This window comes from Marivibrio sp. (assembly GCF_040218065.1).
Lineage (GTDB): Bacteria > Pseudomonadota > Alphaproteobacteria > UBA8366 > Aestuariispiraceae > Marivibrio.
The window spans coordinates 1-225,190 of record NZ_JAVJQE010000015.1 but is presented as its reverse complement, the minus strand read 5'-3'; the positions used below and the strand labels follow the sequence as shown (position 1 = coordinate 225,190).

Sequence of the window (225,190 nt, the reverse complement as noted above, 5' to 3'; positions counted from 1 at the left end):
TCGATCCGCGCGACGTCGAGCACGTCGTCGATCAGCCGCAGCAGGGACCCGCCGCCCTTGATGATGTTCCCCGCGATCTCCTGCTGTTTCGGGGCGAGCGCGCCGTAGACCCCCATCTGCAACATCTGCGAATAGCCGAGGATGGCGTTGAGCGGGGTGCGGAGCTCATGGCTCATCGAGGCGAGAAACGCCGACTTCGCCTCGTTGGCGCGCTCGGCCGCCTCCTGGGCTCGACGGATTTCGCTGACGTCGAGACCGGTCGAGATGAAATGCTCGCCGAAGGAGACGCTGGTCATCTTCAGGTACTGGTCGAGATCCGGAAAGTAGGTTTCCCAGGAGACGGGGTTTCGATCCTCGAAAATCTGGACGACGATCGGCATGAAGAGCTCGACCGCCGCGGGCGAGAAGATCTCGTCGGCGGTCTTGCCGACGACGTCGGCGCGGACCAGGCCCCACGACCGCTCGGCCGCCGGGTTGAGATCGACCAGCCGCCAGGTGACGATGCGCGCGTCCTTGCCCCGGACGACGCGCCACACATGCACCTCGCCCGTCATGTTGTCGAAGAGGGTGCGGTACTTGACGTCCTCGTGCGACGGAGACTGCATCGGGTCGCTCGCCGTCGCGCCGATCCGGCGCTCGGCCGCTTCCAACCGTTCGGCGAGCTCCTCGCGCGATAAATTGGAGTAGTTCGTCACCGCCGTCCCCCTTAACCCTGCGGAGAGACGGTACCTTAGTATTACATCCTTGCTAACCGGTTAATTGCGCGCGAGGCGCGCGACGCGACGCGCCTACAGCCACTGCGCCGCCGCGCCGGCGATCAGGATGTAGCGGGCGGCCTTCCCGATCGTGACGTAGATCAGGAAGGGGACGATCGGCACGCGCAGCAGGCCGGCGACGAAGGTCAGCGGATCGCCCAGGAACGGCGTCCAGGCCAGCAGCAGCGAGGGCCGGCCCCAGCGGTTGAAGACGCGGCTCGCCTGATCGAGGTTTTTCTCCTTGATCGGAAACCAGCGCTTGTCCTTCCAATGCTCGAGCCAGCGGCCGAGCACCCAATTGACGACCGAGCCCAGCACGTTCCCGATCGTCGCCACCGTCACCAGCAGGACGAGATCGGCGCCGTCGAGGCTGGAGAAGCCGGCCAGCACCGCCTCCGAGACCACCGGCAGGATGGTCGCGGCCAGGAAGCTCGCCCCGAACATGACGGCGAGGTCCCAGAGATCGATCGCGACGACGGGATCAAGCGCAAGGAAGGACAAGGACGCTCAGCCCTCAGGCCGCAGCAAGAGGCGCGGCGGCGGGTCGGCGATCGAGCGGACGGTCCACTGGTAGAGCGGCGGCGCGCCCGGCGTCACGCTCTCGGCGTTGTGGTCCAGCACCTCGCCCTGAACCCAGACGCGCAAGGTTCCCCGGCTTTGGAAGCCGCGGCGAATCAACTCCTCGCGGTGCTGTTCGGGCAGGCTGTCGCCGAACAGTTCGATCAGCCCCATCTCGTTGATGCGCACGCCGAGGAAGGCGCCGTTGCGGCGCGGGAAGCTGAACTGTCGGCTTTTCTTCAGATCGGCGCTGCGCTCGTAGCGCACGCTGTAGCGCGCGTCGCCTTCGTACTCGACACGGCTGAAGGCGCTGTCGCGCTTCAGGTCGCGCTCGTAGATCCCGACATAGTCGGCCAGCCGCTCGCCCTGCAGTTCGCCCGTGCCGATGCGCTGCAGGAATTGCAGCTGCGTCAGATCGCCCTCATAGACGAACGCGTAGCGCCCGTCGGCGGCGAGCTGCATGTCGGCGCGGAAATCGTCCGGCAGATAGCAGCCGGCGAGAAGCGCAAGCGCGACGAGCGGTGCGGCGAGGCGGCGGAAGCGGCTCATGATCCGATCCTACAAAGCCTCTCGCCCGGGCGAAAGCGCGAACGCTGCGCCGCGCGGCGTCCGCTCACTCCGGAACGTAATGCGGCGCCAGCAGGGCCGCCATCAGGTCCTCCCCCTCGCCCGGGGCCAGGCCCCCTTCGCGGGTCGCGGCCTCGACCCACAATCCGTCGAGGGCGAGCGCGGCCGTCTGGGCGAGGGCGGCCGCCGTCTGGCGATCGCCTTCCAGCGCGACCAGCGCCGCGCGCAGGTTCGACTCTTGCCGACAGCGTTGGGCGCGTCGGATGCGCGCGAAGGCGAAGCGATAGGGGGTGAGCGCCGTGAACTGCGTCCAGGCGGCCGCGCGCACCGGCGTCAGCACCGCGGGCGTCAGATGCGCCTCCACCGCGGCGATCAGGCGCAGTCTCGGCGGAACCGCGGCGCCGGGCGCGACGACGAGCGCCCTTGCGTAGGCCGCGGCCGCCGGTTTGCGCGTGGCCTTGTAGGCGGCGGCGAGCAGATCCTCCTTGTCGGCGAAATAATGATGGACCAGGCCGGGCGAGAGGTCGGCCGTCTCGGCGATCCGCGCGGTGGTCGCCGCCTGCACGCCGATCCGCGCGACGCTCTCGACCGCCGCCTCCACAAGCTCGGCCCGGCGGAGGTCGTCCAACGCGGCGCGCCCCATCGACGGTCTCCTTCAGAAAATTGATTGGGCGACCATACAATAGATTGGTTGGGCGTTCAATTTACGCTGCGGCCCGCGCCGGCGGGTCAGCGCGCCGGCGCGCTCGGATCGAAGACGGGGGCGCTCGGCGCCGCACGGGTGCGGGCGTCGATCACCAGGGCGGCGGTCAGATCGCCGGCGACGTTCGCCACCGTCCGGCACATGTCGAGCAGACGATCGACGCCGATCACCAGCGCGATGCCGGCCGCCGGCACGCCGACGCTCTCCAGGATGGTGGCCAGCACGACGATGCCGACGCCGGGCGCGCCCGGACTGCCGATCGCCGCGCCGACCGCCATCACCAGCACGACGCCGAGCTCGGCCAGCCCCAGATCGACGCCGAAGATCTGGGCCAGGAACAGGGTCGCGATCGCCTGGTAGAGCGCCGTGCCGCCCATATTGACGGTCGCGCCCAGCGGCACGACGAAGCGCGAGACGCTATCGCGCACGCGGAAGCCCTGCTCGGCCGTCTTGAGCGAGACCGGCATGACGGCGGCCGACGAACTGGTCGAGAAGGCGAGCAGCAGCGCCTCGCGCGCCGTGCGCAAAAATCGCGTCGGCCCCCAGCCGCCGATCCGCCAGGCGAGCGCCAGATAGACCGCCATCAACAACGCGAGGCCCAGCAACACGCAGCCGACATAGACCGCCAGCCCCGCCGCCGCCTGCAAGCCCAGATCGACGGCGAGCCTGGCCATCAGCCCGAAGACCGCGATCGGCGCGAAGCGCATCACCACCTGCACCACCACCATGGTGACCGCCTGCAACGCCGCCATGAGGTCGAGTAGCGGCGCGGCCGTCTTGCGCTCGACCCTGAGCAGCGCGAGGCCCAGGATCGCGGCCACGATCACCACCTGCAACGTATCCCCTTCGGCCAGCGCGCGGTGCGGGTTGCTGGGCAGCAGCGAGACGATGCGCTCGGTCAAGGGCGGCGCGGCCTCGTTGGCCGCCCGCGCGGCCTCGGCCGCCGATTGCGCGCTCGCCGCCGCCTCCGCGCCCGCCGCGGCGGTCAGCGCCGCCCCGTCGATCAACGCGCCCGGCGCGACGACCCAGCCGATCAGAAAGCCGATCAGACAGGCGATCACGGTGGTGGCGAGGAAGAATCCCATCGTCTCCCCGCCGATGCGCCCCAGGCTCTCCCCCCGATCGCCGGCCGCGATCCCGCGCACGACGGAGGCGAGCACCAGCGGCACGACCACGAACCCCACCGCCCCCAGAAACAACTGCCCCGGCAGCGCGATCCAGCCGATGGCCGTGCGGCTGAACGCGGCCGTCACCAGCCCCGTATCGGGATCCAGCAACAGCCCCGTCCCGAAGCCGAGCGCCATCCCGATCAACACCTGCAGCCACAACCGCTCCCGCAACAACTTGCGCACCCCGCCCGACTGGCGCAGCAGGGAGCGGGGGAGGGGGTCTGTCGGATGCGGCGGAATGGTCATGGCTGCCGCAGTATAGCAACCCTTTACGCCCTATAGACAAGGACCGCCCCCTTGCCCTCGCGCGCGCATCGCGCGATGGTGCAGGGGTCATGACCTCACCCGGCGACGGCTCCCCCGATCCCTTCGACGATCTCGACGCCCCCGCCTGGGCGCGCGGGCAAGTGCGCGCCGTGTTGGGGCCGACCAACACCGGCAAGACCTATCTGGCGATGGAGCGGCTGCGCGCGCATGAGAGCGGGATGATCGGCTTTCCGCTGCGCCTGCTGGCGCGGGAGAATTACGATCGGCTGGTCCAGCTGGAGGGGCGCGCGTCGGTCGCGCTGATCACGGGCGAGGAGAAGATCGTCCCGCCGCGCCCGCGCTGGTGGATCTGCACGGTGGAGGCCATGCCGCTGCAGCAGGAGGTCGCCTTCCTCGCGGTCGACGAAATCCAGCTCTGCGCCGATCCGGAGCGCGGCCACGTCTTCACCGACCGGCTGCTGCACGCCCGCGGACGCGAGGAGACGATGCTCCTCGGCGCCGAGACCATGGCGGGCGCGATCCGAACGCTGGTCCCCGAGGCGCGGATCGAGACGCGCCCGCGCCTGTCGACGCTGAGCTGGGCCGGGGCCAAGAAGCTGGGCCGCCTGCCCCGGCGCAGCGCCGTCGTCGCCTTTTCGGTCGATCAGGTCTATCGCCTGGCCGAGCAGGTGCGCCGCCAGCGCGGCGGGGCGGCGGTGGTGCTCGGCGCGCTCAGCCCGCGCACGCGCAACGCTCAGGTGCAGATGTATCAGGAGGGCGACGTCGACTATCTGATCGCCACCGACGCCATCGGCATGGGCCTCAACATGGATGTCGACCACGTCGCCTTCGCCAGCCTGACGAAGTTCGACGGCCAGCGGCGCCGCCCCTTGTCGGCGCCGGAGATGGGCCAGATCGCCGGGCGCGCGGGCCGCCACATGAACGACGGCACCTTCGGGATCACCGCCGACGCGCCGGCGCCGGACGAGGAGGTGATCCGCCAGATCGAAAATCACAGCTTCCCGGCCGTCGCGAAGCTGAGCTGGCGCAACCGGAAGCTCGACTTCGCGAGCCCCGGCCGGCTGATGCAGAGCCTGAACCGCCCGCCGCCGCGCCCGGAGCTGGTGCGCGCCCGGGAAGCGGACGACCAGCTGGCGCTGGGCGCGCTGATGCGCGACGAGGCGGTCGCCGCCCGCGCCGCTTCGCGCGACCGGGTGCGCCTGCTGTGGGATGTCTGCCAGATCCCGGACTTCCGCAAGGTGATGCCGGAGCATCACGCCCAGTTGCTGGCGCAGATCTTCACTCATCTGGTCGATCGCGAGGGGCGCTTGCCCGAGGACTGGGTGCGCGCGCAGATCGAGCGCCTCGACCGCGCCGAGGGCGACATCGACACGCTGACCCAGCGGCTCGCCCATGTGCGCACCTGGACCTACGTCACCCACCGCGCCGACTGGACGCCCGACAGCGCCCACTGGCAGGCGCGCGCCCGCCAGATCGAGGACGCGCTGTCGGATGCGCTGCACGACCGGCTGACCGAGCGCTTTGTCGATCGCCGCGCGGCGAGCCTGAGCCGCGGGCGCGAGGCGGGGGCGGAGATGCTCTCGGCCGTGACGGCCAAGGGCGAGGTGGTGGTCGAAGGCCACGTGGTCGGCCGCATGGAGGGCTTGAGCTTCACCCCCCACGACGCCGCCGACCTGCGCGAAGCCAAGGCGCTCGCCGCCGCCGCCCACCGCGCGCTGCGCGAGGATGCGGGTCCGCGGGTCGCGCGGCTGGTCGCGGCCGACGACAGCGCCTTCGGGATGGAGCCGGACGGGCGGATCACCTGGGGCGGACGGCCGATCGCCCGGGTGACGCGCGGCGGTCAGCCGCTGAAACCCAGGGTCAAGCTGGCGGCCACCGATCTGAACGATCGCGCCTTGGAGGATCGCGTGCAGGCGCGCCTGCAAGGCTTCCTCGACCGTTTCATGGCGCGCCGGCTCGGGCCGCTGATCGCGGACGACGATCCCGAGCGGGAGGCGGCGCTGACCGGCGGCGACCCGCCGGCGCGCGGCCTGTTGCACCAGCTGCGCGAAGGGCTGGGCCAGGTCGACGCGCGCGCGGCGAAAGCGCAGATCGACGCGCTGTCGCCCGCCGGCCGCAAAGCCTTGAGCGCCGCCGGGGTCCGGTTCGGCGTCGATCACGTGTTCCTGAACAGCGCGCTCTCGCCCAAGGCGCTGCGCGCGAAGGCGATCCTTTGGGCCGTCTGGGCCGACCAGCCGACGCCGGAGACGCCGAACGTCCCGAGCCCGGCGATGCCGGCTGACGGCTGGCCGGACGCGGCGCTGGAGGCGCTGGGTTATCAACGCCGCGGCCGCACGGCGCTGCGGCTCGACCGATTGGAGCGGCTGGCCGCGCATCTGCGTCAAGCCGGGAAGGCCGGGCCGGTCGCGGCGGACGCGAAGCTTGCGGCGCGCATCGGCCTCGACCCGACGGCGCCGGACGCGCTGGAGCGTGCGGGCGAGGTGCTGCGCGCTTTCGGCTTCAAGCCGCGGGCCGCGACGCCGCCGGCCGAGGGCGGCGCGCCCGCGTCGGCGTTGTTCGATCCGCCGGCCAAGGGACGGGTCCGCGGGCCGGCCGCCAAGGCGGGGGCGAAAGGCGCGGCGAAACGGTCCGCGAAAAAAGCCGGGGGCAAGACGGCGCCGGGCCGGAAGGGCGACGCGGGGTCGACGCCGCGCGCCCCGCGCGAGCGCGCGCCCGATCCGCATTCCCCCTTCGCGGTGCTGAAGGATCTGGTGCGCCGGTGAGCGGCGCCGGGGAGACCCCGCCGACGGGCGGCGCGTCGATGCGCCTCGACAAATGGCTGTGGCATGCGCGCTTCTTCAAGACCCGCACGCTGGCGGGCGACGTCGCGGCCGGCGGGCGCATTCGGCTCAACCGCCGCCCGATCTCCAAACCGGGCCAGGCCGTGCGCGTCGGCGACGTGCTGACTTTCCCGCAAGGCCCGCACGTGCGGGTGATCGAGATCCAAGCGCTGTCCGATCGCCGCGGCCCGGCGGCGGAGGCGCAGGCGTTGTATCGCGATCTGGACCCGCCGGCGCTTAAGCGCGCCGATCCCGACGCGCCGCCCGCGCCGGCCCCGGCGGCCAAGCGCGACGCCGGCGCCGGCCGGCCGACGAAACGCGAGCGCCGACAGCTCGACCGGTTGAAACCGGACCCCGGCGACCCCTAGGTTATAAGGGAACGCGCGCGAGGGGCGGGCGCACGAGCTTTCAGGACACTCGATGATCAACCGAATCAAACAATTTTTCGTGGAGAAGGGCGGCGCCGGCTCGAAGCCGGACGGCCGGCACGACGAGGCGGAGCTGCACGTCGCCGCCGCAGCCATGTTGATCGAGGCCGCGATGATGGACGGCTCGGTCGACGCGCGCGAGCGCGAGCGCATCGGCGTGCTGATCGAACGCCATTTCGGCATCAGCCGCGACGAGGTCTCGCAGATCGTCGCCGAGGGCGAGGACAAGCAGGACGCCGCAGTCGACATCTATTCCTTCCTGCGCATCGTGAACGGGCATTTCGGCTATGACGAGCGCGTCCAGTTGATCGAGATGCTGTGGGACGTCGCCTACGCCGACGGCGAGCTGCACGACCACGAGGCCCAGCTGGTCCGCCGCGTCTCCGGCATGCTGGGGGTCGAGGATCGCGATTCCGGCGCCGCCAAGAAACGCGTCCTCGCGCGGCTTGAGACCGACGACGGCAACGGCGACGCGCTGCACCCGATGGGCTGAGGCGAGTCCCCGGCGAGCCGCGGCGAGCCGGTTCGGCGTCGCCCGCCAACTTTCTTGAAAAGCCGCCCTGCAAACCGGTTGACAAGGCGCCGCCCGCGCGGCACATACCGCGCCCGAAGCCCAGGTGGCGGAACTGGTAGACGCGCAGGTTTCAGGTACCTGTGGCCTAACGGCCGTGGAAGTTCGAGTCTTCTCCTGGGCACCAAGTTTCGATGATCGGCCGGTCGCGCGCTTCGCGACCGGCCGATCGTCTTTCGGGCCGATTTGAGCCGCGCCGCGCGCCGGGATTGCTCAAACCGACGGTTCGCGCTTGAATGCAGGCGATTCGCGGGCGAAAGCGCCGCATCGGGCGAGCGAGGGCGACCCTTTTGACCATTCATCTGCATGACGGCGACCTGCCGCCCGACGTCTCCTTCGGCGACAGCGTTGCGATCGACACCGAGACGCAAGGGCTGAACCCGCTGCGCGACCGGCTGTGCCTGGTGCAGCTGAGCGCCGGCGACGGCGTCTGCCATCTGGTGAAATTCGCGCCGGACGCCTATCAGGCCCCGAATCTGAAAAGGCTGCTGGCCGACGCCTCGGTCCTGAAGATCTTCCACTTCGCGCGCTTCGACGTAGCGGTCATCCGGCACTGGCTGGGCGTGGAGCTGACGCCGGTCTACTGCACCAAGATCGCCTCCAAGCTGGTGCGCACCTACACCGATCGGCACGGCCTGTCGGCGTTGGCCAAGGAGCTGTGCGAGATCGACATGTCGAAACAGCAGCAGTCGAGCGACTGGGCCGCGCCGGACCTGTCGCCCGCGCAGTTGGAGTACGCCGCCTCGGACGTGCTTTATCTTCACCGCATCAAGGCGACGCTCGACGCCATGCTGGCGCGCGAGGGGCGCACCCGCCTGGCCGAGGCCTGTTTCGAGTTTCTGCCGACGCGCGCCGCGCTCGACCTCGCCGGGTGGAGCGAGACCGACATCTTCGCCCACTCCTGACGTCCCCCGAACCGGCCGAGAGACGAGACGATCCCGACCATGGCGAGCCCGCTTCCCAAGAAAGACGCCGCCGCCGAGTCCGAGCCCGAGGCCGCGGCCGCGGATCGGGACGGCCAGGCCGTTCGGGACCTGGAAGCGGGCCGGCGGGTGCTGCGTCTGGAGGGGGCGGCGCTGGCGGCCTGCGCCGACGCGTTGGACGGCGCCTTCACCCAGGCCGTCTCGTTGCTGGGCGACCCCGACCGCAGCCGGCGCAGCGGACGCGTCGTCGTGACCGGCATGGGCAAGAGCGGCCATGTCGGGCGCAAGATCGCGGCCACCTTCGCCTCGACCGGCACGCCCTCGCAATTCGTCCATCCGGCGGAGGCGAGCCACGGCGATCTCGGCATGATCACCGAGCGCGACGCGATCCTGGCGCTCAGCAATTCCGGCGAGACGCCGGAGCTTTCCGACGTGCTGTCCTACGCCAAGCGCTACGAGATCCCGATCGTCGCGATCACCAGCCGGGCCGACTCGACGCTGGCGCGCGTGGCCTCCGCAGCGCTGGTCCTGCCGGACCAGCCGGAGGCGGCGACGATGGGCCTTGCGCCTACGACCTCGACCACGATGGCGATGGCGCTCGGCGACGCGCTGGCGGTCGCGCTGTTGGAGCGCAAGGGATTCACGGCGAGCGACTTCAAGCTGTTCCATCCGGGCGGCAAGCTGGGCCGCCAGCTGGCGCGGGTGGAGGATCTGATGCATCGCGGCGAAGAGGTCCCGCTGATCGGGCCGGACGCGCCGATGCAGGACGTGCTGTTGGTGATGACCTCAAAGCATTTCGGCTGCGTCGGCATCGCGGATGCGGACGGACCGTTGCAGGGCATCATCACCGACGGCGATTTGCGCCGCCATATGAGCCCGGATCTGATGCACAGGCGCGCCGGCGACATCATGACCGAGAACCCGATCGCCATCGCCCCCGATAAGATGGCGAGCGAGACCCTGGCCCTGATGAACGGCCGTCAGATCACGGCCTTGTTCGTGGTGGACAGGGACGGTCGGCCGGTCGGCGTCGTCCACATCCACGATTTCCTGCGCGCCGGCGTGGCCTGAGCGGACGCCGGGCGCCCTACCGGCGCCGCAATCCCGGGCTAGAGCGGCGCCGACACGGGCCGAGCGCGGCCCCCGACGCGAGAGATCATGACCGACCGCCGCGACCAGGAGCCGACACCGCCCCGCTCCGGCGCCGCCTCCCCGGCGGCCGGCGCGCCCCCGCGCGGCGCGCGCATCCCGTTGGGTCGGCGCGCGACGCGCTTGAATCCGGTCTACGGGCGACTGGTCGGCTGGCTCAAGGTGCTGCTGCCGACCGTGGCGGTGGCGCTCGTGCTGCTGGTCGCAGCCTGGCCCTTGATCGTCGAGCAGGAAGCCCGGTTCGCCGACGCGTTGAGCGGCGCCGACCGCCGCGCGGCCGAAAATCTGGAGGTCCGGAACGCCCGCTATACCGGGATTGAGGAGGACGGGCAGCCCTTTACGGTCACGGCCGAATCGATGCATCAGGAATCGGTCGACGCCACCGTGGTCGAGCTCGTCGGTCCGAAGGCCGACATCCTGCTCGCGAACGGCGCGTGGGTCGCCGTGACCGCGGCGAACGGGACGCTGAACCGCGCCGCGCAGGTGCTGGAGCTGACGGACGACGTGAACGTGTTCCACGACCTCGGATACGAATTCCGCACGCAACAGGCGATCCTCGATCTCGTCGGCGGCAGCGCGTTCGGCGGCCTGCCTGTCGAGGGGCAAGGACCCTTCGGCTACATCGAGGGCGAGGGCTTCCGCGTCGAGGGCCGGGGCGACCGCATCAAGCTGACCGGCAAGTCCAAGGTGGTGATCTATCCCGAGCGCGGAGACGGCTCATGAGCGCGCGGTGGCTGGCGGTCCTGCTGGCGGCGCTGCTCGCCGTCGCGGCGCCGGCGCGCGCCCAGGAGGGCGTGACGGGGGGCGACGGCGTGACGGGGGGCGACGGCGAGGACGGCGCCATCGAGATCACCGCCGAGGACGGAATCGAATGGTTCCGCGACGCCAAACAATATCGCGCGCGCGGCGAGGCGACGGCGACGCGCGGGCGGCTTAAGATCACCGCCGATATGTTGATCGCCTATTACCGCGGCGGCGAGGACGGCGAGCGGCAGGTTATTTTCCGCCTCGACGCGCTCGGCGCTGTCGAGGTCAGCAGCCCCGACGGCGTCGCGGTCGGCGACAAGGGCGTCTACCACGTGGAGAAGCAGGTCGCCGTGCTGGTCGGCGACGATCTGCGCCTTGTCACCGAAAACGCGGTCATCACGGCCGAAGAGAGCCTGGAATATTGGGAGGCGCGCTCGCTCGCCGTAGCGCGCGGAGAGGCGCTGGTGCGCCGCGAGGACCAGCGCCTGAAGGCGGGCGTCCTGACCGCCTTCATCCGCGAGACCGCGGCAGGCGGGGACGGCGGCGGCGCGGGCGGCGGCGGCGCGGACGGCGAACCGCGCGGCGACGTGGAGCGGATCGACGCCACGGGCGGCGTCCATGTCTCGACCGCGACCGAGATCGTCACCGGCCGCGAAGGCGTCTACGACGTGCAGAACGAGCGGGTGACGCTTTGCGGCGACGTCAAGATCACCCGCGATCAGAACCAGCTGAACGGCGAATGCGCCATCGTCGACATGAAGACCGGCCGCTCGCGTCTTGAAGGGCGGGGGGAAAAGGTCGAGGGCTTGATTCTTCCCACACAATAGCGCACGAACCTGATAGACTCTGAGTAGGCAGGTTTTTTGCATGGCCTCAGGGGCCAGGTGGATCGGTCGATGAGCGACTCCCGCAAGGGCGGCGGAGACGGACAGGACGGACGCGGGCCCGACAGGGATCCCCGTGACGGCCAGGAGCGACGCGAGGGCGCGGAGCGGGCCGACGCGTGGCGTCCGCGCGCGCCGCGGCTGTCCGCCCCGCCCGGCCGCGACGGCCGGTTCGGCGCGCCGCCGCCGCTGCGGCGCGCCGGCCCCGCCGGGCGCCCCGACGCCCCCGCGTCGGAGGAAAGGCCCCGCCCGCCCGCCGAGCGCCCGGCGGACTCCTCGGCGGAACGCCCGACCGATCGCCCCGCAGGCGCCCCGGCGGCGCCGGACGAGGCCGCCCCGGTCCGACGGGCCGAGCCCCGGGCGGCGAACGACGCCCCCCCGGCGCGCCCCGCGTCCGCATCCTCGTCCCGACCGCCCTCTCCCGGAGCGTCCCCGCAGACAAAATCCCAGACATCTCCGCAGAGATCCCCACAGACATCCCCGCAGACGCCCGCGGCGCCGCCCGCGCGCCCGCGCGAGGCGCCGAGCGCCGCCGATCCGCCGGGAGAAGCTGCGGACGCCCGGCGCGGCGCCGATCGACGGCGGATCGAGGAACGGCGCAGCGAGCCGCCGACGCCGATACGCGCCGCCAAGCCGACGGAGAACGCGGGCCCGCGCCGCGGGCCGACGCTGGTCGCCGCGAACGCCGGGCTCGAGATCCGCTCGATCGGCAAGAGCTTCAAGAAGCGTCCGGTTCTGCGCGACGTCTCGCTGAGCGTCCAGCGCGGCGAGGCGGTCGGGCTCCTCGGCCCCAACGGCGCGGGCAAGACCACCTGCTTCTACATCGTGACCGGCCTGATCTCGGCCGATTACGGCTCAATCTATCTCGACGGCCAGGACGTCACGGAATTGCCGATGTACCGCCGCGCGCGCATGGGCGTGGGCTATCTGCCCCAGGAGGCCTCCATCTTTCGCGGCCTGACGGTGGAGCAGAACATCCTGGCGGTGCTTGAGCTGATCGAAAAGGACCGCACCCGTCGCGAGGCGGCGCTCGAAGGGCTGTTGGCTGAATTTTCCATCAGCCATCTGCGCCGCACGCCGGCGATCGCGCTGTCGGGCGGCGAGCGCCGGCGCCTCGAAATCGCGCGGGCGCTCGCCAGTCAGCCGCATTTCGTTCTGTTGGACGAGCCGCTGGCCGGCATCGACCCGATCGCCGTGCGCGACATCCGCGAGCTGGTCAGCCACCTGAAGAATCGCGGCATCGGGGTGCTGATCACCGACCACAATGTGCGCGAGACGCTCGACATCGTCGATCGCGCCTACATCCTGCACGGGGGGTCGGTCCTGATGGAGGGGGCGCCGGACGAGATCGTCGGCAATCAGGAGGTCCGGCGCGTCTATCTGGGCGACCGGTTCAGCCTGTGAACGCCGCGCCGGGCGCGAGGCGGGGAGGCGCCTGACCCGCCATGTCGTTGACCGCCCGCCTCGATCTTCGGCAGTCGCAGCAGCTGGTGATGACCCCGCAGCTGCAGCAGGCGATCAAGCTGCTGCAACTGTCGGCCCAGGACCTCGCGGCCTTCGTGGAGGAGGAGCTGGAGCGCAACCCGCTGCTCGAGCGCGACGAGGGCCAGCGCGAAGCCGCGGACGCCCGGCTCAAAGCCGAAGACCCGGACCGCCACGCCGACGCCGCGCCGGATCGTACCGAGATGGACTCCTCCGAGATCTTGGCCGGCGACCGCATCACGGGCGCCGACGACGCGCCCGTCGACGGCGACGTGACGGCCGATTTCGAGGCCGACATCGCCGGCCCCGGCGCGTTGGCCGGCGCGTCGGGCGCGAGCGGGGGCGGCGGCTTCGACGATGCGCTTCCTAACCTGGAGGAGACGCTCGCCGGCGAGGTGACGCTCCAGGACCGGCTGATCGAGCAGCTGCAGATGGACGTCCCCGACCCAGCGGAGCGATTGATCGGGCTGCACTTGATCGAATCGCTGGATGAGGCGGGCTATCTGCGCGCCGATCTGGCGGAGATCGCCGAGCTGCTGGGCGCGTCGCTCGACGCGGTGGAGACGGTGCTGGCGAAACTCCAGCGCTTCGAGCCGGCCGGCCTGTTCGCCCGCGATCTGGCGGAATGCCTGAAGTTGCAGCTGATCGAGCTGAACCGGTTCGATCCGGCGATGGCCGCGCTGCTCGACAATCTGGAGCTGCTGGCGCGCGGCGAGCGGCAGAAGCTGATGCGTCTGTGCGGCGTCGACGGCGAGGATCTGGCGGAGATGGCGCGCGAAATCCGCGCGCTGGACCCGAAACCCGGCGTCACCCACGGGGCGGCGGCGGCCGAGCCCGTGACGCCGGACGTGTTGATGCAGCGCGGGCCGCAAGGGGACTGGATCGTCGAACTGAACCCCGACGCTCTGCCGAAGGTGCTGGTGAACGAGCGCTTCTACGCCCGCATCGCCGGCGACATGCGCGAGCGGAAAGACAAGGAGTATCTCTCCGAGCGTCTGCAGACGGCCAACTGGCTGGTCAAGAGCCTGCACCAGCGCGCCGCGACGATCCTCAAGGTGTCGAGCGAACTGGTGCGCCAGCAGGACGCCTTCTTCCGGCACGGCGTCTCGCATCTGAAGCCGTTGGTGCTGCGCGACATCGCTGAGGCCATCGAGATGCACGAATCGACCGTCAGTCGGGTCACCTCCAACAAGTACATCGCCAGCCCGCGCGGCCTGTTCGAGCTCAAATACTTCTTCACCACCGCGATCGCCGGCACGGCCGGCGATCAGACCCATTCGGCCGAATCCGTGCGCCATCGCATCCGCAGTCTGATCGACGCGGAACCCGCCGACGCCGTGCTCTCAGACGATAGGCTGGTGGAGCTGCTGCGCGAGGAGGGCGTGGACATCGCGCGGCGCACGGTGGCCAAATACCGCGAGGCGATGCGCATCCCCTCCTCCGTGCATCGGCGGCGCGCCAAGAAAGCGGCGATTTGATCGCGCCGCCGGCGCGCTGCAGAGCGCTTGACGCGCCAAGGTCCGCTCAGTAGCTTCCGCCGCCGCTCGCTCTCGCTGCGCCGGGCGCGGGATGACGCACGCCGGTTGGGGACGGCAAGCGAACAGCGCCGGACCAAAGCGCAGGCCGTTTCCGCACACGCGCCCTCGCCTGTCGCGCGGCCCCTATCAAGGGCCGTCTGCTGTGATACCATGCAGGGGCGCCGTGCGGCGGGCCGGAGGAACGAGCTCCGCCCGCGGCGCTGCTAAAGCCGCGTCGCGCGGGGTCGGGGCCTTGGACGACTGGGGGCGGGGGAGACGTTGTCCGGAGTCCCGGGCGCCCGGTCACGACGCGAAACCGGTGGTGAAGAACAAAGGATTGGTCAGGAGCGCCATGCAGCTATCCATCAAAGGCAAACAGGTCGATGTGGGCGACGCGCTGCGCACGCATATCGAAGAGCACCTGCCGGACTCGATCGGCAAGTACTTCGACAACACGACCGACGTGACGGTCACGATCTCGAAGGAAGGCCACAGCTTCACCGTCGACATCCACGCGCATGTCTCCAAGCGCGTCGAGGTGCAGGGCCACGGCGAGGGCGGCGACGCATACGCCGCCTATGAGGAGGCGGCCGAGCATGTGCTGAAGCGCCTGCGTCGGCACAAGCGCCGGCTGCGCGACCACAAGCAGAAACTGTCCACCGCCGAAGCGGTGCCCGCGCTGCAATACATCCTGGAGGCCGAGCGTCCCGAGGAAGAGGGCGAGGACGACTCCGCGCCGCCGGCCGAGCCGATCATCGTGGCCGAAACGCCGACCCAGGTGGAAAGCATGACGGTCGGCGAGGCGACGATGCGCCTTGATCTGGCCGGCGCGCCCGCGCTGCTGTTCCGCAACTCGAAGACGGGCGGCCTCAACATGGTCTATCAGCGCGCCGACGGAAATTACGGCTGGGTGGATCCGAAACTGGTTCCCGGAGAGCGAGGCTCGGGCGATTGAGCCGGCTTGAGAGGGGCGCGCCAAGCGCGTCCCGTCTCGCTTCGCGCGCAGACCGCCGGGCGACGACGCTTGGGGTTGCGCTTTCGTCGGCGGACGGCCATATGGCCGCGCTACAGCGCGATTAGGTGAGAACGATGGACATCAGCGACCTGTTGAGCGCCGAGTGCGTGATCGAGACCCTGAACGTCGCCTCCAAAAAGCAGGCGTTGCAGGAGCTGGCGAAGCGCGCCGCGGCGGCGACCGGGCTGGAGGAGCGTCGTATTTTCGACGTGCTGCTGGAGCGCGAGCGCCTGGGCAGCACCGGCGTGGGCGCGGGCGTCGCGATTCCGCACGGCAAGCTCGCGGGTCTCGATCGCCTCCAGGGGCTCTTCGCGCGGCTCGAGAAGCCGATCGACTTCGATTCGATCGATGACGAACCGGTCGACCTGATCTTCCTGCTGTTGGCGCCGGAAGGGGCGGGGGCCGACCACCTCAAGGCCTTGGCCCGCGTCTCCCGCCTGCTGCGCGACCGCCAGACCTGCGAGAAGCTGCGCGGTTCGGACAAGGCGGACGCGCTCTACGGCCTGCTCACCGAAGCGCAGACCTCCAGCCACGCGGCCTGAGGGCGCGGGGGCGCCGTCCCGTTTCGCAGGGGCGGCGTCAGCAGCCCAGGCGGCGCGCGTGCGCTTCGGGCGGGAGCCCGCGCCGGCCTGTCGGCCGCCGGGCGCGACATCCCTGTTTGAGGCCGCCGGGGCGGCCCGGCGGCCAGGCGGGGCCGGCCGGCGACCCGTGCTGACAGGAAGACGGCCTTCTCATCGGGGATGGTCAAGCGGCCTCAACGGCGTTCGGGGGCTCGCGGCGCCGCTCACTCTTCTCCCGCCGCCTCGATGCGCTCCATGTCCTCGTCGCTCAGCCCCCAATGGTGGCCGATCTCATGGATCACGACATGAGCCACCAAATGGGCGAGGTCCTCGCCGGTCTCGCACCAGTAATCGAGGATCGGGCGGCGGTAGAGGAAGATCATATCCGGTTCGGGCGCCGGGTCGGCGACGGACTTGCTGGCCAGATCGACCCCCTGATAGAGACCCATAAGCTCGAAGGGGCTTTCCAGGCCCAACTCGTCGAGCACGTCGTCGCTCGGGAATTCGTCGACGCGAAAGACGATGTCGCCCAGATGCTGGGCGAAAGCCGCCGGCAGACCCCGCAGGGCGCGACGCGCGAGCCGCTCAAGATCGTCGAGACTGGGCGGCGCTCCTTGGGCCGAGGGCTGCGTCGTCTCAGGGGGGAGGTTTTCGTCGCTCATCGCGCGCTTATATGGGAGGACGAGGGGGCGCGTCCAGCAACGGCGCGCCGAGCACGTCACCGAACCGTCAAAACCGTCAAGGAGCATCCATGGCCGAGAAGCTGACTGGCGCCGCGCGCGACGAGACGCTCGCCAAGCTGGAGGGGTGGGAGGTTCAGTCGGACCCCGACGCCATCAAAAAGACGTTCAAGTTCAAAACTTTCAACCAAGCCTTCGGCTTCATGACGCATTGCGCGTTGAAGGCGGAGAAAATGGATCACCATCCCGAGTGGTTCAACGTCTACAATACGGTCGACGTCACGCTGTCGACCCATGACGCGGGCGGGCTGACCGAACTCGACGCGGAGCTGGCGCGCTTCATGAACAACGCCGCCGCGCGGTTCGCCTAGACGCGGCGCCTCTTACGGCTTGATCTTGTAGCCGCTGCGGAACAGCGCATGGGCCGCGGCCGTCATGGCGATCGCCGCGACGAGGGCGACGCTGGCGGCCGTCGCCGGATCGACGCTCGAGCGTCCGATCATGGCGAAGCGAAAGCCGTCGATCAGATAGAGGATCGGGTTGGCCTGGAAGGCGGCGCGCCACGCTCCGTCCGGCACCGCCTCCAAGGGGAAGAAGGCGCCGGACAGGAAGATCAGCGGCAGCAGCACGAAGGTCTCCTTGCCCGACAGCCCGTCCCATTTCTCCGAGACGATCGCGGCGATCACCCCGGCCGCGGCGAACAGCAGCATGGCGCAGGCGACGAACCAGAGCGCCAAGAGCGGATGCGCCGGCCAGTCGAGGCCGAACAGCGCCATCGCCAACGCGACCGTCAGCCCGACGCCTCCGGTGATCGCGAAGGCGGACGCAATCCAACCCGCCAGAATCTCCGCCGGCGTCATCGGCGCGCTCAGCAGGTCCTCGATCGCCGCCTCCAGCTTGTCGAACATCAGCGTGTAGGCGGTGCATTCGAAGGCCCGCTGCATGATCGCGGCCATCACCAGCCCCGGCGCCAGAAAGTCGAAGAATCCGATCCCGCCGAGCGTCGGAACGGCCTCGCCCGCGGCCAGGGTGAAGACGGCGGCGAACAGGCTCGCCTGCAGCGCGGGTCCCAGAATGGCGACCCCGAAGAAGCGCCATTCACGCTTTATCTCCCGCCGGACGAGGCTTGCGACGCCCAGCCAGTTGACGGGCCCGAAACGTCGCGTGACGGGGCGGGGGCTGACGGGGCGGGGGGTGACGGGGCGGCCGGCCTCGGCCATGCGCGCGCGCTCCTCAGGCCTTCAGCTTCCAGCCGCGCCGCACCAGCATCCATGAGGTGACGAGCAGGGCGATGTTGATCGCGCTCATCACCGCGACGCCGAGCCACGGACTCGCGTCGGAGCTGTCGATGAAGCCGTAGCGGAAACCGTCGATCATGTAGAAGAACGGGTTCAGATGGGCGATGTCGTAGAACGGCTGCGGCAGCCGCTCGATCGAATAGAACGTCCCGGACAGGAACGCGAAGGGCGTGATGACGAAATTCGTGATCGCCGCCATATGGTCGAACTTGTCGGCCCAGATGCCGGCGATGATCCCGATCGAGGAGAGCATCAGCGAGGCCGCCGTCGAGAAAAACAGCACGGCCCACAAATGGTGGATCTCCACCGTCACGAAGAAGGCCATCACGATCCCGACGGACGCGCCGACCACCAGCCCGCGGGTCATGCCGGCGGCGGCGTAGGCGACGACGAATTCGGTCTCGTTGATCGGCGGCATCAGCACGTCGACGATGTTGCCCTGGATCTTGGAGATCACCAACGAGCTGGAGGTGTTGGCGAAGGCGTTCTGGACCATCGCCATCATGATGAGCCCCGGGGCCAGGAACTGCGAGAAGGTGACGCCCTGCACCGTCTCCACCGACCGGCCGAGCGCCAGCGTGAAGATCGCCAGGAACAGCAGCGTCGTCACCACCGGGGCAGCGACCGTCTGCGTCGCGACATTCATGAAACGCCGCACCTCTTTCAGATAGAGGCTCCAAAGGCCGAGCCAGTTGACCCGGCCGAAACGGCGCGGTCCGAGCGCCTTAGACAGGCGCCGGCGCGTGCCGGGCGGCGGGCGGTTGCGGTCGGCGAGCGCTTCGCCCGGCGCGGAGGGGCCCGGCGCGGAGGGGCCCGGCGCGGAAGGCGCGCTCGAGGCGGCGGAGTTCGGGCTGTCGGAAGGGGTTGCTGTCATAACGGCGCACAACATACGCCTCTCGGCCGATCGAACAAGCCGGGCGCGCCGGTCAGCCGCCCGCGTAGGCGAGATCGGGCGCCGGATCGACAGCCGCGGCGCAGCGCGCGTAATCCTGCGGGCGCCCGAACAGATATCCTTGGGCGAGATCGCAATCGAGCTCGGCCAGCAGGCGGAACTGGTCTTCGCTCTCGACGCCCTCGACCAACACCTCGCGGCCCAAGGCCCGGCACAGATCGATCGTCGCGCCGAGCAGTTTGGCGGCCTCGGGATCGTGGGCCGCGTCGCTCGGCAGGAGCGAGCGGTCGATCTTGATGACGTCGACGGGCAGGCGGACCAGCGCCGAGAGCGAGGAGTAGCCGGTGCCGAAATCGTCGAGGCTGACGCCGAATCCCTTGGCTTTCAGCGCTTCGAGCACGCCTGAGCCGCGCTCGTAATCCTGGACGGCCCAGCTTTCCGTCACTTCCAACTCGATCACCGCGGGATCGCAGCCGCTGTCGGCGCAGATCTTGGCGAGCATCTCCGGCAAGGCTTCCTGCTCCATCTGACGGGGCGACAGGTTGACGGAGATGCGCAAGTCTCGGCCGGCGAAATCCTCCGCCGCGGCCAGCCGGCAGACCTGCTGGAAGACCCACAATCCGATCAGCCGGATCGTTCCGTTCGCTTCGGCGAGCGGGATGAAGTCGGCCGGGGAGACCAGCTCGCCGTCGGCGGTGCGCCACCGCAACAGCGCCTCGTAACCGGCCGTGCGGCGGTCCATGTCCACCTTGGGCTGCACCTGGATGAAGAATTCGTCGCGGGCCAGCGCGTGGACCAGCCCGTCTTCCAGCGCCCGCGCGATGTGTTCGCGCCGATCAAGATCGGAATCGTAGAACCGCACGCCCGACGCCGGAGGCGCGATCCGCGCCTCTCGCAGGGCGGTTCGGGCCCGGGCGAAGAAGTCGACAAAGGGCTCGCCGATCGGCCCGTCCGCGCTGAAGGCCGCGCCGCCCGTGAAGCGAATGTCGATGTGACGGCCGCCGACGTCGATGTCGCGGCCGATCGCGCGGGCGGCGGCCGCAAAGGCCTCGGGCGAGCGCGGCGCTCGATCGACCGGCAGGAGGACCGCGAACTCATTGCCGTCGACCCGGCCGAGGATCGCTGGCTCCGGGAAATGATCGGCCATCCGCACGCCGATCTCGTGCAGCGCCAGATCGCCGGCCTCGTAGCCGATCCATTGATTGATCTTGCCGACGCCCGAGACGTTGAGCACGCCGAGCCACAAGGGCGCGCCGTCAAGCGCCGCCTCGATGTGGCGTTGGCGGCCGGCGGCCATGAAGCCTTCGCGATTGAGCAGCTGGGTGATGAAGTCGTAGACGCTGCGGTGGTGCATGGAGCGTTGGAACTCGCGCTCCATCGACACGTCGCGCACGACCGTCAGAAAGATGTCGCGTCCGTCGAGCGTCATGTGGGTGACGTTGACGTAGAGCTCCAACGGCCTCTCGTCGAACGCGCGGCCCGTGACGTTGCGACCCTGACCGATGATGCGCGAGCGCGACCCCTCGAAGAAGCGGTCGATGTAGTCCGCATGCTGCGCGCGATGGGCCTGCGGCAGGATGTCGTCGAGCGCGTATCCGGCCAAGCTCGGACCCGGGGCGCGGAAGATCTCGGCCGCAAGGCTGTTGGACCACAGAATGCGGCTCTGGCGGTCGACCACCACCACCCCTTCGCCCACCTTCTCCAACGCGGTTTTGTAGAACAGGAAATCGAACTGCTTCGGATCGAACACGCTCATTACGCCGACGCGACCTTTTCTCACCCGCCCGAGCGCGCAGCGCCTCGGGACCACGGCCGTGGGTATACCGTCCAAAGTCTTAACGGCGGGTTATCGCATAAGGAGAGACGGGCCTGAAAAGGTCGACGGCGGCGCCCCCTTTCGGGGACGCCGCCGCCTGGAACCGTTAGGCCGACGCCGGATGGGAGGGGCAGGATTTTGGTCGCCGACCTTCCGGTTTTCCCAGGATCGTCGGTCGCTTGCGATTCTCGCCGGCGGCCTTCGATCCAACCGCAGCCAGAATAGGACTGCCGGTCCAGCATTTCTGTGATTGCGGTCACACCCGGACGAAAAAATTTACGTCGCCCGCCGAATCAGGCGTAAGATGCTGATCGATCATGGAAAATTCTGAAGACGGAAAATCCCGGAAGACCCGCCGCGCGCCGCGACCCGCGACGCCCGAACGGCTGGAGAAGGCCGCCTATCACTATCTCGAGCGATTCGCGACCAGCGCGGAGAACCTGCGCCGCGTCCTGATGCGCAAGGTCGATCGCTCGGCCCAGCTGCACGGGACCGACCGCGCCGAGGGGCGCGCGGCGATCGACGCGCTGGTCGATAAGTTCCTGCGCCTGGGCCTGCTGGATGACGCCACCTATGCGCGAGGTCGGGCTGCGAGCCTGCATCGCCAGGGCAAAGGCGCGCGCGCGATTCGCATGGCGCTGCTGCAAAAGGGGATCGGCGAGGACGACGCGGCCGCCGCGCTGGAGGCGCTGGTCGAGGAGGCGGGCACGCAGGAGACCGACCTCGCCGCCGCCCTCGCCTACGCGCGGCGCCGGCGCCTCGGCCCCTATCGCGGCGGCGCGCCGGATGAGGCGGCCCGGGCCGAACGGCGCGATCGCGACCTCGCGGCGCTCGCGCGCCGCGGCTTTTCCTACGACGTCTGTCGTACGGTGATTGAAGCCGAGAGCCCCGAGGCCTTGGAAGACCGGTTGGCCGACGGCGGCTGAGACGCTTGCCCGACGCGCCGGACCCCGTTATCGCTGACCCCGGCTTTCGACCTGCGACGAGGAGAGACGGGCGATGGACGTGAACGGATTGCCGGCGATCGTGACCGGCGCGGCCTCGGGTCTGGGCGAAGGGACGGCGCGGGCGCTGGCCGCCGCCGGGGCCAAGGTGACGCTGCTCGACCTGAAGGAGGACGCGCTGAAGGCCGTCGCCGAGGAGATCGACGGCCTGGCGGTCGCCTGCGACGTGACCGACGCGGCGAGCCTCGAGGCGGCCGTCGCCCAGGCGCGCGACGCGCACGGACCCTGCGCGATCGCCGTCAGCTGCGCCGGGATCGCGCCGGCGGCGAAGATCGTGGGCCGCGACGGGCCGATGGACCTCGCCGACTTCAGCAAGGTGATCCAAGTCAACCTGATCGGCACCTTCAACCTGATGCGTCTGGCCGCCGCGGACATGGCGGGCCGCGAGCCCAACGCCGACGGCGAGCGCGGCGTGATCGTCAACACCGCCAGCGTCGCGGCCTATGAGGGCCAGATCGGTCAGGCCGCCTACGCCGCCTCGAAGGGCGGGGTCGTCTCACTGACCCTGCCGGCGGCGCGGGAGTTCGCGAAGACCGGCGTCCGCGTCAACGCGATCGCGCCGGGTTTGTTCGGCACGCCGATGCTGCTTGGCATGCCGCAGAATGTGCAGGACAGCCTGGCGGCGACCCTGCCCTTCCCGTCGCGCTTCGGGACGCCGGCGGAATACGCCCGGCTGGTGCTGCACATGATCGACAATCCGATCATGAACGGCGAGACGGTGCGGCTCGACTCGGCCCTGCGCATGGCGCCGCGCTGAGCCCTAGCGCGCCGCCGCCCAGGCCGCGATGTCGCCGACGACGATCTCGCCGGCCAGATCGCGGGTCAGCATGTGGTGGCCGGCCGGGTAGAGCCGCCGCTCCACCCCCGCCTCGGGCAGGCGGGCGTTCAGGGCGTCGCGGCTTTCGGGCGGGATCAGCGCCTCCTTCGCGCCCCACAGCACGAGCGCGGGACCCGGCAGCCGGTCGGCCGCGTCATAGGCCGCGTCGCCCAGCCGGATCAGGCCCCAGACCGCGTCGAGGCGGGTGCGCTTGATCACCAGCGGATCGCGACCGAGCGCGCGCAACATCTCGATGTTGTCGCTGGGCTTCAGCTTGAGCCCCCGGCCGGTCGCCTCCATCCAGGGGACGGTGTGGGCCGCCGTCCAGAACAGCGCGCGCCGCCACCAGGAGAACCGCTCCCAATCCGCGGCCGCCGGCGCGCTGAGGACGAGGCCGTCGACCGACGGCGCTGCGCCGCCGCCGGGATAGCCGGGGGACAGCGCCGCGATCGCGACCGCCCCGCCCATGCTCTCTCCCATCAGGGTCAGCGGCGCCTCGGGCCAGCGCGCGCGCACCAGCCGCACGGCGGCCCGCGCATCGGAGACCAACGCCTCGGCGCCATGCCACAGGCCGCGCCCCTCGGTCTCGCCAAAGCCCCGTTGATCGTAAGCCACGGTTAGGATCCCGCGCTCGGCCCAGATCTCGGCGGCGTTCTCTAGAAACCCGGAATAATCGTTGAAGCCGTGTAGACCCAGGATCACCGCGCGCGGCCGCTCCTCCGGCCCCCATCGGCGCAGCGGCAGGCGATAGCCGTCAGCCGCGACGATCGCCCCGTCGGCGAGCCTCGGCGCGCCCGTCTCGGGACCCAAGCCCTCCACCCGCGGGGCGCACGCGGCGAGAAGAAGGAAGGCGGCGAGAAGAACGCCGCGAAAGACCCGCTCGCCCCGACCCTCTCCCTTCTGAAGGAAGGCGGGGGAGGAGAAGGCCTTAGCCTGCGCTCGCATCCGCGTCGCGGGTGAGCTGCAGGAAGATGTCCTCCAGGTCGGTCTCTTCGGTCGAGAGATCGACGAGGCTCAGGCCCGCCTCGTAGAGCGCGCCGACGATCGTCCCCGCGTCCGTCTCCGACGGGCGGTAGGCGATCACAAGCTCGGTTTTCGGGGCGCCCTCGCCCGCGGCGTCGAGCGGGACGATCTGGGGGTCGAAACGCGTCAACTGCTCCGGGGTCGTCTCGACCCGCTCCTTGACGCTGACCCGCAGCGTCTTTGCGTCCAACCGGCCGAGCAGCGAGCGCTTTTCGTCATGCGCGACCACCTGGCCGTGATTGATGATGGCGATCCGATCGCACAGCTCCTCCGCCTCTTCCAGATAATGGGTGGTCAGCAGGACGGTGGTGCCGCGGCGATTGAGCTCGACCACATTCTCCCAAAGCTGGCGGCGCAACTCGATGTCGACGCCGGCCGTCGGCTCGTCGAGCACCAGCACCGGCGGGTTGTGCACCATCGCCTTGCCGATCAGCAGACGCCGGCGCATGCCGCCCGACAGCGTGCGGGCGTAGGCCTTGCGCTTGTCGGCGAGGCCGACGAGTTCGAGAATCTCGTCGGTGCGCCGTTCCGCCTTCGGCACGCCGTAAAGACCGGCCTGCACCTCCAGAAGCTCTTCCGGCGTGAAGAAGGGGTCGATGTTGAGCTCCTGCGGCACCACGCCGATCGAGGCGCGGGCCAGGCGCGTCTGCCGGTCGATGTCGTAATCCCAGACCTTGGCGACGCCGGAGGTCTTGATGACGAGACCCGCCAGAATGTTTATGAAGGTCGACTTGCCGGCGCCGTTGGGGCCGAGCAGACCGAACAGGCTGCCGCGCGGGATCTTCAGATCCACCGAGTCGAGCGCCCGCTTCGCCTCCTGGCCGCCCGAGCTGCGATAGACCTTGCTCAGACCCTGCGCCTCCAGCGCGTAGTCGGGGGCGTCCTGATCGGCCTCGGCGCGGTCGTCCATGCGGGGTGCGGCGGCGGTGCTCATGAAAATCCCGATCGGTTGCGACGAAGATGGGGGCGTTTTTTCGACCGGCGGCGGGGCTTACCAAAGCCGGCCCGGTGGTTTACATAGAGGGCGGCGCGCGACGGGGCAAGTCGCGCAGACCTGCGCGATCCGCGCGCTCCGCGTGATGCAAACGACCCGCACGCGCCCCGGAACAGCCTTGGCGGTCAGGAGACATCGGTATGAGCACACCCGCCCCGAACCAGCCCGCGCCGACGCACGATGCGCCGGAAGTGATCGAGGTCGAGGAGACCCGGGTCGCCTGCGACGGGGGCGGCGGTCCGCTCGGCCACCCGCGGGTCTTCCTCACGCTCAGCAAGGAAGGCTGGGTCGACTGCCCCTATTGCGACCGGCGCTTTCAGCTGAAAGAGGGCGCCCAGCCTTCGGATCATCATTGAGCGACGCGGCCATGGCTGACGCCGAGTCCGACGTCCCCAAGCACGTCTATCTGATCGACGGCTCCGGCTTCATCTTCCGGGCCTTCTTCGCGTTGCCGCCGATGAACCGCGCCGACGGCACGCCGACCAACGCGGTCTTCGGCTTCGCGCAGATGGTCTTGAAGCTGATCGAGGAGACCGACGCGGACTACGTCGCCGTCATCTTCGACGCCGCGCGCGAGAATTTCCGCAACGAGATCTATCCTGATTACAAAGGCCATCGGCCCGACGCGCCGGAAGAGCTGATCCCGCAATTCGCATTGATCCGCGAGGCGACGGAGGCCTTCAACTGCCCCTCGATCGAGATGGAGGGGTACGAGGCCGACGATTTGATCGCGACCTACGCCAAACAAGCGCGCGCCAAGGGCGCGGAGGTGACGATCGTCTCCTCCGACAAGGATCTGATGCAGCTGGTTCAGCCGGGCGTGAGCATGTGGGACCCGATGAAGAACCGCACCATTGGCGAGGCCGAGGTGATGGAGAAGTTCGGCGTCGGCCCCGACAAGGTGGTCGACGTCCAGGCGCTGGCCGGCGATTCCACCGACAACGTCCCCGGCGTGCCGGGCGTCGGCGTGAAGACGGCGGCCCAGCTGATCGAGGAATGGGGCGACCTGGAAACCCTGTTGGCCAATGCGGAAAGCATCAAGCAGCCGAAGCGCCGCCAGGCGCTGATCGACAACGCCGAGATGGCGCGCATCAGCCGCCAGCTCGTCCTATTGAAGGACGACGTCGATCTCAGCATCCCGCTGACGCAGCTGAAGCGCCGCGAGATCGACAAGGAGCGGCTGCTCGCCTTCCTGAAGGAGAACGAGTTCAAGCGGCTGATCGCCCGTTTCGAAAGCGAAATAGCGGACGAAGCCGGCGAGGCGCCCAAGGACGACGCGCCGGCGATCAAGGACGCACAATACGCGCTGGTCCAGGATCTCGACGCGCTGGACGCCTGGATCGCGCGCGCCTTCGAGGCGGGCGTCGTCGCCGTCGACACCGAGACGACCGACCTCAACACCGCGCGGGCGAAGCTGGTCGGCGTCAGCCTCGCCGTCGCGCCGGGGGAGGCCTGCTACATCCCGCTCGCCCATCGCGACCCCAGCGAGACCGATCTGTTCGGCGAGGGCGGGGGCGACCCGCCCAGCCAAGCGCCGATGGCCGAGGCGCTGGCCCGCCTCAAGCCGCTGCTGGAGGATCCGGGCGTCCTGAAGGTCGGGCAGAACATCAAGTACGACCTCTCGATCCTCGCCAAGCACGGCGTCGCCGTCGCGCCGATCGACGACACCATGCTGCTGTCCTTCGTCGCCGAAGGCGGCCTGCACGGCCACGGGATGGACGCGCTGGCGGAGCTGCATCTGGGCCACACGCCGATCAAGTACGCCGAGGTCGCCGGCAAAGGAAAAAGTCAGATCGCCTTCGATCTGGTCCCGCTCGACAAGGCGCTCGACTACGCGGCCGAGGATGCGGACGTCACGCTGCGCCTGTGGCGCATCCTGAAGCCGCAAGTCCTCGAGAAGCGCTTGATGACGCTCTACGAGACGATCGAGCGGCCGCTCGTCCCCGTCCTCGCCGCCATGGAGCGGGCGGGAATCCTGGTCGATCCCAAGATCCTGTCGGAGATGTCGGAGGATTTCGGCAAACGCATCGGCGATCTGGAGACCGAGATCCACAAGCTGGCCGGCGCGCCCTTCAACGTCGGCAGCCCCAAACAGTTGGGCGAGGTTCTATTCGACCAGCTGGGCCTCAAGGGCGGCAAGAAGACCAAGACCGGCGCGCACTCCACCAACTCCGACATCCTCGAGCCGCTGGCGGGCGAGCATGAGATCGTCCAGAAAGTGCTCGACTGGCGGATGCTCTCGAAGCTGCGCAGCACCTACACCGACGCGCTGATCGGCGACATCAATCCGACGACGCAACGGGTCCATACGAGCTTCATGATGACCGGCGCCCAGACCGGGCGGCTCTCCTCCACCGACCCCAACCTGCAGAACATCCCGATCCGCACCGAGGAGGGGCGCAAGATCCGCACCGCCTTCGTCGCGCCCAAGGGCAAGGTGCTGGTCAGTCTGGATTATTCGCAGATCGAATTGCGCCTGGTCGCGCACATGGCCGGGATCGAAACGTTGCGTCAGGCCTTCAAGGACGGGCAGGACATCCACGCCGCGACGGCGTCCGAGGTGTTCGGCGTGCCGCTCGACCGGATGACGCCGGAGGTGCGCCGTCAGGCCAAGGCGATCAACTTCGGCATCGTCTACGGCATCTCGCCCTTCGGGCTCGGACGGCAGATCGGCGTCTCGACCTCCGACGCCAAGGCCTATATCGACACCTATTTCGAGCGCTTCCCCGGCATCCGCGCCTATATGGACGAGACGATCGAGTTCTGCCGCAAGCACGGCTATGTCGAGACCGTCTTCGGCCGGCGCATCCACCTGCCCGAGATCAACGCCAAGAACCCGCAGCAGCGCGGCTACGCCGAACGCCAGGCGATCAACGCGCCGGTCCAGGGTTCGGCCGCCGACATCATCAAGCGCGCGATGATCCGCATCCCGCCCGTGCTCGAGAAGCCCGAGTTCGAGGGCGTGACGATGCTGCTCCAGGTGCATGACGAGTTGATCTTCGAAGCGCCGGAGGACGAGGCCGACGCGGTGATCGACGCGGTGCGCGCGGTGATGGAAGGCGCGCCCGCGCCGGTCGTCGAACTCTCCGTCCCGCTCACCGTCGACGGCGGCGCCGGCGCCAGCTGGGCGGAGGCGCATTAGGCGATCGCGCGTCAGCCCGCGCGATCGCGGAGGCCGCGGGGGCCTCGGCGAAGGGGCCGCCCCTGCTCACGCCAACACCGCCAGATCGAGCCGGCGGTCGACGCCGTCGACCTGCACGCCCTCGCGCCAGCGCGCCGGCTCGCCCGTCCAGCCCTGGGCGCGCGCCGTCTCGACCGTCGCCGCGTCGGCGAGCGCGCGGCAGGCCTCGGATTTCGTGTGTTTCTCCAGCTTGGCCGATAGATTGACCGCCTCGCCCACCAGCGTGTAGTCGAGCCGCTCCCCCCGACCGATGGCGCCGACGGTGAGCGGTCCGGTGGCCAGCGCCACGCCGATCCGTACCGGCGGATCGCCCAACGCGGCGCGGTCTTCGTTCCAGGCGTCGATCGCGGCCAAGATCGCCGGCGCGCAGTCGAGCGCGCGCGCGGCGTAATTCTCCAACGCCTTGGAGGCGCCGAAGGTCGCCAGGATTCCGTCCCCGAAGACGCGGTCGACGGTGCCGCCGTGCGCCTCGATCACGCTCGCCATGCGGTCCTGATAATCGTTCAAGAGGCCGATCAGCTCGCGCGCCGAGAGGCTTTCGGAAAGCGGCGTGAAGCCGCGGATGTCGAGATTGAGGACGGTGCACCGAACCTGATCGGCCGCGCCGGCCGCGATCTCTCCGTCGGCGGCGGTGATTCGGGCGGCGACCTCAGCGGGGAAATAGCGCGAAAGCTCGTAGCGGGCGCTCTCCTCCTCCATCGCGCGAAACAGGAGCCGGCGCCCGCGGGCGAGCGCGATCGTCAGGATCAGGGTGACCACGAGGATGGTGATGATCTTGTCGAACTCGCCGCCCAACAAGACCGTGTTGGAGGTCAGATACTCGACGTAATCGCGCGTGATCGGCACGCCCTCCTGGTCGGCCGTCAGCGCGTAGACCAGAAGCGCGGCCCAGCCGACCGCCGCCGCCAGGCCCGTGTGCAGCACGTAGCGCGGCTCGAAGCGCAAGGCGCGCAGCGCGATGAAGATGAACAGGTAGAGCATCGTCGGGGCCTTCAGATAGAAGGGCGGCGGCTGGTCGTATTGCAGGTGAAACGACCAGATCAGGGTCAGCAGCAACCCCAGATCGACGAGACCCGACAGCCCGAGATACCAGTCCGGCAGGGAGATCCGATAGCTGAGGACGAGGCGCACCAGCGTGAACAGCAGGTAGAGCGCGAGCGCGACGGGCACGAGCGAGGCGAAGTCGCTCATGATGTCGGTGGTCGGCGCGATCAGATAAAGCGTCCCGAAAGTGACGACGACGCAAAGCTGGATCCAGCCGATCAGCCGCTCGCTGGCGTCCTCCTGCCGGCGCACGGCGGCCCGCGCGCGGGCCGGCAGGCGCTCGTCGCGGGCGGGGGTCAGCATCAGGACGCGGGTCAGTTTCGCCATCGCCCCGTGATATGACCGCGGCGGCCGGTCTTGTCGCGTCACATCCGGAGGCCCGGCCATCACGCTTTTGCGAGCGGCGGGGCGACGCGCTCCAACCACAACGCGCTTTCCGGGGCGTCGGGACGGAGCGGCAGATCGCCGACGGCGCGCTCGACCTCGGCCGACAGGCGCGTCGCCGCCCAGTGCGAGCTCCACAGGATCCGCCAGCCGCCGCCGGCAAGCAGCGCTGCGACGACCGCCTGTTCGTTATACCCCCGCCACGTCCAGGCGGACGGATAGGGGTCGGGCAGAAAGACGTCGTGGATCGCGACCAACGCCCCTGCGGGCAGGGCAGGCAGCACCGCGCCGACCAGGAAGTCGACGTCGGAGCCCGGCATCAGGATATGGCTGGAATCAATCGCCAGCAGATCGCCGGGACCGATCCGGGCGAACAAGGCGGGATCGGCACGCTGCGCCACGGTGCGATGCAGCCGGACGCCGTCGAGCGCGGCCAGATCGGCGCGCGGCGCGGGATCAATCGCGTCGATTGAGACGGCCGCGCCGGACGCGCGCGCGCCGGCGGCGAGAAAGCGGGTGGAATGGCCGGAGCCCACCTCGACGATGCGCGCGGGCGCGCGCGCCTTCGCCGTCAGATAGTCGGCGACGCCGTCGAGCCGCGGTCGCCATCCCTGCTCCCAGCGTGGAGCGGGCGGCGAGGCGCCGCAAAACCGCGCGAACGCCGCACGGTTCTGCGCGGCCTCAGCCAACAGCGCGCGCATCGCGGGCTCGGCCGCCTCGAAGTGCGGGATCAGGGCCGGATAGCCGAGCGGGGTCGTTTCGCCGGCGTAGCGATAGGGGATGAACCAGCCGCGCGGGCGCAGCCCCCCCAGCGTCGCCGCCGCGAACGCCATCCGGCGCAGCCGCTTACCCCAGGGCGGGGACGGCGGCGGGGCGGCGTCAGACTTCAAGGATCATCCCCTCGCGCGCGGTGAGCGTCCCCGGGCGGGTCTCGTCGGCCGCGGCGGCGATCTCGTCCATCGTCTCGTCGTCGTGGCTGGGTTCGTGGTGAAACAACACCAGCCGGCCGACGCCGGCGGCGTCCGCGACCCGACAGCCCTCCTGCCAGGTGGAATGGCCGAAGCCTACGAAGCGGGGATATTCCTCGTCCGTGTAGGTGGCGTCGTAAATCATCACATCGGCCCCGCGCACCAGATCGACCAGCGTCTCGTCGCGCCCTTCCGGATAATGTTCCGTATCCGTAATATAGCAAACGGCGCGGCCGTCGAAGTCGATGCGATAGCCGACCGCGACGTTGGGATGGTTCAAAGGGGCCGTCTTGAGAACGATCCCGGGAGCCGGCTTGAGAGTTTCGCCCGCCTCGAAATCGTGGAAGGAGACATTGGCGCGGAACACCTCCGGCGGCACGGGAAACAGCGGCGCCTGCATCATCTCGCCCAGGACGCCGCGCAAACTGCGGTCCGGCAGCAGGTGGCCGGCGTGCAGGCGCGGCGTGAAACCCGGAATGTGGAAGGGCGCGAAGAAGGGCAGGCCGATGATGTGGTCGAGATGGGTGTGGGTCAGAAACAGGTCGACTTCCTGAGGTCCTTCCCCGGCCATCGCCCCGCCCAGCTTGCGCAGCCCCGTGCCCGCGTCGAAGATCAGCCGTCGATCGCCGCACATCACCTCGATGCACGAGGTGTTGCCGCCGTAACGCAACGTCTCCGGCCCGGCGCAGGCGATCGAGCCGCGCGTCCCCCAAAAGCGCACGGTGAAGGGCGCCCTCGTCTTCCGGTCGTCGTCAGCGCCCATAGCGCGCCCCCTGCGGCTTGTTCCCGACGGTCTCAGGAAAAATGCTATCCGCGCGCGTGCGCCGCGCCAAGCGCCGGGTTATCGTCGCGCGCGCAATCCCGCGCGGCCGCTCGGGTTTTTCGCGCGCGGTCGATAGTTTCGGGCGAGGATCGGGATCGTCATGGCGCATCCTTCGGGCCGCACCGTCTGGGGCGGCGTCTTTTTCGGCCTGGCCGTCGCGGTGCTGGGCGCCTATCAGCAACTGAAGCTGCCGCCGGTGCTGCCGGAAATGCTGGCGAGCTTCGGCTATCCGAAGCTCTTGGCCGGCGGTTTCATGTCGATCTTCGCGGTCGCCGGCCTGCTGCTGTCGCTGCAGGTCGGACGGTGGATGCAGATCGCCGGGGCCGCGCGGTTCCTGATTGGCGCGGCCGCGCTTGCGATCGCGGGCTCGTCGCTCATCCTGTGGGCGCCGGAGAACGGCTGGATCGTGCTGGCCGGCCGCGCGCTGGAGGGAACGGCGATGGCCGTCCTGGCGGTCGCCGGCCCGACGATCATGACCCGCAATGCGGGACCCGAGCATCTGGCCGTCGCGGGCGCGCTGGCGGCGACGTGGATCCCGCTCGGCGGACTGGCGGCCTCCGGCGTGGCGCGCGGGTGGGAGGCGGCGAGCCCCGGCGCCGCCCTGTGGCCCCCGGTCTTCTGGGTCGGGATCGGATTCGCCGCGCTAGTGGGGCTGGCCTCCTGGCGCCTCGCGCGGCCGGGATCCCCGGTCGACTTGAAGATGCCGGTGCCGCAGGCCGGCGCCGTCGCGCCCGATCCGGCCCGACGTACGGCCCTCATCCTGGCGGGTCTGTGCTTCTTCTTCTGGTCGACCCAGAACATGGCGATGCTGAGCTGGCTGCCGACCTATCTGAGCGAGCGGCGCGGCCTGGACGGCGGCGACGCGGCCGCGCTCTACGCGCTGCCGGTGGCGATGATCGCCGTGTTCAATCTGGTCGCCATCCCGATCCTGAAGCGCGGCGCGCCGATCGCGGCCCTGCTCGCCCTGGTGCTGGCGGGCCAGGTCGCGCTGTTCGCAGCCGTCGCGCTGTTTCCGATCGCCGAGACCCCGGCCCTGGGGATCGCGACGCTGGCGCTCTACGGCGCGCTCGCAGGCATCACGCCCAGCTGCCTCTACGGCCTGCCGGCGGCGATCCTGGGCGGCGCGCGCACCGGGGCCGGCGCCTTCGGCATCCTGATGACCGGGCGCAATATGGGGGTGCTGTCGGGTCCGCTGCTGGTCGCCGCGCTGGTCGACGGCGGGCTGTTCGCCGCGTGGGACGGCGGCTGGGGCGCGGCCGCGCCGGCGGTGGCGCTGACCACGGGGCTCGCGACGCTGACGGCGCTGGTCCTGATGCGCCGGCTGGCGCGGCTGACGCCTGAGCGCCGCGGCCCTTACGGGACGAGCTTGTAGCCGCCGGGCTCGGTCACCAGGATCCGCGCGCTCGAGGGGTCGAGCTCGATCTTTTGACGCAGGCGGTAGACGTGGGTCTCCAGCGTGTGCGTGGTCACGCCGGCGTTGTAGCCCCAGACCTCCCCCAGCAGACGATCGCGGCCGATCACCTTGTCCCCGGCGCGATAGAGGTACTTCAGGATCGCCGTCTCCTTCTCGGTCAGCCGGACCTTTTTGCCGCTCTCCGCCTCGACCATCAGTTTCGCGGCCGGCTTGAAGCTGTAGGGGCCGATGGTGAAGACCGCATCCTCCGATTGTTCGTGCTGGCGCAGCTGCGCGCGCAGACGCGCCAACAGCACGTTCAGTCGAAACGGCTTGGCGATGTAGTCGTTCGCCCCCGCGTCGAGGCCGAGGATGGTGTCGCTGTCGCTGTCGTGCGCGGTGAGCATGATGATCGGGCTTTTGACGCCGTTGCGCCGCAGGATGCGACAGGCCTCGCGCCCGTCCATGTCGGGCAGGCCGACGTCCAGCAGCACGGCGTCGTAGCGCGCGTCCTTCAGATGCTCGATCGCCTTGCCCGCCTCGCCGAACTCAACCGTCTCGAACTCCTCGTGAAGCTGCAGTTGTTCGGCCAGCGACTGGCGCAGCGCCTCGTCGTCATCGACGATCAGGATCTTCTTATCGCTCATTCCGCTATCGCTCCTCGACCTTTGCCGCGCCGCCGCCCGTCGCCCGCCCCCGCTTGAGGGTAGCAAGCCGCAAGGGCGGCGGGCCTGTCCACCCTGAAATTGCGGTCTTTCCGAACCCGGGTTCGCTGGCACGAAAATTGAAACGCCTTCGGCGGAGAGAAGGGAGCTTTCGATGTCGACGCCATCCGCCGCATCTTCCGTCGCGCCGCCGCCTTGGTCGCTGATGACGCCGGACGCGCGTCAGCCGGGCCAGCTGAGCGACGCGGCCCGCCTTAGCCGGGCCGAAAACCGGGCCGAAAACCGGGCCGATCCGCCCCCCAAGCTTCCGCGCGCCGACGAAAAGCCGGAGGTCGTGCACTATGACGAGATATTCGGCGCGGACGGCTTCACGTTCGCCGACGCGCTGGACGCCGTCAATCCGCTGCAACATTTACCCATCGTCTCGACCGTCTATCGCGAATTGACCGGCGACGCGATATCCGCGGGCTCGCGGCTCGCCGGCGGCGCGCTGTTCGGCGGCGTGATCGGGCTGTTCGGGGCGGTCGCCGACACCGTCGTCGAAGAGAGCAGCGGCAAGGATATCGGCGGACACGCCATGGCCTTCCTGTTCGGAGACGGCGCGCCGGCCGACGATGCGGGCGCGGCGCTCGCAGCCGCCCCGGCCGCATCGCGTTCGACGGCGCGGCCCTCGTCCGGCGAGCCGGCGACGCAGAGCTCGGCCGAGGCGACCTATCCCGGCCGGCCCGCAGCGCCCGACGGCGCGACCCCGGCCGCGCGCCAAGCGCAGGGGCGGGCGGAGACCCAGACCCTGGGTCCGCAAGTCGCCGCGCTGGAGCCCACAGCCTTCTTCCGCAGCCTGCAGCAGCCCAAGACCCATGACCTGCCGGCCGAAGCGGTTCAAGGCGCGCAAGCCGGCGGTCAGAGCGCCGCGGCGACGACGCAGCAGGCGGCCCTGCAGGCGGGCGAGATTCAGGCGCGCACCGGAACGGGCGCGCCGCAACGCGCCGCCGGCGCGATTCAACCCAGCGCCTTCATCCAGCCCGGCGCGCGCCCCGGCGATCCCCCCGGCGATCCCCCCGGCGATCCCACTGGCGACTCCCCTGGCGCGGACCGCGGCGCCTCGGCGGCCGCGAGCGCCGGTTCGGCCGACCGCGCGCCGCCGGTCGGCGGCGGGCCGACCCAGTTGAGCCCGGCGGCGGCCGACGTCCTGATGCGCATGGCGGAACAGAGCGCCGGGGCGGCCCAACCGGCCCGGGCGACCCCGCCGGCGGTTTCGCCGGCGGTTTCGGGGACCCCTGCAGCCGCGCCCGAGCCGGCTCCGAGCGCCGCCGCCCCCGATCTTGAGCGCGTGCCGGAGGCGATGATGGCCGCGCTGCAGAAATACGAAGCGATGAAGCGCGGCGAGTGACGGACGGGCGCGCGCGGCCCTCTTGGCGGGCGCGGCGCGCGGCGTTAGGATTCGTCCGTCATGCGCATTCGAGTGAGTGAACAAGGGGTGGAGTTGCCGGACGGACGGATCGCGCCCTGCGCGGTCGGGCGAGGCGGCGTTCGCGGCGAGAAACGCGAAGGCGACGGGGTCACGCCGGCCGGGGTCTGGCCGATCCGGCGCGTGCTGTACCGGCCCGACCGTATGGCCGCGCCGCGGACCGATCTGCCGGTGGCGCCGATCGGACCGCAGGACGGCTGGTGCGACGACCCGGCCGACCCGAATTACAACGAGCCGGTCACTCTGCCCTACGCCGCCAGCCACGAGGAGATGTGGCGCGAAGACGGGCTTTACGATCTGGTCGGCGTCCTCGGATATAACGACGATCCGCCGGAGGCCGGACGCGGCAGCGCGATCTTCGTCCATGTCGCGCGCCCCGATTACAGTCCGACAGAGGGCTGCGTCGCGCTGGCGCTGCCGGATCTCCTGATGCTGCTGGAGCAGGCGGGCCCGGAGGCGGCGCTGCATATCGGCTCCGAGCGCGCCGTGCTGAACGGCGCCGATCCCGCGATTGCGGCGAGCGAGGGCTCTCAGCCCGAGGAATAGTCTCGCGGGCCGAAGATCGCCGAGCCGACGCGCACATGGGTCGCGCCGAACTGCACCGCCGTTTCGTAATCGGCGCTCATCCCCATGCTGAGGCGCACGATCCCGTTGCGCTCGGCGATCTTGGCCAGCAGCGCGAAGTGCGGGGCCGGCGGCTGGTCGGCCGGGGGAATGCACATCAGCCCCGCGATCTCCAGCCCGTGCGTCTCGCGGCAGGCGGCGAGAAAGGCGTCGGCGTCGGCGGGGAGGACGCCGGCCTTCTGCGCCTCCTCGCCCGTGTTGATCTGCACGAAGAGCTGCGGGCGGCGGCCCTGCGCCGCCATTTCGGCCGCGATCCGTCGCGCGATCTTCTCGCGGTCCACGGTCTCGATCACGTCGAACAAGGCGACCGCGTCCTTCACCTTATTGGATTGCAGCGGCCCGATCAGGTGCAGGCGCACGTCCGGAAAGTCGGCGCGCAACGCGGGCCATTTCTCGGCCGCCTCCTGCACCTTGTTCTCGCCGAAGACGCGATGGCCGGCCGTCAGCACGGGTCGGATCGCCTCGCCGGGAAACGTCTTGGAGACGGCGACGAGCGTGACGTCCGCGGGGGCGCGCGCGGCGCTTTTCGCGGCCGCGTCGAGATCGGCGCGCACGCGCGCCAGGCGGGACAGGACGGGGTCGGGATCGGGCGTGTTCATGACGGCGAGAGAGTGGGCCGATCCGCCCCGCGGAACAAGGGACAAAAGGGTGGACAAGGCGCGAGCGCCCATGCCAGATGACCGCGAGACGCGCAGGCTCGCGCGGCCCGAGGCGCGGCGCTTCGTCCGCCGCCTGCGCGGCCCGGGACGGGCCTTTGCACGGACCATGGAGAGGCGCCGGCGCGATGACCGAGAGACTGACGCTCGCCGACATTCTGGCCCCGATGAGCGAAGAGGAGTTCTTCGCGGAGCATTACGACAAGAAGCCCGCGCACATCGAAGGCGGCGCCGACAAGTTCCGCGACGTCATGAATTTCGAGACGCTCAACGCGCTGTTGAACATGCGCACGATTTGGTCGCCCGACTCCTTGATGATGGTGATGGACCGGACCCGCGTTCCGGCGGCGCAGTTCTTTCGGCGCGACCACGACGTGGGCGGCGGCTGGACGGAGACCCCCGATCCGGCGGCCGTGACCGGCCTGATCCGTCAGGGCGCGTCGCTGGTCGCGAACGGCGTCGAGAACATGACGGAGGGATTGCGCCAGGTCGCCGACGCGATCGAGGAAGCGCTGGCGGCGACGGTGCAGGCCAACATCTACTATTCCGGCAAACAGCGCCAAGCCTTCACCTCGCATTTCGACACCCACGAAGTCTTCGCCATGCATGTCGCGGGAGAGAAGCGCTGGCGGCTTTACGAAACCCGCCTGCCGCACCCGATCTATCATCCGAAGTTCATGCAGGTCAGCGACGCCCAGCATGAGGCGCAGCGCGGCGGCCTCTATCAGGAGGTGCTGCTGAAGCCGGGCGATCTTCTCTACATTCCGCGCGGCTGGTATCACGACGCGCTGGCCTCCAGCGACGCGTCCCTGCATCTGGCCGTCGGCGCCACGGGGACGATCGGAATCGACGCGATCGACGCCCTGCGCGAGGCGATGATCGACGACGAGGCCTTCCGCCTCAATCGCCCGCGGCCCGCCGAGGGACGCGAGGCGGTCAAGCGCTGGCTCGCGGATCTGGGCGACCGGTTGAAGCGCACGGCCGAGGCCGACGCGTTCGTCGACGCGTTCCTCGCCCACCAGGACGAGACCCGCAAGCCGCGCGGCGGATTCGCGCTGCCGACGCCGCCCGAGGCGATCCGCTTCACCCGCCGGCGCGACGATCTGAGCGTGCAGGACCGCCAGGGAACCCCTGTGCTGCGCGCGCGCGAAGGCGATCAACGGATTCCGCCGACCTTGAAGCCGCCGCTCGCCTGGATCCTCCAGCGGCGCGCCTTCGATCGCGCCGACCTGCTGACCGCCTTCCCGGACCAGCCGGTCCAGACCCTCGACGAAGTGCTGCGAAAGCTTGAGGCGATGAAGGCGATCGAACGGACGGCCGGCGCTTGACCGCGCGCGGCGCGTCCGGATCGGCGGCGGCGTCGGGCGCGGAGCGCGCCGTCCGGCGCGCCGGCGCAGCGCTTGAGAAGGGCGACTTCCACGCGGTCCTGAAGCATTTGAAACCGTTGCGGCGGGGGACCGGCGCGACGCCGACGCCGGTGCGCTACCTCGCCGGGCTGGCGCTGCACGGGTTGGGGCGCACGGCGGAGGCCCACCGCGAATTGGAGGCGGTGGCCGCCGCGGATCCGAAGGGCCAGGCCGGCCTCTTCGCGGCGGGGACCGTCGCGCTCGACCAGGAGCGCTGGGAGCGCGCCTACGACGCCTTCGCCGGCTTAAGCCGATTGCAGCCCGGCGTGCCGCAGATCCTCAACAATCTCGCGCTCAGCGCGCGCGGGATGGGCGACGTCGGCAAGGCGGCGGCGCTCTGGCGCCGGGTGCTGCAGGCCGCGCCGGCAATGCGCGAAGCGCGGCTCAACCTCGCCGAGTCCCTGCTCCAGGCCGGCGCCTTCGACGAGGCGAAGGGGATTCTGCCCGCGCCTGCGTCCGAGGATCGCCCGGATCTGGAGGCGGAATCGCTCGCCTTGCGCGCCGAGACCTACGCGCAGGATCTCGACGCCGCGAGGGCGCGCGCGGCCCGGCTGGAGCGCTTCTGGGACCCGCGCGCCCCGATCGCGGCCGATCTGGTGCGGCTCGACTCGGTGCTCGGCCGGTCCGATCAGGCGGCTTTGCGGGCGCTGGAAATCGTCCGGGCCGGCGGCGCGGCGAGCGACTGCCTCCTGACGCTGCTCGATCTGGCGGAGCGCCTGCCGGATCCGGCGGCCGCGCGGGAAGCGGCCTTCGACTACGCGCGCGCCCGCGCCGGCGAGGCGGCGGACGAGGGCGCCGGGCCGCTCGGCGGGCCGGGCGCCCTGCTGGCGCTCGGCGAAACGCTGGAGCGCGCCGGCGAGTTGGCCGCCGCAGCCCGTCTCTACGAGCGCGGCAACGCGTTGCTGCGCGCGCAACTCGCCTCCTTCGGGCGGCGGTTCGACCCGCCGCGCTACGAGACGGTCGCCGCCGCTCAAGAAGCGGCCGCCGACAGCCTGCTCCCCGCGGCTCGCCGGGCGCGGGGGGCGGACGAGACCCCCGAGGCGATCTTCATCGTCGGCTTGCCGCGCTCCGGGACCTCGCTGTTCGCGCAGATTCTCGATGCGCACAGCCGCTGTCGCTCGGTCGGCGAGAGCCAAGCGCTTCCGGCCTTGTGCCGGGAGTTGGGGCTGGGCGACGTCGAGACGCCCGATCCGGCCGGGTTGGAGCGGTTGCGCGCCGCCGACGCGGCGCAACGGGCGCGCTGGCGCGCCGCCTATTTCGAGGCCGTGGGCCTCGATCCCGCGGGCGGCGCGATCCCGGTCGACAAGAACATGTACAACGGGCTTTTCGCCACGATCCTTCCGGCGCTGTTCGAGCGGCCGGCGATCCTGCACATCGTGCGCGACTTCGCCGACAACGCGCTGTCGGTCTACGCCAAGAAGTTCGTTCGCAATCCGCCGTTCACCTGCGATCTCGCGGCGCTCGATCAATTCGAGCGCGCGCTGAGCCGGGCGGTCGCCGCGGCGGCGGTAGCGGCCCCTGAGGCCGTCCGCCGCGAGCCCTACGAGGCCTTCGTCGAAGACCCGGACGCCCGGCTTCCCGCGATGCTCGGGTGGCTCGGCCTGCCTTTCGAGGAGCGCTGCGCGCGCTTCTTCGAACAACCTTCGAGCGTGCTGACAGCAAGCCGGGATCAGGTCCGCCGGCCGATGTTCACGAGCTCAATCGGCCGCGGGGCGGCGATGGCGGCGCACCTGCCGGGACTGATTCGGCCGGCGGCGGAGGACGCGGAGGACTGAGTCCGGGATCCCGCCAGGTGTTGCCAAGGTGCAACGCCCCGCGGCGAACCGTTTTGCGGGTCCGCGCTTTCCCTTGCACCCCGCGTCGCAGGCGGGCTATCACCCAACCAGCAGCGCCCGGCGCTGCAGCATCACGTTTGGGACGCGACCTAACCTTGAAAGGGGTCACAGTAATGAAGAAGCTTCTCATCGGTTCGTCGGCGCTGATTTCGGCGGCGGCGTTCTCCACGGCGGCCTTCGCGCAGGAGGCCCCGGAGGTCTCGCTCAGCGGTCAGTTCGACTGGGCCTACGTCGTTCAGGACACGGACGGATCGGGCGCCACCGACGGCGTCGACGGCGACGACATCAACGCGGGCAACTCCGGCACGCACCTGATCTGGGACGTCAACGGCACCGCCGACAACGGCCTGACCTACGGCGCCCGCCTCGACTGGCGGACGGCCTCCGACTCGATCGACGAGCACTACATCAGCGTCGGCGGCGGCTTCGGCACGGTCCACCTCGGCGCCGATGACAGCGTCATCGACAACATGGCCCCGGGCGGCGAGAGCGTCCTGCTCGGCGACTTCCTCTGGGACGGCAACAACCAGCCGGGCAGCCCGTCGGGTGCGGCGACCGCCTTCGCGACGCTGGCGGCCAGCACGTCGGACAACCCGAAGATCGCCTATTACTCCCCGAGCTTCTCGGGCCTGCAGATCGGCGTCGACTACACGCCGGACTCGACCGAGGGTAACTTCACCGACGGCGTCCAGAACGGCGCCCAGGGCAGCGGCGCGGCCTTCGAGGGCGCGATCAACTACTCGGGCGATTTCTCCGGCGTCGGCGTGTCGGCCGGTATCGGCTACCACGCGGGCGAGGGGGGCGACAGCCTCCAGGACGATGAGGGCCTGATGGCCGGCTTCACCGTCAGCGTCGCCGGCTTCGGCCTGGGCGTCGGCTACGGCGACAACGGCGACACCGGTTGCGCCCCGAACGCCAACAACTGCGACGGCGGCGGCTGGTGGAACGTCGGCGCCTCCTACTCCTTCGGCGCCGCGGGCGTCTATGCGGGTTGGATGCAGTCCGAGGTCACCAACAGCGCGCTGGGCGACGACGAGCTCGACCAGTACGGCTTCGGCGTCGACTACACGATCGCCGAGGGCCTGAGCGCCTACGGTCAGTACATGATCCAGGACGGCGACGACGCGTCGGCGAACACGAGCGGCGAGACCGACTCGCTGATCCTCGGCACGACCGTCAGCTTCTAAGTTAGACGCTGACGTCGCTTTCCGACGTTGAGAGGGGCCGGTCTTGTACCGGCCCCTCTTTCGTTGTAAAGCCATCCCTGGTTTGAAACGCCCGGGAGCGCGCCGATGCGTGTTTTTATTTCGCTGATTTTATTGGCGTTTTTGGCGACCGCTTGCGGCGGGACGCGGGACCCTAACGCCGGTCAAGACATCGACGACCGCCGGCGCGCGGAACTCGGCAGCATCTTCGGCACGCAGGGCATGCTGGGGTCCGGCGGCGACGGGGGCGGCGGCGCCCCGGGGATCGCGGTCAACAGCTATCTGTGGCGGGCGTCGCTCGACACGATCAGCTTCTTTCCGATGGCTCAGGTCGACGCCTTCGGCGGCGTCATCATCACCGAATGGTATTCCATGCCGGAGGCGCCGAACGAGCGCTACAAGCTGGACGTCTACATCCTGGGCCGGGAACTGCGCGCCGACGGCGTGCGCGTTGCGGCCTTCCGGCAGGTGCGCGGGGCCGACGGCGAATGGCGCGACGCGCCGGTCGCCGACGATACGGCCGCCAAACTGGAGAACGCCATCCTGACCCGCGCGCGCCAGATGCGCATCGAGACCCGCGCCCAGGTCGGCGAGTGACGCCGGCGCGGCCGGCCGATGCGCCTCAGACAAATAAGAGCTTTGGACCGATGAGCCGTTACGATTTCCGCGTGATCGAACCCCATTGGCGCAAGGAGTGGGAGGCGCAGGACGTCTTCCGCGCCGACGACCGGTCCGAGCGTGAGAAGTACTACGTCCTGGAGATGTTTCCCTACCCGTCGGGCCGCATCCATATGGGCCATGTGCGCAATTACGCCCTCGGCGACGTCGTGGCGCGCTACAAGAAGGCGCGCGGCTTCAACGTCTTGCATCCGATGGGATGGGACGCGTTCGGTCTGCCGGCGGAGAATGCGGCGATCGAAAACAAGCGCCCGCCGGCGGAATGGACCCGCGAGAATATCGCGGCCATGCGCGAACAGCTTAAGGGCCTGGGCCTGTCGATCGACTGGGGCCGCGAAATCGCGACCTGCGAGCCCGACTACTACAAGCACGAACAGAAGATGTTCCTCGACTTCCTGAAGGCGGGCCTCGCCTATCGGAAGGAGAGCTGGGTCAATTGGGACCCGGTGGATCAGACGGTTCTGGCGAACGAGCAGGTGATCGACGGCAAGGGCTGGCGCACCGGCGCGCCGGTCGAGAAACGCCGCCTGGCGCAGTGGAACCTGAAGATCACGCAGTACGCCGAAAGTCTTTTGTCCGCGATCGACGACCTGGAGCGCTGGCCCGACAAGGTTCGGCTGATGCAGCGCAATTGGATCGGCAAGTCGTCGGGCGCGCGCATCCGCTTTGCGCTGGCCGAGCGGGAAGAGACGGTCGAGGTCTTCACCACCCGACCGGACACCTTGTACGGCATGTCCTTCCTGGCGCTCTCGCCGAACCATCCGGTGAGCGAACGGCTGGCGGCGGAGGATCCCGCGCTCGCCGACTTCGTCGCGGAGTGCAACCGCATGGGCACAAGCGAGGAGGCCGTCGAGCGCGCGGAGAAAAAAGGGTATCGGACGCCGCTCGAGGCGCTGCACCCCTTCACGGGCGAGCGCTTTGCGGTTTATGTCGCGAATTTCGTCCTGATGGAGTACGGTGCGGGAGCCGTTTTCGGCTGTCCGGCGCACGACCAGCGCGATTTGGATTTCGCCAGAAAATACGATCTGCCCGTCCTTCCGGTCGTGGCGCCGGAAGACGTGGCGGCGGATGCGTTTTCCGTCGCGGATGAGGCCTATGTCGGGCCGGGTCGGCTGATCAATTCCGATTTCCTCGACGGCCTGTCGGTCGAGGAGGCCAAACGCGCCGTCATCGGGCGGTTGGAAGAGCTCGGCGCGGGCGAGGGGACGATCACCTATCGTCTGCGCGACTGGGGCGTCTCGCGGCAACGCTATTGGGGCTGCCCTATTCCGGTGATCCACTGCGAGCGCTGCGGCGTCGTGGCGGTTCCGGAAGATCAGCTGCCGGTCGTGTTGCCGGAGGACGTCTCATTCGACAAGCCGGGCAACCCGCTCGACCACCATCCGACCTGGAAGCATGTCGACTGTCCGGACTGCGGCGCGGCCGCCCGCCGCGAGACCGACACCTTCGACACCTTTTTCGAAAGCTCCTGGTACTTCGCGCGCTATTGCGACCCGAACAACGAGGCGATCGGCTTCGATGCGGACAAGGCCGGCTATTGGCTGCCCGTCGATCAGTATATCGGCGGGGTGGAGCATGCGGTTCTGCATCTTCTCTACAGCCGCTTCTTCACGCGCGCGCTCAAGGATTGCGGCTATCTCGACATTGAGGAGCCGTTCGCCGGGCTCTTCACGCAAGGAATGGTGTGCCATGAGACGTTCCGCGATCAGGACGGCAAATGGCTGTTCCCGAGCGAAGTGACCCGGACGGGCGAGGGGGCCTTCCGCGCCTCCGACGGCGCGCCGGTCGAGATCGGGCGCTCGGAGAAAATGTCCAAGTCACGCAAGAATGTCGTCGACCCGGTCGATATCGTGGAAACCTACGGCGCAGACACCGCGCGGCTTTTCATGCTGTCCGACAGTCCGCCGGAACGCGATCTGGAATGGACGGAAGCCGGCGTCGAGGGCGCCTGGCGCTACGTCAATCGGATCTGGCGCGCGATCGCGGACGCCGACGAAGGGGTGATGGCGTCGGCGGACGCCCCGCGGCCCGACTCGCTCGGCGAGGCCGCCGCGACGCTTGAGAAGCTGGCGCACAAGACGATCGACGGGGTGACCGCCGATCTCGAGCGCTTTCACTTCAACCGGGCCATCGCGCGGATTCGCGAGCTGTCGAACGCGGTGCTTGAGCTTGAGGGGGACGGTCCTGACGCCGCCTGGGTTCGGCGCTTCGGCTGGGAAAGCGTGATCCGTCTGCTCAATCCCATGACGCCGCACCTGACCGAGGAGCTGTGGCGCCGACTGGGCCGCGAGACGATGTTGGTCGCGCTGGATTGGCCGCAGGCGGATCCCGCCCTCGTCGTGGACGATCAGGTCACCGTTGCGATTCAGGTCAACGGCAAGCTGCGGGCGACCATCGACTTGCCGCGCGACGCGGCCAAGGAAGACGCGGAGGCGGCCGCGCTGGCCACGGAGAACGTGCGTCGGGCGCTCGACGGCAAGGATCCGCGCAAGGTGATCGTCGTGCCGAACAAGATCGTCAATGTGGTGATCTGAAGGATCGAGGGACCGTCGCGCCATGGCCCACCCCACCCGCCGCGCCGAACGGCGCCTGATCCTGCAGCGCGGCGGCGCCTTTGCGTCGACCGCGGCGCTCGGCCTCCTAGCGGCGGCCTGCGGCTTTCAGCCCGTCTACACGCGGCAGCGCACCGACGCCGGACCGATGAGCCCGACGGCGGACCTCTACGCGATCAATGTCGTGCCGATCGCCGATCGGGAAGGCCAGCTGCTGCACAATATGCTGCTCGACCGGCTCAACCCGAACGGCCGACCGCAGCAGCCGCTCTATCAACTCGCGACCGTCCTGACCGTTTCCGTCTCCAATCTCGGCGTCCTGGCCGATGCGACGTCAAGCCGCGCGCGGGTCCGTGTCACAGCGTCGTCGACGCTTTCCGGCGCCGGCGATCCGCATCAGTTTCGGGTCGAGGCGGTCAGCAGCTTCAATATCACCGAATCCGACTACGCGACGGTGGCGGCGGAAGACGCGGCGATCGAACGGGCGTTGCAGACCATCGCCGACAAGCTGTCGCTCAGGTTGGCCGCCTTTTTCCGGAAAGCGCGGGCGCAACAGGGCTGATCTGGGCATGAAGCTCGGGACCAACCAGATCGACGGCTTCGTGCGGAAACCGCCTGCCGGCCTGCGCGCCGCTTTGGTTTTCGGCGAGGACGCCGGGCTGGTGCGCGAGCGGGTGGACGCGTTGGCGAAGTCGGTGGTCGTCCAGTTGGACGACCCGTTCCTGGTCGCCGAACTGACCGGTGAACAGGTGGCCGAGGAGCCCGCGCGCTTGGCTGAGGAGGCGGCGGCGATCGCCATGACCGGCGGGCGCCGCGTCGTCCTTGTGCGCGACGCCGGGGACAAGGCGATCGGAGCGTTCAAGGACTTCGTGGAGGATCCGGTCGGCGACGCGCTGGTGATCGCCTGGGCGGGCGCGTTGGCGTCGAAATCGGCGCTGCGCAAGCTCTTCGAATCGGCGGCGAACCATGCGGCCGCCGTTCCCTGCTATATGGACGATGCGGGCGCCGTGGCGCGCCTCATCGACGAGCGGCTGAAGGTCGACGGGGTGGCGATCGATCCGGACGCCCACCGGTTTTTGATCGATCATCTCGGCTCCGACCGCGCCATGAGCCGGTCGGAGATCGAGAAGCTCGCGCTCTATGCGGGTCCGGGCGGCCGCCTCACGCTCGAAGACGTCACCGCCGCTGTCGGGGACAGCGCGGCGACGGCGCTGGACGACGTCATCTACGCGGCCGCCGACGGCCGCTCCGACGCGCTCGATCGCGCGATCGAGCAGGGCTTCGCGTTGGGACTGAGCGCCATTCCGATGGTGCGGCAAACGGCGGCGCATCTCATGCGGTTGCGCCAGATGCGGGGCGCCGTCGACGCGGGACGGCCGCCGAAAAGCGTGGTCGACGGCGCGCGCCCCCCGGTCTTCTGGAAGAATAAGGATCCGATGACGGCGCAATTGACGCGGCTCGACGCCGACACGCTGGCGGAGGCCCTCACGCTTGCGTTGGAGGCGGAAGCGCAGTGCAAACGCTCCGGCGCGCCGGACCAGCTGGTCGCGAGCCGCGCCCTGCACCAGATCGCCGCCCTGGCGCGCAGGGCCGGCGCGAAAGGACGGCGATAATCGATTGACCCGCCTTACATTTCGACGTCTTCGCGGGCGGCGGCGCGCACGGCGCTAAGGCGCCCCGCCACATCATCCAACTGGTCGAAGTCGTTGAAATGGATCGTGATTTTTCCCGCCTCGCCGCCGTCGGCGGCGCCCTTGACCGCGATGTCGACCTTGAGGCCGAGACTGTCGCCCAGCCGGCGCTCCAGCGCGCGGGTGTCCGGGTCCTTCTCCGCGACCGCCTTCTTAAGCCGCTTCATGCCGACGCCGGCCTTGGCGTCCTGGACCAACTTTTCCGTCTGACGGACGTTGAGACCCTTCTTGACGATCTCATGCGCGAGCCCGGCGGCGTCCGAGGCCCCGATCAGCGCGCGTGCGTGCCCTGCCGAGAGGAGCCCGTCGTCCAACATGCTCTTCACCTCCTCCGGAAGACCGAGCAGGCGCAGGAGGTTCGCGATATGGCTGCGGCTTTTGCCGACCGCCTTGGCGAGCGCGTCCTGAGTGTGACCGAACTCGTCCATTAGGCGTTGATATCCCTCGGCCTCCTCGAGCACCGTGAGGTCCTCGCGGTGGATGTTCTCGATCAAGGCGATCTCGAGCGAGTCCGCGTCGCTCAAGTCCTTGATCAAGACGGGCACTTCGTGCAGCTGGGCGCGCTGGCACGCGCGCCAGCGGCGCTCGCCGGCCACGATCTGGTAGCCGTTGGTCTGGTTCGGATCGCGCCGCACCAGCAGCGGCTGTAAGACGCCTTGGCTCTTGATCGAATCGACCAGCCCGTCGATCGCCGCGTCGTCGAAGCGTTTGCGCGGTTGATCCGGATTGGGTCGGATCAACTCGATCGGCACCAATTTGGAGGCGCGCGGCGCGCCGGCGAACGCGTCGTCTCCGCCGGTCACCGCCGCCGCTTCGGCCGGGTCGAACGCGCTCGCGTCGGTCTGATCTTCGCCGTAGCCGCCGCCGGCCTCGCCGAACAGGGCGTCCAGGCCGCGACCGAGGCCGCGTTTCTTTGGCTTTTCCGCCGTCATCACGCGCTCACCCTCCGTTCGCGCTTCAGCACTTCGCTGGCCAGATGGATGTACGCCTGCGAGCCCCGGCAGGCCATGTCGTACAACAGGACCGGCTTGCCGTAGCTCGGCGCTTCGGAGATCCGCACGTTGCGCGGGATCATGGTCTCATAGACCTTCTCGCCGAAATGCGCGCGCACATCCGCAGCGACCTGGTCGGAGAGATTGTTGCGCTTGTCGTACATCGTCAGGATGACGCCCTGGATGTCGAGGCGCGGGTTGAAGGCGCGCTTAACCCGTTCGATCGTTCGCACCAGATGGCTCAGGCCTTCCAGCGCGTAGAACTCGCACTGCAGCGGCACCAACACCGCGTCGGCGGCGACCAGGGCGTTCAGCGTCGTCAGGCCAAGCGCCGGCGGACAATCGATCAGCACGTACTCGAACCGGTCCTTGAGGCCGCCCAACGCGTCCTTCAGGCGATATTCGCGGCGGTCCATATCCACCAGCTCGATCTCCGCCCCGGCCAGATCGACCGAGCTGGAGACGAGGGAGAGATTGGGGATGCTCGTCGGGACGACGGCGTCGCCAGCCTTGGCGCGCCCGACGAACAGATCGTAGGCGGTGACGGTCCGCAGCCGTCGGTCGATCCCCAGGCCGGTGGAGGCGTTGCCCTGGGCGTCGATGTCGATGATCAGGACCCGCTTGTCGCACGCGGCGAGCGCGGTGGCGAGATTGATCGCGGTGGTCGTTTTTCCGACGCCGCCCTTTTGATTGGCGACGGCGATGATGCGCGGCTCCCCGTTAGCCTTGGGGCGCGTCATGGACTCCGGAATCTGTGCGAACATCGGCGAAATCCTCGATGATCAAGATCGCGCCGTCGGGGTCGGTGGATGACGGGGCGATTCGATATTTTATATACCATGCGGATTTCGCATCGGTCAATTCATCTTGAAGCCTTTTTCCTTTCAAGAAGACGCACGGCGTGTGCGGACCGCACGTCGCCTGCACATAGCGGAGCAGGTCTGAAACCGAGGCCAGAGCCCGCGCCGTGACGACATCCGCCTCCAAAGGGCCGAGGGTTTCCAACCGCTGGGCGCGCACCGTCACCGTCGCCGAAAGACCCATGACACGCGCCGCCTCCCGCAGGAAGGCCGCCTTGCGTTGGTCCGCTTCGACGAGCGTCACCGTCTCGACGCCCCGCTCGCGACCGATCGCCGCGAGAACCAGGCCGGGGAACCCGCCGCCGGATCCGAAGTCGGCGAGGCGGCGAGCGTTCGCGGGAAGCTGGTCCGCCGCTTGCGCCGAGTCGAGCATATGCCGGGTCCAAAGCTCTGGGAGGGTCTTCGGGCCGATCAGGTTGATCCGCCGTTGCCATTTGGCCAGCAGCGTCGCGAAAGCCGACAGGCGGTCCGTTGTTTCACGTGAAACGCCTGTTCTTTCGCGAAAGGCGGCGGCGGAATCGCCGGTCACAGGGGCGCGCCGAATCACGCTGCGGCCGCAGCCTGACGGCGTTTGACGTGACGCAGCAAGGCGACGACCGCCGCCGGCGTGACGCCGGGCAGCCGGGCGGCCGCTCCCAGGGTGCGCGGGCGCGCGGCGCTCAGCCGTTGGCGCATCTCGGCCGACAGCCCTCCCACCGCGTCATAGTCCAGATCCCCCGGCAAAGACAGCGCTTCATCCCGGCGATAGGCGCGAATATCGGCGTCCTGGCGCGCGAGGTAGCCGGCGTACAGCGCTTCGATCTCAAGCTGCCGCGCCAGCCGCGGCGGGACGCGCTGAAGCTCCGGCCAAAGCGCGCTGAGTCTTGCGACGTCGATCTCCGGGAACGCCAACAGCTCGAACGCACTGCGTACGACGCCGTCTTGCTTGACCCCGAATCCCGCCCGCGCCAATTCGGTCGGGCTGGCCCGGAGACCGTCGACGAGGGCCTGCGCCGCCGCAAGCGCCGCGCGCTTCTCGCGCCACGCCGCCTGACGCGCCGCCCCGACGCATCCCGCCTCGATTCCGCGGTCGGTCAGCCGCTGATCCGCATTATCGGCGCGCAACCGCAATCGATACTCGGCGCGCGACGTGAACATGCGGTAAGGCTCGTCGGCGCCGCGTGTGGTCAGATCATCGATCAAAACGCCGATGTAGGCCTCAGCGCGATCGAGCAGAAGCGGGGCGGCGGCGCCCAGGGCGCGCGCGGCGTTTAGGCCGGCGAGCAAGCCTTGCGCGGCCGCCTCTTCATATCCGGTCGTGCCGTTGATCTGGCCGGCCAGATAAAGGCCCGGCACCCGACGCGTCTCCAAGCTCGGCTCGAGTTCGCGGGGATCGACGTGATCATATTCGATCGCGTAGCCCGGCTCTAGAATCCGCACCCTCTCCAGCCCAGGAATGGTCTCCAAAAACCGCTGCTGGATTTCGGCCGGGAGAGAGGTCGAGACGCCGTTGGGATACACGGTGTCGTCGTCCAACCCTTCCGGCTCAAGGAAGATCTGGTGGCGCGGCTTGTCCGCGAACTTCACCACCTTGTCTTCGATGGACGGGCAATAGCGCGGCCCGATCCCTTCAATATGGCCGCCATACATCGCCGATTCGGAAAGATTGGCGGTAATCAGCGCGTGGGTTTCGGGCGTGGTGTAGGTGATGGCGCATGCAATTTGCGGCGTGACGATCTTATCCGTCAGGGTCGAGAAGGGCTCGGGCGCGTCATCGGCCGGCTGGCTTTCCAAGCCGCTGTAATCGATGGTGCGCCCGTCCAGCCGCGGCGGCGTTCCGGTCTTCAAACGACCGAGCGCGAAGCCGGCGCGCGCCAGGGTCGCCGCCAGGCCGACGCTGGGGGCGTCGCCGACGCGCCCGGCCGGGATGCGCTCCCGTCCGCGGTGGATCATCCCCCGTAGAAAGGTGCCCGCGGTCAACACGACGGCGCCGGCGCGCACCGTCTCACCGGCAGCTGTGACCACGCCGACACAGCGCCCGGATCGATCCAGCGCCAGATCTTCAACCGCCGCCTCACGGATCGACAGGCCGGGCTGTTCGGCCAGCAACGCCTGCACGGCCTGTTTGTAGAGCTTTCGGTCGGCTTGCGTGCGGGGTCCTTGGACGGCGGGTCCCTTGCTGCGGTTCAGCAGCCGGAATTGGATGCCCGCCCGATCGGCGGCTCTGCCCATGATTCCGTCCAAGGCGTCGATTTCTCGAACCAGGTGCCCTTTGCCCAGGCCGCCGATGGCCGGATTGCAGGACATAGCCCCAAGGCTGTCGCGTTTGTGAGTCACGAGAAGGGTGCGCGCGCCGGCCCGGGCGGCCGCGGCCGCCGCTTCGCACCCGGCGTGCCCGCCGCCCACGACAATGACGTCCCAAACGCCGCTCATGATGCCGTCCTCAAACCGAGCGCCGCGATCCGGCGCAGCCGCGCCCGGAAAATACGGCCAGTCGGCCGGGAAATCAACGGAGGCGGGCGCCCGCGGCGTTTCACGTGAAACAAATTCCTCCGACGGCGGGCCGCCGGTCCCCGTGTTTCACGTGAAACACCGCCCGCCCCGACCTCTCACTTGCCGATGCAGAAGTCCCGAAAGACCACGTCCAGCAAATCTTCCACATCCACCTTACCGGTAATCCGCCCGATGGCCCGAAGCGCCAACCGGAGGTCCTCCGCCTCAAGGTCCGGGCTCGGCGCCCGCCGCGCCCGCCGCAAGGCGGCCAGGCACTCCGCCGCCGCCTCCCGGTGGCGCGCGCGCGTCAAGCCCGCCTCCTCACCGGCCCCCGCCGCTTCGGCCGCCGCCGCCGCAAGCCGGTCCACAAGGACCTCGATCCCGGCGCCGGTTTGGGCCGACACAAACAGCACCGGCTCGCCGGCGGCCCCGCCGATCCCAGACGCCGCCGCATCCTGCGTCAGCAGATCGCTCTTGTTCGCCACCAGCAGGACGGCCGCCTCCGGATAGGCCGCCCTCGCGTCGGTCCACAGCGCCGGCGCGGCCGGGTCCGTCACCGCCGCCACGCAGACCACCACATCCGCAGCCGCAGCGGCCGCCCGGGCCCGACGGACGCCCTCCGCTTCGATCTCATCGGCCGCCTCGCGCAGCCCCGCCGTGTCCGCCGCCACGACAGGGACCCCCGCCAAATCCAATCCGACCTCGACGACGTCGCGCGTCGTGCCGGCCCGCGCGTGGACGATCGCCGCCTCCCGACCGGCCAAGCGATTGAGCACCGAGGACTTCCCCGCATTGGGCGGGCCGACGATGGCGACCCGCACCCCGTCCCGAAGGCGCTCGGACCGGACGCTCCCTTCTATTTCTTGCGTCAATTCCGCCTCAAGCTGCTGCATCTCGAATTCGTTTCGATCTCGAGACTCGGCCGGCAGATCTTCGTCCGGAAAATCGATCCACGCTTCCGCGTGCGCGGCCAGCCGCATCAGGCGCTCCGCCCACGCCGCGCAGCGTCGCCCAAGCGCTCCCTCGGCCTGCCGCAAGGCCTGACGCCGCTGCGCTTCCGTCTCCGCCTCGATAAGATCGACGACCCCCTCCGCCTGGCTCAGGTCGAGCCGGTCGTTGAGGAACGCGCGGCGCGTGAATTCCCCCGGCTCGGCCAACCGGCACCCGGGCAGCGCCGCGAGGGCGTCCAACAGGGCGGCCCGCACCGCCCGGCCGCCGTGGATATGCAGTTCGGCCGCATCCTCCCCGGTATAGCTGCGCGGCCCCGGAAACCAGAGCGCCAAGCCGTCATCCAGGGCCCGGCCGGATTGCGGATGGCGGAAGACGCGGCGCACGGCGCGCCGGGGCGCGGGGAAGGGCGCGCCGGGCGTCAGCGCGCGCACGACCTCGCCGGCGCTCGGTCCTGAAAGCCGTATGACGGCGATCCCGGCTTTGGCGCCGCCGCTCGCAAGCGCGTAGATCGTCTCCGCCATGGCTGGCCCTGCTCGCCGCGCTCTCGCTCAGCCCTTGTCCTTGCCGCCGCCCTTGCCCGAGGCCCCGCTGTCCGCCCCGGACGGTCCGCCCGCCATCTGAGCCCAAAACATCTTCTGCAAGCCTTCAAGACCCTGCAGGCCGGCCGGCAGCCAGGTGTTGAACAACGCCTCAGGCTCCATCGCTTTCATGTTCGCCTCCATGCGCTCTTGGATCTGGGCCATGAGCGCGGCCTGCATCGGGGCGACATCCGGCAGGCCGAGAAACTGGCGCGCCTCTTCCGGCGTGCAGTCGACGTCAATGGTGATCTTCATGGGCTCACTGCCTTTCCTGCTCGCGGGATCAAGCCCTTATCCTACGGGCGTTGCGCCCTGTCCAGGAGTCCCCACATCCAGACAAGAACTCGCGTCAACCACCAGAGGCCTTATGACACCCGCCGACGGCGACCCGCACGCCCCCGCTTTGCCGCCCCGCAATCTTCTGGCGGAGGAAACCAGCCCTTATCTGCTGCAGCACAAAGACAATCCGGTCCATTGGCGCGCCTGGGGCGCCGCGGCGCTGGCCGAAGCGAAAACGCGCGAGGTTCCCATCCTGCTGTCGGTGGGCTACGCGGCCTGCCACTGGTGCCACGTCATGGCGCATGAAAGCTTCGACGATGCGGAGACCGCGCAGCTGATGAACGCGCGCTTCGTGAACGTCAAGGTCGACCGCGAGGAACGCCCCGACATCGACGCGATCTATCAACAGGCGCTGGCGATGCTCGGCGGCCGCGGCGGGTGGCCGCTGACGATGTTCTTGACGCCGGACGGCGATCCTTTCTGGGGCGGAACCTATTTTCCCAAGGCCGCGCGCTACGGCCAGCCCGCCTTCAAGGACGTGCTGCGCGGGATCGCCGACACCTATCGCGACGCGCCTGAGAAGATCCGAAACAACGTCTCGGCCCTGGCCGACGGATTCCGCAAGCAGGCGGCCCCGCGCGCCGGAGCCGAGATCGATCCCGACACCGCCCGCGGGTGCGCCGAAAAGCTGCTCGAGCTGGTCGACTGGGAGCACGGCGGGATCGGCGGCGCGCCCAAATTCCCGCAACCTACGCTGTTGACCCAACTCTGGGCCGCGGCGGACGGCGGGGCTGACCCGCGCTGTCGCGAGGCCGCGCTGTTAAGCCTGACCCGAATGGCCCAAGGCGGGATCTACGATCATTTGGGCGGCGGCTTCGCGCGCTATTCGACCGACCGGCAATGGCTCGTCCCCCACTTCGAGAAAATGCTCTACGACAATGCGCTGTTGCTGCCGCTGCTGGCGCTCGCCCACAACGCAACCGGCGACGCGCTCTTCCGGCGCCGAGCCGAAGAGACGGCGCATTGGCTGCTAAGCGACATGCAGACCGCCGACGGCGGCTTCGCCAGCGCCCGCGACGCCGACAGCGACGGCCGGGAAGGCGCCTATTACGTCTGGACCGAGGCGGAGATCGATCGCCTGCTCCGGCCTGACGACGCCGCGCTGTTCAAAGCCGTATACGACGTGCGCCCCGAGGGTAATTGGGAGGGCGAAACGATCCTCAATCGCCTGCGCTCGTCTGAGCGCGCCTTATCCGACGATGAGGCGCAGCGCCTCGAGCGCGCCCGCGACGTCCTGCTGGCCGCGCGCGAAACCCGCCCGGCGCCGCTGAAAGACGACAAGATCCTGGCCGATTGGAACGGCATGGCGATCTGCGGCCTGATCGAGGCCGGCGAGCGTCTTGAGCGTCCCGACTGGATCGCAGCGGCGGAGCGCGCCTTTCAGTTCGTCGCCGGCCGCATGGTCGACCGCTCGAAAGGCGAAGACCGACTGCACCACAGCTGGCGCCTGGGCGCGGCCCGCCATGACGGCGTCCTCGACGATTACGTTCAGATGGCGCTCGCGGGACTTGCGCTGCATCAGGCGAGCGGTGAGAGCGCGCCCCTTCGGAAGGCGGAAGGGTGGGCCGAGGCGATCCACGCCCACTTCCACGACGCCCGCCCGGCGGCGGAGGGCGGAGGAGGCTACTTCTTCACCGCAGACGACGCCGACGGGCTGGCGGTCCGCACCAAGAACGCCGCCGACGCCGCAACGCCCGCCGGCGGCGGACAGGTCGTCCAGCTGTTCGCAAAACTGCATCAGACGACCGGCGTCGCCCATTGGGCGGCGCGCGCGGACGCGGTCGTCCGCCGCTTCTCGGGCGAGCTCGCCCGCAACTTCGTACCGTACTCCAGCCTGATCGACGGGGCCGTGCTGCGCGCCGAGGGTCTGCACATCCTCATCGTCGGCGGGCCGCACGACGCGGACGCCCGCGCGCTGCGGCGCGCGGCCGCGCGCGCGCCGGTCGCGCACCGCACAATTCAGCGCCTCGCCCCCGACGCCCGCTTGCCGGACGGCCACCCGGCTGCGGCCAAGGCGGAACGCGCGGCCGGCGGCGCCGTCGCCTACATTTGCCGCGGTCCCGTCTGTCAGACCCCGATCACGGACGCCGCCGCGCTTTCCGAAGCGCTGGACCCGCGCTAGGCTCTCGCCGGCTCATCCGACAACGCACCCGAAAGACAGGAGACACACGCGCATGGCGATGGCGATCCGCATTCACGAGCACGGCGGCCCCGACAAAATGGTCTGGGAAGAGGTCGCCGTCGGCGAGCCCGGCCCGGGCGAGGTCAAGCTGAAACAAACGGTCTGCGGCCTCAATTACATCGACGTCTATCACCGAACCGGACTCTACCCGATGGAGCTTCCCGGCGCGATCGGGATGGAAGCCGCCGCGATCGTCGAGGCGGTGGGCGAGGGGGTCGACGCCTTTCAAGTCGGCGACCGCGTCGCATACGCCGCCCCGCCCGTCGGCGCCTACGCCACCGAGCGCATCATGCCCTGGCATCGGCTGGTCAAACTGCCCGACGCGATCTCCGACGAGCAAGCCGGGGCCATGATGCTGCAAGGGATGACGGTCGAGTATCTGATCCGCCGAACCTACCCGGTGAAGGCGGGGGATACGGTGCTGTTCCACGCCGCCGCCGGCGGCGTCGGGCTGATCGCCTGTCAGTGGCTGAAGCAGATCGGGGCCACCGTCATCGGCACCGTCGGCTCCGAGGAGAAGGCCGAGCTCGCCAAGGCGCACGGATGCGACCACACGGTTCTCTACAACCACGAAGACGTCGCGAAGCGCGTCCACGACCTGACCGACGGCCGGGGCGTGCCCGTGGTCTATGACGCGGTCGGGAAGGACACCGTCGACGCGTCGCTCGACAGCTTGAGCCCGCGCGGCCTTTTCGTCAGCTTCGGCAACGCGTCCGGCCCGATCGAGAATTTCAATCTGGGCGTTCTGGCGCAGAAGGGCTCGCTCTACCTCACGCGACCGACGCTGATGACCTACACCGCAGAGCGCGCGGATCTGGTCGACAGCGCGACCGCACTTTTCGACGCCGTCGCCAAAGGACTGAAAATCGAGGTGAATCAGCGCTACGCGCTCAAGGACGCCGCCCAAGCCCACCGCGACCTGGAAGCGCGAAAGACGACCGGCTCGACGATCCTGCTCCCGGCGTGACGCCGCGCGGGGCGGGCGATCGCCGGCCCGCGCCCGCCGCCGCCCAATCCTCTCCCGGCGCCGAGCGCCGGGAGAGGGTCCGAAAAGCGCCGCCCGGCGCGGGCTGAGGGTCCGACCAAGTCGGGCGCCGCCGCGTTTAAGCCCCTACATGATGGGCTATAGCGGGGTTCGCCCCCAAAATATCGGCGAAAAATCTGCAGATGTAGGCAAAAACCGGCGACACGCCGCGGCCGCGTCCCCGTCGCGTCGAAATCGGACCGAAATAGGCGTCAGCCCTATCACGCTCCGCGCGATGCGCGTCGCTCATCGGGGCCGACCGGGCCGTTTTAGGCGTCACGTCGCACGCGCGCCCCGGCTCCGCGCCACGATTAATCGACGAGATAGCCGAGCAGCGCGTTGAGACGCGGCCGCCCTGTCTTCGTCACCTTCAATGCGCCGTCCGCGAAGACGATCCATCCCTCATCCTGGAGCGCCTTGAGCCGCATCGGGTCAAGCGCGTCGAAACCGCGTCCCGTCTCCTCGACCAACCGCCGCTCCGCCACGCCCTCCGTCAGACGCAACCCCATCAGCAACAGCTCCCGCCGCCGGTCCTCGACGGGCACGAGCGCGCGCTCAGCCAACGCTTCGCCCTGCGACTCGACAGCCTCCAGCCACCGCTCCGGCAGACGCACGCGCGCGGTGGCGACCTTCCCGCCGGCCCCGTCGTCGACGCGGCCGTGCGCCCCGGGTCCGACGCCGGCGTAGTCGCCATAGCGCCAATAGACCAAATTGTGCCGGCTCTCCCCGCCAGGGCGCGCGTGATTCGAGACCTCATAGGCGCAGAACCCTGCCGCCGCGGTCACGGCCTGCGTCGTCTCCCACAGATCGACGGCGGCTTCCTCCTCGGCGGTCATCCGCTCCCCGAGGCGCGCGCGGGTGAAGAAGGCGGTGCCCGGCTCCAGCGTCAATTGATAAAGGGAGAGGTGGTCGCCCGCCCGGAACAGGGCGCCCTCCAACTCGCGCGCCCAGGCGTCCGGGCTCTGCTCGGGCCGCGCGTAGATCAGATCGAAGCTCCAGCGCGGAAAGATCGCGCGCGCCAGATCGACCGCCGCCATCGCCTCCGCGGCGTCATGTTCGCGCCCCAGAAAGCGCAGCGCCCCATCGTCGAGAGCCTGCACGCCGAGCGACACCCGGTTGACGCCGGCCGCCCGGAACGCCTCGAACTTGGCCGCCTCGACGGAGGTCGGGTTGGCCTCCAGCGTGATCTCCACGTCGGCGGCGAAGGGCGTCAGCGCCCGCGCGGCCTCCAGCACGGCGGCGACCGTCTCCGGCGCCATCAGGCTCGGCGTGCCCCCGCCGAAGAAGACGCTCTCGAGCTCAACCCCCTTGCGGCCGTGATACGGCGCCAGCGCCGCCTTGGTCTCTCGCACCAGCGCGCGCGCCCAGCGCGCGTGATCGACCTCGGCGCGCACATGGCTATTGAAGTCGCAATAGGGGCATTTGGCCTTGCAGAAGGGCCAATGGACGTACAGCGCGACCATCGGGGGGCGGCGGCCCTCAGCCAGACTCGAAACAGGCGGCGACCAGCTTCTTGAAGGCGGCCGCGCGGTGGCTGACGGCGTGCTTCTCGCTCGGGTCCATCTCGCCGAAAGTCTCCTCATAGCCTTCCGGCACGAAGATCGGATCGTAGCCGAAGCCCTTTTCGCCGCGCGGCGGCCAGACGATCAGCCCCTCGACCGTCCCCTGAAACACCTCGCAATGGCCGTCGGGCCAGGCCAACGCCAGCGCGCAGACGAAGCGGCCGGTCCGGTCGATGCTGTCGGCCATCGCCTCGTGCACCCGCTCCATCGCCAGGCTGAAATCCTTCTCAGGCCCAGCCCAGCGGGCGGAATAGACGCCCGGCGCGCCTTCCAGCGCATCCACGGCGAGCCCGCTGTCATCGGCCAGCGCCGGCACATTCGCGCCCTCGGCCGCGGCCAGCGCCTTCAACTTGGCGTTGTCGATAAAGGTCTGTCCGGTCTCCTCCGGCTCCGGCAGGCCCAGCTCCCCGGCCGAGACGGGCGTCACGCCGAAATCGCCCAGCAGCGCGCCGATCTCGCGCACCTTGCCGGGATTATGGCTGGCGATCGCCAGCTTGCCGCCGCTCGCGCTCGGATCAAACCGCCGGGCCATCGTCCTCGTCTCCTCTAAGAGCCGGTCGCCGCCGTCAGGCGGACGGGTTAAGCGCCGCCGTTTGCGCGTCCGTCAACTCGGCCACACCCTTCTTGGCGAGGCCGAGGAGCTGGATGAACTGCTCTTCGCTGAAGGGATCCGCCTCCGCCGTGCCCTGCACCTCCACGATGCCGCCGCTGCCGGTGAGCACGAAGTTGGCGTCCGCTTCGGCGTTCGAATCCTCATCATAATCCAAATCGAGCACCGCCGTCCCCTGGTAGAGCCCGCAGGAGATCGCCGCCACGCTGTCGGTCAGCGGATCGGCCTCGATCGCGCCGAGACGCTGCATGTGCCGGACCGCCAGCTTGAGCGCGACATAGGCGCCCGTGATCGCCGCCGTCCGCGTGCCGCCGTCGGCCTGCAGCACGTCGCAGTCAAGGCGGATCTGCCGCTCGCCCAAGCGGCTCATGTCGGTCACGGCGCGCAAGCTGCGCCCGATCAGGCGACTGATCTCCTGGGTGCGCCCGCCTTCGGCCGTGCGCTTGCGGTCCATCCGGCTGTGCGTCGAACGCGGCAGCATGCCGTATTCGGCGGTCACCCACCCGCGGCCGGAATTGCGCAGGAACGGCGGCACCGACTCCTCCACGCTGGCGCAGCACAGCACGTGGGTGTGGCCGAACTTTGCGAGGCAGGACCCCTCGGCGTAGCGGGCGACCTCCGGCTCCAGGACGATCTGGCGAAGCTGATCGGGGGCGCGATTGCTGGGGCGCACGGGGCGTTTCTCCTCTTTAGGGTCGGACGGCCGGTCGACGATGGCGCGCACGCTACCTGCGCGGGCCCCGCGCGTCCAGCCCGGCCCGTCCGGGGCGTAGCGCGTCGCGCCCCGCAACGCCGATTGACGGGGATCGGCGCCGTTTCTACATTTTGATGAGGATCGACGGACTTTCCCGCCGACGCCGCGTCCGGTCACGGGCGCGCCGGCGTATCTTGTTCGCCCAGCGCGTGCGAGCGCCGCCTGCGCCCGCACCGCCAACTGGAAATCGCCGTCAGATGATTTCAGAACTGAACGACAGAAGCCGCGAAATTCTCCGTCTGGTGGTGGAGGCTTTCGTCGAGACGGGCGAGCCCGTCGGCTCGCGCACCCTCTCGCGCCGGCTGCAGCAGCGCCTCTCGCCCGCCACCGTGCGCAATGTGATGGCGGATCTGGAGGACTCGGGGCTGCTCTACGCACCCCACACCTCGGCCGGCCGTCTGCCCACGGACGCCGGCCTGCGGCTCTTCGTCGACGGCATCCTCGAACTCGGCAATCTCACCGAAGGCGACCGCCGCGCGATCGAAGAGCGCTGCTCGGCCACCGGCAAGTCCGTGACGCAAGTGCTGGAGGAGGCGAGCGACCTGATGAGCGGTCTCTCGCAATGCGCCGGCCTCGTCTTCGCCCCCAAGACCGATCAGCGCCTCAAGCATATCGAATTCGTGCCGCTCGGCTCGGGCCGGGCGCTGGTGGTGATGGTCACCGACACGGGCCTGGTCGAAAATCGCGTGATCGACCTGCCGATGGGCTTGCCGGCCTCGGCGCTCAACGAGGCGACGAACTACCTCTCCGCCAAGCTGACCGGACGGACCCTCGACCAGACGCGCGACGCCGTCAGCCAGGAGATCGCCGACAAGCGCGCCCAGATCGACGCATTGACCGCCAAGGTCGTCCAGGCCGGCCTCGCCACCTGGTCGGACGCCAGCGCGGGCGACGGGGTGCTGATCGTGCGCGGGCAGAGCAACCTGCTCAACGACGTCCAGGCGATTACGGATCTGGAGCATATCCGCGCGCTGTTCTCGGCCTTGGAGGCGAAGGAGAACATGCTGCGCCTGCTCGAAGCCGCCGACATCGCCGAGGGCGTGCAGATCTTCATCGGCTCGGGCAGCAACCTGTTCTCGATGACCGGCTGCTCGATGATCGTCTCGCCCTACCTGAACGAGGAGGAGCGGGTGATCGGCGCGATCGGCGTGGTCGGCCCGACGCGCATGAACTACGCCCGCATCATCCCGATGGTCGATTACACCTCCAAGGTGGTCGGCCGGCTGCTCGGCCGGCGCGACGTCGGTTGAGCGGCGGAGATCGCGCGCGGAGAACGGACGGGCAGGGTAGGCAAACGCCGCACGGGCGCCTACATCTCGCGCGGACCTATAGCTCCGGCTCGGGACTTGAGCGGCGCCAAGCTTTCGGCTACAGCCCGCCGCCGAGCCCTGCAAGACATCGCGACAGCACGAAAGGCGGCTTACGACCCATGACCGGCAAGGATCAGGCGAAGAAGACGGACGACCAGACGGCGCACACGGACTCCGCCGAGCCCGGCGCGGCCTCCGAGGCCGAGCGCGCGGCCGAAAAGGCGGTCGACGACGCGCTGCGTCAGGCCCGCGGCGAGGGCCCGGCCGACGCCGACGCGGCCGAGGCGACGCAGGCCGCCTCGGAGGGCGGCGACCCGACCGCCGAAATCGCGCGTCTGCAGGCCGAAAACGCCGAGATGAAGGACCGCATGATGCGCGTCGTCGCCGACGCCGAGAACACCAAGCGCCGGGCGGAGAAGGACGCCGCCGACGCGCGCAAATACGCCGCCTCCTCCTTCGTGAAGGAGATCCTGCCGGCGGTCGACAATCTGCGCCGCGCCGTCGACAGCGTGCCGGAGGCCATGCAGGCCGAGAACGAGACGGTGAAAAACCTCGTCGTCGGCGTCGAGATGACGGAAAAACAGATCCTCGACGCCCTCGCCAAGGGCGGCGTGCGCAAGATGGATCCGAAGGGCGAGAAGTTCTCCTACGATCACCATCAGGCGATCTCGGAGGCGACCGGCACCGGCCAGCCCGCCGGCACCATCGTCGACGTGCTGCAGCCCGGCTACATGCTGCACGACCGCCTGCTGCGCCCGGCGATGGTGGTGGTGGCGAAGGGCGACGCCGGCGCGCCCGCGAACGACGCAAAGGACGGCCCCAAGGATGGGGGCGGGGTCGATACGACGGCGTAAGGACGCCGGGACGCCCGCGCGCAGACCGCTCGCGTCATCGCCATGTTCCGAGCGCGAACGACGTCTCCCGCCCGACCTCCGACACGGCGCCCCCGCGAAGGCGGGGGCCTCAATCGGCGCGCGCCGGCGATGGAGGGGGCTGAGAAAGGTCCCCGCTTTCGCGGGGACTCCCGTTTAACCGCAGCCCGAAACGCATCTCCGTCGTCCCGGTCGGCGGCGCAGCGCGAACGCGCGGACGGCGAACCAAACGCCCTTTACAATCCGACCGCGCCGGCGCCGTGTTCCGAGCGCGAACGACGTCTCCCGCCCGACCTCCGACACGGCGCCCCCGCGAAGGCGGGGGCCTCAATCGGCGCGCGCCGGCCTGGGAGCGGGCTGAGAAAGGTCCCCGCTTTCGCGGGGACTCCCATAAGGGGGCGGGCGGCTGCGGCCCCTACTGGTTCATGCTGTCGAAGAACTCGTTGTTGTTCTTCGTGTGCTTGAGCTTCTCGAGCAGGAACTCCATCGCGTCGACCACGCCCATCGGCATCAGGATGCGGCGCAGGACCCACATCTTGGAGAGCACGCCCTTGTCGACCAAGAGCTCCTCCTTGCGGGTGCCCGACTTGGTGATGTCGATCGCGGGGAAGGTGCGTTTGTCGGAGAGCTTGCGCTCCAGGATGATCTCGGAGTTGCCGGTGCCCTTGAACTCTTCGAAGATCACCTCGTCCATGCGGCTGCCGGTGTCGATCAGCGCGGTCGAGATGATGGTGAGCGAGCCGCCCTCCTCGATGTTGCGCGCCGCGCCGAAGAAGCGCTTCGGGCGCTGCAGGGCGTTGGCGTCGACGCCGCCGGTCAGCACCTTGCCGGAGCTGGGGACGACGGTGTTGTAGGCGCGCGCGAGCCGGGTGATCGAATCCAGCAGGATCACCACGTCCTTCTTGTGCTCGACCAGGCGTTTAGCCTTTTCGATCACCATCTCGGCCACCTGGACATGGCGCTGGGCCGGCTCGTCGAAGGTGGAGGAGACAACCTCGCCGTTGACCGAGCGCTGCATGTCCGTCACCTCCTCCGGCCGCTCGTCGATCAGCAGCACGATGAGGTAGCATTCGGGGTGGTTCTTGCTGATGGCGTGCGCGACGTTCTGCATCAGCATGGTCTTGCCGGTGCGCGGCGGCGCCACGATCAGCGCGCGCTGGCCTTTGCCGAGCGGGGCGATCAGATCGATGATCCGCGTCGACATGTCGCGCTTCGGGCCGCCCTTCTTCTCCAGCGGCTGCTCGAGCTCCAGGTCGATCTTCTCGTCCGGATAGAGCGGCGTGAGGTTGTCGAAATTCACCCGGTGGCGGACCTGATCCGGTTCGTCGAAATTGACCTTGTTGACCTTGAGCAGCGCGAAATACCGCTCGCCGTCCTTCGGCGCGCGGATCTGGCCTTCGACGGTGTCGCCGGTGCGCAGCGCAAAGCGGCGCACCTGGCTCGGCGAGACGTAGATGTCGTCCGGCCCGGCGAGATAATTCGCCTCGGGCGAGCGCAGGAAGCCGAAGCCGTCCTGCAGCACCTCCAGCACGCCCTCGCCGTAAATCGCGACGTCATTGTTCGCCAGCTGCTTCAGGCAGGCGAACATCAGCTCCTGCTTGCGCAGCGCGCTCGCATTCTCGATCTCCAGCTCTTCCGCGTAGGCGAGGAGATCCTGGGGCGATTTCTTCTTCAGGTCTTTGAGATGCATCGGCTTCTTTTCGTCGGCTTGCGCCGGGTCTCTCGGAGGAGGACGCGGCGCACGGGCGCGTGAAGGGAGAGGGATGTCCGCGGTCCGGGCGGCGCGTCGCCTTCAGGGCGACGGTGCGCTCGGCTGACGTGATCTAACGCTTTCGGGACGCGATCGACCGGCGGTTGCTGTATGCGGGCTGAGAGCGCCGCGGGCCGTCGACAATCAGCGCCCGAGGGCGCAGCCGCGACGAGAACGACGCTTCGACAGACATAAGGGCAACTAGCGTCCAAGTCAATCGACGGTTTCGTGACACCCCGCCCGGCGCGCCGCGGCGCGCGCGTCGCCTCAAAACGGCTTCACGATCACCAGGATCACGACGGCGACCATCAGGACGGTCGGGACCTCGTTGGCGATGCGGTAGAATTTGTGGCCGCGCGCGTTGCGGTCGGCCTCGAAATCCTTGCGCCATTTGGCCATCGCCATATGGGCGCCGGTCATGACGACGACGGCCAGCAGCTTCGCGTGGAACCAGGGCTGGGTCCAGGCCTCGATCAGGACCGTGAGCCACAGGCCGAAGATCCAACTGGCGATCATCGCCGGGTTCATGATGGCGCGCAGCAGGCGGCGCTCCATCACCTTGAAGAGCTCCGACTGCTCCGAGCCGACGGCGACCTGCGTGTGGTAGACGTAGAGCCGCGGCAGATAGAGCAGCCCCGCCATCCAGGCGATGATCGAGATCGCGTGCAGCGCCTTCACCCACTCATACATCGATCGCCTCTCCCGGCTGCGCCGGCTTTGGACCCCGGAAGCCTTCAGACCCAGCCGCCCAACTCGCGTTTGACCAGCGTCTCCAGCATCGCCATTCCGGCCTCGCCGTCGTTCAGGCAGGGAATGTAGCGGAAATGCTCGCCGCCATGCTCCTCGAAGGTCTCTCGCAGGCCCATGTCGATCTCCTCCAGCGTCTCGACGCAGTCGGAGGCGAAGCCGGGCGAGAGCATCGCGATCCGTTTGATCCCTTGCTTGGCCAATTGCTCCACCGTCACGTCGGCGTAGGGCTTGAGCCATTCCTTCGGACCGAAGCGCGACTGGAAGACGGTCATGAACCGGTCCTTCGGCCAGTCCAACGCCTCCTGCAGCAGGCGACCGGTCTTTTGGCAGAAGCAGTGATAGGGATCGCCCTTCTGCAGATTCTCCTCCGGCAGCCCGTGGAAGGAGCACAGCAGCATTTCCGGCGGCCCTTCGGCGGTCTCCGCCTCCTCGAGGCCGCGGCGCACCGTCGCGGCCAAGGCCTCGATATAGGCGGGATCGTCGTGATAGGGCGGCAGCGTGCGGATCGCCGGCTGCCAGCGCATCGTCTTCAGGTGATCGAAGGCCTTGTCGTAGGCGGTGGCGGTGGTGGCGGCCGAATATTGCGGGTAAAGCGCCGCCAGAAGGATGCGCCGGCAGCCCGCTTTGCTCAGCCGTTCGACGCCCTCCGCGATCGACGGGTTGCCGTAGCGCATGGCCCAGTCCACGGTCAACTGCGGGTGGCGGTCGGCCAGCCGCGCGGCCAGGGCCTCGCTCTGCGCGCGGGTGAAATGGCGCAGCGGGCTCTCGCCGGTCTCCTCCATCCAGATCTTCGCGTAAGCCTCGCCCGAGCGCTGCGGGCGCGTCGTGAGGATGAGGCCGTTCAGGATCGGCTGCCAGATGATGGGCGGCGCCTCGATGACCCGCCGATCCGACAGGAACTCCTTCAAATAACGGCGCATCGACCAATAGTCGGCGCCGTCGGGCGTGCCGAGATTGATCAGCAGGACCCCGACGCGATCCGTTGTCACAGGGGGATGGTCGGCCGGCCGGTCCATCTCTGGCGTCCTCGCTTTGGGGTCGAATCCGTGCATGGGGTAAGGCGGCTCCAAAGGCGGACGGGGGAGGGTCAGAACCCGCGCACCCGCTCCACCAGCCGGGTGACGTGCTCGGGCGGCGTCTCCTTGATGACGCCGTGCCCGAGGTTGAATACGAACGGACCGCCCGAAAGGTTCTCCATGATCTTGTCGATCGCGCCGTCCAGCGCCGCGCCCCCGGTCAGAAGCGCGAGCGGATCGAGATTGCCTTGCACCGGCAGCTTGGGTTGCACCGTATGCCGGATGAGCTCGAGCGGCGCCATCTGGTCTAGGCTGACGGCGTCGACCCCGGCCGTCTCGATGTAGGAATAGAGATTCATGCCGGCGGCCCGCGGAAAGCCGATGATCGGGATCGTCGGATGGTGCGCGCGCAGCCGCTCCGCCACCGCCCGGTTGGGCGCGCTCACCCAGCGGTCGAACGAGGCGGCGTCGAGCGCGCCCGCCCAGCTGTCGAACAGCTGTATCGCTTCGGCCCCGGCCTCGATCTGGGCGGAGAGGTAGGAGACCGTCGCCTCGACGATCATGTCGATCAGACGCCCGAAACTCTCCGGCTGGGCGAAGGCCCAGTGCTTGACCTTGGTGAAGTCGCGGCTGGAGCCGCCTTCGATCATGTAGGTGGCGACCGTCCAGGGCGCGCCGGCGAAGCCGATCAGCGCGGTTTCTTTGGGCAACGACGCGGACAGTTTCGAGACCGTCTCGCACACGGCGGCGAGTTTCTCCCCCGCCTTGGTCGGATCCGACAGCGCGGCGAGATCCTGCTCCGATGTCAGCGCGTCCAGCTTCGGACCCTCTCCCTCGACGAAGCGCACGCCCTGATCCAAGGCCCACGGAATGACCAGGATGTCCGAGAACAGGATGGCGGCGTCGAAGCCGTAGCGCCGGATCGGCTGCAGCGTCACCTCGCACGCCTTCTCGGGCGTAAAGCACAGATCGAGGAACCCGTCGCAGGTCGCCCGCACCTCCCGGTACTCCGGCAGATAGCGCCCGGCCTGGCGCATCAGCCAAATCGGGGGAGTCTTCTGCAGGCCGCCCTTCAGAGCGTGCAGGAACTTCTTATCGCCCGGCGCCATTTCGCTCGGCGTTCGGATCGTCTGGTCAGCGCTGGCCACGATTGTACGGCCTCCCCCGTCGTTTTCGGGTCTCTCCATATCAATCTTAAGAGAATAAGTAAAAAGGTTGCGGTGGTGGTAGAGGGGATGAGTCACGGGGATTATTTTTCGTCCCCGACTTCGTCAACACGCGTCGTCTCGGCGCCGGTTGCGCGCCGGCCGGCTGTGGAGCGTCGGCCGATAAGCGGGGGATCGTCAGCGATTCCAAGCCTTGGGGAAAAAGGGGATAACGAGGAGAAGTCGGGCTCCGTTCCGCGCTTTTCCCCGCTCCGCCGATCGGGGGATTGCAGTTGTCCCGCTGGGCGCCGAGCCGCCCCGCGCGACGCGTATGCGGGCGCCGATCGTCTCGACGGACCTCGGGCGGCGCTTTTCCACCGCGCCGTCCCTGTGATATCCACCGGTCAGTGTGGATGACGCGCCGCCGCGCCGTTCTCCTTTTCTTACGCCGTCCGGCGTTCATTGGATTGAAGGGACGCGCCCGCCTGTGTCTGAGTCCGGTTTCCCCACAAAGCCCCTCGGCGCGCCGAGCGACGGCGCCGTCGAGACGGTGCATCTCCATCTCGTCTCGGATTCCACAGGCGAGACCGTTCACGGCCTTGCGCGCGCCTGCATCGTCCAGTTCGAAGGGATCGACGCGGAAGAGCATCTCTGGACGCTGGTCCGCTCGCCCTCGCAGCTCGATCGGGTGCTTGACGGAATCCGAAAGGCGCCCGGCATCGTCATGTTCACCCTGGTGAATGAAGAGATGCGCGAAAAGCTGGTTCTCGCCTGCCGCGATCTGCGCATTCCCTGCCTGTCGGTCCTCGATCCCTTCATCACAAGTTTCGAGGCCTATCTCGGGCGGCCCAGCCGCGACCAACCGGGTCGTCAACACGAGCTGGATACGGAGTATTTCGCGCGCATCGAGGCGATGCAGTTCGCGCTCGCCCATGACGACGGCCAGGGCCTTTGGAACCTGCCGAACGCCGACGTCGTGGTGCTCGGGGTCTCGCGCACCTCGAAGACGCCGACCTGCATTTATCTGGCGAACCGCGGCGTGAAGGCGGCCAACATCCCCTTCGTGCCGGCGCTGGGGGTGCCGAAGGAGGTGCTTGCGCTCGGCAACTCGCCCTTCGATCCGCTGGTCGTGGGTCTGACTAAGGATCCGCAGCAACTCGTGCAGATCCGCAAGAACCGTATGCGCATGCTGTCCGAAACCGACGAGACCGATTACGTCGATCTGGAAACCGTGCGCCAAGAAGTGGTGGCCTGCCGCCGGCTTTGCTCCGAACGGCGCTGGCCGGTGATCGACGTCTCGCGCCGGTCGATCGAGGAGACGGCCGCCACCATCCTCAAGCATTACGAAAAACATATCGGGCAGGGACGATGAGCGACGCGGCGTCTGACCAAGCGGTCGGGGAAGAGCTTATCCTGGCGTCGGCCAGCAAAACGCGGGCCGCGCTGCTGCGCAATGCGGGATTGAACGTGGTCTGCGACCCCGCACATGTCGACGAAGAGGCGGTCAAGGAAAGCCTGAAGGCGGAAGGCGCGACCGCGGCGATCGTCGCCGAGACGCTGGCTGAACTGAAGGCGACGAAGGTAAGCCGCCGTCATCCCGGGCGGCTCGTGATCGGCGCGGATCAGACGCTCGACTTGGCCGGCGTCTGGTTCGACAAACCGGTCGATCTCGACCACGCCAAGGCGCATCTTCAGGCTTTCTCCGGCAAGACGCATCGGCTGAATTCGGCTGTATCCGTGGTGCGCGACGGCCAAGTCCTGTGGCACGGCGCCGATTGGGCGGAACTCACGGTTCGGCCGTTGGAGCCGGCGTTCATCGAGCGCTATCTCGACGCCGTCGGGGAGGCCGCCTTCGGGTCTGTCGGCGCCTATCAGCTCGAGGGCCTGGGGGCGCAGCTCTTCTCCAGCGTTCGCGGGGACTATTTCACCGTGCTCGGCCTGCCGTTGCTTCCCTTGCTCGGCTTCCTGCGTCAGACCGGGGCGCTCGCGTGAGCGCGCTGCGCCGCGCCGGCGTGCTGGGCTGGCCGATCGAGCATTCGCTCTCTCCGGTAATCCACGGCCTGTGGCTCAAGCGCTTCGGGATAGCGGGACGCTACGAGCGCGTCGCCGTCGAGCCGGAGCGCTTCGCAGCCGAGACGCTCCGGCTGCTGCAGGAGCAAGGCTGGCGCGGCATGAACGTCACCGCGCCGCACAAGGAAGCCGCCGTGCGGGTCGTCGACCGCCTGGATGCGGCGGCCGAGCGGATCGGCGCCGTCAACACCGTCGTCGCCTGCGCGGACGGCCGCGTCGAAGGCCGCAACACCGACCTGTACGGCTTTCGACGCAATTTGGAGACGGCGGCCGGCTGGGAGCGCGTCGGGCGACGCGCCGCCGTGGTGATCGGCGCCGGCGGGGCGTCCAGGGCGGTGGTGTGCGCGTTGCTTGATCTCGGCTTCAAGGAGGTGCGCATTCTGAACCGGACCGTCGAGAAGGCGCGGGCGCTGCGAGACGACCTGTCGGTCAAGGAGGGAATGCGTCTTGCGCCGCTTTCGATGGACTGGGCTGCGCCCGCGATGGAGGGCGCCGATCTTCTGGTCAACACGACCAGTCTCGGCATGACGGGGCGCGGGCCGCTCGACCTCCCGCTCGACCCGTTGCCGCGCGAGGCCTTCGTGACGGACATCGTCTACGCTCCGCTCGAGACCGATCTACTGACCCGGGCCCGGGCGCGCGGACACGCCGTCGTCGACGGGTTGGGCATGTTGCTGCACCAGGCGGTCCCAGGCTTCGAAGCCTGGTTCGAACCGCCGGAGCCGCCTGCGGTCGACGCCGAGCTGCGCGCGGCCGTGCTGGCCGCGATGCCGGGTTGAGGCGGAAGAGCGCGCCGTGCGCATCCTCGGACTCACCGGCTCGATCGGCATGGGCAAAAGCACGGCGGCCGCCATGCTGCGCCGGCTGGGCGCGCCGGTCTATGACGCCGACCGGGCCGTGCACCGGCTGATGGGGCCGGGCGGCGCCGCGCTGGCGGCGATAGAGGCGGAGTTTCCCGGCGTTGTGGGCCGTCACGGCGTCGACCGGCAAGCGCTGGGCGCGCAAGTCTTCGGCGACCGGGCGGCGCTGAAGCGGCTGGAGGCGATCCTTCATCCCCTCGTCGCCGCCGCGCGGGACGATTTCCTAAAGCGCTGCGCGCGTCGGGGGACGCCGGTCGCCGTGCTTGACGTGCCGCTGCTGTTCGAGACCGGGCTCGACCAGCGCTGCGATCTGACCCTGTTGGTGACGGCGCCGCCGGCGATCCAGCGCTTCCGGGTGCTCAAACGTCCCGGCATGAGCGAGGAGAAGCTGGCCGGCGTGCTGGCCCAGCAGATCCCCGATCCCGTGAAGCGCCGCCTCGCCGATGTCGTGATCCCGACAGGCCTTGGGCGGCGCCCGGTCTTGCGCGCGCTGCGGCGCGCCCTCACACTGGCTGGCGCGCGCCCGGCGCGATGTTGGCCGCCGGGGCCGCCGCGGGTCTATCCGCCCGCCCGTCCGCCCTTCGGGCTGAAGGGCGGCCGCAGCAGGAGCAAGCGCGATGCGTGAAATCGTACTCGACACCGAAACGACCGGGCTGAGCCCGAAAGACGGTCACAGGATCGTCGAGATCGGCTGCGTCGAGCTGCATAATCGCGTGCCCACCGGCGAGACCTATTGGGTCTACATCAATCCCGAACGCGACATGCCGACGGAGGCCTTCCAGGTCCACGGGCTGTCCGAAGCGTTCCTGGCCGACAAACCGACCTTCGCCGAGATCGCGGACGCGTTCCTGGCGTTCGTCGGGGAGGCGCCGCTGGTGATCCACAACGCCGGCTTCGACATGAAGTTCATCAACGCGGAGCTCGAACGATGCGGCCGCGCGCCGCTTCCTATGAGCCAGTCGGTCGACACGGTGCAGATCGCCCGGCGCAAGTTTCCCGGCGCGCAGGCCAGCCTGGACGCGCTGTGCAAGCGCTTCGGCGTCGACAACGCGAAGCGCACGAAGCATGGGGCGCTGCTCGATTCGGAGTTGTTGGCCGAGGTCTATCTGGAGCTGATGGGCGGCCGGCAGGCGGGATTGGCGCTGGCCGCCGATCGTCCGGGCGCGGCCGAGGCGGCGCGCGACGCCTCCGCGCCGGCGGGATCGAGGGACAAGCCGGTCCGCCCGCCCCGCCCGCATGCGCCGAGCGCCGCGGAGCTGGCGGCGCACGAGGCGTTTCTGGAGAAGATCGCGGAGCCGATCTGGCGGCGGTAGAGGCGCCCCGAAAGCGTCCCGGGGCCGCCGCTCACCCCTCGCTCTGCCTCACCCCTCGCTCTGGGCGGCGCGTTCCTGCGCCACCTGCTCGACATCCACCGACTGCAGCGCGCCTTGCGCCTTCTTCGTGCGATACATCGCAAGGAAGTCGATCGGCGGCAGCATCACGATGCTGAAGCCGGCGTCGCGGCTGCTTTCGCTCAGAATGGCGCGGAAATAGGGGTAGAGAATGCGCGGAATCTCGATCATCAGCAGCGGTTCGATGGTCCGTTTGTCGATCGGGCCGACCTCCACCGCGCAGCCGTAGGCGAGTTCGATCAGATAGGCGGGACGCCCGTCGCCGCTCTCCTCGTCCGGCAGCGCGCCTTTCACCTCCGTGTGCACGACCACCTCGACCAGGCGGGCGCCGAGCGCGCGCGTCGTCACGTCGATCGACACCTGCGGGCGAATCCGCCGGCTCGCCGGGCGGGAGAAAATCTCCGGCGCCTGCGGGTTCTCGACCGAGAGATCCTTGATGTATTGCGCGACGATCTTGTAGGGCGGCTGCCCGTCGTCCGCCTCTTGCGCGTGACCGGCCGCCGCCGCCCGGGCTGCGGCTTCGGCGGCCGGATCGGCGCCGGATGTCTCTGCGTCGGGTTTGGCCGCGTCGGGTTTGGCCGCGCTGGGTTTGTCCGCGCTGGGTTTGTCCGCGTTGGGGGCGTCGTCGTCGCGCGAGGTGTCGTCACTCATGGGCGTTGGTCGATCCGTGCAAGCGGGTGGGACGGGACGGCCGGGGGCGAGAGCCCGCGCGGCGCACGGCGCTCGGTATCACGCGGCCGGCGGCGAGGCAACTAAGCGGCGCTGGGGTCTTCGGGCGGGCGCGCCTGCGCCGCGTTCAACAGCTCGGCGCCGGTCGGATGCGGCGCCGTCGGATCGAAGCGCAGCACGGCCGCATTGGCGACGCGCCACCCGGTCAGGCCGCGGATGAAGCCCCAATGGCTGACCGCCAGAATCTCCGGCCAATCCGAAAGCGCCGCCGCCCGGTCGCGAAAGGTGCGCGCGCGCGCCGCCACCATCGCGTCGTCCTCGCGCGTCGGCCACCACTCCTCGGCCAGATGATCGAAGGACAGCGCCGGCCAGCGCTCCTGCAACGCGCTGCGCGGCGCGCCGATGTCGCAGGTGAAGTAGGCGTGCTCGCCGATCTCGACCTCGACCGCGATCGGCAGCGCCAGACGCTCGGCGATGATCTCCGCGGTTTGCAGCGCGCGGGTGTAGGGCGAGGCGATGATGCGCCGAAGGCGCGCGCCCGCCTCGTGGTCCGCCAAAAAAGCCGCCGCCTCCGTCGCCTGGGCGCGACCGGCCTGCGTCAGCTCAGGGTCGCGTATTCCCGGATCCTGTCGGGTTTCGGCGAAACGGACGTTGAATTCGCTTTCCCCATGGCGCACGAGGATCATCGAGGCGGCTCCTCGCCGTCGCCGCGCGGTCGTCCCTCGTCCAGCGGCGGGCGCTCGCCGGCTCGATCGCGCTCGGGATCGACCTCCTCGAACTCGCCGTCGATGATCGGCCGCCCGTCGGGTCCGCGTCGGGGTCCGCTCCCCGGTCCCCTGGCCGCGCCCGGTCCCTCAGTGCGGACGGTGAAGCGTTTGCTTTTCGCCGCCTGGCGGATCAGCGCGCCGCCGATCGCCTGCCGCAGCGGCGGAATCAGCAGCGAAAACCCGATCGCATCGGTCAAGAATCCCGGCGTCAGGAGCAGCGCGCCGGCGATCAGCAGACACACGCCCGTCACCACCTCCTCCACCGGGAAGCGATCCTCGGCCAATGCGGCCTGCGCCCGGTTCAAGGCGGCCACGCCTTGTTGGCGCACCAGCGTCGCGCCGACCAGCGCGGTCACGACGATCGTCGCCAGCGTCGGCCACAAACCGATGACGTCGCCGATCTCGATGAACAGCGCGATTTCCGCGATCGGAACCGCGATGAAGAGGAGGAGAAGGACCGGCATCTTGCTCTTTTACAGGTGAAAGCCTATGTCTTGCGAGGCGGCTGTTTGCGCGAGCGCTTCGCGTGGAACGTAAGCAGTCCCGCCGCGCACGACAAGGCGCTGACCGACGCCGGCCCGACAGGCCGGCAGGTCTGCGACGTTATTTTTCGAAGGCGCGCCCGCCGGGCGGACGCCGGATGGCAAAGGCCGGAGTGATGAGCGGCGGTTTCCCCCTCGACCTTATCCTGTTCGCCGCACTGGCGTTGTTCCTGATCTTTCGGTTGGGCAGCGTGCTCGGCAAGCGCACGGGACACCAGAAGCCGACCGACCTGTTCGGCGATCGCGGCGCCAAGGGCGACGGCGCCCGCGATCGGAGCGGCGAGCGCGAAGACCGCGCCGACGAGAACGTCATCCCGATGCCCGGAAAACGGGATCAGGGCCGCGACGACGCGGCTGAGGAAAGCCCGCAGATGAAGGGTCCGGCCGGCTCGGGGCTCACCCAGATCAAGGTGGCCGACCCGTCCTTCGACCCCGATCAGTTCGTGGACGGCGCCCGGCAGGCTTTCGAAATGATCGTGACCGCCTATGCGGAAGGCGACGGCCGCACGTTAAAGCAGCTCCTGTCCAAAGACGTCTACGAAAGCTTCGCCGCCGCGATCCGCGAGCGCGAGAAGGCCGGCGAGCGGATGGAGGACACCCTCTACGGGATCGACGAAGCGAGCGTCGTCGACGCCGGCATGGACGGCAATACGGCCAGCGTCACGGTCAAGTTCGTCAGCCAGCAGGTGAACGTCACCTATGACTCGGAAGGGCGCGTGGTCGCCGGCGACCCGAACGAGGTCGCGAGCGTCACCGACATCTGGACCTTCCAGCGCAACGTAAAGAGCCGGGACCCGAATTGGGAGCTGGCGGAGACCCGCAGCCCGGATGAGGAGACCGACTCCTCCGACAACAACGGCACGGAGAGCTGATCCGCCTTGCGCGGCGCCCTCGGCGCCCTCTTTGGACGTTCGCCGCCATGACGTCGCCTTCGCTGGTCCTTCGATCGTTTCGCGCGCTGGCTGCGTCGGCGCTGATCGCCCTTGCGGCCTGCGGCGATCCGACCCCCGACGCTTCGATCGAGAAAACGGAAGAGGCGCCGGCCCCGGCGCCGGCTGCTGAAGCGCTGCAGCTTACCGCGGTCGGGTTCGAGAGCCTGCCCGGCTGGACGGCGGATCCGCTCGACGACGCGCCGAGCGCGTTCTTGCGCAGCTGCGCGCGTTTGACCCTGCAGCCCGACGAGCGGCCGATCGGAACCGACGCCGCCCCGGTGCTGGCCGGGGATTTCGACGCGCCGTGCGCCGCCGCGGCGGGCCTGGAGAGCGCCGCGCCCGCCGACAAGCGCGCTTTCTTTGAAACCCATTTTCGGCCGTTTTTGGCGGCGGACGCGGCCGACGGCGACGAACAGGGTCTTTTCACCGGATATTTCGAAGCCGAACTGACCGGGGCGCGAACGCGCAGCGAGACCTATGCGACCCCGCTTTACAGCGCGCCTCCGGATTTGGTCGTCGCCGATCTGTCGCATTTCGACCCCGATCTCGCCGGTCGGCGTCTGATCGGTCGGATCGAGGACGGCCGGTTCGTTCCGTACCCCGACCGCGGCGCCATCGAAGGCGGGCTGCTCGACGGCCGCGATCTGGAGCTGTTGTGGATCGACGATCCGGTGGACGTCTTCCTGTTGCAGGTTCAAGGCTCCGGCCGCGTCATTCTGCCGGACGGCGAGGTCGTTCGCGTCGGCTTCGCCGCGCATAACGGTCGGCCGTACCGCTCGATCGGACGGGTGCTGATCGAGCGCGGGGCGCTCGCCCCCCACGCCGCCAGTTGGGACGGCATTCGCGGTTGGATCGAAGACAATCCCGAAGCGGCGTCGGCGCTTTTCGCGGAGAACCCGCGGTTCGTCTTCTTCCGTCTGCTGGAGGGGGAGGACGGGCCGATCGGGGCGCAGGGCGTCGCTCTGACGCCGGAACGCTCTCTCGCCGTCGATCGGCGTTACGTGCCGCTGGGCGCGCCCGTATGGCTGGATGCGACGATGCCCGGCGACACCGACGCGCCGCTGCGCCGCCTGATGGTGGCCCAGGACGCCGGCGGCGCGATCAACGGCCCGGTGCGCGGCGACTTCTTCTGGGGCTACGGGGACGCGGCGCTCGCCATGGCCGGGAAGATGAAGAGCCGCGGGCGGTACTTTCTCCTGCTGCCGAAGGCTTCGGCCGATCGGATGACGGCGGCAGCCGCCGGGTCTTAAGCCTCTTGCTGCGGGTTCTAACCTTTATGGTGCAGTGCGGCGACGAATCTGGGGCCGACGGCGCCGATTCGGTTGGAAATCGACTCGCTTTCTTGTTCTAATGCGCTGACAGTTCGACCGTTGGCTGTTCCGCAACTGTCAGCTTGCGCTGACGCTTTGGGGGCTGATCAGGCGACGAAAGAGCGCGGCGAAGCGCCTTAGAAGCGGCCGGCGGGGTCTTGCTCCGGAAAGCCGGCGAGAAATGTCGAATTGGTGCAGTGGGAGGTTTCTGCCGAAGAGTAGGGGCTCGGAACGTTCAGTTCAGCGCTGAAGCGTCGGGCCGCTGCCTGGGGGGTGGCGATGTCGTCGATGAACCCCGACGATCCGCACGGGTCCAAGGACGGCCGCGGCGGGGAAGATACGCTTTACGGATCAACGCGCGAACCGCTCGACGTCGGGTGGTTGAGCGATACGATCGAAAAGCGGGTGATTCCGGAACTGGCGCGGGCGTGCGAGCGGTATTTCCCCGACGGGGTCGCGCCGGTGCAGGTGAAACCCTTGCCCGACCAGGCCTTTCAGTCGGTTCTGAAGGCCATCCTGCGGTATGACAGCAAACAGGCGATCCGCATCGTCGACACGTTGATCGAAGATCGCGTGCCGATGCAGGTGCTCTATCTCAGCCTGTTCGCCCCGGCCGCCCGGCGCATCGGGGAGCTGTGGGAGGACGATCAGCTCGACTTCCTGGAAGTGACCCAGGCGCTCGCCGCGATTCAGCTGGTGCTCCATCACATGAGCGAAAGCGCGGTCTCTGAGCCGACGCAATATGACAGCACGCGCCGCATCCTGATCGCCCGCGCGCCGGGCGAGCAGCACATCTTCGGCGTCCTGACGGTAAGCGAGTTCTTCCGGCTCGGCGGTTGGGAGGTCGAAGGCGGGATCGGCCAGGAGGCCGACGACAGTCTGCTCGATCTCGTGAACGAGCGCTGGTTCGCCCTGATCGGCCTGTCGGCTGCGACCGACGGACGCATCGCCGCCCTGACCGAGGTGATTCCCCGCATCCGCGCCGCCTCGAAGAACCGACGCCTCGGCGTCATGGTCGGCGGTCCGGCCTTCATCGAGAACGCCTCGCTGTTCGAGGCGGTGGGGGCCGACGCCATGGCGACCGACGCCGACCAGGCGGTGGGCCGGGCGGAAGATCTTCTCGCGGCGGCGTTTCGCGGCGGCTGACGTCCTCCCGTCATGGCCTTATAAGTCTTAGGGAAATCGACTCGCGTATCGGCGCTGATGGTTGGCGGGCGAGAATTCTCGGCTATATCTGCCGTCGGTGGGGACAGGCGTCGCCGGCCGCGTCGGGAGCGCGGACGCGGGCGCGACGACGGGGAGCGAAGACAGATGGCGGTTCGGCAGCTGATCTATTTTTCCAACGCGGTTGACGGGGTCGATCAGGCGGACATCGAATCGATCCTCGCCGCCAGCCGACGCAACAACGCCAAGTCAGACGTGACCGGCTTGCTGCTCTTCGTGCACGGCGTTTTCGCCCAGGTACTGGAGGGCGCGCCGGACACGGTGGAGGCCGTTTACGGCAAGATCGCCGCCGACCCCCGCCATTGCGACGTCGAAATCCTGTCGGACAAGACCGTCGCCGACCGAACCTTCACCGACTGGTCGATGGCCTATTTGGAGACCACGGCGGATGATCTCGCGCGGTCCGCGGGCCTCGACAAGCTGTTCGAGGAGCCGGAGTTCCTGCCGATGCTGGAGGATGATCCCAGCCAGATGGAGGACGGGATCGCGCGCGCGCTTGAGCGCTACGCCGCGCGGCTGGGCGCTCAGGGCCCCGACGCCCGCTGAGGTCTAAGGCCGGGCGAGCCCGTCAAGGTACGCTAGGAAATCGTCGATCTGATCGGGGCCCAGCACCGTTTCCGGCATCGCCGGGTGGCCGGTGACGATGCCCTCGGCCAACGCCTCCGCCAGACTGTCGAGCGGCCATCGCCCGGCGACGGCGCGAAACGGCGGAGCGCCTTCAACCGGACTGGCGTCGGCCCGACCGGTGGCGTGGCATGCGCCGCACTGGGCGGCGGCGAACGCGAGGCCGGCCGCCGGATCGCCGGGATCGCCGCCGGCCGCAGCCGGCGTCGGAGCCGCGCAGGACAGCGTGACGGCGGCCAGCAGGCCGGCGGGACTGATCAGACGGGCGGGCATCGGGTCCTCCGGGCGAGGGGTGTGGAGCGCAAGCTCTCGTCCGACAGACCTAGCCCGATTCCGCCCGCCGCGCCAAGCGGGCGCGCCGGTTGCCTTGGGCGTCGCGCGCCGCCATTGTAAGGCGTGGATTTCAGCTAAGAGAGGTCGCATGACCGCGCCCCAATCTTCCGCCGATACCGGCTCCGCCTCTTCTGACGACCTGGGCGACAAGTCGCCGGCCGGGCCGACGGTCGGCTTGTTCGTCACCTGCCTGGTGGATTTGTTTCGGCCGAAAGTCGGCTTCGCCTCGGTCAAGCTGCTCGAGGCGGCGGGCTGCCGGGTGCGGGTGCCGCGCGCTCAGACCTGCTGCGGGCAACCGGCCTACAATTCGGGCGACAACGACCACAGCCGCGCGATCGCCCGCGGCGTGATCGAGGCGTTCGAGGGCGTCGATTATCTGGTCGCTCCGTCCGGCTCCTGCGCCGGCATGATCCGGGCGCATTATCCGGACCTGTTCGCGGACGACCCGGAAATGCACCTGAAGGCCGGCGCGCTGGCTCAGCGCTCCTATGAGCTGGTCAGTTTCTTGACCGATGTTATGGACATGCCGCTGGAGGCGATCGACGCGCGATTCGACGGCGCCGTCACCTATCACGACAGCTGCTCGGGCCTGCGCGAGCTCGAGATCAAGCAGCAGCCGCGCAAGCTGCTCTCGGCGGTCGAAAACATCCGGCTGACCGAACTGCCGTCGGCCGAGATCTGCTGCGGCTTCGGCGGAACCTTCTGCGTCAAATATCCGGACATCTCGAACAAGATGGTCGGCGACAAGGCGAAGGACGTCGTCGACACGGGCGCGGACGCGCTGCTGGCCGGCGATCTGGGGTGCCTGATGAACATGGCCGGCAAGCTGAAGCGCGAAGAGGCGCCGGTGCGGGTCTACCATGTGGCGGAGGTGTTGGCCGACATGGCCGACGGGCCCGGCATCGGCGAGACCGAGGCGGCGCAAGTCCAGGCGATGCACGAGGCCGGCCGCGAGTGACCCGCGGCGGCGCGAGAACGGAGTCCAAGTTCATGGAAGCCACCACCCGACGCTTCAAGCAGAACGCCCGCGAGGCGATGGATGACGCCCAGCTGCAGAAGGCGTTGACCAAGATGAAGGTCGGCTTCGTCGAGCGTCGGGCCGAAGCCCGCGCCGGCCTGCCGGAGTTCGACGCGTTGCGCGATCAGGCGCGCGACATCAAGAACCACACGCTGGAGAACATCGACTTCTATCTCGAGCGCTTCGAGGGCGAGGTGACGAAGGCCGGCGGCCAGGTGCATTGGGCGCGCAACGCCGAAGAGGCGCGCCAGCGCGTGAAGGACATCTGCGCCCGGGTCGGGGCCAAGTCGGTGACCAAGGGCAAGAGCATGATCTCGGAGGAGATCGCGCTCAACGGCGCGCTGGAAGAGGCGGGCTACGAGGTGGTGGAGACCGATCTCGGCGAATACATCATCCAGCTGCGCCGGGAGCGTCCGAGCCACATCATCGCGCCGGCGATCCATGTGCTGAAGGAGCAGGTGGCCGACGATTTCCGCGCCCACCACATCCAGTTCGATCAGGCGCGCCCGCTGGGCGAGCCGCGCCAGCTGATTTCGGAGGCGCGCGAGGTGCTGCGCCAGAAGTACCTCGACAGCGACGTCGGGATCACCGGCGCCAACTTTCTGATCGCCGAGACCGGGACCAGCGTGATCGTCACCAACGAGGGCAACGGCGATCTGACCCAGACCTTGCCGAAGGTCCATGTCGTCATCGCCTCGCTCGAGAAGGTGGTCCCGACGCTGGACGACGCGGCCGCGATTCTGCGGGTCCTCGCCCGCTCGGCGACGGGCCAGGAATTCAGCGCCTACACAACCTTTTCAACCGGCCCGCGGCGCGCCGGCGATCCCGACGGGCCGGAGGAGTACCATGTCGTTCTGCTCGACAACGGCCGCAGCGCCATGCTGGGGACCGAGTATCAGGACATGCTGCGCTGCATCCGCTGCGGCGCCTGCATGAATCACTGCCCGGTCTACGGCGCGGTCGGCGGACACGCCTACGGCTGGGTCTATCCGGGGCCGATGGGCGCGGTGCTGACGCCGAGCTTCATCGGCGTCGATCAAGGCGGCCACCTGCCCAACGCCTCCACCTTCTGCGGGCGCTGCGCGGAAGTCTGCCCGATGCGCATCCCGCTGCCCAAGATGATGCGCCATTATCGGGCGAAGGAATATGAGGAGGGGCTGGCGCCGCCCGCGGTCCGTTTCGGCCTCGACCTCTGGGGCTTCTTGGCAAAGCGCCCCCGGCTCTACCGTCTCGCGACGCGCGCGGCGATCGGCGCGCTGGGTCGCTTAGGGCGAAAGCGCGGACGGCTCGCCCGGCTGCCGCTGGCCGACGGCTGGACCAAGCACAGGGATTTCCCCGCGCCGGAGGGTCGGACCTTCCAGGATCAGTGGGACGCGATCGGGGGCGCCCGATGAGCGCGCGCGAGCAGATCCTGGGCCAGATCCGCCGCTCGCTCGGCCGCGACGGGCCGATCCAGGGGCCCGCGCGCGAGCGCTGCGAGCAACGGCTCGCCGAGCCGCCGCGCGGCCTGATCCCCGAACGCTCCCGCCAGGAGGCGGCCCAGCTGGCGCAGCTGTTCGTCGAGAAGGCCAGGAAGGCCAATTGCACGGTGGCGGAAATCGGTTCGCTCGACGAGGCCCCGGCGGCGATTGCGGACTATCTCAGCCGCGAGAACTTGCCGGCGAGCTTGCGCCGCGGAACGCACCCGGATCTGGAGGCGATGCCGTGGGCGAGTCGACCGACGCTGACGGTCGAGACGGGCGCCACCGACGGAACCCACCCCGTCTCCGTCGCCGCGGCCTTCGCCGGCGCGGCCGAGACCGGCACGCTCGCGCTTCTGTCGGGCGAGGAGGGTCCGACCACCCTCAATTTCCTGCCTGAAAGCGAAATCGTCGTGCTGCGCAAGAGCCGCATCGTCGGACCCTACGAGGACGTCTGGTCGATGCTGCGCGCGCGCAACGCCGACGCCGGGGGCATGCCGCGCACGGTCAACCTGATCACCGGCCCCTCGCGCACCGGCGACATCGAGCAGACGATCGAGCTCGGCGCCCACGGTCCGCTGCGCCTCCACATCTTGCTGGTCGACGACCTGTAAGGCCCGGTCCGGCTTGTGCGAGAGGATGCGACGCGATGGCCCGGGGCGGACCGCCGAAAAAGGACGAGGAGGGCCGCTCCCTCTGGGCGGCGGTGACCAGCACGGTCCGCCCGCTGGGCGATCGGCCGATGCAGGCGCGCGGCCTCGACCGATCCGAGCGGGACCGCCGCGACGCGCCCTCGCATCCGCTGTCCGATACGGATGCGGCCAAGGCCGCCATGCGCCGGCGCATCGCGCGCGTCGCGGCGCATAACGCGGAGACCGCGAAGGCGACGCTGGCGCCCGCCCCGCCCGACCTCGCGCCAGGCAGGACGCCCGGTCTCGACCGCCGCTCGGCCGAGCGGCTGAGGCGCGGCAAGCTGCCGATCGACGGGCGCCTCGACCTGCACGGGATGAGCCGGGAGGCGGCCCACGCCGCCGTCGAGGCGTTCGTGCTGAGGGCGCATGCGACGGGCAAACGCTGCGTCATCGTCGTCACCGGCAAGGGTCGAGGGATTTTGAAGGAAAGCGCGCCGCACTGGCTGAACCTGCCGCCGCTGCGCGACAAGATCATCGCGATCGAGACCTGCCGACCCGAGCACGGCGGCGACGGCGCGCTCTATGTGCTGCTGCGCCGCCAGCGGGACCGCGGCCCGTGACGCCGTTCGGCGCGAAGCTGCGCCAGATGCGCGAGGCCCGCGGCGTCACCTTGAGCGAGATGGCCGACGCGCTCGGCGTCTCGGCCGCCTATCTTTCGGCGTTGGAGCATGGGCGGCGCCCAAAGCCGACGCCGGCGCGCCTCGACCAGATCTGCGCCTATTTCGGGGTGATCTGGGACGAGGCGGAGGCGCTCAAGGACCTCGCCCGCCTCTCCAACCCGCGCGTCGTGATCGACACGGCGGGCTTAAGCCCCGAGGCCACCGAACTCGCCAACCGCCTGGCGCAGCGCTTGAGGCATCTGAGCGGGGCGGAGATCCGGGCGCTCTTGCAGCGCCTGGAGGGGTGAGCGTCCTTACAGGATGAACTTCGACAGATCCGCGTCGGCCGCCAGATGGCCGACCTGGGATTGGACATAGGCGGCGTCGATCTCGATCGTCTCGCCGGCGCGGTCGGAGGCGGTGTAGGAAATCTCCTCCAACAGCTTCTCGATCACCGTATGAAGGCGGCGCGCGCCGATATTCTCGACCGACTGGTTGATTGACGCGCCGAGCCGCGCGATCTCGTCGATCGCCTCCTCCTTGAAGACGAGGGTGACGTCCTCGGTCCCCATCAGCGCGACCGACTGCTTGATCAGCGAATTCTCGGTCTCGCGCAGGATGCGGCCGAAATCCTCCTCCGTCAGCGCCGCCAGATTGACCCGGATGGGCAGCCGACCCTGAAGCTCCGGCAGCATGTCGGCGGGCTTCGCCAGATGGAAGGCGCCGGAGGCGATGAACAGGATGTGGTCGGTCTTCACCGCGCCGTGCTTGGTGGAGACGGTCGTGCCCTCGATCAACGGCAGCAAATCGCGCTGCACGCCCTCGCGGCTGACGTCGCCGCCGCCGGCGCGCTCCTGGCGAATGGTGATCTTGTCGATCTCGTCGATGAAGGCGATGCCGTTCTGCTCGACATTGTCGATCGCCTCCAGCTTGATCGCCTCGTGGTCGAGGAGTTTGTCCGCTTCCTCGGCCACCAGGACGTCGTAGCTGTCCTTGACCGTCATCGTGCGCTTCTTGGTGCGCCCGCCAAAGGCTTTGCCGAACATGTCGCCCAGATTGATCATGCCCATCTGGGCGCCCGGCATGCCGGGGATCTCCATCGTCGGCATGCCGCCGCCGCCGTCCTGCACCTCGACCTCGACCTCCTTGTCGTCGAGCTCGCCCTCGCGCAGCTTCTTGCGGAAGGAGGTGCGGGTCGCTTCGCCCGCGTTCTCGCCCACCAGCGCGGTGATGACGCGCTCCTCGGCCGCGACTTCGGCGCGCGGGCGCATCGCGCGGCGCTGCTTGTCGGAGGCCATCTGGATCGCCGCCTCGACCAGGTCGCGCACGATCTGCTCCACGTCGCGGCCGACATAGCCGACCTCGGTGAACTTGGTCGCCTCCACCTTGATGAAGGGCGCTTCGGCCAGCTTGGCGAGGCGCCGCGCGATCTCGGTCTTGCCGCAACCGGTCGGGCCGATCATCAGGATGTTCTTGGGCAGAACCTCCTCGCGCAGATCCTCGTCCAGCTGCTGCCGGCGCCAGCGGTTGCGCAAGGCGATCGCCACCGCGCGCTTGGCTTCGCGTTGACCGATGATGAAACGGTCCAGTTCGGAGACGATCTCACGGGGGCTGAAGGCGGTCATTGGGGGAGCGGACCCTCCAGGTTGCAGCGGGGGACGGGGGGCGGGGGACGGGGCGGCGCCGGGTCGGCGCCCCTCAGTCCGACAGGATCTCCACCGCGATCTCATGGTTGGTGTAGATGCAGATGTCGCCGGCGATGGCCATTGCGCGGCGCGCGATCGCTTCGGCGTCCATCTCCTCGCGATCGGCTAGCGCGCGCGCGGCCGCTAGGGCGTAGGCGCCGCCGGAGCCGATGCCGATCAGCCCGTCCTCCGGCTCGATCACGTCGCCGGTGCCGGACAGGATGAGCGAGACGTTCTTGTCGGCCACCGCCATCATCGCCTCCAGCCGGCGCAGGTAACGGTCGGTGCGCCAATCCTTGGCGAGCTCCACGCAGGCGCGGGTCAGCTGGGTCGGATACTGCTCCAGCTTGGATTCCAGCCGTTCGAACAGCGTGAAGGCGTCGGCGGTCGCGCCGGCGAAACCGGCGATCACCCGCCCGTCGGCGAGACGGCGCACCTTGCGCGCGTTGGATTTGAAGACCGTGGTCCCCAGAGTCACTTGGCCGTCGCCGGCGACCACGACCTGGTTTCCCTTGCGCACGGCCAGAATGGTGGTGCCGTGCATCTCGGCGGGCGAGCTCATCGCATCCTTCGTCATGCGCCGCGATATGGGGCGGCGCGGCTATCCGGTCAATCGGAAAACGCCCGCACCCGTCCGCTGCGATCTCACGGCGACCCGCAGCCGATGTCGTGCGTTACGACTAGAATATGAAAAAAAACCCCTATAAGATGCATTTACGACATGACGAGGATATGGAGGCTCGGCGATGGTCGCTCTTTCCCGCTTTGCATTTCCGGGCGCCGCGGCCGCGCTCTTCCTGGCCGCTTGCAACACGACCTCTCCGATGGAGATCGACCGGCCGGTCGCCGACGCGTCCGAGGCGGTGGAGGCCCAAGCTGAGGCCGACCAAGTCGCCGCCGCTGCGATGTTCGGGGACGCCGACTACAAGCCGATCGGCTTCGCCGGCGCCTTGTCTGCGATCCGACACGGCACGGTCGTCATGAACTTTCCCGCAATGGGCGTCAAAGGTCTGAGCGGCACCATGTGCAATTACAAGCATGTGGGCGAATCCACCTACGAATGGCGCGCGAGCTCGAAATGGCTCGGCGATTGGGACGGCGAGGTGGGGCGCATGGTTTTCGACGCCTTGCGCCAACGGGGCTTCGACGTCGCCGGAAATCCGAACGCCTTTTTCGACGTCGGTGACGAGCGCGCGCGCGCGCAGTATCAATTGGGCGCGCGGCTCGTCGACATGAAGGGGAACGGCTGCCAGGAGCATACCTTCTGGAACGCGATTCCTCTCGATAAATACTCCGCCGAAGTCCAGATCGAGGTGGACTGGATCGTCTACGACACGCTGCGTCGGGAAGAAATCGCCACCTTCAGGACGTCCGGATACGGCATCCAGAAAACACCGAAATCGACCGGTCTTACGGATGCATTCTTCGACGCGTGGGGCGCCGCCACCGACAGGCTGGCGAACAATCCGGATTTCGCCGCCCTGCTGGTCAAGGACGAGGGCGATACGTTGATCGCCCAGCCGACGGACGGCGAGCCGATCTTCATCTCCGCCCAGGCGTTGCATGAAAGCCCCATGCGCGAGCATATGCGCAAGATCTTGGCCTCCACCGTGACCATCCGCGTCGGCGGCGGCCATGGAACCGGCTACCTCATCAGCGACGACGGGTACATCCTTACAAATCAGCACGTCGTCGGGAATTCGGACGTCGCGACGGTCATTTTCAACAACGGCGTCGAACTGCCCGCATCCGTTCTTCGCTCTCATCAGGCGCGCGACGTCGCTCTCTTGAAGGCGTCGGTCAGTCGCGTCAGCAGTTTACCGCTTCGCACGGAGTATCCTGAGATTTCTGAAACCGTCTATGCCATAGGCAGCCCGTTGGATGAGAACCTTTCATCCACCGTGACCCAGGGCGTCGTCAGCGCTGTGCGTCGATTTGAATCCAACGGTCTCGTGTGGGTGCAGGCCGACGTTACGGTGAACCAGGGAAACAGCGGCGGCCCGCTCGTGGACGAGAATGGAAACGTGGTCGCGATGACCAGCTGGGGTCGAACCAACAAGGGCCAGCTGGCGGGTTTGAATTTCTTCGTGCCGATCGCGAGCGCGCTGGAATTCATGAATATCCGTCTCGGCGATCGGATCACGTCACGGTGAAGCATCCGTCCTAGTTCACTGGTCAACCAGGGCCCCGCCTGCTAGAACCCGGCCGGTTTCCAGCAATCGGTCAGGAAAGGGCGGGCCCATGCGCACGGCCAGCGTCGAACGGAACACCAAGGAGACGCGCATCCAGGTCGCCGTCGATCTCGACGGCGAGGGGCGTTGCGACGTCGCGACGGGGATCGGCTTCCTCGACCACATGATGGAGCAACTGGGCCGCCACGGCCTCTTCGACCTGACGCTGAAGGCGGAGGGCGATCTGCATATCGACTTCCACCACACGACCGAGGATTGCGGCTACGCCGTCGGCGAAGCGATCTCCCAGGCGCTGGGCGCGCGCAAGGGGATTGAGCGGTTCGGCGACGCGCTGATCCCGATGGACGAGACGCTGACCCGCGTCGCGGTCGACCTGTCCGGCCGCCCGTACCTGGTCTGGAAGATCGACTTCACCCGCGACAAGCTGGGCGAGTTCGACACCGAACTGTTCAAGGAATGGTTCCAGGCCTTCGCCCAAGGCGTCGGCGCCAACATCCACGTGGAGACGCTCTACGGCGAGAACAATCACCACAAGATCGAGAGCGCCTTCAAGGGCCTCGCCCGATCGCTGAAGACGGCGGTCGCGATCGATCCGCGCAAGGCCGACCAGATCCCGTCGACCAAGGGCGCGCTGGGCGGGGTCAAGGGCGTCGCCGCCAACGCGGACGAGGCGTGAGCCGCCCGGACGAGCGGGGAGAGCGCGGGTGAGCGTCGTCATCGTCGATTACGGATCGGGCAATCTGCGCTCCGCCGCGAAGGCGTTCGAGCGCATGGCCGACGCGCGCGTCGAGATCCAGGTGACGGACGACGTCGCGCGCATCGCGGCGGCCGACCGCCTCGTGCTGCCCGGCGTCGGCGCCTTCGGCGATTGCCGGCGCGGCCTGGCCGCCGTCGACGGGGCGATCGAGGCGCTTGAGGAGGCGGTGATCCAAAAGGGCCGCCCCTTCCTCGGCATCTGCGTCGGCATGCAGTTGATGGCGGACGAGGGGCGCGAGCATGGAACCCACTCCGGGCTCGGCTGGATTCCGGGCGCGGTCGACGCGGTCCGGCCCGCCGATCCGGCCCTGAAGGTGCCGCATATGGGATGGAACCTGCTGGACGAGGTCGCCGATCATCCGGTCTTCGCAGGCTTGAGCGACGGCGCGCATTACGCCTATTTCGTCCACAGCTACCATCTGACGCCCGTCGATCCGGCGCACCGGCTGGCGAGCGTCGAGTATGGCGGGCGGCTGACCGCCGCGGTCGGCCGCGACAACATGGTGGGCGTGCAGTTCCACCCGGAGAAAAGCCAGGCCGCCGGCCTGCGCCTGATCGCCAATTTCCTGGAGTGGCGGCCATGATCCTCTATCCCGCGATCGATCTGAAGGACGGCCAGTGCGTGCGCCTGCTGCGCGGTGCGATGGACGCGGCCACCGTCTTCAACGACGATCCGGGCGCCCAGGCGCGCGCCTTCGTCGACGCCGGCGCGCCCTGGGTGCATGTCGTCGATCTGAACGGCGCTTTCGCCGGCCGGCCGGTCAACGCCGACGCGGTGGAGGCGATCCTGGCCGCGATTGGCGATCGCGCGCAGGTTCAGCTCGGCGGCGGGATCCGCTCGGTCGAAGGCGCGCGCGCCTGGATCGAGCGCGGAGTGAGCCGCATCGTGCTGGGCACCGTCGCGGTCAAGGACCCGCAGGTGGTGCGCGACTGTTGCACGGCCTTTCCGGGCCAAGTCGCCGTCGGCGTCGACGCGCGCGACGGCCGCGTCGCGGTCGAAGGCTGGGCGGAAGCGACTGAGATCGAAGCGCTCGATCTCGTGCGCCGCTTCGAGGACGCGGGCGTGGCGGCCGTCGTCTACACCGACATCGATCGGGACGGCGCGCTGGGCGGCGTCAATGTCGAGGCGACGGCTGAGCTCGCCAAGGCGGTGTCGATCCCGGTCATCGCCTCGGGCGGGGTCAAGGATCTCGGCGATCTGAAGGCGCTGATCGCGGCCGGCGGGATCGCCGGCGCGATCTCCGGCCGGGCGCTCTATGACGGTCGGCTTGATCTGCGCGAGGCGTTGGCGCTGACCCGGGCGGAGGCGTCAGCGGGATGCTGAGCGTGCGCATCATCCCCTGCCTCGACGTCAAGGACGGCCGCGTCGTGAAGGGCGTCAATTTCGTCAATCTGCGCGACGCCGGCGATCCGGTCGAGCAGGCCAAACTCTATGACGCCGCCGGCGCGGACGAGCTTTGCTTCCTCGACATCACCGCGAGTCACGAGAACCGCGAGACGATCTACGACGTCGTCCAGCGCACGGCCGAGGCCGCCTTCATGCCGGTCACCGTCGGCGGCGGCGTGCGCACGGTCGACGACATCCGCCGCCTGCTGCTGGCCGGCGCCGACAAGGTCTCGATCAACACCGCCGCCGTGAAGCGCCCCGATTTCGTGCGCGAGGCGGCCGAGCGCTTCGGCAGCCAATGCATCGTCGTCGCCATCGACGCCAAACAGACCGGCCCCGACAAATGGGAGATCTTCACCCACGGCGGGCGGGAGCCGACCGGCCTCGACGCCGTCGACTGGGCGCGCCGGATGGTCGAGCTCGGCGCGGGCGAGCTGCTGCTGACCTCGATGGACCGCGACGGGGCCAAGACGGGCTTCGACCTGGCGCTCACCCGCGCGATCTCGGATGCGGTCTCGGTCCCGGTCATCGCCTCGGGCGGGGTCGGGACGCTGGACCATCTGGTGGACGGCGTGCGCGAAGGCCACGCCTCCGCCGTCCTCGCCGCGTCGATCTTCCATTTCGGCGAGTACACGATCGCGCAGGCCAAGGCGGCGCTGGCCGACGCCGGCTTGCCGGTCCGACCGGTCGACGGCGGCACGGAAGCGATTGTCCGAGAGACGGGAGGCTGAGAGGCCGATGAGCGACGCCGACAAGAAGCCTGACGCCCGCGCCTTCGACCGGCTGTTCGCCACGGTGCGCGCGCGTCGCGCCGACGACCCGAGTGAGAGCTACACCGCCAAGTTGACCGCCAAGGGCCGCGCGAAAATCGCGCAGAAAGTGGGCGAGGAGGCGGTCGAGACCGTGATCGAGGCGATCCGCGACGATCGCGCCGCGCTGACCGCCGAAAGCGCGGATCTGCTCTATCATCTGGCGGTCCTGTGGGCCGACGCCGGCGTCGACCCGGCCGACGTCTGGGCCGAACTCGATCGGCGCGCCGGCGTCTCGGGCCTTGCGGAAAAGGCGTCGCGCCCGCAAGACTGAGGCATCCCGTCACGCGTTCAACCGAGGGACCGATGGCCGATTACGACGATCAGAACGTCTTCGCGAAAATCCTGCGCGGGGAGATTCCCAACAAGACGGTCTATGAGGACGAGCACTGCCTCATCTTCCACGACGTCAATCCGCAGGCGCCGGTGCATGTGCTGGCGATCCCCAAGGGCGCCTACGTCTCGATGGACGATTTCTCCGCCAAGGCCTCCGACGCGGAAATCGCCGGCCTGATACGCGCGATCGGCCATGCGGCCCGCGAGCTGGGCTTGGCGGAGAGCGGCTATCGCATACTCGCCAACCACGGCCGGGACGCGAACCAGGAGGTCCCGCACTTCCATGTGCACATCGCCGGCGGGGAGCGTCTGGGCCCGATGCTGCCGCGTCGGCGCGATTGACGCGGCTTTGTAAAAAACCGAGGCGACAGAGCGCCTTCCTCTGCTAAGCTCCCGCCCTAACGGCCTTTTGGGAGGGGCCGCGATCCTGGGGGGCGCTTACGCTCGTGAGCGACGGCGACGACAGCCTGGAGACTCTGTTCGGCAGGGCGGCGGACGCGCGGGCGGCGGGTGCGCCGGCCGAGGGCGTTCTGTATCTCCGCCAAGCGGCCGAGCGCTATCCGGGCGCCGCATTGGCGCATTTGATGCTGGCCTTGGCGCTGATCGACCTCGGTCGCGCGCAGGAAGCCGCCGCGGCGGCGACGGAAGCCTGCCGCCTCGCCCCCGACACCGCGGCCGCCCATCGCGCATTGGGCCGGGCGCAGCGTCTGGCCGAAGAGCCGGAGGCGGCGCTCGCCGCCCTGGATCGGGCGCTGTCTCTCAAACCGTTCGACGCCGACGCGCATTATGAACGCGCCCTCCTTCTCGCCCAGCTCAAGCGGCGCGACGATGCGGCGCTGGCGCTCAAGGCCGGCCTCGTCTGCGCGCCGAAGCATGAGGGGCTGAAGCGCTTGGCGCGGCGGTTGGGGTCCGCCGCTTCCTCCCCCTAGAGGGGGGACGATCAAGGAGGGGGTGGGCGCGCCGTCAGGCGTGCTGGAAAAAATATCTCGGCCCTTTGGCGCCGAGGCGATTTTCTTGTCAGAAGATCGCTCACCCCCATCCAACCTTCCCCGCCATCGCGCGGCGGTCTACTCGCCGGGAGTCCCCGCGAAGGCGGGGACCTTTCGATGCGCGCTCAACCTTCGACGCCGCCCCGAGAAGGCCCCCGCTTTCGCGGGGGCGCCCGCGAATTCCCGAAAGGCTGATTGGGGTCGAAATGAAAAACCCCCGCCGGAGCCGGCGGGGGTTTCTCGCGTCGGTGAGGGCGGTCGACGCCTACGCCGCCTCGCCTTTCGCCAGGCCGCGCAGCACGTAGTTCAGCACGCCGCCGTGGCGGTAGTAGTCGACCTCGGTCAGAGTGTCGATGCGGCAGAGGAGCGTCGTCTCCTTGGTGGAACCGTCTTCGTAGGTGATCGTGCACTGCACGTCCTGACCCGGCTTGGGATCGCCGGCGACGCCGGTCAGGTCGAAGACCTCCGTGCCCTTGAGGCCCAGGCTCTCGCGATTCTCGCCGTCCTTGAACTGCAGCGGCAGGACGCCCATCCCGACCAGGTTGGAGCGGTGGATGCGCTCGAAGCTCTCGGCGATCACCGCCTTGACGCCCAGCAGCTTGGTGCCCTTGGCCGCCCAGTCGCGGGACGAGCCGGTGCCGTACTCCTTGCCGCCGATGACGACCAGCGGCACGCCGTCGGCCTGGTAGCGCATGGCGGCGTCGTAGACCGGCATCTGCTCGCCCGAGGGCTGATGCTTGGTGAAGCCGCCTTCGATTCCGGGCACCATCTCGTTCTTGATGCGGATGTTGGCGAAGGTGCCGCGCATCATGACCTCGTGGTTGCCGCGGCGCGAGCCGTAGGAGTTGAAGTCCTGCGGGCGCACCTGACGTTCGGTCAGATACTGCCCGGCCGGCGTGTCAGGCTTGAAGGCGCCGGCGGGCGAGATGTGGTCGGTCGTGACCGAGTCGCCCAGGATCAGAAGCGGCCGCGCCCCTTCGACGTCCGTCACCTCGCCCGGCTCGAGGCTCATGTCCTCGAAATAGGGCGGGTGCTGGACATAGGTGGAGCCGGAGTTCCACTGATAGGTCTCGCCCTCGGAGATGTGGATCGAACGCCACTCCTCCGGCCCCTCGAAAACGTTCGCGTAGCGCGAGCGGTACATCTCGGGAGAGAGGCTCTCGCGCATCACCTGATCGATCTCATGGGTCGTCGGCCAGACGTCCTTGAGATAAACCTTCTCGCCGTTGTCGGTCTCGGCGATCGGATCCTGGGTGATGTCGATGCACATGTTGCCGGCGAGCGCGTAGGCCACCACCAGCGGCGGCGAGGCGAGGTAGTTGCCGCGGGTCTGCGGATTGACCCGACCCTCGAAGTTGCGGTTGCCCGACAGCACCGAGGTGACCACCAGATCGCCGTCCTCGACCGCCTTGGAGATGTTCTCCGGCAGCGGGCCCGAATTGCCGATGCAGGTGGTGCAGCCGTAGCCGACCAGATTGAAGCCCAGCGCGTCGAGATCGTCCTGCAGGCCGGCGGCCTCGAGATAGTCGGTCACGACCTGGGAGCCCGGCGCGAGCGAGGTCTTCACCCAAGGCTTCACCGCAATCCCCTTCTCGCGCGCCTTGCGGGCGACGAGGCCGGCCGCGATCAGCACGCTGGGGTTGGAGGTGTTGGTGCAGCTGGTGATGGCGGCGATCACCACATCGCCGTGGGCGAGCGTGAAATCCTCGCCTTCGACCTTCGCCTCGGTCGCGTAGCCGGTCGGCGCGGCCTTCGCCGGCCCGCCTTCGGACGCGAGGCGCGATTCCTCTTCCGTCGAGGGATCGCCCAGGCTTTCGGCCAGCAGGCGATTGAAGGCGACCGCGGCCTGGGAAAGGCCGATGCGGTCCTGCGGGCGCTTCGGGCCGGCCAGCGACGGCTCGACCGTCGCGAGGTCGAGCTCCAGCGTCTCGGTGTAGTCCGGATCGGCGTCGCCCTCGGCGCGCCACATGCCCTGCGCCTTGGCGTAGGCCTCGACCAGCTTGATCTCTTCGTCCGGCCGGCCGGAGAACTTCAGATAGGAGGTGGTCTCGGCGTCGATCGGGAAGATGCCGCAGGTGGCGCCGTATTCCGGCGCCATGTTGGCGATCGTCGCCCGATCGGCCAGCGTCAGATGCGCCAAGCCGTCGCCGAAAAACTCGACGAATTTGCCGACCACGCCCTTCTTGCGGAGCATCTGGGTGACCGTCAGCACCAGATCGGTCGCCGTGGTGCCCTCCGGCAGCGCGCCGGTCAGCTTGAAGCCGACGACTTCTGGAATCAGCATCGAGACCGGCTGACCCAGCATCGCGGCCTCCGCCTCGATGCCCCCGACGCCCCAGCCGAGGACGCCCAGGCCGTTGATCATGGTGGTGTGGCTGTCGGTGCCGACCAGCGTATCGGGATAGGCGACCGTCTTGCCGCTCGCCTTGTCCTCGGAGAACCAGACGGTCTTCGCCAGATATTCGAGATTGACCTGGTGGCAGATGCCGGTGCCCGGCGGCACGACGCGGAAATTGTCGAACGCGGTCTGACCCCAGCGCAGGAACTCGTAGCGCTCATTGTTGCGCTCAAACTCCTTCTCGACGTTCTTTTTGAACGCGTCGGGCCCGCCGAAATAGTCGACCATGACCGAATGGTCGATCACCAGATCGACCGGCGACAGCGGGTTGATCTTCTGCGGGTCGCCGTCGAGATCCTTCATCGCGTCGCGCATGGCGGCGAGATCGACGACGGCGGGCACGCCGGTGAAGTCCTGCATCAATACGCGCGCGGGCCGATAGGCGATCTCGCGAGTCGACTTCTTCTCCTTCAGCCAGTCGGCCATCGCCTGGACGTCTTCGGTGGTGACGGAACGCCCGTCCTCGAAGCGCAGGAGATTCTCCAACAGAACCTTCAGCGAGAAGGGCAGCTTGGCGATCGATCCGATGGTCTTCTCCGCCTCGGCGAGCGAGAAATAATCGTAGGAGGCCCCGTCGACCTCCAGCGTCTTGCGGGTTTTAAGCGTGTCGTGGCCAGCCTGGGTCATAACTGTGGGGAACCCCTCTTCGTTGCGGGGGCGCCGGCGCGTCGAGGCGCGCCTGGCGGCCCGGGTTCAGGCGGCGCGTCCCGAAAGGGGGGGATCGGAGGCCGATCCTGTCAGCCTCGCCGGACGCGCCTGTCCGTCGTTGCGCTTGACTTAAAGATGAAGGCCCCGCGGCGCAAGGGGAAGCGGGGTCGCGGGGGCCGCGGGGCGGGGGGGCCGCGGGGCGGGGGGATGAGGGCGGCGGGCGCCCCCGGCGCCGGCGCGCCGGATGCGGCGCCTGAGCGCTTAGCCGTCCGCCTTGATCTCGCGCGCCTCGTCGGGGAGCATGATCGGGATGCCGTCGCGGATCGGATAGGCGAGCCCGGCCTGGCGCGAGACTAGCTCGTTGCGCTCGCGATCGTAGTCGAGCGGCCCGTGGGTCACCGGACAGACCAGAAACTCGAGCAGTTTCGGGTCGATATCGCCGCCGCCGTCGCTCATCGCTCGTCCCTTCCTCGGACCCAGTCCTACTGTTTCGCCTTGTCGCCGCCGCCGCCGCCGGTGTCAAGCACCGCCATTTCGACCAGCGCCGTCAGCACTTCGGCGCGTTTGGCCACGCTGTCCGCCTCAAGCAGCGCCTGCTTTTCCGAGGCCTCGAAGGGGCAGATCATCGCCAGGGAATTGACCAGCCGCTCGTCCGGCGTCTCGTTGAGCGCGTCCCAACTGGCCTCGATCTCCTGCGCCTTGAAGAAGGCGCGCAGACTCTTGAACAGCTTGTCGCGCGCGACCGCGCCGTGCGGCGCCTCCTCCAGGTCGGTCTCGAACCCGGCCCAGTCGGGCCGCACGCGGCGATAGCCGCGAGTCGTCGCCAACTCCTCGGTCACATGGAAGCGCGCGACCCCTTTCAGCGAGATCAGGAAACGCCCGTCGTCGGTCTCTTCGAACGCCACGATCCGGCCGGCGCAGCCGGTTTCGTACAGCGGCGGCTCCTTGTCCGAGCGCGCCGCCGGCGCCGACGGCTGGATCATGCCGATCATGCGATCGCTCTTCAGCGCATCCTCAATCATGTTGAGATAGCGCGGCTCGAAGATGTTGAGCGGAAGCATGCCCCGCGGCAGCAACAGAACGCCGTCCAGCGGAAAGACCGGAAGGGTCGGCGGCAACTGCTGGAAGCTCGGGTCGAAACGGCTCATGAAGGCTCCTTGACGGCCGACGGATTGGCGCGCGCCGGCTCAGCTGAACAGCAGCGAGGACAGCCGGCGCCGGCCGCTCACGACCCGCTCGTCGCCCGGCCCCAGCGCCTCGAAAATTTTCAACAACTGGCTGCGCGCCGCGCCGTCGTTCCAGTCCTTGTTGCGGCTCAGGATCTCCAAGAGATTGTCGATCGCGGCTTCATGGTCGCCGACCGCCGCCTCGGCTTCGGCCAGCTCGAAGCGGGCCTGGTGATCGGCCGGCTCGGCTGCGACCTTGGCCCTCAAATCCTCGATGCGCCCCGCGGCCTCTTCCGCTTTGGACGCAAGCTCGAGGGCGGCCTCGACCGCCTGCACGTCGGCGGCGATCTCGGGCTTCTTCTTCACGTCGTCGGGGATCTCCGCGAGGATCTGACGGGCGGCCTCGGCCTCGCCCAGCTTGACGTAAGCGTTGGCGAGCTTCGCGAGCACGGACGCGTTTTCCGGCGCGCGCTCAAGCACCTGGGTGTAGATCGCCGCGGCGGTCGCCGCGTCGCCCTGCTTGAGCGCTTCGTCCGCCTGCTCAAGCGCCTGCTCGATCATCGCGCCTTCGTCCTCGCCGGCTCCGGCTTGGCCGCCGCCCAGCTGGTCGGCCGCCTCGGCCAGCTTTTGGACGAACTCCTTCAACTGGCTTTCAGGCAAAGCGCCTTGGAAGCCGTCGACCGGCCGACCGCCGGCGAAGGCGTAGACCGTCGGGATCGATTGGATGCGCAGCTGCTGGGCGATGCCGGGATTCTGGTCGATGTCGATCTTTACCAGCTTCACCTTGCCTTTGGCGGCCGTCACCGCGGCCTCCAGCGCCGGTCCCAGCTGCTTGCAGGGTCCGCACCAAGGGGCCCAAAAATCGACGATCACCGGAACCTGCATCGAGGCGTCGATGACGTCCTGCGCGAAGCTCGCCTCCGACCCGTCGACGATCGTCTCGCCGGCGCCGGACCCGCCCTGCGGCGCCGCTGCGCCGCCCGCGCCGAGCCCGATCAGCTGATCCGGGGTCGGTTGATCGCTCGACTGGCCGTCGGTTTTCAGACTTTGCGGCTGACCGCCGCCGGCGCCGCTTGGTTTCGACGCTCCGAAAATATCCGCCATATCGTCCACTCGCCTCCTTCAAAATCGGGGAAGGGCGGCGGCGCGGCTTCCCCCCACGCGCGTCACGCCCGCGGAGTCCGTCCGGCCCGACCCGCTCGGTCGCGCCGCGCTCCGCGATTTTCTCTCACCGCTGCTATAGATATTCGCCCGCCCGCCTGAGACAAGGAGGAAGGCGGCGGGCGCGCGGTCGTCGTCGCGGGCGGGGCCGCTCACGCGTCCGGCGCAAGCGGGGCGCCGAAGTCGACGATCAGCGGCTCGTAGCCCTCAGCCGCCATGAAGCGCTTCAAATCCTGGGCGGCGATCGCCGTCGTCTTGTCGTTGCGCAACGGGTGGGCGTTCACCGTCTCATGCTCGAAGATCCCGGCGTCGAGGACCACCGTCAGGCGACGCTCGGCGTCGTTGATCACGCCGAAGGGCGTCACCGCCCCGGGGATGACGCCGATCACCTCGCCCAGCAGATCGGCGTCGCCGAAGCTGAGCGAGCCCTGCGCGCCGAGCCGCTTCTTGAGCGCCTTCAGATCGACCTGCCGATCCTCCAGCACGGTCGCCAGCCACAGCCGCTTCTTCTTGTCGCGCAGGAACAGGTTCTTCACATGCGCGCCGGGGAGCTGGCCGCGCAGGCTCTGGCTCTCCTCGACGGTGAAGACCGGCGCGTGCTCGATCGTCTCATGCGGGATCTCCAACGCATCCAGCCGCGCCAGCAGCTCCGCCTCGCCCATCGCCATCTCGTCCGCCTCCGCAAACCGCTTGAAATCCTTCGACCGCCCGGCTTTTAGCGGCGGCGGGCGGTCGGCGCAAATCCCCTCTTGCAAAGCCGGAACGCGGTCTTTATATAGCCGCACCGTCGACGGGCCGAACGCGCCCCAGACGCCAAAGACTGGATGCGATGTCGCGCAAGACGCGGGCGTAGCTCAGGGGTAGAGCACAACCTTGCCAAGGTTGGGGTCGTGAGTTCGAATCTCATCGCCCGCTCCAGTCTTCCTCCTAGGAAAACCAAGGCTTTCTGCCTACACGGGCTGGTCGTCGATCCCTTGAATGACCGACGCTATTCACACTCGTTCACACCGTCAATGTGAATAAAACTGCTTGGCAAGGTGGAACGCTCTGTTCGCTAGGCGCTCACGCCGCTCCGGGTGCTCTACCCCTGAGCTATGCCCGCGAATAACCGTTGAGCGCCAGAGGCGAGAGCTTGCAGAAGGTGCTGCGGGGGCAGGGGGCTAGCCGGGGGCGTTCCGTTTATGCAGCGGACCTAAAGATTTTCTCACGGAAATTCCCGAAATCGCGACTGCAAAACCTGGGTTCGTGAATGATGTCGCCCTCGATGGGGCGGGCGAAACACCAGTGGATGACACCCTCGATACGCTGATTGCCAATGTGCCGAGTGGCGCATCCGAACCTCCGGTATTCCAAGGATTCTCTAGGAGTGTTTGCCAAAATCCCCTGGGAGATGATGTGTTCATCGGAGAAAATGCGCTGAACAGCAATCGAAGAATGACGGAATCGGAAGGCAATGGCGGATCAAAACGAAGGTGCCAAGCCCGCTCCTGGCAGTGCTGTACGCGCTGAGCCTTTGGCCCAAGGCGAAGACGAATTATGGGATGATGAGCACGAAGCCGTTGAGCTACGAGAGAAGGCGGAGGCCCTCAGCAATTCGAAACAGCTCGATGTTCACACGTGGTCGGATCATCCCGAGGCGAACGAGTTCGTCGATGCGATCTATAAGTCGGTTTTCGAGGGCAGGAAGGCTGAGATTCGGAAAAAACACCTCAAGGTCGTTCTCCTCGATTTATACGTAACATGGTGTGAAGACCCAAAGCGCTTCGTCTCGTTTTCCAGAAACCGGAACAACTACGCAGCGGGTTCGCGATACAATGAGCTAAGCATCTCCAATCTCACCATTGATGTGGTTGACGCCCTCGTGGAGGCGGGACTTGTCGAGCAGGTTAAGGGTTTCAAAGATCGGCATACAAACACTGGCCGTGTGAGCCGAATTCGCCCAACCGACAAGCTCATCGCCGAATTCCGGGAAGCTCGCTTCGGCCCACTCGATATTCATAGCCATGAAGACCGACTCACCGTGATCTTGCGTGGCGGTGATGGCAACGATGGCCCCGTCGAAAACATAGAGTATGTTCCTGACGTGGAGACAGAGCGGATGTCAGCCATGCTCGCGGCCTACAATGATCTGTTGTGCCGCACGTTCGTCGATATCCCCATCCTAGAAATGCCCTGGATCGAAGCAGAGAGCGAATACGGAAAGACGTATCGGCTTGCCGTAAGCCAACGTGACAAATTTGTCCGTCGCATTTTCAACCGAGGGTCATTTGGGTGTGGTGGCCGGTTCTATGGCGGCTGGTGGCAGCGATGCCCAGGCGATTGGCGAGGCCATATCTTTTTGGATGATGAGCCGACGAATGAAATTGATTTCTCCGGCCTGCATATCGTCATGAGTTACGCTGAGCGCGGTATTCCCTACTGGGAGGAGGTCGGAGACGACCCTTATACGATCCCCGCTCTCGATTTTCTCGATGATGAGGAACAAAGCCGAGCAGTGGCGAAGAGCCTGCTTCTCGTACTCCTGAATGCGAAGAACACGAAGGCGGCCTATACCGCCTTTCGGCACAACGCTGGTTCAGGGACGAAGGAGAAGCGCTTTACCGATGAGCAGCTAGGCCAGATCCATGTGGCTCTTGGAGACAAGCACCCCCGCATTGCAGACCAGTTCGGTGCTGATGCTGGCATCCGCCTCATGAACCGCGACTCAGCAATTACTGAGCACATCCTTCAGGCATTCACGGACCATGGCGTTCCGTCACTGACATTGCATGACAGCTACATCGTTCCTTGTGGTCACGAGGATTTCTTGATCGAGCAGATGTATGCCGGATTCGAGAACGTGATGGGAATTGCACTTCCGGCGAAACCGGGAGATGCGCTCAAAGAAAAACTGGAACGCGCTGAGGACCTATATGGCCAGCTAATGTCTTGGATGCCTTATCAAGACGTACCGGGACAACGAGATAATGAAGAGGCTTATATGGCCAGGGTTCGTCCTATACGAACCGATCGTTATCAAACGTCTTGGGTCCAGTTTGAAGCATGGAGAGAACCTGGAAGAGGCTGATTTCTCTATATATAGGGATTCCATTACTAAGACGGATTGGACAGAAAAAGGGGCGGCATCAAGCCGCCCCCGAGTTTCGTTTTTGGGACGCAGGGCCGCGAGCGCCAGCCCTACGGATATCGCTACATCAGCCTACGCTAGCAGCCGCGCCAGTGGGCGCAGACATGCTCGACGCGGCCGAACCGAATGCGATAGTACGCATTGACCCAGACGAGTTTGCCAAACACGGCGTCTCTCCCGTTTCAAACGTGAGCCTTGAACAGGGAGTCGGCATGTGCGAATGTCGCGGACTGCTGGTTCCACCATCGCACGGATGATCCCGTTCGGTTGCGTGGCCACCACAAGGGTCGGTTCCAGGTGCCAACTGGGCCGGCCCTTTTTTTTTAGTGTCCCCCGAGAACGCGGTGGCCTAGCGCCGGGGGCTGCTCAAGCGGCAGCATGGGTGTTCCTTTGCATTTTGGCGCCTGATCGGGGCGGCGCACCTTCCGTTTCTCACATAGCAGTCATCGTGTCAAGTCACGAAAGTCATCAGTTGCTAAAAAATCTAAGTCATGCTAAGCCATGCCCTGATAAATCGCAGGAGGCCGACATGAACAACGCATCGAATAAGCCTATCCGAAGCCCCTCATACCCGAACATGCCGCTTCGGGACGCAGTTTCGGCGGTAGGAAACATCGAGGCGCAGTATCGCGCATCGCCAGTTGATCGGACTGAGGCCGCTAAGCTTATCGGTTATTCGAGCCTGAGCGGCCCTGCAAACAAAGCTCTTGCCGCTCTCGCTTCCTATGGATTGCTTGAACGCGCTGGGAAAGGGAGCGCCCGTGTTACTGAACGGGCAAGAGCTATCCTTCATGCGGCCAATGAAGATGAGAAGAAGGAGAACCTGTTGGCGGCTGCGTCAGAGCCGCCCCTGTTTCGTGAACTGCGGGAGCACTTCGAGGACGTGCCAATTCCCCCCGAAGGTGGGGTCATCACCTATCTGAATAGGCAAGGATTCAATCCAAGTGCGATTAAGCCCGCGGCGAAAGCGTTTCTCGAGACCATGCAATACATCGAGGAATTGCGTTCTAGTGGCAGTCGTGGGGCTCCCGGACGACATGAAGTTGATCCGGAACGGTCTGGCGGGGAATCGGTTGTGGGCGGACATGGTGGGGCAAATGTCGGCGATCTAATTCAATGGGAAAGTCAGGGAGTGGTTCAACTGCAAACGCCTACGAGGGTTCGTCACATCTCCGACGACGGGAGCTGGGTCTTTGTGGATGGCAGCGAAACCGGGATTCCAATGGAAGAAACCATTGTTGTGCAAAAGGCTGACAAACCCCCTCCCCCGAAGTTCCCTTTTGCGTCGGTTTCCGAGTCCTCGGGAGTCGAGGGTGAGTCGGAGTGGATGCGGAACACGCTCGGCCCAGAGACCAAGGTGCGTTTAATGGTGCGCGGCGAAATGGGCCCGAGAGAGATAAAGAAGCTGATTCGCCTGCTCGAAGCGCAACGCGCCGTTCTGATGGAGGATGACGACGAGTAGAGCATGGGCTGCTACTAGCGCTGATACCACGCTCTAGCCTTTCTCAATGCGTCATCAATCTCAGGTTGGGGTCCGAACTTATGATCGATGATCTCCAGACCTCGTAGGCACGCGGGCATCAATTCCTCGGATGCTTCGCCAAGCGTTGCGCCACGTTGCTTGAGTAACTTCATATGATACCACGTGATACCACTCTCGAGGAGGGCGCTGCTGTATAAGGATCGTTTAATCCCAAGATGGTCCGCCACTGCGTTTGAGAACTTCCGTCCCGTCCAAAAGCTAAACATCGAGACCCATCTTCTACCTATCTAATCGAGCAACTCGACAACGTCCTTTACATTTAGATGAGTGTATCGCTGAACGCTTCGCACGTCACGGTGTCCGCTCACCATCATGATTTGAGCTTGGTTCAAGCCCTTCTTGGCGACGTTCGTTATTCGAGTGTGGCGAAGCTGATGAATGCGCACGTCTGGGCTTAGGCCAGCCTTTTGCCTGGCCCGCCTGACGGCTGTTGTGACGCTATGAGGCGCGACTGGGAACAGCCGAGCGTCAGGGCGCTCAACACGCTCTAGCGCCTCTCTGAGAAGCTCTACAGCCCGTTGTGTAAGGGGTACGTCTCGATCTCCAGTCTTGCCTTCCACGATCGACGCCACTCGGTCTGAGAGATGCACATGGCGGGCAGTCAATTTTACAATCTCGCTCCGACGCATCGCCGTCTCATAGGCAAGTTCGACGATTGGGCGCATTGTGAGAGGAAGCGCCGCGAGAAGCCGATCAAGCTCGTCGCGTTCAATCACCTTGCTGCGCGGTTTGTTGGGCGAGGGAATGTATACGTCCTCGCAGGGTGACGGATGGGTTCCCTTGTCGAGGAGCATCTCCCGATGCGCCCAGCGATATAGCCGATGAATGAATACTAGTTCGTCACGACAGGTGGTCGGTGAAACCGTGCTAAGACGCATTTGGCGATAGGCGTTGACCTCTTGCCGGGATATATCCGCCAACCGTTTCGGCAAATGTCTGGCGATCCGTTCCACCCGATTGAGGGCGATGTCTCTTGATGGACGCCCCTTAAGCACCGTGTCGCAATACCTCTGCCCAAGTTCCAATAAGGTCAGGCTTTCGCTTTCTCGGGTCGTCTGTTTGGCGACTCCCTCATGCGTGTTAGCCCAATGCTGGGCGTCCTCCCAGGCGTCGAACGTCCGACTGATTGGCTTGGCGTTCTTGCGCCGGATTTGGACATTGAACCGGCCCGAAGGAAGCTGTCTTACCGTCGCCATTCACTGTCTCCTTTGTGAATGGGACCAACGACCTTATGATCTGCCTCACTTTTTCCCTACCTTGCCAAGGTTGGGGTCGTGAGTTCGAATCTCATCGCCCGCTCCAGTCTTCCTCCCGACCGGCCCTCCGCCTCGCAAAAAAATTCCGTCGCCGGATTGTCCGCCCGGCGGTCCTGCGATTAGCCTGGGCGGCGATGACCGACGATCTGCAAGACACCCCCGAGGCCGAGGCGCGGCGCCTGGCGATCGACCTGGCCCAGGAGGCGCGCCTGGCCGACGCCGGCGAGCGGCTCTACGCCGAGATCCTGGAAAGTCTGAAGACCCGCATGGGCCGGGACGTGGAGCCGGACGTCCCCGGTCTCGCCCAGGATCTCCAGCAGGCGCTCACCCGCTACGCGCCCGCGGCGGCCGAGGTGCGCCGCCGCCGGGGATCCGGTTGAGCGGGAGGCGCGCGAGCGGAGGGTCAGGGGCGGGGGTGAGGCGTCGCGCCGCATCCGTCGACCGCGCGGGGGATTGTACCCTCGCGCTTTAAGGGTTTCCGCCGCAACTGACTCTCCGGACCGCCAATGCCCGACGCCCCGATCGACCGCAACCGCCTGGCCGAGGCCGCCGCCGAGACTTGGCACGACAAGCCGGTCGCGGACGCGGCCGCCGCCTTCGCCGTCGATCCGCGCGCCGGCCTCAGCGGCGAGGAGGCGGCGCGACGGCTCGCCGCCCACGGCCCCAACCGACTGCCGGAGGCGAAAGGCCGCGGGCCGCTTAAGCGGTTTCTGGCGCAGTTCAACAACCTCTTGATCTACGTGCTGCTGGCCGCGGGCGCGGTGACGGCGGCCCTCGGCCATCTGGTCGACACCGGAGTCATCTTGGCGGTGGTTCTGGTCAACGCCGTCATCGGCTTCGTGCAGGAGGGGAAGGCGGAATCGGCGCTGGCCGCGATCCGGCGCATGCTGGCGCCGCGGGCCGCCGCCTTGCGTGACGGGCGGCGCGTTGAGCTGGACGGCGCCGATCTGGTCCCCGGCGACGTGGTGCTGCTGGAGGCCGGCGACCGCGCGCCGGCCGACCTCAGGCTGTTCGAGAGCCGCGGCGGCTTTCGCATGGAGGAGGCGCTGCTCACCGGCGAATCCGCGCCGGTGGAGAAGGCGCCCGAGCCGGTCGCCGCGGACGCGCCCTTGGGGGATCGTCGCTCGCTCGCCTTCTCCGGCGCGCTGGTCTCGGCCGGCCAGGCGCGCGGGATCGTCACCGCGACCGGCGGCGATACCGAAATCGGCCGGATCAGCGACCTGATGGCGAGTGTCTCTAGCGTCGAGACGCCGCTGATCCGCCAGATGGCGATCTTCGCCAAATATCTGACCGGCGTGATCCTCGCGCTCAGCGCCGTGATCCTCGCACTCGGCGTCGGACTCGGCGGATACGGCTTCTCAGAGCTTTTCATGGCGGTCGTCGGGCTGTCCGTCGCCGCGATTCCCGAAGGGCTGCCGGCGATCCTGACGGTGACGTTGGCGATCGGGGTGCAGGGCATGGCCCGGCGCAACGCGATCGTGCGCCGCCTGCCGGCGATCGAGGCGCTCGGCTCCGTCTCGGTCATCTGTTCGGACAAGACGGGCACGCTCACCAAGAACGAGATGACGGTCGCCTCGGTCGCGACGGCCGGAAGGCTCTACGCGGTCTCGGGGGCCGGCTATGCGCCGCACGGCGGCTTCTCGCTGGACGGCGCGGACGCGGATCCGGGCGACCATCCGCTGCTGGTCGACCTCGCCCGCTCGGCCGCGCTGTGCAACGACGCGGAGCTGGTCGAGACGCCGGGCGCGGCCGACGGCGCCGGCGGCGACTGGGCCGTGCTGGGCGATCCGATGGAGGGGGCGCTCTTGACGCTCGCCTGGAAGGCGGGGGTCGATCCGGCGTCGGCGCGGGCCGAGGCCCCGCGCACCGACGCCATCCCCTTCGATTCCCAGCACCGTTTCATGGCGACGCTGCATCACGACCATGAGGGCCGCGCCGCGCTTACCGTCAAAGGCGCGCCGGAACGCCTGCTGGCGTTGTGCACCCACCAGCACGCCGACGGCGATCCGGATTTGGACAGCCCGCACGCGCCGATCGACCCAGCCTACTGGCGCGCCAAGGCGGACGCCGTCGCGGCCCGCGGCCAGCGGGTTCTGGCGATCGCGGCGAAGCCGATGCCGGCGGACCGCACGACGCTCTCCTTCGAGGATGTGGCGGCGGATCTGGTGCTGCTCGGCCTCGTCGGGCTGATCGATCCGCCGCGCCCGGAGGCGATCCGCGCCGTCGCGGAATGCCGGGCCGCCGGCATCGAGGTGAAGATGATCACCGGCGACCACGCCGGCACGGCGGCCGCGATCGCCCGCGAGCTGGGTCTCGCTCGGCCTGACGGCGTGTTGGAGGGAGCGGCGATCGACGCGCTGGACGACGCCGCCCTGGCGGCGCGCGCCCAGGCGACCGACGTCTTCGCCCGCACCAGCCCGGAGCACAAGCTGCGCCTCGTCCAGGCGCTGCAGAGCGTCGGGGCCGTGGTCGCCATGACCGGCGACGGCGTCAATGACGCACCGGCCTTGAAGCGCGCCGACATCGGCGTGGCCATGGGCGGCAAGGGCACCGAAGCCGCCAAGGAGGCCGCGGAGATCGTGCTGGCCGACGATGATTTCGCCACCATCGCCGCCGCGGTCGCGGCCGGGCGCACGGTCTACGACAATCTGAAGAAGGCGATCCTGTTCCTGCTGCCGGTGAACGGCGGCGAATCCTTGAGCCTGGTGGCGGCGATCCTCTTGGGCCTGACATTGCCGATCACGCCGGTGCAGATCCTCTGGGTGAACATGGTGAGTTCGGTCGCGCTCGCCATGACGCTCGCCTTCGAGGCGGCGGAGCCGGGCGTCATGCGCCGACCGCCGCGCGCGGCGAAGGAGCCGATCCTCTCCGCCTTCGTGGCCTGGCGGGTCGCCTTCGTCTCGGCGCTGTTCTGCGCCGGGATCTTCGGGATGTTCACGCTCGCCCAAGCGCAGGGGGCGAGCGTCGAGACCGCGCGCACGCTCGCCGTCAACACGCTGGTGGTGATGGAGATCTTCTATCTCTTCGCGGTGCGCTTCCTGAACAGCCCCTCGCTCACGCTGAAGGGCGCGCTGGGGACGAAGCCGGTGCTGATCGCGGTGGGCGCGGTGACGGCGCTGCAAGTCCTCTTCACCTACGCGCCGTTCATGCAGCTGTTTTTCGAGACCGAGCCGCTGTCGGTCGCCCAGGGCCTGCAGGCCGTCGCCGTCGGCGTCGCTGTGCTGGTGATCCTTGAGATCGAGAAGCGGGTGCTGCGACGGCGACTGGTCAGGACGAGCCCGGCCAGCTGAGCGTGTAGCCGGCAGCTTTATTGAAGACGAGCTCGACATCCGCCGCCTCCACCCGCCCAAGGAGGCGGCCCAACTCGTCACGAATGACCGCGCGCCGGTCTTCGTAGCTGACCTGCAGCGGATCCATTTTCAGCAACAGGGCCACATGCGCCGCCATCTCCTTCCGCACCGTCGCCGGCAGATCTTTTCCTAGCGCACTCAGCATTTCTTGTAGTCCGGTCTCGATCTCGAGCGCGGCGCCGTAATCCAGGCCGCCGGCCACCTCACCCATGAGCTCCAGCGTGACCTGGGTGTCGGTTTGCGTATACATCACATTTTCGGAGAACCGAGCCGCCGTTCGCTCAATCACATAGGCGCGCGGATCGTCGATCGGCCCGAACTTACGCGCCGTTAGTGTGAGGAGCATCGTGAGCGCGGTCATGCTGGCCTGATAGACTGTGACGCCGCCCTCGATCCTCTTGGATGGCTTAACGCCGTACTGCTCTTTCGCCGCGTGGTCGATGGCGACGCGATTCAAAAGTTGTTTGAACATGCCTAGAGAGTTCTCCGCGGAACACAAATACGACGTAGGCTTACTATAACGGGTTTTCTATAATTTGTACTAGTCATGATAAGATCACGATTGTTTATCGGCGTCGGGGCGCGTAATGTACCAACGCGCCCCGCGCCGACGCGTCGTGGCTGCGCCCTAAGCTTCCCTTTTGCATCAACGGTTTTTCGCGCTAGGCTCGCCCCACAAACAAAAGGGCGGCGTCGGTCCCGGCCGCCGTCCACGACGCCGACCGGCGGGGGGAAAATACGCGATGAGCGATGCGAGCGATCAGCGCAAGGCCGAGCTGCTGACGAAGGTCAGGGATTTGATCGACAAGCGCATGCCGGCCGAGAAGGCCGAGCGGGCGCGGATCTTCACCGACCATTACTACCGCCACACCCCGCCGGACGACATCGCCGACCGCGAGGCGGAGGATCTCTACGGCGCCGCCTTGTCGATGTGGAGCTTCGGCCAGGAGCGCCCGCCGGGCGAGCCCAAGATCCGGGTCTACAATCCGCGCTTCGAGCAGCACGGCTGGCACTCGACCCACACGGTGATCGAGCTGGTCAACGACAACATGCCGTTCCTGGTGGACAGCGTGACCATGGAGCTGGCGCGCCAGGGGCTGACGGTGCATCTGGTCGTGCATCCGATCTTCGGGGTGGAGCGCGACGCCAAGGGCGTCGCCCAGGATTTTCCCAGCGTGAAGGCCGACCCCTCCAAGCTGCCGCGCGAAAGCTTCATGCATGTGGAGATCGACGAGCAGTCCGATCCCGCCGCCTTGAAGAGTGTGGAGGAGGGCCTGCAGGCGATCCTCTCGGACGTCCGCGCGGCGGTCGAGGATTGGGCGCGGATGCGCGAAAAGGCGGTCGAGGTCGTCGACGCGCTCAACAAAAAGCCGCCCAAAGGCGTGGAGCCGCGGACGGTGGCTGAGACCGCCGCCTTCGTGCAGTGGCTGCACGACGATCACTTCACCTTCATGGGCTATCGCGAGATCGACTTCGAGGGCTCGGGCGAGAACGCCAAGCTGGTGATCGACGAGTCGCGCGGCCTCGGCGTGCTGCGCGATCCGCAGCGTCAGGTCTTCGAGGGGCTGCGCCATTTGGGCGCGTTGCCGGCGGAAGTGCAGCAGACGATGTTCGAGCCGCGTCTGGTGCGCATCACCAAGGCCAATCGACGCTCCACCGTCCATCGCCGCGTCCATATGGACACCGTCGCCATCAAGCGCTTCGACGCAAAGGGGAACCCGGTCGGAGAGCGCCTGTTCGTCGGGCTGTTGACCTCGGTCGCCTACAACCAGAGCCCCCGGGAAATTCCGCTCCTGCGTCAGAAAGTCGATGCGGTGATCGAGCGCTCGGGCTTCGAGCCGGGCGGTCATTCCAGCAAAGCCCTGATGCACATTCTGGAGAGCTATCCCCGCGACGAGCTGTTCCAGATCGAGGTGGACCAGCTCTACGACATCGCCATGGGCATCCTGCATCTGCAGGAGCGCCAGCGCATCGCGCTGTTCCTGCGCCCCGACCCGTTCCAGCGCTACGTCTCGGCGCTCGTCTACGTGCCGCGCGACCGGTTCTCGACCAGCCTGCGCAAGAAGATCGGGCGCATTTTAGCCCATGAGCTCGAAGGCTCGGTCGCGGCCAACTACACCCATATGTCGGATGAGGCGCTGAGCCGGGTCCAGTTCATCATCAAGACGACGCCGGGCCAGGTGCCCGACTATGATCGCCGCGCGCTTGAGGAGAAGATCCGCGAGGAAACGCGCACCTGGGAGGACAAGCTCCGCCAGGCGATGATCGAGAATCACGGCGAGGAGCGCGGCCTCTCCCTGTTGCGGCGCTACGCCGAAGCGTTTCCGCTGTCCTATACCGAGCATTTCGGCGTTCAGACCGCCGCCCACGACATCGAGCGGGTGGAGGAGGCGCTGTCCTCCGGGCGCCTCGGGGTCAGCCTCTATCAGCCGATCGAGACTGAGAAGCATCAGTTGCGCCTCAAGGTCTATCACCCGGGCGGGCCGATGGTGCTGTCCGCCGTCATGCCGATGCTTGAGAACATGGGCCTGAAGGTGATGGAGGAGCAGCCCTTCGACGTCCGCCCGGCGCGCGATTCGCGCCGCGGCGCGCAGGAGGCCGATCAGCTCTACATGCACGACTTCGCGCTGGAGACCCACGGCGCGCGACCGGTCGACTTCCACGCCGTGCGCGACGTCTTCCACGACAGCTTCAAGCGGGTATGGAACGGCGAAATCGAGGACGACGGCTTCAACCGTCTGGTGCTGTCCGCCGGGCTCGGCTGGCGCGACGTGGTGGTCTTGCGCGCCTATTCGAAATATTTGCGCCAGGCCGCGATCCCGTTCAGCCAGGACTATATGGAAGAGACTCTCGCCTCGAACGGCGCGATCACGCGGCTGATCGCCGAGCTGTTCACCGTGCGTTTCGATCCCGCCTATGAGCATGACCGGGCCGCGCGCGAGCAGGAGATCGTCGCCGAGATCGAAGCGGCGCTGGAGACTGTGAGCAATTTGGACGAGGACCGCATCATCCGGCGGTTTCTCAACCTCGTGCGGGTGACGCTGCGCACCAATTTCTTCCAGCCGGATGAGAGCGGCGCGGAGAAGACTTACATCTCCTTCAAGCTCTCGAGCCGCGAGATCGACGAGATCCCGCAGCCCGCCCCCTTGCGCGAGATCTTCGTCTACAGCCCGCGTTTCGAGGCGGTGCATCTGCGCTTCGGCCTCGTCGCCCGCGGCGGCCTGCGGTGGTCCGACCGGCGGGAGGATTTCCGCACCGAGGTGCTGGGCCTGGTGAAGGCGCAGCAGGTCAAGAACGCCGTCATCGTGCCGGTCGGCTCGAAGGGGGGCTTCGTCTTGAAGAAGGCGCCGCCGGCGAGCGATCGCGAGGCCTTCATGAAAGAGGGCGTCGCCTGCTACCGCCTGTTCATCTCGGGCATGCTCGACATCACGGACAATCTGGCGCAGGGGGCGGTCGCGCCCCCGGACGCCGTCGTGCGCTGGGACGCCGACGACCCTTATCTGGTCGTCGCGGCCGACAAGGGGACGGCCACCTTCTCCGATTACGCCAACGCGGTCTCGCAATCCTACGGCTTCTGGCTGGGGGACGCCTTCGCCTCAGGCGGCTCGGCCGGCTACGACCACAAGAAGATGGGGATCACCGCACGCGGCGGTTGGGAGGCGGTCAAACGGCATTTCCGCGAAATCGGCCACGACACCCAGACCCAGGATTTCACCGTCATCGGCGTCGGCGACATGGGCGGCGACGTGTTCGGCAACGGCATGCTGCTCAGCGAGCACATTCGCCTCGTCGCCGCCTTCAACCATCTGCACATCTTCATCGACCCCGAGCCGGACGCCGCGAAAAGCTTCAAGGAGCGCAAGCGCCTGTTCGAGGCCGTCAAGGGCTGGGGCGAGTATGACGAAAAGCTGATCTCGCAGGGCGGCGCGGTGTTCGAGCGCTCGAAGAAATCGCTGAAGCTGACGCCTGAAATCAAAGCCCGCTTTGGGATCGAGGCGGACGAGCTGACGCCCAATCAGCTGATCAAAGCCGTGCTGCAAGGCGAAGCCGATCTGCTGTGGTTCGGCGGCATCGGCACGTACGTCAAGCATTCCGACGAAAGCCACGGCGACGTCGGCGACCGCGCCAACGATGCGATCCGCGTGAACGGCGAGGATCTGAAGGTCAAGGTGATCGGCGAAGGCGCCAATCTCGGCATCACCCATCGCGGCCGGATCGAGTTCGCCATGCAGGGCGGCCGGATCAACACCGACGCCATCGACAATTCCGCCGGCGTCGACTGCTCCGACCACGAGGTCAACATCAAGATTCTGCTGGGCGACGTGGTCAGCCGCGGCGACATGACCGAGAAGCAGCGCAATCGGCTGCTGGAGACGATGACCGACGAGGTCGCGGCCCTGGTGCTGCGCGACAATTACCAGCAAACCCAGTCGATCTCGGTCACCCAGGCGCGCGCCGCCGACAGCCTGGACCGGCACCAACGCCTGATCCGGGCCTATGAGCGCGCCGGCGATCTGGATCGGCAGCTCGAATTCCTGCCGGACGACGAGGAGATCGCCGAGCGCATGCAGAAGAAGCAGGGTCTGACCCGGCCGGAGCTTGCGGTGCTGCTCGCCTACGCCAAGAACGTCACCTACCAGGATCTGTTGGAGTCGGATTTGCCGGACGATTCGGTCCTGGCGGAAGATCTCTTCCGGTATTTCCCGCAGCCCCTGCAGACTAGCTACGCCGACGCCATCGAGGGCCACCGCTTGCGGCGCGAGATCATTGCGACCTCGGTCACCAACTCCATGATCAACCGCACCGGCCCAAGCTTCGTCAACGAGATGCAGCAGCGCACCGGCCAGGGGGCGGCGGCGATCGCAAGGGCTTACACGGTGGTCCGCGACGTCTTCGATCTGCGCCCGCTTTGGCGGGAGATCGAGGCGCTCGACACCAAGGTGACGGCCGCGCTGCAGAACAAGATGCTGCGCGAGACCGGCCGCACGGTGGAGCGTATGACCGAATGGTTCCTGCGCAACGAAGCCCGGCCGATCGACATCCAGGGCGCGATCGCCGCCTACAAGGCCGGCGTTAAGACGCTGCAGGAGAATTTCGAGGAGATCCTGTCCGACCGGGCCAAGCAGGACATCGAGATGCGCAAGGCCCGCTTCGGTCAGGAGGACGCGGTCTCCGACTCCCTCGCCCGCTCGGTCGCGCAGCTGAAAGTCTTGTCGTCCGCCTGCGACGTCGTGCGGATCGCCGCCGCGGGCGAGCATCCGGTCAAAGAGGTGGGACGCACCTATTCCGGCGTGGGCGAGCGCTTCGGCCTGGACTGGCTGCGCTCCTCGGCCAACCGCATCCCGTCCGACAACCAATGGCATCGCATGGCGCTGGGCGCGATCATCGACGATCTGTGGAGCCTGCAAGGCGACCTGACCGGCCGCATCCTGGCCGGAGCGGAGACGGGGTCGGCCGCCATCGACGGCTGGGTTGCGGAGCGCGCCGAGCAGGTGGAGCGCATCGACGCGTTGCTCTCGGAGCTGGACCGCCTGCCCCAACTCGACCTCGCCATGCTGGCGGTGGTCACGCGCGAGTTGCGCACGCTGACGGCGGCGGGCTGACGTCCCGTCTGACAGGTTAAGCAGAGGCCGGACCCTTCCGACCGGCCCCCCGGCTTGTCCCGGCGGACCGGCGCCGCGCGGCGGGGGGCGGGGGGCGGGCGGCGGGCGGGAAAGGCCGGGCGCCCCTAGCGTCCGCCGCCGATTGCGCGCTGCGGCTCGCCCTTCGGCGCTTCGAGGGCGGCGGCGGCGTTGCGCTCGGCTTTGGTCTTGAGACGCTCCACCTCAGCCTTGGCGCGGCGCGCGTCGATCTCGTGCCGGCGCGCGCGCTGGCGCACGCGCCCGGCGCCGAACCAGGCGACCACGGCGCCGGCGACGAATCCCGCGACCAGCGCGACATAGACGATCAGCGAGACCGACGTTTCGGCCTCAAAGGGAAGCGGAAACAGGCTGAGCGTCACCGTCTGCAGATTGGAGCCCGCGAAGGACGCGCCGATCAGCAGAATCGGCAGCCCGATGAGAAGACCGATCAGACGGCGCATCAGGCCTCCGCGCCCTCGCGCGCGGCGTCCTGACCGTTCAGGCGGTCGCGCAACTGCTTGCCGGTCTTGAAGAAAGGCACCGCCTTTGCGTCGACATGCACCGGCTCGCCGGTGCGCGGATTGCGGCCGGTGCGCGCGTCGCGCCGCTTGACCGAGAAAGCGCCGAAACCGCGCAGCTCGACCCGATCTCCCCTGGCCAGCGCGCCGGCGATTTCGTTGAAGATGGTGGTCACGACGCGCTCGACCTCCCGCTGGTAGAGTTCGGGATAACGTTGCGCGACGCGTGCAATCAATTCGGACCGCGTCATATGGTCAAATCCCCCTGGCGTCGGATCCGACGGTCGGATCCTGTCTCGCAGCCGGTTCGCCGGCCGGACCGATGCGTCCCGCCGTCCCCCTGATCCCGTGCGACGCGCCGGCCGAGCGGCGCGCCGTGCGGCGTCGACCGATCCTGCAAACCGCGCGCCGATCGGCGCGGCCTCGGCCGGTCGAGCCTCCTCCATCGTTCCGTGACGCCGGGAGGCGCGCCCGAAGAGTCTCGTGCGGCGCGCCGGCGCCCCCCGTTCAAGCCGTTCTCAATCGGTCGGCGGGCCGACCCGCGCGCCTCTTGCGGACGCGTGCGTTGCGCTGGCGCCCGTCATCGAACAGGCTAGAGCTTTGAAAAGTCTCTCAAAGGCCCGTGAGACCGTCAAGGTGAATCCCGGGCCTCCCCGCGATCTCGGTCCCTTGAGCGCAGAAAAAGGGCCGAAGCGGTCGCCCGCTCCGGCCCTTCCTCGTCTCGATCTAGACGGAACCAGGCTTAGTTGTCGCCCTCGTCGTCGTCCTTCGAGCCTTTCTGGGACTTCTCGATGTCCTGCTTCTTCTGCTGCAGGGCGGCGCCCAGAATGTCGCCGAGCGAGGCGCCCGAGTCGGAGGAGCCGTAGGTCGCCATGACCTCCTTCTCCTCGGCCGTCTCATAGGCCTTGATCGACAGGCTGAGCTTGCGGCTCGCCTTGTCGACCGCGATCACCTTCGCGTCGACCTTCTCGCCCTCGGCGAACCGGTCGGGACGCTGCTCGGAGCGGTCGCGGCTCAACTCCGCCTTGCGGATGAAGCCGGGGACGCCGTCCTTCACGGTGACCTCAAGGCCGTTGTCCACGACCTTGACGACCGTGCAGGTGACGACCTGGCCCTTCTTCACATCGCCCATCGCCTCTTCGAACGGATCGCTCTCGAGCTGCTTGATGCCGAGCGAGATGCGCTCCTTGTCGACGTCGACGTCGAGGACCTTGGCCTTGACCACGTCGCCCTTCTTGTACTGACCCAGGGCCTCTTCCGGCGCCATGTTCCAGTCGATGTCGGACATGTGGACCATGCCGTCGATCTCCTCGGTGAGGCCGACGAACAGACCGAACTCGGTGATGTTCTTGATCTCGCCCTCGATCTCGGAGCCGACCGGGAAGCGGTCCAGGAAGTCGTCCCACGGATTGGCCGTGACCTGCTTGATGCCCAGCGAGATGCGGCGCTTCTGCGGGTCGACGTCCAGCACCATCACCTCGACCTCCTGGGAGGTGGAGACGATCTTGCCCGGGTGAACGTTCTTCTTGGTCCAGCTCATCTCGGAGACGTGCACCAGGCCCTCGATCCCCGGCTCCAGCTCCACGAAGGCGCCGTAGTCGGTGATGTTGGTGACCCGGCCGGTGAAGGTCGCGCCGACCGGGTATTTGGCCTCGACGCCCTCCCACGGATCGGCCTCGAGCTGCTTCATGCCGAGGCTGATGCGCTGGGTCTCCGGGTTGAAGCGGATGACCTGCACCTTGACGGTCTGGCCGATCGACAGCGCTTCCGACGGGTGGTTGATGCGCCGCCAGGAGATGTCCGTGACGTGCAGCAGGCCGTCGACGCCGCCGAGATCGACGAAGGCGCCGTAGTCGGTGATGTTCTTGACCACGCCCTCGAGCACCTGACCTTCTTTCAGGTTCTCGATCAGCTCGCTGCGCTGTTCGGCGCGGGTCTCTTCCAGGACCGAGCGGCGCGAGACCACGATGTTGCCGCGCGAGCGGTCCATCTTCAGGATCTGGAAGGGCTGCGGCGTGTTCATCAGCGGCGTGATGTCGCGCACCGGGCGGATGTCCACCTGGCTGCCCGGCAGGAACGCCACGGCGCCGTTCAGGTCGACGGTGAAGCCGCCCTTGACCCGGCCGAAGATCACGCCGGTCACGCGCTCGCCCGCCTCGAACTGCTTCTCGAGCTGGATCCAGGCCTCTTCGCGCTTGGCCTTCTCACGGCTCAGCATCGCCTCGCCGTTCTTGTCCTCGAGGCGCTCCACGAAGACTTCGACTTCGTCGCCGGGGCTCAACTCGGCCGGCTGACCCGGGGCGCCGAACTCCTTCAGCGCCACACGGCCTTCGGCCTTCAGCCCTACATCGATCAGCGCCATGTCGTTGTCGACGGAGATCACGGTGCCTTTGACGACCGTGCCCTCGAGGTGCTCGCGCTCGCCGAGCGACTCCTCGAGGAGGTCGGCGAAACTCTCTTTACCAGCGGCTTGCGCCATGTCGTTCAGTTCCTTTCGTCGTCGATGCTATCCCGGCCGACCGGTTGGCTCCGGCGGTCTCACCCCAAATTCGATGACGCGCCGCGGTCGTGGGGCTCGGACCCAAACGGCGCGGGCGGCCCGGATCGAGCCGCCTGGCAAATCACACGCTCATCTCTGACGGAAAAGACGGCCGTCGGGACCCTTAAAAGCCCCTCTCAGTCGCGCGACGCTTGGACGGCGGGCTCGACCAGATCGAGCGCCGCCTCGAACGCCGCATCCGGATCCAGCGCGCTGGTGTCCAGGATATGGGCGTCGTCCGCGGGCCGCATCGGCGCGGTCTCGCGGTCGGCGTCCCGGGCGTCGCGTTCCTTCAAATCCGCCAGGACGCGCGCGTATATACTGGCGACGCCGCGATTTAGCAACTCCTTGTGCCGCCGGTCGGCGCGCACCTCGACGTCCGCCGTCACGAACAGCTTGGCCGGGGCGTCGGGACAGATCACCGTGCCGATGTCGCGGCCGTCCAGCACGGCGCCCTCCGCGCCCTCGGGCGGGCTCGCCGCGAAGCCGCGCTGGAAGGCCGTCAGCGCCGCGCGCACCGCCGGCAGCGCGGCCACCCGGCTCGCCGCGCCGGCCGCCTCGTCCCCGGCCAGCGCGGGGTCGTCAAGCTCGATCGGCTCCAGCGCGCGCGCGGCGTCCTCGGCCGCCTCCTCATCCTCCGGATCGCCGCCGGCGCGCAGCACGCGCAAGCCCACCGCGCGGTAGAGCTTGCCGGTGTCGAGATAGGCGAAGCCATAATGCGCGGCGAGGCGCCGCGCCAGCGTCCCCTTGCCCGACGCGGCCGGGCCGTCGATGGCGATGATGGTCATGAGTTCTCCAACTGGTTGCGCGCCGCAGGGTCTGGAAATGTCAAGAAGTCTATATCTAGTATTTTGATACCTTCTAAATACAAAATAGTTGAGCCCATCGGCATCTGGTTTAGAATAGCCAGCGTCGTAGGCGCGAGCGTCCAAACCTCGTGCAAACGAAGACGACCCGCACATGCGCGCCGGGCGTCCAAACCCTGGTGCGTGCGGGCCGTACTTCTAGCGGCACCCAACTGCCCCTGGCCGGTTATGCCGGCTGGGGGCTTCTTTTTTGAACACTAGATTTTGTAGAGTTTTTATACGCAAAATGCGTAGCGTCGTGCAACAAAAATTATCTTGGAATCAACTGGTTAGTATCATTTCAAGCGCAAATAAGCCACTCTAACCGACTCAAAACAAAGGCTTTTTTGTTTATGCATTACGCATAGAAATTCGCGCCCAGCCCCATCATGAGCGGTTGGAAATCCGGAAAACTCGTCGCGATCGCGCGGGCGTCGTCGATGGCGACGGGGGCGCGCGCCGCGAGGCCCAGAACTAAGGCGCTCATGGCGATGCGGTGGTCGAGGTGGGTCTGCACCGTCCCGCCGCCTGCAACCCCGCGCTTTCCGTCGGCGGGGCCGCAGCCGGTCACCGTCATCCAGTCCGCGCCGCTCGCGCTCGACACGCCGTTCGCGGCGAGCGCCGCCTCCATCGCGGCGATGCGGTCGCTTTCCTTGACGCGCAATTCCTCCACCCCGCGCATCACGGTCTCGCCCTCGGCGAACGCCGCGGCGACGCACAGGATCGGGTACTCGTCGATCATCGAGGGCGCGCGCTCAGGCGGCACCTCGACGCCCGTCAGCGCCGAGTGGCGGGCGACGAGGTCGCCCAGCGGCTCGCCGCCCTCTTCGCGCTCGTTCTCGATCGCGAGGTCCGCGCCCATCTCCCGGAGCGTCGTGAAAAGCCCGGTGCGCGTCGGGTTCAGGCCGACGCCCGTCACCCGCACCGCCGAGCCCGGCGTCACCAAGGCGGCGACGATCGGGAAGGCCGCGCTCGAGGGGTCGGCCGGAACGTGGATGTCGGCCGCCGTCAGTTCGGGCTCGCCGAGCAGGGTCACGGCCGGCCCCAACCGGCCGTCGGGGCCCTCCCCGCGCGGTTCGACCCGAACGCTCGCCCCGAAATGGCCCAGCATGCGCTCCGTGTGGTCGCGCGTCGCGGCCGGCTCCAGCACCGTCGTCTCCCCGCGCGCCATGAGGCCGGCCAGCAGCACCGCCGACTTCACCTGCGCCGAGGCGACCGGCAGCTCGTAGCGGATCGGCAGCACGCCCTCCGCGCCCTCGATCATCAGCGGCAGGCGCCCGCCCGATCGCGTCTCGATCCGCGCGCCCATTCGTCGCAGCGGATCGGCCACCCGGTTCATCGGCCGCTTGCGCAGGCTTGCGTCGCCGGTCAGGAAACAGCGGATCGGATGGCCCGCCAGCACGCCCATCAGCAGGCGCGCCGCCGTGCCGCTATTGCCCATGTCGAGGACGTCGGCCGGCTCCCGCAGGCCGCCCAGTCCGACGCCGTCGATCGTCCAGACGCCGTCGGCGCCCCGCGTCACGCCGGCGCCCATCCGGCGGAACGCCTCCGCCGTGGCCAGCACGTCCTCGCCCTCCAGCAGGCCTGAAACGCGGGTGCGGCCGACCGCCAGCGCGCCCAGCATCACTGCGCGGTGGCTGATCGACTTGTCGCCCGGCGCGCGGACCGCGCCGCGAAGCGGGCCGGCGGCCCGGGCGGTCAAGCGCTGCGGCGCGGCGTCGGGGGGGTGGGTCATGCGCTGAGCTCTGTTGCGGAGGGACGGCGCGCGGGCGCGCGAAATTAGGTTTTGACAGCCGCGGCGCTTTTTGGCAATTCGCCGCGACCGTCGACGGGGCGGCGCGGCGCGAGGCCTTCGCGCCCGGCCCCGGCCGAGCCCATGGTTGAGGAGCGGATCCGTGGCGAAACCGGAGTGGGGTTTTAAGCGCACCTGCCTGTCCTGCGGCGCGAAGTTCTATGACATGAAGAAGGATCCGATCGTCTGCCCGAAGTGCGAGGCGGTCTTCGATCCCGACGCCGCGACCAAGCTGAAGCGCAGCCGCCAGGCGCCCGAGGAGAAGGCCGCCAAGCCGAAGAAAGAGGTCGAGGCGGTCGAAGACGATACGCTGGAGAATGACGAGGACGACGACGATTCGGTCCTCGAGGACACCAGCGATCTGGACGACGACCCCGACGTGCCCGGCGTCGGCGGCGACGACGACGAAGAGACCTGATCCGGCCGCGGCCGGCGGGCGCGGCGGGAATTTCCGCTTGCGCCCCCCGGGTCGACGATACTATAGAGCCGTCGCGTCGCGCGCGACGGTCGCGCGCCGAACAAGGGGCCGTAGCTCAGCTGGGAGAGCGCTACACTGGCAGTGTAGAGGTCAGGGGTTCGATTCCCCTCGGCTCCACCACCGAAACCCCCGGGGAAACCCGGGGGTTTCGTCGTTTCGGGCGGTCGATTCGGCGTCCGGCGCCATAGAGGGACGCGTGCGGGTCGGGCGACCCTGCCCGTCGACCGCCGACGCGACGCCGTGAGCGCGCTAGAATTTGATGAAGTGGTTCAGCGCTCGACCGATCACGCTGGTCAGCCGCATCGGGCCGTCCAGGACCGCGAGACAGATGCAGGCCTCGCCCGGATCGGCGACCGGCCGGTGATCGACGCTCGAATCCGCGCTTTCCACGTCGCCCCGTCCGAAATGGCCGCACTGGTCGGAAAAGCCGCCTTGCAGCACGAGCACATACTCGTTGCCCTCGTGCGTGTGTTGCGGCACGGCGCGGCCCGGCGGCACGCGCAGCATGACGGCGCGCGACGCGCCGTCGCCGTCCAGGGGCAGCTCGAAGTGATCGACGCCGAGGCCGAGCGGCTTCCAGGCGATCTGATCGGCGTGCGGGCCGACATAGCGCTGCAGCACGCGCGGCAGAACCGCGCTCTCGTTCGCGTTGGCGGGGGGCGCGACGGCGGCGGGCTCCGCGGGCGCCGCCGGCTCGTCGAGACGCTTCATCAGCCGCTCCAACGCGTCGTCGGCCATGCTCTGCGGCTTGAGCGCCGCCATCATTTCGCCGCCGACGGCGTCGAGATGATCGGCCCGCGCGCGACAGTCGGGACACAGCGTAAGATGACTCGCCACCAGCACCGAGACCGCCTCGTCGCAAGCGCCCGCCGCATAATCGAGCAGAAGCTCGTCGTTCAGATGGTGGGTCGGCCGCCCCGGCGCGCCGCCGCCGACGCTGCGCGTCGCCCCATGATGTTGTTTCGCCGTCATGCTCATGGCCGACCTCTATTTCAGTTCTTCGTCCACCAGCCCGCGCATCTTCCCGATGGCGAGCCGGAGGCGGGACTTCACCGTACCCAACGGCAGCCCGGTTAATTCCGCGATCTCGCTGTGCGCCTTGTCCTCGAAGAAGGCGAGGCGCAGCATCTCCGCCTGTTCCTCCGGCAGATCGGCGATCGCGTCGCGAATCGCCTCCGCCGCCTGTCCCGCGCCGACCACCTCGTCCTGCATCGCCTCCGGCTGGGGCGCGAGCGCGGGATCGTCCGGATCGAGCTCCGGGCGCTTGGTGCGCCGGTAGGCGTCGATCCGCTTGTTCCGCGCGATGGTGAACATCCAGGTCGCGACCGAAGCTTGAGCGACGTCGAAGCTTTCGGCGCGCCGCCAGACGGTCAGCATCGCCTCTTGCACCAATTCCTCGGCCGATCCCTCGTCCGAGCCGCTGCGCATCAGGTACGCCTTGATGCGCGGCGCAAAATGTCCGAACAGCCGGGCGAAGGCGGCCTTGGAGCGTCGCTCCGCGATCGCCTTCATCCAGGCCGCATGATCGGCCGGCCCGGCGTCCGCCGCGTCGGTTCCGGCCTTCGATCCGCTGTGGCCGGCGTCGTCGTCCGCCATCGCTTCACGCGTCGTCCTTACGCCGCCGCGTGCGTCCCCCCTCTCGGACCCGACGCGGACCGTCCCGCAGGCGCGCAACGGATCTGCATGATCCGACGATGCGGCGCCCGCCTCGTTACGGTCCCGATCTTGCCCACACAGCCGGCAAGTGCAAGGGGAGGCGTGATCGAGGATCGCGAGCCGGCGCGCGGCCTGCAATCCCGCGAAACGTCCTGCGCCGCCGATCGCGCCGATCGCGCTCCCGCCGACCTCACCTGTGCCGCTTGCGCTGTTCATGCCCTGACATACGCCGCCGTCACGCCCCCGGATCACCCGCGCGCCGCAAAAAAGACGCGACCCGGCGCTGTGACCGATCCCGGCCTTTTTTTCGTCAAACCCCTGGCGTAGCGACAAATCAGGCCCTAAGACTGACGGGCCTTCAGACGGCGGATTCAACCGGAATTGCGGAGGTGATTACATGCGCGGTGTGAGCGGATCGGGTCGACCCGCCCCGAAAGCGATCCGGCGCGGGCTGCGGCGGATCGCGGCGGCGGCGCTCGCGGCGGCGGCGCTGTCGGGCGCGGGCGCGCCGGCGGCGGCGGACGAGGTGCTGGGCCAGTTCCAGGATTGGACGGCGCACACCTACACGCAGGACGGCGCGAAGATGTGTTCGATGTACTCCAAGCCGAAGCGCGACGAGGGCGACTACACGCGTCGCGGCGACATCTGGGGGTTCGTCATCCATCGACCCGCGGACGATCGAATCGGCGAGGTCAGCTTCGCCATGGGCTATCCGACCAAGCAGGGCGCGCCCGTCGAAGTCGAGATCGGCTCCCAGACCTTCCAGCTCTTCACCGACGGCGAGGGCGCCTTCGCCCGGCCCGAGGACGATCCGCAGCTGGTGCGCGCGATGCGCGCCGGACTGGAGATGGTCGTGCGCGGCGTCTCCGCGCGCGGCACCCGCACCAAGGACACCTACAGCCTGCGCGGCTTCACCAACGCCAACAACGCGATCAACCGCGCCTGCGGCGTCAACTGACCGCCGTTCCGACGGCCGATCTCCGCCGGCCGCCCCTTTCGGCGGCCTCTGCCGGCGGTCTCTGCCGGCGGTCTTTGCCGGCGGTCCCTTTCGGCGTTCGCTGTCGGGCGCCTGCGCCGCCGCCCCGCCCCGCCCCGCCCCGCCCCGGCCCGGCCCGGCCCGCCCCGGCCCGCCCCGGCCCGCCCCGCTGGCGCCTGCGTACCGCGCCGGCGCGCCCCAGCTGTGCTATGCTGGCGGTTTCCCGGTCGTGCGCGCCCGCCGGCGCGCAGCCGCATTAGCAGGAGGCGCCGTGTCCAGCCCGCGCATCCCCCGCCGCGACGGGGGCGGATTTGAGGGAGGCCGGTCCGAAGGGGGCCGATATGACGCAGACGGCCCTGACGGGGATCCGCCCGCGTCGCGCGCTGCGACGCCCGCCAATCGACTGAAGGCCGTGCGCGCCCGGTTGGGCGATCAACGCGACGCCATGAGCCGCGCGCAATCGACGCTGGGGCGCTGCGCCGACGGCATGGAGGCGGTGACCCGCGCCCTGGACGAGACCGACCTGGCGCTGAAATCCGCCGCGCGCCGGATGGACGGGGCCGCCGCGCTGGTGGCTCGGGTGGAGCGTGACGGCCCGGTCGCCGCCCTGCCCGAGGTGATCGAGCAGCTGCGCGCCGATCTGATCGACCGCTCGAACAGCCGCTTCGCCGATCAGTACGCCGAGACGCTGGATCGCGCCCTCGACGTCCAGGCGCGGATCGGCCGGCGCTGACGGGCGGCCGGCGACCCCGTCATCCCTCTTTCAGAACCGTCCCCGGCCGCCCAAATAAGCCGAGGCGCGAAATAAGGCGGCTGCGAGGCCGCGCGCCCCGCTTGAGCCCTATTGCCGCCACGCTTGACGGGCAGGGAAAAGCCGCGCGAGCCTGTTTGGAACATCAGAAGGACAAGAATCATGGCCCACTCCATCGCGCTGGTCGACGACGACCGGAACATCCTGACCTCGGTCTCGATGGCGCTCGAGGCGGAGGGCTTCGGGGTGCAGACCTACACAGACGGCGAGACGGCGCTGCGCGCGCTGACCACACGGCCGGTCGATCTCGCCGTGCTCGACATCAAGATGCCGCGGATGGACGGCATGGAGGTGTTGCAGAAGCTGCGGCAGTCGAGCCGCACGCCGGTCATCTTCCTGACCAGCAAGGACGACGAGGTGGACGAGTTGCTCGGCCTGCGCATGGGCGCGGACGACTACATCCGGAAGCCCTTCTCGCAGCGCCTTTTGATCGAACGGATTCGCGCACTGTTGCGGCGCGCCGAGGCGGAGGCCGAGGCGGCCGCCGGCAAGGGCGGCGGCGGCGCCATCGCGCGCGGCGACCTGATCCTCGACAGCGATCGGCATATGGTCACCTGGAAAGGCGAGCCGGTGCAGCTGACCGTCACCGAGTTCCTGATCGTCAAGGCCCTGGCCCAGCGGCCGGGCCATGTGAAGAATCGCGATCAGCTGATGGACGCGGCCTACGGCGAGAACATCTATGTCGACGACCGCACCATCGACAGCCACATCAAGCGGATCCGGAAGAAATTCCGGAAGGTCGACGGCGAATTCGATCGAATCGAAACGCTCTACGGCGTCGGCTACCGGTACAAAGAGCAGTGACGCCGTCTAGCGGCCGCGCCGCGCGCCGCATGCGAGGGGAGATGATCGGACCGGCGCGCGCGCCGGAGCCGGACCAGCCATGCCGAAGGACGAACCGCACGATACCGGGCTTCGCGCCGCCGCCTCGGATCGGGGCGCCGCGCTGAGCGGCGAGCGCGGCGAAGATCGCGCGGGCGGCCGAACTGCGGAGGAGCGCGGCGAGGCCGCCCGGCGCCCGGGCGGCGCGCGGTTGCGTCCGTTGCGCCGCCTCTCGCCTTTGACCCGGCGCATCCTGACCGTCAATATGCTGGCCTTGCTGATTCCGGTGCTGGGGCTGCTTTATCTCGGACCCTATCGCGACAGCCTCATCCAGCAGGAGCTGCAGGCGCTGCGCACCCAGGGCGAGATCTTCTCCGGCGCGCTGGGCGAAGGCGCGGTCGAGGTGCTGGAAAACGGCGACGAGGCGCTCAATCTCGTTCCCGCCCGACACATGATCCGCCGGCTTTCCGACCCGAGCGCCGTGCGCGCGCGGCTGTTCGATCTGGACGGCGCAATGGTCGCCGACTCGCGCCAGCTGGGGTCGGTCGGCGCGGTCGTGCAGGTGGAGGAGCTGCCGCCGCCCGGGACCGCGGACGAGTTGGTCAATCCGGTGATCGACTTCGTCGGCGACGTCGCGAACCTGTTGGACGAGCGGCGCTATGAGATCTACCAGGACCCGCTTGAACCCACCGTCGCGGACTTCCCCGAAGCGCAGTCGGCGCTCGCCGGGCGTATCGCCGAACGCGTTCGGGTCGAGCCGGACGGCGATCTGATCCTGACCGTCGCCTTGCCGGTGCAGCGCTACTATCAGGTCCGCGGCGCGCTGATGCTGACCAAGACCGGCGACAAGATCGAAGCGGCGATGCGCGACGTGCGCCTCACCATCGCGTTGATCTTCGCCGGCGCGCTGGTGATCACGGTGCTGATGTCGCTCTACCTCGCCGGGACGATCGCCCGCCCGATCCACCGTCTGGCCGAAGCGGCGGAGCGGGTGCGCCGGACCGTCGGGCGCGAGGACGCCGACATCCCGGATTTTTCGGCGCGCGACGACGAGATCGGCGATTTGTCGGCCGTGCTGGCCGAAATGACGGAGGCGCTACAGCGCCGCCTGGTCGAGATCGAACGCTTTGCGGCCGACGTGGCGCACGAGATCAAAAACCCGCTCACCTCGCTGCGCAGCGCCGTCGAGACCGCCGCGCGCGTCAAGGACACGGAGCAGCAGAAGCGGCTGATGAGCATCATCCAGGACGACGTGGCGCGGCTGGATCGATTGATCTCGGACATCTCCGACGCGTCGCGCCTCGACGCCGAGCTGTCGCGCTCGGAATCGCACGAGGTGGATCTCGCCCGCATGCTCTCCGCGCTCGGCGAAATGCATGAAGTGACGCGAGAAGAGGCCGAGAAGAACGACGGCGCGCGCGGCGTGCCGCTCTGCGTGCGGGTGGAGGGCGAGGGGCCCTTCACCGTGCGCGGCAGCGAGGATCGCCTGGTGCAGGTCTTCCGCAACCTGATCGGCAACGCCGTCAGCTTTTCGCCCGAAGACGGGGCGATCCGCGTGCAGGTGCGTCGCGAGGGCCGCACGGTCTCGGTCGAGGTGGAGGACGACGGGCCGGGCGTTCCGGAGGCCAAGCTGGAGGCGATCTTCGACCGGTTCTACACCGAACGGCCGGAGGCGGAGAAGTTCGGCACCCATTCCGGCCTCGGCCTGTCGATCTCCAAACAGATCGTGGAGGCGCATAACGGCGTGATCCGGGCCGTAAACCGAAGCGACGAGCGCGGGCGCGTCCTGGGGGCGCGCTTTCAGGTGAGCTTGCCCGCCGCCGCTTGACCGAGCGCGGTATTCGATTAAGACCCCCTTTACCACTTCGGCTTGATACTTTCGGCTCGACAGCGGTCGGGAACGCCGGCCCGCCTGAGGGTATGAGGGGAGCGGGCAATGCGCGCCCGGCATCTGAGAGTCCTGACGGTCCTGGCGGCGATCGCGCTCGCCGCATTGGAGCTTACCTTCGTCGTCGGCTACGACGGCGCGATGGAGGAGCGCCGGCGCGCCGATTTCGAGGTCGAGGTGGACCGGACGGCGGCGGAGATCGCGGTCGCTCTGGAGCGCGTCGGCGACAAGATGCGCGCCGTCGCCGCCTTCTTCGTCAGCAGCGAACTGGTGGCGGAGCAGGAGTTCGCCGCCTTCGTCGACCGGATGGGCCTGTTCGCCGACGGCGCCCCGATCCGCGCTGTGGCCGTCGCCCCGATCCTCACGGCGAAGGATTTGCCGCGGCTTAACGCCGCGTTGGAGGCGCGGGCTTCGGTGCGCGCCGACTTGGGCTACGCGACGGGGCCGCCGGCCGCGGCCGCGCTCTCCGCCGGCGACGAGCGCCGCCGCCTGATGCCGGTCGTCTACGCCGAGGCGCCCGAGGGACGCGCCGGGATCGTCGGGTTCGATATCGCGAGCAGCGCCGCCCGGGCGGCCGCCGTCGACCGGGCGGCGGCGAGCGGCGCGCCCCAGATCACCGGCCCCGTCGTGCTCTCTCAGGATCGGGCGCTCGGGGACGCCGCGCCGAAGAGCCTGCTGATGGTCGCCGTGGCCGAGCGCGGCGACCTCGGTCTGCTCTGGGACGATATAGGCGTCGACCGGCCGATTGCGCTGGCCATGAGCCTGACCCCGGAGCGCGCCCTCGCCCGCCTGATCAAGCCCGCCCACCAAGGCCGCCTCGGCCTGGATTTGCGCGACTTGGGTCCGGTCGGGGCGATCGGACCGGCCGCGACGCCCACGCCGATGGCGAGCCTGTCCGTCGCCGCGCCGCCCGGCGCTTTCGAGACCGTCCGCCGGCTGGAGATCGGCGGGAGGGTGTGGGAGATCGCCTTCACCGCCGGCCCCGACTTCATGCGGTCTGGCGCGCGGTGGGGACTCTACGGCCTGGCGGCGGCGGCGCTTGCGCTGCTGATCTTCTCTGCGACGGCTGTCGACTTTCTGATCCGCCGGCGCGAACTCCTGGCGCGCCGGGTGGAGGAGCGCACGGCGCAGCTCACCGTCCTCAACGAACAGCTGCTCGCCGCCGCCCAACGGGCCAACGACGCCAGTCAGGCGAAGAGCGAGTTCCTGGCGAACATGAGCCACGAACTCCGAACGCCGTTGAACGCCCTGATCGGCTTCTCGGAGGTCATCAAGGAGGAGGTGCACGGCCCGCTCGGCCATGCGAAGTACCGCGAATACGCGGCCGACATGCAGTCGGCGGGGGGTCATCTTCTGACGTTGATCAACGACATTCTGGATCTGGCGCGGGTCGAAGCGGGCCGGGTCGAGCTGGAGGAGGCGCCGGACGGGGTGGATTTGGCGGCGGTCGCGGAGAGTTGCCTGCGCTTGACCGAACCGGCCGCGACGCAGGCCGGCGTCCGGGTGCGGATGGAGGCGCCCGACGATTTGCCGCGGCTCTCCGGCGATCCGCGTCTGGTGCGCCAGATCCTGCTGAATCTTTTGTCGAACGCGATCCGCTACAATCGGCGCGGCGGTTCGGTGCGCGTGGGGCTTGCGCAGAGTCCGCGGTCGACCGGCCGACCGCTTGACGGAGAGGCGCGGGCGCTGGCGGGCGGACTTGTCCTCATCGTCGAGGACGACGGACCCGGCATTCCGCCGGCCGAGCTGGAGCGCGTGCTCGAGCCGTTCGCCCAGGCGCGCGGCAGCCAGATCGCGGCGCCGGGCGGGGTCGGGTTGGGTCTGGCGTTGGTGCGGCGCCTCGTCGCGCTGCACGGCGGGCGCTTTTCGATCGAGAACCGCGACGCGGGAGGCGTTCGCGCCACGGTCCGCTTCCCCGGCGGGCGCACCCGCTCTACAGCGCCCAAGCGAGAAGAAACGGAAGCGTCGCGAAGCTGAGGGCGGTCGAGACGACGACGAGCCCCGCCACCTCCTCCGGCCGGTTGCCGTGCAGGGCGGCGAAGAGATAGTTGAAGACCGCGACCGGCATCGCCGACTGCAGCAGCACCACGCCTGCGGCCGGCCCCTCCAGCCCGAGGATCGCGACGACGCCGGCCCCGATCGCCGCCCCGCCCGCGATCCGCGCGACCGCCAGCCCGCCCGGGACCGCAAGGCGCTTTACCTGCAGGCTGGCGAGCGAGACCCCCAGCGCCAGCAGCATGGCGGGGATGGTGAACTGGCCGATCAGGCCGATCGTGTTCGTCGCGAAGGCGGGAAGCGCGGTGTCGGTTCCGATCAGCAGCACCGCCAGCGCGACCGCCCAGATCACCGGCGTGCGAACCAGTTTCTTCCAGTCGACCGTCCCGGCCGCCAGCGCGTAGCCCACCGTGAACTGGCCGACGCCCGAGACCACGAAATAGCCGATCGCCAGCGCCAGCCCCTCCTCCCCGAAGGCGAACAGGCACAGCGGCAGGCCCATGTTGCCGGTGTTGGGGAAGGTCAGCGCCGGCAGGAAGCTTTTGCGAGGCAGGCCGGCGAGCGTCAGCAGCACCGCCCCGCCGGCCAGCGCGGCGGCGTGCGCCAGCGCGCTCGCGCCGGCCATCTGCACCAGCGCGCCCGGCGCGATCTGCGCCTCCAGCAGGGTCGAGAGAACCAGACAGGGCGAGCCCACCTGGGTGATCAGCGGCGTCAGTTGCCGGATGTCGAAGGTTCGGCCCGACTTCACCCAGACGAACCCGACGGCGGCCGTGAAGAAGACGGGCGCGATGACGGCGAACAGCTGGGCGAGCATGGGTCGGAGGATCCTGACGCGCGAGAGGCGGGCGAAACGCGAAGCGGGCGGAGCATAAGCCCCGCCCGCCGGTTTCGAAAGCCGAGCGTCGCGGACGCCCGATCAGCCGATCGCCTTGGCCATCACCTCCGACAGGCGCCGGGCGAAGGCGGCGGGATCGGCGGGCTGTTCGCCCTCCACGATCAGCGCCTGATCGTAGAGCAGCTGCGCGGCCTCGCCGATGTCGCCCTTGCCGTCGGCCCCGGCCTTGGCCGACAGCGCCTTGACCAGCGCATGGTCGGGATTGATCTCCAGGATGCGCGGGCTCGCCTGATCGAGCTGCTTGTGCTGGCGCAGCATGCGCTCGAGATGGATGTCGAGGCCGCTGTCGTCGGCCACCAGGCACACCGGCGAACTGGTCAGCCGGTCAGAGACGCGCACGTCCTTCACCGCCTCGCCTAGGCTCAGCTTGAGCGCGACGACCAGGCCGTCGACGGCGCTTTCGGCTTCCGCGTTCTTCGCGTCCTCCTGCTTGTCCTCGGCGCTCTCTTCCGCCTTGATCTCCGCCAGGTCGGCGCCGCCGCGGGTGACCGACTTGAAGGCGCGGCCCTGATAATCGCCGACCGCCGGGATCCAGAACTCGTCCACCGGATCGGTCATCAGCAGCACTTCGACGCCCTTCTTCTCGAAGCCTTCCAGCTGCGGGCTCTTCTTCAGCTTTTCGGCGTCCTCGCCGGCGATGTAGTAGATCGCGGTCTGACCCTCCTTCATGCGCCCGACATAGTCCTCCAGGCTGACCAGCCCGTCGGCCTTGGTCGAGGTGAAGCGACAGAGCTTGAAGAGGCTCTCGCGATCGGCGGCGCTTTCATAGAGCCCTTCCTTCAGGACCAAGCCGAAATTCTCCCAGAACTTGGCGTATTCCTCCGGCGCTTGCTCCGCCTTCTTGGCGAGCTCGCCGACCACGCGCTTGACCAGCCCGGCGCGGATCTTGGCCACCACCGGATTGTTCTGCAGCATCTCCCGGCTGATGTTGAGCGGCAGATCCTCGCTGTCGATCACGCCCCGCAGGAAGCGCAACCAGCTCGGCAGCAGCTCGTCGCATTCATCGGTGATGAAGACGCGCTTCACATAGAGCTTCACCTTCGACATGCGGTCCGGGTGGAACAGGTCGAAGGGGCGCTCGGTGGGAACGAAGATCAGGCCGGTGTATTCGATCACGCCCTCGGCGCGGAAATGCAGCGTCATCCACGGCGCGTCGAAGCTGTGGGAGACGTGCTTGTAGAATTCCGCGTAGGTCTGCTCGTCGATCTCCGATTTCGGACGGGTCCACAGGGCCGACGCGCTGTTGACCTGCTCGGCCTCCGGCGGCTCCTCGCCCGCTTCGGCCTCGGCCTCGGCCAGCTTGATGGGGAAGGGAATGTGGTCGGAATAGGTCTTGATCACCCGCTCGAGGCGCGCGCGCTCAAGAAACTCGTCGGCGTCCTCCTTCAGGTGCAGCGTGATCTCGGCGCCGCGCGCGGCCTTCTCGGCCGGCTCGATGGTGAATTGGCTCTTGCCGTCGCTGACCCAGCGCCAGGCCTCCGCTTCGCCCGCCTTGCGGGTGGTCACCGACACCTCGTCGGCGACCATGAAGGCGGAATAGAACCCGACGCCGAACTGGCCGATCAGCGAGACGTCCTTCTTCTTGTCCCCGGTCAGCCGGTCGACGAAGGCCGAGGTGCCTGAGCGCGCGATGGTGCCGAGATTCTCCACCAGATCCGCGCGGTCCATGCCGACGCCGTTGTCGGCGATCGTGAGGGTGCGCGCGGCCTTGTCGACGCGCACGGCGATCGCGAACTCGCCGTCGCCCTCAGCCAGGCTCGGCGTCTCGATCGCCAGATAGCGCAGCTTGTCGCAGGCGTCGGCGGCGTTGGAAATCAATTCGCGCAGGAAGATTTCGCGCTCGGAATAAAGCGCGTTCGCGACGATGTCGAGGAGCCGGCCGACCTCGGCCTGAAAGCCCATGGTCTGGGACTCGGCGCCCGCGTCTTTCGTCTCGGTCTTTTGCTTAGAGTTCGCGGCCATGGCGGTGCGTCACCCTTCGTCTTCGGCGTGGATAAGACGGCGGCGCGCCGGCGTCAGCGGCGCCCGCCCGTGCGCCGCGATATAGCGAGGCCGCCTGCAGGCTGCAAGGCGCCGGTCGGGGCGGCGGCGCATGCGGACTCGCGCAACGCCGGCGGATCGGCTATCGACGGGGTCATGAGCGACATCCCCTTCATCACAGACCACGAGCCGGAATACGGCCGCCTCGTGACGGTCGCGCCCGGCGTGCGCCGGGTGACGGCGGAGAACCCGGGACCCTTCACCTTCACAGGCACCGGAACCTACATCCTGGGCGAGGGCTCGGTCGCCGTGATCGACCCGGGGCCCGATCTGCCCGACCACATCGCCGCGCTGCATCGCGCGCTCGACGGCGAGCGGGTCGCGGCGATCCTGATCACCCACACCCACCGCGACCATGTCTCCGCCGCCCGGCCCTTGCAGGCCCTGCGCGGCGGGCCGGCGGCCTGCCCGATCTACGGCTTCGGGGCGCACGGCGCGGGCGCCGACGCCGGGATTGATCCGGACGACCCGGTGGAGGAAGGGGCGGACCGCGGCTTCGCGCCCGATCGCCTGCTTGCCGACGGCGAGGCGGTCGAGGGCGAGAGCTGGTCGGTCGAGGCCGTCCACACGCCGGGCCACACCGCGAACCATCTGTGCTTCAGCTATCGCGAGGGCGACGGCGGGCGCGGCGTCCTGTTCACCGGCGACCACGTCATGGGCTGGTCGACCAGCGTGATCTCGCCGCCCGACGGCGACATGGCCGCCTATCTCGCCTCGCTTGCGAAACTCAAGGCCCGGCCCGAGCGGATCTATTACCCGACCCACGGCGCGCCGATCGAGGACGCCCCCGCCTTCGTCGCCGCCTATATCGCCCACCGCCGCGCCCGCGAGGCGCAGATCCTGGCCGCCGTCGAGGCCGGCGCCGAGACGATTCCCGAGATGGTGGACCGGATCTACACCCACATCCCCGCCGGCCTGAAGCCGGCCGCCGGCCGCTCGGTGCTGGCGCACCTCGTTATGCTGGCGGCGGAGGGGCGGGTTGTGGCGGCGGAGGGCCGCGCGAGCGCGCGGGCGCGCTATCGCCCGCGCTGAAACAGCCGGGCGGCTTCAGCGATAGAAGCCGATCCACCCCAGAGACAGATCCGCCTCGAACGCCCGGCCGATGGCGACGAGGCCGAGGCGCTTGAGGCGCGTCGGGTCGAAGGGCGCCTCCAGGCGGTGCGGAACCATCTCGGTGAAGGGCAGGTCGATCTCGGTCCACGCGGCCGGGGCGACGAAGCTCTGGCGATATGACTGCCAGGGCCGCTGAACCGCGTCGGTGCGCAGATGCAGGCCGTAGTCCTCGCCGTTGCCGAAGACGAGGAGGCGCACGCCCGTCCAACCGCTCGCGTCGATCGCGCGGCCCGAGGGGTCGAGGTCGAGCGCCATCTGCAGGAAGCCGCCGTTGTTCTCCAGGCGCACGCGGCCGGTGAGGCGCTGGGCGAAGCGCCCGGCGACGCGCTCGCGCGCCAGCGTCGGGACCGAGACGCCGCCCATCACCCGGTCGCTGAGCGCCTCCCAGCGCACGCCGTGGGGCGTCGTCGGGTCGGCGCGGCTGAGGTCGTCGATCGCCCGAAGGTCCGCCTCGCTCACGAGGGCGCGTCCAGCGGCGTGACCAGGATCTCGCCGACCGAGACGCCGCCCGGCTGGGAGAGCGCGTAGACGACGGCGTCGGCGACCGCTTCCGGGTCGAGGCCGTCGGGCTTCGGGCTGTCGAAGAAGGGGGTGTCGACCAGCCCCGGCGCGATCAGCGTGCAGCGGCCGCCCCACTCGGCCATCTCCTCCGCCAGATTGCGGGCGAAGCCGTGGACGAACCATTTGGTGGCGCTGTAGATCGAGCCTTTGACGGTGCGCCGGCCCGCGTTGGACCCGGTGATCACCATATGGCCGCCGGCCTTGCGCAGATGCGGCAGCGCGTAATGCGCGGTCAGCAGCACGCCCCAGACGTTCACGTCCAGCATGGTGCGCCAGTTGGCGGGATCGCCGCCCTCCACGCCCGGCTTGGTGGAGCCGAGGCCGGCGTTGGCGAAGACCGCCTCCAGCGATCCGAACTCGGCCGCCTGGGCGACGGCGCGTTCGACCTCGACCTCCTTGGTCACGTCGCAGACGAAGGCGGCGGCGCGGTCCGAGCCGATCTCGTCGACCAGCGCCGAGAGCTTGTCCGAGGAGCGGGCGACCAGGGCGACCTTCCAGCCCGCCTCGGCCGCTTTACGGGCCGTCGCCGCCCCGATGCCGGTTGAGCCGCCGGTGATCAACAATGTGCGATCGCTCATGCTCTGTCTCCTTGCCTGATCCGTTCGGTTCGCGCTGTGACGTGGGGCCGCTGAGCGTCGGCGCCAAGCCGCGATGCATCCAGCCGCGCGGCGGGCGCGTACTTATGTGTATGATGACGACAAGCGCAACGACCCGCGTCCGCCGCCCGCTTCGCGCCCCGCTCGTCGCGCTGGCGCTGGCGGCCGGGCTCATTCAGGGGTGCACGGTGTTCGGGATCCGGTCCGGAACGGAAGAGCCGCCCTACGAGACGGTGGAGCGTCTGCGCGGCGGGATCGAGATCCGCGCCTACTCGGCGCGCCTCTACGCCGAGGCGACGGCGCCGACGGACGCCTCCAATCCCCGCAATGCGGCGTTTCGCAAGCTGTTCCGCTATATCGGCGGGGCGAACGACGGCGGTCGGAAGATATCCATGACGATCCCGGTAGAGACGGCGGCCGGAGCCGGCGAAGACGGCGTCGAGATCGCCATGACCGCCCCGGTAGAGACGGCCGAGGCGCGCGACGGCGGGATGACCATGCGATTCTTTCTACCTCGGGATTTCACGCGAGAGACGGCGCCGCGGCCGAGCGATCCGGCTGTCACGATCGGCGAAATCCCGACCCAGACCATGGCCGTGCTGCAATTCAGCGGCACGACGCGCGACAGCGCCGTGGCGGCGCGGAAGCGGGATCTGAAACGAGGCCTGGAGGCGACGGCTGATTGGCGCCTCGGCGGGCCGATTCGCGCCTATTTCTACGACCCGCCTTGGACCCTTCCGTTCTTCAAGCGCAACGAAGTCGCGGCGCCGGTGGAGCGGGTCGCGCCTGAAACGGATCGGTCGGGAGAGAGCTCATGAGGCGCACGGTCCCGGCGGCGCTCGCGCTTGCGCTCGCCATTGTGCTGGTCGCGGCGCCCGTGCGCGCCGCCGATCCTTTCCCGTTGGAGCGGTTGGCCGACGGCGGCTACGCCCTGATGCTGCGCCACGCGCTGGCGCCGGGAACCGGCGATCCGGCCGCGTTCGAGCTGCGCGACTGTTCGACCCAGCGCACCCTGAACGACGTCGGCCGGGCCCAGGCCCGCGCGCTGGGCGAGGCGCTGCGCGCCGCCGGGATCGCCGAGGCGTCGGTCTATTCCAGCCAATGGTGCCGCTGTCTGGAGACCGCGGAGCTGCTGGGCCTCGGTCCGGTGCAGGAGCTCCCGGCGCTCAACAGCTTTTTCGGGCGCAACCGCGACGATCGACCGAAACGCCTTGAGGCGCTGCGCCGCTTCCTCGCCGAGCAGCCGACCGACGGGCCGCCGATCATCTTGGTGACGCATCAGGTCACGGTCACCGCGATCACCGGCGATTTCGTGCGCTCCGGCGAGGGCCGCGCGCTGGCCCTGGACGGCACGGGCGCGCCGCCGGTCGCCGGGACGACGGCCGCGCCCTGAATCGGCGCGGCCGCGGGACTCAGTCCTCGTGGTGATGATGGGCGATCTCGCCGTCGGAATAGAGGAACTCGTCGAGAAAGCCGGCGAAGTCCTTGTTGTTGCGGCGCAGCCACTCCAGCACCATCGCCGCGTGCTCCATCTCCTCGCGCATATTGTGCAGCAGGATGTCCTTGAGCGCCGCATCCTCGCAGTCGTCGGCGCGCTGGCGGTACCAGTCGACGGCTTCCATCTCCTCCATCAGCGAGACGATGGCGTGATGCATCGACAGCGTCTCCTTGCTGAGGCGTTCGCGCGGGGCGTGAAGGGTTTCGCTCGCCATGATCGGACAGTCCTTTCTTTACGGTCTTGCAATCGCGGGGTCTGTGGGGCGGTCGACCCGCCTGGACCGAGAGCATGGCCGCCGTCCGCCGGAGAGACAAGGTCTTGACGCCCGGCGCGCCGGCGGCCAAGAGACCGGGGAGCGAGGCGGCGGGCGCGCGGCGCATTGTCTTCGCGCGCGCTCTACGTTAAGGGTGGACGACCGCGGGCCGGGCGCGCGCTGTGCAAGCGTGATCGCAACGGCCCGCCGACGCATTAGCTAGGGGACGGCATTTGTCAGGCGACGAGACGACCGGCGACGCCGCTGCGAAAAACAGCTTCAGCTACGACGACCTGATCGAGTGCGCGAAAGGCAAGCTCTTCGGGCCCGGCAACGCGCAACTGCCGCTGCCGCCGATGCTGATGGTCGACCGCATCAGCCGCATCACCAAAGACGGCGGCGCGCACGGGAAGGGCGAGATCCAGGCCGAACTCGACATCAAGCCCGACCTCTGGTTCTTCGACTGCCACTTCAAGGGAGATCCGGTGATGCCGGGCTGCCTCGGCCTCGACGCCATGTGGCAGCTCGTGGGCTTTTTCCTGGGGTGGCTGGGCGCGCCCGGCAAGGGCCGCGCGCTGGGCGTCGGCGAGGTGACGCTGAAGGACCAGGTGCTGCCCAGCGCCAAGAAGGTCACCTATGAAATCGTGCTCAAGCGCGTCATCATGCGCAAGCTGGTGATGGGCGTGGCCGACGGCGTCATGAAGGTCGACGGCAAGATCGCCGCCGAAGCGAAGGACATGAAGGTCGGCCTGTTCAAGCCGGCCGAGACCGCCTGAGGGCGCGGCTTGGGGGCCGCCTCCGGGACGGGGAAGACGATCGAATTTGGGGGGAGGCGCGGCTGCGGCTCGAAAAAGGCGCCGCCCGCGTTTCACTGATACAAAAGGCGACGGGGTGTTCCGATGCGACGCGTCGTGGTGACCGGTCTGGGGATCGTCTCCAGCATCGGCAACAATCAGGATGAGGTGCTGGACAGCCTGCGTGCGGGCCGCTCCGGCATCACCTATAGCGAAGACTACGCCGAGCGCGGCTTCCGCAGCCAAGTGCACGGGGCGGTCAAGCTCGACGTGGCCGAGCATGTCGACAAGAAGCTTCTGCGCTTCATGGGCGACGGCGCGGCCTACAACTACATCGCGATGGAGCAGGCGATCACGGACGCCGGTCTCGCCGAGGACGAGGTGAGCCATGAGCGCACCGGCCTCATCATGGGCTCCGGCGGGCCGTCGACGAAGAATATGCTGATCGCCTTCGACACCGCGCGCGAGAAATCGCCGAAGCGGGTCGGACCCTTCATGGTGCCGCGCACCATGTCGTCGACCAACTCGGCGACCCTGGCGACGCCCTATCACATCAAGGGCGTCAACTATTCGATCAGCTCCGCCTGCTCGACCAGCGCGCACTGCATCGGCAACGGGGCCGAGCTCATCCAGTGGGGCAAGCAGGACATCGTCTTCGCCGGCGGCGGCGAGGAGCTGGACTGGACCTTGACCGTGCTGTTCGACGCCATGCCGGCGCTCTCCAGCGGCTATAACGACCAGCCCGAGCGCGCCAGCCGCGCCTACGACAAGAACCGCGACGGCTTCGTCATCGCGGGCGGCGCGGGCGTCGTCGTGCTGGAGGAGCTGGAGCGGGCCAAAGCCCGCGGGGCCAAGATCTACGGCGAAGTGGTCGGCTACGGCGCCAACTCAGACGGCTACGACATGGTCCAACCCTCGGGCGAAGGCGCGGTGCGCTGCATGAAGCTCGCTGTCAACGGGCTGAACGAGCCGGTCGGCTACATCAACGCCCACGGCACCTCGACCCCGGTCGGCGACACCAAGGAGTTGGAGGCGATCCGCGCGGTCTTCGGCGACAAGGTCCCGCCGATCAGCTCCACCAAGTCGATGACCGGCCATTCGCTGGGCGCGACCGGGGCGCAGGAGGCGATCTATTCGCTGCTGATGATGAACAACAATTTCATCGCGCCCTCGATCAACATCGAGGATCTGGACGACGCGGCCGACGGCCTGCCGATCGCGCGCGAGCGGATCGACGACGTCGACCTCAATCTGGTGATCTCCAACAGCTTCGGATTCGGCGGCACGAACGCCACGCTCGCCTTTCGGAAATACACGGATTGACGGTCATGAGTGATGCATCGGGGCTGATGGCCGGCAAGCGCGGTCTCATCATGGGGGTCGCAAACGACCATTCCATCGCCTGGGCGATCGCGCGCGCCTGCGCCGATCACGGGGCGGAGCTCGCCTTCACCTATCAGCCCGGCGGCGGGTTCGAGCGGCGCGTCCGTCCGCTGGCCGAGAGCGTCGGCTCGCCGCTGGTGACCCCGTGCAGCGTCGAGGAGGACGAGAGCGTCGAGGCCGCCTTCGCCGAGGTCGCCAAGGTCTGGGACCGGCTGGATTTCGTGGTCCACGCCATCGCCTATTCCGACAAGGCGCAGCTCAAGGGGCGCTACGTCGACACCACGCGCGAAAACTTCCGCCATTCGCTGGACATCTCCTGCTACAGCTTCACCGCGGTGGCGCGCTACGCCGAGCCGCTGATGACCGACGGCGGCAGCTTGGTGACGCTCACCTATGAGGGCGCGCGCCGCGTCATGCCGTCCTACAACGTCATGGGCGTCGCCAAGGCGGCGCTCGAGGCGAGCGTGCGCTACCTCGCCTCCGACCTCGGCGAGAAGGGCATCCGCGTCAACGCGCTCTCCGCCGGGCCGATGCGCACGCTGGCGGGCTCGGCCATCTCGGGGGCGCGCTTCACTTACGGCTGGCAGGGCAAGTCCTCGCCGATGCGCCGCAACGTCACCCATGGGGAGGTCGGCAACTCAGGGCTGTTCCTGCTGTCCGACCTGTCGGCCGGCGTCACCGGCGAGGTGCATTTCGTCGACAGCGGCTATCACACCATCGGCATGGCGATCCCGGACGAGCCTGAAATCCCGCCGCCGGGGACGGAAAAGAAGGCCTGACCCGCCGGTTTCCGCCGGTCGACGTCGGACGCTGCAGAGCGCGGCTCACGATCCTTTCAGGGCCGCGGCGATCTGGATCGCGCGGATGCGCGCTGAGGGCGCCCGCCAAGCGCCGCCGCGCTGAGCGCCGCCCCGCCGCCCGGCCCCGGGATGACAGCCGCCCCGCCCGGCCCTATATGCACCCGCAGTTCTTTCCTCCGACCAACGGATCAGCATCTCATGTCGGCGACGCCCGCCCCCAAGCTTACAGATGATTGCGTTCAACCCTTCCTGATCGACGCCAGCGGCGTGAACGGTCGGCTTGTCCGCCTGGGCCATTCGGTCGACCACATCCTGGAGCGGCATGACTATCCCGCGCCGGTCAAGAAGCTGCTGGGCGAGTTCCTGGCGCTGGGCGCCGGGCTTGCGACCGCGCTGAAGTACGACGGCGTCTTCACGCTGCAGACCAAGGGCGACGGGCCGGTGCCGCTCATGGTCGCCGACGTCACCTCCGACGGAGCGGTGCGCGGCTTCGCGCAGGTCGCCGGCGAGACGCCGAGCGAGGGCGAGGTCGGCGACGCGCCGGTCCCCCGCCTGCTTGGCGGCGGTTACATGGCCTTCACCGTTGATCAGGGGGCCGACATGGATCGCTATCAGGGCATCGTGGAATTGTCCGGGGCGACGCTGGAAGACTGCGTGCACCATTACTTCGAGCAGTCGGAACAGTTCTCCTCCGCGATCAAGCTCGCCGCCGGCGCGGCCCGCGACGGCGCCGGCTGGCGCGCCGCCAGCCTGGCCGTGCAGCGCCTGCCGGACGAGGGCGGGACCGGCGCCCGCGCCCGCGAAGAGACCGAGGATGATTGGCGGCGCGCCGTCATGCTGATGGCGACCGCCAAGGAGGCGGAAATGCTCGATCCCGAGCTCACGCCCGATCAGCTTCTGTTCCGCCTGTTCCACGAAGACGGGGTGCGCGTCTTCGAGCCGCGCGCGCTGGAGGATCGCTGTCGCTGTTCGCGCGAGCGCTCCGGCCGCATGCTGATCGCGCTGGGTCGCGAGGGGCTCGACGACATGAAGCTCGACGACGGAACGATCGAGGTCACCTGCCAGTTCTGCAACCGCTCGGAGCGCTTCAGCGACGCCGATCTCGACGCCTTCGAGGCGGCGATCGCCGCCGAAGAGACGCCCGCGCAATCCTAAGCGCCGTCGTCAGAAAGGGATCCTCGCCCATGCGCCCGCCCGCCTCCTCCCTCGCCCCGCCGCTCGCTCCCCTGGCCGTCGCATTGCGCGCGCTCGTCCTCATCCTCGGGCTCGGTCTCGCGGCGGCCGCCTGCGAAACCCGGGTCGAGACGCCGACCTACGCCGACATCACCTTCGCCCACCTGCCGCCGATCGCGCTGGACGTGGCCGAGGTGCGCGTGGTGCGCGTCTACCAGCCGACGAGCCAGCCGCCCAACGTCGAGACGGAATTCCCGGCGGGGCTGAGCGAGACGGCTGCGCGCTGGGCGGTCGACCGGCTGCGCGCCGTCGGCGACAGCGGCGTGGCGACCGTCCGCATCCTGGACGCCAGCGCCGTCGAGCGGCCGCTGGAGAAAACGGAGGGCGTGGCCGGGCTCTTCACCACCGATCAGGCGGAGAAGTACGACGCCCGCTATCTGGTCGAGCTGTCGGCCGAGAATCCCGACCGCGGCGTCGCCGCCCAGACCCAGGCCGAGGTGCGCCGCACCCAGACCGTTCCCGAAGGCCTGACGCTGAACGAGCGCGAGCAGATCTGGTACGAGCTGACGGAGAAGATGGCCGCCGACCTGGATCGCCAGATGGAGCGCAACATTCGCGACCACATGGGCGCGCTGCTGGCGAACTAGCGGCGGCTCGCAGGTTTTACAAAGCCCGCCGATCCGCTATACCGCCCGAAGCCCCGGTCGGCGTCCGATCGGGTTCCGAGCCGAGGGGCGATCGACGTCGAGCCGAGGGGGCCCATGATGAGCGCCGCGAACACCACCACCACGACCTCGCCGAAGCTGGTGACGATCTTCGGCGGCTCAGGCTTCATCGGTCGCCAGCTTGTGCGCGAACTCGCGCCGCTCGGTTGCCAGATTCGGGTCGCGGTCCGCGATCCCAACGCGGCGCAGAACCTGAAACCCTGCGGCGACGTCGGCCAGATCACGCCGATCCAGGCGAACGTAACCAGCGAGCGCCAGGTCAACGCCGCCTGCGACGGCGCAGACGCGGTGATCAATCTCGTCGGGATCCTCTACGAGAAGGGCGCGCGCACTTTCGATGCGATGCACGTCCAGGCCGCCCGGCGCATTGCAGAGGCCGCCAAGGCCGGCGGCGCAAGCCGTTTCGTGCAGATGTCGGCCCTCGGGGCGAGCGAGGGCGGCTCGTCGGCTTATGCGCGCTCGAAAGCGCGCGGCGAGGCGGCGGTGCGAAAGATCTTCCCCGACGCCGTGGTGATCCGGCCGAGCGTCGTCTTCGGGCCGGAGGACGATTTCTTCAATCGCTTCGCCAAGCTGATCCGGCTGTCGCCGATCATGCCCTTGGTCGGCGGCGGTCAGCAGAAGTTCCAGCCGGTCTATGTCGGGGACGTGGCCGACGCGCTGCGCGCGGCTGTCGTGCGCGCCGATATGGCCGGGGAGACGTACGAGCTGGGCGGTCCGCAGACCTACAGCTTCCAGGAGATCCTGGAGATGATCATGGCCGAGACCGATCGTCACGTCGGGCTCGTGCCGCTGCCGTTCGAATTGGCGAAACTGCAGGCCGCGGTGATGGAGCTGCTGCCGGCGCCGCCGCTGACCCGCGATCAGGTGGAGTTGCTGAAGACCGACAACGTCTGCAGCGGCGCACAGCCGGGCCTGAAGGACATCGGGATCGAGCCGACCTCGGTGGAGGTCATCCTGCCCAGCTACCTCGACATGTACCGCAAGGGCGGGCGCTTCAAACGCACCAAGCCGATCTAATACCAAGTTGCGCTGATAATGGCCCATGAGGATCGCGCTCACGCCGAGCCGGGCCAAGACGCGCGGCGCAGGCGATGCGGGACGTCGGCAAGTCGAGCTGACCCACCCCCCTAACAATCCCTGGGGGCGGATGCGAGCGCGACCCGAAGGGCGACCCTCCCAGGCCCTCGGTCGTCGTCGCACCCGCCTTCCGACGCCCCGCATCGCTGCGGCGCGCTCAGCGCCGCGGCCGCCTCGCCTCAGACGTTGCCGTCGCGCCGACGCGCGCCGACAAGACGCGCCTTGTCCAGCGGGCGCAGTTCGTTCGCCGCGATGATCTGGCGGACCAGGTCGACATACTCCTGACCCTTCTCGGAATAGGCTTCCAGACCGCCGGCCAAGGTCAGCCCGTTGAGGCCCGCGCCCTGGGCGCGCAGCTCCGCGCGCATCCGGCGCAGCTTGGCGTAGGCGCGGTGGGTGTTGAGGTTCTTGATGTAAGCCGCGACCGCCTCAAGCGGCGTCTCGAAGGCGCGGATCTTATGAGTTTTGCCTTCCTGGCGGCGCTCCGGGACGATGCCGTCGGCGTCGTCGCCCCACACCCACTGACCGAACAGCGCATTGCCCTCGCGGGCGAAGCGGGAGGTGCCCCACCCGCTCTCGATCGCGGCCTGCGCCAGGGCGAGCGACGGCGGCACCACGTCGACGCGCAGCAGCAACCGCTCGATCTCCCCCGGCTCGACCCGATAGGTCTCGTACATCTGGTTGAGCCAGACCCGCTGTTCGCGTCCGATCGACTGACCGGCTTCGATCTTTTCCGACAAGGTCACGAGCCTGTCGCGCTGCTCGGACAGCCGCTCGTTCACCATCAGGACCAGCGGCAGCACCATGCGCAGGAAGACCTCCTTCTTGCGCTCGACTTCGCGAACCTCCTTCAGATCCTGCGGGACCGTCTCGGGTACGATGCGCGGCACGTCGGCTTGCTGCGCCTTGACGGTGTGCAGCGTGTAGCCGTAGCGCTCGAAACGCGTCTCCAACTGGTCGACCGACCGGCTGGGCACGCGCGCCAACTGGTCGCGCGCATCCGCCCGGGTCGGCTGAGACGCCGCCGCGCCGACGCGCTCGGCGGCCTCGGCTGCGCTGGGGATGGGGGCCACTTCACTCGGGATGTCCCGCAGGCTCGCCGTGATTGACGCGCGCTCAGGCGCGCTCGGCTGGGCCGCCCAAAGGATCGCCGTCGCCGCGCCGAGCCCGATCATCGCGCTCGCCAGCCATTTCTCGCGCACGACGGAGAAGACGCCCGCGCTGGGGCGCGCGTCGCTCGACTCGATTCCCGACTCCGGGAGGCCTCCGGTCTCGTCGACCGGGGCTTGTTCGCTCTTTTTCGTCATCCGTACGCCGACGCACGCCGTCGCTGTCGCTCGGGCGCGCCTCGTCCTCCGGTTCGCGGCGTCGGTGTCGGGCGGTGCGCGGCCGAATCGCCGCCGTCCGCCCCAAGGCCGCAGACCGTCCGATCCGATAAGCCGATGCGCCGCGCCTGTTCGCCGGGGTCCGACAAACAAACGACGACTTCGCTTCGGATCGGCCCGTCCCGGCCGCCGACGCCTCACGCCAGGGATTTAAACTCTCGGGCTCCCGGTTTCGGGAGACGGACCCCATCCGACGGCGCGACGATCGTCGCGCCCGATGCGCCCGCCGGCGGCCCCTCCCGCCTTGTCGCGTTAACCTCGATACCCGCCTGTGCGGCCGGCCCCGTCTTGTCTGCGGGCGCTCGACCGAGCCGTCGCGCCGCCGATCAGCCCGCGGCGCGGACTTCGGTGACCTCCGGAATGTAATGCCGCAACATGTTTTCGATGCCCATCTTGAGCGTCGCGGTCGAGCTCGGGCAGCCGGCGCACGCGCCGCGCATGGTCAGGTAGACCACGCCCTGCTCGAAGCCGTGGAAGACGATGTCGCCGCCGTCCTGCGCGACCGCCGGGCGCACGCGCGTGTCCAGCAGCTCCTTGATCTGACCGACGATCTGGGAATCCGCTTCGTCGTAGCGCGTCTCCTCCTCGGCGCCGGCCTCACCGCCCGCGCCTTCGGCCCCGGCCGCCATCACGTCGCGGCCGGCCGTGAAATGCTGCATGATCGCGCCGAGAACGGACGGCTTCAGGACGTACCACTCCTTCTCGTCGGCCTTCGTGACCGAGATGAAGTCGCCGCCCAGGAAAACGCCCGTGACGCCCTCGACGTCGAACAGCGCTTCGGCCAACGGCGACTTGCCCTGCGCCTCCTCGGGCGCGGAGAAGTCGACCGCGCCGCCCGCGCCCAGCACCTCGCGGCCCGGCAGGAACTTCAGGGTCGCCGGATTCGGCGTCTGCTCGGTCTGAATGAACATGATCCCGCGTCTCGCTTTCTGTCTCTATCCCGATCCCGATCCCCATCCCGATCCCGATCCCAACCCCGATCCCAACTCCGATCCGAACGCAATCGGATGCCGATCCGATCTCGATCCCGGAGCCGGAGCCGGAGCCGGAGCCGCCGGGGCGGCGCTTTTGATCCGACCGCTCGTCGCGGACGGCCGCGCCGTCCTCCGTCGGACGGTCCAAGTCGTCCGTTAGATGGGCCAGAACCGCCGGCCGATCAAGCCTCCCCGGTCAAGTCCCGGATTCGCCTGCGCTTCTCGGCCCGGCCGGTCCGCCCTTCAGGCCAGCAGTTCGACCTCCTCCAGACTGAGCGAGCCCGGCACGATGGTGAGCGGCGTCCGCATGCGCGTGCGCGCCTTGCTCAAGAGGTGGCTGACGATCGGACCCGGCCCTTCGCCCTTGGCGCTGGCGCCCAGGACCACGATCGACACGCTTTCATCCTCCTCCAGCAGCTTCAGCAGCTCTTCCGCCCTGTCGCCTTCCCGGACGTGCAGGATGGGGACTGCGCCGGACAGTTTGTTGGCCTTGGCGGAGAGGTCCTGCAGCCGGGCCTCCGCCTCCTCGCGACGTTCCTGCTGCATCAGCTCGCCGACGCCCAGCCAATGCTGGAACTCCGCCGGCTCCTGCACGTAGAGCAGGGCGACCACGCCGCCCGTGTTCTTCGCCCGCAGGCAGGCGAAATGCAGCGCGATGTGCATTTCCTCGCTGTCGTCCACGACCACGAGGAACGTGCGGTTTGCGGCCGCTGCGGCGCCGGCGGTTTCCGTCTCCGGGTTCGAGCCCGCGCCCGCGCCTTCGTCATCCAACGTCATGGCGTCGATGCACCTCCTTGCCCCCGCCGCGACGCTGCGTCGGCGTCTGCGGTCGATCTCTTGCGAAAAAGTGTAGCAGCGCCGGCGCCGCACGCAATCGCTTGGGCGCGAGGCCGCGGAATCCGCCGGATTGTGCGCCGCAGCGCGGTCTCGGCCGTCAGCTGTGATCCGCCAGAACCCGTCCGGCCAGATAGAGCGAGCCGCAGATCAGCACGCGCCCGGGCCGCCCCCCAAGCGCGGCCAAGCGCTCTGCGGCCGCGTGCAAGGACGGGGCGGCCGCCACCGCCCGACAGCCCGCTTTCCGCGCGGTTTCGGCCAGAGAGTTTGCGCTCAGGCTGTTGATTTCACCGGGAATTTCGATGGCGGTGACGGTTTGCGCGCCGGGGGCGAGCGGATGCAGGAAGTCGATCGCCGCCTTGCTGTTCAGCATGGCGCAGATCAGATGCAGCGGCTTCGGCGGCTCGTCGGCGGCCGCGGCGGCTTCCTGCCAGGCGGCCGCCTCGGCCGCCAGCGCCTCTCCCGCCGAGGGATTGTGGCCGCCGTCGAGGCGAATTTCCCAGCCGGGGAGGATCTCGGCGACCGGCCCGCGCGTCAGGCGCTGCAAGCGCGCCGGCCAGAAGGCCTCGGCCACGCCGCGCGCGATATGCGCAGGCTCGATCGCGAAGCCTTGGTCGGCGAGCGCGAGCGCGAGCGCGACCGCCGTTCCCGCGTTGTCGATCTGGTGCCGCCCGGCCAAACCCGGCTTCGGCAAGTCGCCCGACCAGCGCGCGGCGGTGAAATGAAAGCCGCCGGAGCCGTCTGCGAGCGGCTCCGCCGTCCACTCCTTGCCCCAGCGGGCGAGCGGCGCGCCGACGCGCTCGGCCTCGGCTTCGATGACGGCGAGCGCCTCCGGACGCTGCGGCCCGACGACGGAGGGGACCCCCGGCTTCTGGATCGCCGCCTTCTCGCCCGCGATGCGGGCCAGCGTCGGACCCAGGAACTGCTCGTGGTCCATGCTGACCGGCGTGATTGCGCACGCCGCCGGGGCGTCGACGACATTGGTTGAATCGAGGCGTCCGCCCAGGCCCACCTCCAGCAGCAACAGATCGGCCGGCGTCTCGCTGAACGCCTTGAAGGCGGCGCAGGTGGTGATCTCGAAGAAGGTGATCGGGCGGTTCTCGTTGATCCGCTCGCAGGCCTCCAACAGCGCCGTCAGCGCATCCTCGTCGATGATCTCGCCGGCCAGCCGGATGCGTTCGGCGAAGCGCACCAGATGGGGGGAGCTGTAGACGTGGGTCTTCAGTCCCGCCGCCTCTGCGATCGCGCGCAGAACGGCGACGGTCGAGCCCTTGCCGTTGGTGCCGGCGACATGCACGACGGGCGGCAGACGATCTTGCGGCCGTCCGAGCCGTTCCAACAGGTCGATCGTGCGGTCGAGCGACAGGTCGATCAATTTGGGGTGGAGGCCCATCAGGCGCTCCAGCACCCGGTCGCTTTCGCGCGGGGCGGCGACGGTCATGGGAGGCGGCCGTGAAAGCCTCCCCCCGTCATGCGGGGGAGAGGGGGGAGGGGGCTGCGACCTTCGTCGAGAAGACAGCTTCGGCGCACGACGCCGAAACCCTGCGGGCTGGCGCGCCTGCCGACGTGACCGCCCTCTCCCCGATCCTCTCCCATCAAGGCGGAGGGGGCGTCCGAGCGAGCGCGCCGCCTCACCCTTTCGTCTCACCCGCCTCGCCGGACCGCTCGGTCGCGGGATCCGGGATGTCGATGGTCTCGGAGGCGGCGAGCGGCAGGGCGCCGCGGTTCACTTCCGGCGCGTTCCGATGCATCAAAAGATCGATCAGGCCGACCAGCGTTTCGCGCAGCTTCGCCCGCGGCACCACCATGTCGACCATGCCGTGGTCGAGCAGATACTCGGAGGTCTGGAACTTCTCCGGCAAGGTCTCGCGCACCGTCTGTTCGATCACGCGTCGCCCGGCGAAGCCGATCATGGCGCCGGGCTCGGCGATATGAATGTCGCCCAGCATGGCGAAACTGGCCGACACGCCGCCGGTCGTGGGGTCGGTCAGCAGCACGATGAAGGGCAGGCCGGCCTCCTTCACCTCGTCGACCGCGACGGTCGTGCGCGGCATCTGCATCAAGGACAGGATGCCCTCCTGCATGCGCGCGCCGCCTGACGCCGGGATCGCGATCAACGGCGCCTGCTGCATGACGGCGAGGCGCGCCGCGGCGATCAGCCCTTCGCCGACCGCCATGCCCATCGATCCGCCCATGAACTTGAAATCGAAGGCCGCGACGACGGCGCGCTGGCCGCCCATGCGGCCGTGGGCGACGACGATCGCATCCTGGCGGCCGGTCTTCGATTGGGCGTCCTTCAGCCGATCGCCATAGCGTTTGTGGTCCCGGAACCTGAGCGGGTCCGCCTTGACCTTCGGCAGGTCGATGGTCTCGTAGCCTTCGTCGAACAGCAGCGCCAAGCGCTTGTCGACGGGCAAGTGCATATGGTGGCCGCAATGTTGACAGACGTGGTTGTGCTCGTTCAGATCGCGGTGGAACATCATCTGGCCGCAGCTGGTGCATTTGGTCCAGAGGTTGTCCGGCACGTCGGGCTGACCGACGAGCGCCTTGATCCTCGGACGGACGAAGTTGGCGATCCAGTTCATGCGAGCCCTCTCGGCGTCGTTTGGCGGTCAGCCGGCTTTGCGCCGCGCGCCTTCGGCCAGCTCCGCGACATAGGCGTGGACGTCGTCGACCAGATCGGGCGTCGCCCGGCCTGTCGGGTCGAGTCCGTCGGCGATCTTCTTCACGATGGCCGAGCCGACCACCGCGGCCTCCGCGCTCTCGCAGATTGCGGCGACCTGATCGGCGGTCTTGATTCCGAAGCCGACCGCGATCGGCAGATCGGTGTGGCGCTTCAGCCGATCGACCGCCGCGCGGACCGGCGCGTCCTCGATCTCCTTGGTGCCGGTGATGCCAAGAATCGAGACGTAGTAGACGAAGCCGGAGGTGTTGCGCAGCACCGTCGGCAGGCGCTTCTCGTCGGTCGTCGGCGTCGCCAGGCGGATGAAGTTCAGGCCCGCGCGCATGGCCGGCACGCACAGCTCGTCGTCTTCCTCCGGCGGCAGGTCGACGATGATCAGCCCGTCGACGCCGGCCGCGCGCGCGTCGGCGAGGAAGCGCTCGACCCCGTAGCTGTAGATCGGATTGTAATAGCCCATCAGCACGATCGGCACGTCGGCGTCTGTCGCGCGCAGCGCCGTCGCGATCTCCAGCGTCTTCGGCAGCGTCTGCCCGGCGTTCAGCGCGCGCAGGCCGGCCGCCTGAATGGCCGGGCCGTCGGCCATCGGGTCGGTGAAGGGCATGCCGATCTCGACCAGATCGGCGCCGGCCGCGGGCAGGCCGCAGATCAGTTTCTTCGACGTCTCGAAATCCGGATCGCCGGCGGTCACGAAGGTGACGAGTCCGCCGCGGCCGTCCGCCTTAAGCTGCTCGAAGCGCGCCCTGATGCGGCCCGAATCCGTGCCGGCGGCCTCGGCCGTCGCCGGCTCCTGGTTGGCGACGTCCGCGCTCATAGCTCGACCCCGAAATGCTGGGCGACCGTGTGGACGTCCTTGTCGCCCCGGCCGCACATGTTCATGACGATCAGATGGTCGCGCGGCAATTCGGGCGCGATCTTCATGACGTGGGCGAGCGCGTGGCTCGGCTCCAGCGCCGGGATGATCCCCTCCTTGCGGCTGCACAGCTGGAAGGCCTCCAGCGCCTCGGCGTCGGTGGCCGAGACGTAGTCGACCCGCCCGCTCTCCTTCAGCCAGCTGTGCTCCGGGCCGATGCCCGGATAATCGAGGCCGGCGGAGATCGAGTGCGCCTCCGTGATCTGCCCGTCCGCGTCCTGCAGCAGGTAGGTGCGGTTGCCGTGCAGCACGCCCGGCCGGCCGCCGGTGAGCGAGGCGGCGTGACAGCCGGTCTCGATCCCCTCGCCCGCGGCCTCGACGCCGACGATGCGCACCGACTTGTCGTCCAGGAACGGGTGGAACAGGCCCATCGCGTTGGAGCCGCCGCCGATGCAGGCGACCAGCGTGTCGGGCAGGCGGCCTTCGGCCTCGTGCATCTGCTCCTTCGTCTCCCGGCCGATCACCGACTGGAAGTCGCGCACCATCTGCGGATAGGGGTGCGGGCCGGCGACGGTGCCGATGCAGTAGAAGGTGTCCTCGACGTTGGCGACCCAGTCGCGCAGCGCCTCGTTCATCGCGTCCTTCAGCGTCGAGCGGCCGGAGGTGACCGGGATCACCTCGGCGCCGAGCAGCTTCATGCGGAAGACGTTCGGGGCCTGACGCTCGACGTCGAGCGCGCCCATGAAGACCTTGCACTCCAGCCCGAACAGCGCGCAGGCGGTCGCCGTCGCCACGCCGTGCTGGCCGGCGCCGGTCTCGGCGATGATCTTGGTCTTGCCCATACGCCGGGCCAGCAGGATCTGGCCCATCACGTTGTTGATCTTGTGGCTGCCGGTGTGGTTCAGCTCGTCGCGCTTGAAGTAGATCTTCGCGCCGCCGAGATGCTCGGTCAGGCGGCCGGCGTAGTAGAGCGGGCTCGGCCGGCCGACGTAATGCTTGGCGTAATAGTCGATCTCGTCGCGATAGGCGGGATCGGCCTTGGCGGCCTTGTAGGCCTCCTCGACCTCGAGGATCAGCGGCATCAGCGTCTCGGCGACGAAGCGCCCGCCGAAGATGCCGAAATGGCCCGCCTCGTCGGGGCCGGTGCGGAAGCTGTTGGGAATGTCGTTCATGATCGGCCGATCTCGCCCCTGATGCTGAAGGTGTCTTGCACGAATCCCCCACGGAAGTCCCCGCGTTCTAGACCAGCCGCCGGGGCGCGTCCAGCGGGGAGCGGGGGTGCGAGACCGCTCGACGTGCGAGGCGACGTCGCTAGAGTGAGCGGCGCATCTTTTTGGGGGATCGCCCGATGAAAAAACCCGCCAGCGTCGCCGCGCTTGACGATCTGGGGCGCGTGCAGCTCTCGAAACACTTCTTCCTGCGGGACTTCCTCTACAGCGAGATCGCGAATTTTCACGGGATCCCCAACATCCCGGATGATCCGGACCTCGCGATCGCAGCGGGCGAGCGGCTGTGCGATGCGCTTCTGGAGCCCCTGCAGGCGACCTTCGGGCGGATCGCGATCCGCTCCGCCTATCGCGCGCCGGCGGTCAACGGCTTCGGCAACGCGCGGCAGAAGGCGGGCAAGGGCGGCTACAACTGCTCGTCCAACGCCGCCAGCTCCGCCGGTCACATCTGGGACCGGCGCGACGCTGCGGGACGGATGGGCGCGACGGCCTGCCTCGTGCTCCCCTGGTTCGCCCAGCGCTATGAGGCGGGCGCGGACTGGCGCGCGCTCGCCTGGTGGATCCACGACCATCTGCCCTATCACAGCCTTTATTTCTTCCCGAAGCGCGCGGCCTTCAATCTGACCTGGCGCGAGGCGCCCGAGCGGCGCATCGACAGCTACATCGCGCCCAAAGGCTGCCTCACCAAACCCGGCATGGCGAACCACAGCGGGTCGCATGCGGCGTGGTACGCGGGGTTTCCACCTCTCCCTCGGGAAGGGTCGGCCGCGAACGCGGCCGGGTGAGGGGGCGTTCGGCCGCGCCTAACCCTTCACGCCGGGCGCGGCCCCTCACCCCAACCCCTCTCCCCGGGGGAGAGGGGCTTTCCTCCCGCCGCCTTGTGTTCCCGCGCTCGACAACCCCACGCCTCCCGGCCTACGCTTTCCCCGGCAAAAGGAAAAGAGGGGGGTCCGCCGATGCCCGATACGCCGAGCCGCAATCCGCAAGACCGCCTGTCGATGCGCGGCGGCGGCTATTATTCGGAGCGCACGCGCGGCGCCAAGCTGGTGATCGACCGGGCCTTTCCGCTGGCGGCGAAGGCCGTGCCGCCCAGGCCCGGCGCGGCCGGCGCGCTGCGGCTCGCCGATTACGGCTGCGCCGACGGCGGCACCAGCCGGGAGATGTGGCGCCGGCTGATCGAGGGGCTGCGGGCCGCCGGCGACCATCGCGAGATCGCGATGCTCTACACCGACCTCGCCTCGAACGATTTCTCCCAGCTGTTCAAAAGCATGCAGGGCCTCGCCGGCGATCCGGCCGACGCCTACCAGGCGCTGTTCGACGGCGTCTTCGTGCATGGCTGCGGCACCGGGTTCCACCGGCAGCTGGCGCCGAGCTACTCGCTCGACTTCGGCTTTTCGGCGACCGCGATGCATTACGTCTCCGAGATCCCCGTCGACCTCAAGACCCATGTCCACATGACGGGCGCGACCGGCGCTGAGCGCGCAGCCTTCGCGACCCAGGCCGCCGCCGACTGGGAGCGCATCCTGCTGGCCCGCGCGGCGGAGCTGAAGCCCGGCGGTCGACTGGTGCTGGTCAATTTCGGCATCGACGAGGACGGGCGCTGGCTGGGGAACACAGGCGGCGTCAACATGTTCGATCAGTTCGCCGAGCTGTGGGGAGCGATGCGCGAGCGCGGCGAAATCACGCAGCGCGAGTTCGAGCGGGCCACGTTCGCTCAGCATTACCGCACGGCTGACGAGTTCACCGCGCCGCTCGTCGATCCCGCGTCGCCGGTCTATCAGGCGGGCCTGCGTCTGGTCTCGGTCGAAAGCCGCTACACCCGCTGCCCCTATGAGGAGGCCTTCGCCGGGTCCGCCGGCTCGATGAGCGCCGCCGAGTTCGCCGCCAGCCTGATCCCGACGATGCGCAGTTGGTCGGAGACGGTCTTCAAGACCGCGCTGGACGCGCGGGCGGAGGCGGAGGCGCAGGCGCTTGTCGACGCGTTCTACCAGGCCTATGAGGACCGCGTCGCCGCCGACCCGGCGGGACATGCGATGGATTACATCCACATCCTGCTGGAGATCGAGAAGGTCGGGTGAGGCGGCGCGTCTTTTTTGGCGTCCCCGCGAGGGCGGGGACCTTTCTCAACACGCCCCGCCGTCGGCGTTATCCGCCGGAAGGCCCCCGCCTTCGCGGGGGCGCAGCGCCCCATCCGGCCGGAGCGGGCGTCAACTCGGCCAGAGTATGATCTGGGTGCAGCGGAACAGCGCGATCGGCTTCTCCGGCTTGTCCTCGCGGAAGACTTTCGCGTCCCAGACCTGCGTGGCGCGCCCCTGATGCTGGGCCGCGGCCTCGCAGATCAGGGCGCCGGAGCGCGCCGTGCCCATATGGTTGCTTTTGAGTTCGGCGGTGGTGAACCCGGCCGCCCCCTCCGGCAGGTCGGCGTAGGTCCCGTAGCCGCAGACCGTGTCCGCGAGCGCCACGACGGACGCGGCGTGCAGATAGCCGTTGGGCGCGAGATGGCGCGGCTCGACCGCGAGGCGCCCGCGCGCCGCCCCCTCCCCGGCCTCTAGGATCTCGAGGCCCAGCAGCTCGACAAGGCTGCCTTTGGAGCGCGCGGCGATGGTCTTCGGATCGAGCTTCGCCATGGATCGCCTTTCCAAACGTAAACGCGGGCTCAGGCCGCGACGGTCTTCGCTTTGTACTTGCACAGATCCGAGACGACGCAGACGGGGCAGTCCGGCTTGCGCGCCTTGCAGACGTAGCGCCCGTGCAGGATCAGCCAGTGATGGGCGTGCAGGAGGTAATGTTTCGGCGTCTTTTTCTCGAGTTTGGTCTCGACCGCCAGCGGCGTCTTCCCCGGCGCCAGCCCGGTGCGGTTCGAGACCCGGAACAAGTGCGTGTCGACCGCGATCGTCGGCTCCCCGAACGCGATGTTGAGGACCACGTTGGCCGTCTTGCGCCCGACGCCCGGCAACGCCTCCAGCGCCGCGCGCTCGCGCGGGACCTCGCCGCCATGCTCGCGCACCAGAATGTCCGCCATCTTGATGACGTTCTTGGCCTTGGAATTGAACAGCCCGATGGTCTTGATGTGATCCTTCAGCCCCGCTTCGCCCAGCGCCAGCATCTGCGCCGGGGTCGAGACCTTTTGGAAGAGCTTTTCCGTCGCCTTGTTGACGCCGACGTCGGTCGCCTGGGCCGAGAGCGTGACGGCGACCAGCAAGGTGTAGGGATTGGTCCAGTTGAGTTCGCCCCTCGGCTCCGGGGTCTGCGCCTGCAGGCGGGCGAAGAATCGCTCGATCTCGGCTTTGGTCATCTGGGGCATGGACGACTCTCGGTCGGGTCGGGACTTGGAGGGGCGCGTCGGGCGCGATAGATTACGGCCCATGACCGAGGAAGCCCACCCGAAAACCGCCGACGAGACCCCAGCAGAGGCTGTCGGGACGATCTATTTCGACGCGACCCTGGCGCCCTATCGCAGCCTGCCGCCGCAGGGTTTCTTGATCCTGATGAGCGCGATTGCGGGCGGCGGCTTTCTGATCGGTTTCGGCTTCTTCCTGGCCGGGGCCTGGCCGGTCGCCGGCTTCGCGGGGCTGGAAATCCTGCTGGTCTACATCGCCTTCAAGCTGAACTACCGCGAAAGCCGCCGGCGTCAGCATTTGCGCCTGACCGACAAGACCGGGCTCGAGATCGCCGAGGTCGCGCCGGACGGGCGCAAGAGCGTCCGCCGCTTGGAGCCGACCTGGCTGCGGGTGGAGATCGAGGATCCGCCGAACCACGACAGCCAGTTGAAGCTGCTGAGCCACGGCCGCGTCACCATCGTCGGCGCCTTTCTGACGGCCGGCGAGCGGCTCGAACTGGCCCGCGCTTTGCGCGCGGCGCTGGAGCGCTATCGCGGCGGGCCGCTTTCCCCGCCGGGCGCGGCCCGCCCCGCCGGCGGGAGCGGGTGAAGGCGGCCTCCGCCCCCGGTCTTTCCGACTACGGGCTGCTCGTCGCGTTGGCGGCGATCTGGGGCGGCTCCTTCCTGCTGATCAAGCTGTCGGTCGACACGATTCCGCCGCTCACCATCGCGGCCGGCCGCACCGCGATCGCCGCGCTCGCGCTGCTGAGCGTCACCTGGGCGAGCGGGCGCAGCCTGCCGCGCGGCCTGAAGACCTGGGGGTTGATCCTCGCCGTCTCGCTCGTCGGCAACGCGGTTCCCTTCACGCTGATCGGCTGGGGCGAGGAGACGGTCGACAGCGGGCTCGCCGCCATCGTCATGGGGATCAATCCGCTGGTGACGCTGGCGCTCGCCCATGCGCTGACGCGGGACGAGAAGGCGGGGCCGCGCAAGATCCTGGGGATCCTGGCCGGTCTCGCCGGGGTGGTGGTGCTGATCGGCCCGTCGAAGCTGCTGCTGCTCGGCGACGAGACGCTGCGCTATCTCGCTTTCGCCGCGGCTGCGAGTTGCTACGCCGCCGCCTCGCTCCTCAACAAGCGGCTGTCGGGCGAGAGTTTTCGCGGCGTATCGGCGGGTGTGATGCTGTGCTCCGCCGCGATCCTGGCCCCGGCCAGCCTGATCGTCGATCAGCCCTGGACGCTCGCCGTCTCAGGCCAATCCGCGGCGGCGCTCGTGCTGTTGGGTCTGTTCCCGACGGCGCTCGCCAACCTCATGCTGCGCGCCATCATCCGGCGGCAGGGCGCGGCCTTCTTCAGCCAAATCAACTATCTGGTCCCGCTGTTCGGCGTGGCCTACGGGGTGACGCTGCTGGGGGAGACCCCGCCGGTGGAGGCCTTCGCGGCGCTGGCCTTGATCCTCGCCGGCCTTGCGCTCGCCCGCGGCGCCAAGCCCCGCGCGCCGGCGGCGCGCGCGTGACCCGCCCGGTCAGTCGTCCAACCCCAGCACGTCGGCCATGGAATAGACCGCCGGCTCCTTGCCCGCCGCCCAGAGCGCGGCGCGCACCGCGCCGGTCGCGAAGATGCTGCGGTCGGAAGCCTTGTGGGTGAGCTCAATCCGCTCGCCCGCGGCGGCGAAGACGACCGTGTGCTCGCCCACCACCTCGCCGCCGCGCAAGGTCGCATAGCCGATGGCGCCCTCGGGCCGCGGGCCGGTGCGCCCCTCGCGCGAGAGGATGGCGGCCTCATCGTGGTCGACGCCGCGCCCCTCCGCCGCCGCCCGGCCGAGCCCCAGCGCCGTGCCGGACGGCGCGTCGACCTTGTGGCGGTGGTGCATCTCCACGATCTCGATATCGTAGTCAGGCCCGAGCGTCGCGGCGACCTTGCGCGTCAGGCCGAGCAGCAGATTGACGCCCACCGACATGTTGGGCGCGTAGACGACGGCCGTGTGGCGCGCCGCCTTCTCCAGCGCGCCGACATCCTCCTCCGACAGGCCGGTGGTGCCGACGATGTGGGCGGCGTGGGCTTGGGCGCACAGGCGCGCCGCCTCCACCGTCGTCTCCGGGCCGGTGAAGTCGATGACGGCGTCCGCCTTGGCGATCGCCTGGGCCAGGTCGCTCGAGACGTAGACGCCGTTGGGCGCGATCCCGGCCAGGTCGCCCGCATCCTTGCCGAGCGCGTCCGAGCCCTCGCGACCCGTCGCGGCGACCAGATGGCAGCCCTCCGCCTCATGAACGGCGTTCACCAGCATCCGGCCCATCCGGCCGGAAGCGCCGAGAATCGTGACGGCGAGGGAATCGGACATGGAAGAGACCTCCTTCATTGGCTGGGCCGAGTATGCGGGCCGCGCGGGCGCGATCAAGCCCGCGCGGCCCGCTCACAGCCGCCAGGCGTCCGGCAGGTGGCGCGGGCGCTTGCCCGGCGCGACCAGGATGACGTCGAAGCGGCGGTCGAAGGCCGAAAGCTCCGGCTTGAGCGCCAGCCAGTAGTCGAAGCCCTGCGCGATGCGGCGGCGCTGACGCTCGGTGACGGAGGCGGCCGCCTCGCCCAAATCGGCCCGGGCCTTGACCTCGACGGCTGCGATCAGCCGGCCGCGGCGCACGATCAGGTCGATCTCGCCCACCGGCGTGCGCGCGCGCCTGGCCAGGATCGAATAGCCCTTGAGGCGCAGCCACAGCGCGGCCCAATCCTCCGCTTTGCGCCCGCGGCCCTCGGCGCGCCGGCGAGTCGCCGGATCACGCGCCATCAGGCTTCGCGAGGGTTAGCGCCCGGGCGTAGACGTCCTTCTTCGGCAGACCGGTCGCCGCCGCGACGATCTTGGCGGCGTCCTTGACGCTCATCGCGGCGAGCGCGTCTTGGAGCAGCGCGTCGAGGTCCGGCGCCTCGGCCTCATCCGCGCCGGGCGGGCCGACGACGATCACGACCTCGCCTTTGGGCGGTCCGGCCGTCTTGTAGTGGTCGGCGAGCGCGGCGGCCGTCCCGCGGCGATGCTCCTCATAGAGTTTGGTGAGTTCGCGCATCACGGCGACGGGCCGATCACGCGCGGTTTCGGCGATCGCGGCGAGGGCGTCGGCCAGCCGGCTCGGCCCCTCATAGAGGATCAGCGTCGCGTCGATCGCGAGCAACCCCGCCAGCCAGCGCGCGCGCTTGCCCGCTTTGGGCGGGGGGAAGCCGGCGAACAGGAACTTGTCGCTGGGCAGCCCGGCGGCGCTCAGCGCGGCGAGCGCGGCCGACGCGCCCGGGATCGGCGTCACCGCGAATCCGGCCGCCGCCGCCTCCGCCGCCAGCTTGTAGCCGGGATCGGAGACCAGCGGCGTACCCGCGTCCGAGACCAGCGCCACCGCCTCCCCGCGCCCGATCGCGTCCAGCAGCTTCGGCCGCGCCGCCGCCGCATTATGGTCATGATAGGGCGTCAGGCTTTTCTTGAGGCCGTAGGCGGCGAGCAGCTTGGCGGTCACCCGGGTGTCCTCGCAGGCGATGCGGTCCGCGGCGCCCAAGACGTCAAGGGCGCGCAGCGTGATGTCGCGCAGATTGCCGATCGGCGTCGCCACGATGTAGAGGCCTGCGGGCAGGCGGTCCCCGGGCGTTTCGCCCATCGGTTTACTTGCGACCGCACCCTTCGTATATCTGTCGCCGACGCCGTCGCTCGCCCTTGGACGATCGGAGGAACCTGGTGCCGTCACTCGCTTCGCCTCCCGCCGCGCCGATCGTCGCGTCATGCTGTCGCGCGCCCGCCGCCGCAGGCCGCCGCTTGGCGGCCCTGCTGGCCGCGGTCGCCTTGATCCTAACGCTGGCCGGCTGCGCGAGCGAGCCCCCTCAACAGGATCAGACCGGCCCGCCCGCCGACGGCCTGCCGCCGCATTCGCCGGGCGTCGATCCGGGCGATCCGGACGCCGCCGCCGCGGCAGAGGCGGCCGACGAGATGTTCGGGGCGCAGTCCGACTTTCTGCTGCCGACGGAGGAGGAGGCCGATCTGGTCGGCGGCCCGCGCGACCATGTGATCGCGCTGCTGGCGCCGCTGTCGGGCCGCCACGCGGGCGCCGGCGAGGCGCTGTTGCAGGGCGCGCAGATGGCGCTCTTCGACCTCGGCAATCCGGAGGCGGTGCTGCTGCCGTTGGACACGCAAGGGACCCCCGACGGCGCCGCGCAGGCCGCGGCCCGTGCGGTCGAGGAAGAGGCGGGGCTGATCGTCGGCCCGCTGCTGGCGAGTTCCGTCGACGCCGTCCGCCCGATCGCCGATCAGGCGGGCCTCAACGTCGTCGCCTTTTCCAATTCGCCGGATGCGGCCGGACCGCCGGTTTATCTGGCGGGCTTCACGCCCTCGGCCCAAGTGGCGCGGATCATCGACCACGCGATCGCCGAGGGGCGTACGCGGATCGCCGTCCTGGCGCCGCAAGGGGCCTATGGCGACGCCGTCGTCTCGGCCGCGCAGCAGGTGCTGCGCGCCTATGAGAGCGGAGAGCGGCGGCCGCCGGCGGCGATCGCCGGAGAGATCACCGCGGGCGACGCCGCGACCGAGACCGCGCCCGCCGTCGCCGTGGACATCCTGCCCGGTCTCACCGCGACGACCGAAGCGCCGCCGGCGCCGATCTCGCTCGCCCGGATCGCCTATTACGACGCGGGCGCCGCCGACCACAGCGAGGTGATTCGCCGCTTCGCCGACTACCAGCAACGCGCCCGCGCTCTGGCGCAGGAGCGCGCCGATCTGGAGGCGCGCGACGATGAGGCCTCGAAGGCGGCGCTGAGGCGTTTGGAGCCGCTGGACACGCTGGGCGACCCGCCGTTCGACGCGGTGTTGCTGCCGGCGCTCGACGCGCAGACGGCGAAGATTCTGGCCGCGCAGCTCGCCTTCTACGACGTCGACGAGCCGGCCGTGCGGATTTTGGGATTGCAGCCGTGGGACGGTTTCGGCGATCTGTCGCGGGAGCCGACGCTGGTCGGCGCGCGGTACGTCTCGCCGCCCGACGCGTATCGCCGCCAGTTCGCAGAGCGCTTCGCGGCCGTCTACGGCCGGCGGCCTTCGCGCCTCGCCTCGCTCGGTTACGACGTGACGGCGGTGGCGGTCAGCCTCGCCGGCGTCGACGACCGGCCGGCGCGCTTCACCGCCGAGGCGCTGACGAACCCGACCGGCTTCCTCGGGGCCGAAGGTCTCTTCCGCTTCACCCCGGACGGACTCAACGAACGCGGCTTCGCGGTGGTTGAGATCACCGGCCAGGGGCCGCGCGTCGTCTCGCCCGCGCCGGAGCGCTTCCCCGAGCCGCCGAGCGCAGAGTGGCCGCCGAGCGCCGAGGAGCCGCCGAGCGCCGAGGACGCTTCGCCCGCGGAGGGCGCGCCGCCGACCGAGGCCCAGATCCCGGCCTCTTGAGGGCGGGGCGCGGCCGGCGGGCCGCGTCCCGCGGCGCCCCCCTCAGCCGCGTCGTTTCAGCATCGTCATCGAGCTGTAGGTCAGCACCGTCTCGCCGGCGCCGTTCTTCACCGTGAAGCCGAGGCGCAGCAGGCCGCGGTCGGGCTTGGTCTTGGAGGGCCGGGCCTCCAGAACCTCGACGCAGCTCGTCAGCGGATCGTCGGGGAACACCGGCTTCAGCCAGCGGATCTCGTCCATCCCCGGCCCGGCGAGGCCGGTTCCCTGAAAATGCCCGAACTCCAGATAGAGTTTGAAAGAGAAGGCGACGGTCTGGAAGCCGCTGGCGATCACCCGGCCGAACGGCCCCTGCTCCTTGGCGAAGACCGGGTCGATGTGGATCGGCTGGGGGTCGTAGTCGGTCGCGAAGGCGATGATCGTCGCCTCGTCCAACGCCGCCGAGCGGGTCGTGAAGGTCTCCCCCACCGTGAAGTCGTCGATTGTGCGGCCGGTCATGGCGGCTGGTCTCTCCCCCCGTTGGTTCAGGCGCCGCCGGGACCGGCGCGCCAGCGTTTCACCCCGTCTTCGCCTGGCGCGCCCACCGCGCGGCCGTCGGCCGCCAGATGCTCCAGATGCGCGATCGTCTCCCCCAGCGCGAACATCATGTGCATGTCGTCGAGCCGACGCGGGAACAGGGCCGGCGTCAGATCGAAGGCGCTCTTCGAGGCGTCGCCGAGCGCGCCCGCCAACGCCTCCAGCCGCTCGGCGTGGTGCGCGCGCAGCTGCGCGACGCGCGTCGGCGCGCCGCGATAGGGCAGCTTGTGCGAGGGCAGCACCAGGGTCGAAGCGGGGATGCGCGCCTCCAGCTGATCCAGGCTTTCCAGATACTCCGCCAGCGGCCGGGCGCCGTCGCGGAACCAATAGACGGAGATGTTGGGCGTGATCTTCGGCAGCAGCTGATCGCCGCAGATCAGCAGATCGAGATCGGCGCAGGAAAGGCAGGCGTGTTCGCTGGCGTGCCCTTCGGTGACGATCACCTCCCACTCCCGGCCGCCGAGGGTCAGGGTTTGGCCGTGCCGGATGCGCCGGCACGCGGCCGGAGGCGGCTCGGTGCGGGTCTTGAATTCGTTGCCCTGGGCGGCGAGCCGCCCGCGCATGTCGGCCGGCATGCCGTGGCGGGCGAAAAAGGCGTCCTGCGCGTCGGCCGCCGCCTGATGCCCGATGCGCGGCAGCAGCGAGCCGACGATCCATTCGGTCTCGGTCATCTCGACCGTCACGCCGTAGGTCCGCTCAAGCCACCCCGCCAGGCCGAAATGATCCGGGTGATAATGGGTGCAGATCAGCCGGTGCGGCCGGCGGCCGGCGGCCGGCCCGTCGAAGATCGCGCGCCACAGGCCTTGCGTCGCCGCGTCGCCGAAGCCGCTGTCGATCAGCGTCCAGGTCGGCGCGCCGGCCGCGTCTTGATCCTCGATAAGCCACAGATTGATGTGGTCGAGGTCGAGCGGGATCGGCATGCGCAGCCAATGCAGGCCGGGCGCGACCTCGACCAGCGCGCCCGGCGCAGGCGCGGCGTCGTAGGCGAAATCGAGGGGGTGGGGGGTGGTCACGCGCGAACCTCACGAAAACTATTCTCCCTCCTCCTTGCGGGGGAGGGTCGGGGTGGGGCGGGCGCGGCGGCGCCGAGGCGAGTTCCTGTGCGGAAATCTCTCGCCCCCGTCCAACCTTCCCCCCTCAAGGAGGAAGGCTCAAGAGGTCTGATTGATGCGCCTCACAGCCCCGCCACGAAACCCGCCGTCGCCTCCAGCACCGCGTCGCGCCGGTCGCGATGGGGCGAGTGCTTGCAGCGCTCCAGCACCAGCCGCTCGACCGGCGCGGCGACGCCGCGTTCGATCGCGTCGATCTGGGCCAGCGTGCCGTATTCGTCGTCCGCGCCTTGGATCGCCAGCGCCGGCGCCGCGACCTGCGGCAGATGCTCTTCGATGTTCCAGGCGCGGAAATCCGGGTGCAGCCAGATGTCGTTCCAACCGCGAAAGGTCCGATCCGGATCATCGTGATAACGCCCAAGCTTGTCGACCAGGTCGGAGGTCTCGAAGACCTCTTTCGCCTGTTCGATCGACGCGACGGTCAGGTCCTCGACGAAGACGTGCGGCGCCATCAGCACGATCCCCGCGACCGGCCGCGCCGCGCCGCCCGCATGAATCAGCGCGATCGAGCCGCCGTCGGAATGGCCGAACAGCACCGGCGCGTCGATCTCAAGCCGATCCAGCAGCCGGGGCAGCGTCTCCAGCGCCTCCCGGTGCATGTAGTCGACGCCGAAGGGGGCTGCGAGCGGGGTCGAGCGCCCGTAGCCGTAGCGTGAATAGACCAGAACCCGCGCGCCCGCGGCCTCGGCCAGCGCGGCGGGGAAGTCTTTCCACATCGCCAGCGAGCCAAGCCCCTCATGCAGCATCACGATCGGCGGGCGGGCCGGGTCGGCGCCCGCGCTCGGCGTAAGCCACGCGCATTCCAGGCGCACACCCTCTATCTCCTCGAAGAAGGGCTCGATCGTCGCGCCCCCCGCGCTGTCCGGCGCCATGGCGGCTCAGCTCCCCTGCTCGGCGCGCAGCTTGAAGCGCTGGATCTTGCCGGTGGCGGTCTTCGGCAATTCGGCGGTGAATTCGATCCAGCGCGGATACTTGTAGCCGGCGAGGGTTTGCTTCACGAAGGCCTTGATCTCGTCGGCGAGCGCCTCGTCGGCCGCGAGCTCCTCCCGCAGCACGATATAGGCCTTGGGTTTGATCAGGTCGTCCTTGTCGGGCTGGCCGATCACGGCGCATTCCAACACGGCTTCATGCTGCAGAAGGGCGCTCTCGACCTCCACCGGCGAGACGTAGATGCCGCCCACCTTCAGCATGTCGTCGGCGCGGCCGGCATGGGTGAAATAGCCGTCGGCGTCGCGCACGTACTTGTCGCCGGTGCGCGTCCAGGGGCCGCAGAAGGTCTCGCGGCTCTTGTCGCGCTGGCCCCAGTACATGATCGCGCTGGTCGGACCGGAGACTTCGAGCATCCCCATCGACCCCGGCTCCTCCAGCACCGTCCCGTCGTCGTCGACGAGGCGCAGGTCGTAGCCCGGCACAGGCTTGCCGGAGGTCCCCGGCTTCACGTCGTCCGGCCGGTTGGAGAGAAAGATGTGCAGCATCTCCGTCGAGCCGAGGCCGTCCAGGATCTCGACCCCCGTCTTCTCCTTGAAGCGGCGGAACAGCTCGCTCGGCAGCGCTTCGCCGGCCGACGTCGCCGCGCGCATCTTGTGCTCGCCCGCCTCCGGAAGCTCCCCGCTCGCCAGCAGCATGCCGTAGAGCGTGGGGACGCCGTAGAAGATGGTGACGTCTTGGGTCTTCAGGATTTCCGCGACCGCCTTCGCCTCCGGCGGGCCTTCCAACAGCACGGCGGTCGCCCCCACCGCCATCGGGAAGGTGAGGCCGTTGCCCAGCCCGTAGGCGAAGAACAGCTTGGCCGCGGAGAAGACCACGTCGTCTTCCCGGATCCCCAGCACAGGCACGGCGTAGAGGTCGGCGGTGCGCGCCAGGTGGGCGTGCAGATGGACGGCGCCCTTCGGCTTGCCTGTCGTCCCGGAGGTGTAGAGCCAGAAGCAGATGTCGTCGGCGCGCGTCGGCGCGGTCTCGAACTGGGTCGGCTGGTCCTTGAGCGCGTCGGACAACGCTTCGTACGCCCCGCCGTCCGCGCCGGAGACGATCACCGTCTCCAGATAGCGGTGATCGTCGATATGCTCGAGGAACTGCGGCAGCAGCGCCTCCGAGACGATCAGCGCGCGCGCCCGGCTGTCCGCCAGCATGAAGGCGTAGTCTCCGGCGGTGAGGCGCGTGTTGACCGGGATCGGCGCGATCCCCGCCTTGATCGCGCCCAGGAAGCAGGCCGGGAAATCGATCGTGTCGGTCAGGCACAACAGCACGCGGTCGTCGACGTCGACGCCGCGGGCCGTCAGCAGGTTCGCGACCTGGGCGCTCAGCGCGTCGAGCTCGGCGTAGCTGTGGGGGCCGCTCTTGTCGATGAAGGCCGGCTTGTCGCCGCGCCCAGCCTTCAGGTTGCGGCCGATCAGGTCGTCGGCGGCGTTGTAGAGGGCGCCGGCCCCCGTGTCCGTGCGATGCGGTCCGGCCGCGGCGGTCGTCGCCATGGGGTTTCCTCCTGAAGAAGCGCGGGCCGCCTCATTATCCATCGGGCGGGCGGCCGTCGCGCATGGTCGCTCGGTGACGTCAGCGCTTTGTGAAGGCGATTTCGCCGTCGGGCAGCAGATAAAGGACGATGGCCTCGCCGCCCGAAATCGTCGGGTGATGCTCGGTTCCGGCCTCGTAGACCAGCCAGCCGGCGCCGCGACCGTCGAACGCGGCGGTCTCGTCGATCGGCAGGATGAAGTCGATCTCGCCTTTCGGATGACCGTGATGCGGGCCGGCCAGATCCTTGTAGCGCACCACGTCGACCGAAAAGCCGGCGGTCTCCGGTCCCGGCTTGATCGGACGGCCGAAGCGGACGCCGCCATGCTCGCGCTCGCCCAGCCAGCCCTCGTCCATGCCGGTGCGACAGGCCGCGGCCAGCGCCTCGAACGCGGCGCTTCCGGGCGGGAACACGCGGTTCAGCTCGGCGTCCAGCTCCGCATTCAGCGGTTTGCCCGCGATATGCTCGGTGATCGGCGTCACCGCCGCTTTCAGATCGTCGACGCTCATCGACGGCGTCCTCCCTTCCACACGGGCGCGGTCTCGCCGCCGTCGGCCGGCGGAGATCCTGCGCCCCCCACAAGAAAGCCGCCCGGCCCTTATCTTATCGCTCTCGGCCGGGGCGGATCGGCCGCGCTCAGGCGGCTTCGGTCAACTGCTCGTACCAACCCTCGGCCCACTCGGCGGCGTCGTCCTCGGGCAGGCTGCCGGCGGCGGCGTTGTGCTGCAGCATCTCGCCGACGCGTTTGGCGCCCAGTTTCTGCAGCTCTTCGTCGAACTGCTTGCCGCCGAAGCAGAAAGTCTGGGCGTAGGTCATGTCGCCCAGGGCGAAGACGCCGTAGCGCACCTCGGACAAGTCGGGGGCGTCGCTTTTTAGCGATTCCAGGAAGCTGTGCGCGTTGTCCGGCACGTCGCCCTGGCCGTAGGTGGAGGTGCAGATGATGAAAGCGCCGCCGTCGGCGAAGACGCTCGAATCAAGGTCGTCCATCAATTCGATCTCGGCCTCCACGCCCTTGTCGGTGAGGACCTCGGCGATTTCGTCCGCCACCAGTTCCGCCGTGCCGGTCATGGTGCCGACGAGGATCTTGATCTGCTCCGCCATCCCGATACCGTCTCCGTCATTCGGGCGATGTCGCCCGTCGCTGCCCGCGCGCCCCGCCTGTGCCGGACCGGCGCATCTTTCGGAGGCCGGCAATATAGTGCATACTTCCCGGAGAGAAAAGAACCATACTGCAGGACCGCGATGACCGAGCGGCGCACCAAAGACGACGACGATCCCGAACTCTCCGCGTATTTGGCGGCTTTGGGGGCGCGGGTTCGCGACGCCCGCGCCAAACGCGGCATGGCGCGGCGCATCCTGGCCCGGGATTCCGGGGTCTCGGAGCGCTATCTGGCGCAGCTGGAAAGCGGCGCGGGCAATCCGTCCGTCGCGGTCTTACGCCAGATCGCGCGGGCGGTCGATTACCCGCTGGCCGATCTTGTCGCCGGACCCGGCGCGGCGAGTCCGGCGCTCGCCCCGCTGGTCGATCTGCTGTCGGGGGTCGATCCGGCGCGCCTGCCGATGATCGAAAGCCTGATCGAACGCCACCTAGCCGGCGGCGGCGCGGGCGCGACGAGCCGCAAGCGGATTTCGCTGATCGGCTTGCGCGGCGCGGGCAAATCGACGCTGGGTCGGCTGCTGGCCGAGCGGCTGACCTTGCCGTTCGTCGAGTTGAACCGGTTGGTGGAGCAGGACTACGGCGGCAGCATCGGGGAGATCCTGGCGCTCAGCGGCCAGCCCGCCTTTCGACGCTACGAGCGCCGCGCGCTGGAAAGCGTCGTGGCGCAGCATGAGCGCGCGGTGATCTCCACCGGCGGCGGCCTGGTGTCCGAGAGCGGCACCTTCGGCTATTTGTTGGAGCATTGCTGGACCGTCTGGATCAAGGCGAGCCCCGAGGAGCACATGACGCGCGTGATCGAGCAGGGCGATCTGCGCCCGATGGCGCGCAACGACGAGGCGATGGACGATCTGAAGGCCATCCTCGCCGCGCGCGAGCCCAGTTATCGCCGCGCCGACGCCAGCGTCGACACCACGGGCCAGAGCGTCGAGGAAAGCCTGAGCGCCCTGATGGAGGCGGTGCGTCCCGTCCTGCAGGACGAGGCGGCGGCCTGAGGCGCGGCCGGGCCGGCGGCGGCGCCTCGCGTAAGACTACCCACCCCGCCCCATGGGTGATAAAGAGGGCGTCCGAGGGGCGGCGTCCGCCGTCCGTCTTCACCGTCGTCGAGGTCGGCCGGGTCGATCATGCCGGATAGCCGCACCATCATCCCGTTGCGCGCCGCCGAGCGGGTCTGGGCCGTCGCCTGCATCCACGGCGAGGCGGAGCGTCTGGCCGCGCTGCACGACCGCATGGCCGAAGAGCTCGATGTCGGCGACCGCATCGTCTATCTCGGCAATTATTTCGGCTACGGGCCGGACGGGCGCGAGGTGCTGGACGAGCTGATCCGCTTCCGGCGCTGGTTCCTCTCCTTCCCGCCTTATATGGACCCGCTCGACGTCGTCTATCTGCGCGGCGCGCAGGAGGAGATGTGGGGCAAGCTGATGCAGCTGCAGTTCGCCCCCGATCCGGCGGCGATTCTTGATTTCATGGCCGAACGCGGCATGGGCGAGGCGCTGGCCGCCTTCGGCGCCGACCTGGGCGAGGCGCGCCGGGTCGCCCGGGAGGGGACGCTGGCGCTGACCTATTGGTGCAACCGCCTGCGCGACCGGCTGCGGGCGATCCCGGGCTGGGACGCGCTGATGCGCGACCTCTCGCGCGCCGCCGCCACCCCGCCCAGCCAGGACCCGGACGGCGATCCGGCGGCCGCGGCGGCGGCCGACGCGACGCTGTTCGTGCACGCCGGTCTCGACGTCGAAAAGCCGGTCGACCGTCAGGCCGACGCCTTCTGGTGGGCCGCGCGCAGCTTCGAGGCGATCGAGCGACCCTACGGGGTTTTCTCGCGCATCGTGCGCGGCTTCGATCCCGACCAGCGCGGCGTGGTGGACGCGGCGGTGACGCTCTCGATCGACGCCGGCGCCGGGCGCGGCGGTCCGTTGACGGCCGTGCGCCTTACGCCAGAGGGCGTGCTGGAGAAGCGCTTCACCGTCTGACGGGCGCCCGCGCGGTCGCCGCGCGCGCTTTCATCCGGGCCGACCGGCCGCCGCCCGCCGCCGGCAGAGGCGCCGGGACCGTACCGCGCCCTCTGCGCCGACCGCGCCGTCTGCACGTTCGAAAAGGCTTCCGGACCGCGCGTCGCCTTCGGATCGCCCGGTGATCCGCCGCCCGCCGCCTTGCGTAATGCTTGGCAAAACTGCGGCGACATCTCTCGACCGCCGGCGAACGGAAGGGAAGCAGCATCATGGGCTACATCGACGATCCCGAAACGCAGCGCGCCAATCTCCGCTTCATCAAGTCCTCCATGCGCCAGCCGCTGCTGAGCCGCGAGAAAGAGATGGAACTGGCTCGTCGTTGGCGCGAACAGGGCGACGAAAAGGCGTTGCACGAGATGGTGTCGTCCTACACCCGCCTCGTCGTGTCGATGGCCTCGAAGTTCCGCAATTACGGGCTGCCGGTCGGCGATCTGGTGCAGGAAGGCTCGGTCGGTTTGATGCAGGCCGCCGCGCGTTTCGAGCCGGAGCGCGACATCCGGTTCTCGACCTACGCCAGCTGGTGGATTCGCTCGGCGATGCAGGACTATGTGCTACGCAACTGGTCGATCGTGCGCACCGGAACCACGGCGGCCCAGAAATCGCTGTTCTTCAATCTGCGACGCCTGCGCGCCAAGATCGCCGAGGCCTCCTCGACCCAGATGACGCCGGCCCAGCGTCAGTCGATCGCGGACGAGCTCAAGGTCAATCTGCGCGACGTGGAGGCGATGGAGAACCGCCTCGCCGCCTCCGACCAGTCGCTGAACGCGCCGGTGGGTGAGGAGTCGGACGGCAATTGGCTGGACTTCCTGCGCGACGATCGGGCGAGCCCGGAAGAGGTCGTCTCAGGCCTGCGCGACAGCGAGACCCGCTCGCGCTGGCTGGCCGAGGCGATCGGGCAGTTGAGCCCGCGCGAGCAGACCATCATCCGCCGACGGCGGCTGGTGGAGGAAGGCGCGACCTTGGAGGAGCTCGGCCGCGAGCTGGGCGTCAGCAAGGAGCGGGTGCGTCAGCTCGAGCACCGCGCGCTCGGCAAGCTTCGCAAGACGCTGGAAGACAGCGCGGACAGCCCTTCCGACCTGCTTATGGAGGCGTAAGCCGGCCGCGTCGGCTAGCGCGTGTTGGTCTTGGTGTGGCCGCGCGCGATCACCTCTTCAGTCGCGGCCAGCGCGTCCGGCGTGCCGACGTGATACCATTCCCCGTCATGGACGAGGGCGGCGAGACGCCCGTCCTCCTGCGCCCTGTCGTAAAGGCGGTTAAGCGAGAATGCGCCGTCGGGCGCGTCCGCAAACAGTCGCGGCGACAGGATCTGGACGCCTGCGAACAGGAAGGGGGCGATTTCGCCCTCTTCCCGGCGTCGGGCGCGCCCGTCCGGGTCCAGATGATAATCCCCGGCCCCGTGATAATCGTCCGCCGCGACCGTCGGGTGCAGCAACAAAAGCGCATCCATCGCCGCGTCGTTCCAAGCCGCCTTCAGCCGGTCCACCGCCGGGTTTTGACCGTCGAGCCATAACGCGTCCGCGTTGACGACGAAGAAAGGCGCCGCGCCGCGGCCCTCGGTCAGCAACGGCAAGGCCTGTTTCACCCCGCCGCCGGTCTCCAAGATCTCCGGTTCGGGCGACAGCCTCACGTCGTCGGCGTCGGCGAAGTGCTCGGCGATCCGGTCCGCCAGATAATGCGCGTTGACGACGAGACGCGAGACCCCGCCGGCGCGGAGCCGCTCCGCCGCCCAGTCGATCAGCGGCTTGCCGCAGACCTCGATCAGCGGCTTCGGCCGGTCGTCCGTCAGCGGGCGCATGCGCGTGCCGAAGCCGGCGGCCAGCAGCATCGCGGCGTCGATTGGGGGGGGAACGCTCATGGCGTGCGCAATCTCTCGTCCTAAAGGGTGGGAACGCCGGCGCCCGGGGAGCGGTTCGGCGCGGTGCGGCGAGCCGGCGGGACCGTTCGATCCAGGAAAGCCCGCAGGCCGGCCAGCTGCGGGTGCGCCAGATCGGTCTCCAGCCACCGCCATACCCGATCGATGTGACGTAAATACTGCGATTTGCCGTCGCGCCGGTCGAGCCGGGTGAAAATACCGATCACCTTCAACGCGCGCTGCGCGCCGAGCGCCGAATAGGCGGCGGCGAAGGCGGCTGGATCCAGCGTCGGAAAGGCCTCGAAGTAGCGGCGCATCTCGGCCTGGGCGACGCCGGAATCGACGTCGCGCCGCGCGTCCTCGAACAGCGAGACCAGATCGTAGGCCGCCGGCCCGACGACCGCGTCCTGAAAATCCAACAGGCCGCAGGCCGCGACGCCTTCTCGCCCGTCGAGGCGCAGGATGTTGTCGACATGATAGTCGCGCAACACCAGCGTGCGCGGCGCGCCCGCCGTCGCTTGCAGGGCGTTGGCGACCTGACCCAGATACTCCAGCCGCACGTCGGGCGGGCAGGGCGCGTCGAAGACGGCCGGCCACCACCAGTCGGTGAACAGCGCGGCCTCCGTGAGGTACAGCGCCTCGTCATAGATCGGCAGGCCGGACGCGTCGGCTTCGCGCGGGGAGAAGCGCCGGTGCAGATGGATCAGCGCGTCCGTCGCGAGGCGGTAGAGCGCGCCCTCGTCCTCTCCGCGCGCCAACAGGCGGGTCATGGTCGCGTCGCCGAAATCCTCCAGCAGCAGGAACCCCGCCTCGAGATCCTCTGCGAGGATTTCCGGCGCGCTCAACCCCCGCCGGCGCAGCAGCCGGTCGACCGCGACGAAGGGGCGCACGTCCTCACGGCCGGGCGGCGCGTCCATCAGCACGGCCCGCCGATCGTCGAGACGCAGCCGTTCGTAGCGGCGAAAAGACGCGTCGTCGGCCAGCGGCGCACGCGTCGCCCCGCCCCAGCCGGCGCGAGCGATGAAGGCGTCGATCTCGGCGTCGCGCCCGGCGTCTGCGGCGAGCGGCCGGCTCATCCGAAAACCTCCGCCAGCCGATCCCGCCAGGACGGCCCCGCCTGCACGACGCTCAGTCGCCGGGGGCCGTCCGCCTCCCCTTCGCCCATCGTCAGGGTCAAGGAGAGCGAGTCGGCCGGGCGCCGCGCGCCCAGACGATCCGGCCATTCGACGAGGCAGGCGCCGTCCGCGAACGCCTCCTCCAAATCCAGCTCCACCGCCTCTTCGGGATCCTCGATTCGGTAGAGGTCGACATGCAGGATCTCAAACCCCCCGGGCGCGTCATAGCTCTGAACCAATGTGAATGTCGGGCTTGGGACCGCCAACTCCGGATCGCCCAAGGCGGCGCGCAAGGCGGCGCGGGCGAGTTCGCTTTTCCCCGCCCCCAGGTCGCCCGTCAGCAGAACCGCGTCGCCGGGCCGCAACGCCCGGCCGAGCCGCGCGCCCAACGCGCGCGTCGCGGCCAGATCGGGCAGCGCGATCTCGATCGGCGGAGAAAGGGCGGCGTCGGTCATGCGAGACGGCTCTTGCAAGCGGCGGCGGGCCGGGCGTCGGTCGCGACCAAGGGGGCCGCAAACCGGACATCGGGGGTCGCGGCCCGGCTTGACGCCCGGGCTGCGGCGCTTTTCTATCATCGCCGCCCGCGCGACCCAAGCGCTTCGCGCCCGATTTCCGCCACCCGAACCGAGGAGAGATCCGGCCCCATGACCGCCACCCGCCAAGAGGGCGCCCGCCAAGAGACAGACGTCGTCATCATCGGGGCCGGCCCGGTCGGCCTGTTCGCCGTCTTCGAGCTGGGGATGCTGAAGATCAAGGCGGCGGTCGTCGATTCGCTGGAGGAGATCGGCGGCCAGTGCACCGCGCTCTACCCCGAGAAGCCGATCTTCGACATCCCGGCCCATCCGCGGATCGCCGGCGGCGAGCTGATCGAGCGGCTGGAGGAGCAGGCCGCCCCCTTCCATCCGACCTATCATCTCAAACAGCAGGTGACCGGCCTGACCCGCCGGCCCGAGGGCGGCTGGCTGGTCGAAACCTCGGCCGGGGCGGCGATCGCCTGCAAAGCGGTCGTGATCGCCGCCGGCGGCGGCGCCTTCGGGCCGAACAAGCCGCCGCTGGAGGGGCTGGAGACCTATGAGGGGACGGGCGTTTTCTACATGGTCAAGCGGCGCGACGATTTCCGGGGCAAGCGCATCGTCATCGCCGGCGGCGGCGACAGCGCCGTCGATTGGGCCATGTCGCTGCCGGAGGTGGCGGAGAAGGTCTATGTCGTCCATCGCCGCGACAAGTTCCGCGCCGCGCCGGAATCGGTCGAGCGCATGCGCGCCTGGGAGAAGACCGGCAAGCTGGAGATGGTGGTCCCCTATCAGCTGGCGGGCCTCGAGGGCGTCAACGGCGATCTGGACGCGGTCGTGGTGAAGGATCTCGACGGCGGGGAGCGCCGGCTGGAGGCCGACGTGCTGCTGCCCTTCTTCGGGCTGGCCGCCAAGCTGGGGCCGATCGCCGAGTGGGGCTTTCCGGTCGAGAAAAACACCATCCCGGTCGACCCGGCCAGCTGTCAGACGCCGATGGACGGCGTCTTCGCGATCGGCGACGTGGCGGCCTATCCCGGCAAGCTGAAGCTGATCCTGCAAGGCTTCTCCGACGCGGCCCAGGCGGCGCATGCGATCTATCCCCTGGTCTACCCGGGCGAGGCGCTGCATTTCGAATATTCGACCACAAAGGGCGTGACGGAGATTTGAGGCGGCCCCCGCGCCCGCCGCGCGCGGGGCGTCAGCGCGGCTGCGGCCTTTCGGCCGCCGCTTCTCGACAAGGCCGGACCACGTCCTTATTGTCCGCAGCGGATTTCGGGGGCGAACGCCCTCGTTCACGCAATGAACGCTAGTCGATCAGGAGAGACGAGAGCATGAGCTTCCAAAAGGTCGGAATCATCGGCGCGGGCACCATGGGCTCGGGCATCGCCACCAGCCTCGCGGGCCAGGGCGTCGACGTGACGCTGGTCGACATGACCGACGCGGCGTTGGAGCGCGGCATGGGCGCGGTCAAGAAATTCTACGACCGCGCCGCCGAGAAAGGGAAGATGAGCGCCGACGACGCGGCCGCCGCCGTCGCCAAGGTCGAGGGCGCGACCGACTTCCAGGCCGTCGCCGACTGCGATCTGGTGATCGAGGCGGTGTTCGAGGAGTTCTCGGTCAAGGAGACGCTCTACAAGAAGCTCAACGCCATCCTGCCGGACAGCGCCGTGCTGGCCACCAACACCTCGGCCCTCAAGGTCTCGGAGTTGGCGGAGGCCTACAAGGACACGAGCCGGTTCCTCGGCCTGCATTACTTCAATCCAGCCGCGATCAACCCGATCGTGGAGGTGGTGCGCGGCGAAAAGACCGATCCCGCGCTGTTCGACCGGGCGCTGGAATTCTGCCGCAAGACGGGCAAAAAGCCGATCGCCTGCAAGGATCACTACGGCTTCGCCATCAACCGCTTCTTCGTGCCCTACGGCAACGAGGCGGTGCGGCTGATGGACGAGGGCGTCGGAACGCCGGCCCAGATCGACCGCGTCGCGCGGGAGTGCATGGAGGTCGCCGCCGGCCCCTTCATGGTGATGAACCTGGTCAAGCCGAAGATCATGTATCACGCCCAGAACAATCTCGGGCCCCACGGCGCCTTCTACGCCATCGCCGACACGCTGAAGACCCGCGGCGACAGCGACTACGAGTTCGAGATCGGCGAGGACGCGAGCGGCGACGAGGCGGCCGATCAAAAGATCGCGGACCGCCTGCGCGCCGCCGTCTTCTTCCCCGTGCTGCAGGAGTTGGACGAGGATGTGGCCTCGGCCGCCGACATCGACATGGGCGCGGCGCTAGCGCTGCGCTTCGGCAAGGCGCCGTGCGAACTGATGGACGCGCTCGGCCGCGACGAGGTCCGCCGAATCGTCGCCCACGTGACGGAGACCTACGACCACGCCATGCCGGCCAGCCTGGAGCGCGTGGGGCGCCTGAGGGACTGAGGCGCGGGCCGGCGTCGAGCCGATGGCGGAGCGCGACGGACCCAGCGTGCTGATCGTCGGCGCCGGCCTCGCCGGCGTCGCCTGCGGGCTCGCCTTGGATGCGGCCGGCTATCGGGTGCGGATCGCCGACAAGGGGCGAAAGCCGGGCGGTCGGCTGGCGACCCGCACGTCAGGCGGCGCGCCCTCGCTGATGGGCGAGGACGCGCCCTGGCGCTTCGATCACGGGGCGCAATACCTCACCGCGCGGGGCGAGGACTTGCGCGCCGCGCTCGAGGGTCTGGTCGCGCGCGGGTCGGCGGCGCGCTGGGACGCCCGCTTCGCGACGCTGTCGCCCGACGGGTTGGAGCCCGAGCGCGAGTCGCCGCCCCGCTATGTCGGCGTCCCCGGCATGACGCAGATTGCAGGACAGCTCGCCTTCGATCTCGACCTCGCGCTGGAGGCGGAGGTCGCGCCGCCCGCCCGGATGGCGGCTCAGAATGAAGGGGGCGGCTGGGATCTAGGCGATTTCGGCGCGGCCGACATCTTCCTGACCACCGCCCCGGCGGCGCAGAGCAGGGCGCTGCTCGCCGCCGCGCCGGACCTGGCGGCCAAGACCGAAGGCGCCGCCTACGAGCCCTGCATCGCCGCGATGATCGGCCTCGATCGACGGATCGAGCTGCCGGCCGACGCCTTCTTCGTTGACGATCCGGAGGGCGTGCTGCGCTGGGCGGCCGTCAACGGCGCGAAGCCGGGCGGACCGGAGGGGACGACCTGCCTGACGCTGCATGGGACGGCCGACTGGTCGGCGGCCCGTCTTGACGCCGACGCCGACGTCTCCAAATACGCGCTCTGGCGGCGCTTCCGGGACTTGTCGGGCGAGGCCCTGGGCGGCTCCTCCTGGCCGGAGCCCACCTATCACCGCGGCCATCGCTGGCGCTACGCCCGCGCGGTCTCGTTCGTCGCCCCCGTCTACGACGCCGACGCGCGCGCCGGCTTCGCCGGCGATTGGGCGCCGCCCGACGCCGACGGCGCCGGCCGGGCGGAGGACGCCTGGGCGAGCGGCTGCGCCCTCGCCGCCCAGGTGATCGCCGCGGGCTGACGCACGAAACGCGCGCCCCCGGCCCCTTCACGCCGCGGCTGTCGGCGCCCAGATAAACTCTATGGCTGATGCAATCGCCGATATCGGGGCGCGCCCCGACCTGCTGCAAACCTTACGCGCCGCCGCCCAGGGGCCTCAGGCCCCGCTGGCCGAGGCCTTGTCGTCCCTGCGCGCGCCGCCGCCGGCCGTCGCCGCCGACCTGCCGCCCTTTGCGGCCGAGCCCGTCGGCGCGCCCGCCGCCGCGCAACTGTTCGAGCCCTTGAGCTTGCGCGCCGCCGCGGTTCCCGCACCGGCCGCCGAGGCGACGCCGGGCTTCCCGTTGAGCGTCGCGAGCCAGGATTTCGCCGCGCTCATCGAAGGGGCGGGCCGCGATCAGGCGACGGCGGACCAGATCGCCGGCGCCTTCCTGGACGCCTCCGCCCTGGTCTGACGGCGGCGCGCGCCGATCATCCGACTCCCCAGCCTTCCGACGCCGCGCTAGACTGGTCCGCGGACCGGTCCCGGGGATCGGCGGAACGGGCGTGAGCGGCGCATGGCGGACGTCACGATCTTCAATGCCGGCAGCCTTTTCTCCACGCTGGCCGCCAACGGCGCCGGCGCGGCGGACCCGCTGTCGCGCGCGCTGCGCTCGGCGGTGGTCGAGCCGGCCGGGCTGCAGGGAATCGCGGGCGATTCAAAGCCGTTGGTGCAGCCGGGCCTGAGCGCCGATCTCCCGGCGCTGATCTCTCGCCCGCTGCAGATCGAGGCCCGCAACGTCCTGCTGCTGGCCGCCGAGGCGGTCGGTCGGCGCATCGACGGTCTGCAGCAAGAGGTCGACGCCCTCAAGCAGGAGATCGAGCAGGCTCTGATCGACAGCGATTCCGGCCCGCGCAACGCCGCCGGCGCTTTCCTTTCCAGCCTCGATTTCGCGAGTTTGCGGGAAACCGGTCAGCAAAACGCGGACGCGCCCGCCCAGGAGGTCGAGGCCGAGCCGGCGGAGATTTCGCCCGGCGCCGCGCGCAACCCCGACGCCGTGCTGGGCGACTTCGACCGCCGTCCGTCCGAGGGCGCCGTCTTCGGCGCGGCCTATGCGGGTCTGGCCGCCGACGCCTCGCTCACGACCCAGTTCGACGGGCGCGTCGCGCTGACGGAAGGGGCGCAGGTCGCCCTCTCCGATCTTATCCTGACGGGAACGCAGACCGCCGGGGGCGGCCCGCAGCGCACCTTCGTCGTCGCCCTGAACGGGGCGCTTCAGGAGGACGGAACGCTGGCCGAGACGTCGGGACGCCTGGTCGATTCCGGCGGAACGGCGATCGCGAACGGAACCCGACTAAGCGAGGCCGAGCTGGCGAGCAGCTTCTTCGAGGCCGACGTCAACAAGCGGGCGCTGGATTACCTCTCGATCATCGAGATTCGCGACGGACCCGGCTTCTCGCCCGACGAGCGCGGAGATTTCCAGACCGTCGCGCTCAGTTCCAACCTGGCCCCCCAGGATCGCCGCGAGCTGCGCGACGAGGCGATCCGTGATTTCACCTTCTTCACCGAAAGCGGCGTCAGCTTCACCTCGATCGATCTCGCGCTCTCCGGCGTGAACGACGAGGGGGTGAGCGACGCGCTCTCGGCGATCGAGGCGGGCTTCCTGCGCGTCACCGTGCGCGAGATCTTCGCCGACGGGTCGGTGAACGAGGCGGTGGTCGATCGGCGGGAGTCCGCCGGCGATCTGCTGCAGGCGGATTTCGCGCGCCAGGCGGCGCAGGCCGGCGTGGAGAGTCTGGGCTTGCGGGTCGAGGTGCGCGCGCTCGACCCCGCCTTCGACATCTCTACCATCGATGTGCGGGCGATCTTCGGGTGAGACCCGACGCGACGCCTCTTCCGCGGCGCGCTCGCGCGTGCCACGGTGCAAGGCGGACCAAGGGGGCGGACCAAGGGGGCCGCGACGGGCGCGGAGGGGAGGCGAGATGCCGGTGACCGGACGACCGAGGCGACGAGGCGCAGGCATGCTCGCCGCGGCGGCGCTGATGACCCTCGCCGTCGTCGGTCTCGTGCGGCCGGCCGGCGGCGAGGAGGCCTCCACGCGCCACCGCGCTCTGGTGGACGCCGCCGCCTATCCTTGGAGCGCCGTCGGTCGCGTCAATGTGGCCGTCAGCCGGCGCGGGCATTGCACCGGCGCGCTGATCGGCGAACGGCTGGTGGTGACGGCCGCCCATTGCCTGTATTTTCGGGCCAACGAGCGCTGGGTCGCCCCGGAATACGTCCATTTTCTGGCGGGTTATCAGCGCGGCGAGATGGTCGCGCACGCCAAGGCGGCGCGCTATGTCGTCGCGCCGGGCTTCGACGGGGCGCGCTGGTCGGATCCTTCGAATCTGCCGCACGATTGGGCGCTTATCGTCTTGGAGCGACCGATCGGCCGCGAGACGGGCTATCTGGGCTGGCGGGAGATCCCCAAGACGGCGGAAGGCCAGGCGTTGATGGACGCGAATCGCTTCGCCCTGACCGGCTATCCGCGCGACCGGCAGCACGCGCTGTCGATCGACCCCGATTGCCGGTTCGAGAGTTTTTTGAGCGTCGGCGCGTCCGCGCCGCCCCTGCTCGCGCACAGTTGCGCCATCATCTTCGGCGATTCAGGCGCGCCGCTGATCCTGCGGGGACAGGCGGGACCGCAAGTCGTGGCGCTGAACAGCGCGGCCGACGTCTCGCTGTCGGACGGCCGCCGCATCAACAGCGCCGTCCCGCTCGCGACCTTCGCCCAGGAGATCCGGGCCTTGCTGGTGGAGACCGAGGGCGAAGCCGCCGGCGCCGGCGCGCGATCGGGCGCGCCGCCGAGCAGGTGAGCCGCCCGACTTACGCCTTGACGCGCTCGCTCGTCAGAAAGGCGTCCATGCGACGCTCCGTGTCGCGGCAGGTCTCGCCGATCCGCGTCAGACCGCGGCGCACGGGCGTCCAAGCGCCGGCGTAGCGCAGGAGATTGGCGCGCAGCGCCTCGGTCTCTTCCTTCAACTGCGCCGTCTGGCGGCGCAGCATTTCGACTTCGACCCGCTGTTCGGCGAGGGCGTCCTGAACCCGGCGCAGGCCGGTCAATGCGTCGGCGGTCATGGCGTGTCGATGTCCTCTTTCCCAATCCGATCCCAAAAGACTTTTTTCTCGGCGCGCGTTCATCGGCGCGCCGTTCGACCCGACCGAACGGCCGCGCGCCGTCCGGGGAAACGCTTGCATGACAGTACGCACGGGGGCGGGTGTCGGTTCACGCCGCGCGTGGAATTCTTTTCGAACCGACGGCGCGGCGCCGTCGGGCCGCGGGAGGCCGTCTTACCCCGGATGCACGAAACCGAGAATGTCGCGCACCGAGGCGACGACCGGGGCGCTCATCGCGCGCGCCTTGTCGCCGCCCTTGAAGAGCGTGCGGTCGATCTCGGCCGGGTCGGCCAGCAGCCGGTTCATCTCAGAGGTGATGGGGGAGAGGTGGGCGACCGCCGCATCGGCCAGCTTCTTCTTGAAATCGCCGAAGCCGGCGCCGCCGACCTCACCCAACACCTGGGCCGTCGTGCGCTCGGTCAGGGCGGCGTAGATGGTGACCAGATTGCGCGCCTCGGGGCGATCTTCGAAGCCCTCGGCGCTTTCCGGCAGAGGCTTCGGATCGGTCTTCGCCTTGCGGATCTTCTGGGCGATGGCGTCGGCGTCGTCGGTCAGGTTGATGCGGCTCATGTCCGACGGGTCGGATTTCGACATCTTCTTGGTCCCGTCGCGCAGCGACATGACCCGCGTCGCCTCGCCCAGGATCAAGGGCTCGATCTCGGGAAAGAAGCCGGGGACCGCCCAATCGTGGTTGAACTTCTCGCCGATGTCGTTGGCGAGCTCGAGATGCTGCTTCTGATCCTCGCCCACCGGCACGTGCCCGGCGCGATAGGCCAGGATGTCGGCCGCCATCAGATTGGGGTAGACGAAGAGGCCGGCCGACGCGCGCTCGCGGTCCTTGCCCGCCTTCTCCTTGAACTGGGTCATCCGGCTGAGCCAGCCCATGCGCGCCACGCAGTTGAAGTACCAGGCGAGCTCTGCGTGATCCGGGTTCAGCGACTGGTTGAAGAGAACGTGCTCGTCCGGATCGATGCCGCAGGCGATCAGCGCGGCCGCCACCTGCCGGGTCGCGTCATGCAGCGCCGCCGGCTCCTGAAAGAGGGTGATCGCATGCAGGTCGACGATGCAGTAGAGGCACTCGTAGTCGCGCTGCAGCGGCGCCCAGTTGCGGATCGCGCCGAGATAGTTGCCGAGCGTCAGATTGCCGGTCGGCTGGATGCCGGAGAACACCCGTTTGGACGGGGCGGGCGGATAGCTCTTGGCGGTCATGGGATGTGGACTCCCGTGAGAGGTCGGTTGCGCGGGCCGTGAAAGCGGCGCCCAGGTCGGGGCCGCAGCCTTATCGCCGCCGCGGGCCGGCCGGTCAAGCGGACGCGCCGGCGCGCGAACGCCCTTGGCGGGAACCCGGCGCCGCGCTATCACGGACGCCGGGGCTTGAGAGACCGCTTGAAGCGCTTGGCGTTTCGGCTGAAGCGCTTGCGGCGGCTTGTGGAGAACGACGCTCAAGTCTCTGACATGAAACGTTGTCGACAGGGTGGTGGCGATGAGCGACGCGGAACGGGACGAGCCGGCGGAGGATCGCTTCTCGACCCGGCATTGGCCGAGCGAGATCAGCTACAAGAAGGCCGAAAAGGCGCTTCACGTGACCTTCGACGACGGCGCGCATTTCGTGCTGCCGGCGGAGTATCTGCGGGTCGAAAGCCCGTCCGCCGAAGTGCAGGGCCACAGCCCCAGTCAGAAGCAGTTGGTCCCGGGCCGCCGCCATGTCGGGATCATGAGCCTGGAGCCGGTCGGCAATTACGCGGTGCGCATCAGCTTCGACGATCTGCACGACACCGGCATCTTCAGCTGGAAATATCTCTACCAGCTTGGCCTGGAGCATGAGGAGCGCTGGGCGAAGTATTTGAGCGACCTCGAGGAGCGCGGGCTGAGCCGGGAGCCCTAGAGCCCGGCGCGTCGGCCTTGAACGACCCGGCGCAACCCGTCGGGCCGGACTTGTTCCGGCCCAAAAGCGGCCCTCGCCCCGGCGGCGCGAGACGCCGTTCCCCCGGGACAAGCCCGGGGTGACGCGGGTTGCATGGTAGGAGACCGCCCCGTCGGGCCGCCGCTCTCTAGGCGCCGGAAGCGTCGCCCTATAAGGTTGCGAACGCATATCCGCACCCGCTTAGGACGCGCCGATGACTCCCTTCGCCGATCCGCCCGCCGTTCTGTCCTGGGACGCAGCCCCGGGCCTGCCGCGCCTGCCTTACGCGCCGTTCGCCTGCCCGCCCTATCGGGAGATCGCGGCCGACGCCGGCGCGGCCGGGGGGTGGCGATTCTCGAAATTCCTGCTGCCCGTCTGTCCCGGCTATTTCGGCGGTCCGCGTCCCGTGCGCCACGCGTGCTTTGCGCTGGCGCGCGGCGGCGTCACCTGGATGAGCCTGACCCCGATGGAGGCGGAAAGCATGGCCCCCGGCGTCGACGCCGCCGCGGGTCGGGTCGTGGTCGGCGGCATGGGCCTGGCGCTCGCCGCCTTCGCCATCGCGATGAAGGAGACGGTCGAGCGGGTGACGGTGGTCGAACTGGACCCGGTCGTGGTCGAGATGGCGCGCGCCTTCGCTGAGATCGACGGCTGGCCCTGCGCCGAGAAGCTGGAGATCGTGACGGGCGATCTGGCCGACCATCGCGATCCCTCGGCCGACTTCCTGTTCGTCGACATCTGGCCCTATTACCGGATGGACGCGATGGTCCCGCAGATGCAGGCCTTCCACCGCGCGATCCCGGCGCCGCGCGCCTTCTACTGGGGTCAGGAGCTGGACGCGGTCGACCGCCATCTGGCCGCGGGCGGCGCGCGCGACGGCTTCGACGCCGGCGCCTTTTCGGCGTTCTGCGAGGAGACCGGCCTGCCCCTGGTCGGGTTGGAGCGCGCGGCCTATCCGGATCTTTGCCGGCGCGCGTCGCTCAACCCCGCGATCGGCGCGGCGCGCCGGCCGGTCGAGACGGCGGAGGCGTCCGCGTGAGCGCCGCGGCCGCCTTCCGCCCGCCGCCGCCGTTCCCGGCCGAAACTCCGGCGGGCGAGATCGATCCGCCCTATCCGGCCTTCCCGATGCCGGCCTATCGGCCGCTCGCGGCGGAGGGTTGGCGCTGTCATCTGTTCGGCGACCACATCGGCGGCCCCGGCTATTTCACCCGCCGACGCGACCACGCGGCCCTCTGCTTCGGGCTGATGCGCACTGACGGCGAGGCCTGGATGACCACCGCCCCGATGGAGATCGAAAGCCAGGCGCCGCATCTGGCGGCGGCCGAGGGCCATGTGCTGGTCGGCGGGCTGGGCCTCGCGCTGATGGCCTATGCGCTGACTGAAAAGCCGGCGGTGCCCCGCGTCACCGTGGTTGAGCGGGATTCCGCCCTCATTCGCCTCGCGCCGCGCTTCGCGGAGATCGACCTCTGGCCCCAGCGCGCCAAGCTCCGCATCGTCGAGGCCGATTTGCTGGCCTGGCGCCCCGATCCGGCCGACCCGCCGGTCGATTTCCTCTACGTCGACATCTGGCGCGGCTATCGCGCCGAGCCGAAGATCGAAAACGTCCAGGCCGTCCAGGCTGAGGCCCGCGCGCCGAAGGTCGGCTACTGGGGCCAGGAGGTCGACGCCGTCGACTGGGCGGCGGGGCGGGGGATCGCGCCCGAGAGCTTCGACGCCGCCGCGTTCGAGGCCTTCCGCGCCGCGACCGGCCTGCCGCTGATCGGGCTCGAAGAGCCGCTCTATCCCGAGCTGTGCCGGCGCGCCGCCGCCAATCCCGACATCGGCGACCGGGCGACGGCCGAACGGATCGCGGCGGCTGAGGCGACTCGCCCCTTGACGCAGGGGCTTGTTCGCCCCTTCTAGCAGGCGGCCGGATCGGGCCGGCCGAATCGGCCGGACAGGCCCTTTGGGGGACCGCGTCGTCATGCAGCGTTTGAAGAGCGTCATCGAATCCGCGCGATTCCAGAATGCGATCATCGCGGTGATCGTGCTGAACGCGATCGTGCTGGGCTTCGAGACCTGGCCGGCGGCGATGGAGAATGCGGGCGGGTTCCTCAAGGCGCTGGACCGGATCGCGGTGGCGATCTTCGTGGTCGAGATCGCGCTCAAGCTCGTCGTTTATCGCCTGGGCTTCTTCAAGTCCGCGTGGAACGTCTTCGACTTCCTGATCGTCTCGATCACCTTCATCCCGGCGGGCGAAGGCGTGTCGGTGCTGCGCGCGCTCAGGATCCTGCGCGCGCTGCGGCTGATTTCGGTCGTCCCCTCGATGCGCCGGGTGGTGCAGGCGCTGCTGCGGGCCATTCCCGGCATGGGCTCGGTCGTCACCCTGATGGCGCTGGTCTTCTATATCGGCGCGGTGATGGCGACCAAGCTGTTCGGCGAGGCGTTTCCCGACTGGTTCGGCTCGATCGGTCTGTCGCTCTACTCGCTGTTCCAGATCATGACGCTGGAGAGCTGGTCGATGGGCATCGTCCGGCCCGTGATGGAGCAGTTCCCCTATGCCTGGGCCTTCTTCGTGCCCTTCATCCTGCTGACCACCTTCGCGGTCCTGAACCTGTTCATCGCCATCGTCGTCGACAGCATGAGTCGCGAGCACGCCGCCGAGGACGAGGCGCTGCGCGGCGCGCTGGGCGGCGAGCATGAGGAGATCATGGCCGAGTTGAAGGCGCTGCGCCGCGAGGTGGCGGACCTGAAGGCGGACCGGTCGGACGGGCCGGAGCGCCGCTGACGGCCCGCCGCCCCCTCCCGCTCGACGGATCGGCGGCGAGGGCGTAAGAAGAGCGGGTCCGCGCCGCGCGTTTCAGGAACCCCGATCCGATGACCGCCCCCCGTTTCCTCACGCTGGCCTATTGGCGCCGCCCCGAGGCGATGCTGGTCCTGATGGCGATGGCCATGGCCGTCTCGCTGCACGGTTGGTTCGCGCTGCTCAACAACTTCGCGGTCGAACGCGCGGCCTTCACCGGCAAGGAGATCGGCTTCCTTCAGTCGATCCGCGAGATCCCGGGCTTCCTCAGCTTCGCGGCCATCTTCCTGCTGCCCTTCATCCGCGAGCAGAACCTGGCCTTCGTCTCGCTGGCCTTGCTCGGGATCGGCACGGCGATGACCGGCTATTTCCCGACCGAGATCATGCTCTACACCACGACCTTCATCATGTCGGTCGGCTTCCACTACTACGAGACGATGAACCAGTCGCTGACGCTCCAGCTGATCGAGAAGAAGCGCGCGGCCCAGCATCTCTCGCGCCAGCTGATGGCCAGTTCGGCCGGCACGCTGGGCATCTTCGTCGTCATCATGCTGACCTTCGACGACGCGCTCTTGACCAAGCTGGGCCAGGTGACGGGCCTGCCGCTCGGCGGGCTCGGCCTGTCGCTCGGCTACGAGCCGCTCTATCTCGCGGCCGGCCTGTTCACGCTGGCGGTCGCGGTCTTCTGCAAGGCCTTCTATCCGCAGTACGAGGGGCCGGAGGTGCAGACCAAGACGCTGTTCGTGCGCCGGCGCTACTGGCTCTACTACGCGCTCACCTTCATGGGGGGCGCGCGGCGGCAGATCTTCATGGTCTTCGCCGCGTTCCTGATGGTCGAGAAGTTCGGCTACGACGTCACCGCGATCACCCTGCTCTACATGGCGAACCTGATCGCGAACATCTTCATCGCCCCCTATGTCGGCCGGCTGATCGCGCGCATCGGCGAGCGCCGCGCGCTGATCATCGAATATATCGGGCTGATCGGCGTCTTCTGCGGCTACGCGCTGGTCGATCATCATCTGTGGGCGGCCGGCCTTTACATCGTCGACCACCTGTTCTTCGCCTTTGCGATCGCCATCAAGACCTATTTCCAGAAGATCGCCGACCCGAAGGACATCGCCGGCACGGCGGGGGTCAGCTTCACCATCAACCACATCGCCGCCGTCGGCATTCCGGCGGCCTTCGGCTTCATCTGGCTGAACGATCCGGGCCTCGTCTTTTATATCGGGGCGGGCATGGCGGCCGTGTCGCTGACGCTGGCGTTGCTGGTGCCGCGCGACCCGGACCAGGGGAACGAGACGCTGGTGAAGCGTCTGGACGGGCCGGCGCCCGCGGCGCGGCCGGCGGCGTAGCCGCCGTCACCGGTTCGTGATTCGCCGGTGAGCGCCGGCGCGCGCTAGAAGAGACGGGCCATGCACCGCCTCCTCGCGCTCCCCCTCCTCCTGATCCCGCTGCTGGCGGGGCCGCCCGCCGCGCGGGCCGGGGAGGCGGTGCTGGTCGAGCTTTACACCAGCCAAGGCTGCAGCAGCTGCCCGCCGGCGGAGGCCTATCTGGCCGACGAGCTGGCCGAACGCGCGGGCGTCGTCGCGCTCGAACTGCATGTCGATTACTGGGATTATATCGGCTGGCGCGACCCGTTCGCCGATCCCGCCTTCACCGCGCGTCAGCGCGCCTACGCCCGCGCGATGGCGGAGCGCACAGTCTACACGCCGCAGATGATCGTCGACGGCCGGACCCATGTCGTCGGCTCGCGCCCGCAGGCCGTCGAAGCCGCGATCGCCGAGGCCCGCGCCGCCCGCCCGGCGGACGCGCCGCGCCTTGCGATCGCGCGGACGCCGACCGGCTGGCGGATCGCCATCGACGGGCCGGCGCCGCGGGCGGCGCTCACACTGTTCGCCGCGGGGTTCGACGCCCGCCGTGAGACCGCGGTCAAACGCGGCGAGAACGCGGGCGCGCGGCTGGTCAACGCCCATGTGGCGCGCAGCCTGCAGGTGCTGGCCCGATGGCGCGGCGGGACGCAGACGTTGACGCTCCCGGCGGACGCGCTGGCGGGCGACGGCGGGATCGCCGCGTGGCTGCAGGCGGGGCCTGACGGGGCGGTCAAGGCCGCGGCGATCGGACGGCGCTAGCGCGCGCGACGCGGCGTTCCGCTCCCTTGCGCTTGACGCCGCCAAGCGGCGCGGATCAACTGCCGGCCATGGGCGAGGATGCGACATTCGAGGCGCGAGGCCTGACCTGCCTGCGCGGGCGCCGGCTGGTGTTTGAGGATCTCGATTTCCGCCTCGCCGCCGGCGAGGCGCTGATGCTGGTCGGCCCCAACGGGTCGGGCAAGTCCAGCCTGCTGCGCGTGTTGGCCGGGCTGATCGAGCCGCTGGCGGGCGCCGTCGCCTGGGGCGGCGCGGATGTGCGCGAGGATATGGAGGCGCACCGCGCGCGCCTCGCCTTCGTCGGCCATCTCGACGCGGTGAAGCCCGCCTTCACCGTGCGCGAGACGCTTGCGAGCTGGGCGCGCCTGCTGGGCAGCGCCGATCCGGTCGACAACGCGCTCGCCGCGTTGGGGCTGCGCAGCCTCGCCGCGGTGCGCGGGGCGGAGCTCTCCGCCGGCCAGAAACGCCGCGTCGCGCTCGCCCGTCTGGTGGTGGAGCGCCGCGCGCTGTGGCTGCTGGACGAGCCGACGACGGGCCTGGACGCGGCCTCGGTCGCGATCGTGGAGCGGCTGATCGAGACCCACCGCATGACCGGCGGGATCGTCGTCGCCTCGACGCACGGCGGACTCGCCATGCCGGGCGCGCAGACGCTGGATATCGGCGATTATCAGGCGGAGGCCGCGTGATGGCGGCGCGTCCGCCCTCTTGCCCTGCGGGCAGATCGACCCCGGCCCAATCCCTGAGGGAAGTCAGGGTCCGGCGCGCTGCGCGCCGGCGAAGCCAGGCCGCCCTGGGTCCTGACTTTCGTCAGGACGCGGATCTGTTTCGGCTATTGACGCGAGCCGCCCCATGATCGGGCGCACCTTCCTCGCCGTCTTGCGACGCGACGTGACGCTGGCGCTCCGACAGAGCACGGATCTGGGCATGATCCTGGGCTTCTTCGTGATCGCCGCCTCGCTGTTTCCCTTCGGCGTCGGGCCGAATCCGCAGGTGCTGGCGACGCTCGCCGCCGGGATCATCTGGGTCCTGGCGCTCTTGTCGGTGATGCTCTCCCTCGACCGGCTGTTCCAAAGCGACTTCGAGGACGGCTCGCTGGAGCAGCTCGCGCTCGCGCCCGCGCCGCTCAGCGTGATCGTGCTGGCCAAGGCGACCGCCCATTGGTTGACCGCCTGCGTGCCGCTGATCGCGATCGCGCCGCTGATCGCGGTGATGCTGAACCTGCCGGCGGAGGGCTATTGGGTGCTGCTGGCGGGCTTGGCGCTTGGGACGCCGACCTTGAGCCTGATCGGCGCGGTCGGCGCGGCCTTGTCGCTGGGCGCGCGCAAGGCGGGGCTGTTGATCGCGGTGCTCGTCCTGCCGCTCTACATTCCGGTGCTGATCTTCGGGGTGACGGCGGTCGACGCGCATCTGACGCAGATCACCGTGCAGCCGCATTTCCTCTATCTGGCGGCGCTGCTGGCGGCCGCGATTCCGCTCTGTCCTTGGGCCGCGGCTGCGGCGATTCGGCACAGCGTGGGTTGAGCCGGACCGATTCTTCTGGCGCCGTGCGGCTCGGGTTTTAAATCATAGGATTGTGAGCGTCCGGCGCGGGACGCGACGACCGGTTTGACTGTCCAAATCGGCGTAGCTGTCTTATGATGTTGACAGTTTTTGGGACAGGCGGCGCGATCAAAAGGCCGCCGGGATAGACGTCGAGGCGCGTTAAGTCGATGCACCGTTTCGCCAATCCGGGCCGCTTCATGCGCGTCGCCGACCGGCTGCAGCCTTGGCTGCTGGCCGGCGCCCTCGGCTTTCTGCTGGTCGGGCTCTACAAGGCGCTGTTGGACAGCCCGCCCGACTACCAGCAGCACGACACCGTGCGCATCCTCTACATCCACGTCCCGGCCGCGCTGCTGTCGCAAGGGGCCTATATCGCGATGGCGTTGGGCAGCGCGACCTTCCTGATCTGGAAGCATCCGTTGGGCGATCTGCTGGCGCGTTCGGCCGCCCCGATCGGGGCGGCGCTGGCGCTGATCTGCCTGGTCACCGGCGCGGTCTGGGGCAAGCCGACCTGGGGGACCTATTGGGTCTGGGACGCGCGGCTGACCTCGATGCTGATCTTGTTCTTCCTGTTTGTCGGCTACATGGCGCTGGCCAACGCCTTCGACGATCCGGCGCGCGGCGACAAGCCGGCGGCGATCCTGGCCGTGGTGGGGATCGTGAACATCCCGATCATCAAATTCTCGGTCTACTTCTTCAACACGCTGCACCAGCAATCGACGCTGATGCGCCGCGACGGCCCCTCGATGCCGGCGGAGATGCTGACGCCGCTCTTGCTGATGTTCGGCTTCTTCACCTGCCTGTTCCTGTGGCTGATGGTCGTGCGGCTTAGAGGCGAATTCGCGAAGGTCCGCCTGCGTGCGATCCGCAGCGGCGTGGCGCGCCGCGCCGACCGCCGCGCGCGGCGGAACGGCGGCGACGCGGCCGCGACGGAGGGCGCGCGCGGATGAAGCTGGACCTCTTGTTCACGGCCGAGTTCTGGGCGATGGGGAAGCACGGCTTCTTCGTCTGGACCGCCTACGGCTTCACCGCGGCGCTGTTGCTCGCGCTTGTGGCGGGCTGCGTCCTGACCGCTCGGGCGCGCGAGCGCGAGCTGGCGGCGCTGGAGCCCGAGCGCGCGGCGCGCCGCGGCGCCGAGAAGCACGACGAGGCGTAAGAGGAGAGAGATGGCGAGTACGGGCCTGAGCGGCGCGCGCAAGCGCAAGAAGACGCGGCTTTATCTGGTCTCCGGCGGGGTCGTGTTCCTGTTGGCGGCGGTCGGGTTGATGCTGTTCGCCTTCCGCGACAACGTCGTCTTCTTTTTCGGCCCCAGCGAGGTCGAGGCCGGCAAGGTGGCCGAGGGCCAGACTTTCCGCCTGGGCGGGCTGGTCAAGGACGGCTCGGTGGAGCGGCGCGGCGCGCAGGATCAGGGCGCGGTCTGGTTCACGGTGACCGACAACGCCGCCGATGTGCGCGTGCGCTTCGCAGGCCTGCTGCCCGACCTGTTCCGCGAAGGGCAGGGGATCGTCGCGCTCGGCGCGCTCGACGATCAGGGGATCTTCGTCGCCGATGAGGTGCTGGCCAAGCACGACGAGACCTATATGCCGCCCGAGGCGGTCGAGGCGATGAAGCGCGCGGGCACTTGGAAACACGGCGAGGACGGCCCGGGAGACGGTATCGAGCCGGAGGCGGGCTACGCCCCGGCGGCCGAGTGACCGCCGGTCGTTGGGACGAGAGGCAAAAGCATGATCGCTGAGATCGGACATTTCGCGCTGGCGCTGGCGGCGGCGGTCGCGCTCATTCAATCGGTGCTGCCGATGTGGGGCGCGGCGCGACGCGACGCGGCCATGATGGCGACGGCGGCGCCGGCGGCGTTGGTGCAGTTCGGCGTCCTGGGCGTCTCCTTCGCGGCGCTGACCTACGCCTATCTCACCAGTGATTTTTCGGTGGTGAACGTCATCAACAATTCGCATTCGCTGAAGCCGATCCTCTACAAGATCTCCGGGGTGTGGGGGAATCATGAGGGCTCGCTGCTGCTGTGGGTCCTGGTGCTGGCGCTGTTCGGGGCGCTGGTCGCCGTCTTCGGCCGCAATCTGCCGCCCAGCCTGAAGGCGCGCACGCTTTCGGTGCAGGCGCTGATCACGCTCGGCTTCCTCACCTTCATGCTGTTCACCTCGAACCCGTTCGAGCGGGCGTTTCCCCCGCCGCTTGAGGGCGGGGATCTCAACCCGCTGCTGCAAGACCCGGGCTTGGCGTTCCACCCGCCGATGCTCTACGTCGGCTATGTCGGGCTCTCCATCGTCTTCTCTTTCGCCGTCGCCGCCCTGATCGAGGGCAAGGTCGACGCCGCCTGGGCGCGCTGGGTTCGGCCGTGGACGCTGCTGGCGTGGATTTTCCTGACGGCCGGCATCGCGCTTGGCAGCTGGTGGGCCTATTACGAGCTGGGTTGGGGCGGCTTCTGGTATTGGGACCCGGTCGAGAACGCGAGCTTCATGCCCTGGCTGGCGGCGACCGCGCTGCTGCACTCGGCCATCGTGGTGGAGAAGCGCGACACCTTGAAAAGCTGGACGATCCTGCTGGCGATCATCGCCTTCGGCCTGAGCCTGATCGGGACGTTCCTGGTGCGCTCGGGCGTGCTGACCAGCGTCCACGCCTTTGCGACGGATCCGGATCGCGGGCTCTACATCCTGCTGCTGCTGGTGATCGCGATCGGCGGCTCGCTGGCGCTCTACGCCTGGCGGGCGCCGGCCTTGAAGGGCGGCGGGATGTTCCGGCCGATCAGCCGGGAGGGGGCGCTGGTGCTCAACAACCTGCTGCTCTCGGCCGCGGCGGCGACGGTTTTCATCGGCACGCTCTATCCCCTGTTCCTTGAGGTGCTGACGGGTGACAAGATTTCCGTCGGGCCGCCCTACTTCAACCTCACCTTCGCGCCGATCATGGGCGTTCTCGTGGTCGCGCTGGGGATCGGGGCGATGATGCCCTGGAAGCGGGGCGATCTGCCGGGCGTCATGCGTCGCCTGACGGCGGCGAGCGTCTTCACCGCCGCCGCGACGGCGGCGATCGCGCTGTTCTACGCCGGCGACAACGCGCTGGCGCTCCTCGGGCTCGCCTTCGCGGTCTGGCTGTTCGCCGCGACCATGACCCAGCTCTGGGCGCGGGTGCGCCCGACGACGCGGGTCTCGGTCGCCGACGCGATCCGGCGCCTGCCGGGCCTGCCGCGCGCCGCCTGGGGCATGACGACGGCGCATCTGGGCGTCGCCGTGCTGGTGGCGGGCGTCACCGGCGCCTCGTTGATGACGGTCGAGACGATTGCGTCGGGCAAGCCCGGGGACCGTTTCCCCGTCGGCGACTACGTCTTCCAGTTGGACCGGGTGGAGCAGGTGGCCGGCCCGAACTACCGGGCCGAGCGCGGAACCTTCACCGTCTTCGACGCCGACACGGGTGAAGAGATCACGACGCTGGCGGGCGAGCGCCGGCGCTATGTCGCGGGCGGCCAGGAGACGACCGAGGCCGGCATCCGCTCAGATTTCGGCGGAGACCTCTACGCCGTGCTCGGCCAGCCGGCGGACGACGGCGGCTGGACCGTGCGGCTCTACCGCGAGCCGCTGGTCCCGTGGATCTGGTTCGGCTCGACCCTGCTTGTGATCGGCGGCTTCCTGTCGCTCAGCGACCGAAGGCTGCGCGTCGGCGCGCCGGTGCGCACCGGCTCGACGTCGGGGGGCGGGGGCGACGCGGCCAAGGCGCGCGCCGACGCCGCCGCTCAGCCGGCCGCCCACCCTGCGGAATGAGGGGGCGCGCGGTCGCGACATGAAACGTCTCGTCTATCTGCTGCCGCTGGCGGTCTTTCTGGGCGTCGCGGGCTATTTCGCCGCCCAGCTGCTGTCCGGCCGCGACGCGATGGAGGTGCCGTCCGCGCTGATCGATCGGCCGGCCCCGGAGTTCGCGCTGCCGCCCTTGTGGGACGGGGGCGAGGGGCTCTCGACCGCGGATCTGAAAGGCGGCGGCCCCGCCATCGTCAATGTCTTCGCCAGCTGGTGCGTGCCCTGTCGGGCGGAGCATCCGATGCTGATGCGCCTCGCCGAAGAGACGGGCGCGCCCGTCCACGGCATCGCCTACAAGGACGATCCCGCGGCCTCCAAGGCTTTCCTGGAGGAGCTGGGCGACCCCTACACCAAGATCGGCGTCGATCAGAACGGCCGCGTCGCCATCGACTGGGGGGTTTACGGGGTGCCGGAGACCTACGTCCTCGACGGCGACGGACGCATTCGCTACAAGCGCACCGGCCCGATCACGCCCCGCCACATGGAAGACGACATCCTGCCGCTGTTGGAGGAGTTGCGCTCATGACCGCCTGCGGGATCCTGCGCCGATGCCTGCTCGCCGCGGCGCTGGCCGTCGGTCTCGTCGGCGGTGCGGACGCGCCCGCCGGCGCCGTGCAGCCGGACGAGGTGCTGGACGATCCCAAGCTGGAGGAGCGCGCGCGCGAAATCTCTAAGGACGTGCGCTGCCTCGTCTGCCAGAACCAGTCGATCGACGACAGCAACGCCGAACTCGCCCAGGATCTGCGCGTGCTGGTGCGCGAACGCCTTAAGGCCGGCGACAGCAACGCCGAAGTGAAGAGCTTCCTGGTCGACCGCTATGGGCAGTACATTCTCTTGAAGCCGCCGGTGACGGCGTCGACGCTTCTGTTGTGGGGGGCGCCGGCGCTGCTGCTGCTGTTCGGGGCGGGGGCGATCGTCCTGTGGTACCGCGGCCGCCAGCGCGAGGCCGCGACAGGCCTTGCGGGCGAGGCGGCGCTCAGCGCGGACGAGCGCGCGCGCATCGAGCGGCTGCTGTCAGACGGCGGCCGCGACGAGGATCGATCAGGGCGCAGCTGAAGCGCGGCCGGGCATAGGGGCTTTCATCTTCCATGATCATGTTCTGGGCCGTCGTCAGCGGCTTGACCGCCATCGCGCTGATCGCCGTCTTGCGCCCGTTGCTGGACAAGCGGCGCGAGCAGGCCTTGGCGGCCGCCGATTACGACATCGAGGTCTATAAGAGCCAGCTCGAAGAGGTCGAGCGCGACGCCGCGCGCGCCCAACTGTCGCCGGAAGAGGCGGACGCGGCGCGCGCCGAGATCGGCCGGCGGCTGCTGGACGCCGATCGTCGGCGCAAAGCGGCCGGCGCCGGGATCGCCGGCGCGTCCGGGACCGGGACGGCCGGCGGCGGCGCGCCGGCCCGCCTGACTCCCTATGCGGTGGCGATGGCGCTGCCCGCGGCGGCGTTCGGTCTCTATCTCTATCTCGGGGTTCCGGGGGCGCCCGATCGGCCGCTGGCCGAGCGCGACCTGGAGCGCGAGCGGGCCGCGCTGGCCCAAGGGGGCGGCGCGCAGGCGGGCGCGCAGAATCAGAGCCTGGCCGACGCGGCCGAAGGGCTGGCGCGGCGGCTGCAGCAAAATCCGCAAGACCCCGCCGGGTGGACCCTGCTGGGCCGCACCCAGATGGCGCGCGGCGCCTATGACAGCGCCGTCGAGGCGTTTGAAACCGCTCTCGAGCAGGCGGCGCCGGAAAACCGCCCCGCCTTGAAAAGCGAGCTCGGCGAGGCGCTGACCATGGCCGCCGACGGCGTGGTGACGGCGCGCGCGCAGGCGCTGTTCGAGGAGGCGAAGAGCCTGGACCCGCAGGATTTGCGCGCCGAATACTATCTGGCCGAGGCCGACCTGCAGGCCGGACGCGCCGAACGCGCGATGGAGCGCTGGATCGCGATGGCCGAGGCGATCCCCCGGGACGCGCCCTACCTGCCGGCGATCAATCAGCGGGCCCGCGCCGCCGCCGAGCAGATCGACCGCGACATCGAAGACAGGCTGCCGACGCCCGAGGTCGCCCAACGCACGGCCGACGGCGCCCCGGGCCCCACGCGCGAGCAGGTCGAGGCCGCCGAGGCGATGAGCCCGGAAGAGCGCCAAGCGATGATCGAGGGCATGGTCGAAGGGTTGGCCGCGCGCCTCGAGCGCCAGCCGATGGACCTCGACGGCTGGGATCGCCTGATCCGCAGCTATGCCGCCCTGGACCGGCGGTCGGACGCGCAGGCCGCGCTCGACCGGGCGCTCACGGTGTTCGAGGCGGCGCCCGTCCCGCGCGCGCGCCTAGCCGAGCTCGGGCGCGGCCTCGACCTCAAGGTCCCGGAGGCGCTCGCCGGAACGCGAGGGCCGAGCGAAGAGGACGTCGCCGCCGCGCAAGCGATGAGCGAGGACGAGCGTCGGGCCATGATTGAAGGCATGGTGGAAGGGCTGGCCGCGGATCTGGAGCAGAACCCGGACAATCCGCAGGGGTGGACCATGCTGGCGCGCAGCTATCGCGTTCTGGATCGAATGGAGGAGGCGCTGGCCGCGATCGAGCGCGCGCGGGTCCTCGAGCCGGAGAGCGTCGACCTGCTGATCGAGGAGGCGCGCATCCGACGGGCGATGGCCGGGGAGGCGCAGACGCCGGAGACGGTCGCCCTGATGGAGAAGGTCGCGGCGCTCGATCCCGACAATGTCGAGGCGAACTGGTTCCTCGGTCTCGATGCGCTGAAAGCCGGCGATCGGGCCGCGGGCGAGGCGCATCTGCGGCGCGCCGCGGCCTCGTTGCCGGAGGGCTCCGACCAGCGCGAACAACTCTCCCGGGAAATCGAACGGCTGTTAGCCGATTGATAACCTTTTGCGCGGTATCATCCTGCCCCAGACAGCAATGAGGACTGCTCGGGCGCCCGACGACGCCCGCCGGCTGGGAGGATGACGTCCGTGATGAGCGCCCATCAGACCCGTAAACCCTTTCGCATCGAACGCGGCCTTGAGGGCCTGGCGCCGCCCGACGACGCCGCCGGCGGCGAGCCGGGCGCGGAGGCCCGGCATCGGGAGGTGATGGCCGCGCTGCAGGCGATGAGCGGGCGTCTCGACGCGCTGGAGAGCGCCGCGCCGCCGGCCCCGCCGGCGCCTGCGCCCGGGGTCGACGCCGAGGCCTTCCGGCAACAGATCCTGGAGGCGGAAACGTTGCGCGGCGAGCTGCAGCAGCTCTCCGACGCAATCCAACGCACGAAGGAAGAGATCGTCTCGCTGCGTCGGGCGCCGCGGGGGGACGACAAGATCGGCGGGGCCAGCGAAGCGCTGCGCGCCGTGGTGGGCGACACCGAGCAGGCGACCGACGTCATCATCGAAGCGGCGGAGGCGATCGAGGAGCTGGGCGGCCGGCTCGCCGCCCAGTCCGACGACCCGGCCGCGCGCGAATTGACCGACGCTTTGGGCGATCACGTCACCCAGATCTTCGAAGCCTGCAATTTCCAGGACATCACCGGCCAACGCATCACCCGGGTGGTGCAGACGATGGAGTTCATCGACGAGCGCGTCGCGCGAATGATGGACATCTGGGGCGGCGACGCCGCCTTCGCGGACGCGACGCCGGCGGCGCCGGAGGAGACCGCGCCCAAGGGCGAGATCCTCGACGGCCCGAGCGCCGCGCCCGATCAGAAGATCAGCCAGGAAGACATCGACAAGCTGTTCGACTGAACGTGGCGTCTCTCGCCGACGGCGGGCGCCCCGCGCGCGAAATCCATTTGCCTTGAAGCCCCGAACGGCGCCCTAATAGCGCGGTGCGGGATGCGGTCGCCGGGGAAGCGGCCGCGTCGTCGAAGCGGTTCGGGTCTGAGGGGACGTCTTTCATGAGATTTGGAAAAGCGGGCGCCCGCGGCGGCGCCTGGCGCAGGGCGGCGTGCGTCGCGTCGGTGGCCGGCGGGCTGCTTGCGGGCGGGTGCGTGACCAACGAGCAGGCGTTGCAGGAGCACGAAAAGGAAGTCGCGGTCGAGCCGGCGCAGCTGCAGCAATTCCTGGCCGACAAGCCCGAGGCGTTGCAGCCGTTCTACGAAGTTTTGATGCGCCAGGGCCGCCGCAATCAGGTGCTGAACAACATGCGCATCGGCGCCGCCGCCCTCGGCCTGGGCGAGTATGAGGCGGCCGAACGCGCCTTTGACGAAGCGCTGGCGGGCATCGAGACGATCTACGCCGACAATCCCCAGGCGGAGCAGGCGCGCAGCGTCTGGGTTCGCGAAAACGCCAAAGATTTCAAGGGTGAACCCTACGAGCGGGCCATGGCCTACTATTATCGGGGCCTGCTGTATCTGCGCGAGGGCGACTACCAGAACGCGCGCGCCAGCTTCAAAGGCGGCCAGCTTCAGGATGCGTTCGCGGAGGAGGATCAGGACCGCGCGGACTTCGCGCTGCTCTATTACCTCGAAGGCTGGGCGTCTCATTGCAACGGCGACGCGCAACTGGCGGAGGACGCCTTCGCCGAAGCCTTGAAGCACAACGCCGAGCTGATCCTGCCGCAGTCGGACCACGGCCTCTTGCTGGTGCGCGAGAGCGGAGAAGGCCCGATTAAGCAGGCCGCCGGCGACTATCAGGAGCAGTTGACCTTCGCGCCGGGCGCGCAGGAGGAGGCGCTGTTGGCCGAGTTCACGGTCGGCGACCACACCGCGATCGCGCCCGAAGCGGAGGATTTGTTCTATCAGGCCTCGACGCGCGGCGGCCGGCAGGTCGACCACATTCTGGGCCAGAAGGCTCAGTTCAAGGAGACTCTCGACGCGACCGGCGACGCCCTCTCCACCGCCGGCGGGGTCTCCGCCGCCGCCGGACTGATGGGCGGGAATTCCGATGCGGCCATGGTCGGCGCGCTGCTGATGATCGCCGGCGCGGTCGCCGACGAGAGCGCCAAGGCCGCGCGGGCCGAGGCGGACGTGCGCACCTGGGACAATCTGCCCGGCGATGTAAAGCTGGCGACGCTGCCTTTGCCCGCCGCCGCCGGCGAGGGCCGGGTGCGGTTGTTCGGGCGTGACGGCGCGCCGCTCGAAGGCTCGGAGCGGCGCTTCCGCTACGCCGGCGCCGAGGGATGCGCGATCGCCTGGACCCGCAGCGACGATCCCAGCGACATTCCGCCGCGCGCCCCCGGCAGCGGCGGTCCGGCGGAGGGATGAGGAGGATGACCGTCACCTTGCGCACCCCCTTCTTGCGCCTCGCGGCGCCGGCCGGTCTCATGCTGCTGCTCGGCGCCTGTCAGCCGCAGCAACAGCCCTTCGTCCTCTATGACGAGGTTGCGGCCGTCGCCCCGGCCCCGATCGCCGAGCCCGCAGCCGACGTCGAGCGCGTCGACGTCACGGTCGCGCCGTGGAACCCGGCCGCCTTCGGCGAGAACGCGACGGGCTGGCTGCCCTATGTCGGCCTCACGGCGCAGGATTATGCGCCCCAGCTGGCGCAGTGGCTCGCCGCGGCGAACGCCTTCTCGGTTCAGGGAAGCGAGACCCTGCGCCTGCACGGCGAACTCACCAAGTGGGAGGACCTGAGCCCGTCCGCCTTCGGCCCCTCGGTCTTTCAGATCACCTACGAGTACGCCCTGATCGATGCTGACGGCGAGACGCTGATGGAGAAGACGATCGTCTCCAAGGGCGAGGATACGAGCTTCGCCGGCCTGACCCGCATGCAGCTCGCCATGCAGCACGCCCACGCCGACAGCGCGCGCCAGTTGGTGGCGGCGTTGGATTCGGACTTTCGTCAGGCCTGGGCGGCGCGCGAAAAGGCGATCGCCGTGGCCGAGGCGGAACGCGCGCGCATCGCCGCGTCGATGGAGCCGTTGACCGGCTTCTACCGCGGCCAGGCGGACGGGGCGGCGATTCGGGATTTCCCAACCACGGAGGGCGATCGGTTGGGCTCGATCGGCTTGGGCGCGGTCTATCGCGCCAGCGGCCGACTGCCCGACGGATGGATCCGCATCGCGCCCGAAGACGGGGCGGCCGGCGTCGAGGGGTGGGTGCATGAAGCCGCGCTTACGCGGATGAGCGAGGCTGAGATCGCCGAGCGTCTGGCCGCGGAAGAAGCGCGCCGCGCCGCCGCGGCCGACCGCTATCAGCTGAGCCCGGGCGACGAGCCGGCGACGCTGCTCGCGGACACGGCCGCGCTGACCGCCCCGCGCAGCGGCGCGCCGACGGCCCGCACGCTTGTCGCCGGAACGGCGGTGGAGGTGGTGGCGTTGACCGAGAACGGCTTCGCCTTGCTGACCGAGAACGCCCGCTACGTCGGTTGGGTCGACCAGGCCGCCCTGCAGCGCTGAGCGGCGGGCCGCGCGGCCCCTATTGCAGGACGAACCACTGGCCGTTGTCGCCCTGGCAGGCGAAGGCCGGTTTGAAGCCGCCGTCGAGCTGGCGGCACGCGCTCGTCGCCCCGTAATTCGGCGCCGTGCGATTATAGGCGGGGGCGCTCTGATGGCCGCCGGCGTAGCGCGGGGCCGTCGGGCGATCGATCAGCGCCCGGCTCGGCGGCTGCTGCGGAATGCCCGGACCGGCCGCCTGCTGGCGCGCGTAGGCGGCGTCCGCCCGGTCGAGGCTGGCGCCCGCTTCGGCGCCGATCAACCCGCCGAGGATCGCGCCCGCGCCCGTCGCCCAGAGACGGCCCGACCCGGAGCCGATTTCGGCCCCGCCGAGCCCCCCGGCGAGCGCGCCCAGCGCCCCGCCCGCAGCCTGTTTCTGATTGCCGCCCGCGCAGGCGGACAGCGCCAGCGCCGCGCCCAGCAAGCAGGCGGCGCCGGTTTTCGTCAGCGGGCGAAGGGGCGAACGCGCGGCCATGGCCGATCTCCTGTCGCAGCGGCGTCGGCGGACGTCTCGCCGGGCCGGGTTTCGGTGTATATACTATAGCGCACGCTGATCCGCACCAGGAGACTCCGCCCATGCCGCTTTACAGCCGCAGCCTGTCGACCGCGCTCGCCGGCCTCGTTCTCCTTGCGGCCGCCCCGGCGCTCGGCCAGACGGCGAGCCAGACCGCAGGCGAGGCGGTCGCCGAGAACCCGGGAGCCGAGATCGCCGCACCGTCGCCCTACGCGCGGGGCGCCGTGCCGGCCTATCGCCCGCCCGAGCCGATCGTCCGACCGTCCGCGTCCGTCCCGGCGACCGCGGCCGCGCCGGTCGGCGCGGTCACGCAAGAGGGGGCGGGGAGCGATCTTGACTCGGCGACCGGCGCGACCGCCGGCGGCGTCCGCCCCGTGACCGCCGCCGACCCGGTCTATTCCGACCCCGATTTGGCGCATATTCGACGCGACCCGTACAGCCTCTCGCGCCATACGGCGGCCCAGGCCGGCGGCGTGACGACGCCTTACGCGCCGCCCGAGGACTAGAAGCGCCGAGCCGGTCGCGCGCGGCGCGCCGCCGGCCCTATTTCCCGCGGCGTTCGCGGATCGGCTGGGCGTAGGCGAGTTCGACGTCCCAGGGGAACAGGATCCAGGTGTCCTGGCTGACCTCCGTCACGAAGGTGTCGACCAGCGGGCGGCCGGCGGGCTTGGCGTAGACGGTGGCGAAATGCGCCTTGGGCAGCATCTCGCGGACGATGCGGGCCGTCTTGCCGGTGTCGACCAGATCGTCGACGATCAACCATCCCTCGCCGTCGCCGCCGACGCCCTTCAGGATGCGCGCGTCGCCCTGGTCCTTGTGCTCGTAGGAGGCGATGCAGACCGTGTCGACCAGGCGCACGTCCAGTTCCCGCGCCACGATCGCCGCCGGCACCAGCCCGCCGCGGGTCACCGCGACGATGCCCTTGAGCGGGCCGAGATCGTTGAGCCGCCAGGCGAGCGCCCGGGCGGTGCGGTGCAGCTCGTCCCAGGAAACCGGGAAGTCGAGACCGATCGGCGGCTGGGTCTTGTCGGCGGATTGGGCGTCGGACATGGCGGCGGGCTCCCCCTCAAAGGCGCGGCCCGGGCGCAGGGCGCGCGGGCGGCGGAAGACGGCCTTCTCTAGCCGATGCAGAGGGCGGGCGCCAAGCGCGGAAGGCGCTGCGCCGGCGCGGCCTCGGCGATCAGACCGCCGGGTCGGACCCGCGCTCCAGCCGGCAGCCGGCGATCTTCCAGGCGCCGTCGGGTTGGCGCTCCATGGTGTAGACGGCGGTCCAGCTGCGGCCGTCCGCATCGACCAGGGCCATGCGCTGTTCGATCCGCCCGCCGCGGGCCGGTTTCGGGGCGAGGAAGTCGGTCGCCTTGGGCGCGATCAGCGGGCTATAGCCGCGCTTGACCATCTCCATGAAGATCCCGGCGTTGGGGAACATCGCCTGGATCGAGGGGGCCGCCTGGGCGTAAGCCGTCCGGCGGTCGCCGGCGGCGAAGGCGCGAAGCTGCGTTTCGATCACCTGGGTGACGGCGGGATCGGGGGCCGCGTCGGCGCGGGCCGCGCGCTCAGGCCCAAGGGCCGCCGCGAGCACGACCGCGGCTGCGATCAGGCTGAGAAAGGGGCGTCGCATGGCTGTCTCCCGTTACGGGGTCGGCGTTCCGTCTCTTAGCAGTACGGAACGCCGCGCCCGGGAGATCAACGGGGCGAGGCCCGATCAGCGGACGTAGAGGTGAACCTCGTTGTTCGACGCCTGCGGGTCCGCCTGGGCCAGCAACTGCACCCGGCTCGCCGGCACGCCCATGTCGGTCAGCGTGCGCAGCACCGCCTCCGCGTTGCGGCGTGCGGCGGCGCTGTTCAGCGCCGACTGGGCGGCGGTGCCCTGCTGCGGGCTGACGGCGACCAGATCGAAGGTCGCGGTCGGCTTGCGCTCCAGCGCCTGACTGACGGCGTTGTAGAGGGCCTGCTCGTACTCGACGTTGGCGCGGTCGAACTTGATGACCACAAGCGGCCGTTCGCCCGGCTGCGGCTGGGTCTGACGGGCGGCCTGACGGGCGACGTTCTCCGTCTGCTGGAAGGAGCGCGTCGCCAGGCTGGTGCCGTAAAGATCGCCGTTCTTGATGGCGAGCGACAGCGTCGTCATGTTCTGCCGCTCGTTGTTGACGTAGGTGTTCTGGCGATTGATGTCCTGGCTGAGGTCGGTCAGCAGCCGGTCGATCTCCACCACCTGCTGATGGACGCTGTCCTCCAGGCGGCGCAGCCGGATGTGATCTTCGTCCACCGCGCCCGACAGCCCGTAGGTCGCCTGCACGGCGTTCAGCAGATATTGCCCGAAGGCGGCCTCGTCGGCCGCGTCGTTCGAGAGTTTGGTCATCGCCGGCACCTTCTCGGCCACCTGCTCGAGTTCGGCCTGCGCGCGGTTCCAATAATCGACCAGAACCGGATTGCCCGGCGTGGTGCCGCGCTGCAGACGCGAGGTCACCTCGGCGATCAGACCGTGATAGCGATCGGCGTTGGACGAGGTCTGCTGCAGCAGCGCGCTTTGGCGCTCGTTCAGCTGCCGGACGCTGTTGGAGAGGCGGTTCAAATCGCCCTCCATCTGCGACACCTTGTTGCCGACGAAGGTCTCGCGCACCGCCGACGCGGCGGCGACGGAGCCGCCTCCGGAGACGCTCTGCTGGGCGGACGCGCTCGTCTGCGCGCCTTGGCCGCCGCTCTCGCCGACGGATCGGCTCTGCGATCCGCTCTGGGCGTCGGCGCTCACCTGCACCGGTTGGGTCGCCTGGCCGCCGGCCGCCGGGTCGCCCGCGTCGAGCGAGGGCCACGCGTCCGCGCACGCCGCAAGGGCGAGGGACAAGACGACCGCGGCGCCCAGACGCGCCGATCGCGCGCCGGCGCGCGCCGGCGCCCTGGTTTCCCAGACGCGGTCTCCCGAAGCGCCCGCGCCGTCCTCATCGCCAGTCAAGAAGGAAGCCATACCCGAACTTTCCGCTGTTGTATCCGACCGCGTCTGACAAGGCGTCGGGTCCGACGTCTTGACCGCCCTTCACGGCGACGGATCGTCCCGACCGCCTCGCTCCGCCCGAGTTCGGCTTCGGCCCGCCCCTGCGCTCCCCGCGCGCTTCGGCGGCCTCGCCCTGGTCTCCGGCCTCAAGCTCGGCGTCGATCGCCGACGTCTCCGCCCCCTGGATGCGCGACGCGAATCCCCCTTTGAGGTCGTTGCAACGTGTCCGGATAGTACTTGAGGGCTTCACCAGCGACAACCCGGATAATGGGTTGGATTCCCGCTCGATTCCCCGCTGCGTCCGGCCCGGTCGGACCGCCCCGCAAGCGCGCCCGACAGGCGCGCGTTTTTTTACGCTTGCCAAGCCGGAGCGCGTCCGGTACCAACCCGCCCGCACCGCAGAGGCGCGCGCAAACCGCGCCCCCGACGGCCCGCGATCAAGCGCCCGTAGCTCAACTGGATAGAGCATCTGACTACGGATCAGAAGGTTGGGAGTTCGAATCTTCCCGGGCGCGCCACACTTTCCATAAAATTCGTCGAAGTAGGTTTCACGGTAAGAATGGATTGCCGAGGGGACTTTTTGCGCAATGGGTCGCACTTCTCATTAATTGTTGTTCGGCGATTTTGATCGCTCGCGTTGTAATCAACAAGTCCCGAAATTTCTGTATATTGCATTTTTGTTCTTTCTAATTGACATGGTGTGATTTTTCATGCAGGTAGATTTGGGTCCCGTTGGGATAACCCCGATCCGATGACCGCGCCGTCATGTGGATCGCACTGATGTGCCCGATAGGCCGGGGCGTCAACGCAATGCCCCCGACAACCTGACGGATAACACGTCACTCCAGCGCAAATCGAGCGTCCGCTTTGCTGTTTTGTCAGTGCAAGCGGGCACGGATATTCGTCACGCCCGTCGAATTCAATAGTCAACGGCGGGCGTTCGATATGGAGTGACCTATGGCTACCCGCTATTGGCTGAAGAAAACACTGGGCACGAGCTATCCCGCCGATCCCAGCGATGTTCTAAATACGAAACGCCGTTTGCAGTCGCGGGGGTATTACGATGAACCCGAATACGGGATCACCGAATACCCCGACACGCCGATGTTCGAGGGAATCAAACGGTTCCAGAAGGACAACGGCCTCCGTGTCGACGGCTTGATGCGTCCGAAAGGGCCGACCGAAACGCAACTCGCGGCAAAATCGCCGCGCTATACCTGCACCATATGCGGTGCGAAGCACGGTGGCGTCTACTCGCCAAGAGTTTGTGCCGATTGTTATCTGAAGTAGTCGTGTCAGGCTTGCGTGTGCGGCGGGGGCCAATCCCCGTCGCGCATTGCCTTTTTAATGGCGGCGCGCCATTCAATATAGACGTCGATCTCATGATCGGTGTAGCCGAGCAAGATGCCCATTTCCCTCGAATCGAATTCTGTTTCCATCCCAATTTCATTGCCACGCATGCGGTTGGCATGGGCCTTGTCGATTCGCCATTCCTCACCCGGCAACGCGAAGTAGAGCGAGCGGATCTCCTCGTCGACACCGAGAATGGTCTCGATGTGGAGGATCTCTCTTTTGAGTATCCGGCCGCTTTCCACGTGCGGCTCGAATTCATCGTCCGGCCATTCGAAATCAGCGCGGGTCAGTTCGGAAAAGTAGGCGAGCGGTTTGGTGCCGGACAGCATCAACTCCAACTCTCGCTCCTCGTGGGGACCAATTTCCGGCGGTGGGCTATCGAAATCCAATATGGCACCCTTTCCCTGATATTCGGCTGGCCTGGAGACACTATCAAACCGGTCGGGCTCAAGCGAGCGTGCGACCTGTCCCCGTCAAGGCTCTGGGCTTTTGACGCTCGTCGTCACCGTACGGGCTTCAGATAGAAGATCTGCCGGTTCTATGTCCTGCAGAATCTCGCCCCAATCAGCCAGAGCGTTGAAGAGATTTTTCGAACAAACTTCGTCTAGGCGCGCCATTCTCGCTTCGTTCGAACACCGCGTCTCGGGCTTTAGGTGGGTCGGACCTCGTCCTTTAGCGCGCGCTGTCCCGCCGATCGCAGCGTCTTGCACGCCAAACGACGTCCGCAGTCGCCGGAGCGCTGCGGCGAACCCGAGTATGGGATCATCAAATTCCCGATACGCGGATGTTCACGCGACTCAAACGGCTCCAACAGGACAACGGTCTGCGTGTGGACGGTTTAAGGCGCAGAAAAGGCGGATGGAAACCCGACTAAGGGAGAAAGCGCCGCGCTAAGCCTGCACGATATGCGGCGCGAAGCCCGCAGCCGGTCATTGAAAATCGGCGCGCGTCAGGTCGGGAAAGTGGGCGCGGGGTTTGGGGACGGACAGCATCATCGCCCGTTCGCAGCCCATACGCGCGCCGATCTCCGGCGGTGGGTGCTCGAACCCGGTACGGCGCCCTTGCCCTGATATCCGACTGGCGCGCCGGCGTCCCGCCTCGCAATCGCACGTCGCGCCTAGCGAGGAGATATGAATCGGCGGCTCAGGCGATCTCATTCAAGAGCGACACCGGCTAGAGGGCGGCCTCGGCAAGCAGATAGACGCCCGTGATCAGCAGCAGGCCGTACAGCAGCTTCATGAAAAACGCCGTGTTCATCCTTGTGAACAGGATCTGTCCGGCCGCCGCGCCGAGGGCCGTCGCAGGGGTTAACAACAGGGCCGCGTAGAAGACGTCGAGCGAGGAGGAGCCGACGACGATCTGCAGGATTAGGCTGGCGAGGTAGATCACGAGGAAGCACGCCAGCGTCGTGCTGCGCAGCACGCTCGGCGACAGCGTCGTGCTGGCGAAATAGACCATCAGCGGGGGTCCCGGCATTCCCAAACCGCTCGTCAGGGCGCCGGACAATCCGCCGATCAGGACGTCCTTGCGGCGCGAGCGTGCGATCTTGAAGTCTCGAAGGATCAGCGCCGTGAAGCCGAGCAGCAGCGCGCCCACGACGGCGCGCAAATGCTCTGGGTCGGCCAGGAGGTACAGCGCGATTCCGAACGGGGCGCCGGCCAACCCGCCGAAGACGAGCCGGCCCAGAAGGGGCTTGTCGACGTCGGACGCCAGCTTCGGCGCCAGAAGCAGCGAGATCCCGATTGAGAGCGCGATGTTGATCTGAATCGCCTCGGCCGGGTCGAAGATCAGCAAAAGGTAGGGCGCGGCCAGAATCGAGAACCCGAAACCGGTGCACGCGTGGACGCCTGCGGCCAAGAAAACGACGATGCTGGCGGCGATCATCTCCATCCGGGCGAAACCCTTCAATCCGCCGCAAGGCCCGACGCCGCCTTCAGGGTCTCAGGGCCGATCTAAGGCGCGCTCGTCTGCGACCAGCTCCGAGAGATCTTTGGCGGCGCTGCGCAGCGGCTCCAGGTAGTTGAGCGCCCGTTCGACGTCGAAACGCTGCGTCGGCGCATGGAAGGAAAGAGTGACCATCAGACGGCCGTTGTCGTCCAAAACGGGAACCGCGAGCGCAATCATGTTCGCCATGAACTCTTCGCGATCGAGTGCGTAGCCGTTCTTGCGAATCTGACGGATCTCCGCCTTAAGGGCGTCGATGTCGGTGATGGTGTTGGCGGTTCTCGGCGCAAGCTCCGTCGCGCCGAGATATTTGCGCAGATGATTCGCCGCCAGCGAACTCAGATACATCTTGCCGCTGGCCGTGCAGTAGAAAGGCACCCGGGTTCCGATCGGCAATTGGATGCGAAGCGGCCACTCGGTCTCGACGCGCTCGAGATAGACCATGGCGTGCCGATCGGCGAGCGAGATGTTGCAGGTTTCGCCGATTTCCTGGCTCAGGCGGGTCAGAATGGCTTGGCGGGCCGTTCTGATGCGAAGCGACGACAATATTCCCCCCGCCAGTTTCCGCAGCCGCGTCCCCGGCGAAAAGCTCCGGCCGTCCAGGTCGCGTTGCAGAAACCCTTCTTCTTCAAGCGTATTGAACAGGCGATGGATCGTCGCCTTTGGCAGACCGATGCTGTCGTTAACCTCCGTCGGGGTGACGGGGGCGCCTGCCTTCGCCACCAGCTCAATCGCCAACAGCAGGCGAAGGTTCGTCGGAATGCTCCCGCCGCTTCGACCCTCTTCGTCCATGCCTGCCGTCGTTTCTATCGCTGCGGAAGAAGCATCGTGGAAAGGCTGGGAACCATAGCCACGACAATCCATACGGCGATCAGCGCCGCAAGATAGAACAGCGTATAGCGCAACAGACGGAAATAGGGAACGCCTGTCACGCCCGAGGCGACATAGAGGTTCAAGCCGTAGGGCGGGGTGATGAACCCGATCGACGCGCCGACCAGGAAGACCACGGCGAACTGCACCGGCTCCACGCCCACCGAATGGGCGATCGGCGCCAGGATCGGGGCGAGAATGATGGTCACCGGCAGGCTTTCAAGCACCATGCCCGAGACGAAAACGATCGCCATGGCGGTGAACAGCACCGCATAGTATCCGCCCATCGAGTTGACGAAGCCGCCGATGACTTCCTGCGCGCCGAGCACCGAGAGCATCTGCTGCATCACCACCGAGACGGCGATGAGCGGCGCGAGAATGCCGGTGATCTGGGCCGAACGCATGGTGATCGACGGCAGTTCGCGCGGGCTGAAGCCTTCGACCACAAGCATTTGAAGCAGCGATTTCTTGGAGACGTCCCTTTCCGTCGAGCCGCCGGTGAGTCGGTGCAGCGGCAGGCACGCAAATCCCACGATCACGCAGAAGCCCACCGTTACGCCCGCCGCCTCGGTGGGCGAGAACTTGCCGGTGTAGATCCCCCAAAGAACCAGCCCGATCGCAAAAAACCCGAGCCAGGCGCCGAGCGCCGTCTTAAGCACGTTCAGCGGGTTCAGCGCGATTAGAAATCCCCAACTGTTGCGCCAGCAGACCAGAAAACAGGCCACCATCATCGCCCCGACCATCAGGGCGCCGGGAATGATCCCGGCCACGAAAAGGTCGGAAATGGGCAGGTTGAGCAGGAAGCCGTAGACGATGAAGATGATCGAGGGGGGAATGATGATGCCTACGGTGCCGCCGGCGGCCGAGGTGGCGGCCGAAAACCTTTCGTCGTAGCCGCCTTTGACCATCTCCGGATGGAGCATCGAGCCGATCGTCGCGGTCGTGGCCGAGTTCGATCCCGAAATTGCGGCGAACAGACCGCAGGCGCCGAGTGAGGCCATCGCCAATCCCCCGCGGATCCATCCGAGACAGGCGTAGGCGAAATCGCTGAGCCGGCGCGCGATTCCCGATCGGTTGATCAAATCGCCGGTCAGAATGAAGAGCGGCATCGCCAGCAGCGCGAAGCCGTCCGTGAAGACGTCCGCCAGGGCGGTGCCGATGTTGTCGATCGGCATGCTCAGCAAAAACGTCATGCCGAGCACCCAATAGCCGATCACCAGGAACACCGGCACGCCGAGCATGAAGAGCACGGTGACGCCGATGGAAATCAAGGTGATGATGGTTCCGTCGCTCATCTCAGTCGCCCCCGATAACGGCTTGTTTGATTAACGGGTCGCCCGAGCGGAAATTCGCTATGTCGAGGAGCAGGTTCTCCAGCACGCGCGCGACCAGCATGGTGAAGGCGAGCGGCACGGAAAGCAGGAACCACCACTGCATGACGTCGTCCGTCCCCAACATGATCTGGAAGTTCGACGCCGAATTCGCCACGACGCGCGAGGAGGTGACGACCACGACCCAGGAGAAGCCGATCCAAAGCGCCGCATCGAGCAGGAGACAGGCCATTTGTCCGGCGCGCGGCATGGCGCTGCGGAATTCGGCGAACGCCAGATGGGTGCGCAGCTTGACGTTAAGGCTGCAGCCGAACCAGGTCATGATAAGAAACAGGAAGGGCGGGATCGTCGTCGACCAGGGCGCCTGTTCGGACAGGACGAAACGGCGAAAGACCTCGACAAAAATGATTCCGCCGATCGTCAGATAGGACGTGACCATAACGGTGGATTCGAACTTGCGTTCGAACCAGGGGCTGATGCGATAGCCGACGACGATCAGTGACGCCGCCAGCAGCATGGCGATCAGGCCGAGCGGCCATATCGCCGGTTCGCGCATGGCCTGGCTCATCATCCAAGAATCGCCCGACGCGAACGCGCTCAGGATCTTCTCTGTCCCATCGAATAGACCGGTCATCACAAGACCTCCCTATGGTCGCAGACCCGCATTCTCCCGCCTGCGGGAGCGCACGCAGCTCGGGCCGCCGGCGCCAGGGCCGGCGGCCCGAGACCGTGCTTGGGCGGATCAGGCCGAACGCCACCAGCGGCGAGGTTCGACGTTTTCGGGAAGCGTATCCACAGGAATCTGCCGCGCGACGTCGTAGATTTCCTGGTAGGTGTCGACGCCGCCGGCCCAGTTGTTGAGGCGCTCGCGCCACTGCGCCCACGGTTCCGGGTTGAACTCCGGCGAACACATCTCTTCAGCCGTGCGAATCTCATCGTCCGACAGGAAGGCGCACCGTACGTTCTCCTCGGCGAAGATGGTGTTCGGGAGCTGCGGGTCGCTGAAGCCGACGGTCTTCACGAGCGCGGCCTCGTTGGCGGCCTGAACATGGACCTGGGCCAGATAAGACGACTCCATGATCGCGTCCTGCAGATGCCCTTCCATCGAGTCGAAAAGCTCGGCCGACATGGAGGTGTGCTCGGTGCCGCAGAAGAACTTCAAGTCGACCGATTGGCTGACCACCGGCGCCATGTTGGCGTAGGCCACGGCCGAGGCCCAGGTCTCGGCGCCGTCGATCAGGCCCTGCTTCAAGCCGTCGAGCGTCTCCTCCCAAGCCACCGGGACCGGGTTGAGGTTGAGAAGGTTCATCGCGATCCGACCCAACTGCGTGCCGGTGACGCGGTTCTTCGTGCCGAACAACTCTTCCAGCTTCGTCACGGTGGGTTTGTCTGCGAAGGACTGGCCGAGCTGGATGCCGCGCAATTCGCAATGGCTGAACAGGAACTTGAGGCCGTGACGCTTCTCGAGCGGCTCGCGCAGCAGCTTCATCGATTCCGGGCTGTAGAGGAAATAGTACTGCGCGGCGCGGCTCGGGAACATGTAGGCGTAATCGAGCACGTTAAGGTACGGCGCGCCGCCGGCCGAATTTTGGGTCGAGGCGGCGTACATGTCGATGACGCCGAGCTGCGTTTTCTCAACGCAGTTGAGCTGGCCGCAGATCTGATTGTCGCCGATGAATTCGACCCGGATTTCGCCTTCAGTGCGCTCTTCGAGGTCCCGCGCGAACTGCAGAACGCCGGCGCGCTCGATCAGCAGGTTGCGCGGATTGAAGCCGGACGCGCCGAGCTTCAGCATATGCTTCGGCTCCTTTGAAAAGCGCTTGTCGTAGGTGCTCTCCGCCGCCCGCGCGAGCGCGGGCAACGTAGCGGCCCCGGTTAAGGCGCCCGCTCCGAGCAACACGGACGATAGGCCGAATTGGCCGGACAGGCGGAAGAGATCCCTTCGGGAGATCCCTTTGAGTTTGTTCTCAACGGTCATGGTTTCCTCCAATGGTGAGCGGCTCAAGCCTCATTATTTGTGCTTTTTAAGACTTGCATTCTCAATATTGCGGGATTTATGCTCCGCTCATCAAGAAAAATATTCTTTCGCCAGTGCGCGCTCTGGAGGCCGTCCCAAAATGTCGGAGATTTCCGCGGATTATGTGATTGTCGGGGCGGGGTCCGCCGGCTGCGTGCTCGCCAACCGTCTGTCCGCCGACCCCTCGGTTACGGTGGTCTTAATGGAAGCGGGCGGCCGGGATTGGAATCCGTGGATTCACATCCCGGTCGGCTATTTCAAGACGATGCACAATCCGTCGGTGGACTGGTGCTATAGAACCGAACCGGATCCGGGGCTGAACGGGCGTCAGCTCGATTGGCCGCGCGGCAAGGTGCTCGGCGGCTCGTCCTCCCTGAATGGGCTTCTCTATGTGCGCGGGCAGGCCGAGGACTACGATCGCTGGCAGCAGATGGGCAATCCGGGGTGGGGCTGGGATCACGTGCTGCCGCTGTTCAAGCGCTCCGAAGATCAGGAGCGCGGCGCCGACGATTTTCACGGCGACCAGGGTCCGCTCTCCGTCTCCAACATGCGGCTTCAACGCCCCGTGTGCGACGCCTGGGTCGCGGCCGCCCAGGCGGCCGGCTATCCGTTCAATCCCGATTACAACGGGGCGACCCAGGAAGGGGTGGGCTACTTTCAACTGACGGCGCGAAACGGGCGGCGCTGCTCCAGCGCGGTCGCTTTCCTTCATCCGGTGCGCTCTCGGGCGAACTTGACCGTTCTGACCAAGGCGCCGGCCAGCCGGGTCGTCATCGAGGGCGGGCGCGCCGCCGGCGTCGCATACCGCGACGCGTCCGGGGCGGAGAAAATCGTCAAAGCGCGCGGAGAGGTCATCCTGTCCTCCGGGGCGATCGGCTCGCCGCAGCTGCTTATGCTGTCCGGGATCGGCGACGGCGCCCACCTGAAGGAGCACGGCGTCGAGGTCGCGCGCGACCTGCCGGGCGTCGGGAAAAACCTGCAGGATCATCTGCAAGCCCGCCTCGTCTTCAAATGCAACGAGCCCACGTTGAACGACGAAGTGCGCAGCCTTTTCAACCAGGCGCGGATCGCCCTCAAATATGCGATGTTTCGGGCCGGACCGATGGCGATGGCGGCCAGCTTGGCCACCGGCTTCCTGCGCACCGGCCCCCACGCCGAGACGCCCGACATACAGTTCCACGTTCAGCCGTGGTCCGCCGACAGCCCGGGCGAAGGGGTGCATCCCTTCTCGGCGTTCACCGTGTCCGTCTGCCAGCTACGCCCAGAAAGCCGCGGCGAAATCCGGTTGAAGTCCGCCGACCCTGCGCAGCATCCGAAGCTTATTCCCAACTATCTCGCGACCGAAGCCGATCGCCGAACCTTGGTCGAAGGCGTCAGGATCGCCCGCAAGATCGCGCGTTACGAACCCCTGACGCATAAGATATCGGCTGAGTTCCGCCCGGACTCCAGCCTCGACATCGACGATTACGACGGCACGCTCGAGTGGGTCCGCAACCATTCCACGACGATCTACCATCCGACCGGCACCTGCAAAATGGGGCGGGATGCGGATGCGGTGGTCGACGCGCGGCTGCGCGTGCATGGGATCGACGGTCTCAGGGTCGCGGATTGCTCCATCATGCCGGAGATCGTCTCGGGGAACACCAACGCTCCCGCGATCATGATCGGGGAAAAAGCGTCCGACATGATTTTGGAGGATCGGAAGGCGGACGCGCTCCAACGCACCGCTTAGGTCGGCTGACGAGTTAAGAACACGCCAAAGGAGAAACCGTTATGAAAATGACCACGGAAGAGGCTTTCGTAAAGACGCTGCAGCGTCACGGCGTGAAGCACGCTTTCGGGATTATCGGATCGGCCATGATGCCGATTTCGGATCTGTTTCCGAAGGCCGGCATCACGTTTTGGGACTGCGCGCACGAAGGCAGCGCCGGCATGATGGCCGACGGTTTCACCCGCGCGACCGGGAAGATGAGCATGATGATCGCGCAGAACGGCCCCGGCATCACCAACTTCGTGACCGCGGTGAAGACAGCCTACTGGAACCACACGCCCCTGCTGCTCGTCACCCCGCAGGCCGCCAACAAGACGATCGGCCAAGGCGGGTTTCAGGAGGTGGAGCAGATGGCGCTGTTCCAGGATATGGTCGCCTATCAGGAGGAGGTGCGCGATCCGAGCCGCATCGTCGAGGTGCTGGCGCGGGTCATCGCCAAGGCGAAGCACCTGTCGGGTCCGGCGCAGATCAACATCCCCCGTGATTATTGGACCCAAGTCATCGACACCGATATTCCGACCGCGCTTGTCTTCGAGCGCTCGCCGGGCGGCGAGAATTCAGTCGCCGAGGCGGCGAAGCTTCTGTCCGACGCCAAGCGTCCGGTGATTCTGAACGGGGCCGGCGTCGTGCTGTCCGACGGCGGGATCGAGGCGAGCCAGGCGCTGGCGGAGCGGCTCGACGCGCCGGTCTGCGTCGGCTATCAGCACAACGACGCCTTTCCCGGGTCGCACCCGCTCTACGCCGGTCCGCTGGGATACAACGGCTCCAAGGCCGGAATGGAGTTGATCAAGGAGGCGGACGTCGTCCTGTGCCTGGGAACGCGGCTCAACCCGTTCTCGACGCTGCCCGGCTATGGCATGGAGTACTGGCCCGCCGACGCCGAGATCATTCAGGTCGACATCAATCCCGACCGCATCGGGCTCACCAAGAAGGTGTCGGTCGGGATCGTCGGCGACGCGGCGAAAGTGGCGCGCGGCATTCTGGACCGGCTTGCGCCCGCCGCCGGCGACGCGGATCGCGAGGCCCGCAAAGACCGGATCGCCCAGATCAAGTCGCGCTGGGCGCAGCAATTGTCCTCGATGGACCATGAGGAGGACGATCCCGGCACAAGCTGGAACGAGCGCGCCCGGGCGGCGAAGCCCGACTGGATGAGCCCGCGCATGGCGTGGCGCGCGATCCAGGCCGCCCTGCCCCGCGACGCCATCATCAGCTCCGACATCGGTAACAATTGCGCGATCGGCAACGCCTATCCGTCGTTCGAGGAGGGCCGCAAGTATCTGGCCCCCGGGCTCTTCGGACCGTGCGGCTACGGGCTGCCCGCCATCGTCGGAGCCAAGATCGGCTGTCCGGACACGCCGGTCGTCGGGTTCGCCGGCGACGGCGCTTTCGGCATCGCGGTCAACGAGCTGACCGCTATCGGCCGCAGCGAATGGCCGGCGATCACGCAGATCGTGTTTCGCAACTACCAGTGGGGGGCGGAAAAGCGAAACTCCACGCTCTGGTTCGACGACAACTTCGTCGGCACGGAGTTGGACGACAAAGTCAGCTACGCCGGGATCGCCCAGGCCTGCGGCCTGAAGGGCGTGACAGCCTACACCATGGACGAGCTGACCGACGCGCTGAATCAGGCGATAAAGGACCAGATGGAGAACGGAAAGACGACAGTGATCGAAGCCATGCTCAATCAGGAGCTCGGCGAGCCGTTCCGCCGCGACGCGATGAAGAAACCGGTCGAGGTCGCCGGCATCGATCCGGCCGACATGGTCGATCAGGTCGCCTGAGGTTTCATGAGGCACGCGTTTTCCCCGTCTGCGCTCGGCCGCACGATGGCCGGGCGCGGGCGGGAGTATTTTCCCGGCGTCCTGATCGCGGCGCTCGCGGCGCTGGCCGCGCAGTTCGTGGCCGAGCATCACGGCGCGCCGGCCATGCTTATGGCTCTGCTGTTCGGCATGGCGTTGAGTTTCCTCGGCGAATCAGGCCCGACGGCGGCGGGCGTCGGCTTCGCGGCGCGGACGATCCTGCGCTTCGGCGTCGCCGTCCTCGGCGCCCGCATCAGCGTTGAAATGCTCACGATCCTGGGGTGGGAGATGATCGGCCTCCTGATCGTCGGCGTGGTCGCGACCATCGCGTTCGGCGTTCTTTTCGCCCGCTTCATCGGCCAGGGTCCGCGCTTCGCGATCCTCACCGCGGGGGCGGTGGCGATCTGCGGGGCCTCGGCGGCGATGGCGATCGCCGCCGTGCTGCCCAAGGACGAGCGCTCAGAGCGCAATCTGCTCTTCACCGTGTTGGGCGTGACCGTCCTCTCGACGGCGGCGATGATTCTCTACCCGATTCTCACCCGTGCGCTCGACTTCGACGACGTGACGGCCGGCGCCTTCATCGGCGCCACCGTCCACGATGTGGCGCAGGTCGTGGGCGCCGGCTTTTCCGTTTCCGAGACGGCCGGCGAGACCTCGACGATGGTCAAGCTGATCCGCGTCGCGCTGTTGGCGCCCGTGGTGGTGCTGATCACGCTGTGCTGGCGCCGGGCCAGGGCCGAGCCGGGCGAGAAGCGTCCCCCGATCGTGCCGAGTTTCGTGCTGGGATTTCTGCTGTTGGCGACGCTCAATTCGCTCGGTCTGATTCCCGCGGGCGTCGGCGGATTCTTGGCTCAGCTGTCGTCCTGGGCGCTGCTGACGGCGATCGCCGCCGTCGGCATGAAGACGGACATGCGCAACATCCTCAAGGTCGGCGGCGGCGCCATTGCTTTGATCGTCGCCGAAACGCTGTTTCTTGCGGGTCTGGTTCTCGGCGGCATCAGCTTTCTGGGACTTGCGCCGTGACGGACGTCGTCGTCGCCATCAACGCCGGCAGTTCCTCCGTTAAGGCCGCCGTCGCGGAGGCGGGCGGCGACAAGCGCGTGTTGCTTTCAGGCGGCGCCGATCGATTGGGCGCGGACAAGGCTGAACTCACCATAAGGCGGCCCGGGGCGGACTCTGAGACCAAGCCCGTCGGATCGGCCGATCACGCCCACGCCATCCGCGCGCTGTTCGCCGAGATCGCAGAGCGACGCCCGGATCTTTCGATAAAAGCCGTGGGGCACAGGATCGTCCACGGCGGCGCATCCTTCGTCGATCCGGCTCTCGTCACGCCGCAGGTCGTCGAGGCGTTGGACGCGCTCGTCCCTTTGGCGCCGCTGCATCAACCGCACGGGCTGGCCGGCATCCGAACCGCTTCGTCGCTGTATCCCGACGCGCGCCATGTCGCCTGTTTCGACACCGCCTTTCATGCGGCGAAACCTTGGGTTCATGACGCCTTTGCGCTCCCGGCTCGCTACTACGAGCAGGGGGTGCGACGCTATGGGTTTCACGGTCTCGCCTGCGAATCGGTGTGCGAGACGCTCGCGGCGCAGGCCTATCCTCTGGCGGATCGAAAGATCGCAATCGCGCATCTGGGCAACGGCTGTTCGGTGACGGCCGTATGCGGCGGGCGGAGCATCGCCTCCAGCATGGGGTTCTCGGCGCTTGACGGGTTGGTGATGGGAACGCGGTGCGGGCGCATCGATCCGGGCGTGCTTCTGCATCTGCTCAGAACCGGCGTCGATGCGGACGGGCTCGAGCGTTTGCTTTACCGCGAATCGGGATTGCTGGGATTGTCAGGCCTCTCGAACGACATGCGCGACCTGGCCCAGTCTGACAGCGAGGCGGCGCAGGGCGCGATCCGGTACTTCGTCGAACGCGTCATTGAGGAGGTCAGCCGGATGGCGGCCGCGATGCGCGGGCTCGACGCTGTCGTTTTCAGCGGCGGCGTGGGCGAAAACGCGGCCGACATTCGAGACGCCGTCGCAACCGGTCTCGACTTCCTGCCGGGACGCGACGGCGCCGGAATCGACATCCTGGTGCATCCTGCGGACGAAGAGGGGCGCTTGATGAGCGCGGCCCGCCGGTTCTTGTCGCGCACCTCCGAGGAAGAGACGGGGCTCCCTTGACGCGACCGGCGCGCGGCGTCGCTACCGCGGCGCCGTCGACGCGCGCAGAATAAGGTTCGCCGCCAATTCGACCTTGTCGGGCGGATCCTCTCCGCCCAAGCGAGCGAGCAGGAATTCGGCCGCCTTGCGGCCCATCGTCTCCGAGGGAACGTGGACCGTCGTCAGCGCCGGTTGAAGATGCTCCGAGAGCGGCAGGTCGTCGAAGCCGACGATCGAAATCTCCGCCGGCACGTCGACGCCGCTCGCCTGACACTCCAACAGCGCGCCATAGGCGATGACGTCGTTGCCGCAGACGATCGCGGTGGGCCTCGGGTCGAGGGCGAGCAGCCGCTTGGCCGCGGCGCGGCTGGCCCCGAGCTCGTAGGGACACTCCTGCACCTGGGCCGGCGTCAGCGCTACTCCGCGTGCGTTTAAAGCGGTGCGCACTCCCTCTAATCGGTCGCGGGCGCGGTCGTTGTCGCGAATCACACCGGCCAGAACGCCGAATCGCCGATGGCCGAGATCCAGCAGGTGGCCGGCCTGAGCCAGCGCCGCTTTGTGATTGTCAAAGCCGATGCACGGCCGCTCGGCGCGCCGATCGTAGCTCCAAGCGCTGACGTACGGCGTGCCGAGCTTGTCGAGCCGACGGTATAGACCCGGGTCGTGGTCGAGCCCGATCAGCAGCATGCCGTCCACGCCGCGCGCGAGCAGCGTCTCGGCCTGGATGCGCTCTTCTAACAGTGAATAGCCGTGACTGGCGATGAACAGGGTGTAACCCGCCTCCTGCAGGCGGCGTTGGAAGGCGTGGATTCCTTGGGCGAAAATGGCGTTGTCAAGCGTCGGAACGATGGCGCCGATCGTCTGCGTTCGGCTGGAGGCCAGCGCGCGCGCCGCGCCGTGGGGGATGTAGCCGAGATCCGCGACCGCCTGTTCTATCCGCGCGCGCCTGGCTTGGCGGACCTGATCGGGGCGGCTCAGATAACGCGAGACAGTCGCGGTGGAGACCCCTGCCCGTTCCGCGACATGCTGAAGCGTGACGCCGTTGGCGGCGGGTTTTCGTAAGCGCTTATTGCCAGGTGCGCCGACCTTCTCGTCTCTCGCCATGCCCTGCATCCTGTTCAAGGCAGTCAAAACCGCCCCCCGCACGATGTCAATGGCGGGCGCGGCCGAGAAAATTCCTTGACAGGATTAGGGGCTCGGGAGCATCGTTCAGAAAAATGTAAGCGCTTACAATTGGCGCGCCGGAAAGACTGCGAAGCAAGCGCGTCATGTCGAAAGCAGACGGTCGGCCGCCGGTCCGGGCGCGCCCTTCATCGGAGAGGCTGACGCAATGGCTGTCACATATATGAAGAAGGCGGGGAAGACCGCCGCCCACGGCGAGCAGGACGTTCGGGCGACGGTCCAGGCCATGCTCGACGAGATCGAGGCCGGCGGCGACGCCAAGGCCCGGGAGTACGCCGAAAAGCTCGACAAATACACCGGCGAGATCGTCGTCAGCCGGGCCGAGATCGACGCCGCCGCCGCCCAGGTGCCGCAACAATTGAAGGACGACATCGCCTTCTCCCACGACCAGGTTCGCCGTTTCGCGGAGGCGCAGAAGGCGGCGATCAAGGACGCGTCCGTCGAGCTGCGTCCCGGTCTGACAGCCGGACATCGCAACATCCCGATGCGGGCCGCCGGCTGCTATGTGCCGGGCGGGCGCTATTCGCACGTCGCCTCGGCGGTGATGTCGGTGACGACCGCCAAAGTCGCGGGCGTCGAGGAGATCGTCGCCTGCTCGCCGCCGAAGCCGGGCGCCGGGATCAATCCGGCGGTGCTCTACACCCTCGACCTATGCGGCGCGACGCGGATCCTGACCATGGGCGGCGTCCAGGGCGTGGCGGCGATGGCGTTCGGGCTGTTCGGCTGCCGGCCGGCGGACATTCTGGTCGGGCCGGGCAACCAGTTCGTGGCCGAGGCCAAGCGCATTCTGTTCGGCCGCTGCGGCATCGACATGTTCGCGGGTCCTTCGGAAGTGATGGTGATCGCCGACGAGACGGCGGATCCGGAGATCGTCGCCTGGGACCTCGTCGGGCAGGCGGAGCACGGCTACAACTCCCCAGCCTGGCTCATCGCCCTTGATGCAGCGCTCGCCAAGGCGGTGATGGAGCTGACGCCGAAACTCATCGCCGAGCTGCCGGAGGTGAACCGCGCCAACGCCGACGCCGCCTGGCGCGACTACGGCGAGGTGATCCTGGTCGACAGCCGCGAGGAGGCCGTTGAAGTCTCCGACCGTTATGCGTCGGAGCATCTCGAAGTCCACTGTGCGGATCTCGATTGGTGGCTCGACGCTCTGTCGAACTACGGCTCGCTCTTCTTGGGGGAGGAAACGACAGTCGCCTTCGGCGACAAGACCTCCGGCCCGAACCACATCCTGCCCACCAAGGGCGCGGCGCGCTACACGGGCGGGCTATCCGTCGGCAAATTCATGAAGACGGTCACCTGGCAGCGCATGAGCCGCGAGGCCAACCGCGACATCGGCCAGGTGACCGCGCGCATCTCCCGCCTTGAGGGGATGGAGGGGCACGCCAAGACCGCCGACGTCCGGCTCGCGAAATGGTTCCCGGACGAACGCTTCAATCTGTCGGCGAGCGAGTGAGGCGAACCGTCGGATGATGCAGGCGCCGTCCTTCAGCCTTGCCGGTCGCCGGGCGCTCGTCACCGGGGCCAGCTCCGGGATTGGACGCACCCTGGCGAGCGGCCTGGCGGCGGCGGGCGCGTCCGTGATCGGGGTCGCCCGACGCTTGGAGCCGCTAGAGGATTGGGCGGCGGCGGTTCGCGCCGCCGGGGGAGAGGCGGAGGGTCTGCGGGCCGATCTCGGCGCGCCGGAGCAGGCGGAGGCGGTGGGGGTCGGCGCGGTCGAGCGCTTCGGGCCGATCGACATCCTGGTGAACGCCGCCGGCGTCAATCCCCGCCGCCCGGTGGAGAGCGTGACGGTCGAGGAATGGCGGGCCACCCTCGACCTCAACCTCTCCACCCCTTTCTTTCTGGCGCGCGGCTTGGTTCCGGGCATGCGGGCCAAGGGCTGGGGACGCATCTTGAATATCGCCTCGCTGCAGGCGTCGCGGGCCTTTCCCGACGGCGCCCCCTACGGCGCCTCCAAGGGCGGGGTCGCGCAGCTCACCCGCGCGATGGCCGAGGCTTGGTCGCGCGACGGAATCCTGTGCAACGCGCTCGCCCCAGGCTTCTTCCCGACCGATCTGACCGCGCGGGTCTTCGAGGACCGGGCGACGGTCGAGCGCCTCGCCGCGCAAACCTGCCTGGGTCGTAACGGAAGGCTGGAGGATTTGATCGGACCGGCGGTCTTCTTCTGCTCGGAAGCGGCCGGCTACGTGACCGGCCAGGTCCTTTATGTCGACGGCGGCTTCACGGCGAAATGAAAGGGCGGAGGGCATGAAGGCGCTCATCTACACCGGACCCGAGAGCTTGAGCTATGAGGATGCGCCCGAGCCGCAGCCGGAGACCGACGAGGTGCTGGTGCGCGTGGCGGCTGTCGGGGTGTGCGGGTCCGACCTGCACGCCTATCTCGGCCATGATTCCCGGCGTCCGGCGCCGCTTATCCTAGGGCATGAAGCCAGCGGCGTCGTCGTCGACGGGCCGGAGGCGGGGCGGCGCGTCGTCATCAACCCGCTCGTCACCTGCGGCGCCTGCCCCGCCTGTCTCGGCGGGCGCAGCAATCTGTGCGCCGACCGGCAGATCATCTCGATGGCGCCGCGTCAGGGCGCCTTCGCCGATCTGGTGCGCATTCCCCGGCGCAACCTCTCCCCCGTTCCGGACGGCGTGGACATGACCAAGGCCGCGCTCGCCGAGCCCGTCGCCACCGCCTGGCATGGGGTGAAGATCGCCGCGCGGGCCGGCGACAAGCCGTTGTCCGAATGTCGCGCGCTGGTCTTCGGCGGGGGCGCGGTCGGCCTGTCGGCGGCCTTGTCGCTCAAGGCCTTCGGCTGCCGGTCGATCGCGCTGGCCGAGACCAACCCGATGCGGCGCAAGGGCGTGGCGCGAACCGGAGTCTCTTCGCCCTACGATCCGACGGCCGAGGCGGGGCCGGCGGAGAATTCCATCGACGTGGTGATCGACTGCGTCGGCGCCGACGCGACGCGGCGCGCGTCGTCGGCCGCGGTCCGTCCGGGCGGGGTGATCGTGCATATCGGTCTGGCGCAAGGCGCCGACGGCCTCGACGTGCGCAAGATCACGCTGCAGGAGATCGCCGTCTTCGGGGCCTACACCTATACGCCGGCGGATTTCGCGGGCGCGCTGGCCGCGATGGCCGACGGCGCGCTCGGCCCGCTCGACTGGTTCGAAGAGCGTCCGCTCGCCGACGGCGCGGGCGCTTTCGCCGATCTCACGGCGGGCCGCACCGCGGCTTCAAAGATCATCCTGCGCCCGCAAGGCTGCGCATGAGGATGCGACAGGCTCAATCCAACGAAGGGAGAAACTGGTGAGCAGCCCACATTTCATCGTCCACGACGTCGCCGACACCGTCGGCGTGATCGTGGTGGAAGGCGTCACCGCCGGCATGACGCTGGACGGCTGGGTGATGGAGAACGACAGCCGCCTTCAAATCCTCTCCAAGGCGGACATCCCGCTCGGTCACAAGATCGCGCTCTCGGAGATCAAGAGCGGAGACACGATCCTCAAATACGGCCACGACATCGGCAAAGCCGTCGCCGACATCGAAGCGGGCGGCCACGCCCATGTGCAAAACGTTAAAACGAAGAAGTGGTGAGCGCGATGAGCAACATGACCTTCAACGGCTATCGCCGAGACAACGGCCGGGTGGGCGTTCGCAACCACGTCGTGATCCTGCCGCTCGACGATCTGTCCAACGCCGCGTCCGAAAAAGTGGCGAACAACATCGACGGCTGCATGGCGCTGCCGCACCATTACGGCCGGCTGCAGTTCGGAGCTGATCTGGATCTGCATTTCCGCACCCTGATCGGGACCGGCTGCAATCCGAACGTCGCCGCCGTCATCGTCATCGGGATCGAGCCGAAATGGACCGGCCGCGTGGTCGAGGGCGTCGCCGCGACCGGCAAGCCGGTCGAGGGGTTCGCGATCGAAGGAGCGGGTGAGATCAAGACCGTCGCCGACGCCTCGCGCAAGGCCAAGGAGATGGTGCAGTGGGCGAGCGAGCTGCAGCGCGAGCCCTGCGACATGTCGGAGCTGTGGATCTCGACGAAATGCGGCGAGAGCGACACCACCTCCGGCCTCGCCTCCTGCCCGACGGTCGGCAATCTGATCGACAAGATGGACGAGGCGGGCGCCTACACATGCTTCGGCGAGACCTCGGAGCTGACGGGCGCGGAGAAGGTCTGCGCCCAACGCGCCGCGACGCCCGAGATCGGCGAGAAGTTCCTGAAGACTTGGCAGGCCTATATGGACGAGGTGATCGAGCCGCATAAGACCTCCGACCTCTCCGAAAGCCAGCCGACCGCGGGGAACATCGCCGGCGGCCTGACGACGATCGAGGAGAAGGCCTTCGGCAATCTGCAGAAGATCGGCAAGAAGGCGAAGTTCATCGACGTGCTGGCGCCGGCCGAGGCGCCGGAGAAAGGCGCCGGCCTCTACTTCATGGACACCTCCTCCGCCGCCGCCGAGTGCGTCACCCTGCAGGCCGCGGCCGGCTTCGTCGTGCACCTGTTCCCGACCGGTCAGGGCAACATCATCGGCAACCCGATCGAGCCGGTGATCAAGCTGACCGCCAACCCGAAGACCGTTCGCGAGATGGGCGAGCATGTGGATCTCGACTGCTCCGGCATCCTGCGCGGCGAGATGGATCTGGATCAGGCGGGCGACGCGTTGATCGACGTCACGCGGCGCACCTGCAACGGCCGGCTGACGGCGGCCGAGGCGCTGAAACATCGCGAATATGTGATGACCAAGCTGTACCGCAGCGCCTGAGGCCCCGCGCCCGAAAAGCAGCCGGCGGCATATCGGCGAGGCGTTCCTTGGGCGATCGAAGCCGAATGCGTCGGTCGTTCGGTCCGTCCCTTTCCGCCGAACCGTCGGTTCGCTTTACGCTGTGGTGCAAGGGGTATCCGAAAAAGCCGGGCGCGCGGACGGACCAGGAGCGACTTCGGATAGCTGTTTCGGGAACGGCCCCCGGGGTTCCGGAAAACCCCGCCGACTACGGATCAGAAGATTGGGAGTTCGAATCTTCCCGGGAACGCCATTCTCTCTTCGTGCGATCGCCGCATCCCGGGCTTTCTTGCGTTCGGACCTCGTCTTCCAGGCCGCGCCGCCCTGCGTCTTCGACATGGGTCTAGGCGGCCGCCTCAGCCGAGGCCGGCCGTCCCGCAGCGCCCTCACGCCCCGCCGGCGATCGCTCGGATCTGATCCGCGAGCCGCATAGGGTCGAACGGCTTGGGGATGACGTCGAGCGCCCCCAGCGACTTGAAATGCGCGACTTCTGAGGGTTGCACCTTCGCCGTCATGAAAATCACCGGCGTCGTTTCGAGACCCGGCGAGGCGCGCAGCCGCTGCAGGGTCGTGGGACCGTCCATGCCGGGCATCATGACGTCCAACAGGATCAAGTCGGGCTTGAACGCCTCCGCCTCGGCCAGCGCCCGTTCGCCGTTGGCGCAGAGCTTGACGACGAATCCCCCCACCGCCTCAAGGGCGAGCTTTGCGACCTCCCGAATATCGTCCTCGTCCTCGACGTAAAGGATGCGTTCGAGTTCGCTCATACCGGGTCCTCCTGATCGCTTTTGCGCGGCGCGGCGTTGAGGTCGACCGCCTGCAGCATGGCGTGCGGCGTCCATTTCGATTTCAGCAGCGCCTTCTCCACCCGCGCGCGGTCTTCCGGCCCGAGGTCCGCCGCCGAGAGCACGATCACGCGCGCCGTCGGATGGTCGCGCCGAAGATCCTCCAGAAGATCCCAGCCCGACCCGTCGGGCAGGCGCAAATCGAGCACGACCAGTTGGAACGCGTCTGCGACCAAGAGACGCCGCGCTTCGGCGAGGCTGCCGGCCGCGCTGCAGTCGGCGATGCGGCTGAGCGCGGTCCGCACCAGCCGCTGCATATCCAGATCGTCCTCGACATGCAGGACCTTCAGCCGCGGGCCGTCCGACGCCCGCACCTCCCGGGCGACGGCTTGCAGCAGGCGGCTTTCGTCGAACGGCTTGGCCAGCCACTCGATCGGCCCTTCCGGCGCGTTCAGGGCCAGGCGGCCGTCCGACATCTCGGCTGAAACCACCAGGATCGGGACGGTCGCGTTCAAGCCGCCGTGGCGAATCCGCCGAATGACGTCGACCCCGCTCATGTCAGGAAGCCCCACATCCACCGAAATCAGGTCGTAGGGACGCCGCTCGGCGCAATGCAGCGCCTCTTTGCCGCTGTACGCCACGTCGACCTTGTAGCCGGCGCGCCGAAGAATGAGCTCCAGGACGACGGCCGCGTCGACGTCGTCTTCGACGACGAGAATCCGGGAAGCGTCCGCGTCCCAGTCCGGCGTCGGCGCGTCGGCGTCGCCCTGCGCCCCCTCGGCGATCCAGGGGAGCTCGACGAAAAAGCGCGCGCCCCGCCCTTCGACCGAGACGAAATCGACCGATCCGCCCATACGCTCCACCAATTCGCGCGTGATCGCGAGGCCGAGGCCGCTGCCGCCGCGCTTTCGGCTGTCCGAGGCGTCGGCTTGCGCGAATTTCTCGAAGATCCGGTCGCGGAAGGACGGCGGCACGCCGGTCCCGTGATCCGTGATGTTGACCCTGACCCTCGCGCCGCGTCGCTCGGTCGATATCTCCACCGCGCCTTCCGGCGGCGAGAACTTCACGGCGTTCGAGATCAGGTTGGACAGAATCTGGGCGAAGCGATGTGCGTCCACGAAGATCGACACGTCGGCGATCTCGCCGTCTAGGACCAGGGCGACGCCCTGCTCCGCGCCGATCCCGCCGTTGGCGGCGAGCGCCTCGTCGATCAACGCGCGCAGGGAGCAGCGCTTCATGTCGAAGCGCATCTGGCCGGCCGCGAGCTTTTCGATATCCAGCAGATCGTTGATCAGATGTTTGAGCCGCCGGCTGTTGGATTGGGCGATCGCGACCATCTCCAACGCCTTGTCCGGCACCGCGCCGACCGCGCCGCCGGCGATCAGGCCCAACGCCCCGGAAATCGCCGTCAACGGGGTGCGCAGTTCGTGACTGACGGTGGAGATGAACTCGTTCTTGAGGCGTTCGACCCGCTTGCGCTCCGTGATGTCGCGCATGGCGCCGATGAAAATCGGCCGGCCTCCTCGCGTGGCGCTCGAGATCGCCAGTTCGATCGGCACGCGCCGCCCGTCCTTCGTCAGCGTCTCGACCTCATGCTGGCTGTCGACCGGCGCGGGCGCGGCCGCCTCCTGGATCGCGCTGAGACGCCGGAAATTCCCCGCGTCCCGCGGGTCGGCGAAAAACAGGCCGACGTCGCGCCCCAAGACCTCGTCCTCTTCGTATCCCAGCATCGTGCGGGCGGCCTTGTTGATCGCGATCAGGACGCCGTTCCTGTCGACGGTGACGACGCCGTCCATCATGTTGTTCAGGATGATCGAGATGGTCTCCGCTTGTTCTCTGAACTGTTCGTCCGAGCGTTTGCGTTCGCTGACGTCGCGGACGACCGAAACGAAGCGCCCGCTCCCGCCGCCGCCTGCGCCCGCCGACGCGACATATTGGAGGAACACCTCGACCGGCGTCTCGCGCCCGGTCTTGCTGCGATGCACGGTTTCGAACAGCACCGATTCCCGTCGCCCCGACCGCAACGGTTCGATCAGCGCCAGGAAGGCCTCCTTGTCCATCAAAGGCTTCAGATCGAACGGCCGCATCGCCCGCAATTCGGCGTCGTCGTAGCCGACCTGCCGCCGGGCGCCCTCGTTCATGTAGGTGAAGCGCAGCGTTTCGCCGTCGAACATGAAGACGCAGTCCAAGGTTCGGTCCAGCACGTCCTTGAAATCGTTCAGGTCGCGCGTTCTCCGCTCGACCTCCTGTTCGAGCGTCGCGCGAACGGCGCGCAAGTCGCCGAAACTCGACGACAGGCGTCCGCTCACATCGCGCAGCGTCTCGGCCAGCGCGCCGTACTCGAAGATCGGACTGCCGGGCAGCGTCGGGCGTCGACCCTCCGAGACCTGGTTCCCGATGTCGGCGCTGGCCTGTTGCAGCCGCGCGAGCGGCTGCGCCAACCACCGGCTGAGCGCCGCGGCGACCGCCAGGCCCAGCATGATCAGCCCGGCCATAATCAGGAACAGCTGAACCGCAGCGGCGTCCATCCGGGCCGCCAACGGCTCCGCCGGGGCCGCGATCATCAGCCGCGCGCCGTCGGCCGCGGGGGGCTGCGCGCCGTCCAGCAGATAAAGCCCGTTGCGCCACCGCACCATGCGCGATTGCGCCTGGCCGGGGTGAAAGGAGAGGCCCTCGACCTCGGCCGCCTCCGCAGGCGTGCTCTCAAGACGGGCCGCCAGTTCTCGGTCGCCGAGGAGAAAGGTCCCGTCACGCCGCAGCACGGCGACCCGAACGCCCACACCGCCGGCCAGGCGGTCGAGGCGCGCCTGAAGCCCGGTCCGCAGTGCGGCCGCCGTCCCGGAGAGGTCCTCCGACAAGGTGGCGCCGATCAGCGACAGGCGCTGCGCCAACGCCAGTTCTTCTTCGGCGCGCAGGGTCCGATTGTCGTAGATGATCGGCGCGGCGCCCGAGAGCATGATCGCGCCGAGCAGGGCGTGGAACAGCAGCGCCCCCAAGGTCGGCGGACCCAGCCGATCTTCGGCGCGGAACCAGGCGCGGCCGACCTGCAGGGCCAGAAGGATGCAGCCGGCGAGCAGGGCGTTAAACAGCCCGTTGATCGGTTGCTTGAGCGCGATCTGCGCGACGGCCTCGCCGTCCAGACCGAGGACGCCGCCATAGAACAGCAGCACCAAAGGTCCGCCGATCGCCGCCCAGTAGACCATGTCCGCGATCACGAGGTTCCGGAGGCCGCCGCGGTAGAGCAGCGCCACGGCCAACCCTTCGAGCGCAAAGATCAGCAGCGCGTAGGGGTGCCCCCATAGGAAAAAGGTGTACGAGCCGGCCGCGAGCGCGGTCGTCAGGGCGGCCAGCGGGCCGAGCAGGACGGCGGCGATCATCGTCGCCACCGACCCGAAGATTAGGTCCACCCCGTAGAAGACGTTGATCGCGAAATGATTGCCGAGCAACGCCAGCGCGGTCAGCGCCGCCAGACCGAGCCCCCCCGCGCGCGAGAAAAGGCGAAAGGGCGGGCGCGCCGGCCGCATCCGAAAAATTTTCACGGCTCATCGTCCTCAGACAACGGTAAATCGAAGAAGAAGACGGCGCCGCCCGCGGGATTGTCGGCGACGCCGATCGCTCCTCCCATCAGGTCGATCAGTTGGCGGGAAATCGCGAGGCCCAGGCCGGTTCCGCCCTTCTCGCGCGAGTCCGACCCGTCGGCTTGCGAGAACTTCTCGAACAGGCGGTCCTTGAAGTCGTCCGGCACGCCGGCGCCGCAATCCGTGACCGACACCCGCGCCCACGCGTCTTTCTCGGCGACGGCGACCGAGACGACCGCCCCCGTCGGAGAGAATTTCGCGCCGTTCGACAGCAGATTGGCGAGCACCTGCTTCAACCGATAACCGTCGAGCGGCGCCCGTATCGAAGCGGGCGCGCAGGCGATCTCGTAGCGAACGCCGTAGCGTCGGGCGTAGGCTTCGTTCTCTTCGACGGCCTCTCGCACCAGAACGCAAAGATCCTCCATCTGCCGGTCGAGGACCATCTTTCCGGCCGTGAGTTTCTCGAAGTCCAGCAGATCGTCGACCAGCCGGTTCAGGCGCATCGCGTTCTTTTGCGCGATGTCCAGCAGCTTGCGCATTGGCGGGGGGACGGCGTCGGCCATCGAGCCCTGCACCAGCCCGATCGAGCCGCTGAGCGCGGTGAGCGGCGTGCGGATTTCATGACTGACCGTCGAGACGAACTCGGCCTTCAGCCGCTCGGTGCGCTTACGTTCGGAGATGTCCTCGATTATCGACCATATCAGGCGCCGCCCCGCGAGATCGCGCACGACGAGGCCGTTCAGCAGCACCGGAAACCGCTTGCCGTCCTTGCGCACATACTCTTTTTCGTAGGGACCGTATCGGCCGGCGGACTCGAGCGCTTTGCGCTGTTCGGCCTCCTGCGGGCCGTATTCGACGGGGGTCAAGTCCCAGGAGCTCAGCGTGAGGAAGGTCTTCCGGTCGTAGCCGGTCGCGCGAAGAAGCGCGGCGTTGACGTCGACGAAGGCCCCGGTGTCGAAGTCGTTCAGGGCGATGCCGACCGGGGAGAGCTCGAACAGGCCGCGCAACAAGGTTTCGCTGCGCTGTAGCGAGATCTCGAATTCCTTCTCGCGGGTCACGTCGCTGTGGATGCCGGACATCTGCACGGGGCGACCGTCCGCCGTCCAGTCGCTGACGCGTCCGCGATCGTGAATCAAGATCCAGGACCCGTCCTTCCGGCGCATGCGGTATGTGGCGGCGTAGAATGGGGCGTCGCCGCGCAGATGCGCCGCGAACGCCTGGTCGACGCCGCGCGCGTCGTCGGGATGAAGGCGCGCGCGCCACGCCGTCGGCCCAAGCGCGCGGTACTGGTCGGGCGGATAGCCGAGCAGCTCGCAGTATCGGTCGTTGTAGACCCGCGCGTCGGTCTGCATGTCCCAGACCCACGTGCCCACGCCGGTCGAGTCGATGACGGTGGAAAGCCGCTTTTCGTTCTCCTCGATCTGGGCGGCGGCCGCGCGCTCCTTGGTCAGATCGCTCTCGATCGCCATGAACCCCTCTAGGGAGCCGTCCGGGCGCCAAAGCGGACTGCAGTTGATCCGCAGCCAATAGGGCGCGCCGTCCTTGGCGTAATTGACGATCTCGACCACGAAAGGCTCGCGGCGGCGCAACGCCTCGCGCATCGTCCCGACCACCGCCGGATCGGTGTCGGCCCCTTGCAACAGCGGGCCGGGACGTCGGCCGACGGCCTCCGCTTCGCTGTAGCCGGTCAGCCGCTGAAAGCCGTCGTTGACCCATTCTATCCGCCCGTCCGGATCGGTGATGATGACGGCGTCCGAGGTCTCGCTTGCAACGCGCGAGAGCCGGTCGAGCTTCTTGCGCTCGTCCTGACGCTCCCGTCTTTCCCGGGCGGCGTCGACCAATTGCGCGAAGGCCGCGACAAGCGGCGAGGTCAGGGTCAACAGCGCGTCGGCGATCCCTTCCGATCGGTTGGCCAGGACGAGCAGGGCGATCGTCTCGTCCTGGGCGCGCACGGGCAGCGCCAGCAGGTTGGCGATCGGCGGGGCGGCCGCGGGCAAGCCGATCGGCGTCGGATCGGCCTGCGCCTTTTCGTCGTCCAGGATGAGGGGGTCGCCGGAGGCCAGGACCTTCCCAAGCAGGCTGTCCGACGGCGCCGCCCAGCGCTCGCAGACCTCGCTCTGGCGGTCGTGCGCGCTGTCACGAGCGGCTGTCGCCAGCCGCGCGGATCCGCTGGACGCCGTCAAACCCGCAGCGGCGGGCGGATCGAGCGTGACGAAAAACCCGAGGCCGCACTGCGTCAGCTCAAGGGCGCCGGACAACAGACGGTGCAGCCCCGCATCCAACCCGTCATGGCGGATGAACTCCGCCTGCGCGGTTGCGATCAGCTCGCTGAGCCGGCGCTGTCGCTCCAACCGGCGATCAACCTCCCATCGGCCCAGGCTGCGCGCCACCCATCGGCCGAGGCGCTCCGCGAACTCGATCTCAGCGGCCCCGAGCCCGCCCGGCGGGGCCTCGGGCGCGTAGAAGCCGAGCGCGCCGCGCGCGCCGCCTTCAAGCTCGAGCGGCACGCCGAGATAGCAGCCGATCTTCCCGAAGCCGGCCGCCCGGGGCGGCGCGGGCGCCCCTTCTGCGCCGCACGCCTCGACGCTGCGCTCGTCGAAGACGTGCACGGCCGTCTGGTCGACGATCGACGCGCACAGGGTCTCTTCGGCGGGAAGCGACGCGCCCTCGCGGAGCTCGCCGGTCTCGCCGCCGTGCAGCAGGATCCGATACATGGCGCCGTCCCGGCGGCCCACGACCGCGAAGGGCATCGCGAGGAAAGCGGACGCCGCGGTCACGGCCGCGCGCATCGCCTCCTGCGGATCGTCGGTCGCGTGTGTCGTGATCTCCGCCAGGACCTCAAGCGCCTGGCGTCGCGACCGCTGACGCGAGATCTCGATCTCCTGTTCGACCAGGTCGGCCAAGTCGCGAAGGATAAGGCGTTCGTCCGCACTCAACCTGCGCGGCGCCTCGTCGATGATGCAGAGGGTGCCGGCCGCGAAACCGGTGCTGGTGAAGATCGGGGCGCCTGCGTAGAACCGAATGCGCGGCTCGCCGAGCACCAATGGATTCTCGGCGAAACGCGGGTCCGCCGAGGCGTCCGGGACCTCGAAGATGCGCTCGCCCAGAATGGCGTGGCCGCAGAACGAGATCGTGCGCGGGGTCTCCTGCGCGGCCAGACCTTGGCGCGATTTGAACCACTGACGATCCTGATCGATCAGGGACACCAGGGCGATCTTCACCCCCAACACCCGCTTCGCAAGCCGCGTGATCCGATCGAATCGCTCTTCCGGCGGGGTGTCGAGCACCCGCGCCTCAAGCAGCGCGGCCAGACGCGCGCCCTCGCAGCTTGGAAGAGCCGGCGCCTGCATCTTAGGCCGCCCGCGGTTCCGCGAACCGCGCCTTGACCGCCAGGATGTCCGACAACCTGTCCATGAACAGGTCGACCAGAGCGGGATCGAAGTGCCGGCCGCGCTGTTCGGCGATGAAGTCGAGCGCTTCGTCGAGCGACCAAGCGCGCTTATAGGGGCGCTCCGAGGTCAGCGCGTCGAAGACGTCCGCCAAAGCCGCGATGCGCCCGCTTTGCGGGATCGACTCGCCGCGCACGCCGTTCGGATAGCCGCTTCCGTCCCACTTCTCGTGATGCGTCAGGGCGATTTCGCGGCTCATCACAAGAAGTCCGCTGTCGTCGCCCTCCAAGAGCTTGGCGCCGATCTCGGCGTGGGACTTCATGATCGCCCATTCTTCAGGCGTCAGGCGGCCGGGCTTCTGCAGAATGGCGTCGGGAATGCCGATCTTCCCGAGGTCATGCATCGGGCTGGCGTGGAGAATGCGCTGACAGCCGTCCTCAGACCAACCGCACCCGCGCGCCAGGATCATGCAGTAATGGCTCATTCGCAGGATATGGCTGCCGGTCTCTTCGTCGCGATATTCGGACGCGCGGCCGAGACGCTGGACGATCTGCAGGCGCGTGGCCTCCAGTTGCGCCGTGCGCTCGCGCACCATCTCCTCGAGCGTCGCCTTGCCGTCCTGCAGCAGCCGATGGGCCAGATGGGCGTCGAGCAGGTTTCGCACCCGCATCAGCAATTCGCTGTGATCGAACGGCTTCGCCAGGAAGTCTCGGGCCCCGGCCGACAAGGCGCGCAAGGTGCTCTCCTTGTCGGGCTGCGCGGTGAGCACGATGACGGGCGGCGCAAGCGGGTCGCCGTCCTCGCGAAGCTCCTGCAGGACCTCGTACCCGTCCTTGTGCGGCATTTTAAGGTCGAGAAGGATTAAGTCCGGCGTCGTCCGACGACTGCGCGCCCGCACCTCGCGGGCGTCCTGAACGATGACCAGATCGTCGTATCCTTGCCGGCGCAGCATCCGCTCCAGCAGCTTTAAGTTCGCCGGTTCGTCGTCCACCAGCATGATCCGTTGCCGACGCGAAAGGGGCTCCGTCATCCGCCCAGCGCTCCGTCTCTTTTCCGGGTGAGGGGCGCGCCGGACCGCGCGCCCTCAAGGTGAGGCGGGACTTTACGCTGGATTTTCTTAATCAAGTAATAACGTTATATTTTTTTGATTTGTATTTAGGATCAATACATAAGTATCATGCGGTAATTTTCTTGATTTAATTGAATTAGACGCATACAGATTATGCATACTCTGGCGACCATCGCCCTATACGAGGCGCGCATGTGTTTTCGCACCGTTCCCTATGATACCGCCCGAAGCGATTTCGAAAGCGCCGATTGGACGCGGCTTGAGACGGCGCGCATCCTTATCGTCGACGACCATCCCGCCAATCTGAAACTGCTGTCGCGCACGCTGGCCCGGCAAGGTTTCACGAACACTGAAACGCTCGAGGATCCGCGATGCGTCCTGGAGCGCTGCGCGCAGGCGCCGCCCGACCTTATTCTTTTGGACGTCAATATGCCTCACATGGACGGGCACACGCTGCTGCAGGAGTTGCGCGCCTCGCAGACGGCCGCCGACGTGCCCGTCGTCATGCTGACCGCCGACAAGTCGCGCAGCAGCCTGCTGTCGGCGCTTGAAAACGGCGCGCAGGATTACATCGAGAAGCCGTTTGACGCGGCTGAATTGATCATGCGCGTCCGCAACCAGTTGCAAGCGCAATTCACCTTGCGCGCCCTGGCCGCCCAGAAGCTGACCCTCGACGCCCGGGTCCAGGCGCAGACCGCGCAACTCGAACAGGCGCTGCAGAACGCGATCGAGGCGCGCCTCGCGGCGGAGGCGGCCAGCCAGGCGAAGTCGGATTTCCTCGCCAACATGAGCCACGAGATCCGCACGCCGTTGAACGCCATTCTCGGCTTCTCGGAGGTCATGCAGGGCGAGTTGTTCGGGCCGCTCGGGGGCGAGCGCTATCGATCCTACGCCGATGACATCGCCAACTCGGCCGCGCACCTGAAGGGCTTGATCGACGACATTCTCGACGTCGCTCAGATCGAAAAAGGCGCGATGTCGCTGAACCTTCAGCCGGTGGCGCCCTTCGCCGCCGCGTCGGAGGCGCGCTCTCTGGTGCAAACGGCCGCCCAAACGCGCCGGATTGCAATCGATCTGGATCTGCCGTCGGACCATCCGAAGCTGCGCGGCGATCATTTGCGGGTGCGGCAGGTCCTGGTCAACCTTCTCCAGAACGCCGTGAAATACAACGAGCCCGGCGATCGCGTCCGGATCTTCGGCGCGGCCGCGCGAGATAAGAACCGCGTCCAGCTCATCGTCGAAGACAACGGGCCGGGCATCCCGAAGACCGTGCTGCCGCATCTGAAAAAGCCGTTCTTCCGGCAATCCGCCAGCGTCAAGGCCGAGGCGGGCGGCGTCGGGCTGGGGCTGGCGATCTGCGACTCCCTGATGCGCCTGCATGACGGCGCGATGACCATCGACAGCGCGGAAGGCGCGGGCACCCGCGTCACGCTCGACTTCCCCCGCGCCTAGGCCTCGAGTCCGGATCGCGCCGCAGGCGCCGGGCGGGGCGTCGGGATCAGCCGGCGCGCGATCGGTTTCTGCCGTCGGCCTTCGCCTGATAGAGCGCCGCGTCGGCGCGGCGCAGCATGTCCGAGAGCGTCTCCTCGGGGCCGATCCGCACGCTCGCGCCGACGCTGACGGTCACCGGGATCGGCGCGCCGTCCGGGCCGGCGACGGCGCTCGCCTCGATCTTGCGCCGGATGCGCTCGGCGCCGGCGAGCGCGCCGGACGCGTCGGTCTGCGGCAACAGCGCGACGAACTCCTCTCCGCCCCAACGGGCGAAGACGTCGTGCGCGCGCAGCACCGACAGCGCGGCGTCGGCGACCGCTTGCAGCACGCCGTCGCCGACCGCATGGCCGTAGCGGTCGTTGATCTGTTTGAAGCGGTCGACGTCGATCATCAGCAGGCCGACGTCCTGCGCGTGCCGGGCGGCCCGCCGCTGTTCGCGCTCCGCCGCCTCCAGAAAGAAGCGCCGATTGTAGGCGCCGGTGAGCACGTCGGTGTTGGCTAAGTCGTAGAGGCTGCGCAGCCGGTCGACCCGGGCCCTGATGTCGCGCAGGATCGCAGCGTAGACCCGTCGACCGCGCAGCTCGAGCTGGAGGATCGTCGCCCCCAGGGGGATTTCCTCGCCGTCGGCCCGGACGCCGACGATGTGATTGCTGCGGTCGCCCATGTAGCGCGCCGGCGCGCCGCTCGCCCCGTAGGCGGCGACCTGGCCGGGGTGGGCGCTGCGGAAGCGCTCGGGCATCAGCGTCTCGAGCCGGCGGCCGACCATCTGATCGACGGTGTAGCCGAACGCCGCGCAGGCCGCCCGGTTGACGAACAGGATGGTCTGCGTCTCGTCGACGGCGACGACCGCGTCCGCGGTCTCCTCGATGATGCGCCGACGCAGCTCGTCTCCCACGTCGGGCGCAAGACCCCTCGTATGCGGCGCCGTCACTCTCGGCCTCCCATGACCTTGTCGAGAACGTCGTTCAGCTCAGGCAGTTTCAGAGGCTTCACCAGATACTCGGCGAAACCGGCGGCGCGCCCGCGTTTGACGTCGCTCTCCCTGGCGTTCGCGGTCAGCGCGACGATCGGGGTGTCTCGCAGAGCCTGCTCCTGGCGCAGGATGCGCAACACCTGATAGCCGTCCATGTTCGGCATGTTGATGTCGAGAAGGATCAGATCGGGGACGTCGGCCAACGCGTATTCGAGGCCGAGTTCGGGCGTATGCGCCGTGCTCAGCAGCACGTCGGGCCGCTTGGCCATGATCTGCCGCATCAGGCGGAGATTGGTGGGATTGTCCTCGATATAGAGCACGCGCAGGAGCGACTCCCCGCCGTCCTCGTTCCCGCCGTCCCGCTCGGCGGGCGCCCGCGCGTCGGCGTCGTCAGCGTCCGACGGTCCGGGCATGGCGGCCGCGGCGGGCAAATCGATCCAAAAGGCGCTGCCGACGCCGGGCTCGCTCTCGAAATCCAAGACGCCGCCCATCGCGTCGACGAGCTTCTTGGTGATGGTCAATCCGATCCCGGTGCCCTCGATGCTCGAATGCTCCGCGCCGAGGCGCTCGAAGGGTTGGAAGAGGCGCTCCTTCCGGTCCTCTCGGACGCCCACGCCTGTGTCCCGGACCAGGATGCGAAGGCGCTCTGCGCTCAGCGCCTCCACGTGCAGCGAGACGCGTCCGTCGTCGCGATTGTATTTCACGGCGTTCGACAGAAGATTGAGCAGCGCCTGCTTCAGGCGGGTGCGGTCCGCGCGAACCGTCTGGTCCAGAACGCCCGCGGACTCGACCTCAATTCCGCGCGGACGGCCGAGGGCGCGCGCCATCGTCAGCGATTCCGCGATGACGTCGGCGATCGGAACCGCCTCCAGCGAAAGGCTGAGCCTCCCGGCCTCGATACGGGACAGGTCGAGGACTTCGTTGATCAGCTCGAGCAGGTGATTGCCTGACTTCAGGATTTCATTGACGTTGTCCGCATTCTCTTCGGACAGCGTCTCGTCGCCCTGCATCAACTGCGCGTAGCCCAGGACCGCGTTCATCGGCGTGCGCAGTTCGTGGCTCATGCTGGACAGGAATTCCGATTTCGCCCGATCGGCCTTTTCGGCGTCGTCGCGGGCTTCGATCAAGGCCTGCTGCACCGCGAATCGTTCGGTGACGTCCTGCATCGTGCCGCGCATGCCGATCAGGCCGCCGGCGCCGTCACGCCGCGCGGCCGCCAGTTCATGGATGTATCGGGTCTGCTCGTCATTACGCCGATTGATGCGGAACACGTGGTCGATTTCGTCGTCGCCCGTGCGCAGGCGCTCGCGCATCGCCCGGAAGCCGTCCCGATCCTCCGGATGGACCAGAGACTCCAGGAAGTCGTTGCTGACCGCGCCGACCGGCGGTCCGCCGCCGACGATGGCGAAGAGCTCTTCCGACCAATGCAGGGAGTCGGTCGTCAAATCCTCCATCCAATCGCCGACATGGGCCATCTTTTGCGCCTCGCGCAGCTGCGCCTCCTTCTCGGCCAAGCTCAGCTGGGCGATCTTGCGCGCATGGATGTCTTGCACGACGCCCAGCATGCGCAGCGGGCGCCCCTTGGCGTCGCGCAGCACGTCTCCGCGCTCGGACAGCCACCGTACCTGACCGTCGGGCCAAACCACCCTGTGCTCGATGTCGTAGGGGGCGCCGTAGACGACGCAATTCTCGATCGCCGTGCGCACTTGATCGCGATCGTCTGGATGCAGCGCGCCCAGGAAGTTCTCGTAGGTCGTCTCCAGCGTGCCGTCTTCGTATCCGAAGAGCGGCGCGATCCGTTCGGACCAGTAAAGCCCGCCCGTCGCTATATTCCAGTCCCAGGTCCCGATGTTGGCGTAGCGCTGCCCGCGTTGCAGGCGCTCGCTGTTCTCCACCAGCTTGGCTTCGACGTCGCGGCGAACCAGCGCACCGGCCACGACGTCGCCCAAAAGCGTAAGGCCCTTGACCTCCTGCGACACCCAGGCGGCCTCGTCGGGCCGGGCTTCGAAGCCGAGCGCGCCGATCACCTCCGCGCCTTTATGGAGCGCGACGAAGCAGCGCGCGGGCGCGCCTGACGGCTCGGCGGCGAGCGTCGTCACGCTTCGATCCTTGAGCGACGCCATCAGGTCGTCCGGCGGCGCGAGGTGCGACGGGTCGACCCCGTCCGCCGACCAATGCGCGGCCTCTCGGATCGCCTCGTCGCCAAGGTTCAGCAGAAGGACGCCGCGCGCCGCGCCCAGCCGCTCGCCGATCCAGCCGAGGGCGTCCTGAATCGCGTCGTCCAGGCTCTCCCCCGTCGCGGCCAGGAGGAGCGTTGCGATCTCGCTGGCGAGCCGTTGCTGCGCGGATTGCTCGCGCAACCTGTCCTCGGTCCGCTTGACGGCGGTGATGTCGGTCCGAATGGAGACGTACTGATAGGGCTTTCCGGCCGCGTTCAAGAACGGCGTGATGGTGGAGGCGACCCAATACTCCGAGCCGTCCTTGCCCCGGTTGCAGATCTGTCCCTGCCAGATGCGCCCCTCGGAGATCGTCCGCCACATGTCCCGGTAGAAGCTGTCGGGGTGGCGTCCCGACTTGAGCAGGCGGTGGGTGGCGCCGATCAACTCGTCGCGGCTGTAGCCGCTGATCTCGCAAAACAGATCATTCGCGTGAAGGATCACGCCCGCTTGATCGGTGACGCTGACCAGCGCGTGCCGCGCCAGCGAGAGATGCTCGCGCTCCCGCTCGTACAAGGTCAACTCCAGGCGCTTCCGCACCGCGGTCGCCTGCCGCGCGCGCCGCGCGCGCGCCGTGACCATCGCGACCAGATGATCGGGGCGCACGGGCTTGGTTAGGAAATCGTCGCCGCCGAGGTTCAACGCGCTCAACTGCCGCTCTTGATCCGCCTCCGCCGACAGGAACAGGATCGGCGTGTGCAGCGTCTCGTCGCGCTCGCGCACGATCGCTGCGAGCTCCGGCCCCGAGACGTTCGGCATGTAGAGGTCGAGCAGGATCACGTCCGGGGCGAAGTCCGTGAGCGCCTCGATAAAGCGGAAGGGGTCCTCGAGCGTGCGCGTCGTCATGCCCGCCTCCTCCAGCAAGGCTGCATGCCAGGCGAGGGTCTCGGTCTGGTCGTCGACGAGCAGAACCCGATAGGGCTGCGCGGGCAGACGATGGGTGACCTGATCGAGGAAATCGACAAGCCGCTGAGGGTCGACCGGTTTGGTCAAATAACGCGCGGCCCCGGCCCGGAAGGAGACGAGACGGGCGTCCAGATCGTCGCGCGTCGAGACGACGATGATCGGGATGTTGAGATCCCGCGCCAAACCGAGCTTTGACACGGCGGCGGCGCCGGCCTCCGGTCCCTCGGGAAACATCAGATCGATGACGACGGCCGCGGGTCGCGGCGCGTCCTCCGCCCGCATCGCCGCCGTGAGAGAGTCGAGATCGCCGAACTCGTCGATCGTGAACCCTTCGACCGCCAGCGCGCCGCTGAGCTGAGCGCGGACCGCCTCGTCGTCGTCGACGAGATAGACGAGCGGCGCGTCCTCCGTGGCGCCGGCCGGTCGACGCGGCGGCCGCTTCAGGCTCGGCGCGACGCCTGAATGACGCGCCGATACGATCGCTGCAAGCGCGCCGAACGCAGCCCGGCAGGCGGCCTGGGTTTCAGGGGCGGGCGGCGCGTCGTTGCGCCGGACGGCGTCCACCAAACGCTCGAGACGCTCGCTCGCCGCTGAGATCGAGGAGAAGCCGAACGTGCCGGCGGACCCGGTCAGGGAATGGACGGCCAGATGCAGCGCGCCGACCGACTCCCCCGTCCAGCCGGCCTCCTGCGCCCGCGTCATCGCGCTCTGAAGGTTGGCCAGAATCTCCGGCAGACGCTCGGAGAACTTCCGATTCAACTCTTCCAGCACGGACGCCGACGCGCCGGCCATACGGTTTCCCCTCGCGCTCAACGCCCGCCTCACCCCGCCTTCAGGAAGTCGTCGATCTCGCCGCGCAGCTGCTCTGCGCGCGGGGTGAGGGCGCCGACGCGCTGGGTGATGCGGTCGCCGACGAGGCCGGCCTCTTCCGCCGCCTCGAGGACCTTGGTCATGGA

Annotated in this window: 210 protein-coding genes and 4 tRNA genes (1 of these 214 cut by a window edge); 120 read left to right on the top strand and 94 right to left on the bottom strand. The window is 68.5% G+C overall.

The window, feature by feature from the left end; translation table 11 throughout:
- The 5 genes from RIB45_RS16900 to RIB45_RS16880 form a co-directional block, all read right to left on the bottom strand.
- Window positions 1-695: the 5' portion of an ATP-binding protein gene (locus tag RIB45_RS16900; RefSeq protein ID WP_350051707.1), read on the bottom strand. It extends 967 nt beyond the left edge of the window; the window shows 695 of its 1,662 coding nt (coding positions 1-695); it begins with the start codon at window positions 693-695; its stop codon lies off the left edge, out of view.
- 93 nt (window positions 696-788) lie between these two features.
- Window positions 789-1,256, bottom strand: coding sequence for a YqaA family protein (locus tag RIB45_RS16895; RefSeq protein ID WP_350051705.1), 468 nt, complete (start codon window positions 1,254-1,256; stop codon window positions 789-791).
- 6 nt (window positions 1,257-1,262) lie between these two features.
- Entirely contained in the window at window positions 1,263-1,862 is a 600-nt protein-coding gene (locus RIB45_RS16890) for a hypothetical protein (RefSeq protein WP_350051704.1), read from the bottom strand.
- Window positions 1,863-1,926: 64 nt separating this feature from the next.
- Window positions 1,927-2,523 (bottom strand): TetR family transcriptional regulator, encoded by a 597-nt coding sequence (locus RIB45_RS16885; RefSeq protein WP_350051703.1) that lies wholly within the window; start codon window positions 2,521-2,523, stop codon window positions 1,927-1,929.
- Between the two features lie 86 nt (window positions 2,524-2,609).
- The gene (locus RIB45_RS16880) at window positions 2,610-3,998 is read right to left on the bottom strand and encodes a dicarboxylate/amino acid:cation symporter (protein ID WP_350051702.1); all 1,389 of its coding nucleotides are present in this window, start codon (window positions 3,996-3,998) and stop codon (window positions 2,610-2,612) included.
- Window positions 3,999-4,087: 89 nt separating this feature from the next.
- Between RIB45_RS16880 and RIB45_RS16875 the strand changes: the two genes are divergently transcribed.
- The 12 genes from RIB45_RS16875 to ptsN all read left to right on the top strand — a co-directional run bounded on the left by RIB45_RS16875 (window position 4,088) and on the right by ptsN (window position 16,096).
- Window positions 4,088-6,781 carry a helicase-related protein gene (locus RIB45_RS16875; RefSeq protein ID WP_350051701.1) on the top strand — a complete coding sequence of 898 codons (2,694 nt, stop codon included), beginning with the start codon at window positions 4,088-4,090 and terminating at the stop codon, window positions 6,779-6,781.
- Window positions 6,778-7,206 carry an RNA-binding S4 domain-containing protein gene (locus tag RIB45_RS16870; protein ID WP_350051700.1) on the top strand — a complete coding sequence of 143 codons (429 nt, stop codon included), beginning with the start codon at window positions 6,778-6,780 and terminating at the stop codon, window positions 7,204-7,206. Before RIB45_RS16875 ends, RIB45_RS16870 begins: the two co-directional genes overlap by 4 nt.
- Window positions 7,207-7,258: 52 nt before the next feature.
- A complete protein-coding gene (locus RIB45_RS16865) occupies window positions 7,259-7,759 on the top strand; it encodes a tellurite resistance TerB family protein (RefSeq protein WP_350051699.1) in 501 nt (166 codons plus the stop codon).
- A gap of 118 nt (window positions 7,760-7,877) precedes the next feature.
- A tRNA-Leu gene (locus RIB45_RS16860) sits at window positions 7,878-7,964 on the top strand.
- Window positions 7,965-8,127: 163 nt separating this feature from the next.
- Entirely contained in the window at window positions 8,128-8,742 is a 615-nt protein-coding gene (locus RIB45_RS16855) for a ribonuclease D (protein WP_350051698.1), read from the top strand.
- 39 nt (window positions 8,743-8,781) lie between these two features.
- The gene (locus RIB45_RS16850; RefSeq protein ID WP_350051697.1) at window positions 8,782-9,831 is read left to right on the top strand and encodes a KpsF/GutQ family sugar-phosphate isomerase; all 1,050 of its coding nucleotides are present in this window, start codon (window positions 8,782-8,784) and stop codon (window positions 9,829-9,831) included.
- Between the two features lie 87 nt (window positions 9,832-9,918).
- On the top strand, window positions 9,919-10,632 hold the full coding sequence (lptC, locus tag RIB45_RS16845) for an LPS export ABC transporter periplasmic protein LptC (protein WP_350051695.1): 714 nt from the start codon (window positions 9,919-9,921) through the stop codon (window positions 10,630-10,632).
- Window positions 10,629-11,483, top strand: coding sequence for an LptA/OstA family protein (locus RIB45_RS16840; protein ID WP_350051694.1), 855 nt, complete (start codon window positions 10,629-10,631; stop codon window positions 11,481-11,483). Before lptC ends, RIB45_RS16840 begins: the two co-directional genes overlap by 4 nt.
- 675 nt (window positions 11,484-12,158) lie before the next feature.
- Window positions 12,159-12,944: an LPS export ABC transporter ATP-binding protein gene (lptB, locus tag RIB45_RS16835; RefSeq protein WP_350051981.1), complete on the top strand. Its 786-nt coding sequence runs from the start codon at window positions 12,159-12,161 to the stop codon at window positions 12,942-12,944.
- A 41-nt stretch (window positions 12,945-12,985) separates the two neighbouring features.
- Window positions 12,986-14,500, top strand: coding sequence for an RNA polymerase factor sigma-54 (gene rpoN, locus RIB45_RS16830; RefSeq protein ID WP_350051693.1), 1,515 nt, complete (start codon window positions 12,986-12,988; stop codon window positions 14,498-14,500).
- A 391-nt stretch (window positions 14,501-14,891) separates the two neighbouring features.
- Window positions 14,892-15,494: a ribosome hibernation-promoting factor, HPF/YfiA family gene (gene hpf, locus RIB45_RS16825; protein WP_350051692.1), complete on the top strand. Its 603-nt coding sequence runs from the start codon at window positions 14,892-14,894 to the stop codon at window positions 15,492-15,494.
- A gap of 134 nt (window positions 15,495-15,628) precedes the next feature.
- Entirely contained in the window at window positions 15,629-16,096 is a 468-nt protein-coding gene (ptsN, locus tag RIB45_RS16820; protein WP_350051691.1) for a PTS IIA-like nitrogen regulatory protein PtsN, read from the top strand.
- A gap of 242 nt (window positions 16,097-16,338) precedes the next feature.
- Here the strand turns inward: ptsN and RIB45_RS16815 are convergent, their stop codons facing one another.
- Complete coding sequence (locus RIB45_RS16815) at window positions 16,339-16,776, bottom strand: metallopeptidase family protein (RefSeq protein ID WP_350051690.1); 438 nt, start codon at window positions 16,774-16,776, stop codon at window positions 16,339-16,341.
- Window positions 16,777-16,787: 11 nt separating this feature from the next.
- On the opposite strand from RIB45_RS16815, the gene RIB45_RS16810 reads away from it, so the two are divergent.
- The gene (locus RIB45_RS16810; RefSeq protein ID WP_350051689.1) at window positions 16,788-17,165 is read left to right on the top strand and encodes a 4a-hydroxytetrahydrobiopterin dehydratase; all 378 of its coding nucleotides are present in this window, start codon (window positions 16,788-16,790) and stop codon (window positions 17,163-17,165) included.
- Between the two features lie 12 nt (window positions 17,166-17,177).
- Here the strand turns inward: RIB45_RS16810 and RIB45_RS16805 are convergent, their stop codons facing one another.
- Genes RIB45_RS16805 through RIB45_RS16795 form a run of 3 tightly spaced genes read right to left on the bottom strand, consistent with a single transcriptional unit; the run spans window position 17,178 to window position 20,740 of the window.
- A complete protein-coding gene (locus RIB45_RS16805) occupies window positions 17,178-18,014 on the bottom strand; it encodes an ABC transporter permease (protein WP_350051688.1) in 837 nt (278 codons plus the stop codon).
- Between the two features lie 13 nt (window positions 18,015-18,027).
- Entirely contained in the window at window positions 18,028-18,966 is a 939-nt protein-coding gene (locus RIB45_RS16800; RefSeq protein WP_350051686.1) for an ABC transporter permease, read from the bottom strand.
- A 52-nt stretch (window positions 18,967-19,018) separates the two neighbouring features.
- Entirely contained in the window at window positions 19,019-20,740 is a 1,722-nt protein-coding gene (locus RIB45_RS16795) for a putative bifunctional diguanylate cyclase/phosphodiesterase (protein ID WP_350051685.1), read from the bottom strand.
- A 377-nt stretch (window positions 20,741-21,117) separates the two neighbouring features.
- Here RIB45_RS16795 and RIB45_RS16790 point away from each other — a divergent pair, with 377 nt between their 5' ends.
- Both RIB45_RS16790 and RIB45_RS16785 read left to right on the top strand, forming a co-directional pair.
- Window positions 21,118-21,726, top strand: a complete 609-nt coding sequence (locus tag RIB45_RS16790; protein ID WP_350051684.1) for a regulatory protein RecX — start codon at window positions 21,118-21,120, stop codon at window positions 21,724-21,726.
- Between the two features lie 73 nt (window positions 21,727-21,799).
- Window positions 21,800-22,561, top strand: coding sequence for an SDR family NAD(P)-dependent oxidoreductase (locus RIB45_RS16785; protein WP_350051683.1), 762 nt, complete (start codon window positions 21,800-21,802; stop codon window positions 22,559-22,561).
- A gap of 3 nt (window positions 22,562-22,564) precedes the next feature.
- Here the strand turns inward: RIB45_RS16785 and RIB45_RS16780 are convergent, their stop codons facing one another.
- Both RIB45_RS16780 and RIB45_RS16775 read right to left on the bottom strand, forming a co-directional pair.
- Window positions 22,565-23,566 carry an alpha/beta hydrolase gene (locus RIB45_RS16780; RefSeq protein WP_350051682.1) on the bottom strand — a complete coding sequence of 334 codons (1,002 nt, stop codon included), beginning with the start codon at window positions 23,564-23,566 and terminating at the stop codon, window positions 22,565-22,567.
- Entirely contained in the window at window positions 23,550-24,578 is a 1,029-nt protein-coding gene (locus RIB45_RS16775; RefSeq protein ID WP_350051681.1) for an ABC transporter ATP-binding protein, read from the bottom strand. The genes RIB45_RS16780 and RIB45_RS16775 overlap by 17 nt, the downstream gene beginning before the upstream one ends.
- A gap of 200 nt (window positions 24,579-24,778) precedes the next feature.
- On the opposite strand from RIB45_RS16775, the gene RIB45_RS16770 reads away from it, so the two are divergent.
- Both RIB45_RS16770 and polA read left to right on the top strand, forming a co-directional pair.
- A complete protein-coding gene (locus RIB45_RS16770) occupies window positions 24,779-24,994 on the top strand; it encodes a zinc-finger domain-containing protein (protein WP_350051680.1) in 216 nt (71 codons plus the stop codon).
- Between the two features lie 11 nt (window positions 24,995-25,005).
- Window positions 25,006-27,780 carry a DNA polymerase I gene (polA, locus tag RIB45_RS16765; protein WP_350051679.1) on the top strand — a complete coding sequence of 925 codons (2,775 nt, stop codon included), beginning with the start codon at window positions 25,006-25,008 and terminating at the stop codon, window positions 27,778-27,780.
- A gap of 66 nt (window positions 27,781-27,846) precedes the next feature.
- On the opposite strand, the gene RIB45_RS16760 is transcribed toward polA, so the two are convergent.
- From RIB45_RS16760 to RIB45_RS16750, 3 genes are read right to left on the bottom strand one after another with little or no spacing between them, the layout of a single operon-like run.
- Window positions 27,847-29,190 carry an adenylate/guanylate cyclase domain-containing protein gene (locus RIB45_RS16760; RefSeq protein WP_350051678.1) on the bottom strand — a complete coding sequence of 448 codons (1,344 nt, stop codon included), beginning with the start codon at window positions 29,188-29,190 and terminating at the stop codon, window positions 27,847-27,849.
- Between the two features lie 59 nt (window positions 29,191-29,249).
- Window positions 29,250-30,137, bottom strand: a complete 888-nt coding sequence (locus RIB45_RS16755; protein ID WP_350051676.1) for a class I SAM-dependent methyltransferase — start codon at window positions 30,135-30,137, stop codon at window positions 29,250-29,252.
- Window positions 30,127-30,978, bottom strand: a complete 852-nt coding sequence (locus RIB45_RS16750; protein WP_350051675.1) for an MBL fold metallo-hydrolase — start codon at window positions 30,976-30,978, stop codon at window positions 30,127-30,129. Before RIB45_RS16750 ends, RIB45_RS16755 begins: the two co-directional genes overlap by 11 nt.
- Window positions 30,979-31,138: 160 nt before the next feature.
- On the opposite strand from RIB45_RS16750, the gene RIB45_RS16745 reads away from it, so the two are divergent.
- A complete protein-coding gene (locus tag RIB45_RS16745) occupies window positions 31,139-32,410 on the top strand; it encodes an MFS transporter (RefSeq protein WP_350051674.1) in 1,272 nt (423 codons plus the stop codon).
- Here the strand turns inward: RIB45_RS16745 and RIB45_RS16740 are convergent.
- Window positions 32,392-33,078, bottom strand: a complete 687-nt coding sequence (locus RIB45_RS16740) for a response regulator transcription factor (RefSeq protein WP_350051673.1) — start codon at window positions 33,076-33,078, stop codon at window positions 32,392-32,394. The genes RIB45_RS16745 and RIB45_RS16740 overlap by 19 nt on opposite strands.
- A 172-nt stretch (window positions 33,079-33,250) precedes the next feature.
- On the opposite strand from RIB45_RS16740, the gene RIB45_RS16735 reads away from it, so the two are divergent.
- Window positions 33,251-34,486, top strand: a complete 1,236-nt coding sequence (locus tag RIB45_RS16735; RefSeq protein WP_350051672.1) for a hypothetical protein — start codon at window positions 33,251-33,253, stop codon at window positions 34,484-34,486.
- Window positions 34,487-34,546: 60 nt separating this feature from the next.
- The gene (locus tag RIB45_RS16730; protein ID WP_350051671.1) at window positions 34,547-35,110 is read left to right on the top strand and encodes a L,D-transpeptidase family protein; all 564 of its coding nucleotides are present in this window, start codon (window positions 34,547-34,549) and stop codon (window positions 35,108-35,110) included.
- Here RIB45_RS16730 and RIB45_RS16725 read toward each other — a convergent pair.
- Window positions 35,095-35,787 (bottom strand): YggS family pyridoxal phosphate-dependent enzyme, encoded by a 693-nt coding sequence (locus tag RIB45_RS16725; RefSeq protein WP_350051670.1) that lies wholly within the window; start codon window positions 35,785-35,787, stop codon window positions 35,095-35,097. The two genes, RIB45_RS16730 and RIB45_RS16725, sit on opposite strands and share 16 nt — an antisense overlap.
- 185 nt (window positions 35,788-35,972) lie before the next feature.
- Here RIB45_RS16725 and RIB45_RS16720 point away from each other — a divergent pair, with 185 nt between their 5' ends.
- From RIB45_RS16720 to holA, 7 genes are all read left to right on the top strand, one after another.
- Window positions 35,973-37,172 (top strand): cupin domain-containing protein, encoded by a 1,200-nt coding sequence (locus tag RIB45_RS16720; protein ID WP_350051669.1) that lies wholly within the window; start codon window positions 35,973-35,975, stop codon window positions 37,170-37,172.
- Window positions 37,169-39,025 carry a tetratricopeptide repeat-containing sulfotransferase family protein gene (locus RIB45_RS16715; RefSeq protein ID WP_350051668.1) on the top strand — a complete coding sequence of 619 codons (1,857 nt, stop codon included), beginning with the start codon at window positions 37,169-37,171 and terminating at the stop codon, window positions 39,023-39,025. Before RIB45_RS16720 ends, RIB45_RS16715 begins: the two co-directional genes overlap by 4 nt.
- A gap of 173 nt (window positions 39,026-39,198) precedes the next feature.
- Window positions 39,199-40,272, top strand: a complete 1,074-nt coding sequence (locus tag RIB45_RS16710) for a porin (RefSeq protein WP_350051667.1) — start codon at window positions 39,199-39,201, stop codon at window positions 40,270-40,272.
- 105 nt (window positions 40,273-40,377) lie between these two features.
- Complete coding sequence (locus tag RIB45_RS16705) at window positions 40,378-40,887, top strand: DUF3576 domain-containing protein (RefSeq protein ID WP_350051666.1); 510 nt, start codon at window positions 40,378-40,380, stop codon at window positions 40,885-40,887.
- A 50-nt stretch (window positions 40,888-40,937) separates the two neighbouring features.
- A complete protein-coding gene (leuS, locus tag RIB45_RS16700; RefSeq protein WP_350051665.1) occupies window positions 40,938-43,502 on the top strand; it encodes a leucine--tRNA ligase in 2,565 nt (854 codons plus the stop codon).
- Between the two features lie 22 nt (window positions 43,503-43,524).
- On the top strand, window positions 43,525-44,082 hold the full coding sequence (gene lptE, locus RIB45_RS16695; protein ID WP_350051664.1) for an LPS assembly lipoprotein LptE: 558 nt from the start codon (window positions 43,525-43,527) through the stop codon (window positions 44,080-44,082).
- Between the two features lie 7 nt (window positions 44,083-44,089).
- Entirely contained in the window at window positions 44,090-45,133 is a 1,044-nt protein-coding gene (gene holA, locus RIB45_RS16690; RefSeq protein WP_350051663.1) for a DNA polymerase III subunit delta, read from the top strand.
- 14 nt (window positions 45,134-45,147) lie between these two features.
- On the opposite strand, the gene RIB45_RS16685 is transcribed toward holA, so the two are convergent.
- The 6 genes from RIB45_RS16685 to RIB45_RS16660 all read right to left on the bottom strand — a co-directional run bounded on the left by RIB45_RS16685 (window position 45,148) and on the right by RIB45_RS16660 (window position 51,319).
- Entirely contained in the window at window positions 45,148-46,143 is a 996-nt protein-coding gene (locus RIB45_RS16685) for a ParB/RepB/Spo0J family partition protein (protein ID WP_350051662.1), read from the bottom strand.
- Window positions 46,143-46,967, bottom strand: a complete 825-nt coding sequence (locus RIB45_RS16680; protein WP_350051661.1) for a ParA family protein — start codon at window positions 46,965-46,967, stop codon at window positions 46,143-46,145. The genes RIB45_RS16685 and RIB45_RS16680 overlap by 1 nt, the downstream gene beginning before the upstream one ends.
- On the bottom strand, window positions 46,924-47,592 hold the full coding sequence (rsmG, locus tag RIB45_RS16675) for a 16S rRNA (guanine(527)-N(7))-methyltransferase RsmG (protein ID WP_350051659.1): 669 nt from the start codon (window positions 47,590-47,592) through the stop codon (window positions 46,924-46,926). The genes RIB45_RS16680 and rsmG overlap by 44 nt, the downstream gene beginning before the upstream one ends.
- A 14-nt stretch (window positions 47,593-47,606) precedes the next feature.
- Complete coding sequence (gene mnmG, locus RIB45_RS16670; RefSeq protein WP_350051658.1) at window positions 47,607-49,475, bottom strand: tRNA uridine-5-carboxymethylaminomethyl(34) synthesis enzyme MnmG; 1,869 nt, start codon at window positions 49,473-49,475, stop codon at window positions 47,607-47,609.
- A gap of 176 nt (window positions 49,476-49,651) precedes the next feature.
- Window positions 49,652-51,007, bottom strand: coding sequence for a tRNA uridine-5-carboxymethylaminomethyl(34) synthesis GTPase MnmE (mnmE, locus tag RIB45_RS16665; protein ID WP_350051657.1), 1,356 nt, complete (start codon window positions 51,005-51,007; stop codon window positions 49,652-49,654).
- Between the two features lie 27 nt (window positions 51,008-51,034).
- On the bottom strand, window positions 51,035-51,319 hold the full coding sequence (locus tag RIB45_RS16660; protein ID WP_350051656.1) for a DUF6489 family protein: 285 nt from the start codon (window positions 51,317-51,319) through the stop codon (window positions 51,035-51,037).
- A gap of 112 nt (window positions 51,320-51,431) precedes the next feature.
- Here RIB45_RS16660 and RIB45_RS16655 point away from each other — a divergent pair, with 112 nt between their 5' ends.
- Together RIB45_RS16655 and RIB45_RS16650 are read left to right on the top strand one after the other, a co-directional pair.
- Window positions 51,432-53,525: a thioredoxin domain-containing protein gene (locus RIB45_RS16655; protein ID WP_350051654.1), complete on the top strand. Its 2,094-nt coding sequence runs from the start codon at window positions 51,432-51,434 to the stop codon at window positions 53,523-53,525.
- A gap of 52 nt (window positions 53,526-53,577) precedes the next feature.
- The gene (locus tag RIB45_RS16650; RefSeq protein WP_350051653.1) at window positions 53,578-54,552 is read left to right on the top strand and encodes a quinone oxidoreductase family protein; all 975 of its coding nucleotides are present in this window, start codon (window positions 53,578-53,580) and stop codon (window positions 54,550-54,552) included.
- A gap of 368 nt (window positions 54,553-54,920) precedes the next feature.
- Here RIB45_RS16650 and hemW read toward each other — a convergent pair whose 3' ends face one another.
- From hemW to rph, 3 genes are read right to left on the bottom strand one after another with little or no spacing between them, the layout of a single operon-like run.
- The gene (gene hemW, locus RIB45_RS16645; protein ID WP_350051652.1) at window positions 54,921-56,072 is read right to left on the bottom strand and encodes a radical SAM family heme chaperone HemW; all 1,152 of its coding nucleotides are present in this window, start codon (window positions 56,070-56,072) and stop codon (window positions 54,921-54,923) included.
- 16 nt (window positions 56,073-56,088) lie between these two features.
- A complete protein-coding gene (gene rdgB / locus RIB45_RS16640) occupies window positions 56,089-56,703 on the bottom strand; it encodes an RdgB/HAM1 family non-canonical purine NTP pyrophosphatase (protein ID WP_350051651.1) in 615 nt (204 codons plus the stop codon).
- Between the two features lie 34 nt (window positions 56,704-56,737).
- Window positions 56,738-57,454: a ribonuclease PH gene (gene rph, locus RIB45_RS16635; protein ID WP_350051650.1), complete on the bottom strand. Its 717-nt coding sequence runs from the start codon at window positions 57,452-57,454 to the stop codon at window positions 56,738-56,740.
- 278 nt (window positions 57,455-57,732) lie between these two features.
- Here rph and hrcA point away from each other — a divergent pair, with 278 nt between their 5' ends.
- A complete protein-coding gene (gene hrcA / locus RIB45_RS16630; RefSeq protein ID WP_350051649.1) occupies window positions 57,733-58,785 on the top strand; it encodes a heat-inducible transcriptional repressor HrcA in 1,053 nt (350 codons plus the stop codon).
- A gap of 179 nt (window positions 58,786-58,964) precedes the next feature.
- Entirely contained in the window at window positions 58,965-59,699 is a 735-nt protein-coding gene (gene grpE / locus RIB45_RS16625) for a nucleotide exchange factor GrpE (RefSeq protein ID WP_350051648.1), read from the top strand.
- Between the two features lie 433 nt (window positions 59,700-60,132).
- On the opposite strand, the gene rho is transcribed toward grpE, so the two are convergent.
- The 4 genes from rho to hemE all read right to left on the bottom strand — a co-directional run bounded on the left by rho (window position 60,133) and on the right by hemE (window position 64,342).
- A complete protein-coding gene (gene rho, locus RIB45_RS16620) occupies window positions 60,133-61,407 on the bottom strand; it encodes a transcription termination factor Rho (protein ID WP_350051647.1) in 1,275 nt (424 codons plus the stop codon).
- 327 nt (window positions 61,408-61,734) lie between these two features.
- Window positions 61,735-62,157 (bottom strand): protoporphyrinogen oxidase HemJ, encoded by a 423-nt coding sequence (hemJ, locus tag RIB45_RS16615; RefSeq protein WP_350051645.1) that lies wholly within the window; start codon window positions 62,155-62,157, stop codon window positions 61,735-61,737.
- A gap of 44 nt (window positions 62,158-62,201) precedes the next feature.
- Window positions 62,202-63,233 (bottom strand): ferrochelatase, encoded by a 1,032-nt coding sequence (hemH, locus tag RIB45_RS16610; protein ID WP_350051643.1) that lies wholly within the window; start codon window positions 63,231-63,233, stop codon window positions 62,202-62,204.
- Window positions 63,234-63,304: 71 nt separating this feature from the next.
- Window positions 63,305-64,342, bottom strand: a complete 1,038-nt coding sequence (hemE, locus tag RIB45_RS16605; RefSeq protein ID WP_502882582.1) for a uroporphyrinogen decarboxylase — start codon at window positions 64,340-64,342, stop codon at window positions 63,305-63,307.
- Window positions 64,343-64,865: 523 nt separating this feature from the next.
- Between hemE and RIB45_RS16600 the strand changes: the two genes are divergently transcribed.
- The 5 genes from RIB45_RS16600 to dnaQ are packed head-to-tail and all read left to right on the top strand — an operon-like array spanning window position 64,866 to window position 68,621.
- A complete protein-coding gene (locus RIB45_RS16600; protein WP_350051641.1) occupies window positions 64,866-65,750 on the top strand; it encodes a pyruvate, water dikinase regulatory protein in 885 nt (294 codons plus the stop codon).
- Window positions 65,747-66,370 (top strand): Maf family protein, encoded by a 624-nt coding sequence (locus RIB45_RS16595; protein ID WP_350051640.1) that lies wholly within the window; start codon window positions 65,747-65,749, stop codon window positions 66,368-66,370. The genes RIB45_RS16600 and RIB45_RS16595 overlap by 4 nt, the downstream gene beginning before the upstream one ends.
- Window positions 66,367-67,227, top strand: a complete 861-nt coding sequence (locus RIB45_RS16590) for a shikimate dehydrogenase (RefSeq protein WP_350051638.1) — start codon at window positions 66,367-66,369, stop codon at window positions 67,225-67,227. Before RIB45_RS16595 ends, RIB45_RS16590 begins: the two co-directional genes overlap by 4 nt.
- Before the next feature lie 16 nt (window positions 67,228-67,243).
- Entirely contained in the window at window positions 67,244-67,933 is a 690-nt protein-coding gene (coaE, locus tag RIB45_RS16585) for a dephospho-CoA kinase (RefSeq protein ID WP_350051637.1), read from the top strand.
- The gene (gene dnaQ, locus RIB45_RS16580) at window positions 67,926-68,621 is read left to right on the top strand and encodes a DNA polymerase III subunit epsilon (RefSeq protein ID WP_350051636.1); all 696 of its coding nucleotides are present in this window, start codon (window positions 67,926-67,928) and stop codon (window positions 68,619-68,621) included. The genes coaE and dnaQ overlap by 8 nt, the downstream gene beginning before the upstream one ends.
- Window positions 68,622-68,669: 48 nt before the next feature.
- Here dnaQ and RIB45_RS16575 read toward each other — a convergent pair whose 3' ends face one another.
- The 3 genes from RIB45_RS16575 to RIB45_RS16565 form a co-directional block, all read right to left on the bottom strand.
- On the bottom strand, window positions 68,670-69,350 hold the full coding sequence (locus RIB45_RS16575; RefSeq protein WP_350051634.1) for a protein-export chaperone SecB: 681 nt from the start codon (window positions 69,348-69,350) through the stop codon (window positions 68,670-68,672).
- 101 nt (window positions 69,351-69,451) lie between these two features.
- A complete protein-coding gene (locus RIB45_RS16570) occupies window positions 69,452-70,054 on the bottom strand; it encodes a histidine phosphatase family protein (RefSeq protein ID WP_350051633.1) in 603 nt (200 codons plus the stop codon).
- Window positions 70,051-70,599 (bottom strand): FxsA family protein, encoded by a 549-nt coding sequence (locus RIB45_RS16565; RefSeq protein WP_350051632.1) that lies wholly within the window; start codon window positions 70,597-70,599, stop codon window positions 70,051-70,053. The genes RIB45_RS16570 and RIB45_RS16565 overlap by 4 nt, the downstream gene beginning before the upstream one ends.
- 194 nt (window positions 70,600-70,793) lie before the next feature.
- Here RIB45_RS16565 and RIB45_RS16560 point away from each other — a divergent pair, with 194 nt between their 5' ends.
- From RIB45_RS16560 to RIB45_RS16545, 4 genes are all read left to right on the top strand, one after another.
- Entirely contained in the window at window positions 70,794-71,549 is a 756-nt protein-coding gene (locus tag RIB45_RS16560) for a Tim44/TimA family putative adaptor protein (protein WP_350051631.1), read from the top strand.
- A gap of 47 nt (window positions 71,550-71,596) precedes the next feature.
- On the top strand, window positions 71,597-72,859 hold the full coding sequence (gene mltA, locus RIB45_RS16555) for a murein transglycosylase A (protein WP_350051630.1): 1,263 nt from the start codon (window positions 71,597-71,599) through the stop codon (window positions 72,857-72,859).
- A gap of 348 nt (window positions 72,860-73,207) precedes the next feature.
- On the top strand, window positions 73,208-74,065 hold the full coding sequence (locus RIB45_RS16550) for a cobalamin B12-binding domain-containing protein (protein ID WP_350051629.1): 858 nt from the start codon (window positions 73,208-73,210) through the stop codon (window positions 74,063-74,065).
- A 165-nt stretch (window positions 74,066-74,230) separates the two neighbouring features.
- Window positions 74,231-74,689 (top strand): BLUF domain-containing protein, encoded by a 459-nt coding sequence (locus RIB45_RS16545; protein WP_350051628.1) that lies wholly within the window; start codon window positions 74,231-74,233, stop codon window positions 74,687-74,689.
- 3 nt (window positions 74,690-74,692) lie between these two features.
- Here RIB45_RS16545 and RIB45_RS16540 read toward each other — a convergent pair whose 3' ends face one another.
- Window positions 74,693-75,040 carry a c-type cytochrome gene (locus RIB45_RS16540; RefSeq protein WP_350051627.1) on the bottom strand — a complete coding sequence of 116 codons (348 nt, stop codon included), beginning with the start codon at window positions 75,038-75,040 and terminating at the stop codon, window positions 74,693-74,695.
- 148 nt (window positions 75,041-75,188) lie between these two features.
- Between RIB45_RS16540 and RIB45_RS16535 the strand changes: the two genes are divergently transcribed.
- The 5 genes from RIB45_RS16535 to RIB45_RS16515 are packed head-to-tail and all read left to right on the top strand — an operon-like array spanning window position 75,189 to window position 79,177.
- Window positions 75,189-76,058 carry a (Fe-S)-binding protein gene (locus tag RIB45_RS16535; protein ID WP_502882579.1) on the top strand — a complete coding sequence of 290 codons (870 nt, stop codon included), beginning with the start codon at window positions 75,189-75,191 and terminating at the stop codon, window positions 76,056-76,058.
- A 32-nt stretch (window positions 76,059-76,090) separates the two neighbouring features.
- Window positions 76,091-77,512 carry a LutB/LldF family L-lactate oxidation iron-sulfur protein gene (locus RIB45_RS16530; RefSeq protein WP_350051626.1) on the top strand — a complete coding sequence of 474 codons (1,422 nt, stop codon included), beginning with the start codon at window positions 76,091-76,093 and terminating at the stop codon, window positions 77,510-77,512.
- On the top strand, window positions 77,509-78,192 hold the full coding sequence (locus RIB45_RS16525) for a LutC/YkgG family protein (protein ID WP_350051625.1): 684 nt from the start codon (window positions 77,509-77,511) through the stop codon (window positions 78,190-78,192). The genes RIB45_RS16530 and RIB45_RS16525 overlap by 4 nt, the downstream gene beginning before the upstream one ends.
- Window positions 78,193-78,227: 35 nt before the next feature.
- The gene (locus tag RIB45_RS16520; protein WP_350051624.1) at window positions 78,228-78,830 is read left to right on the top strand and encodes a Smr/MutS family protein; all 603 of its coding nucleotides are present in this window, start codon (window positions 78,228-78,230) and stop codon (window positions 78,828-78,830) included.
- Complete coding sequence (locus RIB45_RS16515; protein ID WP_350051623.1) at window positions 78,827-79,177, top strand: helix-turn-helix domain-containing protein; 351 nt, start codon at window positions 78,827-78,829, stop codon at window positions 79,175-79,177. Before RIB45_RS16520 ends, RIB45_RS16515 begins: the two co-directional genes overlap by 4 nt.
- 6 nt (window positions 79,178-79,183) lie before the next feature.
- On the opposite strand, the gene hslU is transcribed toward RIB45_RS16515, so the two are convergent.
- Together hslU and hslV are read right to left on the bottom strand one after the other, a co-directional pair.
- On the bottom strand, window positions 79,184-80,494 hold the full coding sequence (gene hslU / locus RIB45_RS16510) for an ATP-dependent protease ATPase subunit HslU (RefSeq protein ID WP_350051622.1): 1,311 nt from the start codon (window positions 80,492-80,494) through the stop codon (window positions 79,184-79,186).
- Between the two features lie 73 nt (window positions 80,495-80,567).
- Window positions 80,568-81,116: an ATP-dependent protease subunit HslV gene (hslV, locus tag RIB45_RS16505; protein ID WP_350051621.1), complete on the bottom strand. Its 549-nt coding sequence runs from the start codon at window positions 81,114-81,116 to the stop codon at window positions 80,568-80,570.
- Window positions 81,117-81,378: 262 nt separating this feature from the next.
- On the opposite strand from hslV, the gene RIB45_RS16500 reads away from it, so the two are divergent.
- From RIB45_RS16500 to RIB45_RS16465, 8 genes are all read left to right on the top strand, one after another.
- Window positions 81,379-82,707 (top strand): S1C family serine protease, encoded by a 1,329-nt coding sequence (locus tag RIB45_RS16500; RefSeq protein WP_350051619.1) that lies wholly within the window; start codon window positions 81,379-81,381, stop codon window positions 82,705-82,707.
- 88 nt (window positions 82,708-82,795) lie between these two features.
- On the top strand, window positions 82,796-83,422 hold the full coding sequence (gene hisB, locus RIB45_RS16495) for an imidazoleglycerol-phosphate dehydratase HisB (protein ID WP_350051618.1): 627 nt from the start codon (window positions 82,796-82,798) through the stop codon (window positions 83,420-83,422).
- Window positions 83,423-83,450: 28 nt separating this feature from the next.
- The gene (hisH, locus tag RIB45_RS16490) at window positions 83,451-84,086 is read left to right on the top strand and encodes an imidazole glycerol phosphate synthase subunit HisH (RefSeq protein ID WP_350051617.1); all 636 of its coding nucleotides are present in this window, start codon (window positions 83,451-83,453) and stop codon (window positions 84,084-84,086) included.
- Entirely contained in the window at window positions 84,083-84,826 is a 744-nt protein-coding gene (hisA, locus tag RIB45_RS16485; protein WP_350051616.1) for a 1-(5-phosphoribosyl)-5-[(5-phosphoribosylamino)methylideneamino]imidazole-4-carboxamide isomerase, read from the top strand. Before hisH ends, hisA begins: the two co-directional genes overlap by 4 nt.
- Complete coding sequence (gene hisF / locus RIB45_RS16480) at window positions 84,820-85,620, top strand: imidazole glycerol phosphate synthase subunit HisF (protein ID WP_350051615.1); 801 nt, start codon at window positions 84,820-84,822, stop codon at window positions 85,618-85,620. Before hisA ends, hisF begins: the two co-directional genes overlap by 7 nt.
- A 7-nt stretch (window positions 85,621-85,627) precedes the next feature.
- Window positions 85,628-85,972, top strand: a complete 345-nt coding sequence (locus RIB45_RS16475; RefSeq protein WP_350051613.1) for a phosphoribosyl-ATP diphosphatase — start codon at window positions 85,628-85,630, stop codon at window positions 85,970-85,972.
- A 32-nt stretch (window positions 85,973-86,004) separates the two neighbouring features.
- Window positions 86,005-86,376: a histidine triad nucleotide-binding protein gene (locus RIB45_RS16470; protein WP_350051612.1), complete on the top strand. Its 372-nt coding sequence runs from the start codon at window positions 86,005-86,007 to the stop codon at window positions 86,374-86,376.
- A 104-nt stretch (window positions 86,377-86,480) separates the two neighbouring features.
- Complete coding sequence (locus RIB45_RS16465) at window positions 86,481-86,963, top strand: tetratricopeptide repeat protein (protein WP_350051611.1); 483 nt, start codon at window positions 86,481-86,483, stop codon at window positions 86,961-86,963.
- Between the two features lie 325 nt (window positions 86,964-87,288).
- Here RIB45_RS16465 and acnA read toward each other — a convergent pair whose 3' ends face one another.
- The 5 genes from acnA to RIB45_RS16440 all read right to left on the bottom strand — a co-directional run bounded on the left by acnA (window position 87,289) and on the right by RIB45_RS16440 (window position 93,064).
- Complete coding sequence (acnA, locus tag RIB45_RS16460; protein WP_350051609.1) at window positions 87,289-90,048, bottom strand: aconitate hydratase AcnA; 2,760 nt, start codon at window positions 90,046-90,048, stop codon at window positions 87,289-87,291.
- 282 nt (window positions 90,049-90,330) lie between these two features.
- Entirely contained in the window at window positions 90,331-90,525 is a 195-nt protein-coding gene (locus RIB45_RS16455; protein ID WP_350051608.1) for a Trm112 family protein, read from the bottom strand.
- 26 nt (window positions 90,526-90,551) lie between these two features.
- Window positions 90,552-91,217 (bottom strand): LON peptidase substrate-binding domain-containing protein, encoded by a 666-nt coding sequence (locus tag RIB45_RS16450; protein ID WP_350051607.1) that lies wholly within the window; start codon window positions 91,215-91,217, stop codon window positions 90,552-90,554.
- Between the two features lie 39 nt (window positions 91,218-91,256).
- Window positions 91,257-92,339: a thioredoxin gene (trxA, locus tag RIB45_RS16445; protein ID WP_350051606.1), complete on the bottom strand. Its 1,083-nt coding sequence runs from the start codon at window positions 92,337-92,339 to the stop codon at window positions 91,257-91,259.
- Between the two features lie 209 nt (window positions 92,340-92,548).
- The gene (locus tag RIB45_RS16440; RefSeq protein WP_350051605.1) at window positions 92,549-93,064 is read right to left on the bottom strand and encodes a prolyl-tRNA synthetase associated domain-containing protein; all 516 of its coding nucleotides are present in this window, start codon (window positions 93,062-93,064) and stop codon (window positions 92,549-92,551) included.
- Between the two features lie 175 nt (window positions 93,065-93,239).
- Between RIB45_RS16440 and RIB45_RS16435 the strand changes: the two genes are divergently transcribed.
- The 3 genes from RIB45_RS16435 to RIB45_RS16425 all read left to right on the top strand — a co-directional run bounded on the left by RIB45_RS16435 (window position 93,240) and on the right by RIB45_RS16425 (window position 96,985).
- Window positions 93,240-93,314, top strand: a tRNA-Gly gene (locus tag RIB45_RS16435).
- Window positions 93,315-93,849: 535 nt separating this feature from the next.
- Window positions 93,850-95,463 carry a hypothetical protein gene (locus RIB45_RS16430; RefSeq protein ID WP_350051603.1) on the top strand — a complete coding sequence of 538 codons (1,614 nt, stop codon included), beginning with the start codon at window positions 93,850-93,852 and terminating at the stop codon, window positions 95,461-95,463.
- Window positions 95,464-96,052: 589 nt separating this feature from the next.
- Window positions 96,053-96,985, top strand: a complete 933-nt coding sequence (locus tag RIB45_RS16425; RefSeq protein ID WP_350051602.1) for a hypothetical protein — start codon at window positions 96,053-96,055, stop codon at window positions 96,983-96,985.
- 308 nt (window positions 96,986-97,293) lie between these two features.
- Here the strand turns inward: RIB45_RS16425 and RIB45_RS16420 are convergent, their stop codons facing one another.
- Complete coding sequence (locus tag RIB45_RS16420; protein ID WP_350051601.1) at window positions 97,294-98,262, bottom strand: tyrosine-type recombinase/integrase; 969 nt, start codon at window positions 98,260-98,262, stop codon at window positions 97,294-97,296.
- A gap of 194 nt (window positions 98,263-98,456) precedes the next feature.
- Between RIB45_RS16420 and RIB45_RS16415 the strand changes: the two genes are divergently transcribed.
- Both RIB45_RS16415 and RIB45_RS16410 read left to right on the top strand, forming a co-directional pair.
- Window positions 98,457-98,702, top strand: a complete 246-nt coding sequence (locus RIB45_RS16415) for a hypothetical protein (protein ID WP_350051600.1) — start codon at window positions 98,457-98,459, stop codon at window positions 98,700-98,702.
- A gap of 126 nt (window positions 98,703-98,828) precedes the next feature.
- Window positions 98,829-101,612, top strand: a complete 2,784-nt coding sequence (locus tag RIB45_RS16410) for an HAD-IC family P-type ATPase (protein WP_350051599.1) — start codon at window positions 98,829-98,831, stop codon at window positions 101,610-101,612.
- Here the strand turns inward: RIB45_RS16410 and RIB45_RS16405 are convergent.
- Entirely contained in the window at window positions 101,590-102,144 is a 555-nt protein-coding gene (locus tag RIB45_RS16405; protein ID WP_350051597.1) for a hypothetical protein, read from the bottom strand. The genes RIB45_RS16410 and RIB45_RS16405 overlap by 23 nt on opposite strands.
- 271 nt (window positions 102,145-102,415) lie before the next feature.
- On the opposite strand from RIB45_RS16405, the gene RIB45_RS16400 reads away from it, so the two are divergent.
- Window positions 102,416-107,275 carry an NAD-glutamate dehydrogenase gene (locus tag RIB45_RS16400; RefSeq protein ID WP_350051595.1) on the top strand — a complete coding sequence of 1,620 codons (4,860 nt, stop codon included), beginning with the start codon at window positions 102,416-102,418 and terminating at the stop codon, window positions 107,273-107,275.
- A 125-nt stretch (window positions 107,276-107,400) separates the two neighbouring features.
- Here the strand turns inward: RIB45_RS16400 and RIB45_RS16395 are convergent, their stop codons facing one another.
- From RIB45_RS16395 to aroA, 5 genes are all read right to left on the bottom strand, one after another.
- Window positions 107,401-107,754: a LapA family protein gene (locus RIB45_RS16395; RefSeq protein WP_350051594.1), complete on the bottom strand. Its 354-nt coding sequence runs from the start codon at window positions 107,752-107,754 to the stop codon at window positions 107,401-107,403.
- Window positions 107,754-108,062 (bottom strand): integration host factor subunit beta, encoded by a 309-nt coding sequence (gene ihfB, locus RIB45_RS16390; RefSeq protein ID WP_350051592.1) that lies wholly within the window; start codon window positions 108,060-108,062, stop codon window positions 107,754-107,756. The genes RIB45_RS16395 and ihfB overlap by 1 nt, the downstream gene beginning before the upstream one ends.
- Window positions 108,063-108,553: 491 nt before the next feature.
- Entirely contained in the window at window positions 108,554-110,290 is a 1,737-nt protein-coding gene (rpsA, locus tag RIB45_RS16385) for a 30S ribosomal protein S1 (RefSeq protein WP_350051590.1), read from the bottom strand.
- A 197-nt stretch (window positions 110,291-110,487) separates the two neighbouring features.
- Complete coding sequence (cmk, locus tag RIB45_RS16380) at window positions 110,488-111,138, bottom strand: (d)CMP kinase (protein WP_350051588.1); 651 nt, start codon at window positions 111,136-111,138, stop codon at window positions 110,488-110,490.
- Between the two features lie 415 nt (window positions 111,139-111,553).
- A complete protein-coding gene (aroA, locus tag RIB45_RS16375; protein WP_350051587.1) occupies window positions 111,554-112,930 on the bottom strand; it encodes a 3-phosphoshikimate 1-carboxyvinyltransferase in 1,377 nt (458 codons plus the stop codon).
- A gap of 160 nt (window positions 112,931-113,090) precedes the next feature.
- Here aroA and RIB45_RS16370 point away from each other — a divergent pair, with 160 nt between their 5' ends.
- Window positions 113,091-113,405 carry a TIGR02300 family protein gene (locus RIB45_RS16370; protein ID WP_350051585.1) on the top strand — a complete coding sequence of 105 codons (315 nt, stop codon included), beginning with the start codon at window positions 113,091-113,093 and terminating at the stop codon, window positions 113,403-113,405.
- Window positions 113,406-113,509: 104 nt separating this feature from the next.
- A tRNA-Ala gene (locus RIB45_RS16365) sits at window positions 113,510-113,585 on the top strand.
- A gap of 129 nt (window positions 113,586-113,714) precedes the next feature.
- Here the strand turns inward: RIB45_RS16365 and RIB45_RS16360 are convergent.
- Together RIB45_RS16360 and RIB45_RS16355 are read right to left on the bottom strand one after the other, a co-directional pair.
- Entirely contained in the window at window positions 113,715-114,443 is a 729-nt protein-coding gene (locus RIB45_RS16360) for a ChrR family anti-sigma-E factor (protein ID WP_350051584.1), read from the bottom strand.
- A gap of 9 nt (window positions 114,444-114,452) precedes the next feature.
- Window positions 114,453-115,061: a sigma-70 family RNA polymerase sigma factor gene (locus tag RIB45_RS16355; RefSeq protein ID WP_350051583.1), complete on the bottom strand. Its 609-nt coding sequence runs from the start codon at window positions 115,059-115,061 to the stop codon at window positions 114,453-114,455.
- Between the two features lie 457 nt (window positions 115,062-115,518).
- Between RIB45_RS16355 and RIB45_RS16350 the strand changes: the two genes are divergently transcribed.
- From RIB45_RS16350 to RIB45_RS16330, 5 genes are all read left to right on the top strand, one after another.
- The gene (locus RIB45_RS16350) at window positions 115,519-116,079 is read left to right on the top strand and encodes an invasion associated locus B family protein (protein WP_350051581.1); all 561 of its coding nucleotides are present in this window, start codon (window positions 115,519-115,521) and stop codon (window positions 116,077-116,079) included.
- A 463-nt stretch (window positions 116,080-116,542) separates the two neighbouring features.
- Window positions 116,543-116,830 carry a hypothetical protein gene (locus RIB45_RS16345; protein ID WP_350051580.1) on the top strand — a complete coding sequence of 96 codons (288 nt, stop codon included), beginning with the start codon at window positions 116,543-116,545 and terminating at the stop codon, window positions 116,828-116,830.
- Between the two features lie 180 nt (window positions 116,831-117,010).
- The gene (locus RIB45_RS16340; RefSeq protein ID WP_350051578.1) at window positions 117,011-117,712 is read left to right on the top strand and encodes a response regulator transcription factor; all 702 of its coding nucleotides are present in this window, start codon (window positions 117,011-117,013) and stop codon (window positions 117,710-117,712) included.
- A 79-nt stretch (window positions 117,713-117,791) separates the two neighbouring features.
- On the top strand, window positions 117,792-119,558 hold the full coding sequence (locus tag RIB45_RS16335; protein WP_350051577.1) for a sensor histidine kinase: 1,767 nt from the start codon (window positions 117,792-117,794) through the stop codon (window positions 119,556-119,558).
- A gap of 108 nt (window positions 119,559-119,666) precedes the next feature.
- Window positions 119,667-121,595 (top strand): ATP-binding protein, encoded by a 1,929-nt coding sequence (locus tag RIB45_RS16330; RefSeq protein WP_350051576.1) that lies wholly within the window; start codon window positions 119,667-119,669, stop codon window positions 121,593-121,595.
- Here the strand turns inward: RIB45_RS16330 and RIB45_RS16325 are convergent.
- The gene (locus tag RIB45_RS16325) at window positions 121,552-122,427 is read right to left on the bottom strand and encodes an AEC family transporter (protein ID WP_350051575.1); all 876 of its coding nucleotides are present in this window, start codon (window positions 122,425-122,427) and stop codon (window positions 121,552-121,554) included. The two genes, RIB45_RS16330 and RIB45_RS16325, sit on opposite strands and share 44 nt — an antisense overlap.
- 102 nt (window positions 122,428-122,529) lie before the next feature.
- Complete coding sequence (htpG, locus tag RIB45_RS16320; protein ID WP_350051574.1) at window positions 122,530-124,470, bottom strand: molecular chaperone HtpG; 1,941 nt, start codon at window positions 124,468-124,470, stop codon at window positions 122,530-122,532.
- Window positions 124,471-124,644: 174 nt separating this feature from the next.
- On the opposite strand from htpG, the gene RIB45_RS16315 reads away from it, so the two are divergent.
- Window positions 124,645-125,580, top strand: a complete 936-nt coding sequence (locus RIB45_RS16315; RefSeq protein WP_350051572.1) for an MBL fold metallo-hydrolase — start codon at window positions 124,645-124,647, stop codon at window positions 125,578-125,580.
- Window positions 125,581-125,595: 15 nt separating this feature from the next.
- Here RIB45_RS16315 and RIB45_RS16310 read toward each other — a convergent pair whose 3' ends face one another.
- Window positions 125,596-126,120 (bottom strand): CIA30 family protein, encoded by a 525-nt coding sequence (locus RIB45_RS16310; protein ID WP_350051571.1) that lies wholly within the window; start codon window positions 126,118-126,120, stop codon window positions 125,596-125,598.
- Entirely contained in the window at window positions 126,117-126,800 is a 684-nt protein-coding gene (locus RIB45_RS16305) for an SDR family oxidoreductase (RefSeq protein ID WP_350051569.1), read from the bottom strand. The genes RIB45_RS16310 and RIB45_RS16305 overlap by 4 nt, the downstream gene beginning before the upstream one ends.
- 113 nt (window positions 126,801-126,913) lie before the next feature.
- Here RIB45_RS16305 and RIB45_RS16300 point away from each other — a divergent pair, with 113 nt between their 5' ends.
- Both RIB45_RS16300 and RIB45_RS16295 read left to right on the top strand, forming a co-directional pair.
- A complete protein-coding gene (locus RIB45_RS16300) occupies window positions 126,914-127,636 on the top strand; it encodes an SOUL family heme-binding protein (RefSeq protein WP_350051567.1) in 723 nt (240 codons plus the stop codon).
- Window positions 127,633-128,211: a histidine phosphatase family protein gene (locus tag RIB45_RS16295; RefSeq protein ID WP_350051565.1), complete on the top strand. Its 579-nt coding sequence runs from the start codon at window positions 127,633-127,635 to the stop codon at window positions 128,209-128,211. The genes RIB45_RS16300 and RIB45_RS16295 overlap by 4 nt, the downstream gene beginning before the upstream one ends.
- Window positions 128,212-128,230: 19 nt before the next feature.
- Here the strand turns inward: RIB45_RS16295 and RIB45_RS16290 are convergent, their stop codons facing one another.
- Window positions 128,231-128,530, bottom strand: a complete 300-nt coding sequence (locus tag RIB45_RS16290) for a ferritin family protein (protein WP_350051564.1) — start codon at window positions 128,528-128,530, stop codon at window positions 128,231-128,233.
- A gap of 272 nt (window positions 128,531-128,802) precedes the next feature.
- On the opposite strand from RIB45_RS16290, the gene fabA reads away from it, so the two are divergent.
- The 6 genes from fabA (at window position 128,803) to RIB45_RS16260 (ending at window position 134,461) form a co-directional block, all read left to right on the top strand.
- A complete protein-coding gene (gene fabA, locus RIB45_RS16285) occupies window positions 128,803-129,345 on the top strand; it encodes a 3-hydroxyacyl-[acyl-carrier-protein] dehydratase FabA (RefSeq protein WP_350051563.1) in 543 nt (180 codons plus the stop codon).
- A 123-nt stretch (window positions 129,346-129,468) separates the two neighbouring features.
- Window positions 129,469-130,686 (top strand): beta-ketoacyl-ACP synthase I, encoded by a 1,218-nt coding sequence (gene fabB / locus RIB45_RS16280; protein WP_350051562.1) that lies wholly within the window; start codon window positions 129,469-129,471, stop codon window positions 130,684-130,686.
- A gap of 5 nt (window positions 130,687-130,691) precedes the next feature.
- Window positions 130,692-131,525 carry an enoyl-ACP reductase FabI gene (locus RIB45_RS16275; protein WP_350051561.1) on the top strand — a complete coding sequence of 278 codons (834 nt, stop codon included), beginning with the start codon at window positions 130,692-130,694 and terminating at the stop codon, window positions 131,523-131,525.
- Window positions 131,526-131,744: 219 nt separating this feature from the next.
- A complete protein-coding gene (hslO, locus tag RIB45_RS16270; RefSeq protein ID WP_350051559.1) occupies window positions 131,745-132,701 on the top strand; it encodes an Hsp33 family molecular chaperone HslO in 957 nt (318 codons plus the stop codon).
- 29 nt (window positions 132,702-132,730) lie between these two features.
- The gene (locus tag RIB45_RS16265) at window positions 132,731-133,366 is read left to right on the top strand and encodes a hypothetical protein (protein ID WP_350051558.1); all 636 of its coding nucleotides are present in this window, start codon (window positions 132,731-132,733) and stop codon (window positions 133,364-133,366) included.
- A gap of 114 nt (window positions 133,367-133,480) precedes the next feature.
- Complete coding sequence (locus RIB45_RS16260; protein WP_350051557.1) at window positions 133,481-134,461, top strand: complex I NDUFA9 subunit family protein; 981 nt, start codon at window positions 133,481-133,483, stop codon at window positions 134,459-134,461.
- A 239-nt stretch (window positions 134,462-134,700) separates the two neighbouring features.
- Here RIB45_RS16260 and RIB45_RS16255 read toward each other — a convergent pair whose 3' ends face one another.
- The 7 genes from RIB45_RS16255 to trpB all read right to left on the bottom strand — a co-directional run bounded on the left by RIB45_RS16255 (window position 134,701) and on the right by trpB (window position 142,419).
- Window positions 134,701-135,828 (bottom strand): glucosaminidase domain-containing protein, encoded by a 1,128-nt coding sequence (locus RIB45_RS16255; RefSeq protein WP_350051555.1) that lies wholly within the window; start codon window positions 135,826-135,828, stop codon window positions 134,701-134,703.
- 404 nt (window positions 135,829-136,232) lie between these two features.
- Window positions 136,233-136,817: a NifU family protein gene (locus tag RIB45_RS16250; protein WP_350051554.1), complete on the bottom strand. Its 585-nt coding sequence runs from the start codon at window positions 136,815-136,817 to the stop codon at window positions 136,233-136,235.
- Window positions 136,818-137,123: 306 nt separating this feature from the next.
- Entirely contained in the window at window positions 137,124-137,657 is a 534-nt protein-coding gene (locus RIB45_RS16245; RefSeq protein WP_350051552.1) for a universal stress protein, read from the bottom strand.
- A gap of 157 nt (window positions 137,658-137,814) precedes the next feature.
- Window positions 137,815-139,155: a bifunctional folylpolyglutamate synthase/dihydrofolate synthase gene (locus RIB45_RS16240; protein WP_350051551.1), complete on the bottom strand. Its 1,341-nt coding sequence runs from the start codon at window positions 139,153-139,155 to the stop codon at window positions 137,815-137,817.
- Window positions 139,156-139,345: 190 nt separating this feature from the next.
- Window positions 139,346-140,299, bottom strand: a complete 954-nt coding sequence (gene accD / locus RIB45_RS16235) for an acetyl-CoA carboxylase, carboxyltransferase subunit beta (RefSeq protein ID WP_350051549.1) — start codon at window positions 140,297-140,299, stop codon at window positions 139,346-139,348.
- 27 nt (window positions 140,300-140,326) lie between these two features.
- On the bottom strand, window positions 140,327-141,208 hold the full coding sequence (gene trpA, locus RIB45_RS16230; RefSeq protein ID WP_350051548.1) for a tryptophan synthase subunit alpha: 882 nt from the start codon (window positions 141,206-141,208) through the stop codon (window positions 140,327-140,329).
- Window positions 141,205-142,419: a tryptophan synthase subunit beta gene (gene trpB, locus RIB45_RS16225; RefSeq protein ID WP_350051547.1), complete on the bottom strand. Its 1,215-nt coding sequence runs from the start codon at window positions 142,417-142,419 to the stop codon at window positions 141,205-141,207. Before trpB ends, trpA begins: the two co-directional genes overlap by 4 nt.
- Window positions 142,420-142,595: 176 nt before the next feature.
- On the opposite strand from trpB, the gene RIB45_RS16220 reads away from it, so the two are divergent.
- Entirely contained in the window at window positions 142,596-143,258 is a 663-nt protein-coding gene (locus RIB45_RS16220; protein ID WP_350051545.1) for a hypothetical protein, read from the top strand.
- A 171-nt stretch (window positions 143,259-143,429) separates the two neighbouring features.
- Window positions 143,430-144,551 carry a class I SAM-dependent methyltransferase gene (locus tag RIB45_RS16215; RefSeq protein WP_350051544.1) on the top strand — a complete coding sequence of 374 codons (1,122 nt, stop codon included), beginning with the start codon at window positions 143,430-143,432 and terminating at the stop codon, window positions 144,549-144,551.
- A gap of 129 nt (window positions 144,552-144,680) precedes the next feature.
- Here RIB45_RS16215 and RIB45_RS16210 read toward each other — a convergent pair whose 3' ends face one another.
- Together RIB45_RS16210 and nth are read right to left on the bottom strand one after the other, a co-directional pair.
- Window positions 144,681-145,100 carry a PaaI family thioesterase gene (locus RIB45_RS16210; protein WP_350051543.1) on the bottom strand — a complete coding sequence of 140 codons (420 nt, stop codon included), beginning with the start codon at window positions 145,098-145,100 and terminating at the stop codon, window positions 144,681-144,683.
- Between the two features lie 29 nt (window positions 145,101-145,129).
- A complete protein-coding gene (gene nth, locus RIB45_RS16205; RefSeq protein ID WP_350051979.1) occupies window positions 145,130-145,768 on the bottom strand; it encodes an endonuclease III in 639 nt (212 codons plus the stop codon).
- A gap of 70 nt (window positions 145,769-145,838) precedes the next feature.
- Between nth and RIB45_RS16200 the strand changes: the two genes are divergently transcribed.
- Both RIB45_RS16200 and RIB45_RS16195 read left to right on the top strand, forming a co-directional pair.
- Window positions 145,839-146,402 (top strand): DUF2244 domain-containing protein, encoded by a 564-nt coding sequence (locus RIB45_RS16200; RefSeq protein WP_350051542.1) that lies wholly within the window; start codon window positions 145,839-145,841, stop codon window positions 146,400-146,402.
- Window positions 146,399-147,307, top strand: a complete 909-nt coding sequence (locus RIB45_RS16195) for a DMT family transporter (protein ID WP_350051541.1) — start codon at window positions 146,399-146,401, stop codon at window positions 147,305-147,307. Before RIB45_RS16200 ends, RIB45_RS16195 begins: the two co-directional genes overlap by 4 nt.
- Before the next feature lie 9 nt (window positions 147,308-147,316).
- Here the strand turns inward: RIB45_RS16195 and dapB are convergent, their stop codons facing one another.
- From dapB to rsmI, 3 genes are all read right to left on the bottom strand, one after another.
- Complete coding sequence (dapB, locus tag RIB45_RS16190; RefSeq protein ID WP_350051540.1) at window positions 147,317-148,132, bottom strand: 4-hydroxy-tetrahydrodipicolinate reductase; 816 nt, start codon at window positions 148,130-148,132, stop codon at window positions 147,317-147,319.
- A gap of 72 nt (window positions 148,133-148,204) precedes the next feature.
- The gene (locus tag RIB45_RS16185) at window positions 148,205-148,573 is read right to left on the bottom strand and encodes a YraN family protein (RefSeq protein ID WP_350051539.1); all 369 of its coding nucleotides are present in this window, start codon (window positions 148,571-148,573) and stop codon (window positions 148,205-148,207) included.
- A complete protein-coding gene (gene rsmI / locus RIB45_RS16180) occupies window positions 148,563-149,423 on the bottom strand; it encodes a 16S rRNA (cytidine(1402)-2'-O)-methyltransferase (protein WP_350051538.1) in 861 nt (286 codons plus the stop codon). Before rsmI ends, RIB45_RS16185 begins: the two co-directional genes overlap by 11 nt.
- A gap of 155 nt (window positions 149,424-149,578) precedes the next feature.
- Here rsmI and RIB45_RS16175 point away from each other — a divergent pair, with 155 nt between their 5' ends.
- A complete protein-coding gene (locus RIB45_RS16175) occupies window positions 149,579-151,192 on the top strand; it encodes a penicillin-binding protein activator (protein ID WP_350051537.1) in 1,614 nt (537 codons plus the stop codon).
- 42 nt (window positions 151,193-151,234) lie between these two features.
- Here RIB45_RS16175 and RIB45_RS16170 read toward each other — a convergent pair whose 3' ends face one another.
- From RIB45_RS16170 to RIB45_RS16145, 6 genes are all read right to left on the bottom strand, one after another.
- Window positions 151,235-151,684, bottom strand: a complete 450-nt coding sequence (locus tag RIB45_RS16170; protein WP_350051536.1) for a MaoC family dehydratase — start codon at window positions 151,682-151,684, stop codon at window positions 151,235-151,237.
- 26 nt (window positions 151,685-151,710) lie between these two features.
- Window positions 151,711-152,775, bottom strand: coding sequence for an MBL fold metallo-hydrolase (locus RIB45_RS16165; protein WP_350051535.1), 1,065 nt, complete (start codon window positions 152,773-152,775; stop codon window positions 151,711-151,713).
- Window positions 152,776-152,936: 161 nt separating this feature from the next.
- A complete protein-coding gene (locus tag RIB45_RS16160; protein WP_350051534.1) occupies window positions 152,937-153,743 on the bottom strand; it encodes an alpha/beta fold hydrolase in 807 nt (268 codons plus the stop codon).
- Window positions 153,744-153,749: 6 nt separating this feature from the next.
- A complete protein-coding gene (locus RIB45_RS16155) occupies window positions 153,750-155,339 on the bottom strand; it encodes a benzoate-CoA ligase family protein (protein ID WP_350051533.1) in 1,590 nt (529 codons plus the stop codon).
- Window positions 155,340-155,418: 79 nt separating this feature from the next.
- Entirely contained in the window at window positions 155,419-155,886 is a 468-nt protein-coding gene (locus RIB45_RS16150; protein WP_350051532.1) for a 4-hydroxylaminobenzoate lyase, read from the bottom strand.
- Between the two features lie 127 nt (window positions 155,887-156,013).
- Entirely contained in the window at window positions 156,014-156,478 is a 465-nt protein-coding gene (locus RIB45_RS16145) for a flavodoxin domain-containing protein (protein WP_350051531.1), read from the bottom strand.
- Between the two features lie 141 nt (window positions 156,479-156,619).
- On the opposite strand from RIB45_RS16145, the gene RIB45_RS16140 reads away from it, so the two are divergent.
- The 3 genes from RIB45_RS16140 to RIB45_RS16130 all read left to right on the top strand — a co-directional run bounded on the left by RIB45_RS16140 (window position 156,620) and on the right by RIB45_RS16130 (window position 159,636).
- Window positions 156,620-157,528: a helix-turn-helix transcriptional regulator gene (locus RIB45_RS16140; RefSeq protein ID WP_350051530.1), complete on the top strand. Its 909-nt coding sequence runs from the start codon at window positions 156,620-156,622 to the stop codon at window positions 157,526-157,528.
- Between the two features lie 129 nt (window positions 157,529-157,657).
- Window positions 157,658-158,503, top strand: a complete 846-nt coding sequence (locus RIB45_RS16135; RefSeq protein ID WP_350051529.1) for a hypothetical protein — start codon at window positions 157,658-157,660, stop codon at window positions 158,501-158,503.
- 248 nt (window positions 158,504-158,751) lie between these two features.
- Window positions 158,752-159,636: an RNA polymerase factor sigma-32 gene (locus RIB45_RS16130; protein ID WP_350051527.1), complete on the top strand. Its 885-nt coding sequence runs from the start codon at window positions 158,752-158,754 to the stop codon at window positions 159,634-159,636.
- Window positions 159,637-159,650: 14 nt separating this feature from the next.
- Here RIB45_RS16130 and RIB45_RS16125 read toward each other — a convergent pair whose 3' ends face one another.
- Genes RIB45_RS16125 through tsaE form a run of 3 tightly spaced genes read right to left on the bottom strand, consistent with a single transcriptional unit; the run spans window position 159,651 to window position 161,964 of the window.
- On the bottom strand, window positions 159,651-160,397 hold the full coding sequence (locus RIB45_RS16125) for a nucleotidyltransferase family protein (protein ID WP_350051526.1): 747 nt from the start codon (window positions 160,395-160,397) through the stop codon (window positions 159,651-159,653).
- A 20-nt stretch (window positions 160,398-160,417) separates the two neighbouring features.
- Window positions 160,418-161,470, bottom strand: coding sequence for an aminoglycoside phosphotransferase family protein (locus RIB45_RS16120; protein ID WP_350051524.1), 1,053 nt, complete (start codon window positions 161,468-161,470; stop codon window positions 160,418-160,420).
- Window positions 161,467-161,964: a tRNA (adenosine(37)-N6)-threonylcarbamoyltransferase complex ATPase subunit type 1 TsaE gene (tsaE, locus tag RIB45_RS16115; protein ID WP_350051522.1), complete on the bottom strand. Its 498-nt coding sequence runs from the start codon at window positions 161,962-161,964 to the stop codon at window positions 161,467-161,469. Before tsaE ends, RIB45_RS16120 begins: the two co-directional genes overlap by 4 nt.
- Window positions 161,965-162,153: 189 nt before the next feature.
- Between tsaE and RIB45_RS16110 the strand changes: the two genes are divergently transcribed.
- The 6 genes from RIB45_RS16110 (at window position 162,154) to RIB45_RS16085 (ending at window position 168,338) form a co-directional block, all read left to right on the top strand.
- Window positions 162,154-163,188: an NAD(P)/FAD-dependent oxidoreductase gene (locus RIB45_RS16110; protein WP_350051520.1), complete on the top strand. Its 1,035-nt coding sequence runs from the start codon at window positions 162,154-162,156 to the stop codon at window positions 163,186-163,188.
- Between the two features lie 164 nt (window positions 163,189-163,352).
- Entirely contained in the window at window positions 163,353-164,450 is a 1,098-nt protein-coding gene (locus RIB45_RS16105; RefSeq protein ID WP_350051518.1) for a 3-hydroxyacyl-CoA dehydrogenase family protein, read from the top strand.
- A 22-nt stretch (window positions 164,451-164,472) separates the two neighbouring features.
- The gene (locus RIB45_RS16100; RefSeq protein ID WP_350051516.1) at window positions 164,473-165,528 is read left to right on the top strand and encodes an NAD(P)/FAD-dependent oxidoreductase; all 1,056 of its coding nucleotides are present in this window, start codon (window positions 164,473-164,475) and stop codon (window positions 165,526-165,528) included.
- Between the two features lie 61 nt (window positions 165,529-165,589).
- On the top strand, window positions 165,590-165,958 hold the full coding sequence (locus RIB45_RS16095; protein ID WP_350051515.1) for a hypothetical protein: 369 nt from the start codon (window positions 165,590-165,592) through the stop codon (window positions 165,956-165,958).
- A gap of 102 nt (window positions 165,959-166,060) precedes the next feature.
- The gene (locus RIB45_RS16090) at window positions 166,061-167,359 is read left to right on the top strand and encodes a hypothetical protein (protein ID WP_350051513.1); all 1,299 of its coding nucleotides are present in this window, start codon (window positions 166,061-166,063) and stop codon (window positions 167,357-167,359) included.
- A 145-nt stretch (window positions 167,360-167,504) separates the two neighbouring features.
- Window positions 167,505-168,338, top strand: coding sequence for a trypsin-like serine peptidase (locus RIB45_RS16085; protein WP_350051511.1), 834 nt, complete (start codon window positions 167,505-167,507; stop codon window positions 168,336-168,338).
- Window positions 168,339-168,348: 10 nt separating this feature from the next.
- Here the strand turns inward: RIB45_RS16085 and RIB45_RS16080 are convergent, their stop codons facing one another.
- Entirely contained in the window at window positions 168,349-168,600 is a 252-nt protein-coding gene (locus tag RIB45_RS16080) for a hypothetical protein (RefSeq protein WP_350051509.1), read from the bottom strand.
- Between the two features lie 213 nt (window positions 168,601-168,813).
- Window positions 168,814-169,848 carry a tryptophan--tRNA ligase gene (trpS, locus tag RIB45_RS16075; RefSeq protein ID WP_350051508.1) on the bottom strand — a complete coding sequence of 345 codons (1,035 nt, stop codon included), beginning with the start codon at window positions 169,846-169,848 and terminating at the stop codon, window positions 168,814-168,816.
- Between the two features lie 274 nt (window positions 169,849-170,122).
- On the opposite strand from trpS, the gene RIB45_RS16070 reads away from it, so the two are divergent.
- From RIB45_RS16070 to RIB45_RS15985, 18 genes are all read left to right on the top strand, one after another.
- A complete protein-coding gene (locus RIB45_RS16070; protein ID WP_350051507.1) occupies window positions 170,123-170,524 on the top strand; it encodes a gamma-butyrobetaine hydroxylase family protein in 402 nt (133 codons plus the stop codon).
- A 232-nt stretch (window positions 170,525-170,756) separates the two neighbouring features.
- A complete protein-coding gene (locus RIB45_RS16065; RefSeq protein WP_350051506.1) occupies window positions 170,757-171,578 on the top strand; it encodes a polyamine aminopropyltransferase in 822 nt (273 codons plus the stop codon).
- Window positions 171,575-172,441, top strand: coding sequence for a hypothetical protein (locus RIB45_RS16060; protein WP_350051505.1), 867 nt, complete (start codon window positions 171,575-171,577; stop codon window positions 172,439-172,441). The genes RIB45_RS16065 and RIB45_RS16060 overlap by 4 nt, the downstream gene beginning before the upstream one ends.
- A 61-nt stretch (window positions 172,442-172,502) precedes the next feature.
- On the top strand, window positions 172,503-173,306 hold the full coding sequence (locus tag RIB45_RS16055) for an ion transporter (RefSeq protein ID WP_350051504.1): 804 nt from the start codon (window positions 172,503-172,505) through the stop codon (window positions 173,304-173,306).
- An 89-nt stretch (window positions 173,307-173,395) separates the two neighbouring features.
- Window positions 173,396-174,673 carry an MFS transporter gene (locus RIB45_RS16050; protein WP_350051503.1) on the top strand — a complete coding sequence of 426 codons (1,278 nt, stop codon included), beginning with the start codon at window positions 173,396-173,398 and terminating at the stop codon, window positions 174,671-174,673.
- Between the two features lie 60 nt (window positions 174,674-174,733).
- A complete protein-coding gene (locus tag RIB45_RS16045) occupies window positions 174,734-175,450 on the top strand; it encodes a DUF1223 domain-containing protein (RefSeq protein ID WP_350051502.1) in 717 nt (238 codons plus the stop codon).
- A gap of 68 nt (window positions 175,451-175,518) precedes the next feature.
- The gene (gene ccmA / locus RIB45_RS16040) at window positions 175,519-176,154 is read left to right on the top strand and encodes a heme ABC exporter ATP-binding protein CcmA (protein WP_350051500.1); all 636 of its coding nucleotides are present in this window, start codon (window positions 175,519-175,521) and stop codon (window positions 176,152-176,154) included.
- Window positions 176,155-176,317: 163 nt separating this feature from the next.
- Complete coding sequence (gene ccmB / locus RIB45_RS16035; RefSeq protein ID WP_350051499.1) at window positions 176,318-176,989, top strand: heme exporter protein CcmB; 672 nt, start codon at window positions 176,318-176,320, stop codon at window positions 176,987-176,989.
- A gap of 188 nt (window positions 176,990-177,177) precedes the next feature.
- Window positions 177,178-177,957, top strand: coding sequence for a heme ABC transporter permease (locus RIB45_RS16030; RefSeq protein WP_350051497.1), 780 nt, complete (start codon window positions 177,178-177,180; stop codon window positions 177,955-177,957).
- Window positions 177,954-178,163, top strand: a complete 210-nt coding sequence (gene ccmD, locus RIB45_RS16025; protein ID WP_350051495.1) for a heme exporter protein CcmD — start codon at window positions 177,954-177,956, stop codon at window positions 178,161-178,163. Before RIB45_RS16030 ends, ccmD begins: the two co-directional genes overlap by 4 nt.
- A 10-nt stretch (window positions 178,164-178,173) precedes the next feature.
- A complete protein-coding gene (gene ccmE, locus RIB45_RS16020; RefSeq protein WP_350051493.1) occupies window positions 178,174-178,701 on the top strand; it encodes a cytochrome c maturation protein CcmE in 528 nt (175 codons plus the stop codon).
- 30 nt (window positions 178,702-178,731) lie between these two features.
- Window positions 178,732-180,774 (top strand): heme lyase CcmF/NrfE family subunit, encoded by a 2,043-nt coding sequence (locus RIB45_RS16015; protein WP_350051492.1) that lies wholly within the window; start codon window positions 178,732-178,734, stop codon window positions 180,772-180,774.
- Between the two features lie 19 nt (window positions 180,775-180,793).
- Window positions 180,794-181,333 carry a DsbE family thiol:disulfide interchange protein gene (locus RIB45_RS16010; protein ID WP_350051491.1) on the top strand — a complete coding sequence of 180 codons (540 nt, stop codon included), beginning with the start codon at window positions 180,794-180,796 and terminating at the stop codon, window positions 181,331-181,333.
- The gene (locus tag RIB45_RS16005) at window positions 181,330-181,863 is read left to right on the top strand and encodes a cytochrome c-type biogenesis protein (protein ID WP_350051490.1); all 534 of its coding nucleotides are present in this window, start codon (window positions 181,330-181,332) and stop codon (window positions 181,861-181,863) included. Before RIB45_RS16010 ends, RIB45_RS16005 begins: the two co-directional genes overlap by 4 nt.
- Window positions 181,864-181,895: 32 nt before the next feature.
- A complete protein-coding gene (gene ccmI / locus RIB45_RS16000) occupies window positions 181,896-183,656 on the top strand; it encodes a c-type cytochrome biogenesis protein CcmI (RefSeq protein ID WP_350051489.1) in 1,761 nt (586 codons plus the stop codon).
- Window positions 183,657-183,749: 93 nt separating this feature from the next.
- Window positions 183,750-184,508: a protein phosphatase CheZ gene (locus tag RIB45_RS15995; RefSeq protein WP_350051488.1), complete on the top strand. Its 759-nt coding sequence runs from the start codon at window positions 183,750-183,752 to the stop codon at window positions 184,506-184,508.
- Window positions 184,509-184,660: 152 nt separating this feature from the next.
- Window positions 184,661-185,968: a hypothetical protein gene (locus RIB45_RS15990; protein ID WP_350051487.1), complete on the top strand. Its 1,308-nt coding sequence runs from the start codon at window positions 184,661-184,663 to the stop codon at window positions 185,966-185,968.
- Window positions 185,969-185,973: 5 nt separating this feature from the next.
- Window positions 185,974-187,098 carry an SH3 domain-containing protein gene (locus RIB45_RS15985; protein ID WP_350051486.1) on the top strand — a complete coding sequence of 375 codons (1,125 nt, stop codon included), beginning with the start codon at window positions 185,974-185,976 and terminating at the stop codon, window positions 187,096-187,098.
- 19 nt (window positions 187,099-187,117) lie between these two features.
- Here the strand turns inward: RIB45_RS15985 and RIB45_RS15980 are convergent, their stop codons facing one another.
- On the bottom strand, window positions 187,118-187,609 hold the full coding sequence (locus RIB45_RS15980) for a glycine zipper 2TM domain-containing protein (RefSeq protein ID WP_350051485.1): 492 nt from the start codon (window positions 187,607-187,609) through the stop codon (window positions 187,118-187,120).
- A 101-nt stretch (window positions 187,610-187,710) separates the two neighbouring features.
- Here RIB45_RS15980 and RIB45_RS15975 point away from each other — a divergent pair, with 101 nt between their 5' ends.
- Entirely contained in the window at window positions 187,711-188,154 is a 444-nt protein-coding gene (locus RIB45_RS15975) for a hypothetical protein (RefSeq protein WP_350051484.1), read from the top strand.
- 37 nt (window positions 188,155-188,191) lie between these two features.
- On the opposite strand, the gene gpt is transcribed toward RIB45_RS15975, so the two are convergent.
- The 3 genes from gpt to RIB45_RS15960 form a co-directional block, all read right to left on the bottom strand.
- On the bottom strand, window positions 188,192-188,698 hold the full coding sequence (gpt, locus tag RIB45_RS15970; RefSeq protein WP_350051482.1) for a xanthine phosphoribosyltransferase: 507 nt from the start codon (window positions 188,696-188,698) through the stop codon (window positions 188,192-188,194).
- A 130-nt stretch (window positions 188,699-188,828) separates the two neighbouring features.
- Window positions 188,829-189,266 carry a DUF4864 domain-containing protein gene (locus tag RIB45_RS15965; RefSeq protein WP_350051481.1) on the bottom strand — a complete coding sequence of 146 codons (438 nt, stop codon included), beginning with the start codon at window positions 189,264-189,266 and terminating at the stop codon, window positions 188,829-188,831.
- 84 nt (window positions 189,267-189,350) lie between these two features.
- The gene (locus tag RIB45_RS15960; RefSeq protein ID WP_350051480.1) at window positions 189,351-190,490 is read right to left on the bottom strand and encodes a hypothetical protein; all 1,140 of its coding nucleotides are present in this window, start codon (window positions 190,488-190,490) and stop codon (window positions 189,351-189,353) included.
- 588 nt (window positions 190,491-191,078) lie between these two features.
- Here RIB45_RS15960 and RIB45_RS15955 point away from each other — a divergent pair.
- Both RIB45_RS15955 and RIB45_RS15950 read left to right on the top strand, forming a co-directional pair.
- Window positions 191,079-191,155 (top strand) — tRNA-Arg (locus RIB45_RS15955).
- A 439-nt stretch (window positions 191,156-191,594) separates the two neighbouring features.
- A complete protein-coding gene (locus RIB45_RS15950; protein ID WP_350051479.1) occupies window positions 191,595-191,927 on the top strand; it encodes a peptidoglycan-binding protein in 333 nt (110 codons plus the stop codon).
- A 5-nt stretch (window positions 191,928-191,932) separates the two neighbouring features.
- On the opposite strand, the gene RIB45_RS15945 is transcribed toward RIB45_RS15950, so the two are convergent.
- The 6 genes from RIB45_RS15945 to dctP all read right to left on the bottom strand — a co-directional run bounded on the left by RIB45_RS15945 (window position 191,933) and on the right by dctP (window position 197,930).
- A complete protein-coding gene (locus RIB45_RS15945) occupies window positions 191,933-192,328 on the bottom strand; it encodes a hypothetical protein (RefSeq protein WP_350051478.1) in 396 nt (131 codons plus the stop codon).
- 835 nt (window positions 192,329-193,163) lie between these two features.
- A complete protein-coding gene (locus RIB45_RS15940; protein ID WP_350051477.1) occupies window positions 193,164-193,880 on the bottom strand; it encodes a sulfite exporter TauE/SafE family protein in 717 nt (238 codons plus the stop codon).
- 51 nt (window positions 193,881-193,931) lie between these two features.
- Window positions 193,932-194,798 carry an IclR family transcriptional regulator gene (locus tag RIB45_RS15935; RefSeq protein WP_350051476.1) on the bottom strand — a complete coding sequence of 289 codons (867 nt, stop codon included), beginning with the start codon at window positions 194,796-194,798 and terminating at the stop codon, window positions 193,932-193,934.
- Complete coding sequence (locus tag RIB45_RS15930) at window positions 194,741-196,099, bottom strand: TRAP transporter large permease (protein ID WP_350051475.1); 1,359 nt, start codon at window positions 196,097-196,099, stop codon at window positions 194,741-194,743. Before RIB45_RS15930 ends, RIB45_RS15935 begins: the two co-directional genes overlap by 58 nt.
- 1 nt (window position 196,100) lies before the next feature.
- Entirely contained in the window at window positions 196,101-196,769 is a 669-nt protein-coding gene (locus tag RIB45_RS15925; protein ID WP_350051474.1) for a TRAP transporter small permease, read from the bottom strand.
- A 108-nt stretch (window positions 196,770-196,877) separates the two neighbouring features.
- Complete coding sequence (gene dctP / locus RIB45_RS15920; RefSeq protein ID WP_350051473.1) at window positions 196,878-197,930, bottom strand: TRAP transporter substrate-binding protein DctP; 1,053 nt, start codon at window positions 197,928-197,930, stop codon at window positions 196,878-196,880.
- A gap of 322 nt (window positions 197,931-198,252) precedes the next feature.
- Here dctP and RIB45_RS15915 point away from each other — a divergent pair, with 322 nt between their 5' ends.
- The 4 genes from RIB45_RS15915 to RIB45_RS15900 are packed head-to-tail and all read left to right on the top strand — an operon-like array spanning window position 198,253 to window position 203,890.
- Window positions 198,253-199,884: a GMC family oxidoreductase gene (locus RIB45_RS15915; RefSeq protein ID WP_350051471.1), complete on the top strand. Its 1,632-nt coding sequence runs from the start codon at window positions 198,253-198,255 to the stop codon at window positions 199,882-199,884.
- A gap of 41 nt (window positions 199,885-199,925) precedes the next feature.
- Window positions 199,926-201,704 (top strand): sulfoacetaldehyde acetyltransferase, encoded by a 1,779-nt coding sequence (gene xsc, locus RIB45_RS15910; RefSeq protein ID WP_350051470.1) that lies wholly within the window; start codon window positions 199,926-199,928, stop codon window positions 201,702-201,704.
- A gap of 6 nt (window positions 201,705-201,710) precedes the next feature.
- Window positions 201,711-202,745 (top strand): YeiH family protein, encoded by a 1,035-nt coding sequence (locus tag RIB45_RS15905; RefSeq protein WP_350051469.1) that lies wholly within the window; start codon window positions 201,711-201,713, stop codon window positions 202,743-202,745.
- A complete protein-coding gene (locus RIB45_RS15900) occupies window positions 202,742-203,890 on the top strand; it encodes an acetate/propionate family kinase (protein ID WP_350051467.1) in 1,149 nt (382 codons plus the stop codon). Before RIB45_RS15905 ends, RIB45_RS15900 begins: the two co-directional genes overlap by 4 nt.
- 21 nt (window positions 203,891-203,911) lie before the next feature.
- Here RIB45_RS15900 and RIB45_RS15895 read toward each other — a convergent pair whose 3' ends face one another.
- On the bottom strand, window positions 203,912-204,973 hold the full coding sequence (locus RIB45_RS15895; protein ID WP_350051465.1) for a LacI family DNA-binding transcriptional regulator: 1,062 nt from the start codon (window positions 204,971-204,973) through the stop codon (window positions 203,912-203,914).
- A 226-nt stretch (window positions 204,974-205,199) separates the two neighbouring features.
- Here RIB45_RS15895 and hisD point away from each other — a divergent pair, with 226 nt between their 5' ends.
- From hisD to RIB45_RS15870, 5 genes are read left to right on the top strand one after another with little or no spacing between them, the layout of a single operon-like run.
- Window positions 205,200-206,507, top strand: a complete 1,308-nt coding sequence (gene hisD / locus RIB45_RS15890; protein ID WP_350051464.1) for a histidinol dehydrogenase — start codon at window positions 205,200-205,202, stop codon at window positions 206,505-206,507.
- Between the two features lie 13 nt (window positions 206,508-206,520).
- Window positions 206,521-207,288, top strand: coding sequence for an SDR family NAD(P)-dependent oxidoreductase (locus RIB45_RS15885; protein WP_350051463.1), 768 nt, complete (start codon window positions 206,521-206,523; stop codon window positions 207,286-207,288).
- 13 nt (window positions 207,289-207,301) lie between these two features.
- Window positions 207,302-208,309, top strand: coding sequence for a zinc-dependent alcohol dehydrogenase (locus RIB45_RS15880; RefSeq protein ID WP_350051461.1), 1,008 nt, complete (start codon window positions 207,302-207,304; stop codon window positions 208,307-208,309).
- A gap of 37 nt (window positions 208,310-208,346) precedes the next feature.
- Complete coding sequence (locus RIB45_RS15875) at window positions 208,347-208,634, top strand: UxaA family hydrolase (protein ID WP_350051460.1); 288 nt, start codon at window positions 208,347-208,349, stop codon at window positions 208,632-208,634.
- 5 nt (window positions 208,635-208,639) lie between these two features.
- On the top strand, window positions 208,640-209,809 hold the full coding sequence (locus tag RIB45_RS15870; protein WP_350051459.1) for a UxaA family hydrolase: 1,170 nt from the start codon (window positions 208,640-208,642) through the stop codon (window positions 209,807-209,809).
- Between the two features lie 404 nt (window positions 209,810-210,213).
- On the opposite strand, the gene RIB45_RS15865 is transcribed toward RIB45_RS15870, so the two are convergent.
- The 4 genes from RIB45_RS15865 to RIB45_RS15850 are packed head-to-tail and all read right to left on the bottom strand — an operon-like array spanning window position 210,214 to window position 218,609.
- Entirely contained in the window at window positions 210,214-210,594 is a 381-nt protein-coding gene (locus RIB45_RS15865; protein ID WP_350051458.1) for a response regulator, read from the bottom strand.
- On the bottom strand, window positions 210,591-214,151 hold the full coding sequence (locus tag RIB45_RS15860) for a PAS domain S-box protein (protein WP_350051457.1): 3,561 nt from the start codon (window positions 214,149-214,151) through the stop codon (window positions 210,591-210,593). The genes RIB45_RS15865 and RIB45_RS15860 overlap by 4 nt, the downstream gene beginning before the upstream one ends.
- A complete protein-coding gene (locus RIB45_RS15855; RefSeq protein ID WP_350051456.1) occupies window positions 214,148-217,540 on the bottom strand; it encodes a PAS domain S-box protein in 3,393 nt (1,130 codons plus the stop codon). Before RIB45_RS15855 ends, RIB45_RS15860 begins: the two co-directional genes overlap by 4 nt.
- 1 nt (window position 217,541) lies before the next feature.
- On the bottom strand, window positions 217,542-218,609 hold the full coding sequence (locus RIB45_RS15850; protein ID WP_350051455.1) for an HD-GYP domain-containing protein: 1,068 nt from the start codon (window positions 218,607-218,609) through the stop codon (window positions 217,542-217,544).
- A 192-nt stretch (window positions 218,610-218,801) separates the two neighbouring features.
- Here RIB45_RS15850 and RIB45_RS15845 point away from each other — a divergent pair, with 192 nt between their 5' ends.
- Window positions 218,802-220,100: an ATP-binding response regulator gene (locus RIB45_RS15845; RefSeq protein ID WP_350051453.1), complete on the top strand. Its 1,299-nt coding sequence runs from the start codon at window positions 218,802-218,804 to the stop codon at window positions 220,098-220,100.
- Window positions 220,101-220,146: 46 nt separating this feature from the next.
- Here the strand turns inward: RIB45_RS15845 and RIB45_RS15840 are convergent, their stop codons facing one another.
- Together RIB45_RS15840 and RIB45_RS15835 are read right to left on the bottom strand one after the other, a co-directional pair.
- Complete coding sequence (locus RIB45_RS15840) at window positions 220,147-221,034, bottom strand: sensor domain-containing diguanylate cyclase (protein WP_350051451.1); 888 nt, start codon at window positions 221,032-221,034, stop codon at window positions 220,147-220,149.
- 32 nt (window positions 221,035-221,066) lie between these two features.
- Complete coding sequence (locus RIB45_RS15835) at window positions 221,067-225,026, bottom strand: response regulator (RefSeq protein ID WP_350051450.1); 3,960 nt, start codon at window positions 225,024-225,026, stop codon at window positions 221,067-221,069.
- Window positions 225,027-225,190 lie beyond the last annotated feature (164 nt).

Bases quoted from the DNA above. Each gene is read 5' to 3' on its own strand.
- RIB45_RS16685 (WP_350051662.1), bottom strand. From the start codon at position 46,143: ATGACGGCGGAAAAGCCAAAGAAACGCGGCCTCGGTCGCGGCCTGGAC.
- RIB45_RS16100 (WP_350051516.1), top strand. From the start codon at position 164,473: ATGGCGGAGCGCGACGGACCCAGCGTGCTGATCGTCGGCGCCGGCCTC.
- RIB45_RS15885 (WP_350051463.1), top strand. From the start codon at position 206,521: ATGATGCAGGCGCCGTCCTTCAGCCTTGCCGGTCGCCGGGCGCTCGTC.
- RIB45_RS16470 (WP_350051612.1), top strand. From the start codon at position 86,005: ATGGCCGATTACGACGATCAGAACGTCTTCGCGAAAATCCTGCGCGGG.
- RIB45_RS16105 (WP_350051518.1), top strand. From the start codon at position 163,353: ATGAGCTTCCAAAAGGTCGGAATCATCGGCGCGGGCACCATGGGCTCG.
- RIB45_RS16660 (WP_350051656.1), bottom strand. From the start codon at position 51,319: ATGAAGATCACCATTGACGTCGACTGCACGCCGGAAGAGGCGCGCCAG.
- RIB45_RS16065 (WP_350051506.1), top strand. From the start codon at position 170,757: ATGACTCCCTTCGCCGATCCGCCCGCCGTTCTGTCCTGGGACGCAGCC.
- hisA (WP_350051616.1), top strand. From the start codon at position 84,083: ATGATCCTCTATCCCGCGATCGATCTGAAGGACGGCCAGTGCGTGCGC.
- RIB45_RS16250 (WP_350051554.1), bottom strand. From the start codon at position 136,817: ATGTTCATTCAGACCGAGCAGACGCCGAATCCGGCGACCCTGAAGTTC.
- fabB (WP_350051562.1), top strand. From the start codon at position 129,469: ATGCGACGCGTCGTGGTGACCGGTCTGGGGATCGTCTCCAGCATCGGC.
- RIB45_RS16325 (WP_350051575.1), bottom strand. From the start codon at position 122,427: ATGCTCGCCCAGCTGTTCGCCGTCATCGCGCCCGTCTTCTTCACGGCC.
- RIB45_RS16530 (WP_350051626.1), top strand. From the start codon at position 76,091: ATGGAAGCCACCACCCGACGCTTCAAGCAGAACGCCCGCGAGGCGATG.
- RIB45_RS15835 (WP_350051450.1), bottom strand. From the start codon at position 225,026: ATGGCCGGCGCGTCGGCGTCCGTGCTGGAAGAGTTGAATCGGAAGTTC.
- RIB45_RS16090 (WP_350051513.1), top strand. From the start codon at position 166,061: ATGGCGGACGTCACGATCTTCAATGCCGGCAGCCTTTTCTCCACGCTG.
- RIB45_RS16125 (WP_350051526.1), bottom strand. From the start codon at position 160,397: ATGAGCGTTCCCCCCCCAATCGACGCCGCGATGCTGCTGGCCGCCGGC.
- tsaE (WP_350051522.1), bottom strand. From the start codon at position 161,964: ATGACCGACGCCGCCCTTTCTCCGCCGATCGAGATCGCGCTGCCCGAT.
- ccmA (WP_350051500.1), top strand. From the start codon at position 175,519: ATGGGCGAGGATGCGACATTCGAGGCGCGAGGCCTGACCTGCCTGCGC.
- RIB45_RS16720 (WP_350051669.1), top strand. From the start codon at position 35,973: ATGACCGAGAGACTGACGCTCGCCGACATTCTGGCCCCGATGAGCGAA.
- RIB45_RS16155 (WP_350051533.1), bottom strand. From the start codon at position 155,339: ATGGCGACGACCGCCGCGGCCGGACCGCATCGCACGGACACGGGGGCC.
- RIB45_RS15855 (WP_350051456.1), bottom strand. From the start codon at position 217,540: ATGCAGGCGCCGGCTCTTCCAAGCTGCGAGGGCGCGCGTCTGGCCGCG.
- RIB45_RS16120 (WP_350051524.1), bottom strand. From the start codon at position 161,470: ATGAGCCGGCCGCTCGCCGCAGACGCCGGGCGCGACGCCGAGATCGAC.
- RIB45_RS15965 (WP_350051481.1), bottom strand. From the start codon at position 189,266: ATGCGACGCCCCTTTCTCAGCCTGATCGCAGCCGCGGTCGTGCTCGCG.
- RIB45_RS16520 (WP_350051624.1), top strand. From the start codon at position 78,228: ATGGCCCGGGGCGGACCGCCGAAAAAGGACGAGGAGGGCCGCTCCCTC.
- RIB45_RS16150 (WP_350051532.1), bottom strand. From the start codon at position 155,886: ATGAGCGTCGACGATCTGAAAGCGGCGGTGACGCCGATCACCGAGCAT.
- RIB45_RS16260 (WP_350051557.1), top strand. From the start codon at position 133,481: ATGATGAGCGCCGCGAACACCACCACCACGACCTCGCCGAAGCTGGTG.
- RIB45_RS16185 (WP_350051539.1), bottom strand. From the start codon at position 148,573: ATGGCGCGTGATCCGGCGACTCGCCGGCGCGCCGAGGGCCGCGGGCGC.
- hslO (WP_350051559.1), top strand. From the start codon at position 131,745: ATGTCGGCGACGCCCGCCCCCAAGCTTACAGATGATTGCGTTCAACCC.
- accD (WP_350051549.1), bottom strand. From the start codon at position 140,299: ATGAACTGGATCGCCAACTTCGTCCGTCCGAGGATCAAGGCGCTCGTC.
- RIB45_RS15865 (WP_350051458.1), bottom strand. From the start codon at position 210,594: ATGAGCGAACTCGAACGCATCCTTTACGTCGAGGACGAGGACGATATT.
- trpS (WP_350051508.1), bottom strand. From the start codon at position 169,848: ATGACCGCCAAGAGCTATCCGCCCGCCCCGTCCAAACGGGTGTTCTCC.
- RIB45_RS16705 (WP_350051666.1), top strand. From the start codon at position 40,378: ATGCGTGTTTTTATTTCGCTGATTTTATTGGCGTTTTTGGCGACCGCT.
- RIB45_RS16890 (WP_350051704.1), bottom strand. From the start codon at position 1,862: ATGAGCCGCTTCCGCCGCCTCGCCGCACCGCTCGTCGCGCTTGCGCTT.
- RIB45_RS15930 (WP_350051475.1), bottom strand. From the start codon at position 196,099: ATGAGCGACGGAACCATCATCACCTTGATTTCCATCGGCGTCACCGTG.
- hemH (WP_350051643.1), bottom strand. From the start codon at position 63,233: ATGGACCGGCCGGCCGACCATCCCCCTGTGACAACGGATCGCGTCGGG.
- RIB45_RS16785 (WP_350051683.1), top strand. From the start codon at position 21,800: ATGGACGTGAACGGATTGCCGGCGATCGTGACCGGCGCGGCCTCGGGT.
- RIB45_RS16805 (WP_350051688.1), bottom strand. From the start codon at position 18,014: ATGGCCGAGGCCGGCCGCCCCGTCACCCCCCGCCCCGTCAGCCCCCGC.
- mnmG (WP_350051658.1), bottom strand. From the start codon at position 49,475: ATGAGCGGCGTTTGGGACGTCATTGTCGTGGGCGGCGGGCACGCCGGG.
- RIB45_RS15975 (WP_350051484.1), top strand. From the start codon at position 187,711: ATGCCGCTTTACAGCCGCAGCCTGTCGACCGCGCTCGCCGGCCTCGTT.
- RIB45_RS16315 (WP_350051572.1), top strand. From the start codon at position 124,645: ATGAGCGACATCCCCTTCATCACAGACCACGAGCCGGAATACGGCCGC.
- ccmB (WP_350051499.1), top strand. From the start codon at position 176,318: ATGATCGGGCGCACCTTCCTCGCCGTCTTGCGACGCGACGTGACGCTG.
- RIB45_RS16795 (WP_350051685.1), bottom strand. From the start codon at position 20,740: ATGAGCGTGTTCGATCCGAAGCAGTTCGATTTCCTGTTCTACAAAACC.
- RIB45_RS15880 (WP_350051461.1), top strand. From the start codon at position 207,302: ATGAAGGCGCTCATCTACACCGGACCCGAGAGCTTGAGCTATGAGGAT.
- RIB45_RS15850 (WP_350051455.1), bottom strand. From the start codon at position 218,609: ATGACGGAGCCCCTTTCGCGTCGGCAACGGATCATGCTGGTGGACGAC.
- RIB45_RS16050 (WP_350051503.1), top strand. From the start codon at position 173,396: ATGACCGCCCCCCGTTTCCTCACGCTGGCCTATTGGCGCCGCCCCGAG.
- RIB45_RS16110 (WP_350051520.1), top strand. From the start codon at position 162,154: ATGACCGCCACCCGCCAAGAGGGCGCCCGCCAAGAGACAGACGTCGTC.
- RIB45_RS16525 (WP_350051625.1), top strand. From the start codon at position 77,509: ATGAGCGCGCGCGAGCAGATCCTGGGCCAGATCCGCCGCTCGCTCGGC.
- RIB45_RS16170 (WP_350051536.1), bottom strand. From the start codon at position 151,684: ATGACCGGCCGCACAATCGACGACTTCACGGTGGGGGAGACCTTCACG.
- grpE (WP_350051648.1), top strand. From the start codon at position 58,965: ATGACCGGCAAGGATCAGGCGAAGAAGACGGACGACCAGACGGCGCAC.
- ccmE (WP_350051493.1), top strand. From the start codon at position 178,174: ATGGCGAGTACGGGCCTGAGCGGCGCGCGCAAGCGCAAGAAGACGCGG.
- dctP (WP_350051473.1), bottom strand. From the start codon at position 197,930: ATGCTGAAGCTCGGCGCGTCCGGCTTCAATCCGCGCAACCTGCTGATC.
- RIB45_RS15870 (WP_350051459.1), top strand. From the start codon at position 208,640: ATGAGCAACATGACCTTCAACGGCTATCGCCGAGACAACGGCCGGGTG.
- RIB45_RS16810 (WP_350051689.1), top strand. From the start codon at position 16,788: ATGGGAGGACGAGGGGGCGCGTCCAGCAACGGCGCGCCGAGCACGTCA.
- RIB45_RS16360 (WP_350051584.1), bottom strand. From the start codon at position 114,443: ATGAGCATGACGGCGAAACAACATCATGGGGCGACGCGCAGCGTCGGC.
- acnA (WP_350051609.1), bottom strand. From the start codon at position 90,048: ATGACCCAGGCTGGCCACGACACGCTTAAAACCCGCAAGACGCTGGAG.
- RIB45_RS15990 (WP_350051487.1), top strand. From the start codon at position 184,661: ATGAGATTTGGAAAAGCGGGCGCCCGCGGCGGCGCCTGGCGCAGGGCG.
- xsc (WP_350051470.1), top strand. From the start codon at position 199,926: ATGAAAATGACCACGGAAGAGGCTTTCGTAAAGACGCTGCAGCGTCAC.
- RIB45_RS16725 (WP_350051670.1), bottom strand. From the start codon at position 35,787: ATGAACACGCCCGATCCCGACCCCGTCCTGTCCCGCCTGGCGCGCGTG.
- dnaQ (WP_350051636.1), top strand. From the start codon at position 67,926: ATGCGTGAAATCGTACTCGACACCGAAACGACCGGGCTGAGCCCGAAA.
- hrcA (WP_350051649.1), top strand. From the start codon at position 57,733: ATGATTTCAGAACTGAACGACAGAAGCCGCGAAATTCTCCGTCTGGTG.
- RIB45_RS16300 (WP_350051567.1), top strand. From the start codon at position 126,914: ATGACGACAAGCGCAACGACCCGCGTCCGCCGCCCGCTTCGCGCCCCG.
- RIB45_RS16135 (WP_350051529.1), top strand. From the start codon at position 157,658: ATGCCGGATAGCCGCACCATCATCCCGTTGCGCGCCGCCGAGCGGGTC.
- aroA (WP_350051587.1), bottom strand. From the start codon at position 112,930: ATGACCCACCCCCCCGACGCCGCGCCGCAGCGCTTGACCGCCCGGGCC.
- RIB45_RS16655 (WP_350051654.1), top strand. From the start codon at position 51,432: ATGACACCCGCCGACGGCGACCCGCACGCCCCCGCTTTGCCGCCCCGC.
- hemJ (WP_350051645.1), bottom strand. From the start codon at position 62,157: ATGTATGAGTGGGTGAAGGCGCTGCACGCGATCTCGATCATCGCCTGG.
- hemW (WP_350051652.1), bottom strand. From the start codon at position 56,072: ATGGTCGCGCTGTACGTCCATTGGCCCTTCTGCAAGGCCAAATGCCCC.
- RIB45_RS16305 (WP_350051569.1), bottom strand. From the start codon at position 126,800: ATGAGCGATCGCACATTGTTGATCACCGGCGGCTCAACCGGCATCGGG.
- RIB45_RS16410 (WP_350051599.1), top strand. From the start codon at position 98,829: ATGCCCGACGCCCCGATCGACCGCAACCGCCTGGCCGAGGCCGCCGCC.
- rho (WP_350051647.1), bottom strand. From the start codon at position 61,407: ATGCATCTCAAAGACCTGAAGAAGAAATCGCCCCAGGATCTCCTCGCC.
- RIB45_RS16085 (WP_350051511.1), top strand. From the start codon at position 167,505: ATGCTCGCCGCGGCGGCGCTGATGACCCTCGCCGTCGTCGGTCTCGTG.
- lptC (WP_350051695.1), top strand. From the start codon at position 9,919: ATGACCGACCGCCGCGACCAGGAGCCGACACCGCCCCGCTCCGGCGCC.
- cmk (WP_350051588.1), bottom strand. From the start codon at position 111,138: ATGACCATCATCGCCATCGACGGCCCGGCCGCGTCGGGCAAGGGGACG.
- trpB (WP_350051547.1), bottom strand. From the start codon at position 142,419: ATGAACGACATTCCCAACAGCTTCCGCACCGGCCCCGACGAGGCGGGC.
- RIB45_RS16710 (WP_350051667.1), top strand. From the start codon at position 39,199: ATGAAGAAGCTTCTCATCGGTTCGTCGGCGCTGATTTCGGCGGCGGCG.
- RIB45_RS16335 (WP_350051577.1), top strand. From the start codon at position 117,792: ATGCCGAAGGACGAACCGCACGATACCGGGCTTCGCGCCGCCGCCTCG.
- RIB45_RS15915 (WP_350051471.1), top strand. From the start codon at position 198,253: ATGTCGGAGATTTCCGCGGATTATGTGATTGTCGGGGCGGGGTCCGCC.
- RIB45_RS16145 (WP_350051531.1), bottom strand. From the start codon at position 156,478: ATGGCGGAGCAGATCAAGATCCTCGTCGGCACCATGACCGGCACGGCG.
- hslU (WP_350051622.1), bottom strand. From the start codon at position 80,494: ATGACCGCCTTCAGCCCCCGTGAGATCGTCTCCGAACTGGACCGTTTC.
- RIB45_RS16430 (WP_350051603.1), top strand. From the start codon at position 93,850: ATGGCGGATCAAAACGAAGGTGCCAAGCCCGCTCCTGGCAGTGCTGTA.
- RIB45_RS16015 (WP_350051492.1), top strand. From the start codon at position 178,732: ATGATCGCTGAGATCGGACATTTCGCGCTGGCGCTGGCGGCGGCGGTC.
- RIB45_RS16575 (WP_350051634.1), bottom strand. From the start codon at position 69,350: ATGAGTGACGACACCTCGCGCGACGACGACGCCCCCAACGCGGACAAA.
- RIB45_RS16290 (WP_350051564.1), bottom strand. From the start codon at position 128,530: ATGGCGAGCGAAACCCTTCACGCCCCGCGCGAACGCCTCAGCAAGGAG.
- RIB45_RS16545 (WP_350051628.1), top strand. From the start codon at position 74,231: ATGGCGGTTCGGCAGCTGATCTATTTTTCCAACGCGGTTGACGGGGTC.
- rpsA (WP_350051590.1), bottom strand. From the start codon at position 110,290: ATGGCGCAAGCCGCTGGTAAAGAGAGTTTCGCCGACCTCCTCGAGGAG.
- RIB45_RS15940 (WP_350051477.1), bottom strand. From the start codon at position 193,880: ATGGAGATGATCGCCGCCAGCATCGTCGTTTTCTTGGCCGCAGGCGTC.
- RIB45_RS16440 (WP_350051605.1), bottom strand. From the start codon at position 93,064: ATGGCGATGGGCGAGGCGGAGCTGCTGGCGCGGCTGGATGCGTTGGAG.
- RIB45_RS16220 (WP_350051545.1), top strand. From the start codon at position 142,596: ATGAAAAAACCCGCCAGCGTCGCCGCGCTTGACGATCTGGGGCGCGTG.
- trpA (WP_350051548.1), bottom strand. From the start codon at position 141,208: ATGAGCGCGGACGTCGCCAACCAGGAGCCGGCGACGGCCGAGGCCGCC.
- RIB45_RS15925 (WP_350051474.1), bottom strand. From the start codon at position 196,769: ATGACCGGTCTATTCGATGGGACAGAGAAGATCCTGAGCGCGTTCGCG.
- RIB45_RS16560 (WP_350051631.1), top strand. From the start codon at position 70,794: ATGAGCGGCGGTTTCCCCCTCGACCTTATCCTGTTCGCCGCACTGGCG.
- RIB45_RS16055 (WP_350051504.1), top strand. From the start codon at position 172,503: ATGCAGCGTTTGAAGAGCGTCATCGAATCCGCGCGATTCCAGAATGCG.
- RIB45_RS16330 (WP_350051576.1), top strand. From the start codon at position 119,667: ATGCGCGCCCGGCATCTGAGAGTCCTGACGGTCCTGGCGGCGATCGCG.
- dapB (WP_350051540.1), bottom strand. From the start codon at position 148,132: ATGTCCGATTCCCTCGCCGTCACGATTCTCGGCGCTTCCGGCCGGATG.
- RIB45_RS16095 (WP_350051515.1), top strand. From the start codon at position 165,590: ATGGCTGATGCAATCGCCGATATCGGGGCGCGCCCCGACCTGCTGCAA.
- RIB45_RS16875 (WP_350051701.1), top strand. From the start codon at position 4,088: ATGACCTCACCCGGCGACGGCTCCCCCGATCCCTTCGACGATCTCGAC.
- RIB45_RS16730 (WP_350051671.1), top strand. From the start codon at position 34,547: ATGCGCATTCGAGTGAGTGAACAAGGGGTGGAGTTGCCGGACGGACGG.
- RIB45_RS16550 (WP_350051629.1), top strand. From the start codon at position 73,208: ATGAACCCCGACGATCCGCACGGGTCCAAGGACGGCCGCGGCGGGGAA.
- RIB45_RS16355 (WP_350051583.1), bottom strand. From the start codon at position 115,061: ATGGCGGACGACGACGCCGGCCACAGCGGATCGAAGGCCGGAACCGAC.
- RIB45_RS16780 (WP_350051682.1), bottom strand. From the start codon at position 23,566: ATGCGAGCGCAGGCTAAGGCCTTCTCCTCCCCCGCCTTCCTTCAGAAG.
- RIB45_RS16850 (WP_350051697.1), top strand. From the start codon at position 8,782: ATGGCGAGCCCGCTTCCCAAGAAAGACGCCGCCGCCGAGTCCGAGCCC.
- RIB45_RS16790 (WP_350051684.1), top strand. From the start codon at position 21,118: ATGGAAAATTCTGAAGACGGAAAATCCCGGAAGACCCGCCGCGCGCCG.
- RIB45_RS16770 (WP_350051680.1), top strand. From the start codon at position 24,779: ATGAGCACACCCGCCCCGAACCAGCCCGCGCCGACGCACGATGCGCCG.
- RIB45_RS15845 (WP_350051453.1), top strand. From the start codon at position 218,802: ATGCATACTCTGGCGACCATCGCCCTATACGAGGCGCGCATGTGTTTT.
- nth (WP_350051979.1), bottom strand. From the start codon at position 145,768: ATGACCAAAGCCGAGATCGAGCGATTCTTCGCCCGCCTGCAGGCGCAG.
- RIB45_RS16595 (WP_350051640.1), top strand. From the start codon at position 65,747: ATGAGCGACGCGGCGTCTGACCAAGCGGTCGGGGAAGAGCTTATCCTG.
- hemE (WP_502882582.1), bottom strand. From the start codon at position 64,342: ATGGCGCCGGGCGATAAGAAGTTCCTGCACGCTCTGAAGGGCGGCCTG.
- leuS (WP_350051665.1), top strand. From the start codon at position 40,938: ATGAGCCGTTACGATTTCCGCGTGATCGAACCCCATTGGCGCAAGGAG.
- RIB45_RS16345 (WP_350051580.1), top strand. From the start codon at position 116,543: ATGAGCCGCGCGCAATCGACGCTGGGGCGCTGCGCCGACGGCATGGAG.
- RIB45_RS16245 (WP_350051552.1), bottom strand. From the start codon at position 137,657: ATGACGTTGGATGACGAAGGCGCGGGCGCGGGCTCGAACCCGGAGACG.
- RIB45_RS16650 (WP_350051653.1), top strand. From the start codon at position 53,578: ATGGCGATGGCGATCCGCATTCACGAGCACGGCGGCCCCGACAAAATG.
- RIB45_RS16800 (WP_350051686.1), bottom strand. From the start codon at position 18,966: ATGACAGCAACCCCTTCCGACAGCCCGAACTCCGCCGCCTCGAGCGCG.
- RIB45_RS16565 (WP_350051632.1), bottom strand. From the start codon at position 70,599: ATGCCGGTCCTTCTCCTCCTCTTCATCGCGGTTCCGATCGCGGAAATC.
- mltA (WP_350051630.1), top strand. From the start codon at position 71,597: ATGACGTCGCCTTCGCTGGTCCTTCGATCGTTTCGCGCGCTGGCTGCG.
- holA (WP_350051663.1), top strand. From the start codon at position 44,090: ATGAAGCTCGGGACCAACCAGATCGACGGCTTCGTGCGGAAACCGCCT.
- RIB45_RS16395 (WP_350051594.1), bottom strand. From the start codon at position 107,754: ATGCGCCGTCTGATCGGTCTTCTCATCGGGCTGCCGATTCTGCTGATC.
- RIB45_RS15980 (WP_350051485.1), bottom strand. From the start codon at position 187,609: ATGGCCGCGCGTTCGCCCCTTCGCCCGCTGACGAAAACCGGCGCCGCC.
- RIB45_RS16350 (WP_350051581.1), top strand. From the start codon at position 115,519: ATGCGCGGTGTGAGCGGATCGGGTCGACCCGCCCCGAAAGCGATCCGG.
- RIB45_RS16405 (WP_350051597.1), bottom strand. From the start codon at position 102,144: ATGTTCAAACAACTTTTGAATCGCGTCGCCATCGACCACGCGGCGAAA.
- RIB45_RS16540 (WP_350051627.1), bottom strand. From the start codon at position 75,040: ATGCCCGCCCGTCTGATCAGTCCCGCCGGCCTGCTGGCCGCCGTCACG.
- polA (WP_350051679.1), top strand. From the start codon at position 25,006: ATGGCTGACGCCGAGTCCGACGTCCCCAAGCACGTCTATCTGATCGAC.
- RIB45_RS16750 (WP_350051675.1), bottom strand. From the start codon at position 30,978: ATGGGCGCTGACGACGACCGGAAGACGAGGGCGCCCTTCACCGTGCGC.
- hpf (WP_350051692.1), top strand. From the start codon at position 14,892: ATGCAGCTATCCATCAAAGGCAAACAGGTCGATGTGGGCGACGCGCTG.
- mnmE (WP_350051657.1), bottom strand. From the start codon at position 51,007: ATGGCGGAGACGATCTACGCGCTTGCGAGCGGCGGCGCCAAAGCCGGG.
- RIB45_RS16740 (WP_350051673.1), bottom strand. From the start codon at position 33,078: ATGAGCGATAAGAAGATCCTGATCGTCGATGACGACGAGGCGCTGCGC.
- RIB45_RS15950 (WP_350051479.1), top strand. From the start codon at position 191,595: ATGGCTACCCGCTATTGGCTGAAGAAAACACTGGGCACGAGCTATCCC.
- RIB45_RS16760 (WP_350051678.1), bottom strand. From the start codon at position 29,190: ATGGCGAAACTGACCCGCGTCCTGATGCTGACCCCCGCCCGCGACGAG.
- RIB45_RS15995 (WP_350051488.1), top strand. From the start codon at position 183,750: ATGAGCGCCCATCAGACCCGTAAACCCTTTCGCATCGAACGCGGCCTT.
- RIB45_RS16400 (WP_350051595.1), top strand. From the start codon at position 102,416: ATGAGCGATGCGAGCGATCAGCGCAAGGCCGAGCTGCTGACGAAGGTC.
- rpoN (WP_350051693.1), top strand. From the start codon at position 12,986: ATGTCGTTGACCGCCCGCCTCGATCTTCGGCAGTCGCAGCAGCTGGTG.
- RIB45_RS16140 (WP_350051530.1), top strand. From the start codon at position 156,620: ATGACCGAGCGGCGCACCAAAGACGACGACGATCCCGAACTCTCCGCG.
- lptE (WP_350051664.1), top strand. From the start codon at position 43,525: ATGGCCCACCCCACCCGCCGCGCCGAACGGCGCCTGATCCTGCAGCGC.
- RIB45_RS16475 (WP_350051613.1), top strand. From the start codon at position 85,628: ATGAGCGACGCCGACAAGAAGCCTGACGCCCGCGCCTTCGACCGGCTG.
- RIB45_RS16735 (WP_350051672.1), top strand. From the start codon at position 33,251: ATGTCGACGCCATCCGCCGCATCTTCCGTCGCGCCGCCGCCTTGGTCG.
- hslV (WP_350051621.1), bottom strand. From the start codon at position 81,116: ATGAGCTCGCCCGCCGAGATGCACGGCACCACCATTCTGGCCGTGCGC.
- ptsN (WP_350051691.1), top strand. From the start codon at position 15,629: ATGGACATCAGCGACCTGTTGAGCGCCGAGTGCGTGATCGAGACCCTG.
- RIB45_RS16200 (WP_350051542.1), top strand. From the start codon at position 145,839: ATGACCGAGGAAGCCCACCCGAAAACCGCCGACGAGACCCCAGCAGAG.
- RIB45_RS16160 (WP_350051534.1), bottom strand. From the start codon at position 153,743: ATGGCGCCGGACAGCGCGGGGGGCGCGACGATCGAGCCCTTCTTCGAG.
- RIB45_RS16570 (WP_350051633.1), bottom strand. From the start codon at position 70,054: ATGATCCTCGTGCGCCATGGGGAAAGCGAATTCAACGTCCGTTTCGCC.
- RIB45_RS16045 (WP_350051502.1), top strand. From the start codon at position 174,734: ATGCACCGCCTCCTCGCGCTCCCCCTCCTCCTGATCCCGCTGCTGGCG.
- RIB45_RS16815 (WP_350051690.1), bottom strand. From the start codon at position 16,776: ATGAGCGACGAAAACCTCCCCCCTGAGACGACGCAGCCCTCGGCCCAA.
- htpG (WP_350051574.1), bottom strand. From the start codon at position 124,470: ATGGCCGCGAACTCTAAGCAAAAGACCGAGACGAAAGACGCGGGCGCC.
- RIB45_RS16420 (WP_350051601.1), bottom strand. From the start codon at position 98,262: ATGGCGACGGTAAGACAGCTTCCTTCGGGCCGGTTCAATGTCCAAATC.
- RIB45_RS16295 (WP_350051565.1), top strand. From the start codon at position 127,633: ATGAGGCGCACGGTCCCGGCGGCGCTCGCGCTTGCGCTCGCCATTGTG.
- RIB45_RS16005 (WP_350051490.1), top strand. From the start codon at position 181,330: ATGACCGCCTGCGGGATCCTGCGCCGATGCCTGCTCGCCGCGGCGCTG.
- RIB45_RS16130 (WP_350051527.1), top strand. From the start codon at position 158,752: ATGGGCTACATCGACGATCCCGAAACGCAGCGCGCCAATCTCCGCTTC.
- RIB45_RS16450 (WP_350051607.1), bottom strand. From the start codon at position 91,217: ATGAGCCGTTTCGACCCGAGCTTCCAGCAGTTGCCGCCGACCCTTCCG.
- RIB45_RS16425 (WP_350051602.1), top strand. From the start codon at position 96,053: ATGAACAACGCATCGAATAAGCCTATCCGAAGCCCCTCATACCCGAAC.
- hisB (WP_350051618.1), top strand. From the start codon at position 82,796: ATGCGCACGGCCAGCGTCGAACGGAACACCAAGGAGACGCGCATCCAG.
- RIB45_RS16070 (WP_350051507.1), top strand. From the start codon at position 170,123: ATGAGCGACGCGGAACGGGACGAGCCGGCGGAGGATCGCTTCTCGACC.
- RIB45_RS16680 (WP_350051661.1), bottom strand. From the start codon at position 46,967: ATGTTCGCACAGATTCCGGAGTCCATGACGCGCCCCAAGGCTAACGGG.
- RIB45_RS15895 (WP_350051465.1), bottom strand. From the start codon at position 204,973: ATGGCGAGAGACGAGAAGGTCGGCGCACCTGGCAATAAGCGCTTACGA.
- RIB45_RS16840 (WP_350051694.1), top strand. From the start codon at position 10,629: ATGAGCGCGCGGTGGCTGGCGGTCCTGCTGGCGGCGCTGCTCGCCGTC.
- RIB45_RS16535 (WP_502882579.1), top strand. From the start codon at position 75,189: ATGACCGCGCCCCAATCTTCCGCCGATACCGGCTCCGCCTCTTCTGAC.
- RIB45_RS16080 (WP_350051509.1), bottom strand. From the start codon at position 168,600: ATGACCGCCGACGCATTGACCGGCCTGCGCCGGGTTCAGGACGCCCTC.
- RIB45_RS16210 (WP_350051543.1), bottom strand. From the start codon at position 145,100: ATGGCGAAGCTCGATCCGAAGACCATCGCCGCGCGCTCCAAAGGCAGC.
- RIB45_RS16880 (WP_350051702.1), bottom strand. From the start codon at position 3,998: ATGACCATTCCGCCGCATCCGACAGACCCCCTCCCCCGCTCCCTGCTG.
- gpt (WP_350051482.1), bottom strand. From the start codon at position 188,698: ATGTCCGACGCCCAATCCGCCGACAAGACCCAGCCGCCGATCGGTCTC.
- RIB45_RS16215 (WP_350051544.1), top strand. From the start codon at position 143,430: ATGCCCGATACGCCGAGCCGCAATCCGCAAGACCGCCTGTCGATGCGC.
- RIB45_RS16265 (WP_350051558.1), top strand. From the start codon at position 132,731: ATGCGCCCGCCCGCCTCCTCCCTCGCCCCGCCGCTCGCTCCCCTGGCC.
- RIB45_RS16030 (WP_350051497.1), top strand. From the start codon at position 177,178: ATGCACCGTTTCGCCAATCCGGGCCGCTTCATGCGCGTCGCCGACCGG.
- RIB45_RS16775 (WP_350051681.1), bottom strand. From the start codon at position 24,578: ATGAGCACCGCCGCCGCACCCCGCATGGACGACCGCGCCGAGGCCGAT.
- ihfB (WP_350051592.1), bottom strand. From the start codon at position 108,062: ATGACGCGGTCCGAATTGATTGCACGCGTCGCGCAACGTTATCCCGAA.
- rdgB (WP_350051651.1), bottom strand. From the start codon at position 56,703: ATGGCCCGGCGGTTTGATCCGAGCGCGAGCGGCGGCAAGCTGGCGATC.
- RIB45_RS16240 (WP_350051551.1), bottom strand. From the start codon at position 139,155: ATGACCGTCGCCGCCCCGCGCGAAAGCGACCGGGTGCTGGAGCGCCTG.
- rsmI (WP_350051538.1), bottom strand. From the start codon at position 149,423: ATGGGCGAAACGCCCGGGGACCGCCTGCCCGCAGGCCTCTACATCGTG.
- RIB45_RS16010 (WP_350051491.1), top strand. From the start codon at position 180,794: ATGAAACGTCTCGTCTATCTGCTGCCGCTGGCGGTCTTTCTGGGCGTC.
- RIB45_RS16255 (WP_350051555.1), bottom strand. From the start codon at position 135,828: ATGACGAAAAAGAGCGAACAAGCCCCGGTCGACGAGACCGGAGGCCTC.
- hisD (WP_350051464.1), top strand. From the start codon at position 205,200: ATGGCTGTCACATATATGAAGAAGGCGGGGAAGACCGCCGCCCACGGC.
- RIB45_RS15935 (WP_350051476.1), bottom strand. From the start codon at position 194,798: ATGGATTGTCGTGGCTATGGTTCCCAGCCTTTCCACGATGCTTCTTCC.
- trxA (WP_350051606.1), bottom strand. From the start codon at position 92,339: ATGGCGGATATTTTCGGAGCGTCGAAACCAAGCGGCGCCGGCGGCGGT.
- RIB45_RS15985 (WP_350051486.1), top strand. From the start codon at position 185,974: ATGACCGTCACCTTGCGCACCCCCTTCTTGCGCCTCGCGGCGCCGGCC.
- RIB45_RS16275 (WP_350051561.1), top strand. From the start codon at position 130,692: ATGAGTGATGCATCGGGGCTGATGGCCGGCAAGCGCGGTCTCATCATG.
- RIB45_RS16745 (WP_350051674.1), top strand. From the start codon at position 31,139: ATGGCGCATCCTTCGGGCCGCACCGTCTGGGGCGGCGTCTTTTTCGGC.
- RIB45_RS16500 (WP_350051619.1), top strand. From the start codon at position 81,379: ATGGAGATCGACCGGCCGGTCGCCGACGCGTCCGAGGCGGTGGAGGCC.
- ccmD (WP_350051495.1), top strand. From the start codon at position 177,954: ATGAAGCTGGACCTCTTGTTCACGGCCGAGTTCTGGGCGATGGGGAAG.
- ccmI (WP_350051489.1), top strand. From the start codon at position 181,896: ATGATCATGTTCTGGGCCGTCGTCAGCGGCTTGACCGCCATCGCGCTG.
- RIB45_RS16865 (WP_350051699.1), top strand. From the start codon at position 7,259: ATGATCAACCGAATCAAACAATTTTTCGTGGAGAAGGGCGGCGCCGGC.
- hisF (WP_350051615.1), top strand. From the start codon at position 84,820: ATGCTGAGCGTGCGCATCATCCCCTGCCTCGACGTCAAGGACGGCCGC.
- RIB45_RS15905 (WP_350051469.1), top strand. From the start codon at position 201,711: ATGAGGCACGCGTTTTCCCCGTCTGCGCTCGGCCGCACGATGGCCGGG.
- RIB45_RS16340 (WP_350051578.1), top strand. From the start codon at position 117,011: ATGGCCCACTCCATCGCGCTGGTCGACGACGACCGGAACATCCTGACC.
- RIB45_RS16415 (WP_350051600.1), top strand. From the start codon at position 98,457: ATGACCGACGATCTGCAAGACACCCCCGAGGCCGAGGCGCGGCGCCTG.
- RIB45_RS16455 (WP_350051608.1), bottom strand. From the start codon at position 90,525: ATGAGCGACGGCGGCGGCGATATCGACCCGAAACTGCTCGAGTTTCTG.
- RIB45_RS16885 (WP_350051703.1), bottom strand. From the start codon at position 2,523: ATGGGGCGCGCCGCGTTGGACGACCTCCGCCGGGCCGAGCTTGTGGAG.